The organism is Paenibacillus antarcticus, from assembly GCF_001637225.1.
GTDB classification, from domain to species: Bacteria; Bacillota; Bacilli; order Paenibacillales; family Paenibacillaceae; genus Paenibacillus_AQ; species Paenibacillus_AQ antarcticus.
This window is the reverse complement of record NZ_LVJI01000054.1, coordinates 57672-288357: the sequence shown is the minus strand read 5'-3', so window position 1 is coordinate 288357 and position 230686 is coordinate 57672. Positions and strand designations below refer to the sequence as shown.

At 39.1% G+C, this 230686-nt stretch carries 227 protein-coding genes, 5 pseudogenes and 1 riboswitch (1 of these 233 running past the window's edge); of the genes and pseudogenes, 59 read left to right on the top strand and 173 right to left on the bottom strand.

Annotated features, from left to right (window positions below; translation table 11 throughout):
• The 3 genes from PBAT_RS24210 to PBAT_RS24200 all read right to left on the bottom strand — a co-directional run.
• Positions 1 to 925, bottom strand: the 5' portion of a protein-coding gene (locus PBAT_RS24210) for a ring-cleaving dioxygenase (protein ID WP_068653212.1). The gene continues 17 nt to the left of window position 1, outside the view; 925 of the gene's 942 nt are visible here — the first part of the coding sequence; the start codon lies at positions 923 to 925; its stop codon lies beyond the left edge, outside the window.
• 51 nt (positions 926 to 976) lie between these two features.
• On the bottom strand, positions 977 to 1420 hold the full coding sequence (locus PBAT_RS24205; protein ID WP_068653211.1) for a MarR family winged helix-turn-helix transcriptional regulator: 444 nt from the start codon (positions 1418 to 1420) through the stop codon (positions 977 to 979).
• A gap of 379 nt (positions 1421 to 1799) precedes the next feature.
• Entirely contained in the window at positions 1800 to 2939 is a 1140-nt protein-coding gene (locus tag PBAT_RS24200) for a 5-methyltetrahydropteroyltriglutamate--homocysteine S-methyltransferase (protein ID WP_068653210.1), read from the bottom strand.
• A gap of 299 nt (positions 2940 to 3238) precedes the next feature.
• On the opposite strand from PBAT_RS24200, the gene PBAT_RS24195 reads away from it, so the two are divergent.
• Entirely contained in the window at positions 3239 to 3898 is a 660-nt protein-coding gene (locus PBAT_RS24195) for a transmembrane-type terpene cyclase (RefSeq protein WP_149466339.1), read from the top strand.
• 210 nt (positions 3899 to 4108) lie between these two features.
• Here PBAT_RS24195 and PBAT_RS24190 read toward each other — a convergent pair whose 3' ends face one another.
• Positions 4109 to 8737 carry a fibronectin type III domain-containing protein gene (locus tag PBAT_RS24190; protein ID WP_068653208.1) on the bottom strand — a complete coding sequence of 1543 codons (4629 nt, stop codon included), beginning with the start codon at positions 8735 to 8737 and terminating at the stop codon, positions 4109 to 4111.
• 55 nt (positions 8738 to 8792) lie between these two features.
• Positions 8793 to 9680 (bottom strand): hypothetical protein, encoded by an 888-nt coding sequence (locus tag PBAT_RS24185; protein ID WP_149466338.1) that lies wholly within the window; start codon positions 9678 to 9680, stop codon positions 8793 to 8795.
• 362 nt (positions 9681 to 10042) lie between these two features.
• Here PBAT_RS24185 and PBAT_RS24180 point away from each other — a divergent pair, with 362 nt between their 5' ends.
• Positions 10043 to 10822, top strand: coding sequence for a helix-turn-helix domain-containing protein (locus tag PBAT_RS24180; protein WP_169810178.1), 780 nt, complete (start codon positions 10043 to 10045; stop codon positions 10820 to 10822).
• Between the two features lie 203 nt (positions 10823 to 11025).
• Here PBAT_RS24180 and PBAT_RS24175 read toward each other — a convergent pair whose 3' ends face one another.
• From PBAT_RS24175 to PBAT_RS24135, 9 genes and pseudogenes are all read right to left on the bottom strand, one after another.
• Positions 11026 to 12321, bottom strand: a complete 1296-nt coding sequence (locus tag PBAT_RS24175) for an Nramp family divalent metal transporter (RefSeq protein ID WP_068653205.1) — start codon at positions 12319 to 12321, stop codon at positions 11026 to 11028.
• 342 nt (positions 12322 to 12663) lie between these two features.
• Positions 12664 to 12927, bottom strand: coding sequence for a helix-turn-helix domain-containing protein (locus tag PBAT_RS24170; protein WP_068653204.1), 264 nt, complete (start codon positions 12925 to 12927; stop codon positions 12664 to 12666).
• Positions 12928 to 12942: 15 nt separating this feature from the next.
• Positions 12943 to 13923, bottom strand: a complete 981-nt coding sequence (locus PBAT_RS24165; RefSeq protein WP_068653203.1) for a hypothetical protein — start codon at positions 13921 to 13923, stop codon at positions 12943 to 12945.
• Positions 13924 to 14107: 184 nt separating this feature from the next.
• A pseudogene (locus tag PBAT_RS26475) lies at positions 14108 to 14167 on the bottom strand (hypothetical protein); the annotation flags it as partial.
• Positions 14168 to 14173: 6 nt separating this feature from the next.
• A complete protein-coding gene (locus tag PBAT_RS24160; RefSeq protein WP_068653202.1) occupies positions 14174 to 15055 on the bottom strand; it encodes a GNAT family N-acetyltransferase in 882 nt (293 codons plus the stop codon).
• A 359-nt stretch (positions 15056 to 15414) separates the two neighbouring features.
• Positions 15415 to 15993, bottom strand: coding sequence for a GNAT family N-acetyltransferase (locus tag PBAT_RS24150; RefSeq protein WP_068653200.1), 579 nt, complete (start codon positions 15991 to 15993; stop codon positions 15415 to 15417).
• 34 nt (positions 15994 to 16027) lie between these two features.
• Positions 16028 to 16561 carry a GNAT family N-acetyltransferase gene (locus PBAT_RS24145; RefSeq protein WP_068653199.1) on the bottom strand — a complete coding sequence of 178 codons (534 nt, stop codon included), beginning with the start codon at positions 16559 to 16561 and terminating at the stop codon, positions 16028 to 16030.
• Positions 16562 to 16719: 158 nt separating this feature from the next.
• Positions 16720 to 17271: a GNAT family N-acetyltransferase gene (locus tag PBAT_RS24140; RefSeq protein ID WP_068653198.1), complete on the bottom strand. Its 552-nt coding sequence runs from the start codon at positions 17269 to 17271 to the stop codon at positions 16720 to 16722.
• A gap of 62 nt (positions 17272 to 17333) precedes the next feature.
• Positions 17334 to 18068, bottom strand: coding sequence for a hypothetical protein (locus PBAT_RS24135; RefSeq protein ID WP_068653197.1), 735 nt, complete (start codon positions 18066 to 18068; stop codon positions 17334 to 17336).
• 209 nt (positions 18069 to 18277) lie between these two features.
• Between PBAT_RS24135 and PBAT_RS24130 the strand changes: the two genes are divergently transcribed.
• Both PBAT_RS24130 and PBAT_RS24125 read left to right on the top strand, forming a co-directional pair.
• Positions 18278 to 19111 carry a MerR family transcriptional regulator gene (locus tag PBAT_RS24130; RefSeq protein ID WP_068653196.1) on the top strand — a complete coding sequence of 278 codons (834 nt, stop codon included), beginning with the start codon at positions 18278 to 18280 and terminating at the stop codon, positions 19109 to 19111.
• A gap of 108 nt (positions 19112 to 19219) precedes the next feature.
• A complete protein-coding gene (locus tag PBAT_RS24125; protein WP_420848836.1) occupies positions 19220 to 20182 on the top strand; it encodes a serine hydrolase domain-containing protein in 963 nt (320 codons plus the stop codon).
• A 245-nt stretch (positions 20183 to 20427) separates the two neighbouring features.
• Here the strand turns inward: PBAT_RS24125 and PBAT_RS24120 are convergent, their stop codons facing one another.
• The 14 genes from PBAT_RS24120 to PBAT_RS24060 form a co-directional block, all read right to left on the bottom strand.
• Positions 20428 to 21036, bottom strand: a complete 609-nt coding sequence (locus PBAT_RS24120) for a dienelactone hydrolase family protein (protein ID WP_068653194.1) — start codon at positions 21034 to 21036, stop codon at positions 20428 to 20430.
• A 35-nt stretch (positions 21037 to 21071) separates the two neighbouring features.
• Positions 21072 to 21851, bottom strand: a complete 780-nt coding sequence (locus PBAT_RS24115; RefSeq protein WP_068653193.1) for a Cof-type HAD-IIB family hydrolase — start codon at positions 21849 to 21851, stop codon at positions 21072 to 21074.
• Between the two features lie 51 nt (positions 21852 to 21902).
• Positions 21903 to 22205 (bottom strand): hypothetical protein, encoded by a 303-nt coding sequence (locus PBAT_RS24110; RefSeq protein ID WP_084403344.1) that lies wholly within the window; start codon positions 22203 to 22205, stop codon positions 21903 to 21905.
• A gap of 209 nt (positions 22206 to 22414) precedes the next feature.
• Positions 22415 to 23758, bottom strand: a complete 1344-nt coding sequence (locus PBAT_RS24105) for an aldehyde dehydrogenase (RefSeq protein WP_420848835.1) — start codon at positions 23756 to 23758, stop codon at positions 22415 to 22417.
• The gene (locus PBAT_RS24100) at positions 23745 to 24770 is read right to left on the bottom strand and encodes an NADP-dependent oxidoreductase (RefSeq protein ID WP_068653191.1); all 1026 of its coding nucleotides are present in this window, start codon (positions 24768 to 24770) and stop codon (positions 23745 to 23747) included. Before PBAT_RS24100 ends, PBAT_RS24105 begins: the two co-directional genes overlap by 14 nt.
• A gap of 155 nt (positions 24771 to 24925) precedes the next feature.
• Entirely contained in the window at positions 24926 to 25222 is a 297-nt protein-coding gene (locus PBAT_RS24095) for an ArsR/SmtB family transcription factor (protein WP_068653190.1), read from the bottom strand.
• Between the two features lie 159 nt (positions 25223 to 25381).
• On the bottom strand, positions 25382 to 26167 hold the full coding sequence (locus PBAT_RS24090; RefSeq protein WP_068653189.1) for an SDR family oxidoreductase: 786 nt from the start codon (positions 26165 to 26167) through the stop codon (positions 25382 to 25384).
• A 48-nt stretch (positions 26168 to 26215) separates the two neighbouring features.
• Positions 26216 to 26380: a hypothetical protein gene (locus PBAT_RS25730; protein WP_169810177.1), complete on the bottom strand. Its 165-nt coding sequence runs from the start codon at positions 26378 to 26380 to the stop codon at positions 26216 to 26218.
• 69 nt (positions 26381 to 26449) lie between these two features.
• Positions 26450 to 27271 (bottom strand): CPBP family intramembrane glutamic endopeptidase, encoded by an 822-nt coding sequence (locus PBAT_RS24085; RefSeq protein ID WP_068653188.1) that lies wholly within the window; start codon positions 27269 to 27271, stop codon positions 26450 to 26452.
• 113 nt (positions 27272 to 27384) lie between these two features.
• The gene (locus PBAT_RS24080) at positions 27385 to 27984 is read right to left on the bottom strand and encodes a transglutaminase-like domain-containing protein (RefSeq protein ID WP_068653187.1); all 600 of its coding nucleotides are present in this window, start codon (positions 27982 to 27984) and stop codon (positions 27385 to 27387) included.
• A 602-nt stretch (positions 27985 to 28586) separates the two neighbouring features.
• Positions 28587 to 28757, bottom strand: coding sequence for a hypothetical protein (locus tag PBAT_RS25485; RefSeq protein ID WP_157091351.1), 171 nt, complete (start codon positions 28755 to 28757; stop codon positions 28587 to 28589).
• Between the two features lie 112 nt (positions 28758 to 28869).
• Positions 28870 to 30294 (bottom strand): L-arabinose isomerase, encoded by a 1425-nt coding sequence (gene araA / locus PBAT_RS24070; RefSeq protein WP_068653185.1) that lies wholly within the window; start codon positions 30292 to 30294, stop codon positions 28870 to 28872.
• Positions 30295 to 30329: 35 nt separating this feature from the next.
• Positions 30330 to 31025, bottom strand: coding sequence for an L-ribulose-5-phosphate 4-epimerase (locus PBAT_RS24065; RefSeq protein ID WP_068653184.1), 696 nt, complete (start codon positions 31023 to 31025; stop codon positions 30330 to 30332).
• A gap of 16 nt (positions 31026 to 31041) precedes the next feature.
• Positions 31042 to 32643, bottom strand: coding sequence for a xylulokinase (locus PBAT_RS24060; protein WP_068653183.1), 1602 nt, complete (start codon positions 32641 to 32643; stop codon positions 31042 to 31044).
• Between the two features lie 301 nt (positions 32644 to 32944).
• Between PBAT_RS24060 and PBAT_RS24055 the strand changes: the two genes are divergently transcribed.
• Both PBAT_RS24055 and PBAT_RS24050 read left to right on the top strand, forming a co-directional pair.
• Positions 32945 to 34027, top strand: a complete 1083-nt coding sequence (locus tag PBAT_RS24055) for a GntR family transcriptional regulator (RefSeq protein ID WP_068653182.1) — start codon at positions 32945 to 32947, stop codon at positions 34025 to 34027.
• Positions 34028 to 34646: 619 nt separating this feature from the next.
• Entirely contained in the window at positions 34647 to 36482 is a 1836-nt protein-coding gene (locus PBAT_RS24050; RefSeq protein WP_246168239.1) for a pectate lyase family protein, read from the top strand.
• Between the two features lie 614 nt (positions 36483 to 37096).
• Here PBAT_RS24050 and PBAT_RS24045 read toward each other — a convergent pair.
• From PBAT_RS24045 to PBAT_RS24020, 7 genes are all read right to left on the bottom strand, one after another.
• Positions 37097 to 37654, bottom strand: coding sequence for a GNAT family N-acetyltransferase (locus PBAT_RS24045; RefSeq protein ID WP_068653181.1), 558 nt, complete (start codon positions 37652 to 37654; stop codon positions 37097 to 37099).
• 105 nt (positions 37655 to 37759) lie between these two features.
• Positions 37760 to 37948 (bottom strand): hypothetical protein, encoded by a 189-nt coding sequence (locus PBAT_RS25480; RefSeq protein WP_149466336.1) that lies wholly within the window; start codon positions 37946 to 37948, stop codon positions 37760 to 37762.
• A complete protein-coding gene (locus PBAT_RS24040; RefSeq protein ID WP_068653180.1) occupies positions 37933 to 38727 on the bottom strand; it encodes a GNAT family N-acetyltransferase in 795 nt (264 codons plus the stop codon). Before PBAT_RS24040 ends, PBAT_RS25480 begins: the two co-directional genes overlap by 16 nt.
• A gap of 165 nt (positions 38728 to 38892) precedes the next feature.
• Positions 38893 to 39222, bottom strand: a complete 330-nt coding sequence (locus PBAT_RS24035; protein WP_068653179.1) for a DUF3221 domain-containing protein — start codon at positions 39220 to 39222, stop codon at positions 38893 to 38895.
• Positions 39223 to 39350: 128 nt separating this feature from the next.
• Positions 39351 to 40082, bottom strand: a complete 732-nt coding sequence (locus tag PBAT_RS24030; RefSeq protein ID WP_068653178.1) for a class I SAM-dependent methyltransferase — start codon at positions 40080 to 40082, stop codon at positions 39351 to 39353.
• 117 nt (positions 40083 to 40199) lie between these two features.
• Entirely contained in the window at positions 40200 to 40646 is a 447-nt protein-coding gene (locus PBAT_RS24025; protein WP_068653177.1) for a hypothetical protein, read from the bottom strand.
• Positions 40647 to 40909: 263 nt separating this feature from the next.
• On the bottom strand, positions 40910 to 41566 hold the full coding sequence (locus PBAT_RS24020) for a hypothetical protein (RefSeq protein WP_068653176.1): 657 nt from the start codon (positions 41564 to 41566) through the stop codon (positions 40910 to 40912).
• Between the two features lie 98 nt (positions 41567 to 41664).
• Here PBAT_RS24020 and PBAT_RS25475 point away from each other — a divergent pair, with 98 nt between their 5' ends.
• Positions 41665 to 41811: a hypothetical protein gene (locus tag PBAT_RS25475; protein WP_157091350.1), complete on the top strand. Its 147-nt coding sequence runs from the start codon at positions 41665 to 41667 to the stop codon at positions 41809 to 41811.
• Positions 41812 to 41819: 8 nt separating this feature from the next.
• Here the strand turns inward: PBAT_RS25475 and PBAT_RS24015 are convergent, their stop codons facing one another.
• The 5 genes and pseudogenes from PBAT_RS24015 to PBAT_RS23995 form a co-directional block, all read right to left on the bottom strand.
• Positions 41820 to 42290, bottom strand: coding sequence for a DinB family protein (locus tag PBAT_RS24015; RefSeq protein ID WP_068653175.1), 471 nt, complete (start codon positions 42288 to 42290; stop codon positions 41820 to 41822).
• 99 nt (positions 42291 to 42389) lie between these two features.
• On the bottom strand, positions 42390 to 42827 hold the full coding sequence (locus PBAT_RS24010) for a hypothetical protein (protein WP_068653174.1): 438 nt from the start codon (positions 42825 to 42827) through the stop codon (positions 42390 to 42392).
• 259 nt (positions 42828 to 43086) lie between these two features.
• Positions 43087 to 43599, bottom strand: coding sequence for a hypothetical protein (locus PBAT_RS24005; RefSeq protein ID WP_068653173.1), 513 nt, complete (start codon positions 43597 to 43599; stop codon positions 43087 to 43089).
• A gap of 300 nt (positions 43600 to 43899) precedes the next feature.
• A pseudogene (locus PBAT_RS26470) lies at positions 43900 to 43992 on the bottom strand (DUF4180 domain-containing protein); the annotation flags it as partial.
• Positions 43993 to 44897: 905 nt separating this feature from the next.
• Positions 44898 to 45425 carry a hypothetical protein gene (locus tag PBAT_RS23995; protein WP_068653171.1) on the bottom strand — a complete coding sequence of 176 codons (528 nt, stop codon included), beginning with the start codon at positions 45423 to 45425 and terminating at the stop codon, positions 44898 to 44900.
• Positions 45426 to 45738: 313 nt separating this feature from the next.
• On the opposite strand from PBAT_RS23995, the gene PBAT_RS23990 reads away from it, so the two are divergent.
• Positions 45739 to 46878, top strand: a complete 1140-nt coding sequence (locus tag PBAT_RS23990; protein ID WP_248912458.1) for an FtsW/RodA/SpoVE family cell cycle protein — start codon at positions 45739 to 45741, stop codon at positions 46876 to 46878.
• Here PBAT_RS23990 and PBAT_RS23985 read toward each other — a convergent pair.
• Complete coding sequence (locus PBAT_RS23985) at positions 46854 to 47594, bottom strand: class I SAM-dependent methyltransferase (protein WP_068653170.1); 741 nt, start codon at positions 47592 to 47594, stop codon at positions 46854 to 46856. The two genes, PBAT_RS23990 and PBAT_RS23985, sit on opposite strands and share 25 nt — an antisense overlap.
• Positions 47595 to 47816: 222 nt before the next feature.
• Between PBAT_RS23985 and PBAT_RS23980 the strand changes: the two genes are divergently transcribed.
• Both PBAT_RS23980 and PBAT_RS23975 read left to right on the top strand, forming a co-directional pair.
• Complete coding sequence (locus tag PBAT_RS23980) at positions 47817 to 48245, top strand: MarR family winged helix-turn-helix transcriptional regulator (RefSeq protein WP_149466334.1); 429 nt, start codon at positions 47817 to 47819, stop codon at positions 48243 to 48245.
• Positions 48246 to 48354: 109 nt separating this feature from the next.
• Positions 48355 to 49986 (top strand): MDR family MFS transporter, encoded by a 1632-nt coding sequence (locus tag PBAT_RS23975; RefSeq protein ID WP_068653169.1) that lies wholly within the window; start codon positions 48355 to 48357, stop codon positions 49984 to 49986.
• A gap of 109 nt (positions 49987 to 50095) precedes the next feature.
• Here PBAT_RS23975 and PBAT_RS23970 read toward each other — a convergent pair whose 3' ends face one another.
• Complete coding sequence (locus PBAT_RS23970) at positions 50096 to 50437, bottom strand: DUF1801 domain-containing protein (RefSeq protein WP_068653168.1); 342 nt, start codon at positions 50435 to 50437, stop codon at positions 50096 to 50098.
• Positions 50438 to 50552: 115 nt separating this feature from the next.
• On the bottom strand, positions 50553 to 52220 hold the full coding sequence (locus PBAT_RS23965) for an alpha-keto acid decarboxylase family protein (protein WP_068653287.1): 1668 nt from the start codon (positions 52218 to 52220) through the stop codon (positions 50553 to 50555).
• A gap of 230 nt (positions 52221 to 52450) precedes the next feature.
• On the opposite strand from PBAT_RS23965, the gene PBAT_RS23960 reads away from it, so the two are divergent.
• From PBAT_RS23960 to PBAT_RS23945, 5 genes are read left to right on the top strand one after another with little or no spacing between them, the layout of a single operon-like run.
• Positions 52451 to 54058: a spore germination protein gene (locus PBAT_RS23960; protein WP_084403342.1), complete on the top strand. Its 1608-nt coding sequence runs from the start codon at positions 52451 to 52453 to the stop codon at positions 54056 to 54058.
• A gap of 3 nt (positions 54059 to 54061) precedes the next feature.
• A complete protein-coding gene (locus PBAT_RS26110) occupies positions 54062 to 54409 on the top strand; it encodes a GerAB/ArcD/ProY family transporter (protein WP_246168237.1) in 348 nt (115 codons plus the stop codon).
• The gene (locus tag PBAT_RS23955) at positions 54294 to 55163 is read left to right on the top strand and encodes a GerAB/ArcD/ProY family transporter (protein WP_338045639.1); all 870 of its coding nucleotides are present in this window, start codon (positions 54294 to 54296) and stop codon (positions 55161 to 55163) included. Before PBAT_RS26110 ends, PBAT_RS23955 begins: the two co-directional genes overlap by 116 nt.
• Positions 55153 to 56388: a Ger(x)C family spore germination protein gene (locus tag PBAT_RS23950; protein WP_068653167.1), complete on the top strand. Its 1236-nt coding sequence runs from the start codon at positions 55153 to 55155 to the stop codon at positions 56386 to 56388. The genes PBAT_RS23955 and PBAT_RS23950 overlap by 11 nt, the downstream gene beginning before the upstream one ends.
• 15 nt (positions 56389 to 56403) lie before the next feature.
• Complete coding sequence (locus PBAT_RS23945; RefSeq protein ID WP_068653166.1) at positions 56404 to 56607, top strand: CLC_0170 family protein; 204 nt, start codon at positions 56404 to 56406, stop codon at positions 56605 to 56607.
• Between the two features lie 118 nt (positions 56608 to 56725).
• On the opposite strand, the gene PBAT_RS23940 is transcribed toward PBAT_RS23945, so the two are convergent.
• The 3 genes from PBAT_RS23940 to PBAT_RS23930 all read right to left on the bottom strand — a co-directional run bounded on the left by PBAT_RS23940 (position 56726) and on the right by PBAT_RS23930 (position 58917).
• Complete coding sequence (locus PBAT_RS23940; protein WP_068653165.1) at positions 56726 to 57232, bottom strand: GNAT family N-acetyltransferase; 507 nt, start codon at positions 57230 to 57232, stop codon at positions 56726 to 56728.
• Between the two features lie 38 nt (positions 57233 to 57270).
• A complete protein-coding gene (locus PBAT_RS23935) occupies positions 57271 to 57894 on the bottom strand; it encodes an HAD family hydrolase (RefSeq protein ID WP_068653164.1) in 624 nt (207 codons plus the stop codon).
• A 72-nt stretch (positions 57895 to 57966) separates the two neighbouring features.
• On the bottom strand, positions 57967 to 58917 hold the full coding sequence (locus tag PBAT_RS23930) for a LacI family DNA-binding transcriptional regulator (protein ID WP_068653163.1): 951 nt from the start codon (positions 58915 to 58917) through the stop codon (positions 57967 to 57969).
• Between the two features lie 185 nt (positions 58918 to 59102).
• On the opposite strand from PBAT_RS23930, the gene PBAT_RS23925 reads away from it, so the two are divergent.
• The 4 genes and pseudogenes from PBAT_RS23925 to PBAT_RS23915 all read left to right on the top strand — a co-directional run bounded on the left by PBAT_RS23925 (position 59103) and on the right by PBAT_RS23915 (position 62987).
• On the top strand, positions 59103 to 60740 hold the full coding sequence (locus PBAT_RS23925) for a COG1361 family protein (RefSeq protein ID WP_246168913.1): 1638 nt from the start codon (positions 59103 to 59105) through the stop codon (positions 60738 to 60740).
• Positions 60725 to 60775: pseudogene (locus tag PBAT_RS26465) on the top strand (hypothetical protein); the annotation flags it as partial. The gene PBAT_RS23925 and the pseudogene PBAT_RS26465, both read left to right, overlap by 16 nt.
• A gap of 27 nt (positions 60776 to 60802) precedes the next feature.
• Positions 60803 to 61306, top strand: coding sequence for a DUF11 domain-containing protein (locus PBAT_RS23920; protein WP_068653161.1), 504 nt, complete (start codon positions 60803 to 60805; stop codon positions 61304 to 61306).
• 109 nt (positions 61307 to 61415) lie between these two features.
• Positions 61416 to 62987, top strand: a complete 1572-nt coding sequence (locus PBAT_RS23915) for a DUF11 domain-containing protein (protein ID WP_084403339.1) — start codon at positions 61416 to 61418, stop codon at positions 62985 to 62987.
• Between the two features lie 275 nt (positions 62988 to 63262).
• Here PBAT_RS23915 and PBAT_RS23910 read toward each other — a convergent pair whose 3' ends face one another.
• The 7 genes from PBAT_RS23910 to PBAT_RS23880 form a co-directional block, all read right to left on the bottom strand.
• The gene (locus PBAT_RS23910; protein ID WP_068653159.1) at positions 63263 to 63490 is read right to left on the bottom strand and encodes a DUF896 domain-containing protein; all 228 of its coding nucleotides are present in this window, start codon (positions 63488 to 63490) and stop codon (positions 63263 to 63265) included.
• Between the two features lie 44 nt (positions 63491 to 63534).
• A complete protein-coding gene (locus tag PBAT_RS23905; RefSeq protein ID WP_068653158.1) occupies positions 63535 to 64527 on the bottom strand; it encodes an MsnO8 family LLM class oxidoreductase in 993 nt (330 codons plus the stop codon).
• A gap of 52 nt (positions 64528 to 64579) precedes the next feature.
• Positions 64580 to 65062, bottom strand: coding sequence for an RrF2 family transcriptional regulator (locus PBAT_RS23900; protein ID WP_068653157.1), 483 nt, complete (start codon positions 65060 to 65062; stop codon positions 64580 to 64582).
• A 475-nt stretch (positions 65063 to 65537) separates the two neighbouring features.
• A complete protein-coding gene (locus tag PBAT_RS23895; protein WP_068653156.1) occupies positions 65538 to 66356 on the bottom strand; it encodes an SDR family oxidoreductase in 819 nt (272 codons plus the stop codon).
• A gap of 151 nt (positions 66357 to 66507) precedes the next feature.
• Positions 66508 to 67047, bottom strand: a complete 540-nt coding sequence (locus PBAT_RS23890) for a PadR family transcriptional regulator (RefSeq protein WP_084403338.1) — start codon at positions 67045 to 67047, stop codon at positions 66508 to 66510.
• Between the two features lie 212 nt (positions 67048 to 67259).
• On the bottom strand, positions 67260 to 67457 hold the full coding sequence (locus PBAT_RS23885) for a hypothetical protein (protein ID WP_068653155.1): 198 nt from the start codon (positions 67455 to 67457) through the stop codon (positions 67260 to 67262).
• Between the two features lie 33 nt (positions 67458 to 67490).
• Positions 67491 to 67718 (bottom strand): hypothetical protein, encoded by a 228-nt coding sequence (locus PBAT_RS23880; protein ID WP_068653154.1) that lies wholly within the window; start codon positions 67716 to 67718, stop codon positions 67491 to 67493.
• Positions 67719 to 67843: 125 nt separating this feature from the next.
• On the opposite strand from PBAT_RS23880, the gene PBAT_RS23875 reads away from it, so the two are divergent.
• Positions 67844 to 68587, top strand: a complete 744-nt coding sequence (locus tag PBAT_RS23875; RefSeq protein ID WP_068653153.1) for a YheC/YheD family protein — start codon at positions 67844 to 67846, stop codon at positions 68585 to 68587.
• 17 nt (positions 68588 to 68604) lie between these two features.
• Here the strand turns inward: PBAT_RS23875 and PBAT_RS23870 are convergent, their stop codons facing one another.
• The 4 genes from PBAT_RS23870 to gpmA form a co-directional block, all read right to left on the bottom strand.
• Complete coding sequence (locus PBAT_RS23870; RefSeq protein ID WP_068653152.1) at positions 68605 to 69171, bottom strand: hypothetical protein; 567 nt, start codon at positions 69169 to 69171, stop codon at positions 68605 to 68607.
• 119 nt (positions 69172 to 69290) lie between these two features.
• Positions 69291 to 70316: an NADP-dependent oxidoreductase gene (locus PBAT_RS23865; protein WP_068653151.1), complete on the bottom strand. Its 1026-nt coding sequence runs from the start codon at positions 70314 to 70316 to the stop codon at positions 69291 to 69293.
• A 138-nt stretch (positions 70317 to 70454) separates the two neighbouring features.
• Positions 70455 to 70751 carry an ArsR/SmtB family transcription factor gene (locus PBAT_RS23860; RefSeq protein WP_068653150.1) on the bottom strand — a complete coding sequence of 99 codons (297 nt, stop codon included), beginning with the start codon at positions 70749 to 70751 and terminating at the stop codon, positions 70455 to 70457.
• 82 nt (positions 70752 to 70833) lie between these two features.
• Complete coding sequence (gene gpmA / locus PBAT_RS23855; RefSeq protein ID WP_068653149.1) at positions 70834 to 71523, bottom strand: 2,3-diphosphoglycerate-dependent phosphoglycerate mutase; 690 nt, start codon at positions 71521 to 71523, stop codon at positions 70834 to 70836.
• A gap of 206 nt (positions 71524 to 71729) precedes the next feature.
• Here gpmA and PBAT_RS23850 point away from each other — a divergent pair, with 206 nt between their 5' ends.
• Entirely contained in the window at positions 71730 to 72293 is a 564-nt protein-coding gene (locus tag PBAT_RS23850) for a GNAT family N-acetyltransferase (protein WP_068653148.1), read from the top strand.
• Positions 72294 to 72404: 111 nt separating this feature from the next.
• Here the strand turns inward: PBAT_RS23850 and PBAT_RS23845 are convergent, their stop codons facing one another.
• The 3 genes from PBAT_RS23845 to PBAT_RS23835 form a co-directional block, all read right to left on the bottom strand.
• Positions 72405 to 73805: a protoporphyrinogen oxidase gene (locus tag PBAT_RS23845; protein WP_068653147.1), complete on the bottom strand. Its 1401-nt coding sequence runs from the start codon at positions 73803 to 73805 to the stop codon at positions 72405 to 72407.
• Positions 73806 to 73998: 193 nt separating this feature from the next.
• Positions 73999 to 74361 carry a potassium channel family protein gene (locus PBAT_RS23840; RefSeq protein ID WP_068653146.1) on the bottom strand — a complete coding sequence of 121 codons (363 nt, stop codon included), beginning with the start codon at positions 74359 to 74361 and terminating at the stop codon, positions 73999 to 74001.
• Between the two features lie 143 nt (positions 74362 to 74504).
• On the bottom strand, positions 74505 to 75647 hold the full coding sequence (locus tag PBAT_RS23835) for a serine hydrolase domain-containing protein (RefSeq protein WP_068653145.1): 1143 nt from the start codon (positions 75645 to 75647) through the stop codon (positions 74505 to 74507).
• 221 nt (positions 75648 to 75868) lie between these two features.
• Between PBAT_RS23835 and PBAT_RS23830 the strand changes: the two genes are divergently transcribed.
• Positions 75869 to 76603: a class I SAM-dependent methyltransferase gene (locus PBAT_RS23830; RefSeq protein ID WP_068653144.1), complete on the top strand. Its 735-nt coding sequence runs from the start codon at positions 75869 to 75871 to the stop codon at positions 76601 to 76603.
• A gap of 258 nt (positions 76604 to 76861) precedes the next feature.
• Here PBAT_RS23830 and PBAT_RS23825 read toward each other — a convergent pair whose 3' ends face one another.
• The 10 genes from PBAT_RS23825 to PBAT_RS23785 form a co-directional block, all read right to left on the bottom strand.
• Positions 76862 to 77236 carry a DoxX family protein gene (locus PBAT_RS23825; RefSeq protein WP_068653143.1) on the bottom strand — a complete coding sequence of 125 codons (375 nt, stop codon included), beginning with the start codon at positions 77234 to 77236 and terminating at the stop codon, positions 76862 to 76864.
• Positions 77237 to 77393: 157 nt separating this feature from the next.
• Positions 77394 to 77831 (bottom strand): RrF2 family transcriptional regulator, encoded by a 438-nt coding sequence (locus PBAT_RS23820; RefSeq protein ID WP_068653142.1) that lies wholly within the window; start codon positions 77829 to 77831, stop codon positions 77394 to 77396.
• 182 nt (positions 77832 to 78013) lie between these two features.
• The gene (locus tag PBAT_RS23815) at positions 78014 to 80623 is read right to left on the bottom strand and encodes an FtsX-like permease family protein (protein ID WP_068653141.1); all 2610 of its coding nucleotides are present in this window, start codon (positions 80621 to 80623) and stop codon (positions 78014 to 78016) included.
• A complete protein-coding gene (locus tag PBAT_RS23810) occupies positions 80620 to 81303 on the bottom strand; it encodes an ABC transporter ATP-binding protein (RefSeq protein WP_068653140.1) in 684 nt (227 codons plus the stop codon). The genes PBAT_RS23815 and PBAT_RS23810 overlap by 4 nt, the downstream gene beginning before the upstream one ends.
• Before the next feature lie 72 nt (positions 81304 to 81375).
• A complete protein-coding gene (locus tag PBAT_RS23805; RefSeq protein ID WP_068653139.1) occupies positions 81376 to 82383 on the bottom strand; it encodes a sensor histidine kinase in 1008 nt (335 codons plus the stop codon).
• Between the two features lies 1 nt (position 82384).
• Entirely contained in the window at positions 82385 to 83068 is a 684-nt protein-coding gene (locus PBAT_RS23800) for a response regulator transcription factor (RefSeq protein WP_068653138.1), read from the bottom strand.
• Between the two features lie 169 nt (positions 83069 to 83237).
• On the bottom strand, positions 83238 to 84470 hold the full coding sequence (locus PBAT_RS23795; RefSeq protein ID WP_246168234.1) for a CynX/NimT family MFS transporter: 1233 nt from the start codon (positions 84468 to 84470) through the stop codon (positions 83238 to 83240).
• Complete coding sequence (locus tag PBAT_RS23790; RefSeq protein WP_068653137.1) at positions 84471 to 85157, bottom strand: FadR/GntR family transcriptional regulator; 687 nt, start codon at positions 85155 to 85157, stop codon at positions 84471 to 84473. It abuts the gene before it with no gap.
• Positions 85158 to 85301: 144 nt separating this feature from the next.
• On the bottom strand, positions 85302 to 85505 hold the full coding sequence (locus PBAT_RS25465) for a hypothetical protein (protein ID WP_149466333.1): 204 nt from the start codon (positions 85503 to 85505) through the stop codon (positions 85302 to 85304).
• A gap of 184 nt (positions 85506 to 85689) precedes the next feature.
• On the bottom strand, positions 85690 to 86493 hold the full coding sequence (locus tag PBAT_RS23785; protein WP_169810176.1) for a nucleotidyltransferase domain-containing protein: 804 nt from the start codon (positions 86491 to 86493) through the stop codon (positions 85690 to 85692).
• A 346-nt stretch (positions 86494 to 86839) separates the two neighbouring features.
• Here PBAT_RS23785 and PBAT_RS23780 point away from each other — a divergent pair, with 346 nt between their 5' ends.
• Positions 86840 to 88900, top strand: a complete 2061-nt coding sequence (locus PBAT_RS23780; RefSeq protein WP_169810175.1) for a DUF5693 family protein — start codon at positions 86840 to 86842, stop codon at positions 88898 to 88900.
• Positions 88901 to 89004: 104 nt separating this feature from the next.
• Here the strand turns inward: PBAT_RS23780 and PBAT_RS23775 are convergent, their stop codons facing one another.
• From PBAT_RS23775 to PBAT_RS23740, 8 genes are all read right to left on the bottom strand, one after another.
• Positions 89005 to 90753 carry a glycoside hydrolase family 35 protein gene (locus PBAT_RS23775; RefSeq protein WP_068653134.1) on the bottom strand — a complete coding sequence of 583 codons (1749 nt, stop codon included), beginning with the start codon at positions 90751 to 90753 and terminating at the stop codon, positions 89005 to 89007.
• A gap of 32 nt (positions 90754 to 90785) precedes the next feature.
• Positions 90786 to 92453: a DUF4091 domain-containing protein gene (locus PBAT_RS23770; RefSeq protein ID WP_149466332.1), complete on the bottom strand. Its 1668-nt coding sequence runs from the start codon at positions 92451 to 92453 to the stop codon at positions 90786 to 90788.
• Positions 92454 to 93731, bottom strand: coding sequence for a Gfo/Idh/MocA family protein (locus PBAT_RS23765; protein ID WP_068653133.1), 1278 nt, complete (start codon positions 93729 to 93731; stop codon positions 92454 to 92456).
• 29 nt (positions 93732 to 93760) lie between these two features.
• The gene (locus PBAT_RS23760) at positions 93761 to 94651 is read right to left on the bottom strand and encodes a carbohydrate ABC transporter permease (RefSeq protein WP_068653132.1); all 891 of its coding nucleotides are present in this window, start codon (positions 94649 to 94651) and stop codon (positions 93761 to 93763) included.
• A gap of 17 nt (positions 94652 to 94668) precedes the next feature.
• Positions 94669 to 95559: an ABC transporter permease gene (locus PBAT_RS23755; protein WP_068595064.1), complete on the bottom strand. Its 891-nt coding sequence runs from the start codon at positions 95557 to 95559 to the stop codon at positions 94669 to 94671.
• An 84-nt stretch (positions 95560 to 95643) separates the two neighbouring features.
• On the bottom strand, positions 95644 to 97362 hold the full coding sequence (locus PBAT_RS23750; RefSeq protein ID WP_068653131.1) for an extracellular solute-binding protein: 1719 nt from the start codon (positions 97360 to 97362) through the stop codon (positions 95644 to 95646).
• Positions 97363 to 97490: 128 nt separating this feature from the next.
• Entirely contained in the window at positions 97491 to 98810 is a 1320-nt protein-coding gene (locus PBAT_RS23745) for a response regulator transcription factor (RefSeq protein WP_068653130.1), read from the bottom strand.
• Positions 98811 to 98813: 3 nt separating this feature from the next.
• The gene (locus tag PBAT_RS23740) at positions 98814 to 100565 is read right to left on the bottom strand and encodes a sensor histidine kinase (protein ID WP_068653129.1); all 1752 of its coding nucleotides are present in this window, start codon (positions 100563 to 100565) and stop codon (positions 98814 to 98816) included.
• A gap of 334 nt (positions 100566 to 100899) precedes the next feature.
• Here PBAT_RS23740 and PBAT_RS23735 point away from each other — a divergent pair, with 334 nt between their 5' ends.
• Complete coding sequence (locus PBAT_RS23735; RefSeq protein WP_068653128.1) at positions 100900 to 101250, top strand: hypothetical protein; 351 nt, start codon at positions 100900 to 100902, stop codon at positions 101248 to 101250.
• A 120-nt stretch (positions 101251 to 101370) separates the two neighbouring features.
• Here the strand turns inward: PBAT_RS23735 and PBAT_RS23730 are convergent, their stop codons facing one another.
• The 5 genes and pseudogenes from PBAT_RS23730 to PBAT_RS23715 form a co-directional block, all read right to left on the bottom strand.
• Positions 101371 to 102858, bottom strand: coding sequence for a DHA2 family efflux MFS transporter permease subunit (locus tag PBAT_RS23730; RefSeq protein WP_068653127.1), 1488 nt, complete (start codon positions 102856 to 102858; stop codon positions 101371 to 101373).
• A gap of 73 nt (positions 102859 to 102931) precedes the next feature.
• Positions 102932 to 103351, bottom strand: coding sequence for a MarR family winged helix-turn-helix transcriptional regulator (locus PBAT_RS23725; RefSeq protein ID WP_068653126.1), 420 nt, complete (start codon positions 103349 to 103351; stop codon positions 102932 to 102934).
• A gap of 220 nt (positions 103352 to 103571) precedes the next feature.
• The gene (locus PBAT_RS23720; protein WP_068653125.1) at positions 103572 to 103805 is read right to left on the bottom strand and encodes a DoxX family protein; all 234 of its coding nucleotides are present in this window, start codon (positions 103803 to 103805) and stop codon (positions 103572 to 103574) included.
• Positions 103790 to 103927 (bottom strand): hypothetical protein, encoded by a 138-nt coding sequence (locus PBAT_RS25460; protein WP_157091349.1) that lies wholly within the window; start codon positions 103925 to 103927, stop codon positions 103790 to 103792. Before PBAT_RS25460 ends, PBAT_RS23720 begins: the two co-directional genes overlap by 16 nt.
• 43 nt (positions 103928 to 103970) lie before the next feature.
• Positions 103971 to 105336, bottom strand: a pseudogene (locus tag PBAT_RS23715) (DHA2 family efflux MFS transporter permease subunit).
• A gap of 344 nt (positions 105337 to 105680) precedes the next feature.
• On the opposite strand from PBAT_RS23715, the gene PBAT_RS23710 reads away from it, so the two are divergent.
• The gene (locus PBAT_RS23710; RefSeq protein ID WP_068653124.1) at positions 105681 to 106127 is read left to right on the top strand and encodes a MarR family winged helix-turn-helix transcriptional regulator; all 447 of its coding nucleotides are present in this window, start codon (positions 105681 to 105683) and stop codon (positions 106125 to 106127) included.
• A gap of 54 nt (positions 106128 to 106181) precedes the next feature.
• On the opposite strand, the gene PBAT_RS23705 is transcribed toward PBAT_RS23710, so the two are convergent.
• The 5 genes from PBAT_RS23705 to PBAT_RS23685 all read right to left on the bottom strand — a co-directional run bounded on the left by PBAT_RS23705 (position 106182) and on the right by PBAT_RS23685 (position 109411).
• On the bottom strand, positions 106182 to 106865 hold the full coding sequence (locus tag PBAT_RS23705; RefSeq protein ID WP_068653123.1) for a DNA alkylation repair protein: 684 nt from the start codon (positions 106863 to 106865) through the stop codon (positions 106182 to 106184).
• 84 nt (positions 106866 to 106949) lie between these two features.
• Positions 106950 to 107438 (bottom strand): Cys-tRNA(Pro) deacylase, encoded by a 489-nt coding sequence (gene ybaK / locus PBAT_RS23700; protein WP_068653122.1) that lies wholly within the window; start codon positions 107436 to 107438, stop codon positions 106950 to 106952.
• Positions 107439 to 107466: 28 nt separating this feature from the next.
• Positions 107467 to 108285, bottom strand: coding sequence for an SPL family radical SAM protein (locus tag PBAT_RS23695; RefSeq protein WP_068653121.1), 819 nt, complete (start codon positions 108283 to 108285; stop codon positions 107467 to 107469).
• On the bottom strand, positions 108285 to 108803 hold the full coding sequence (locus PBAT_RS23690) for a methylated-DNA--[protein]-cysteine S-methyltransferase (protein WP_068653120.1): 519 nt from the start codon (positions 108801 to 108803) through the stop codon (positions 108285 to 108287). Before PBAT_RS23690 ends, PBAT_RS23695 begins: the two co-directional genes overlap by 1 nt.
• Complete coding sequence (locus tag PBAT_RS23685; RefSeq protein WP_068653119.1) at positions 108800 to 109411, bottom strand: bifunctional transcriptional activator/DNA repair enzyme AdaA; 612 nt, start codon at positions 109409 to 109411, stop codon at positions 108800 to 108802. Before PBAT_RS23685 ends, PBAT_RS23690 begins: the two co-directional genes overlap by 4 nt.
• A gap of 195 nt (positions 109412 to 109606) precedes the next feature.
• On the opposite strand from PBAT_RS23685, the gene PBAT_RS23680 reads away from it, so the two are divergent.
• From PBAT_RS23680 to PBAT_RS23665, 4 genes are all read left to right on the top strand, one after another.
• Entirely contained in the window at positions 109607 to 110350 is a 744-nt protein-coding gene (locus tag PBAT_RS23680; protein ID WP_068653118.1) for a spermidine synthase, read from the top strand.
• Positions 110347 to 111123 (top strand): helix-turn-helix transcriptional regulator, encoded by a 777-nt coding sequence (locus PBAT_RS23675; RefSeq protein WP_068653117.1) that lies wholly within the window; start codon positions 110347 to 110349, stop codon positions 111121 to 111123. The genes PBAT_RS23680 and PBAT_RS23675 overlap by 4 nt, the downstream gene beginning before the upstream one ends.
• Before the next feature lie 74 nt (positions 111124 to 111197).
• Positions 111198 to 111557, top strand: coding sequence for a VOC family protein (locus PBAT_RS23670; protein ID WP_068653116.1), 360 nt, complete (start codon positions 111198 to 111200; stop codon positions 111555 to 111557).
• Between the two features lie 95 nt (positions 111558 to 111652).
• Positions 111653 to 112012, top strand: a complete 360-nt coding sequence (locus PBAT_RS23665) for a VOC family protein (protein WP_084403334.1) — start codon at positions 111653 to 111655, stop codon at positions 112010 to 112012.
• An 83-nt stretch (positions 112013 to 112095) separates the two neighbouring features.
• On the opposite strand, the gene PBAT_RS23660 is transcribed toward PBAT_RS23665, so the two are convergent.
• Both PBAT_RS23660 and PBAT_RS23655 read right to left on the bottom strand, forming a co-directional pair.
• Positions 112096 to 112644, bottom strand: a complete 549-nt coding sequence (locus tag PBAT_RS23660; protein ID WP_068653115.1) for a superoxide dismutase family protein — start codon at positions 112642 to 112644, stop codon at positions 112096 to 112098.
• Between the two features lie 96 nt (positions 112645 to 112740).
• Positions 112741 to 113271 (bottom strand): DinB family protein, encoded by a 531-nt coding sequence (locus PBAT_RS23655; RefSeq protein WP_068653114.1) that lies wholly within the window; start codon positions 113269 to 113271, stop codon positions 112741 to 112743.
• A gap of 897 nt (positions 113272 to 114168) precedes the next feature.
• Between PBAT_RS23655 and PBAT_RS23650 the strand changes: the two genes are divergently transcribed.
• The 4 genes from PBAT_RS23650 (at position 114169) to PBAT_RS23640 (ending at position 117200) form a co-directional block, all read left to right on the top strand.
• Positions 114169 to 115890, top strand: a complete 1722-nt coding sequence (locus PBAT_RS23650) for a cellulase family glycosylhydrolase (protein WP_068653113.1) — start codon at positions 114169 to 114171, stop codon at positions 115888 to 115890.
• Between the two features lie 107 nt (positions 115891 to 115997).
• On the top strand, positions 115998 to 116165 hold the full coding sequence (locus PBAT_RS25725; RefSeq protein ID WP_169810173.1) for a hypothetical protein: 168 nt from the start codon (positions 115998 to 116000) through the stop codon (positions 116163 to 116165).
• A gap of 261 nt (positions 116166 to 116426) precedes the next feature.
• Positions 116427 to 116738 carry a hypothetical protein gene (locus tag PBAT_RS23645; protein WP_068653112.1) on the top strand — a complete coding sequence of 104 codons (312 nt, stop codon included), beginning with the start codon at positions 116427 to 116429 and terminating at the stop codon, positions 116736 to 116738.
• A gap of 84 nt (positions 116739 to 116822) precedes the next feature.
• Complete coding sequence (locus PBAT_RS23640; protein ID WP_068653111.1) at positions 116823 to 117200, top strand: hypothetical protein; 378 nt, start codon at positions 116823 to 116825, stop codon at positions 117198 to 117200.
• A 153-nt stretch (positions 117201 to 117353) separates the two neighbouring features.
• Here the strand turns inward: PBAT_RS23640 and PBAT_RS23635 are convergent, their stop codons facing one another.
• The 3 genes from PBAT_RS23635 to PBAT_RS23625 all read right to left on the bottom strand — a co-directional run bounded on the left by PBAT_RS23635 (position 117354) and on the right by PBAT_RS23625 (position 120113).
• Complete coding sequence (locus tag PBAT_RS23635; RefSeq protein WP_169810172.1) at positions 117354 to 118259, bottom strand: GNAT family N-acetyltransferase; 906 nt, start codon at positions 118257 to 118259, stop codon at positions 117354 to 117356.
• A gap of 207 nt (positions 118260 to 118466) precedes the next feature.
• The gene (locus tag PBAT_RS23630) at positions 118467 to 119762 is read right to left on the bottom strand and encodes an arsenic transporter (RefSeq protein ID WP_068653110.1); all 1296 of its coding nucleotides are present in this window, start codon (positions 119760 to 119762) and stop codon (positions 118467 to 118469) included.
• Between the two features lie 18 nt (positions 119763 to 119780).
• Positions 119781 to 120113: an ArsR/SmtB family transcription factor gene (locus tag PBAT_RS23625; RefSeq protein WP_420848826.1), complete on the bottom strand. Its 333-nt coding sequence runs from the start codon at positions 120111 to 120113 to the stop codon at positions 119781 to 119783.
• A 130-nt stretch (positions 120114 to 120243) separates the two neighbouring features.
• Between PBAT_RS23625 and PBAT_RS23620 the strand changes: the two genes are divergently transcribed.
• Both PBAT_RS23620 and PBAT_RS23615 read left to right on the top strand, forming a co-directional pair.
• Positions 120244 to 120693 carry a MarR family winged helix-turn-helix transcriptional regulator gene (locus PBAT_RS23620; protein WP_068653108.1) on the top strand — a complete coding sequence of 150 codons (450 nt, stop codon included), beginning with the start codon at positions 120244 to 120246 and terminating at the stop codon, positions 120691 to 120693.
• Between the two features lie 94 nt (positions 120694 to 120787).
• Entirely contained in the window at positions 120788 to 121588 is an 801-nt protein-coding gene (locus PBAT_RS23615; RefSeq protein WP_068653107.1) for an arsenite methyltransferase, read from the top strand.
• Positions 121589 to 121664: 76 nt separating this feature from the next.
• Here PBAT_RS23615 and PBAT_RS23610 read toward each other — a convergent pair whose 3' ends face one another.
• Entirely contained in the window at positions 121665 to 122810 is a 1146-nt protein-coding gene (locus PBAT_RS23610) for a metallophosphoesterase (protein ID WP_068653106.1), read from the bottom strand.
• 182 nt (positions 122811 to 122992) lie between these two features.
• On the opposite strand from PBAT_RS23610, the gene PBAT_RS23605 reads away from it, so the two are divergent.
• Positions 122993 to 123355: a DUF423 domain-containing protein gene (locus tag PBAT_RS23605; protein ID WP_068653105.1), complete on the top strand. Its 363-nt coding sequence runs from the start codon at positions 122993 to 122995 to the stop codon at positions 123353 to 123355.
• Positions 123356 to 123533: 178 nt separating this feature from the next.
• Here the strand turns inward: PBAT_RS23605 and PBAT_RS23600 are convergent, their stop codons facing one another.
• The 13 genes from PBAT_RS23600 to PBAT_RS23550 form a co-directional block, all read right to left on the bottom strand.
• Complete coding sequence (locus tag PBAT_RS23600) at positions 123534 to 124340, bottom strand: phosphotransferase (RefSeq protein ID WP_068653104.1); 807 nt, start codon at positions 124338 to 124340, stop codon at positions 123534 to 123536.
• 146 nt (positions 124341 to 124486) lie between these two features.
• Complete coding sequence (locus PBAT_RS23595) at positions 124487 to 125329, bottom strand: copper amine oxidase N-terminal domain-containing protein (protein WP_068653103.1); 843 nt, start codon at positions 125327 to 125329, stop codon at positions 124487 to 124489.
• A gap of 295 nt (positions 125330 to 125624) precedes the next feature.
• A complete protein-coding gene (locus PBAT_RS23590; RefSeq protein ID WP_068653280.1) occupies positions 125625 to 126749 on the bottom strand; it encodes an NAD(P)/FAD-dependent oxidoreductase in 1125 nt (374 codons plus the stop codon).
• A gap of 379 nt (positions 126750 to 127128) precedes the next feature.
• The gene (locus PBAT_RS23585; RefSeq protein ID WP_149466331.1) at positions 127129 to 127380 is read right to left on the bottom strand and encodes a hypothetical protein; all 252 of its coding nucleotides are present in this window, start codon (positions 127378 to 127380) and stop codon (positions 127129 to 127131) included.
• A 95-nt stretch (positions 127381 to 127475) separates the two neighbouring features.
• Entirely contained in the window at positions 127476 to 128414 is a 939-nt protein-coding gene (locus PBAT_RS23580) for an alpha/beta fold hydrolase (RefSeq protein WP_169810171.1), read from the bottom strand.
• Between the two features lie 43 nt (positions 128415 to 128457).
• Positions 128458 to 128637 (bottom strand): hypothetical protein, encoded by a 180-nt coding sequence (locus tag PBAT_RS25455; RefSeq protein ID WP_149466330.1) that lies wholly within the window; start codon positions 128635 to 128637, stop codon positions 128458 to 128460.
• 125 nt (positions 128638 to 128762) lie between these two features.
• Positions 128763 to 128888: a hypothetical protein gene (locus PBAT_RS26285; RefSeq protein ID WP_276326607.1), complete on the bottom strand. Its 126-nt coding sequence runs from the start codon at positions 128886 to 128888 to the stop codon at positions 128763 to 128765.
• A 49-nt stretch (positions 128889 to 128937) separates the two neighbouring features.
• The gene (locus PBAT_RS23575; RefSeq protein ID WP_068653100.1) at positions 128938 to 129420 is read right to left on the bottom strand and encodes a GNAT family N-acetyltransferase; all 483 of its coding nucleotides are present in this window, start codon (positions 129418 to 129420) and stop codon (positions 128938 to 128940) included.
• 71 nt (positions 129421 to 129491) lie between these two features.
• Positions 129492 to 130070, bottom strand: a complete 579-nt coding sequence (locus tag PBAT_RS23570; RefSeq protein WP_068653099.1) for a DJ-1/PfpI family protein — start codon at positions 130068 to 130070, stop codon at positions 129492 to 129494.
• 59 nt (positions 130071 to 130129) lie between these two features.
• A riboswitch (ZMP/ZTP riboswitch) is annotated at positions 130130 to 130209 on the bottom strand.
• A gap of 48 nt (positions 130210 to 130257) precedes the next feature.
• Positions 130258 to 130923 (bottom strand): HAD family hydrolase, encoded by a 666-nt coding sequence (locus tag PBAT_RS23565; protein WP_068653098.1) that lies wholly within the window; start codon positions 130921 to 130923, stop codon positions 130258 to 130260.
• Between the two features lie 364 nt (positions 130924 to 131287).
• Complete coding sequence (locus tag PBAT_RS23560) at positions 131288 to 131686, bottom strand: GNAT family N-acetyltransferase (RefSeq protein WP_068653097.1); 399 nt, start codon at positions 131684 to 131686, stop codon at positions 131288 to 131290.
• A 197-nt stretch (positions 131687 to 131883) separates the two neighbouring features.
• Positions 131884 to 135081, bottom strand: coding sequence for a bifunctional cytochrome P450/NADPH--P450 reductase (locus tag PBAT_RS23555; RefSeq protein ID WP_246168232.1), 3198 nt, complete (start codon positions 135079 to 135081; stop codon positions 131884 to 131886).
• A gap of 130 nt (positions 135082 to 135211) precedes the next feature.
• Entirely contained in the window at positions 135212 to 135955 is a 744-nt protein-coding gene (locus PBAT_RS23550) for an SDR family NAD(P)-dependent oxidoreductase (protein WP_068653096.1), read from the bottom strand.
• A gap of 171 nt (positions 135956 to 136126) precedes the next feature.
• Here PBAT_RS23550 and PBAT_RS23545 point away from each other — a divergent pair, with 171 nt between their 5' ends.
• Positions 136127 to 137032, top strand: coding sequence for a LysR family transcriptional regulator (locus PBAT_RS23545; RefSeq protein ID WP_068653095.1), 906 nt, complete (start codon positions 136127 to 136129; stop codon positions 137030 to 137032).
• A 71-nt stretch (positions 137033 to 137103) separates the two neighbouring features.
• Here the strand turns inward: PBAT_RS23545 and PBAT_RS23540 are convergent, their stop codons facing one another.
• The 8 genes from PBAT_RS23540 to PBAT_RS23505 form a co-directional block, all read right to left on the bottom strand.
• On the bottom strand, positions 137104 to 137316 hold the full coding sequence (locus PBAT_RS23540) for a hypothetical protein (protein WP_068653094.1): 213 nt from the start codon (positions 137314 to 137316) through the stop codon (positions 137104 to 137106).
• 31 nt (positions 137317 to 137347) lie between these two features.
• Positions 137348 to 137602 (bottom strand): hypothetical protein, encoded by a 255-nt coding sequence (locus PBAT_RS23535; protein ID WP_068653093.1) that lies wholly within the window; start codon positions 137600 to 137602, stop codon positions 137348 to 137350.
• A gap of 139 nt (positions 137603 to 137741) precedes the next feature.
• Positions 137742 to 138722 carry a hypothetical protein gene (locus PBAT_RS23530; protein ID WP_068653092.1) on the bottom strand — a complete coding sequence of 327 codons (981 nt, stop codon included), beginning with the start codon at positions 138720 to 138722 and terminating at the stop codon, positions 137742 to 137744.
• Positions 138712 to 139236: a sigma-70 family RNA polymerase sigma factor gene (locus PBAT_RS23525; protein WP_068653091.1), complete on the bottom strand. Its 525-nt coding sequence runs from the start codon at positions 139234 to 139236 to the stop codon at positions 138712 to 138714. The genes PBAT_RS23530 and PBAT_RS23525 overlap by 11 nt, the downstream gene beginning before the upstream one ends.
• Before the next feature lie 199 nt (positions 139237 to 139435).
• Positions 139436 to 139924: a DUF6843 domain-containing protein gene (locus tag PBAT_RS23520; protein WP_149466329.1), complete on the bottom strand. Its 489-nt coding sequence runs from the start codon at positions 139922 to 139924 to the stop codon at positions 139436 to 139438.
• A 162-nt stretch (positions 139925 to 140086) separates the two neighbouring features.
• Positions 140087 to 140266, bottom strand: coding sequence for a hypothetical protein (locus PBAT_RS23515; RefSeq protein WP_068653089.1), 180 nt, complete (start codon positions 140264 to 140266; stop codon positions 140087 to 140089).
• A gap of 88 nt (positions 140267 to 140354) precedes the next feature.
• On the bottom strand, positions 140355 to 140858 hold the full coding sequence (locus PBAT_RS23510) for a ferritin (protein WP_068653088.1): 504 nt from the start codon (positions 140856 to 140858) through the stop codon (positions 140355 to 140357).
• A gap of 291 nt (positions 140859 to 141149) precedes the next feature.
• Positions 141150 to 142025, bottom strand: a complete 876-nt coding sequence (locus PBAT_RS23505) for a LysR substrate-binding domain-containing protein (protein ID WP_068653087.1) — start codon at positions 142023 to 142025, stop codon at positions 141150 to 141152.
• 138 nt (positions 142026 to 142163) lie between these two features.
• Between PBAT_RS23505 and PBAT_RS23500 the strand changes: the two genes are divergently transcribed.
• Complete coding sequence (locus PBAT_RS23500; protein ID WP_248912457.1) at positions 142164 to 143312, top strand: MFS transporter; 1149 nt, start codon at positions 142164 to 142166, stop codon at positions 143310 to 143312.
• Between the two features lie 161 nt (positions 143313 to 143473).
• Here PBAT_RS23500 and PBAT_RS23495 read toward each other — a convergent pair whose 3' ends face one another.
• The 15 genes from PBAT_RS23495 to PBAT_RS23420 form a co-directional block, all read right to left on the bottom strand.
• A complete protein-coding gene (locus tag PBAT_RS23495; RefSeq protein ID WP_068653085.1) occupies positions 143474 to 144154 on the bottom strand; it encodes an ABC transporter ATP-binding protein in 681 nt (226 codons plus the stop codon).
• Positions 144151 to 145269 (bottom strand): ABC transporter permease, encoded by a 1119-nt coding sequence (locus tag PBAT_RS23490; protein WP_068653084.1) that lies wholly within the window; start codon positions 145267 to 145269, stop codon positions 144151 to 144153. The genes PBAT_RS23495 and PBAT_RS23490 overlap by 4 nt, the downstream gene beginning before the upstream one ends.
• A 157-nt stretch (positions 145270 to 145426) precedes the next feature.
• Entirely contained in the window at positions 145427 to 146809 is a 1383-nt protein-coding gene (locus PBAT_RS23485; RefSeq protein WP_068653083.1) for a sensor histidine kinase, read from the bottom strand.
• The gene (locus PBAT_RS23480) at positions 146806 to 147483 is read right to left on the bottom strand and encodes a response regulator transcription factor (RefSeq protein ID WP_068653082.1); all 678 of its coding nucleotides are present in this window, start codon (positions 147481 to 147483) and stop codon (positions 146806 to 146808) included. The genes PBAT_RS23485 and PBAT_RS23480 overlap by 4 nt, the downstream gene beginning before the upstream one ends.
• A gap of 15 nt (positions 147484 to 147498) precedes the next feature.
• The gene (locus PBAT_RS23475; RefSeq protein ID WP_211267847.1) at positions 147499 to 148245 is read right to left on the bottom strand and encodes a M15 family metallopeptidase; all 747 of its coding nucleotides are present in this window, start codon (positions 148243 to 148245) and stop codon (positions 147499 to 147501) included.
• Entirely contained in the window at positions 148246 to 149817 is a 1572-nt protein-coding gene (locus tag PBAT_RS23470; RefSeq protein ID WP_068653081.1) for an ABC-F family ATP-binding cassette domain-containing protein, read from the bottom strand.
• A 198-nt stretch (positions 149818 to 150015) separates the two neighbouring features.
• A complete protein-coding gene (gene deoB / locus PBAT_RS23465) occupies positions 150016 to 151197 on the bottom strand; it encodes a phosphopentomutase (RefSeq protein ID WP_068653080.1) in 1182 nt (393 codons plus the stop codon).
• Between the two features lie 39 nt (positions 151198 to 151236).
• Complete coding sequence (locus PBAT_RS23460; protein WP_068653079.1) at positions 151237 to 152424, bottom strand: NupC/NupG family nucleoside CNT transporter; 1188 nt, start codon at positions 152422 to 152424, stop codon at positions 151237 to 151239.
• A 115-nt stretch (positions 152425 to 152539) separates the two neighbouring features.
• Complete coding sequence (deoC, locus tag PBAT_RS23455; protein ID WP_068653277.1) at positions 152540 to 153205, bottom strand: deoxyribose-phosphate aldolase; 666 nt, start codon at positions 153203 to 153205, stop codon at positions 152540 to 152542.
• Between the two features lie 244 nt (positions 153206 to 153449).
• The gene (locus PBAT_RS23450; protein ID WP_068653078.1) at positions 153450 to 154385 is read right to left on the bottom strand and encodes a sugar-binding transcriptional regulator; all 936 of its coding nucleotides are present in this window, start codon (positions 154383 to 154385) and stop codon (positions 153450 to 153452) included.
• Positions 154386 to 154502: 117 nt separating this feature from the next.
• Positions 154503 to 154781 carry a hypothetical protein gene (locus PBAT_RS23445; protein WP_068653077.1) on the bottom strand — a complete coding sequence of 93 codons (279 nt, stop codon included), beginning with the start codon at positions 154779 to 154781 and terminating at the stop codon, positions 154503 to 154505.
• 214 nt (positions 154782 to 154995) lie between these two features.
• Positions 154996 to 155364 carry a hypothetical protein gene (locus tag PBAT_RS23440; RefSeq protein ID WP_068653076.1) on the bottom strand — a complete coding sequence of 123 codons (369 nt, stop codon included), beginning with the start codon at positions 155362 to 155364 and terminating at the stop codon, positions 154996 to 154998.
• A 136-nt stretch (positions 155365 to 155500) separates the two neighbouring features.
• On the bottom strand, positions 155501 to 158791 hold the full coding sequence (locus PBAT_RS23435) for an endonuclease (RefSeq protein ID WP_420848825.1): 3291 nt from the start codon (positions 158789 to 158791) through the stop codon (positions 155501 to 155503).
• 564 nt (positions 158792 to 159355) lie between these two features.
• Positions 159356 to 160435, bottom strand: a complete 1080-nt coding sequence (locus PBAT_RS23425) for an LLM class flavin-dependent oxidoreductase (RefSeq protein WP_068653073.1) — start codon at positions 160433 to 160435, stop codon at positions 159356 to 159358.
• Between the two features lie 62 nt (positions 160436 to 160497).
• A complete protein-coding gene (locus tag PBAT_RS23420; protein ID WP_068653072.1) occupies positions 160498 to 161067 on the bottom strand; it encodes a GNAT family N-acetyltransferase in 570 nt (189 codons plus the stop codon).
• A 267-nt stretch (positions 161068 to 161334) separates the two neighbouring features.
• On the opposite strand from PBAT_RS23420, the gene PBAT_RS23415 reads away from it, so the two are divergent.
• Both PBAT_RS23415 and PBAT_RS23410 read left to right on the top strand, forming a co-directional pair.
• On the top strand, positions 161335 to 161781 hold the full coding sequence (locus PBAT_RS23415) for a PNPOx family protein (protein ID WP_068653071.1): 447 nt from the start codon (positions 161335 to 161337) through the stop codon (positions 161779 to 161781).
• A 47-nt stretch (positions 161782 to 161828) separates the two neighbouring features.
• A complete protein-coding gene (locus tag PBAT_RS23410; protein ID WP_068653070.1) occupies positions 161829 to 162044 on the top strand; it encodes a hypothetical protein in 216 nt (71 codons plus the stop codon).
• 65 nt (positions 162045 to 162109) lie between these two features.
• Here the strand turns inward: PBAT_RS23410 and PBAT_RS23405 are convergent, their stop codons facing one another.
• From PBAT_RS23405 to PBAT_RS23390, 4 genes are all read right to left on the bottom strand, one after another.
• Entirely contained in the window at positions 162110 to 163240 is a 1131-nt protein-coding gene (locus tag PBAT_RS23405; RefSeq protein ID WP_068653276.1) for a rhamnogalacturonan acetylesterase, read from the bottom strand.
• Between the two features lie 473 nt (positions 163241 to 163713).
• Positions 163714 to 165156 carry a DHA2 family efflux MFS transporter permease subunit gene (locus PBAT_RS23400; RefSeq protein WP_068653275.1) on the bottom strand — a complete coding sequence of 481 codons (1443 nt, stop codon included), beginning with the start codon at positions 165154 to 165156 and terminating at the stop codon, positions 163714 to 163716.
• A gap of 44 nt (positions 165157 to 165200) precedes the next feature.
• The gene (locus PBAT_RS23395) at positions 165201 to 165770 is read right to left on the bottom strand and encodes a TetR/AcrR family transcriptional regulator (protein ID WP_246168228.1); all 570 of its coding nucleotides are present in this window, start codon (positions 165768 to 165770) and stop codon (positions 165201 to 165203) included.
• A 289-nt stretch (positions 165771 to 166059) separates the two neighbouring features.
• Complete coding sequence (locus tag PBAT_RS23390; RefSeq protein ID WP_068653069.1) at positions 166060 to 168213, bottom strand: alpha-galactosidase; 2154 nt, start codon at positions 168211 to 168213, stop codon at positions 166060 to 166062.
• A 180-nt stretch (positions 168214 to 168393) separates the two neighbouring features.
• Here PBAT_RS23390 and PBAT_RS23385 point away from each other — a divergent pair, with 180 nt between their 5' ends.
• Positions 168394 to 169227: an AraC family transcriptional regulator gene (locus PBAT_RS23385; protein WP_068653068.1), complete on the top strand. Its 834-nt coding sequence runs from the start codon at positions 168394 to 168396 to the stop codon at positions 169225 to 169227.
• Here the strand turns inward: PBAT_RS23385 and PBAT_RS23380 are convergent.
• The 3 genes from PBAT_RS23380 to PBAT_RS23370 all read right to left on the bottom strand — a co-directional run bounded on the left by PBAT_RS23380 (position 169216) and on the right by PBAT_RS23370 (position 171609).
• Positions 169216 to 169689: a DinB family protein gene (locus tag PBAT_RS23380; protein WP_246168226.1), complete on the bottom strand. Its 474-nt coding sequence runs from the start codon at positions 169687 to 169689 to the stop codon at positions 169216 to 169218. The genes PBAT_RS23385 and PBAT_RS23380 overlap by 12 nt on opposite strands.
• A 15-nt stretch (positions 169690 to 169704) precedes the next feature.
• Positions 169705 to 170538 (bottom strand): DUF2785 domain-containing protein, encoded by an 834-nt coding sequence (locus tag PBAT_RS23375; protein ID WP_068653067.1) that lies wholly within the window; start codon positions 170536 to 170538, stop codon positions 169705 to 169707.
• Between the two features lie 228 nt (positions 170539 to 170766).
• The gene (locus PBAT_RS23370; protein ID WP_068653066.1) at positions 170767 to 171609 is read right to left on the bottom strand and encodes an aldo/keto reductase; all 843 of its coding nucleotides are present in this window, start codon (positions 171607 to 171609) and stop codon (positions 170767 to 170769) included.
• Positions 171610 to 171782: 173 nt separating this feature from the next.
• Between PBAT_RS23370 and PBAT_RS23365 the strand changes: the two genes are divergently transcribed.
• The gene (locus PBAT_RS23365) at positions 171783 to 172640 is read left to right on the top strand and encodes a sulfurtransferase (RefSeq protein ID WP_068653065.1); all 858 of its coding nucleotides are present in this window, start codon (positions 171783 to 171785) and stop codon (positions 172638 to 172640) included.
• Between the two features lie 272 nt (positions 172641 to 172912).
• Here the strand turns inward: PBAT_RS23365 and PBAT_RS23360 are convergent, their stop codons facing one another.
• The 4 genes from PBAT_RS23360 to PBAT_RS23345 all read right to left on the bottom strand — a co-directional run bounded on the left by PBAT_RS23360 (position 172913) and on the right by PBAT_RS23345 (position 177763).
• Positions 172913 to 175189 (bottom strand): preprotein translocase subunit SecA, encoded by a 2277-nt coding sequence (locus PBAT_RS23360; RefSeq protein ID WP_068653064.1) that lies wholly within the window; start codon positions 175187 to 175189, stop codon positions 172913 to 172915.
• A 266-nt stretch (positions 175190 to 175455) separates the two neighbouring features.
• Positions 175456 to 175896, bottom strand: coding sequence for a hypothetical protein (locus PBAT_RS23355; protein ID WP_068653063.1), 441 nt, complete (start codon positions 175894 to 175896; stop codon positions 175456 to 175458).
• Between the two features lie 9 nt (positions 175897 to 175905).
• On the bottom strand, positions 175906 to 177063 hold the full coding sequence (locus PBAT_RS23350) for a hypothetical protein (RefSeq protein ID WP_068653062.1): 1158 nt from the start codon (positions 177061 to 177063) through the stop codon (positions 175906 to 175908).
• A complete protein-coding gene (locus PBAT_RS23345) occupies positions 177047 to 177763 on the bottom strand; it encodes an ABC transporter ATP-binding protein (protein WP_068653061.1) in 717 nt (238 codons plus the stop codon). Before PBAT_RS23345 ends, PBAT_RS23350 begins: the two co-directional genes overlap by 17 nt.
• Before the next feature lie 631 nt (positions 177764 to 178394).
• On the opposite strand from PBAT_RS23345, the gene PBAT_RS23340 reads away from it, so the two are divergent.
• Positions 178395 to 181517, top strand: coding sequence for an S-layer homology domain-containing protein (locus tag PBAT_RS23340; protein WP_068653060.1), 3123 nt, complete (start codon positions 178395 to 178397; stop codon positions 181515 to 181517).
• A 327-nt stretch (positions 181518 to 181844) separates the two neighbouring features.
• On the opposite strand, the gene PBAT_RS23335 is transcribed toward PBAT_RS23340, so the two are convergent.
• The 4 genes from PBAT_RS23335 to PBAT_RS23315 form a co-directional block, all read right to left on the bottom strand.
• On the bottom strand, positions 181845 to 182312 hold the full coding sequence (locus PBAT_RS23335; protein ID WP_068653059.1) for an alpha/beta hydrolase: 468 nt from the start codon (positions 182310 to 182312) through the stop codon (positions 181845 to 181847).
• A 36-nt stretch (positions 182313 to 182348) separates the two neighbouring features.
• Complete coding sequence (locus PBAT_RS23330) at positions 182349 to 182534, bottom strand: hypothetical protein (RefSeq protein ID WP_068653058.1); 186 nt, start codon at positions 182532 to 182534, stop codon at positions 182349 to 182351.
• 625 nt (positions 182535 to 183159) lie between these two features.
• On the bottom strand, positions 183160 to 185883 hold the full coding sequence (locus tag PBAT_RS23320) for a YDG domain-containing protein (protein ID WP_068653056.1): 2724 nt from the start codon (positions 185881 to 185883) through the stop codon (positions 183160 to 183162).
• Between the two features lie 436 nt (positions 185884 to 186319).
• Positions 186320 to 187234, bottom strand: a complete 915-nt coding sequence (locus tag PBAT_RS23315) for a class I SAM-dependent methyltransferase (protein ID WP_068653055.1) — start codon at positions 187232 to 187234, stop codon at positions 186320 to 186322.
• A gap of 273 nt (positions 187235 to 187507) precedes the next feature.
• Between PBAT_RS23315 and PBAT_RS25010 the strand changes: the two genes are divergently transcribed.
• Both PBAT_RS25010 and PBAT_RS23310 read left to right on the top strand, forming a co-directional pair.
• Complete coding sequence (locus PBAT_RS25010; protein WP_084403329.1) at positions 187508 to 187789, top strand: ArsR/SmtB family transcription factor; 282 nt, start codon at positions 187508 to 187510, stop codon at positions 187787 to 187789.
• A gap of 81 nt (positions 187790 to 187870) precedes the next feature.
• Entirely contained in the window at positions 187871 to 188404 is a 534-nt protein-coding gene (locus PBAT_RS23310) for an SRPBCC domain-containing protein (RefSeq protein ID WP_068653054.1), read from the top strand.
• 236 nt (positions 188405 to 188640) lie between these two features.
• Here the strand turns inward: PBAT_RS23310 and PBAT_RS23305 are convergent, their stop codons facing one another.
• On the bottom strand, positions 188641 to 190194 hold the full coding sequence (locus PBAT_RS23305) for an acetamidase/formamidase family protein (protein ID WP_068653053.1): 1554 nt from the start codon (positions 190192 to 190194) through the stop codon (positions 188641 to 188643).
• 389 nt (positions 190195 to 190583) lie between these two features.
• Here PBAT_RS23305 and PBAT_RS23300 point away from each other — a divergent pair, with 389 nt between their 5' ends.
• The 3 genes from PBAT_RS23300 to PBAT_RS23290 all read left to right on the top strand — a co-directional run bounded on the left by PBAT_RS23300 (position 190584) and on the right by PBAT_RS23290 (position 193134).
• Positions 190584 to 191390, top strand: a complete 807-nt coding sequence (locus tag PBAT_RS23300; protein ID WP_338045674.1) for a (S)-benzoin forming benzil reductase — start codon at positions 190584 to 190586, stop codon at positions 191388 to 191390.
• A gap of 231 nt (positions 191391 to 191621) precedes the next feature.
• On the top strand, positions 191622 to 192464 hold the full coding sequence (locus tag PBAT_RS23295; protein WP_068653052.1) for an ROK family protein: 843 nt from the start codon (positions 191622 to 191624) through the stop codon (positions 192462 to 192464).
• 307 nt (positions 192465 to 192771) lie between these two features.
• The gene (locus tag PBAT_RS23290) at positions 192772 to 193134 is read left to right on the top strand and encodes a hypothetical protein (RefSeq protein WP_068653051.1); all 363 of its coding nucleotides are present in this window, start codon (positions 192772 to 192774) and stop codon (positions 193132 to 193134) included.
• Positions 193135 to 193257: 123 nt separating this feature from the next.
• Here PBAT_RS23290 and PBAT_RS23285 read toward each other — a convergent pair whose 3' ends face one another.
• Positions 193258 to 193851, bottom strand: coding sequence for a hypothetical protein (locus PBAT_RS23285; protein ID WP_149466327.1), 594 nt, complete (start codon positions 193849 to 193851; stop codon positions 193258 to 193260).
• A 115-nt stretch (positions 193852 to 193966) separates the two neighbouring features.
• Entirely contained in the window at positions 193967 to 194320 is a 354-nt protein-coding gene (locus tag PBAT_RS23280; protein WP_068653271.1) for a winged helix-turn-helix transcriptional regulator, read from the bottom strand.
• Positions 194321 to 194519: 199 nt separating this feature from the next.
• On the opposite strand from PBAT_RS23280, the gene PBAT_RS23275 reads away from it, so the two are divergent.
• On the top strand, positions 194520 to 195248 hold the full coding sequence (locus tag PBAT_RS23275) for an SDR family oxidoreductase (RefSeq protein ID WP_068653049.1): 729 nt from the start codon (positions 194520 to 194522) through the stop codon (positions 195246 to 195248).
• Positions 195249 to 195391: 143 nt separating this feature from the next.
• Positions 195392 to 197020 carry a glycoside hydrolase family 5 protein gene (locus tag PBAT_RS23270; RefSeq protein ID WP_068653048.1) on the top strand — a complete coding sequence of 543 codons (1629 nt, stop codon included), beginning with the start codon at positions 195392 to 195394 and terminating at the stop codon, positions 197018 to 197020.
• Positions 197021 to 197089: 69 nt separating this feature from the next.
• Here the strand turns inward: PBAT_RS23270 and PBAT_RS25005 are convergent, their stop codons facing one another.
• The gene (locus PBAT_RS25005) at positions 197090 to 197284 is read right to left on the bottom strand and encodes a hypothetical protein (RefSeq protein WP_084403328.1); all 195 of its coding nucleotides are present in this window, start codon (positions 197282 to 197284) and stop codon (positions 197090 to 197092) included.
• A 206-nt stretch (positions 197285 to 197490) separates the two neighbouring features.
• Between PBAT_RS25005 and PBAT_RS23265 the strand changes: the two genes are divergently transcribed.
• Complete coding sequence (locus PBAT_RS23265) at positions 197491 to 197880, top strand: VOC family protein (protein WP_068653047.1); 390 nt, start codon at positions 197491 to 197493, stop codon at positions 197878 to 197880.
• Between the two features lie 212 nt (positions 197881 to 198092).
• On the opposite strand, the gene PBAT_RS23260 is transcribed toward PBAT_RS23265, so the two are convergent.
• The 4 genes from PBAT_RS23260 to PBAT_RS23245 all read right to left on the bottom strand — a co-directional run bounded on the left by PBAT_RS23260 (position 198093) and on the right by PBAT_RS23245 (position 202197).
• A complete protein-coding gene (locus PBAT_RS23260) occupies positions 198093 to 198710 on the bottom strand; it encodes a carbohydrate-binding family 9-like protein (RefSeq protein WP_068653046.1) in 618 nt (205 codons plus the stop codon).
• A 419-nt stretch (positions 198711 to 199129) separates the two neighbouring features.
• Positions 199130 to 200209, bottom strand: coding sequence for an AI-2E family transporter (locus PBAT_RS23255; protein WP_068653045.1), 1080 nt, complete (start codon positions 200207 to 200209; stop codon positions 199130 to 199132).
• A 152-nt stretch (positions 200210 to 200361) separates the two neighbouring features.
• Positions 200362 to 201549 carry an MFS transporter gene (locus PBAT_RS23250; RefSeq protein ID WP_068653044.1) on the bottom strand — a complete coding sequence of 396 codons (1188 nt, stop codon included), beginning with the start codon at positions 201547 to 201549 and terminating at the stop codon, positions 200362 to 200364.
• A 120-nt stretch (positions 201550 to 201669) separates the two neighbouring features.
• Complete coding sequence (locus PBAT_RS23245) at positions 201670 to 202197, bottom strand: TetR/AcrR family transcriptional regulator (RefSeq protein ID WP_068653043.1); 528 nt, start codon at positions 202195 to 202197, stop codon at positions 201670 to 201672.
• Positions 202198 to 203042: 845 nt separating this feature from the next.
• On the opposite strand from PBAT_RS23245, the gene PBAT_RS23235 reads away from it, so the two are divergent.
• The 4 genes from PBAT_RS23235 (at position 203043) to PBAT_RS23225 (ending at position 206789) form a co-directional block, all read left to right on the top strand.
• Positions 203043 to 203489, top strand: coding sequence for an OsmC family protein (locus PBAT_RS23235; protein ID WP_068653041.1), 447 nt, complete (start codon positions 203043 to 203045; stop codon positions 203487 to 203489).
• 334 nt (positions 203490 to 203823) lie between these two features.
• Positions 203824 to 205224, top strand: a complete 1401-nt coding sequence (locus PBAT_RS23230; RefSeq protein ID WP_068653040.1) for a phytase — start codon at positions 203824 to 203826, stop codon at positions 205222 to 205224.
• A gap of 199 nt (positions 205225 to 205423) precedes the next feature.
• Positions 205424 to 205966, top strand: coding sequence for a deoxyribodipyrimidine photo-lyase (locus tag PBAT_RS25000; protein ID WP_084403327.1), 543 nt, complete (start codon positions 205424 to 205426; stop codon positions 205964 to 205966).
• On the top strand, positions 205944 to 206789 hold the full coding sequence (locus PBAT_RS23225) for an FAD-binding domain-containing protein (protein WP_246168222.1): 846 nt from the start codon (positions 205944 to 205946) through the stop codon (positions 206787 to 206789). The genes PBAT_RS25000 and PBAT_RS23225 overlap by 23 nt, the downstream gene beginning before the upstream one ends.
• Positions 206790 to 206921: 132 nt before the next feature.
• Here PBAT_RS23225 and PBAT_RS23220 read toward each other — a convergent pair whose 3' ends face one another.
• The 4 genes from PBAT_RS23220 to PBAT_RS23205 form a co-directional block, all read right to left on the bottom strand.
• On the bottom strand, positions 206922 to 207683 hold the full coding sequence (locus tag PBAT_RS23220; protein WP_068653039.1) for an amino acid ABC transporter ATP-binding protein: 762 nt from the start codon (positions 207681 to 207683) through the stop codon (positions 206922 to 206924).
• A 14-nt stretch (positions 207684 to 207697) separates the two neighbouring features.
• Positions 207698 to 208366: an amino acid ABC transporter permease gene (locus PBAT_RS23215; protein ID WP_068653038.1), complete on the bottom strand. Its 669-nt coding sequence runs from the start codon at positions 208364 to 208366 to the stop codon at positions 207698 to 207700.
• A gap of 44 nt (positions 208367 to 208410) precedes the next feature.
• Entirely contained in the window at positions 208411 to 209229 is an 819-nt protein-coding gene (locus tag PBAT_RS23210; protein ID WP_068653037.1) for an amino acid ABC transporter substrate-binding protein, read from the bottom strand.
• A gap of 291 nt (positions 209230 to 209520) precedes the next feature.
• Positions 209521 to 210471: a helix-turn-helix transcriptional regulator gene (locus tag PBAT_RS23205; RefSeq protein WP_068653036.1), complete on the bottom strand. Its 951-nt coding sequence runs from the start codon at positions 210469 to 210471 to the stop codon at positions 209521 to 209523.
• Positions 210472 to 210550: 79 nt separating this feature from the next.
• On the opposite strand from PBAT_RS23205, the gene PBAT_RS23200 reads away from it, so the two are divergent.
• Positions 210551 to 211087 carry a dihydrofolate reductase family protein gene (locus tag PBAT_RS23200; RefSeq protein ID WP_169810170.1) on the top strand — a complete coding sequence of 179 codons (537 nt, stop codon included), beginning with the start codon at positions 210551 to 210553 and terminating at the stop codon, positions 211085 to 211087.
• Between the two features lie 75 nt (positions 211088 to 211162).
• Here the strand turns inward: PBAT_RS23200 and PBAT_RS23195 are convergent, their stop codons facing one another.
• Complete coding sequence (locus PBAT_RS23195; protein ID WP_068653034.1) at positions 211163 to 211507, bottom strand: winged helix-turn-helix transcriptional regulator; 345 nt, start codon at positions 211505 to 211507, stop codon at positions 211163 to 211165.
• Positions 211508 to 211658: 151 nt separating this feature from the next.
• On the opposite strand from PBAT_RS23195, the gene PBAT_RS23190 reads away from it, so the two are divergent.
• Positions 211659 to 212768, top strand: coding sequence for a Gfo/Idh/MocA family protein (locus PBAT_RS23190; protein ID WP_068653033.1), 1110 nt, complete (start codon positions 211659 to 211661; stop codon positions 212766 to 212768).
• A 177-nt stretch (positions 212769 to 212945) separates the two neighbouring features.
• On the opposite strand, the gene PBAT_RS25720 is transcribed toward PBAT_RS23190, so the two are convergent.
• The 5 genes from PBAT_RS25720 to PBAT_RS23170 all read right to left on the bottom strand — a co-directional run bounded on the left by PBAT_RS25720 (position 212946) and on the right by PBAT_RS23170 (position 217539).
• On the bottom strand, positions 212946 to 213116 hold the full coding sequence (locus PBAT_RS25720) for a hypothetical protein (RefSeq protein ID WP_169810169.1): 171 nt from the start codon (positions 213114 to 213116) through the stop codon (positions 212946 to 212948).
• A gap of 243 nt (positions 213117 to 213359) precedes the next feature.
• Positions 213360 to 213911 (bottom strand): GNAT family N-acetyltransferase, encoded by a 552-nt coding sequence (locus tag PBAT_RS23185; RefSeq protein WP_420848824.1) that lies wholly within the window; start codon positions 213909 to 213911, stop codon positions 213360 to 213362.
• 79 nt (positions 213912 to 213990) lie between these two features.
• A complete protein-coding gene (locus tag PBAT_RS23180; RefSeq protein ID WP_068653031.1) occupies positions 213991 to 215745 on the bottom strand; it encodes a multicopper oxidase family protein in 1755 nt (584 codons plus the stop codon).
• Between the two features lie 143 nt (positions 215746 to 215888).
• The gene (locus PBAT_RS23175; RefSeq protein WP_068653030.1) at positions 215889 to 216713 is read right to left on the bottom strand and encodes a Cof-type HAD-IIB family hydrolase; all 825 of its coding nucleotides are present in this window, start codon (positions 216711 to 216713) and stop codon (positions 215889 to 215891) included.
• A gap of 148 nt (positions 216714 to 216861) precedes the next feature.
• On the bottom strand, positions 216862 to 217539 hold the full coding sequence (locus PBAT_RS23170) for a class I SAM-dependent methyltransferase (protein ID WP_068653029.1): 678 nt from the start codon (positions 217537 to 217539) through the stop codon (positions 216862 to 216864).
• 215 nt (positions 217540 to 217754) lie between these two features.
• Between PBAT_RS23170 and PBAT_RS23165 the strand changes: the two genes are divergently transcribed.
• On the top strand, positions 217755 to 218684 hold the full coding sequence (locus tag PBAT_RS23165) for a LacI family DNA-binding transcriptional regulator (RefSeq protein WP_169810168.1): 930 nt from the start codon (positions 217755 to 217757) through the stop codon (positions 218682 to 218684).
• 65 nt (positions 218685 to 218749) lie between these two features.
• The gene (locus PBAT_RS23160; protein WP_084403325.1) at positions 218750 to 220024 is read left to right on the top strand and encodes an MFS transporter; all 1275 of its coding nucleotides are present in this window, start codon (positions 218750 to 218752) and stop codon (positions 220022 to 220024) included.
• Here PBAT_RS23160 and PBAT_RS26460 read toward each other — a convergent pair.
• The 10 genes and pseudogenes from PBAT_RS26460 to PBAT_RS23115 form a co-directional block, all read right to left on the bottom strand.
• Positions 220025 to 220165, bottom strand: a pseudogene (locus PBAT_RS26460) (oxalate decarboxylase); the annotation flags it as partial.
• Positions 220152 to 220808 carry an HD domain-containing protein gene (locus PBAT_RS23155; protein WP_068653027.1) on the bottom strand — a complete coding sequence of 219 codons (657 nt, stop codon included), beginning with the start codon at positions 220806 to 220808 and terminating at the stop codon, positions 220152 to 220154. The gene PBAT_RS23155 and the pseudogene PBAT_RS26460, both read right to left, overlap by 14 nt.
• Positions 220809 to 220874: 66 nt before the next feature.
• Positions 220875 to 221738 (bottom strand): oligopeptide ABC transporter permease, encoded by an 864-nt coding sequence (opp4C, locus tag PBAT_RS23150; protein ID WP_246168902.1) that lies wholly within the window; start codon positions 221736 to 221738, stop codon positions 220875 to 220877.
• A gap of 71 nt (positions 221739 to 221809) precedes the next feature.
• Positions 221810 to 222763, bottom strand: coding sequence for an ABC transporter permease (locus tag PBAT_RS23145; RefSeq protein ID WP_068653025.1), 954 nt, complete (start codon positions 222761 to 222763; stop codon positions 221810 to 221812).
• Positions 222764 to 222787: 24 nt separating this feature from the next.
• Positions 222788 to 223777 carry an ABC transporter ATP-binding protein gene (locus PBAT_RS23140; RefSeq protein ID WP_068653024.1) on the bottom strand — a complete coding sequence of 330 codons (990 nt, stop codon included), beginning with the start codon at positions 223775 to 223777 and terminating at the stop codon, positions 222788 to 222790.
• Entirely contained in the window at positions 223770 to 224771 is a 1002-nt protein-coding gene (locus tag PBAT_RS23135) for an ABC transporter ATP-binding protein (RefSeq protein WP_068653023.1), read from the bottom strand. The genes PBAT_RS23140 and PBAT_RS23135 overlap by 8 nt, the downstream gene beginning before the upstream one ends.
• Before the next feature lie 45 nt (positions 224772 to 224816).
• The gene (locus PBAT_RS23130) at positions 224817 to 226412 is read right to left on the bottom strand and encodes an ABC transporter substrate-binding protein (RefSeq protein WP_149466326.1); all 1596 of its coding nucleotides are present in this window, start codon (positions 226410 to 226412) and stop codon (positions 224817 to 224819) included.
• Positions 226413 to 226465: 53 nt separating this feature from the next.
• Positions 226466 to 227242 (bottom strand): DUF1684 domain-containing protein, encoded by a 777-nt coding sequence (locus tag PBAT_RS23125; RefSeq protein WP_169810167.1) that lies wholly within the window; start codon positions 227240 to 227242, stop codon positions 226466 to 226468.
• 37 nt (positions 227243 to 227279) lie between these two features.
• Complete coding sequence (locus PBAT_RS23120) at positions 227280 to 228143, bottom strand: alpha/beta fold hydrolase (RefSeq protein ID WP_068653020.1); 864 nt, start codon at positions 228141 to 228143, stop codon at positions 227280 to 227282.
• A gap of 414 nt (positions 228144 to 228557) precedes the next feature.
• Positions 228558 to 230681: a serine hydrolase domain-containing protein gene (locus PBAT_RS23115; protein WP_068653019.1), complete on the bottom strand. Its 2124-nt coding sequence runs from the start codon at positions 230679 to 230681 to the stop codon at positions 228558 to 228560.
• Positions 230682 to 230686 lie beyond the last annotated feature (5 nt).

Below are 230686 nucleotides of genomic sequence, written 5' to 3'. Positions count from 1 at the left end.
ATGTTGCTTCTATTTCTGCTCGACGTTCTTCTAAGAATGGTGGTAAATCTAATCCCATTCCAAGGGCTTCGATTGTTGAATCGGCGGTGAAACCTGGACCATCTGTAGCAATTTCAAATAAAATACCGTTTGATTCGCGGAAATATAAGCTTTGGAAGTAATAACGATCCACAATTCCAGAAGTGTGGAAGCCACGTTCTTTAACGACTCCATCCCAATAGCGCAACTCTTCTTCGTTCTGAACACGAATAGCTAAATGATGAATACTTCCTTTACCCGGTTTCTCACTTGGTCCTTCTTGCTGTTTAATGACAATCTCACCAAATGATTTCCCTTCAATGGATTGATAGATGGCTTCATCATCAGAACGGGATACTTCTATATAACCGAACATGTCTGTTAATGTCTTCCCTAAGCGATCTAAGTGCTTTACAGTAATTTCAACTGTGCCCATACCCATAATACGATGTTGTTGCTCTACAATAGACTCTTCCCATGCTGACCATTGTTCTGGGACCTCTTCACCGTTATTATTTATCAAGATCATTCTCAAACCTTCTGTATCTTCAAAATGCAACGCATCTCGACCAGCATACCTTGTAATTTCACCATGATTTACATCCAGTTGTTCAAAACGTTGTTTCCAAAATACTAGACTTTCAAATGACGGAACAAGTAAGCCGATTTGCGTAATTGCATTCGTACCACGAACGGTACTTCCTACATTGGGTATTTCAAAGAATGATAGTTCCGTACCCGCACTACCCGTCAAATCTCCGTAGAATAGGTGATACATGGTAGGAGCGTCTTGATTGACCGTTTTTTTGACTCTGCGTAGTCCGAGTATATTTCGATAAAATTGATTGTTAATTTGAGCGTTTTTTGTGATCATCGAAATATGGTGATGTCCTGGAATGGTATACATTGTAATTCCTCCTTTTATAACTTGACTAATCAAATGATTGTGTAAAAAAAATTACTCAGGTGGTAATTCTTTCTTTTGGCTATGTTTATGAACACGTGTCATCAATGTGTATAGCGTTGTTTGTTCTTCATGGTTTAATACATCATCAAAGAATGATGTTTGAAATGCTAACTGTTCTGGCATTGCTTGTTCTAAAATAGCTTCCGCTTTCGCTGTGAGTCTAATCGTTTTTGTCTTCCAATCTTGCTTACGAACGATATACCCTTCGTTCTCTAGACGTACGAGCATACGCGAAATACCTCCTTGCGTAACGGTCACCTTCTCAGCCAATTCCATTTGCGTAAGCGGCTGGTAAACGCTTATTTGCATAAGTACATCAAATTGAGCAGTCGTTAAATCAAATCGTTTCAGAAAATCATTCGACATCTGGTTACTCTGGTTCGTAAAACGCATTAAACGCAACCAGATTAACGAGCCTATCGTATTATTACGCATGTCGTTTTCCCTCCCCATCGCTAACCTCAATATCACTTTACTACGCAATTGAAGAAAAAGCAAGTGGAATAAGATTATGAAGAGATAGATCTATGGCAACTAATTCAGACCGAACTCAACGATAATCAAGCCTATAATTCCAAATAATTTCCAATGGTTCCGATTTAAATAAATTTCTGTATTAATGAAAAAGTATTTTCACTATTCAGATTGCCCTCTTGCTAGATTCAACAAGCAACTCATTTGTCCGGCCAGTCACTAGGAAAACATCCTCTTCTTTTAATAATTGGGTGTAATTGCTTTATATTAGAAAAGTCCTTTAGCCGTACGGATGATCATCCATACGGCTAAAGGACTTTCTTCTACTTTGGACTTTTAATTAATTCCAAATCTCGTCAGCAATTTCTTTAATATACGCAATCTTACGCCATTGCTGCTCCTCTGTCAGGTGATTGCCTTCTTCCGTGGAAGCGAATCCGCATTGCGGGCTCAGGCAAATCCGGTTTATATCGACGTACTGCTTCGCTTCCTCGATACGCTTCAGAATATCTTCCTTGCTTTCAAGCTCACCAAATTTGGAAGAAAACAGGCCAAGCACGACCAACTGATTATCTTTCAGGAAGCGCAGTGGCTTGAAATCTCCTGCTCGTTCGGTATCAAACTCCAGATAGTAGCCAGAGTAGTTATTGATGCTCAAAAGTGTTTGCACAATAGGCTCATAACCTCCACCTACTCCAGCGTAAGTCGAAACATAATTACCTCGGCATACGTGCGTCGTCACAACGAGATCGTCCGGCAGACCTGATACAACTTCCTCGTTCAATTTCGCAAATTCGTTGGCATATTCGTCTACATTTACGCCGACTTGCTTCATAATTGCTATAAACTGTTCGTCGCAAAGTGCGCCCCACGTACAATCGTCAATTTGGATGCTGCGGCAGCCCGCTGCATAGAACGCAAGAATCGATGCTTTGTACGCTTTGGCAATATCCGAAACAAGCTCTTCTCGATTCGGGTAAATTAGCTTCGTGCTTTCCTTATTTTCTGCCCGGTCCAGCTCGAACAGGAATTGCGCTGCCGCAGGTATCGATTGACGTGCAACGACGTCCTCACCTGCAACTTCTTTTAAGAATGAATAATCTGAAACAAAAGGGTGGCTATTGTAACTTATTTTTGCGGTCAATTGGGCTGTTTCGGGTCTGGATGACGCTCCGGTAAATTGGTAGCCTTGATCAATAATTGTCCGTTCTACTCCGTCAAATCCCCAGAAGAAATCCAGATGCCACCAGGAGCGGCGGAATTCGCCGTCGGTTACAGCTTGAAGACCAACCTCCTTTTGTTTCTGAACGAGTGTAACGATTTCGTCATTCTCTACTTCCTTCAGCTGCTCTGCGGTAATTTCGCCGCTCTTGAATTTTAATCTAGCATCTTTCAACGCGCTAGGGCGCAGGAAGCTACCAACGATATCATATCTAAATGGAGTAACAGTTCGCTTTTTAGGTTCGGTTTGAGTGCTCATAGATTAGATTAGTCTCCTCGTAAATAGTTATAAAATCAATATAACATATCCGATTGACTATACCGATCTACCAATAAGCTATGACTGGTTATAGTTACTAGCTATAGCTAGGTTTTTGAATAATGAAACAAATAACCCACTATTTCACAAGAATTTTTATGATATGTATTTTTCATCCAGCGCCCGTTGTGCGGAAAGGGTCTATTAAGATTGCTTGTTTCATATACATAGACAGGCTATTTTAAATACGCTTATCAGCCCATTACTATTGAAAAGGATGTGATTTCCACTTTATGATTATGGAGCACCTTTTACCGCAAAAATTAGAATTTCTTTTGATGTTTGGGATTTCTCTATTCTGGACTATTGCCTATGTACTCATTATTTATAAAGGGTTTAAAAATCAAACTTACGGAGTACCCCTTGCCGCTATATGTTTAAATATTTCATGGGAATTTCTATTGACTTTCATTTTGCCGTTTCATCCACTACAGCAAATTGTAACATTAGTATGGTTTCTATTAGACTGTATCATCTTGCTCCAATTTCTCTATTATTCCACGAAAACATTACCCAAACGGACACTTTATCTTGCTGTCTTATCCTTAATTGTCATAGGTTTTCTAGTGCAATATGGCATGGCAATCGAATTCAATGATACGATGTCTCTCTATTCTGCCTTTGGAATTAATCTAGTCATGTCTATCTTTTTCATAAAAATGATACTTACCAAAGATCTACAAGGTCAATCTCTATCCATCGCTTTGTTCAAAATGATAGGAACCCTATGCGCTTCCATTCTCAGCTATTCATTCTTCCCGCAATCCTTGTTATTAACGATATTGTATATTCTCATATTAATAGTAGACGTAGTGTATATTCTAATGATCCTTAACAAATCAATTACAACCGTTCATAGGTCGCCTATCTATAGGAGTATCAAAAAGGTTGATCTATAAGAAATATCAGATCAACCTTTGTTGTAATTCCAACCCATTCTACGAATGATCAGTTAATTAATAGATACTCTTTAATCCCTTCTACAAAGGATGTGGCGACGCGATCTTGAAAATCGCCCGTCCACATCCTTTGCTCTTCCCCTGGATTTGTTAAATAACCTACCTCCAATAACGCCGTTGCATCAAGGTATCTTTTACAACGAACAAGGCTTAATTACCCAGTATCTTGGATGCCACAAATGCCAAGTCTACAATATTGATCTCATTATCATTGTTTACATCGAGATTGCGATATTTATCCCAATCAGCATCTGTAGATTTCTTACCATATCCAACAGCCATAAGTGCCAAGTCGCCAATAGAATATTTACCATCTTGGTTGATATCCCCTGGATTTGTAACAGGAAGATCCGTAATGATGATATTCAATACTCCATCCAAAACTGTCGTTTCCTTCCCTAGCTCATTCGCAATAGTTCCATTTACTGCTTGAACAGCAGTACCAGGTGTACCAATAATAGATTTAGCCCTAAAGGTTAGTGTGACGGTATCATCATTAGTAATACCACTTCCTAACCCTGCAGAGAGAACACGAAGCTGTCCTGTTGTGTCATCGTTGCTATTTACTATTTTAAAGTTCTCATTCGTAGCAGTAACGGATGTCAGTTCTAGCTTACTTGGGTCATACGTAAACGTAACATCTTGCCCAAATATAACTTCAGTTACATTCTTTAATCCAAATACTACGCTAAATTCTTCGTCCAATTGAACTGCTTGTTTGCCTGAAAGTACGCCCGCTGTTTCTCCAGACGCTACAGTGGTTGTTACCACAATACTACTAAAGCTTGATTTGATGCCATTTGCATTGATAGCTCTGACTTTAACACTATTGTTGGCATTAGCAGTCAAGCCCGTGAGGTTAAGACTCGTCGCCGTCAGTGCACTAAACAGAACATCGTTTATATACACTTCATATCCTGTTACACCCACATTATCTGTGGAAGCTTCCCACGAAATAGTCGCCGTTGTCTCTCCTACATTGGAAACCGCTAGATTCAATGGAGCGGTCGGGGTGGTTATATCCGGGATAGTAATGCTTGCTGGGCTGCTCTTCGCGGACTCATTCCTCGCCTTGTCAATGGCAGTGACCTTAAACGTATACAGGATACCTGAGTTGAGTCCTTGAACCGTCGTGAACGTAACATCGGAGTTACCAACATCGATGACTACATCGGTCTTTCCATCGTTAACGTATACTTTATAGCCAATTACGTCATCATCAACTGGAGGCGTCCAACGTACGATTACCGAATTCTGCGTGACACTATCTTCATCAACTATAACACCCGAAGGTGCTGCAGGAGGCGTGATGTCCGCGCTTGACTTTTCATAACCAGTAAGGCGAATCTCCGCAGCAGTGGCGAATAATTTCCCATTTTCTTGGCTTATCGAATCAACCGCATACAATCGTATTGCTTTCGCGGCTACTGGAGTGAATTGAACGCTCTGCCACCCCGTAATGCTCCAATCTCCAGTACCACCAGGTATATCGATAAAATCCGTACCATTGTTACTGTACTGAAGCTTATATTTTTTGATAATACCATTGGTTCCACCACCCGTACGCGGCTGATATCGCAAGCCATCCACCATATAAGTCTCGTCAGAAAGCGCAAGAGTTATATAAAGATTTTCACGAGAATCGCTGGCCCATTTAGAATGCCAGATCGTATTCGATCTGTTATCCAGCACTAAATTTGCAGGACCTTCGGACGCTCCCCCATTGGCTTCCCAACTACCTGCAGTAGCGCTTAGCTTATCAATAGGAATATCCTTGGTATCAGAAGATGCGTCACGAACGATCGAGATGGTATAGACCAATTCTTCGATACCCTTTATGACTTTCAAAGTATCGTTTGTATTAAACACATCGCTTCCAATTAACTCAGCAGTCCCACGGTACACTTTCACATCAATACCATCATCATGTACGAGGTTGGACAGGAGTGCTGCCACCGTAAGCGTTTCGGTGTCGGCTATGGTAATCGTTTGTAGTAATTGATTTACATTGTAGACAGTAGAGCCGACATTCAAAGAGATTGTGCCAGAATCATATGCGCCGATGTCAGGAATACCTGTGATCGGATTGTTGAAATAGTCTCTGCCACCATTGTTTGCAATTGGTATTCCAGCATTCATGGCCGGAGAGCCGGGTTTAAGCTTGTAACCGACCAAACTTGTTGCAGCAATCGGCTGACCGACACCAGTACCACCTTTACCAGGATCAACGAACATAGGGTCTACAGTTAACACGCTGCTATCATTAGAAGGTGTTTTGACAAAATTATAAAACAAATTGTTTTGCCAATCGATATTATTCTCACTGAAATTATTCACTTCAAATGGTGTATCCCCTGGATAGTAAAAAATATTGTTATAGAACTTAGCGTCGGAATTACCGCCACTGCCGTACATAAATAACTTACGACCATCCTCTTTCATATAGATCGTGTTATTGTAAGCCTGAGCGCCAAAAGATCCATCACGCCAGTCGATCACACCGTGTTCAGTATTGTCATTCTGGCTGATATTGTACCGGAAAACTCCGTTGAATCCGTATAGACCGGACGTATTACACCACATAAAAGTGCCGCCTGCGTTATCATGTAGATAATTATACTGCACATACGTCGTGTCGTTGAGTGCGTCGATCTCAATGCCTTGCGCATCTCCGCCCGGTAGGATGTCGTATACCTCGTTGAATTGGAATATGGTATTATCGGAATTCCAGTTAAACAATCCCACCGCATAAGGTGCAGCTTTGGTGGTACGGTATACCAAGTTGTTCTCAACCACAGCGTTCTTGTTGTTATCCACAATCGCTCCATCGCCATCAATGTCATAAATCAGATTGTTAGCTAGGTAAAAGTCTTCATACGGTTTAAAAGCGTAGCCCGCTCTAACTGGGGCATGGTTGCTTGGATAAGGACCCCACTTTGTATCGGTAGTCTCTGCTCTTCTTGCCCACACCGACACAAAATTTATGCCCGAGCGGCCAAGGTCGTAAAGTTCGCTGTTGGTGATGCGTATGTCGTTAATAGAGGTTGGAATGTGTGTTGAAGCTGGTGTATTCGGCTTGGCTAGCACCTCCATCAGAATTCCTCCAGATGATTTGCCTGCGTTACTGTTAGGTCCGTGGAAGCCGTGAATAATCAGATTGTCGAAGTAGAAATGATTCAAGTTGCCCGCGTCTTCACCAGTGATGTTGATCCCTCTACGGTAAACACTCTGGTCAGGCACATGATTAGGACCGGAAAGCTCTAGGTCTCTTACTTCCCAATAGGCTTGGTTGTAGAATGAGATTCCGTTATTTACGGTTGCGGTTGTATTAAATTCTGCGCTCATTAGCGGAGCCAACCAATTCGTATCGCTAGGCTTGAGTACCGGTCTAAGCCCTCCTTCTGAACCGTAGCTAGCAACTACGATCGGATATCCTTCTGTACCAGAACCAATAGGCTTCAAAGCACCCTTAAATTCATCGCCCTTTTTAAATAAAATATGGTCACCTGGTTTAAATGTAATGGTGTTCAACTTCTCAATCGTTTGGATCGCAGTCTCAGGAGTTAGTCCATTGTTGCTGTCGGAGCCAGTGTTCGCCACATAATAGGTCACACCGTCCTCAACACCGATTATAAAACTGCTTGTCGTTTCTTTCCCCTGATAGATGACTTTTACTATAACAGTCTGATCGGTAGGAGCCGACGGCAATTGATTAAAGTTAAAGGTTGATTTAAACGAATTTTTAGCGTACACAAAGTCTCTGGTAATCAGATTCTGGTATACACCTCCGTTAATATTGTAAGTAATAGCGAAGTCAGACGCTACAGGAGCAACGGTAGGCGCCTGATTCAACGTAGCTGTGATCGTGCCATTTGTGGAGTCAAGTGTTTGTACCTTAGCCGTGATCACTTCCCCTCCCGAAGCTTCGATAGGGAAATCAAGTGTCACAGTCTGATTTGTATTATCCTTCTTATACGTCACATACATCGTTATAGTTTGTGCTTGGGGCTGTGCCACAAACGAGGCAAAGTTCATGGTAAAGATTTTGTTATTAGCGTTAAAACTAGAATTGGTAATAGTAACTGGTAAGATCGTATTGGGATCCAGAGAAGAAGAATAAGTGACCTCGAAGACATTCTGATCGGGAGTACCGGTAAAGCTATCCTTAAACTGCGCTGTAGCCATCCCGTTCACAACATCTACCTGTTTAAGGTCGCTCTTGAGTGTCAATGTTGCATCGTCAAAATAAAAGTTGTTGCCTGCTGTGTTTGATTCAAGCCATGCATAAGTACGAACACGACCAGTGCTGGAAGTGAACTCCAGTGAATACCTCTTCCAATCATTGCTAGTCGCTGTAACTCTAGCTTCACTGCTGCCATGGTTTTTAACACCTAACCGCAAAGCACCTTTGGTTGCATCATTGGCTTTAACCCACACAGCGTACTCATAGGTCAAGCCTGGCTGTAGGTTTTTCACATCCTGCTCAAGAGACTGACCAGCGGTGGACATCATCACCGACCAATTCCCTTCATGAGCATTGCCTTCAACCTTTGCAGGACCCTGGTAAGTATACCAGTTGCCGAATTTATCGGCCGGTAGGCCTGTCGATAGATTCACATCCGTTTCCTCAAAGGTAGAGTGCTTGAGAAGATTTTCTTCTACTATTACAGAAGACGCAGCCATCGAAAAGTTTAGCGGAACCATAGATAGTATCAGCGAACTCACAATAGCAATTACCAAAGTTCTCTTGAAAATTCCGTATTTCTTTTTAGTTACCATTAGCTGACCACCTCTCTTATCTTATCTTTACTTAATACATGTAGTAAGCGTATTTTCATTTCTCAGCGAACACTATTGGGTTGTTCATTTCCACCTCCTTCAGCAATTCTTTATAGTATCCACTTCTCAGGAAATCGCTTACAATAAGGTTTTTTTGATGCTCAAAATCTGTTTTCATGTACGTTACTGAATGAATTTTCACGTTCCTTTTTATGCTGCCGAAATTATAAGAAAATTGCTGGTATTCACCACCCTCTCTCAGAAATTGCGCAAGTTCCGAGTCTGCTTTCTCCAGAGAACTCAATTGTCTCCAGTCAATGGTATGCTCCTCTTCTTCTCCGTTTTCTGTTATTAAATAAACAATCTGCTCTGGATGATCGTATTTATCTTTATTTTCTTCAAAATATAATCTAGCTTTTTTGTCCATCGATTCATCAGCATGTCTGGCTATATAGTCAATGATATCAACCTCTAGGTTACTGAAAACATATTGATAATACCTGTAGATATCAAACGATTCCGGTCCATAAATGGCCTGACCTTTTTCCTGACTTATCTTTCTCCGAGCGTTTTCAAGTTTCATTTGCACTTGCATATTTTCAAAAGAGTAGGGTTCGTGTAACCCCAATTTGTTACCTAAATAAAACTGAGCGTTGGCTGTTTGGGCCAATTCTTTCGTATTTTGAGCTAGCAATTTGCTGTCACTAATGTCATCCATTTCCCTCTGCGCCAGATACTCATAAAAATCGTATTCCTGCTTTTCTATAACACGGGTATATCCGGAGTAGGAAAAGATTTCATCTGTTATACTAGGTTGTGCTTCTTCATCAGGGATAATTAAAAAACCACCCAGTACAATCACTACCGCCAAAGAAAGCACGATTCCCACTCCTGCTACAAGTGGGTATTTACGTTTTGAAGGAGAACGTTTTTTTTGCTTCAAGGATACCATTCCATTCTTATATTGGTTTAGTGAATTGTAAAAACTTTTATCTTTTACTCCTAAAATGTTAATTGCACTTCAATATAATGTAAATCTATAAATAGGCAATAATCATAAAAAAGCGCAATACGCCGAACGAACTCATAGTTATATATTATTTCATTAGTTCGTTTTCAAAATTATCGATGTCATCGACACAAACTAGCACTTTTTGCATCAAAGGATATATATACTAGTACCAATAAGGTAGTAACTTTACAAATCTATAATAATGCAACTCACAATTAGGCATTCACTTCGCTATAGTGAAATAAAAAATGTACTAGAGGCGGTAAAGCATTATGTATTTCGACTTTTATTCAGTGAATGATTGGATCAGTACCTACCCTACGAGTGTTAAAACGGTCTATAAACTATACACGACGCGGGATTATGACATCAATCATCGCATCATAGAGAGTAATAAATATATATTACTCTATACTTTCGACGGAGACGGGCTGGTCCAAGTAGATGGTCAAGTATTTCAGTCAAAATCGAATACTCTTATATTTGCGAACGCTTCCAAATCTCTTGCCTACAAATGTGCAAGCGACACGTGGAACTTCTGGCTGTTTGAGTTTAAAACAGAGCCGTTTTTATTAAAAACTAATTATTTATACAATATCCCCTTTACAATGGAGTTCTCTAATCTGTGCGATCATACCCTTCTTAGCTTAAAGGAAGGCCAGCAGCAACTTGCTTCCGCCTATTTCCACCTGTTCTACAGCATTCTTGCCCACAAGTTGGATAACAACATGAAATCTTATGATTTAACGGTAATCGATAAAAGTCTTGAATATATGAAAGATAATATAAAAGATTTCTCCGTACAGTCTCTTTCGAATTTTTTGAATATCCCGACGCGAACACTCATCTATATTTTCAATAGGGAAATGGGAACTTCCCCCCTTCGCTATTTTCAGGGAGTGCGTATGGAGTTAGGAAAGGAATATTTAGAAAGTACTACCATGAATATTTCGGAAATTTCCCAGGAACTTGGCTATTACAATTCCGGTCACTTTTCTGCTACGTTTAAACAATACACTAGTGTCAACCCGGTGCAGTACCGAAGGGAATTCAACCTCAGGAATATGGGTTAGCCCTACCTAATTCTTGTATAGCTTCAATAAACTCTGTACATCCTTGTTCATCTTTGTATCTCATTTAAGATCCTCAGAAGTATCGTTATTATTACATTGTTATCTGTCATGTGACCCTGGATTTATATCGAAAATCCCTCACCTCTTTTGAATAAAAGGTAAGGGATTTTTGTTGTGCGATCTATTTGTAGTGCATCTATAAGTTAAATAAACATCTCAACGATAAGGAATAAGTTCAATGATACAACAATAGCTGCAATGATCCAGGCCAATACTTTAGTGAGAGAATGATTAACCAAATCACCCATTAAGTTTTTATTATTTGTAAATATAATGAGTGGAATCAAGGCAAAGGCGATACCAAATGATAGTACAACTTGGCTCATGATTAGGGCTTTCGTAGCGTCGATACCACTCCATATGATGACAAGAGGAGGTATCGTCGTAATCGCTCTGCGTAGATATAAATTAATACGTTTGTTGATGAAACCCTGCATAACTACATCTCCTGCCATCGTTCCTACAGAAGCACTAGCCAGACCCGCAATAAGTAGGCTAAGTCCAAACAGGATGGCAGCAGAAGGTCCGATTAATTGTCCGAACTGGTTAAAGGCTACCTCTAGATCATCTACATTCAGACCATTTTTGAAAAATAATGCGGCAGCGATAACAACCATAGCCAGATTAACAGCTCCAGCTATTGCCATAGCAATGACGATGTCGAACAGTTCCATTTTATAAATACGTTTCTTCTCACGCGGATTTCGTCCAACAATTCTATGTTGTGTGAGTGATGAATGAAGGTAAATAGCATGCGGCATGACTGTCGCTCCTAGTATTCCTGCTGCAAGTAAAATACTATCTACCCCTTGAAACTTTGGTGTCACCATGCCTAAAGCAACAGCACCGATATCAGGCTTAGCAAGGATGACTTGAAAGGCAAACGCTAATGCAACAATGAGGATCATGACACTAATGCCTGCTTCAAATGTACGGACACCTCGACGTTGTAACTCCAGAATAGCAAACGAGCCTGCGGCTGTAATAAATGCTGCTAGTAGCATAGGAATGTCAAACAACAAGTAAAGGCCTAATGCAGCTCCTATAAATTCTGCTAAGTCGGTTGCAATGATAACTATTTCACTCTGAATCCATAAAAATAAGGACACTTTCTTCGGGAAACGTTCACGTGCAACTTCGGGAAGGTTCTTTCCAGTGGCAATTCCAAGTTTGGCTGATAAAGATTGAATTAATACCGCCATTAAATTGGAAAAGACGATGACCCATAATAAAAGATAGCCATATCGCGAACCCGCTGTAATATTGGTGGCAAAGTTACCTGGATCTAGATAGGCAACAGAAGCTATAAAAGCCGGGCCCAAGAATGGAAGGAGTCTTGATATACCTTTCCCCTTCATTATAGTCTCTGTATTCAGTCTATCTCTTTGCTTTTGAATTATGGTTTGATTTTCTCTTTGAGTGTCTATTTGTTCAGTCATAGTTGCTCCTCCGAAATTAGTTTGTCTTCATACAATTATGTTTACCCAAGGCAACTTTTTAATAATTATATTCCTATTCATATAAATTGTAAATACCTAATACTTGATAATCACTTCGACTCTAAACTAAACATTATGTAATTAAAGAGTGAATTTCTTCGAATCACCTTGTCCAGATACTTTAGGTGACATGACTAGATTTCATTGGTATCCACCTTCGGGTTCTGGTAGTGCTGTATACTCTTCCACTATGTTCCTCACTTCTACCAGAAATGAAAAGGCTTAGAAGACAAAAAACACCGGAAACACCCGATGTTTTGCTTCAATACATTCTTATAATGATCATTCATCCTTATCCAGAGCTTCTTTAATTTGTGGAATCGTTAATCCGTTTGATTTCAGTTCTTTAATTAAATGAATGCGTGCGACGGTTGCCAGTCTTATATACTTTCGTGTCAGATTCTCTTCCGCCTGTTCAAAAGGTAGCATACCTTCTTCTGTGTAAAATTTCAGTGTACTATAGCGAGATTCCGTTAGCCGTACTAATTCTCCTATAGACACGAACTCCGAGGCTAATATAGTCTCCATGGTACGTTGTCTAGACATAATTCCACGACTCCTTTAACTTGGATGTATTGGGAGAAGACGTACACCATGAATGGGTACTCTACCGTAAGTGGCATGTGGAATCGCTTCATATATAATATTATCTATTTTAATAGTTGGAATCGTTCCATCTCCTAAGACCTTAACCGCATGACCCTTGGACTCTAAGCGCATCCTCACATCGTGTAATCTTGTTCTTGAATTTGAAAACATCGCCTCCGTATCAATGAAAACAGATTGCGAACGTTCAAGGATTGGAAATAGAAAATTCAAACCGCTACCCACAGGTGTCTTGACAGCTACTTTTTTCATACGGAGGAATTGTTTTATTGCTAACTCAATTCCGCGATGGATTCGAATTCTATACAATGCCTTCGCAAGTGGATTAGCTTGATATAACTGATACATTCTTGTACTCAACTGTTCTAACTCATTCCTCGAAAAAAAATCATGCATACAACCGCTTTCACGAAGAAGCCAAAGCATACAAATTGTCTCATCTGTAACCGTGCCATCTTCCAGAATCTCTGCTCGAATATGCTCTGTTATTGTTGTATATTCCTGAATGTGGCTACGGTATCCTTTGATCTCAACTCCAGAAGAATGAAAGTACAGGTCACACCCTAGAATATGGGGGATTTCCTCAAGTAAACTCATTTCTTTTAGGGATTCGGATATAACGTGTTCAAACTTTATTAGTTTTCTTTTGGACAACAAGGAAGCTTGTTTCAGCCATCCACTCAGATCACCGATTGTGTGATTTAAAGGTTGTATAATCGTTTCCCGGTAGCGTATTGTATGAGATTGATTAAGTACATCTTTTTTTAAAACTAATTTATTATTGTCTTGTGCAAAACCGCTGTCTAAATATACCTCTAAAATAACCGCTGCTGCCATGCAACGAAGAGACACTTTCTTTGCGTTTGTCATTTCAAGACTTCTCTGTGCATTTAGCGCTATCAATGTGAATTTTTGCGTTAATGTTAGCTCTGTCATAGAAAATCCTCCCCTATTCAACATTCTTGAAGCGTACTTATGTTTACTTTGTATGAGGAATAATTTTGTAATTACTTACTACTTACTACTTATCACTTACTATGAATCGTCTGTTAATTTTTGTCAAACGTTTGTTTATCCGTTTATAATTATTTCCATAACAAAAAGGACAACGACATCTTTGTCATTGTCCTCCTTTGCTATGCTTTGAGCTATTTCCAGAGAAACGTATATCGCTGCGGTTGGAATATCAGATGTTATACCAATAGAAAGTATAATGTGAATGCTGATGGAATCCTAAAGATTTATAGAAAGAATTATCAGAAATAACGTAAGCTTTCTTAGCACCTAAGGAGTAGCTTCTCTTTAAACCTTCTAAAACCACCGCATGACCAAGTCCCTTACCCCGATACGCTGGAATTGTACATACAGGTTCAATATAAGCATAATCAGTGTTCTGACTATACCAAACACCGCAATATGCAACATACTCCCCCTCATCATTTTCTGCCGCAATATGTAGGGAGGAATTCAAATTCGTTGCTGACAACATTTCCTTTTGCTTATTAAGCGTAGTTTCATCATCAGGCACCTGTCCTTCGTTCTCAAAACCCTTCCATAGTACATTATGATGCCTATCTAAGTCCTTTTCTATATCAATATTGTGTACTGTTATACCTTCAGGAGTTATATAATCAAGACTCACATTCTCGAGTGTAAGTTCGAGTATATTTTCACTCTGATCATTCTTCACGAATCCCCTACTTTGTAATAGGTCTAACGTGTAAGTATCCGTATCCTTCACCGCAATCCCAAGGCCATTTTCATTAGTGAAAGTAGCAATGGCATATTCTAATATATCTTTATCTAATTCTTCAAAACCTGGTTTTGTTGCAATAAATGCTTCACCGAAATAATGGTCATAGGTTGCTATACCTACTACATCGTCATTCCAATACCATAAACCAATGGAATCCATTAAATCACGATTAAATTCAGGGTGGAAAAACATCCACTCCCACCTAGCCCAATTCCAATGTATATGTTGTTGGTCATCTTGTGATAATGTGATCAGAAAATTACACACTACATCATAACAAGAAATATCGAAATTCCTAAAATCAATTTTCATTTGGATCCCCCATCAATAATAACTATTATTTAAATTTAATGAAATATGGCGAAATTGCTAATAACATAACTACCCAAGCAGCAAACCATAATAAGGCTACAGCAAATAACGGAGGGTCTGGGAAAATATATTGAATCATGACTATAGGAAAGGCTATTATCGAAGTAGATATTAAGAATTTAGAGAATAAGGTAATCTTATGATTTCTTCCACAGTAATTACAGGAGACATTTTGCCATTTAAACTGACCTACAATGGAGTATAATACTTGTGTGTATTTAAACTCTTTCCTACAATTCAAACATTTTTGCATGTTTGTCTCCTTTGTCCTACAAAAATACTTTAATACCATTCTTACACTAAATAAATGACTTTATCATCAATAGCCGCTTATATTCATCTGCTGAAATTGAATATAATAGCTCACCATTGCACTCGCTGAAATCTTCTTGTAAATCCTCTAACACATACTCGAACCTCAGTCCCAATTTCTCTATAATTCTTTTTGAAGCGCCATTCCCAGGATGAACTTTCGCGACAATACTTTCTAACTTCATGTCATTGAAACAGTAATGTATTAACTGCTCTATAGCTTCAGATGCATAACCCTTCCCCCAATAATCTCTTCCTATTAAATAGTAAATCTCTTTGTCTTGTCTTTGAAAATCTAAACATCCAACACCTATCCAACCAATAAATGTATTAGTATCTTTTAAAAACACTCCAAAAGAGTATTTGAAATCTTCTTCTAATCCCTTATTATAGCTTTGGATCAACCACTCGAATACTCCACTATACTCATCTAAGGACATTACATCCATATGCATATATTGAAGTACTTCCTCATTATGCATCAGTTCGAAAGACTCCTGTAAATCCTTTGCTTGATAAGGTCTTATCATTAATCGCATTGTTTCGAGTTTCATTGAATGTATCATTGCTACCTCCTAAATAAATTGATTTAGGTTTTAACTATACCGAAAACTCTAATTGAAAATCCCTTGGGTCATTCTCGTATAATTTCTTATTTATTTCTACAGCCTCTTTACAACCAATCGCATAATAAAAAGCAATGGTCTCCTCAGCTGAACCTGCACAAATATATATTTTATCCGCTTTCCACTCTTGTGCTATTTCTACTATTTTCAAAAATAACGTTCTACCTATTCCTTTATTTCTATGTTCTAATGTAATAAATAATTGGTCCAATAATACGTAATGATGCATGTCACCAAAGAACTCTCGATTAATCGTTACGAAAGCTATTAATTTGTTATCGTTATCAAAAGCACCAATTGCATGGCCGCGACTTATTATTGTTTCTTTCAAACCATTGAAATGGTGCTCGTAACCATTAGCCCAATCGGAATCTAGATAATCAATCTTCACCAACTGACGCTTTCCATTGACTTCTCTCCACGCATTTTTTATGTATTGTGATGGATTGATATCATTTATTCGTTCACAATCTTCTATTGCCAATTGCCTATACACCACATTTAACATTACTTACCTCCGACTACTCATTGTATAAGAGAACTACCTAAGTTTAACATCGTTGGTAATTAATTATCAGGGAAAATATACCTTTATTTATTCTATCTCTCAATGTAAAAAGCTCCCCTCCATGCAACAGGTAATAGCATTTGCTGGGCTAGACCCAGCTATCTGTTAATCCCATTCTCATATTCCTCTCTCAATATACTCATTTGAATGACATCCCAATACTTCCCTTGTCTAAATAATCCCTGTCGTGATCTACCCTCTTCTATGAATCCGCATTTCAAATAGCATTTATATGCTCTTACATTATATTCATAGACTTCCAGTTCTAATCGATTGAGATTCAACGTATTAAATACAAATTCCTTTAATAATTCAATAGCATCTTTACCATAACCCTTTCCTAAATAATCAGCTTTACCAATCACTATTCCTAGACCCGCAGATCTATTCTTCCAATCTATTTTGTGTAAATCAATTTGTCCGATATATTCAAGTTCATCAGGAGTAGCGATAATAAAACCCTTAACACTTAAATTTCCCTCAATCATATCTTTCAAGAAGGATTCAGTATCATGTGTAGTTTGAGGATATATGAAAAGATCATGTAGATTATTGGTTATTTCAAAGTTATTAACCCATTCACGCATGTGAGGTAAATCTTCCATTCGATATTCTCTAAGTACAATTCGATCCGATTTAAGATATGGCATATTCATTCTCCTTTTCACATTCCAATTGTATAAATCGTTCTAACCTGATCATGATCTACTATTTATAATCCATCACTGAAATGATATGCACCATTTGATATATACTCAAACGAAGTGTTACCATCAAAAAATCTCGATTTCAGCGTTTCATCTGTGGAAGGATCTTTACCATTCCTACATATCGCAATTCCACTAATTGATTGAAATACAGCACCAAAACTAAAATAGATGACATCTTTATCTGCAAGAATATATGTATACACGCCAGCGGAACGGTTTACTTTTTTCATTTTATTTAATATTTTATCTGAAAAAAGAGTGCTTAGTCGATCTAAATCATAGGTCGCATAAGGTGGTGAAGCAAATTCTTCCCCAATGGATACTCTACCCTCATCGTAAGCTTTAAATATCGCATCTGAAACAGCCATAAATTCGTCTTGATATATTTTGAATTTATCTTCTTGTCGTAACGAAGGAATATAAATAATAACAGTCGTCATTGCTATGCAAAGTAGAATTGCAATTATCTTTTTCTTGCTATCTTTTCTTACGAAACTCTTTACTAAAATAACAAGCAACCATATTAAGGAAATCACAAACAGAATCATTGCGGGTAGGTAAATAATTAATGTTAATATGTCGTCACCCACGACTAATTTTGCATACAAAAGCAAAAAATCTGCTATCAACACAATAAATAAAGGAGCAATAATTCTCTTAATATAATATTTCCCATATATTAACACCACAATGGATCCAATTAAAAAAGTTACTAGAATTGTAAATCCTAAAGCCATATCCTTCCCCCCTTACTTGATTGTCTGACTTCACTCTATAATTATACACCTAACAACCTAGTACCGAATGCCATAGCGTAAATTTGTGGATGTAATTTTCTTTGCTATTGACTTTGCCCTTAGGGTAAGGTGGATACTGTAAATGTACAAAGTTACGTTGTTTAAAGCATTTAGTCCCTATAATAATACGAAGGAATGGAGGTCACCTCTTGCTATCGATTGGAGAATTCTCAAAAATATGTGGAGTATCTACAAAAACGCTTCGATACTATGATGAAATTGGATTACTTAATCCTGATGAGATTATTCCAGAGAACGGTTATAGGTATTATTCCATCAGTCAACTCAAAAAGATGCTCTTTATCAACCGTTTGAAATCTTATCATTTCACTCTGGAAGAAATCAAAGCCATTCTAGCATTGGAAGAGGATCAATTAGAAGAGAAGCTTTGTTCTGTCCTTCATCGCAAGATAAGGGACATACAGGAAAAGTTAAATGCTTTTGAATATACTCAACAACAAATGAGTAATGATATTTCCAATTTAGTAAAAGGAATACCAATCATGTCATACCTTGACCATATAGAAGTTCAACTTGTTGAGACCAAGCCAATGAATATCCTATATATGCGTCAGATGATAAGTGGTGATGACTATGCTTTAGGATATGGAAAGTATTTTAGCAGGCTATATGAAAGGATTGCTACTGAACAACTCACCCTACTTGGTACGCCAATGACTATTTATCACAGCCCTGAATACAATCCCACCGGCAATGATATTGAGTTTGCCATCAATATAGAGGAAATTGTAAAGGAAACGAGAGTTTTGCCTGGAGGCCTGTGTGCAAAGTCAGTTGTACATGGTTCATATTCAGATTTGACATCGGTATATGCGAAGCTGAGGGAATGGGTAGAAAATGAAGGTTATACATTAGTGAACTCACCTTATGAAGTATATGTAACCGACCCCAATCAAGCAATCATTCCTGAGGATATTGTTACCGAGGTGTATTTTCCTGTAAAAAAAAGATGTAAGACCTGATATCCCCTAACGCACGCTAAACAATACATCTAATAGGAGGTATTTATATTGTTAAGAAGCAACTGCCCAACTACGGAATGGCAAGCCTTAGAACCAGCAAAATTGAGAATGGACTCTGATAAACTTTCAGAGCTTAAACCTGTGATAACATCAGAGTATAGCAATATCAATAGTATTATTGTTGTGAGAAATGGATCTATTGCTTATGAAAGATATTACAATGGCTACGGCCCTGATACTACTCATCATGTGGCTTCTGTAACAAAAAGTATCATATCTGCCCTCATTGGTATTGCCATAGATGCAAAATATATAAAAAATATAGAACAGAAGGTACTGGACTTCTTTCCCGAATATGTTCTCGATGCAGCTGATAGACAGAAACAAGAAATCACCATTCGCCACCTACTCACGATGACAGCTCCCTATCCATTTGAGGACTGGGAAGAACCGCTGGACAAGATGTGTAAAGAACCTGACTGGATAAAGTATACATTGGCTATGCTTGGTCAGTCTGGGAGTATTGGAACTTTCAAGTATTCTACTGCCGGGGCACATCTACTTTCATCCATCCTCACACGTAGCACAGGAAAAAGTGCCCGTGAGTTTGCGAACGAACACTTATTTAAACCCATCGGAATGAAAGAAATCCCAGATTATGAAATGACATCATTTGGTTTTGATGATTTATTCGGGAGCAATGTGAAAGGATGGGTTTACGACCCACACGGTATCTCTACAGGAGGATGGGGACTAACGTTGAGTCCACGTGATATGGCGCGTTTTGGTTTGCTTTATCTAAACCGTGGTATTTGGAATAATAATCAGATTATTTCCAAGTCATGGATTGACGAATCAACAGCGATGAACCCCAATAATTACGGTTATCTATGGTGGCTACGGGAAGAGGCGGACGTATTCGCATACTTAGCACTAGGCGATGGTGGTAATGTCATTTGTTGCATCCCAGAATTAGACTTAGTCGTAGCCATTACGTCAGAATTCATCTTGAATCCTCGTGATCGATGGACACTGATTAAAGAACATATCCTCCCAACTGTCATAGACTAAACTTATTAGCACTAAGTAAATACGCTGTTAACTGTTTATACTCTTTAAGTCTATGTGAAAACGATAGATATCTGCGTTACGAACCTGCCTTAGATAGCTATTAACTAAGGTAGGTTCTTGTGCTGGCTGAGCCTACCTTCATAAATAAATACCTATCAAATGTTTCTAAATATGATGCACTACATTAATTGCATCAATTCTAGCAAAAGATTCCCGGTTCTTAATCAATTCCCCTTCATAGTGGTTTATCGGGTGGCTGCTTCTTCTTCAATTTGCTCAAGAAAATTCAAACTACTCTCTATACAATTCTTATATTCTTTGATGTTATGAGTTAGGTAGAATGGATTCATGTAACCATGCTCAGCCTCAATAATCTTTATTAAAGTATTCTTCTTCAGCTTCAGTTCCTGCTCTAAATCCAATACATTAAATGATCTCTCATTGTTTGCAAAAAATAACAAGACCGGACATTTAGGCTCTATATCTTTATAATTTCTAATTCTTGACCCGTAATATCCAATAATTCCTTCAACCTCGTATTCGCTACACATCCAAGCTATTGTTGCACCAACACTAAATCCAATGATAAATATCTGATCATACTTCTCTTTATTTACTTCCACTACTTCTTTAACTTCTCTTAATGAGCTTTCAAATCCAATTTCATTCATGAAATATTCATATGCGGTTTCCTCTTGATCATAAGAAAATGAATCCCTATGTATTAAATCAGGAACAAGCACATCAAATCCTTGATTCATTATCATTTCACTAAATAATTGAATATGATTATTAACTCCATAAATCTCATGAAGAATAATCACTAATGATCTTCTTAATGGTTCTTTGCTCATTCATTTTCACGTCTTTCTTATGATCTCTCTCTGCATTACCTACACAATCTTTCTAAGATTATTGCTACCCCATCTTGATCATTACTTTCTGTTATTTCATCAGCAATTTCCTTCAATTCAATTATCGAATTTCCCATAGCAATTGAATATACAGGGGTCTCGAACAGCCCTAAATCGTTATGATCATCTCCAAATATTATCACTGAATCCAGCCCTACACCGTAAATATTGCATAATCTAGTTATTGCTCGCTCTTTCGATGCATTCAATGGCATAATTTGAATAAGTTGATTATTGTCCGTAACCACAATGTTTACTTGCTGACCAAACTTCCAGGTAAGAGCTTGAATCTGATTACATCCTGAGAGTAATATCTTTGTAGCATCATGTTGTTTCAACTCTTCAAGTGATTTAACGATAGGATTAGCCTTTACATTCATTCTCGTAGAATAGTCGAGTTCCCTTAAGCTAAACCATTCATCCCTAACTTCCATTGTCAGTTCAACTTCTGGATCATGATTCAAGCAATAATCTAGAATTTCAGAAGTGATAGAAGAAGGAATTGATTCATTAAATTCTGTATTCGATTTTCTGCAGATTACTTGTGCTCCGTTATAGTACACAAATGATCCTATATCCAACAACTGTTCTGGAAGAAACCACCTAACAGCTCTTGGTGGACGAGCCGTTGCAAAGATAATTCTCATTCCCTTGTTATAACAGTTAAGAATAGCTACCAAATTCCTTTCAGAGACTTGCTTCATAGAATTTAAAAGCGTGCCATCCAGATCTAGGACAATCGTCGAAAACTTCATTGATATCACCTCCTTATAAAGATCTTCGTAATTCCATCCTTGGAAGACTTTTTACTGAATGCTACTCTTCTCTCTCCCTCCGGAATATTCACCCCCATACGTTGCTTTAACATAAAATCCGTCCTTTTTCACAGCAATCGCTTCTTCAGGTGCAATTCCCTGTATAGTGAAGTACAAAGTACCTACAGGCAATTCATTTGAAAAATTGCCACTATACGATCCTTCGATATCAGAGTAGTAGGTTACTTCTCCAATTTCATAACCAAGAAAGGATTCCTCAACAACTTCATCAGTTAATCCAAATATCTTCCCATCATTAACGACAAATCCGTATGTCCAACTTACATGGATCAAATTCCCAAATCTGATTGTTCTAGCTAATTTTAATGACTACTATGTGAATTGAGTATGTCTGTTTAATCAAGTTCCTATTTGGAATTGTATCCCATTTAATTGAGGTTTGCATTACCTTTATTACTAGAAGCTTTAACACAATAAAAAGCCCCATCATTCGCCGATGGGGCTTTTTCTCGTTCTTTATGGAGACATGCTTATGGCAAATATTATTCCGCTTTACGTTTCAAGACACTTTTGCGATGGGAGAATGTATCAAAACTAACCTGACCGTGGTAAGAACCCATACCACTCTCACCTACACCACCAAAGGGTAGGTAGGGAGAAGTCAGATGCGCAAGCGTTTCATTTATGCAGCCACCACCAAATGAAACACTGCTCAGAATCTGATCCTGCACTGCTTCACTTTCAGAGAAAATATACAGCGCTAAAGGTTTCGGGCGCTTCGTAATTTCTTCAATAATCTCTGACAACTCGTCGTACACAATCACGGGAAGAATGGGTCCGAATATTTCATCCTTCATTACAGGATCGGTCCATGCAATCTGATCTAACACCGTTGGCTCAATGAAGTTCCGAGATGAATCCGTTCTGCCGCCAAAATATAACGTACCATCCTTTAAGAAGGTACTCAGGCGCTTGAACTGTTTCTCATTGACCACTTTGGGGAAATCCGGATTTCGAGAAATATCTTCACCATATAAATCCTGAATAGCATCTTTTAATTCATCTAGGAATTGCTCTTTCACCTGACGTTGAACCAGAATATAATCTGGGGCTACACAGGTTTGTCCCGCATTCAGGAACTTTCCTCTTGCAATCCGCTTAGCAGCAGTTGTAATCTGCGCATCGCTGTGTACGATGCAGGGACTTTTTCCGCCAAGCTCTAGTGTAACGGGCGTTAGATGTTTAGCTGCGGCTTCCATGACCACCTTCCCAACAGGAGTACTACCTGTAAAGAAGATGTAGTCGAACTGCTCCTTAAGCAGCGCCGTACTCGTCTCCACTTCGCCTTCAACTACCGCAATATAATCATCAGGGAAATTTTCTCTAACGAGTGTAGCAAGCACTTTGGATGTACTTGGCGTGAACTCGGATGGCTTCAATACCGCACAGTTGCCTGCTGCCATGGCTCCAATCAAAGGTGCAATCGCTAGTTGGAACGGATAGTTCCATGGTGCAATAATGAGTGCCACCCCATATGGCTCAGGATAGATGACACTAGAAGCACCCGTAAGGAAGCTAGGTGTGTCTACTTTCTTAGGCTGCATCCATCCTTTTAAATTTTCGAGTGAGAATTTAATTTCTTCAAGTACGATTTTAATTTCAGTGGCGTACCCTTCTACTTCGGATTTGTTCAAATCCTTTCTTAATGCAGCAAGGATCTCCTTCTCGTGTTTGTTAATCGCATTCTGCAATGTATTCAGCGAGTTTATACGAAAATCTATTGGCTTTGTTTGACCGGTAAGGAAGAATGCGCGCTGTTGTTTAGCTAGATTCTCGTAATTTTCCATGCGTATTCTCCTCTTTGTGGTTATATTATTTCTCTGAATCGCTCACTTTGACCAGCATTTTACCTAGGTTCGCACCTTGGAACAATTGTAGGAATGCTTCAATCACGTTATCGAAACCATCCACAACCGTTTCTTCATACTTTAATTTACCCTCTGTCAGCCATTTCCCTAGCTCCTGAAGTCCTTCTGACTGTCGAGATGCATAATCACTGAGAACGAATCCTTTAATAAGGGAACGGGTCTTAATCAATCTAGTCTGAATACGTGGACCCATGTCCCCGTCAGTACTATTGTATGAAGAAATTGCTCCACATAGTGGAATACGTGCATGATCATTTAGTAAATTCATCACTGCATCAGAGATAGAACCACCTACATTGTCAAAATAGACATCGACACCATTCGGACATGCTTCTTCCAAAGCCTGACCTAGATTCTTCGTTGTTTTATAATTAATAACCGCATCAAAGCCAAGTTCATTTTTCAAATAGTCGCATTTATCATCAGTGCCTGCAATACCAACGACACGCGCCCCTTTGATTTTGGCGATCTGTCCAACAAACATACCCACAGAACCCGCAGCACCAGATACAACGACTGTCTCTCCTTCTTTCGGCTGACCGATATCAAGTAACCCGAAATAAGCTGTAAGGCCTGTCAATCCAAGAACACTTAAGTATGCCGACACAGGAGCAATCGACTCATCGATTTTGGTTACCGTCTTAGCATCCACTGTATTGTATAACTGCCAACCCAACATACCGATAATTTTGTCTCCAGCTTTGTAGAGATCCGATTTAGATTCTACAATTTCTCCCACACTCCCACCGGCAATCACTTCATTAATCTGAAATGGAGGAATATAGGATTTAGCATCACTCATTCTTCCACGCATGTAAGGATCTACCGACAAGTACAAAGTACGTACAACAACCTGGCCCTCTTGTGCATTTGCAACAGGAATTTCTTTGAACTCAAAATTCCCTTGTGTTGGCATGCCTACAGGACGTGAAGTTAACAGGATTTGTTTATTTTTAAATTGCTGATTCATATGATCACTACTCCATAATTTTATATTTTTGATACTATGTTTAACTATTACCCATTAATTGAGCAAGCCGTACGATCATGACTATCGCAACTCCATTATCAGACAGTTCTAAAACTTTCAAATTATAATCAAAAAATAATGGGCTTCCGGACATATTATAACCTGTCCAAGAAACCCGGTAACAACTCGGCAAACGTATCTTCTCGAAGCTGACTGTTCTTATTCTGACCTATTCGTGTAACACTTACTAAATCAGCTTCATATAGAATCTTGAGATGGTACGACACATTGGATTTATCCATCGCCATGGATTCACCGATGGACCCACATGTGTTGTTATCCCGATGGTGATGAAGATAACGAATCATTTCAATTCGTTTCAATTCTGCTAATGCCTTGAAAATCTTAACCCGTTTTTCATCATCTTTTAAAGAATATTGTTCGATAGTCATAAAACTATTGTATTACTTCAATTTCGTGAAGTCAAATTGTCTTGTAAATTGAAAATAAAATACAAAGCCAAAATGTTAAACAATATAATGTGATAACTACTACGAATTTATAAGAAGTATTATTGATCAGTATTGATCAGTATTGATCCGAACTATATACTAACCTCTCTGAAATCCACCTTCTGAATGGATGATCTGTCCGGTTACCCAATCAGCTTCGTCACTTGCAAGAAAAGCAATTAATCTTGCTGCATCGTGAGGCATTCCAATTCTACCCATTGGAGATTTAGTCAAAATATAATCCTTAAGTCCATCATCCATCCATCCTGTATCGGTTGGTCCTGGATTCACCGCATTGACTGTAATTCCTTTCCCAGCTAATTCAGCCGACAAGGTTAACGTGAAAGCATCAACAGCTCCTTTAGTAGTAGCATACGCTATATTTCCAGCCATCGGTCCTAACGATTGTCCAGAAGTTAAATTAATAATTCTCCCACCTCTTGCACGGCTAAACCGACTAGCAAACTCCGCACTTAATAACATTGTTCCACGAATATTTACTTGGTAATGTTTATCAAGTACTTCAGCAGTTAATGTATCGTATCCTACATCAACGGAATAGGTAGCATTGTTGATTAAGACGGATGCCTTCCCCAATTCTTCTTCCACTGTATCTAATAATTTAGCAGGTGCCAATGTATCAGTAAGATCTAATTCCAATTTGTTACACCGTACACCGTATTCTATAATGTTTGCTTGTAACAATTGTGGTTCATTGGGACTGATTCCCCAAGACATCTCACTATCATAGGGAGTCCAATATGTAAAATATATATCAAACCCTTTACTCGCCAACGCTTTACACACTGCTGCTCCAATGCCGTTAAGACGAGAAGCACCAGTTACTATGACTATTTTTCTATCTAAAGATAAATCTTTCTGCATATGATTGTTTCTCCTTTCTATGGTTCCGAGTAATCTCTGTTATTTCTATTACTTTCTATCCCAGACTACTATAAATAATGTAGCAATTGGACCTACTAATAACGATATTAAAAACCAGTTTAATCCACTTCTATTCTTACCTTGAGCTAAACCTGCATTAATAAGAGCTAACGTCCCCCATCCAACTACAAAACCACCATCTTGATTAGACATCACATCACCAACTATTCGTTTAATATTTGAATTTCATTTTCGTTGTTTGTTAATACTTGATAGCTGTGTTTATTTGTTGTCTCTATACGCTCTTATTCCAAACCCAATGGCTAGATATAAAATTGAAGTAATGATACCGCTGATCGGGGAAATGAAAATTTCTTTACCTGATGCTATACTGATATAACCTGATAAAACTAAGGGATTAATCAGTGAATCTTCTACCGTATGTAATATAACACACGGCCAAATTGATTTGGTTACCCTATAAAGCTCAATATACATAACAGACCAGCATGTCATTGTTATAATAGCTACAACGATAAATATAGCTCGGCTGACAGGTAAGACCATATGCAAATCCGCCTCTTGCAGAAAGACCAAGTAATATGGAATATGCCATATCCCCCAAACGAATCCTACGATGAGATAAATTTTCCAATCCTTTAGATTTAATTTAACAAGTTGTGAAGTAAGAAAGCCTCGCCAAACCGTCTCTTCAAATATATTTTTAATAAAACCAATTAACAATGTACTGCTAAATGCCCAAATAAAAGCTTTGAGATTAAATCCGGACAAGTCAATCCATTGGGTAGTAGATCCGATTATCACAACGATGCCTGTTACAACAGGATAAATCCAGATAGAAGTTAAGTACCATTTTGAATTTCCTTTGAAATTCGGCTTGAAGCCAATATCTGTCCAACCAAATTTTGAAATTAGTATTAATGTAATTGCAGTTAACATAGGTAATACCAGCCATATCCCCATACCGAGAGTATCACCTTTAGGTTGCTCTGGAAGTACTGAGTCCACAAGAACGCCTATCCACCCACTGAAACCAACAACCATAACGAATACAACCATATTACGAATCATTGTTTTATTCATAGAAACCTCCCATCCTTCTTAGAACTTACTATGAAATCACATTGTCCTCTTGCTGATTCTAGTCGATCAGAAGCATGAATTTTATGTTAACTGAAGTTGTTTCCGTCATAGAATCACTCACTCAGTTCTACAGGTAATCCTTTTTGAACCATCTCTAAGCAATTAGAATTGTCCTCCAATGTTGTGATTATGTCTGGATGGGGTTCATAGTAGTTAACTAGATAGTCTTTTTCTCCGTATTCTTCCCTTACCGAAAATGCTAGTTGCTCTTTATTAATAGAAAATTGAGCATTAATCCCTTCCTTATTACCTCTTGCATCCAATCTAATCCATTTCCCTAAACCTTTGAGGTAGACGGTATTTAATGCAAGTACGCAATATCCATCTTTTGGTTTGTCATATAGTGTTAGGCGTTGGTAACAAATACCTGCAGGGATATCCATTCCTCTTAATAAAGCTGCTAATAAGTGAGACTTGGCATAACAAATACCATGCTTTTTATCTAGGACTTCAGAGGCTCTTCTAGTAATTTCATGGGCTCTAATATCATATGAATGTTTGATCTCATCACGAACATATTCAAATGCTGCCCTTATTCGCTCAATCTCAGTATCTAGATTAAATAACATTATTAGTTCTTGTATGTGCGAATTAGAATAATCAATATATTCTGATTTCTGAAGATAAGTATCTAAAGATTTCTCATGCTTCATCTGTTATACCCTCATTTCATTATTTACAGGTTTCGGACTTTGATTAGTTATTTTTGTTATCAGATTCACTTTCAACTTCCCTATGATAGCTATAACATACTCACCGTTTCCAAATAAATCTTCTACTAAATGTTTGTATCCTTCTTTTACTATTATTTTTTTTGATTCTTCGCTCGAACCCCCAATTTTCACTCCGTATATAGAATATACCGAGTTAGAGAATTCAATATGACTCACTCGACCGTAAAAGTCATTGTCTGAATCTCCAGAAATCACCTCATAGAGAATTTCCGATAACGTTCTACTTATTCAAGAAATGACCCAGCCTTAGATAGCTCTTATCTTAGGTAGGGTCATTTCTTGTCTCAGTATCTTCCACAATTATACATCTGAATAGCAAAGGGCGGTACCTACATTTCATTATTATATAAGATTAATTTCTTATCCCCCACAATCCTTGTTAAGGATGTCATCAAGCTGACCTGTTGTCATTATAATTCATGACCATTTCCACAGAGAGATACGCTAGAAGCTACCTTGAATTCCGAGCACGAAAAAAGCCCTTGATCTCAAGGGCTTAACATCCTATCAACAACCTATGGCTAATACAACCGTTCCTCGCCGGTGATCGGATTTTTGAATGCCGATTTGATATCGCCTCTGGTTAATTCCTCGGCAAACTCCGAATCATTTTTTTCAGTGCGAATCGTACTGTTCAATTTCTTATTCGTTCTAGCTTCACTGTCGGTTGTTTTTTTTGGCTGTGTATCCATAGGTAAACGCATCTCCCTTACGGTATATATTTCTCTATAGGATGCGATCTTTTAATCATTTTTATGCGAATGACATTATGGAAATGGAATAAAGCGAAAACCTTTATGGTCATTACTTAATAACTACATATTCCAAGCCAACAAGTTTTGCATAGGTTACAATTTGGTCTGTTGTTAAAGCTAATGAAACAACTGTATGGTGACCCCCACCATTCTCGATCCAAGCTTTAACCCCATCTTGGAAGTTAGGTTTAACATTCCAAAGTACACGAGCTACTGGAAGGTTCGGAGCTGGTACAGTCGGCTCAAATGCAGTAACTTCGTTGATCAAAAGTTTGTAATGAGTTCCAAAGTCAGCCATGGATACAACGACACCGTCTCCTGCTTTGCCATCAAATACTAGACGGGCTGGATCGTCTTTACCACCAATACCTAGTGGAGAAACGATAAGTTTAGGTTTGGTACTTGCCAAAGTTGGATCTACTTCAAGCATATGTGACTGAAGTATGGATTCTTGACCAACAGTTAATTCATAAGTGTAATCTTCCATAAAGCCAGTAGATTGGTTATGGCTCATCACTTTGAGTAGACGGTCGAGAGCTGCAGTCTTCCAATCACCTTCTCCAGCAAAGCCATATCCTTGTGCCATCAGGCGTTGAACAGCAAGTCCAGGGAGTTGTTTCATGCCATGTAAATCTTCGAAATTCGTTGTAAAGGCATTGTAACCACCTTGATCAAGGAAAAGTTTAATAGCGATTTCATAGCTTGCTTGTACTCTTACGCTAGCTTCCCAAGCTTCCTTACTGTTAGTACCGTATTCGAATTCATACAGCTCTGCATATTCAGCGAGCAAAGCATCGATTTCTTCCTCCTTAACTTCATTAATGACTTGAACAAGGTCACCAATACCAAAGTAGTCCACAGTCCATCCAAATTGAATTTGGGCTTCAACTTTATCTCCTTCGGTTACTCCAACATTACGCATGTTGTCACCAAAGCGAGCGACTTTGATATTGAAACTTTCATTATATGCAACCGCTACGTCCATCCATTCAGCAATTTGCTTTTGTACTTCAGCGCGTTCCCAGTAGCCTACTACAACTTTGTTTTGTTTCTTCAAACGTGCATTAATGAAACCATATTCACGGTCACCGTGAGCTGCTTGGTTTAAATTCATGAAGTCCATATCGATCGTTGCCCAAGGAATACTTTCATTAAATTGCGTTGCTAAATGAAGCAAAGGCTTTTGCAGCATTTTTGTACCGCGGATCCACATTTTTGCAGGTGAGAACGTATGCATCCAAGTGATGACACCGGCAACCTCGTCACGGTAGTTGACTTCTTTCATGATGTTCGTGATTTTATCTGCACTAACAGCTAAATCTTGTAATACCAATGGGTAAGGCAAAACTCCACTTTTATTCAAAGCATCCGTCATTATTTGTGCGTGGGCTTTAACTTCAGATAATGCCTCTTCCCCATAAAGTTGTTGTGAACCTACGACAAACCAAAATTCTTTTTCTACGATTGTTGACATATATATCCTCTTTTCTATTATCTATATTGTTTTGATTACTTTTGACCGTAGTAAGCGTCTTTTCCATGTTTGCGTAAGTAATGTTTATCTAGAATACGTTGTGGCAATTCCTCCGCAAAGCGATTTAACTCTCTAGCATATAAATTCATTTTCGATACTTCATCTAACACAACACTATTCATTACCGCTGACTTGGCATCTTTTCCCCAAGTAAATGGTCCATGACCCTTAAGTAGAACGCCGGGAACCGCCATAATATCTATCCCTCGCTGCTGAAAAGTTTCGATGATTACATGGCCCGTTTCTGCCTCGTAACCACGATCTATTTCCTCTTGTGTCAAGAATCGCGCACAGGGTATCGAGCCATAGAATGTATCGGCATGCGTCGTACCCATTACTGGAACATCCAGTCCTGCTTGAGCCCAGATGGTCGCCCAAGTGGAATGCGTGTGTACGATGCCTCCGATTTCGGAGTAATGCTTATAAAGTACTGCGTGAGTTGGTGTATCGGATGAAGGTCTCATATCTCCCTCAACCACATGTCCATATAGATCAACAACGACCATATCGTTTGCTTTCATCTTTTCATAGCTTACACCGCTCGGTTTGATTACGAATAAACCACTCTCACGATCAATAGCGCTTACATTTCCCCATGTGTATTTAATAAGTCCTTGTTTCGGCAAATCAAGATTGGCCTGAAACACTTCTTCTTTAAGTTGTTCTAACATCTTGCTCCCTCCTTTTTCACACTAAATTGTCTACAGCGGACTGCTCTATCACAAGGCCTTTTTTGTATCGTTCAATAAAGGTTTCGAATCCTTTAACGTCTACCTCATCCGGTTGTATCTCTTGCCCTTCAACATTTTTGAACACTTTTTGGTCGAGGAAGTCTTCTAAGCTTTCTTCCTGATCTTTGTTTATCATGTAAGAGGCAAGAATAGCCATTCCCCATGCGCCACCTTCTCCAGCTGTCGACATGACAGATACAGGAACATTCAATGAGGCTGCCATCATTTTTTGGCCGACTACCGGAGTCTTAAATATGCCGCCGTGACCTAAGATGCTATCAATGGCAACATTCTCTTCCTTCGTCAAAATATCCATTCCGATTTTTAAAGCTCCAAATGCAGTAAACAAATGAATCCGCATAAAATTAGCTAGATTAAATTTACTCTCAGGCGAGCGTACGAATAGCGGACGTCCTTGTTCTAATCCGGTAATATTCTCTCCTGAGAAATAACCGTAACTGAGCAATCCACCCCCATCTGGGTCAGCTTCCAAAGCTTTACTCAATAGCACGCTATACAATTTATCGGAATCTACCTTTTGCCCCATAGCTTCATAGAATTCGCGGAATAATCCGAGCCAGGCATTGATGTCACTTGAACAGTTATTCGCATGAACCATCCCAACTGGACTTCCGTTCGGGGTAGTGACCATATCGATTTCTGGATATAACTTTGAAAGTTCTTTCTCAAGTACAATCATGGCAAAAACAGATGTTCCTACGGAAACATTCCCAGTGCGTTTTCTCACGCTATTCGTAGCAACCATACCGGTTCCGGCATCTCCTTCTGGAGGACTAAGCGGAATACCTGGTTGTAAATGATGTGTTGGATCCAGAATTTCGGCTCCCTCTTTGGTTAATACACCTGCTTGCTCACCTGCAACATAGACCTTAGGTAGAAGATCATTGGTCTTCCACGGATAACCTTTACCTGCAATAAGTTCATCAAACTGATTGATCATGGATTCATTATAATTTCGAGTGGTTTCATCAATCGGGAACATGCCTGAAGCATCCCCGACACCAAGTGCTTTGTTTCCGGTCAATAACCACTGAATATATCCTGCTAAAGTCGTAACAAATCGTATCTGTGGCACATGTTGTTCTTCGTCTATAATCGCTTGATAAAGATGAGCAATACTCCATCGCTCAGGGATATTGAATTGAAATTTATTAGTTAGTTCTTTGGCTGCAGCACCGGTCGTTGCATTACGCCAAGTCCGAAAAGGAACCAGCAACTGATTCGTGTTGTCAAAAGCCATATACCCGTGCATCATTGCAGAAAAACCAATTGAACCAATGGTTTGGAGGGTGATTCCATAATTTTGTTCAACTTCTTGCTTCATTGCACGATAAGCCTCTTGGAGACCTGAGATAATATCCTCTAAGTTGTACGTCCAATATCCATCTTCCAACTGGTTCTCCCACTCATAACTTCCAGATGCGATGGTTTCGAAGGTATTATCAATCAGTACTGCTTTGATACGTGTCGATCCGAACTCGATACCTAGTGAAGTTTCGCCCATAGAAATCGCTTTTTTAATGATTAATCGATTCATTATCACGTTAATCCCCTCTCAGATAGCAGTTTTAATATCTATAACTAAAAGAAGGCGCTTTCTTTTATTGACAGCCTTAGTATATTTTTTTGTACGTACATCTGTCAATAGTTTTTGTTATTTATACTTACAAATATAGCAAATACAATTCTTCTATTCTTTAAAGACATCATATTTTGTGCTTTCTACGTGAATAAGGTAAAATATTTTCATTTAAACATAAGCATGCTAAAATATGTACATACAAATATACTTCGTAAATAAATTTATTAGTCCAACACATATGGAAGAAGTGATTTAATTGAAACCCAAATATCAGGTCATCATTGATGATTTAAAAAGTAATATTCTTTCAGGAGGTTATAGTGTAGGAGAACAAATCCCTACAGAATCAGCTTTGGAAGATATGTACCAAGTTAGTCGACAGACGGTTCGAAAGGCCATTTTAGCCCTATCGAATGAGGGGCTTTTAAGAAGTGAAAAGGGATCTGGCACTTATGTGAGTAACCACTATCGATCAAAATCTAGTGGGAATTCGAATAATAAAACAATTGGTGTAATTACAACCTACATTTCTGATTACATATTCCCCTCAATTATCCGTGGCATCGAAGGCAGATTGAACGAGGATAATTATTCATTACTGTTAGCTAGTACAAATAATGATGTGGCACAAGAAAAAAAGGCTTTGGAAATGATGTTATCATATGGTGTGGATGGTTTAATTATTGAGCCTACGAAAAGTAATCTTTACAATCCCAATATCGCTTACTACCTATCGTTCAAGGAACAGGATGTTCCATTCATTATGATTAATGCTTATTATGAGGAAATTGATGTGCCCTTCCTTTGCCTAGATGACGTACAATCTAGCTATCTTGCAACTAAAGAATTGATTTCTAAAGGGCACAAGAAAATTGGAATTATTTCAAAAATGGATGATTTACAAGGAAAGTACCGTATGAAGGGGTATATAAAAGCTCTCGAAGAAGCAAAATTACGATTTCTCCCAGAGCAAGTGCTTTCATTCGACACAGAATCGAAACTAGGCCTATCCACAAACCTGAAGAAGTACTTAATTGAAAATAGAGAGATGTTGAGTGCTATTGTTTGCTACAACGACGAGGTAGGGTTGGAGGTAATGAATGTATGCAGACAACTTAATATTTCTGTTCCTGAAGAATTATCAATTATAGGCCAGGACAATTCCTATATTGCTAACAATGCCAATATCAAACTTACCACATTGACACACCCACAAGAACAAATGGGGCGTGATGCAGCTGACTGGGTCATTAAGAAGTTACATGGGAAGAAAGACCTACCAAACAACACTTATTATCAACCCGTATTAATTGAAGGTGAGACTGTAATACAGAGATAATAGAATTATATTTCATAATCAAATGTACCCTTATTGTCATTTGATTATGAAATATTCAACAACTAATCTGCTCATCGTATTTTGAGATCAACCAGTTCTTTTGGGTTGATCCTTTTTACATTTGCATAGAGGTTTAGGATAGCCTGGTCCAACATACCTTCCCGTGGTAAATGATCGCCTATCCCTACTTGTCATGACTATGATCGTGGCTGATTAAGACGTAAGTTCCCGTATAACAATATGTATGGAGAAACAATAAGAAAGCCATGATGCTGACGCTCATCACTTAAATTCGCTTAGAAAATAAGGAGCAATGTGAGTCTATCGTCAGATGCTCCTTTTTTTCGGGCTTAATTACCTATGTTAATTAATTTCACATCTACCGATATAATAAAAGTTGTTACATTTCATAACATGGATAGGTGGAATATTAATGTATTGGCAAAAGTTTATAAAGACACATGTAAGTTTAACGTTATGTATCACCTTCATGCTCTCGTTCTTAATTGTTTATCCGACGAGTGCCGCATCGTTAATGTAAGACAGCTTTGATGACGGAGCTAGGAATTGGATTCCGAGTAGTGGTAGTTGGTCTGTTGTCGATGATAATGGCAATAATGTGTATTACCAATCTTCGACAACGGAAGGTCGTACGTCTTCATGTGATATGTCATGGCCCGATTATGCGGTTGAAGCCGATGTGAACATTGTTGACTTTAAGGGGTCGACAAGAACGTATGTTACAGGTAGATACCTAAACGGAAACAATTTCTATGCTGCTTCATTATACAACAGCAATGAAGGTACCTTGGAAATCAGAAAGAAAGTGGCCGGCTCTACAACAACCTTAGCTAGTAAATCATTTCCCTTGAATACGGGAACTTGGTATAAAGTGAAACTAGAAATGAGCGAAAACACCATCAACATGTATGTAAATGGTACGTTAGAACTCTCGGCTTCCGATTCTAGTTTGACTGCTGGTGCAGCAGGTCTGCTAACCTTTAAATCCATAGCTATGTTCGACAATGTGAAAGTTTTAGATACCAACGGCGATAGTACCATTCCGCCAGTATTAGAACCAGATCCTGAACCTGAACCTGAGCCAACCCCAGAACAGGATAGCGAATACAATCTCGCTGGTTTCTCTGAAGGAAATACAGGAGGAGGATCGATCTCAGAGACGGATTCCCAATATATTAAAGTATATGACGCAGAAGATCTAGCCAAAGCACTCAAAAAAGGCTCAAAATATAAGGTTATAGAAATTATGAATGATCTGGATCTAGGGTGGAACGAGATCCCTGTAGCTGCGAGAACATCACCTTTCAGCTCTCACAACAGTGCCTTAACACATCCCGTATTGATCAAGACAGGAATTAGTAAAGTTACAATAGATAGCTTCGATGGTCTAACGATCTTCTCGAACAATGGCGCTACAATCAAACATGCTGCTTTTACATTCAAGAAAAGTTCTAATGTCATCGTACGTAATCTTGAATTTGATGAATTGTGGGAGTGGGATGAATCCACAAAAGGAAATTACGATAAAAATGACTGGGACTATATCACCATAGAAAACAGTAAAAAGGTGTGGATTGATCACTGCACATTCCATAAATCCTACGATGGACTTGTCGATGTGAAAAAAGGAAGTAGTGGCGTTACCATTTCATGGTCTTCCTTTTTAGGCGATGACAGAAGTTCAAATAGTTGGGTTACACAACAAATCAACGCTATGGAAGCCAACAAATCTTCATTTCCGATGTACGAATATTTAAGAAGTAGTTCTGTTGGATTGAGCAAAGATGATATTATCGCAATTGCTTCTAGCCAAAAGAAAGGTCATCTGATAGGAGCAACGGAATTCGCGGTGGATAATGCTGCACTTGAAGTGACGCTACATCACAACTACTATCAAGATATTCAGGATCGTATGCCTCGCCTTCGTGGCGGTAAGGCCCACGCCTATAACATTGTGATGGACAATGAAGGTGCACGAAATGCGAAAAAACGTCTTACTTCTACTATGGATAAAGCTATCTCTCGTAAGGGCTATCATTTCGGAGTTACGAGTAACGGAGCGATTTCTACTGAAGGAGGTTCCGTGTTGCTAGAGAATTCCGTCATCATTGATGTACTTAATCCACTTCGTAACAATCAAGCGGATGCGAATAACAAACAGTATACGGGGAAAATTGCAGCGATTGACACCATTTATTCGCTAGATGGAACAACATTCAGAGGGAATAGCGATTCTGCTAACAGTCCTCTCTCTCCTATTCCAGCATCCATTCAATCCTTTGCCTGGAACGGATTCACTTCGTTACCATACAGCTATACTGCTGATGATCCTACAAATTTAAAAGCTAGACTAACAGCATCTAATGGTGCAGGTTCAGGATCACTCTTCTGGTCAAAGGAAAACTGGCTAGGTACGAGCTACACAGGCTATTAAACTGGAAACAATCGTGCAATTTTGAATGAGCTATTTATAAAAGTTAAAGAAANNTTTTTTCTTTAACTTTTATAGGGTATATTTGTATACTTTTCATTGGGTGATCTTTATAAAACTCAGCCTCAAGGTTATTAAATGTAAAATATATTGATAATAAACATATAGTGTAAAAACTACAATAATTCCTGAGAGAGAAGCAAACAAGAGCATTTTCGGGAATAAGTAAGAATAAACAGAAAGAAAGTGTGGAACCACACTCTCATCTCAGAAATTTATTATTTTTATCAGCAAACATTACCACAAGCAGTATCACCTTAACTTGGTAACGTTACTGAAAATAATGAAGATACACATCTTACAAATTAGGTTTAACCTCTCTAATCTCCAAGTCTAACAGAGGCTTATCGTGAACAACCTAGTTGACTAGCTTCTAGGTTACTGAATAATCAATTGATTATACTGTCAGAATTTATGGGGCTCGCTGATTGAATGTGTCGCTTGAATAAGATTTTTCGATATCGACTTAGCAACTAAGATATGTAAGTGATGAAGAAGAATTGAAATGTGTTCCTTTTTCGACCAATTGAGTTGCTAGTACCATAGAAATAAATAAGTTAATACTCACTTTTCAACTTAGAGTAGATTGCAAGATCAACATATTTCCCTTTTTCGAACTCATGTTGCCTTAATACACCTTCTTTTTGGAAACCAAGCCTATACATCAATCGGATCGACGCCTCATTTTCCGGTTCCACTTTCGCCTCAATTTTATTTACCTTCATGGTCAAAAAACCAAAATCCATGATACATTTCACTACCTCTGTCATGATACCGTTACCCCAAAAATTAGGGGATAAGTCATAACCGATTTCTATACGATTGTGTATCTTTTCGTAATTCAAAAATCCGCATGTTCCAATCACTTTATTGGACTCATTATCTTCAATCATCCACCGTAGTCCAGATTGTTCCTTGAAAATTCTCTGATACCAATTCATTTCATTTATCGCATCCTCAATAGAAGTAAATGGTGTGAATGGCATATATTTAACAACATCTTCGTTTGAATAAAGCTCATAAATATCATAGCGATCGCGCTCTTCTTCTTTCCTTAATGTAAATCGTTCTGTCTTAAGCTGAGGGAAATCAATAAAAGTATTCTCTGAATTCATGCTAATCCTCCTTTTTCATTGTAAATCCACAACGCCATTAACTATTAAAATACCAAATATAGAGACATATAACACTACAGGTTCTTACCCACCCAATATTCAATTTTATTTATAGTGTATCTTTAACGTTTCGCATTCCTTACTTTCAATCGGTTTAAGTGACCAAAGCGGACGATAGTAAGATCCTACTTCTCGCAAAATCCCTCTCAGTGACCAAGGAGCGTTAGCGACGATGTAGAAATGTGTTGTTAGGCGATACCAGACTGTATTCGCACTCACTAAGCTCTTATCCATGTTGATCTCGTGTAACCAATCTTCATACCAACTCGTTCCATATTTCGATGACTTGTCGAACAATATGAAGTCTGACTCACAACTAATTTACATCCATTCTTATAAGCATCATTAATACGCCTCTGAAGTAAATGTGTTTGAAAACCTTTATTTCTGTAATCTGGTAGAGTCGTTGCAAATGTAAGAGAAGCAACATTATCCTCCATATACATTACTGCAACAGCAGCAGGAACATCATTATAAAATCCTATATAATACTTCCAACCATGTCGAGCGAAAAGTACTTTATTATTTGCAGCTACGTAGGATTTGCCTTCTAATGAGAGTCCTGTACCCAAACAATGGATTTCGGCATATATATCAAACTCATCTTCTTGTAATTCTCGAATATGTATTTCTTCTTTTTCGATACTATTTATTTCTATAGACTCAGAATATAGTGTTGTGTGAAATCCTGATTGATAAAAACCTTTTTGAAATAACAATTTTAAGACATCTTGATTAACCTTACTGGGAATGATTTGGATTTCAAAATTTCTTTCCCGTTCCTCATAAAACCTAAGTACATCTTCTATTACCTCTCCGTCCATTAACCCCTTCACATTATTGAATAATCCCCACGGCATTGTTCTACTATAGAACGCAGTACATAGTCCAAATTCATTTATCTCAATACCTTCTGGATTACCTTCTCGTTCTTGTATCGCAATCATTCGATCTATCATATAATTGATTTCAGATTTTTCTAAGATTTCAGCTAAATCATAATTCATTATCATCTTCTTCTCCTCCTTCCCCTTCCCCTGACTTGCTTCTATTGGTGTCAAATATCGTTCGCATATTCCTTATGTTTAAGCGGTTTAAGTGACCAAAGACAACGGATCCTTATACTTAACCGGTTAAATTTGCGCTTGATTCCTCTTCTTCGAAATCCCTCCAAATGTTTATTCCTTTACTATCTTTATCTTATGGGCTTCTGCTTGTGAGGGGTATGATTCGTCGATTCCACCCTTAATTTTATAATGTATTTTCTGACCAGATTTTAAATTTCTTGTATTGGTTCTTAACCATATTGCTTCTCCGACATACTCATCCATAATATCTTTCCAAGTCATGTTCATATATTTCTTCTCAACCACTAAAATACGATTTTCTGTTACTTCTAAAATAAATCCTTCACCTTCAGATGGAGATCGGTTTATTGCAGACCCTTCCTTGGAACTGCAACCAGCAATTAAAATTACCATCATAGCTAATAATATAATTCTCTTCATTGGGTCACTCCTTTGAGAATCAACTTGCATCTAGCGACGATCGATCTAGTAATGTTCTGTCATGCGATGCTATGGACTTCTTAAGAAACGCTGTGTAAACGTTGTTAGATGATTCTACATTAATTTACTTACATCATTCTTTTTGCCTTAATTAATATAAAAGATGGTCTCTTTCTTTCATTTATTAATTTGGGCATCTTCTCAATACCCTCAGGAATTGATTCAGGCTCAACAATTTCTTGAACAACTAGCCCATTTTGTATTAATACATTAAGTAAAGTTGAGAGTTTTCTGTGGTATTTTATTACTCCATCAATTCCCCAGAACTGAGTTCTGAGACCTTCTTCTCCATAATTATCAATAGGCCAATGCAATATATTGTTATTGGTATCTTTAATCCATCCTTCATTACTCTTATTTGACAATACCATTGGATGCTCTGTAGAAAACACCAAGTAACCATTTAGTTTAATCCATTGTACAATCCTACTAATTAATAAATTATAGTCCTCAATATAGTGAAAGGCTAAAGAACTGACAACCAAATCAAACTCATTATTATTGAAATCAATCTCTTCTATGGAACTATGGAGATAATGAATTTGAGTACGTTTTCTTGCCATATCTAACATCTTCTCTGAAATATCTACACCTGTAACATGAGTTGCTCCGTTATCGATAATGTAATTTGCTTGTTCACCAAAGCCGCATCCCAAATCTAGTACTTGTAAATCCTTAAGGATTGGAAATAATTTTCTTATTGCAGGTTGTTCAATAAAGTCATTGTATGTGATCCTAGTTTCTCTTAAGTTCTTATACATCTTAAAGAACTCTGGGTTGTCATAAAGATTCTGTTTCATGTTCTACCTCCACAATTATCTTCTAAATTTCACTTAACATTGCGCATTCCCGATGTCATTAACAAAGGGTCGTGCGACTTATCCACTTGGTGACAGCCTGAGGTACTTTCATGATATCTATATCCATCTATATATTTTCCCACTAGTTACTTTTATCCTGTTAATGCTTGCCCACTGTTTTAATTCTTCTATGTTAGCATCTTCATTATTGTTGAATCTAAAATGTAAATCCATTGAAATCAATTTTCTTCCATATAGCTTGATACCGACACTCTGTATAAAATAGCCTTGTATTATAATCTTCTCAATTTTTTCAATTGGTACTTCAATATGATTTATCTTAATTGTATTTTCTGTGATTTCGAACTCATTACTTTTTCTTAAGCTCTTCTTTAATAGCAATACTACTTGTAATAGGGTACATGAAATTAAGATAATGGCAAAAAAAACGGATAAAAAATCATCTTTTCGAAGTACAAATAATAGTAAAAAAGTAATTAAAATAGAACTGATCACTTGGATATACCTTGATTTAGGTAATTTGATTTCATATTTCTTGTTCATGTTCTGGTTAACTCCCTTTCTCACTGGTTTCAGATAACGTTTCCGCATCTGCGATGCGACCCAACCATAGGCTGGGTCGTGGTTGTCAGAATATTCTTCTGTGCTTTACTACCTGACAACCAAGGGGCTAATGCCACGTAGCGGACTTATCCACTTGTATGTGTCGCCTGAATTAACTTCTACGAAATCCATCATGCGACCAAGGAGGTCAGAGATGATACAGCAATGTAATGTTATAAGATGTCCCCCGCCTCTTCGATAATCTATACAAGAGTTCTTTCAATAAATTCATATTCCTTTGTTTTCAGGTTAATTATCCTTGTTCTTAAATCGTTCTTAGAAATGAAAACTGACTCTCCCACTCTATCAATACAATAAGCTATTGGTATTGAAATACCACAGTTTCTAAATGAGCCATCTGCATGACTTGTACCCAGTATCATCGTATTATATTTAACTGCGATTCTCTTCGCCTCAGAAATCCACTCATCAAATTGTTCTTCACTGAACATTCCTACACCTATCGGATGTGCAATATAAGTCAGACTTGTATCATATTCTTCTAATCCAAGTAATCCTTGCAATAATTCTACACATAACAAATAGCCGATCTTAGAACCATTAACCTCAACCGCAGAAGGAGTATATAAACGAACATTCATTGGTGACTTTGCACGTTCTAATATGATCTCGCCATATTGATTAATTATTAATGCTCTATCTTTGTTGTTATCTCTATATCCTGTAATTATCATTTTCTTATATTTATTTGCTAACGCACATGCTCTAACTACATTATCTTTATCTGTGATGTAACCCTCAGGAAATAACACTGCATCAAAATCATAATCCAAAGCTAGTTCAGTTTGGAGTTGTTCAAGATTTTTTTCATGGATTGGCTGAGAGATTAGTATCTTCATAGATTGTTCCCTCTCTTCAATAGTTTTGCGGGGATTTCTTATAACGTTTCTGTATTCATGACGTTCATTCCCCTTAGATAGCTCTTATCTTAGGGGGAATGATGTGTCTAGTTGAATCTGCTTCCTTGCTACTGATGAAAATACTCCAATCGAATCCACTTCTACTGCTTCGCCAGACCAAGGGCGGATGCCGCAGCGTGAACACATTGTTATATGATGGATCGGCCTTCTCTGAGTTACAATAAATTATTCTTCAACTTCTTTCCATTAACTTCTTCCCTATAAAACTTGTTGAAATAACTGGAATTCCTATTTCCTTAGACCATATCGAAAGTTGTCCTATATGATGAATTTCATGCACAATAATATGTCTTAGTATCTCACCTTTAAAATAGATATCATCATCCCACCCTGGAGTTACCATTTCATATTCCATATCCGTTGACCAATTAGTCAATAATTCTTTAATTTCTATTCTAAGTTTATCTGATAATATTCTCATTGATTTAATGTCTTTATATTCCTCAAAATCAAAAGTAACATCAGGTTCATTCTTAATAGCTCTAATCCAGCTATATTCAACATCTATAATATGAAATAACGTCTTCATGATTGAACCAATTCCTGCATTCCGTTCTCTTAATAATTCAATTTCAGAAATTGGTTCAAGAATTTTTAACCATTCATCTCTTATCTGCCAATTATATTGAAATAAAGATTCCATTGAAAATACCCCCAATCATTAATTTACCGATCTTCCATAAAATGTTGCGTATTTCTGATGTTAATCAGCTACCACTATCAACTTCTCACTTAATTTTATCTACCAAAATTTCAATATATTATACTGTTCTGATTCCACCTCGAATTCAATCTTTGCTTCCTGTATGATTTCTTCATCAGTGGAGCCACTAACATTAATTTCGAATTTCCCTTTAATTGTTATTGTCTCATCGGGTTTTAGCTTTTTATTAATTTTCACTACAATATCTCCTGATTCGACTCTAGATAATACTGAATTTGAAAAATTCGCTTTTAAGTTCTTTACCATCGTACTTCTTTTGTTGGTATTTGTTATATTTACTTCGTAAGTGAGAGAATGTAAAATATTTGCATCTACTTCTAATTGTTCTAAGGAAGCTACCGAACTGGATACATATACTGCCGATCCATGATAGTTGATGTTCAAGTTAAAAAAAGATAAAGTCATTATTACTATAACAATTAAGATGCTAATAGTTAATAGTTTTGTCTTCTTCATCTTGGTCCCCCCTCTTAACGGTACTCTTCAGTAGTTTCATCTAACCTTTGGCATTCCTGACGCTCAAGTAGCTTGAGTGACCAAAGGGAATGGGTCGTCAGACTTAGTTGGTTGAATGTATCGTCTGAATATCCTTCTTGGCGATCAAGGGAAAATGCCCGATGTAGGTATGCAGAGTTATGAGATGTCCCCCGCCTTCTGAGCATTACTAAAGTTTTATTCCTAATGAAGGTATGCGCCCATCAGGCTGTTCACTGGTTCAATACGGTTTTCTGTATGACCACAAAAGGTCCTGCTTCTTTTCCTCAAACAAGGCATTGATTTCATTAAACCATTTCGTCCTGCTTCCTCTGAAAACCATAGTATTTGAGTCTTTATTAACAAACCCCTTATTTATTTCAACTTGCCCTAAAGAATTAATTCTGTACTCTAAGGTTAAATTAGTACTTGAAATTAACTCAATTACTAATTCAAACCTGTCAATCCCATTAGTTTTTACATTCCCAATGTCAGGAAATAATTTAATGACTGTCCTGTCATTTAAGAGACTAATCACTTCAGCTATTTCATGTTCATCCGTTGTAGTAATTGATTGCATAGTTGATTCTTGGCCAGGTTTATAATGAATAAGTACAATATCAACTCCAGTAATATGTTCATGTTTATAATAAGATTTTACTGAGTCATACCCAATGTATAGGACATAACCTAATCCAATAATTAGAACAGTAAGCATTATTATAATGTTTTTTTTCATGTTAGATTGAATCAAAGCTTATCCCTCCATATGAGAAATCAGGTATGGTTTTCATCATATCTATCATTAATATAATCCAAGAAACTAATTGCATGTTAATCTCCTGTCATTATAGTTTTACGGGGATTTCTTATAACGTTTTGGTATCTACGTACCCTCACTGGATTAAGGCGCATTAGCGCCGGTCCAATGGACTTAGCCAGTGCAGGGCTGTCTGCCTGATTCTGCTTCTTTGTGAAATGCCTCGGGCAGACCAAGGGGCTTCAGCTCCACTACGTAGATACGTGCCAATTATTGCAACCCTCGTCTGATAATTTATAAACTTTGTAGAACTCCTCCTGCAAGTCCGTTACTTAAATCAAAAAACTCTTCACATATTGTTGACTTGTCTAACATAATTCGATTACAACCTTCTTGATATCAAATGGTGGCCATAAGATTAAGGGATGATTGAATATCTTTTATCAGTATTTCATCGAAATCAATTCGAGAAATTTCTATATTATTCTCTAAAATTTTACGAACGTTCATATATATCCTCCCGCAATATTAAAATTATTAAAAAATGCATGGTGACTACTTCGAATGAATCATTGATCTATTATGTTTTTCACTTTATTTTGGTTTTCGGGCATGTCATTTAACGTATGCGCATCTGCGACGTGACCCGGCCTTAGATAGCTCTTATCTTAGGCTGGGTCATGTGTTGTCTGAGATTACTTCCATGATTACTCGCCTGACAACCAAGGGGCGAATGCCCCGAAGCACAGATGCCTTGTTATAAGATGTCCCCGACTTCGAAGGTATTACTAGACTGCTTTTCTGATCTGATCCTTGTCTCATTTCATGTACAATACATTAAGTTCTTCCATTGATCACTTCACTAAGATATTGATCTTAGTCTATATTTATCAAAGATTCTTTTATCATAAAATATTGTGTATTCGTTATTTTCTTTAACTAATTTTGTAATATCAATTGAAATTCTTATAGTTCTTACTCGATTACTTTGATTAATTATTGTCATTTCATTTTCACTAACCTTCTGAACGGTAACTACTTCATAAGTTGAAGATCGAAAAGAATTCCAAAACATAAATAAAACCACAATGATTAATAAAAAAATGATAATTCTCTTGTTTTCTTTAATCATTAGATCTCCTTTCAGTGGTTCTGAACTTATCGCTTTTTGTCCACTTTTCGGATTTCTTATAACGTAAAATCTGTATACGCTCCATCTCTTCTATACTCAATTGAATTCACAGTTTCTTAGCCGACTCTTAATTCCCCATTATCTAACGTCTATCCCGTCTCTAATCGCTTACCAGTACATCAGAAATCTTCCCGTCATATCCCATCATATATAAGTGAACTTTATGATCTTTAGGATTTAAGTAAGATATTGAATACATATATAACTTATTCTTTTTCCATTCAATGTATAGGAAAGCTCCAAGCTTTCTCTCCATCAGACCTTCTACATCAATCCTCGTATCGCTTTCACCTTGATAATCTGTAGCTTTGAAATATTCATATTTCCAGTATGAGTCACTACCATTTTCTGAATCGCTATTGTGTGTTATCTCAAACTTTTCATTAAATAATGCTTGTACCTCTTCCTTGGTTAATCCCAATTTCAATTTCTTTTTGATTTCATTCATTTTTTCAATTATTTTTTGATCTCTTTCCTTAACTTCTCCATTGGTAGGAATGGCTTCCTTAGTTTGAGTGGCAGATATTATTGCGATGGTTTTTGTATCCTCATTCCACTGAACTTGTCCACCAGTAGCCCCAAATACCAAACTACATGCAGTGATTACTGCAAACGCTTTCCACTTCATCTTTTTTCACCTACCACTTATATATTTTCCTATCATTTTTCCTTAGAAGGTATAATGGTATACAACTAAGTTTACCACATAATCCCAAACTGGATTCTAACTAACGAACCTTCATCATGTACGACAAATAGACTCTCTTAGGTATATTAAAAAAGTTAATATAAAACTTTTATACTTAATTTAACGTTATACAACTAGCCATTGGAAATATAACTAGCAAAGCGGGGATGGTAGTTGGGTACATGTCTCATTATATTAGTACAATTAATTATGCTCACAAGCAATTTTGGAGGAGATTAATATATTATTTCGTATGAGAAATATGGATTGGTTCATTGTAGTCATATTATTATTATTTATGGGAATTAGTATAACGCTCATTCATAGTGGTGTAGCTGCTTGGCCGGAGTTTATAGGTTATGATAAGCGCATGTTCTTTTATTATATTTTAGGGTTTATTTGTTTTTTTGGAGTATCCTTTTTCAATTATCGATTCATTCTAAAATACCATTGGTGGTTGCTTGCTGGGGGGATATTTCTCCTATTCATTACATCTTTTATTGGAGATGAAGTGAACGGATCACAAGGTTGGATCAAAGTTCCTGGGGTTGGTCTTAATCTGCAGCCAGCGGAACTATTTAAGCTCGTTCTTATCATTTCCCTTTCTGCCATAGTCGCTCAGAATAATAACGAAGAACTCTCCTTTTCAAGGAAAGTTCTGCCTCTATTCGTATTAACTTGCGTACCTTTTGCGATCGTTATTGGTCAGAATGATATGGGGAACGCGCTTTGTTATTTTGTTATATTACTAGGTGTCCTGTGGACAGGAAATCTAAAATACTCCCATACCATCATGTTATTACTTGTGATATCCGTCTTTATCTATATCGGCATTAAATCATATATTTCATTTCACGATCAGATTTCATCGTATTTAGTAAGTATAAATAAAGAACACTATTTGAATCGATTAGATCCATGGCTTATACCTGATCAAGCTAGTAGAGATGCATCGTACCATACTAAAAATGCCTTGATTGCAATCGGTTCAGGAGGATTGTTCGGAGAAGGATATATGAACGGTTCTTCCGTTCAATTTAACTTAGTACCTTACACATATTCAGATTCTATCATTGTTGTTATAGCGGAGGAATTCGGTTTTATCGGTGTAGCAGTACTTCTACTACTCTACTTTTTCCTTATTTATCGATTGATTCTTATCGCATTAGAGTGCAAATTGCGGGAAGGTTCCATCATTATCATTGGAATCATCTCTATGTTTCTATATCAGATTTTTGAGAATATCGGAATGTTTCTAGGTTTAATGCCCTTAACAGGAATTACGCTACCTTTTATTAGTTTCGGTGGAAGCTCTCTATTGATTAATATGGCTAGTCTAGGTTTGGTCATCAGTATCCAAATGGATCATTACGAAGAGCATTCAATAACATAAGAAACAGTCCCTTCTCCATACCCATCCTTCAAGCTATGAATAACAATATTATGCAATCCGTTAGATTTAAGCGTATTCTCAAATTCCTGCATATCGTAGAGACGAATAGGGAAATCCATGATTTCTGTTTTTTCGATATGCCCATTTTTTACCGATTCATATTTCAACTGAGTAGTAAGCATGCACTCTTCCTCGTCATAATGAACTTTTTTGTATGAAACAATCCTTTCATCCTCCAACTGTATTTGGTCCAATTCCATCCATTCAGGAATCTCTTCTATGCCATCGTATTTCAACATGATCGTTAGCAATATTTTACCATCCCTTGTAAGTGCAGATTTCAAATTATTGAGACTCTTGTTAACCAATGAATCCGGTAATAATGAGAATGAGCCAAAAGGGATGATGATTAAGTCATAGAAATTGTCCCCTTGAAATTCTTCTATCTTTTCATAATAAACATTGGGTTTAAGATTCAGTCTCTCTCCCTTCTCTTTACATACTTTAAGCATCTCTTCTGAGATATCAAACCCTTCAATATGAATTCCTTTTTGCATAAGTGGGATAAGCATTCTACCGTTTCCACACATAGGTTCCAACACTTTCATATTCTTGTCTTGAACAAAAGATAGATAGAAATCAAGCTCTTTGCCTTCAGCATAGGCTTTATCGATTTCATATATTCTGGTGCAAAGTTCCCCATAGTAAGTATTCATATCATACCCCTCACATTCTCAATAGTAGATTTGTTACCTTGTATTTGTTCAGTATAGATTAATTTCTAATACTCGACTGATCCAAAATTGCTAAGTTTATTATTCTTGACGGATTTATAAATAAGTGATATATTACCTCTCAGCCAATTAGTTAAGTACTTAATTATTTAGTATTTAACTATATTTTTAAGTATTATACTGATTTATTTAGGGGGTAGAATTTTGTCTAATAATGAAGAATTTTATGAAATATCCTCCATGTTCAAAACTTTTTTAAAAGGAATCAATCAGGACTGGAACAAACAAGGACACGAACTAAGTATGACGCAATGTAAAACGCTCTATTCGTTGTCTAGAAATGGTCCGCAAAAGGTATCACAACTAGCTAGTTCTCTAAACTTTACTGCAGCAGCAATTACAGGCATAACAGATCATTTATTCGCTGAAGGTTACGTGAATAAGGAGCGCGCAGAATCTGACAGGAGAGTTGTAAATATTACACTAACGAAGAAAGGAGAAGACATGATCGCGGGACTGATGGAAAATCAACGAGAACTTATGGGGAATTACTTCAAAATATTACCTGATGAGGATATCGTCCATTTGAGAAGGATCTTTGCTGTATTAATTTCAAAAATAGATAATGTATAGATTGATATAACGCGCTCACGAGTTTCTTCCTTTCTAAAGAGACTCCTGAATTTGGGGAAGTTCAATCTAAATAGCTAAAAAATTTAAAAAAGTGGTGAATAAACAACATATGGAACATTTATCAGATAAAAGAAAACTTAGTATTATGATTGCAATCATGGCCGCGATGTTGTTCGCAGCAATTAATCAGACAATTACAAGCACGGCTATGCCACGTATCATTGCCATTCTAGATGGTATGGATTATTATACGTGGACCATCAATATTTACTTATTAACATCAACAATTGCTACGGTTCTTGTCGGCAAACTGTCCGATATGTTCGGCCGTAAGCCTTTTCTATTAGCAGGTATTCTACTATTTATGGTAGGGGCTTTCCTTACGGGTACATCGACAGACGTTTATCAATTTATTATTTATCGCGGTATTCAAGGGATTGGCGCTGGTATTATCCAGTCCACTGCATTTACGGCAGTAGGGGACTTATTCCCTCCACGTGAACGGGGCAAATGGATGGGTATCATGATGGCCGTATTCGGTTTTTCTAGTGTACTTGGACCCACGCTTGGTGGGTATCTGATTGACCATCTAGATTGGCACTGGCTGTTCTGGATCTTCCTACCACTCGGTATCGTAGCATTCGTAATGATTCTTGCCTTGTTCCCTAAAGTCCAACGCGGGAAGTCAACCAGTATTGATTACTTAGGTTCCCTATTTATGACAACGACTATTGTTCCGTTGCTTCTTGCTTTCACTTGGGCAGGTACGACATATCCATGGGGATCTTGGCAAATTCTTAGTCTCTTGGCTGGGACAGTCGTTTCGGCTCTTATCTTCATATTCATAGAGTCTCAAGTGGAAAACCCGATTTTGCCACTGTATTTATTTAAGAATAACATCGTTACGATATCGAATATCATTGGATTTATCATGAATTTCGGCATGATGGGGGCTATGATCTATCTATCCTTCTTCGTACAAGGTGTATTGGGTATCTCTGCAACATATGCTGGATATGTAACGATGCCTATGTCCATCGTTATGGTTGTTGCGAGTGCTGTTACAGGACAAAGAATGGCTAAAAAAGGAAAGTATAAACGTTATGCCCTAATTGGAATTCCGATTATGATCGCAGGTATGTTGATTATGGTATTCATGAATAATGTACCTATGGCAGTACTTAGTATGGCTGTATTTGGTCTTGGGCTTGGATTAGGTATGCCTGTATTCTCATTGGCTACACAAAATGCCGTTTCTCACAAAGACTTAGGGGTTGCAACAGCCTCTTCTCAATTATTCCGTAATTTAGGTGGTACGATCGGAATAGCAGTAATGGGTACGGTTATGGCGAATAATCTATCCAAGAACTTGAAAGATGCTTTGCAATCACCTTCAGCACCCGATTTCAGTACGATGGATCCGAAATTAAGTGAGCAAATGCTCGCCTTCGCAAATCCACAAGCATTGATGAATAAGCCGTTACTTGAAAAAACACAAGCGAGTCTTCCTACTGATGCTCAGCCTGTATTCGTACAAATGGTTGACAGTATCCGTGATGCATTGGGACAATCACTATCATCTGTATTCTTAACAGGAATGATCGTGCTGTGTATTGCCTTTGTGCTAGTCTTCTTCCTGAAGGAGATTCCACTTAGAACTTCCAACGAAATGCCATCTCCGGAAGAAGCTCCACAAGATAATAAAGATAACGGTTCAGAACTTGCTTTGGATAAAGCTTAATAAAAAGTTGTTGATCCCAGATCTTTAAGGCAATTGTTATCAACTACACACAAAACAGCAAAAAAACTGCAACCTGCCAATCTATTAATTGGTCAAGTTGCAGTTTTTTTCATAACGTTGATGCTGCCTTACTTAACAGTTCCGACAGGTGATCAGTATCAACTGATTGGCCTTGTCTTAGCTTGAGTGTCTTTCTTTCAGGAGGACCTTCGAACATTCCTTCCGGAAGTACAAGTTCACTTGCGTTAAAGATAATAAAACTTACCGTGTCTTTGGATACTGAAATGGCAGCAGCATATTTTCCATTTTTCAAGAAATGGGGTTTCTTGTACTGAATGCGCTCCCGAACTTCAGGGACCGCCTGATGAACGATCTCGCGAAGTTGTGCACACAGAACCCCCTGCCAAGGTTCTGTTAACGCTTCAGTAAAATCCGTTACATCTTGATTCATTTGCACCCTCCTATTTAACTGCAACTCAATTTTCTCCATATAGAAAATATATCCAGTCCATTTATTCATTTGTCATCATATATAAAATCCCTGTTTCTTCGTTACCCAAATCCTATTAGCTGCGTTCTTTCTCTTGTTGCTCCATATATTTACGCATGTTATGCATATATTCTGGTGCATCCATGGGATCGCTGACAATCATTTCAATAATGCATAACCTGTTATTGCATTCAGCTTCGGCTCGGATGATTGCTTGATCAAGCTCCCTATTACTTCGAACGCTCAGTGTAAAAGCATCTCCTCCAAAAGCCTCTGCTAGCTTGGTATAGGACCAGTTCGGCACTTGATTGTACGTCTGTCTCTCGGTTTGAACATTCAAATACTTCTCAATCGTATACCCATAGTTGTTTAACACAAAAATGATCGGTTTGCATCCATAATGTAGCATGGAACTAATCTCCTGAGCCGTAAGTTGTAATGAGCCATCACCCGTAAAGAGTAATACCCGACGCGTAGGAGTCGCTATACATGCGCCGAAGGCCGATGGGGTTGCATAACCAATGGATTGCCATCCACCTTGAGCGATAAAGATTACGTCCGTTGGAAGTCTGACCTGACTCATTCCATAATAAAATGTGCCCGTCTCTGCGATCACAATATCGCCTTCTTTGAGCATGTCTTGAAAGCGTGGATAATAGGCTGCTGCTGAGATCAAGTCGTCAGGCTTATCCTGTAATTTATCATAAGGAAATGTTCCTTTCGTGACCGGACTTTGCTGCTTGTATCCTATGCTCTGCATAGCAAGGAGCATATCTTCTGCTAACACATTTGGATACTCCGCTCCGCCTACTTTTACCATATTCGGTTGAATCTCGACCATTTGTAGTGGATTTATCTTTGCTGTAAAATTGGCCGTATTAGTATCTGCCCACACCAATCCTACCGCAATGACACAGTCTGCGCTCTCTACTGAACTCCGTACTACTTGGCAACCAAATAAGCCTCCGTACATTCCGATAAATAAAGGATGACTTTCATCAAAAGCACCCTTTCCATACATCGTGCATGCAACCGGAATGTTAATAGACTCAGCTAAGTTTCGTACAGATTCTTGTAAACCGAAACGTATGGTTTTGACATCTGCTAGAAGAACCGTATTCTGAGATCCATTCAGCAGCATACGGACGTGGTCAACTGCTACCTGTAAGGTCTTTTGATTCGATTTAGGTTGTTGTGGAACAACTTCATTGTGAACTAAGATCGGTTTCAAGACCAGATCATCAGCCACTACAACGTAGACGGGTTTTCTCTTCTGTAATGCTATACGAATGGCATTTGGAATCTCAATCTCAGCATTTTCGGGGGTAAGAACTACAGTGTAAGCTGTGATAGGCTCATATACTTTTCGAAATATATCGAAATTTCCATCCATCAATGTATGATGCATTAGCTTATGTTCTTTCTGATCCATGTCGTGAGGTGCACCCACGATATGAATGATGGGTACATTTTCACTATTTGCCCCAGCAATAGCATTACATGCACTCAATTCCCCCACCCCAAACGTCGTAATGAGCGCCGATATTCCCTTAATTCTGGCATAGGCATCTGCTGCATAACCTGAATTCAGTTCGTTTCGACCATTGATAAAATGAATGCCTTCATATCTCTCAAGACTATCTAGTATATTGAAATTATAATCACCCGGCACACCAAAAATTTCGGTTATTCCCTCTTGTTTCAGGCAATCAAAAAGGTAGACTCCCAATGACTTCTGTATCATTTCTCCCTTGTGATCAGGGTTTTCTTTAATATTGTTATTTTTCAAAATAAAGCTCACTCCTTATCCATTCTGTGGATTATGTTCTGTATAACATTACCCCTTTTCGGGAATGTTATTCGATTAGCAGATATATTGGAGCAAGTAATAATCCGAATTTTTGAGATAAATGAATAATTTACCTTTCCAAATGAGAGAATATATTTATTCTAATGTTTGGAGGGTTCAGCCCTATGCTAAAGAGAATTCGCAAATCCTTCAATCCCCCAAAAGAAGTACCTACTACGGTTCCATGCACGGAAAACAAGCCCCAATCGGGACAAATGAGTCCTTTGCTAGATCATAATCTGCAACGCATTGAAACGATTGTTGGTGAAAACTCTGATTTGGTCATTCGAAGATTTCTCATATTTGGGGAATATCATGGTGCAATCGTTTATTTCTCATCCATGGTCGACGAACACTCTATTTTCACTGATATCCTCAAACCACTAATGTCACCTCCTCTCCATTTGATAGGTAGAACAATCCCAGATCAAGAGTTGTTAGATATCATTTGGAATGAAGTCTTGCATTTAAGTAAGAGCAAAAGGATTTCTTGTATAGACGAAATGCTTGATACAGGTATTCAAGGAAGCACGTTACTTATGCTTGACGGTTTTGCCGAATCCATTGTTTTGGATACCCGGCAAGTTCAAATGAGAGGGATAGAACAACCGCAAACCGAACAAACGATCCGCGGTGCGCGGGAAGGTTTCATTGAAGTATTAGAATCGAATATATCTCTTCTCCGTTCACGATTACAGACAACGGATCTAAGAATAACGGTCAATCCTATTGGTCAAAAAACAAAGTCCAAAGTGGCTGTTTGTTATCTCGAGAGTGTTGCGAATCCAGAGTTGATTAAAGAAGCAAATAGAAGACTCTCAAAGATTGATACCGATGGAATATTGGATGCAGGGTATATCGAACAATTTATAGAAGACCATCCCTACTCCCCATTCCCACAGGTTCAAAATACGGAACGTCCAGATAAAGCAGCAGCCTCTCTTCTAGAAGGCCGCGTGATCCTACTGACAGATGGGTCCCCATTTGCATTGATCGTTCCAGCTGTATTTAACCAGTTCTATCAGACTCTGGACGACTATACAGAACGCTTTATAATAGGCAGTCTGATTCGTTTTATTAGGGTAATAGCTTTGCTATTTTCATTATTCTTCCCAGCCCTTTACGTCTCCATCATTTCCTTTAACCCTGAATTAATTCCTACTGATTTTGCCGTGGCTGTTGCAGGGGGACGAGCGGGTGTTCCTTACCCTTCTGTTATTGAGGTGTTAATCATGGAAGTATCCATGGAGGTATTACGAGAAGCTACACTAAGGATGCCCCAAATCATTGGGGGTGCCCTTTCAATTGTTGGAGTCCTTGTTATAGGTTCGGCCGCTGTATCTGCTGGTTTTGTAAGTCCAATCACAGTAGTAGTTGTCGCTTTAACTACAATCGGGTCATTTGCAACTCCTGCCTATAACGCAGCGATAGCCTTACGAATGCTTCGATTTCCATTAATCATTATGTCGGGCATATTTGGCCTTTACGGTGTCATGATTGGGATCATATTTATTATCAATCACTTATTATTTATGGATTCCTTTGGTGTTCCTTATCTCTCACCCGTTGTCCCTATTAATAAACAAGGGCTAAAGGATACATTAATTAGAGCTCCGCTTTGGTGGATGTGGAAACGTCCAAGCCATCTACATACAGTTGATAATACTCGTCTCGCTGATAACGATAAACTAAACACTGAACCTGTACTAAATCCAACACAAGAAGAGAGATAGTATATGAACAAATCAAGAACAATCTCGTTAATTCAAGCATCAGCGATACTCATCAGCTCTATGATAGGTGTAGGTGTGCTGGATGTGCCACGTATGGCAGCTACCACAGCTGATTCAGGGGCACCCTTGATCACATTGATCGGTATTGCAGTTGCCTTCCTTGCTCTCTGGTTCACAACCATCCTAGGAATGCGTTTTCCTCGGGAAACAATTTTTCAATATAGCCGACATATCATTGGAAGACCGCTCGCATTTTTTTTTCAACTTATGTATCTGTTTGTCTTTTGCCATCCTGACTGCTTTAACCGCTCGGGAATTTGGAGAAGTAATAATTACCACGGTATTGCGTGATACACCTATAGAAGTTACTATCATCGTCTTGCTCGTGTTGACCGCATTATCTACTCGAAGAAACATCGTCAAATTTTCCTATATCCACTTGTTTTATTTACCCTTTTTACTCGGACCTGCCTTAGGAATTATACTGACTTCTTTACAAAATGCTGATGTCCTTAATTTAGAGCCTGTGATTGGTAACCACCATACAAATATTATGGGAGGTTTATTGGATATAGCCGCTTTGTTTCAGAGCTCATTTATTATCACGTTAATAATTCCTTTTATGATGAAACCTGAAAAGGCAATGAAAGCAAGTATATGGGCAATGATTATTGCTGGAATGCTATATTTGCTCATAGTCATTTCAACCATTGCCACTTTCGGTCCACAAGAAACGATACGTCTCATTTGGCCAACTCTAGAAAATGCAAGAACAGCTTCGATTCCCGGGGGATTCTTAGAACGTCTAGACGTCATATTTCTAATCGTATGGCTTATTTCTGTATTCACGACCATGTTCACCACATACTATTTGACATGTTATACAACCCAAGAACTCTTCCATTTCAAAGATCATGGATTGTTTTCTACCTTTCTCCTCCCCTTTGTGTTTGTATTCGCGATTTGCCCTCACGATATATTTCAGTTCTTTCAAATTGCACAATGGACAGGTAGAATAGGATTTTTCCTGACGCTCTGCTACCCTATTTTATTGTGGGTAATCGCAGTAATTCGAAAAAAGAGGGAGCGTACCTGTGAAGAATAGACGCATCATTGTAGTATTACTGCAACTCACTGTCTTCTCCTTACTATTAACCGGATGTTGGGATAGCCTCGAAATTGACAATCGTTCTCTTATTCTGGGGATAGCGATTGACGAAGCTGGACCCGATGCAGCAAAAGAGGAAGATCTTACGAATCACAAGAAATTAGACTCCCCAGATTTAAATGCTAATATGATTCGATTGACAGCTCAAATAGCTGTAGCTGGTCGAATTCCACTAGGTCCTGGTAGCGGGGGCGATTCAGAAAATAGTGCAAAAGGAAAAAACAGCCCTGTTTGGGTTGTTGAGGTCCTGGGACACACTATCGATGATGCCATGAATAATTTGCAACAAGAAATAGCAGATCCACGCTTTTTAATTCATCTCCGAGTCATTGTAGTAAGTAAAAAAATTGCTGAAAAAGGATTAGTTAATTTAAATGATTACCTCCGTAGGAATCCTGAGGTACGTCGTTCAACATGGCTTCTCGTTGCTGATAAACAAGCTGCTGATTTCATGAACGTAGCTCCCCCTTTAGAGCGCGTACCAACCTTATATTTACTTTCTATGATAGAGAAATCTATAGCGATGGGTAAATTCCCTCAGGCCTTTCTCTCAACCTTCTGGAGCAATGATTCAAAGCTTGGGCAGAGTGCCTATTTACCATATGTTTCGATACGACAAGGACAGAATGTCCTTATTAAAGGACTCGCTTATTTCAAGGATAACAAATTGGCCGGTACAACTACATATCCCATGGAGATTGGCGTATTTATGGCAGCTAAAGGAATTAATCCAGGTGGATTTACGACGTTGTTCCCAGTAAAAGATATAGGGTATGTCATGGTAAGAACAACGAATCGTAAAAGCCACATCTCCATTCAAATAAAGAATGGCAAACCACACGCTAATGTGTATGTTCGCCTTCAGTCTGAACTTGGTGAGAAGTATGATGAACAATCAAAGATTGATAGCGAGAAAAGTTTAAAAACTATTGAACTAGAACAAGAACGATGGATTGCCAATGTGATCCATGACCTTATTAAGAAAACGCAGAAGGATAAATCGGATATTTTTGGTTTCGGTGAATATGTGAGAGCACATGAACGCTCATTCTGGAATAAATCAATTCAAGAAAAAAGAGACTGGGAAAACATGTATGCTGACATGTCAGTGACCATCAAGGTGAAAGTGAACATTCGTAGAGTTGGAATGAAGATATATTAAGGAGGGTCGCTGGATATGAATTCAATACTTAGCTCCGCATCGTATATTGTGGCTCTGTTCGTTCTCTCTGGTGTTTTTTTATTAGCCATTGATTGTAGGATATACCGGATGAAAGATATGCAAAAGGAACAACATGCTGCTCGCAATCTAGGATACACTCAATTGTGCCTTTCAGTCATTCTATCTTCTATAGCAATTACGTATTATTACATGCAATAACATTAATATTGAGAAGGATGACTAAATAATTCAATAATCTTACAATATGCAGATAACAAATAAGCAATCGAACAGCTTTCACCGTTCGATTGCTTATCTTTTTATAACCTATTTAGATTCATCTTTCTATCTTATAATATACAAATGTTGCATGTAAGACTCTATCGATTGACATTATATAGTTAGGAATCCGTCCAACTTGAATATAACCAAGTGAAGTATACAGTTGATTTGTTGGGTCTCCTGCTCTTGTATTAAGGAATAATAAAGACTTAGCATCTTGCTTGGCTCTCAACGCTGCCTTTTGCATAAGCAAACGACCGAACCCTTTTTGTCTATAATTAGGGTGTATCATTAATTTGGCAATTTCAACTTGATCCCTGTTCTGCTTTTGATTTATATACAACTGCACGCTACCTATGATTGATTCATTTATTGTCGCAACCAATAGAATCACTTCAGGTCCAAGTATATTCATCCAATAGTGCCTAGCATCCGATAAGCCTAGTGATGGTAAGAAACCTATCGAAGACCCAACCTCTTCTACTTCTATTAGAAGGGCTGCAAGCTCGTCAACATATTCTTCGATGAATGTGATTTCCTCAACGGTTACATCTTCGGCCATACCATTCCCTCCCTATTAATTTGATGCAAAAGGATTGGTTAGCTGGTGAGTATCCGGATCATATCATTCGGTTGTTCAAACTTATATTTAGCCGGTATAATATCATGGTTTTTACAGCCCCATAGTGCGAGACCGAAGTCTACCCCGGCATCTCTTGCACATTCATAGTCATACACTGTATCTCCAATATATATAGAAGATTTAGGATTAGCACCAGAAATCTCTAAATACTTTAACAGTGGCTCCGGATTAGGCTTATGCTTCAACGTATCATCTGCGCAGACGACATGTGTTAAATAGTCCATCAGGCCAAATGGGGCGAAATCATCTTGTACTTCCTGCGATGTCTTTGAAGTGACGATACCTTGCTTGATATCCCTTTGTTTCAGAGTAACTAACAAATTTGTAATCCCAACGAATACCTCGATTGTATGATAGAAATCCTTCATAAAGTGCTCCCAACGCGCATGAGACTTAGGAATATCTTGAACTCCTAATTGTTTTAATGAGTATACGCCTGGAATTCCTAGTACAAAATATAGTTCATGTGCTTCATATTTAATGCCGTGATCTATCTCTAACATTTTTTGAAGTGAGCCTATAACCGCATTTTCTGTATCTATTAACGTGCCATCCACATCAAAAATAATCGTATTGTACATTCCAATTCATCCTCCCTAAGTATCTATCTCTTGAGAACATGGTAAAGTATGAAATGGATTTCATGTCAACACTTAAATTGACGAGCGATGGATTATTCGATAGGGAATCTCAATTTTATGTTGCAATTTATTAATGATAAGTTCAAATGCTTGTTCACCAACTTTAATTAATTGATGATCGACAGAGGATAGTCCTAATCCCACACCAATGGGTTGATTCTCCTGGCCCATGATCGCTAAATCTTGTGGTACTTTTATATTCATTGATTGTGCATACAGATAAATGCCACCGGCAACCTCATCCCCATTAGCATAAATAGCGGTCGGTCTCGAAGCCAGACTCAACAGCTGCTGTCCAGCATGATATCCATCCTCTACACAATAACAATCAGATATGTGAAGTTCTGTTGGAAGTTCTCCAAATGTATTATTGTAGGCATCGAGCGTCTGTCGGGTGCTAATGCTCTCCATGCCTCTACCTCTAGTAATTGCTACTCTTGTATGTCCTTTAACTTTAAGATACTGAAATACTTCAAGATACGAAGCATATCTGTCAATATAGGAACAGCCTATCTCAGGATGATCCGTGTATTCACAACAAACGACAGGCCCATAATTGGTATAGGGTATGATTGACTCCCAGTCATTTGAACGCGAAGTAATGATGATACCGTCTAGTACTTTATTTTTGAGCATAGCCAGATAAGTTAACTCTTTAGCTTTGTTATATTTAGTAGGAAGTACAATGACAGAATAATCCCTTTCTATAGATGCATTAAGCACGCCGTGTAACATTTGATCAAATGCTTGATTGTTGTTATAAGGGATGATTATACCAATCATTCTTGTTTCCCTGCGTATTAAATCGACAGCGCTTTTGTTGGGGGTATAATCCATTTGGTCGATCACTTTCTGTACGGCAGATCGTTTTTCTTCAGAGACGTATTTATGATTGTTTAGCACCCTGGATACGGTTGCTACGGACACACCAGCCATCTTAGCTATTTCATTAATATTAGCCATACAAACCTCCCACCGACCTATCAAGGTTCATAATATAAGGTTACTACACTTCTTCTTTTATACAACTTCCGATTCTATTAGGCATCAGTCGGATGCACGAGACGAGGGTATTAATACAATAAAGATGAACCTATTTACCTCACAAAGAGAGTGGTCATCTCGTTGTACCTGTATACCAACCTAATATTTCCGTTGCTAAGAGTGCAAGTACATCCAATGCAACCGTTGGCGATACAGTAAATTATACGCTCACAGTCCATAATACGGGCAACTATCCAGCAAATATAATCCTTTCAGATAACATTCCATCGGGCACTACATTCCTACCTAACAGTGTGCTTGTTAATGGCTTGCCTCTTCCTCAAGCAGATCCTGCTACAGGTATTCCTGTTGGAACCATTAATCCGAGCTCTACGACGACGGTATTATTCTCAGTTGAAATCACAACGTTACCTAATCCGCAACAATTGGTAAATCAGGGTAGCGCAGCCTATAGCTTCACATTACCTGACGGTCGCACACTGAGCGGTTCTGCCCTTTCGAATTCTGTCACTATTCCGGTCTCATCTCCGAATGTCGCTGTAATCAAATCAACGACTACGACAGCAACTACTGTTGGAGACACCATTGTATATTCTATGAGCATTACAAATAACGGCATAGCCACTGTAAATAATGTCATATTCACGGATGCACTTCCTGCAGGTACAAACTTTATAGCAGGCAGTGTAACTATAGATGGCGTTACGCGTCCAGGCGTTTCGCCATCTACGGGAGTAACTATCAGTAGCTTACCTCCAGGAGGATCGACTACAATAACGTTTAGTGTTACAGTAACTTCACTCCCTCCTTCAGGGGTACTTAACAATCAGTCATCCGTTGTATATACTTCCGGCGCATTATCCAATGTTGCGTTCTCTAATATTGTATCAACGCCTGTGTATAAGCCCATTATAAGCGCATTAAAGAGTTCAAATATCGTCAACGCCACTGTTGGCGATACGATTACTTACACCGTTGTTGTCAACAATACAGGCAACTACGCTGCTACGGCAACGTTAAGTGACACGATTCCCACTGGCACAACCTTTGTAGCTAACAGTGTCATTGTGCAAGGTTCTCTTGCCCCTGGCGCAGATCCAGCCTTGGGAATTCCTCTTGGGGTGATCGCTTCAGGTTCAAGTCTATCTGTCATATTCTCGGTCGTTATCACTACGCTCCCTCCAAGCCAACAGTTGCAGAACTATGCATCCATATCCTCCACTTATATACTACCTGATGGACGTACGTTTAATGGTACAATATCCTCCAATACGAATCAGATTTCTGTGTCGTCTCCTAATGTCTTAGTAACCAAATCTTCAATCGCTACAGACGCTGTGGTAGGGGATACCATTACTTATCAAGTGTCAATTACAAATAGTGGAATCGCTAATATTAGCAATGTAGTACTTAGTGATCCTATACCTGCCGGCTCATCCTTTGTTTCCGGTAGCGTAATCGTTGATGGCACTACGTATCCAGCAGCCAACCCAGCATCTGGAATCTCACTGGGTACTCTGGCCCCAGGTGCGTCTTTCCTTGTCACATTCAATATTATTGTGAATGTATTACCAAATCCAGCTAGTCTTAGTAATCAAGCTTCCGTTAGCTTTACATCTGGTGTATTCTCTGGAACCTCGAACTCCAATACATTGGTTATTCCAGTGTATCAACCTATCGTTGTTATTCTCAAAAGTGCTAATACGAGCAACGCAACCGTTGGGGATACCATTACTTATTCATTAAACGTTACAAATACCGGCAACTGCCTGCGGTCGTAACTATCTCCGATACCGTACCTGCTGGTGCTATATTCGTTCCAAACAGTGTTCTCGTAAATGGTGTGCCACAACCTGGGGTTGATCCAGCTGGCGGGCTAAACATCGGCACGATTGCTCCGGGAGCTACAGTTACAGTAACGCTCACATTCCAAGTTACCGTAGCGACATTGCCTAATCCACAGCAACTTGTGAATCAAGCAACCGGAACATTTACGTTCACTCCACCGGACGGTCGTCTTCTCTCTGGTACTTCCCTTTCTAATGTTCTCGTCATCCCAGTATCATCACCTAACGTTACCGTAGTTAAAAGCACACCTGCTACGGACGCAATTGTGGGAGATATCATCACTTACACGATTGTTGCTACGAATAACGGCATAGAGACTGTTAACAACGTCATCCTTATTGACCCTATTCCTGCAGGAAGTCAGTTTGTTACCGGCAGTGTAATCGTAGATGGAATAGCCCGCCCTTCTGGAAATCCTGCATCTGGAATCAGCATCGGCAGCATTGCAGCCGGAGCTTCGACGACTGTGGTATTCCAGGTTCAGGTAATCGCTATATGACCAGTGGCTCACGTCCTTATCCTGTCGTTTCCAATCAGTCAATGGTTCACTTCAGTTCGGCAGCGGTGTTGACAGTATTGCGTATTCGAATATCGTCGATACCCCGGTCGTGGGCCCAGTCCTTGCAGTGATCAAAAGCGCGGATAAAGTCCGCGCTTCCTTGGGTGAGACGATTGTGTATACCATCATTGCCGAGAACACGGGCAATACGGCTGCTGAGTTGACTATTTATGATACATTACCCCAAGGGGTATCATTTATACTGAACAGCGTTCTTAGAAACGGCATTCTATTGCCAGGTGCGGATCCAGTATCAGGCATTCCTGCCGGGACACTAATACCGGAGAGTAGGGTCATCATATCTTTTCAAGTTATCGTTGTTTCATTACCTCCAAGCCTTATTTTACTCAATAAGGCACTATGTAAATATTCCTTTGTAACATCAGAAGGTCGATTAAACATAAATGAACTATACTCTAATACGGTAACCATCTCGTTAAATGCATTTCAGATCTGCACTTTATTATCTGCGAACACTTCGACAACTTTTGTCGGGGATGTTGTAACATATACGTTACGGATTATAAATGAAGGAATTCAGTCTTTACAGGATGTCATAGCAGTAATACCTGTTCCAGAAGGAGCTGTCTTCATTGTCGGAAGCGTCATCGTGGCGGGCGTGTATTATCCTGAATCAGACCCAAATCAAGGGATATACTTAGGTAACTTGGGTTCCGGAGTATCCGTTGAAATAACTTTCCGTGTCAGTATTGTAGAGGTTCCTCCAACCTCAACGTTGATTAACACTGCTACGGTCTCCTATGTAGTTGATGGAAACCAGTTCAACACTGAGAGCAACACTGTTGTAGTAGCCGTTGTCTCTCCTGATGTTACCATTAGTAAAAGAGTAGATCTTTCCCGCGCAGCTCCCGGAGATCCACTATGTTATGAACTTTTAGTAAGGAACAATGGGAATATAGCGGTGGATGCGATATTAATTGATATCATCCCATCAGGTACTCTATTCGTATGGGATAGTGTATTGGTAAATGGAGTCGTTATGAAAGGTGTTATACCAGATTCAGGAATTTCATTATCCACGTTAAGCCCGGGATCCGTAACCGTAGTGAAATTCAAAGTTACGATAGCTACAACTATAAACATTCAAGAAATATCAGAAATCCAGAATCAAGGGTCGTTACAGTATACTTTTCAATTGCCTGATGGTCGTTCTGTAAGTCAAATTGCCCGCTCCAACGTAGTCTCTACGTATATATTTACACCGATCATTTCTCTAGAAATTTGTGTCGAACCTACCTGCGTAGAAATAGGTGGATGTGTGAAATTTAAATTATTACTAAGCAATACAGGGAATTGGCCTGCAGATGTTTCACTCATCCAGTTGAATCCTGAAGGATCCACACTGGATTCGAGTACAATCACGATCGACGGTATCTCTTCTCCCCAATATCCATTTAATGGGACGATCCCATTGGGTACAGTAAAAGCTGGCACTACAGTATGCATCACCTATATTATTACGATTAACGAGTATCTACTTCGACATTTTCTTAAAGGCAACTCATCAGCGATTTACCAGTTCATGTTAGATGAACGCACATATGTAGGCAAAGTTCACTCGAATAGTTATACGATCACTGTGGAAGAGTTCAATGAATAGAGCAGATAAACCTATTTATCAGAATACAATAAAGTTATCAGCTCAATGTTTAAGAAGAATCTTATGAAATCTTGAACATATCGTATCAACAAAAATAGAGGGGCTACTCCCCCTCTATTTTTGTGTTGCTCGGATGATTTCAGTTCCAACAGAAATGAACATAATTCATTATGTAAAGTTTATTTATGTAGTGTTACTTCCACATTAAATACGAAGAGGCAGCCCAGAACATGAGAATAATGTTTTAGGCTACCTCTGTATTTAATTAATGAAACTTATTTATCGGATAACTTTTCTTTCACTTCACGTACTTTATCAGGAGTTACATCATTACCAAGTGGATCAACTACTGTTAATCCTGTAATCGTGTTGAGGACTTGACCGCGAATTTCACGTAAGTAGTCTTCACGTAATGCTTGTTGCTCCACCTTTTCAGCATTGGTTAGGCCTTCTCCACGCTGTTTTCTTGCTAATTCATTAATACGATCTATACTTTTTATCATCTGTTTTTCCCATCCTTTTATATATATTAATTCTTTATCTTATTCTAAATTAGTTCCCGTGCCAATAAGCGATATACTTCCAAACGTTTCTCTTGTGAATGTGGAATGCTGCAAATCATCGCTTCATCGAATCCATATTTCGCTTGTTCTTCTTGTAACAGCGTTGCTATGTCTTTAGCTGAACCCACGAGATGAAGTTTGCGACTCTCTTTCAATTGCATGCGATCAATTTCGCTCAACGAATAATTCTGAGCTTCTTCTGGTGATAACAATTGTGTAATCTTGCCCTTCATCATACTTAAACGGAAAATATCTTGCGGTAGCGCTTCGTACTCGGCTTCTTCTGTCGTCTCCGCCGTTGTCACCATGTACGTCGCATTAATTTCAGGTTTCTCCATAAATACTGAGGGTTGAAAGTTATTCTTATAGGTATCTAGAATCTCTTTGGACATTGCACCATTGAAGAATTGTGCGAATGAATACCCAACACCCATCTCTGCCGCCTTCAGTGCACTACTTCCGCTCGAACCTAACATCCATGCTTCTGGCAAAACAATGTAGGACGGTGTTGCTATCGTTTTGTTGTTCAAGTCATCTAGAGGAATTTCATCGTTGATCAACTTCAGTGAAGTATCAAATTTGGTATACATGTTATTCAACATGAGTTGACGTCCCTCAGATAAAGCGTACATGGCATTGGTATCTCCACCCGGAGCTCGACCCACTCCGAAATCAATCCGACCAGGGGAGAAAGCACTAAGTGTTTTAAACACTTCAGCAAGTTTGAGGGGGGAATAATGCATCATCATAACGCCACCCGTACCGATACGAATATTCTTGGTTTTGGCAGCTAAGTGAGCGGCTGTCACTTCAGGAGCTGAGCTAGCAAATGAATTTGCACCATGATGCTCTGCCATCCACATTCGAGCGTATCCTAATTCATCAGCCAATATAGCAAGTTCTTCCGCCTTTTTCAAAGCATCCTGTGCCGTATTTCCCTTTGTAACTGGTGCTTGATCCAATACACTTAATCTCATCTGTTTAACTTCCCTTCTCTGTCTAATCCAATAGTTACTTCACTTATTCCATTTACAAGACCATTTTCTCATTAACCCATAACTGTAAAGACTCTACTTTTGTTTTAAAACGATCTTTATGAATGTCATCGAACATCGATGCAACAGTCTCTCTTTTCAAAACAGATTTCCAAGAAGATTCAGCTTCTTTCATTAACTCCGTTAACAAACAACATTGATCTTCAGCTTGTAACTCAAGCATATCGTTAAAAATACCACTTGAAGAATAAAGCGTCTGTTGTCCTTCAATTGCAATATATATATCGTATATTCGAATCTCTTCAGGTCTCTTCTTTAATTTAAACCCGCCTTTAACCCCTGGAACAGAAGTAATCAAGTCCGCACTAACTAATTTTCTTAACAGTTTCTGAAAATAGGTTACGGATGCACCTAATTGTTGACTGATCGCTTCGCCAGGTAATACAGCTTTGTCTGGTAGCATATTAAGTAGCAGAATGGCATATGCGGATTGTTCTACACCGGTTTTCATATGCATTAGAAATCACCTCGATTAGCATTTGCACGATTTGGTCATATCAATTCATATTCTAGAAATCATCTTCAATCAATATGGATAATGATTATCTACGTTATTCTATAGTATCGTATTTAATTATGAAAGTAAACACAAAGAACCCTCGAAGTCATGCCGAACCTCCAGATCCAATAGAACCCGATGTGTAATGCGAATTATTATACACGACTTGTCCACTTTCATTATATACAATAACACCATAAGGATAATGACCAGAAGGTCCAGCGTATTGACCAATAATAACGAGTCCCCTTGGCCTTGAATTTGTTGACTGATAGGAATTCCAAAATCTGTTAGAGGAAGCATAGTAAACACTAGGATGAAAATCAATTGAAATAGAGTGAAAAATAGAACCAACCCGGAGGGCTGATTCTATTTTTTGTGTTCTAACTTAGACAATGATGACTTATGTAATGATGACTGTAACTTTTTTTGCTTAAGCAAAATGCTGATATATATTACTTAAATACTCTTCCTCATCCGTATTTTCCTTCATATTGATAAGCATCTTTGCATCTTCTCCAACAACATATCGGAATTGGCTTGTACCATCTGTGGCGGCTTGATATATGGTTTCCGCAACAAATTCAGGTGGGGAAGCATATGCTGGATCTTTTTCCATTTCACCCAATTTGCCCAGAAATGCTGTAGTAAACGGCTTATAATCTGTTAAGGCATCATTAAAAAAGAACTCCATTGATCTTCCGCCAAAATCCGTGTTAATCGCACCAGGTTCAATCAATTTTACTTTGATGTTTTGTGAAGCTAATTCATAAGATACAGATTCAGAGAATCCTTCTACGGCGAATTTAGTTGAATGATACAGTGACATCGTAGGAAAGGTGACTTTACCTCCCATAGAAGAAATATTGATTAGCATGCCTTCTTGATTAGATCTGAAATGGGGTAACATAGCTTTCGTCATGCTGATCAAACCAAACACATTCACTTCAAATTGTCTTCTAATCTGCTCATCTGTTGCAACTTCAATGAGGCCCATTGTTCCATATCCGGCATTATTGAGGAGAACATCAATGGTTTCGAATCGTTGTATCGCTTCCTCTAACGCAGTTTGAATCGTATCACTGTTCTCAACATCTAGTCTTAATACTAGAACATTGCTTAGCATATTGAGTTCAGTTTCTTGTTCAGGTGTACGCATCGTGGCTACTACGTTCCATCCTCTCTCAGCAAAGTGTTTAACTGTAGCTCTACCAATACCTGATGACGCACCCGTGATAAATATCGTTTTCATAATAATTCCTCCTAAAAGTTTTATGAGCTTTACTACGTGGTTAGGGTTCGAATAAAACTCACTTCGAAAGCATTCGCTAAAAGTTTTGTTTGTGTTACTTCTATGATTAAACTTCATACAAAACTTACTTCGAAAGCTTGTGTTTTAAGCTTTATGAGCGCTCCTCTTGTTCTAACTTCTCCATACTTACCAATCCCTCGGCAATGGTCTCAAGTTTTGCTTTATATTCTTCTATCCCAATTTGGATGCATATGATCTGTGCTGGATGCATTTCATCTTTATAAAGCGAATACTGCTCACATAATTGAATTAACTTCTGTTGTGAATCCTTCTGTACTTGCTTCAACCAGATTATGATCTTGTCATAGCCAACGAATTCACCAAAGTAAAGTCGCATCATAAAATCCGATTTTTTTATACTGTCTCCCTCTAGTGGTCCTTGCAAATACGCGTTAAAACACGCTCGTCCTTTATCCGTTATGTTTAATACATTTTTGTTAGGCTTCCCGTCCTGTAGCACCATTTCCTTAGTTATCAATTCCTCTTTCTCCATTCGGGTAAGCGTGGGATAAATCGTTCCATAACTTGAACTAAAGAAATTTGAGAATACATTCTCCAATAACTGTTTTATTTCATATCCAGTTAACGATTCTTTCATGAGCATGCCTAATATTACATCCTGACTGTTCACACTGGGACCTCCTTGTCATTTAGATATATTTGTAAATCATTTCATCATCAATATATCAGTTCAATATATATCTTGTCAACATATTATCTAAGATCAAATATTAATTTGTTTCTCATATTATTAGCAAAAAAAAAGATAGATCCATCAGAATATATCTGATTCTCTATCCATTGTTCTTATTAAATTTGCTCAATCCATAGACGACCTTGTAATCACTCGTTTATTTGAATACCAAAGTAGTAACTAGCCTCATTCTTCACTTCCCAAACAGCAGACAGACAGTAATTATAATACCCCGGCTTCTTTGGAAGGTTATAGTTATATTCATTTGGTTTATTTGTCGATTCCACAACGCCATAGGAATTGATAATGGTTAATGTGAACGAGTCAGGTTCAATCGGAAATTTCACACTAATAACTCCCCCAAGATCTGCAACAACAGCTTATTCTTTAATACTTTTGTAGAAGATATCTGGGTGTAGAGGATCTCCGCAGATCCCATCTTTTTTAGTACCAAACCAACAATATGGACCCAACCTATATTCAATACGCTGTTGATCCAATATAATTATCGGTCTCACCGGTTCATCTGATAACTTCTTATTCGAACACCCAACGAACAACAAATAAATCATTGCCGTACACATGAACAAGAATTGTCTCTTCTTCATTCATGCAACCTCCTTATTCGTTCACCCGAAACCTTAAAAACCGTAATTTGAAATTTTAATCAAATAGGGTATTAGCCCTCATCCAGATAAGTGATCCCGAATAATGTAGAAATGGAGGTGAGTTAATGAAACATAAATACATCAGTAGTAAAATGAAAAAAGGGAAGCCCATAATAAATGATCGTTTCCTATCCCGTCACGTTCCAGAAACACGATGGTATCATGCTAGTACACTGAATATGATGCTCAGGAATTTCCCTGTATTATATATCAAGCCCGATAATGGCTCCGCAGGAACAGGGATTATCCGTGTCAAGAGGCTTAATCGTTCACAAAGCTTGATTTCATATAAAACCACGTCAAAAGTGTGCTCCAACAGAAACATCGTATTCGAAGTAGTAAAGAGAATGCGCCGTGGTAAAAAATATATTATCCAACAAGGAATTTCTCTGGCAACTTATCGAAATAAACCTTTTGATCTGCGGATTGTTCTCCAGAAACCTTCCAACCGATGGTCACTTACATGGATGAGCGCCAAGGTGGCGCCAAGGTCCAATTCCATCGTCACCAATGTAGCAAAAGGAGCTCGGGATGCGAGAATTAAGGAAATCCTTCGAGGAGCCGATCAACCGCTGCACGTATCCAGGGTTCTTTGGACGTTAAGTGACGTATCCTACAAAATAGCACGTAAATTAGGCTCTCGCTTCTCTTTTCGAATCCTTGGATTGGATATGGGCATAGATAAGAGAGGTAAAGTATGGTTTATTGAAGCAAATACCAAACCTAACTTTCACGGATTGAAGAAGCTAGATCCCATCCAATATCGAAGATATCTTCAAGCGAAAAGGAGAATAGAAGCAAGCCGCTGAAACTGAATAATTCTATATTACTTCCCCTTCAACCATTCCTTGTATTCTTCTAAATTGTATTCGTCAGTTCTTACGACCATCCAATGATTATCCTTCTGTTCTAAGAAGATCTTTATTAAATATTCCCCACCAGACTCATCGAAGTCAGTTCTCAAATAACTAATAGTTCCATGAATAAGAAGTACCACTTCATTAGCGTTTATTTTTTTCACTTTCATTCGTTCATAACTTTCAATATTATAATTGGCATCTAACAATTTAAAATTATGATTTAATGATTTGAGCTCATCTTTCTCAACATTAACTCCTTGTTTAGGATCTATATTATCTTTTAGATCTGGGTACTTATCCCACAGGATATTTATATCCTTATTAATGACTGCTTGTGTTCTATAATACATGTACTCTCTTGCAGGCTTTGTATATTCCACCCAATTAGATGATTCAGGCTCTACAAATCCTTCCATATCTGCTTCGGTATCTACTTTTGTAATCTGATTTTCTGTTAGCGCTTCACTTTGCTGACAACCTACTAAAGCTGCTAAAACAATAAGTAATATACTTTTCATAAGAAAAATTTTCATATTCTACCCCCTCTAATATAGGACGGTCTAAATTCCCATAAGTTGCAAAAAGAATGAGCAACACGAAGTGTGGTTAGCACTTTGCGTTGCTCATTCGATAATGAAATAATCATATTATATTATTCTTTCGAATCACTTACCTTAACGAGCATTTTTCCTAGATTAGTACCTTGGAACAATTGGAGAAATGCATCAATCGCGTTGTCGAAACCTTCCACAATCGTCTCTTCATACTTTAATTTACCTTCTGATAGCCATTGTCCAAGCTCCTGAAGTCCTTCTGGTTGTCTAGCTGCATAATCGCTAAGTACAAATCCTTTCATAAGGGAGCGAGTCTTGATCATCTTGGTCAGAATACGTGGGCCTATGTCCCCATCTGTACTGTTGTATGAAGAGATGGCTCCACATAATGGAATCCTTGCATAATCATTCAGTACATTCATCACAGCATCAGAGATAGTTCCACCTACATTGTCAAAATACACATCCACTCCGTTAGGACATGCTTCTTTCAGTGCCTGATCGAGGTTTGTAGTTGTCTTATAGTTAATAACTTCATCAAACCCAAGTTCATTCTTCAAATAGGTACATTTCTCATCGGATCCTGCGATTCCTACGACACGTGTTCCTTTGATTTTGGCAATCTGTCCAACAAGCATACCCACTGCACCCGCAGCACCAGATACAACAACCGTCTCACCCTCTTTTGGCTGACCAATATCTAGTAAACCGAAATATGCAGTAAGACCTGTCAAACCTAGAACACTTAAGTATGCTGATACTGGTGCCATAGAATCATCAATTTTACGAATAGTCTTAGCATCCACTGTATTGTATAATTGCCATCCCAACATCCCAAGAATTTTGTCTCCGGCCTTGAACAAATCAGACTTGGATTCTACAACCTCTCCTACAATTCCACCTGTAATGACTTCATTAAGTTTATAAGCTGGGATATAGGATTTAGCATCGTTCATTCTTCCCCGCATATAGGGATCCACGGACAAGTACAAGGTACGAACAACAACCTGTCCATCTTGTGCTTCACTAACCGGAATCTCTTTGAATTCGAAGTTTTGATCGATTGGCATGCCTACTGGACGTGATGCCAAAAGGATTTGTTTGTTAGTATATTGTTGGTTCATATAATCACTACTCCATTTAACTTTATTTTAGTTTCTGCATAACTGATTAACTTGTTTACGATGACTATCAAGCCTATATAATATGATAGTTTTAAAACTATCAAATTAATGTTCAAAAATTACGGGCCTCTAGACATACTATAAACTGTCCAAGAAACCCGGTAAAAATTCAGAGAACGTATCTTCTCTTAGCTGCCCCTTCTTATTCTGCCCATTTCGGATGACAGAAACAAGATCAGCTTCATATAAAATCTTGAGATGATATGACACATTGGATTTATCCATTCCCATCGACTCACCGATGGATCCACATGTGTTGTTCTCCCGATGGATATGAAGATATCGAATCATTTCAATTCGTTTCACTTCTGCTAATGCTTTGAAAATCTTTGCCCGCTTCTCATCATCTTTTAAAGAATATTGTTCAATAGTCATAGGACTATTGTATTCATGAAATATGCTAAAGTCAACTTATCTAAGAAAGACACTCTTCTTGTCCTATCCTAGATCGATTCGATTACACTCCTAAATAGTAATGTCTTATCGGTTGGCATACGTCGTCCAATTCATACACCAGGGGTATGCCGGTTGGTATATTCAAATCTGCTATGCCATCTGAGGGGATGTTGTCCAGATATTGAACAAGTCCTCGAATGGTATTGCCATGTGCAGATATGATGATTTTTTGATTAGAGAGTAGCGAAGACTTAATGACTTCTTGCCAGTAATGCAGTACTCTTCGCTCTGTATCTTCCAAATTTTCAGTTAATGGAACCTGGTCGGAAATATCTTTGTACCTCGGGTCAAAACCATCATATCTTGTATCACTTCGTTCAAGTGCAGGTGGCCTTACATCGACAGATCTTCTCCAGAGGTGGACTTGTTCTTCTCCATATTTGGTCGCAGTCTCCGCTTTATTCAGTCCTTGAAGTGCGCCATAGTGCCGTTCGTTCAACATCCATGATTTATGTACAGGAATCCACATAAAATTCATCTGATCTAGTATGATCCATAAGGTTCTTATCGCTCGTTTGAGTACAGAAGTGTAAGCTACGTCGAATGTATAGCCACTATCTCTCAAGATTTCTCCTGCTTTTCTTGCTTCAAGTAGACCATTTGATGATAGATCAACATCGGTCCAACCCGTAAATCTATTTTCCAAATTCCACTCACTTTGACCATGACGAACGAGCACGATTTTTTGCATCTTAACACTCCTTTTTTTTTGATAATATATTGTATTAAATTTTAATTATCCCCCCCCTGTTTCGATCCTTATTATATAGCAATGTAAGATACAATCGGATGAATATCCTCGATATACATAAGAGTCCATGTTGCGATCAGCAGATCGTTATGAGTCTCAGCCCATAAAGCGTATAATGAATACATCCTATGGAAAAGAGGCACACCATGATTCGTCCAGCACACATCAGAGACATGAATGAAATATGCGAATTGATTTATTATATTATGAAGGATAAACATTCCTATTTCACCGAGAATTTCCCTAAAGATACAGTCATGTCATTCATTAAACATTTGTATGTTCAGGATATGAGCTATTTCAGTTATAAATTTATTATTGTTCAAGAAATAGCTGCTAACATAGCTGGTATTGCTTTAGGTTATGATGGGAGACTAAACACAGAATTCCAGAAACAATGGGATCCTTCCGTCGAAGATTATTTTGGTAAAGATGAGGATGAATTTGAGAGTAGTGAAGCGCAACATGACGAATTCCACCTCGATACGTTGGCCGTGGTCGAAACCTACCGTGGACAAGGCATAGGGTCGAGTTTGTTGACTGCAGTTGAGCAAATCGCACGTCTTCAAGGGCATCATAAGTTCTCGCTTAATGTATCCGTCGATAATCCAAACGCACAGAAATTATATGAGAAACATGGTTTCATAATGGATTCTTCTTTCCATATTTCAGAACACTTATATTACCACATGATTAAGCCACTTATGTAAGAATTTGAATGCATCATTGTGGGCATGATATATCTTACAGTACTCCTTCCCAGTACAAAACAAGAGCCGGCTCTTGTTTTGTACCTTCATTATCATTCCCTGTAATACATTCTACATAGAATTCGAGCTTATTTGCTCCATAATAATATCTGCGGTTCTCTCACCATTTGCTATACAATCGGGAATACCTACACCATAATAAGAACATCCGGCTAGGATGACATTTGGATAGTGACTCGCCATCTTCCTCTCAAGAGATTCTACGATCTGATGATGGCGAATATGGTAATTAGGCATTGTATTGTGCCATTTCGTTACATCACAACTTATCGGCTGTGCGTTAATACCAAGACTAATCTGTATATCTTGCAGTGCTACCTGCTGAAGTTCCTCCTCCGAGAGCTTAATCAGCGCTTCATAATGAGGTCCTGAACTCTTATAAAAGAGTCTAACGAGCAATCGTTGATGTTCAGACGTATGCTCCCATTTACGACTAGTCCAAGTGCAAGCATGACACTTCACATCATCACTATTAGCTGTGATGAATCCTGTTCCATCCGCAGGCAATTGACTATCAGGAATATCGAACCCAAGATATACACTGATTAGAGAACTATTAATTAACTGATTGAAATCCTCATTCAAGCTCTCGTCTTGGAGCAATGCTTGTGCTGTATTATGCATTGTCCCTAATACAACCATATCTGCATCTAAAGTACGGCCATTCACAAGTGTAACTCGGTATTGAGCTCCTAGTTTTTCAACCCGTTCAGCATGAACACCTTTGATAATCTCGGCATCAGACAAATGCTCTTCCATCGCATCAATTATCGCAGAAACACCGCCCTTGAAAGACATGAACTTCTTATCGCCATTCCCTTGAAATTTGCTCTTATTAGCCGATAATCCTTTAATAATACTGCCATATTCGTTCTTGTAATCAATTAAATAAGGTAGCGTTGAAGCAATCGTAAGATCATCCAGATTTCCTGAATAAACACCGGAGAGAACCGGTGAAATTTGCTTATTCACGAGTTCTTTTCCAAAGAAAGCTTCTAAGAAATCACCTACAGAATCATCCTTCGTAAACTTATCATTTGGGGTGTACAAATCTTTCAGCGCTTCTACTTTCCCTTCGGCAGAGATCAGTTCCGTTTTAGCAAGTGACTCAATACTTAACGGTATTCCAAAGACAGCGTCCTTCGGAATTTGCTTGAGTTTACCTTCCGTATAGATAAAGGATGTCCCCGTTGCGTTATATACTACCTCATCCTGAAGGCCCAACTCTTCAATAAGGGGAGCGACATTGGTCTTACGCGTTACAATAGAATCCGCACCAGACTCCATCGTGAATTCTCCCTCATGAAGTGTTCGGAGCTTTCCACCTAATCTATCATTAGCTTCAACCAGTACGATATTAACGTCCAAGTTGTTACTATGTATGTTTTTGTGTAAATAGTAAGCGGTGGACAATCCCGTTATTCCCCCGCCGATTACGACGACTGTTCTCAAATGTAAGACACCTACTTCCTTCATTAATGGCTGTTTCAATACAATTAAGTACATTATAACATAGGGAATTAAATGAAAATGTATACAGGACGTGACGTTAATCTATATAGATTCACACAAGTTCAATCTATTTAACAATACAAAAAAACCACGAAAATTCGCGGTCGTCTTAGTCCAAGGAATATAACACGTATTATTTCTTTTTCTTCTGAATAAGAACTTGTTCTTCTTCTTTCTGGCTACTTTTAATGATAGCGTAAGCAATATGTCCCATCATTCCTAAGAACAAACCTGTACCGACGATAATATAAATCATGGTAAACACTTTACCAAGAGATGTCTGCGGTTCAAAGCTCGGATGCCCAACTGTACTAAGGGTAACTACGCAAAAGTACAATGCGTCCATGATAGAGAGTCCTTCTTCTTTACTGTAGAAGAGTGTTCCAGAAATAAGCATCAGGACAATCAAAAAGAATAACACTTGGAAATTTTTAAGCTTAAATGCATGAAATATGCCGCTCAAAAGACGTTTCGCTGTAAGTAAAAAAGAAATCATAGATGTCACCTCTCTCAAACGAATCAACTCTGCACACAATATGAAAATACAATGAAATCACGGATTCTCGTACACTCAGAGGTACATATTATATCATTAAATATGAATAACAGGCTACCCTTAGGTAGCCTGTTATTCATCTCTTACAGCAAGCTAGACCAGATGATTTGTTTCGTGCCTAGCACTGACTCAGGTACCCATGAAGAAGTCGATGGTACGAAGAATACGACAATCAAGTTCTCAACCGGATCAACGAAGAATCCCGATCTGCCTGCTCCTTCCAGTTGGTAAGTCCCAACTGACTCATAGGCAAGATGATTAATTGCAAGGTCAAACCCTAAAGCATGACCTTTATCTTTGATTTGGCCACCCCAATGATAAGCAGGAATGTTGAACAAATGACGTCGAGTCAACAGATCCACCGATTTCCTTCCCAAGATGCGCTCCCCTTCAAAACTTCCTCCGTTCAGCAGCATTTGTCCGAAACGCCACATATCGTAAAGGGTAGAATAAAGACCCCCGTCCGAACGTGGAGGGTTAAGTGAATTATCGTCTTGTACGCTTAATCTCTCGATATCCGATGCTTCTACCGAACATACCTCCGAACGCAAATGCTCAGGCACATCAAAGAATGTTCGCGTCATCCCAAGTGGATGAATAATATTCGCTAACACATAATCTTCATACTTAATACCTGATACGCGTGAAACGATCTCACCGAGTAATGCGAACCCTGCTGATGAGTAATTATAAGCATCCCCTGGCTGACAAATAAGTGGTCCTTGCAGTACTTTACGAATCCAATTCTCCATACCATTTACGCCCCACCACTCTCGCGGATAGGGTTCATTATAATACCCTGTCACTGGCAGAATACCGGAAGTATGCGTCAATAAATGAAACAAGGTAATATCTTTATGTACAGGTGTGTTGAACTCTTCCAATATAGTAGATACAGGTTGATCAATGTAGAGCTGACCATCTTCAATCAATTTCATGATGCTTACACTTGTGAACGCTTTCGTGATTGAAGAAATCTTTCGTATGGAGTCGGGTTGCAAGTCCCCCTTGTCTATCGTTCCATGAAGTCTACCCATCGATTTCCATGCTGCGATCTTCCCATGTCGTGCAACAAGATAACTCGCTGCTTGAATTTTGTCTAGCTTAATTAGATAGTGAAAGTGACTAACCAATTTATTCAATTGTCCGGCGTTCATCTCTACCGCCTCAGGCTCTACATCCAATTCTCCTTCAGTTATTCTCAGGTTGATCAATAAGTTACTCATTCTCTTCGCTCACTCCCTTGAAATTCTAACAATGGATATATTCTACATTAGTCATTCTTCTTGCGTCCATATAGGTCTTATCAATTCGTTTCTAATTGTAAGATTTCATTGATTTGTATCATAACTCACACCTTATTAAATGGATTCACAAGCTTCCAATGAGTATAATGACATAAGAAATATATAGAAATCGACTTATGAATTTAGGAGATGAATACCAGATGAAACAAAACAAATATGATGATTCAAATTTCTTTTCCGCTTATAAGCAAATGGCTCGTTCAATCAAAGGCCTTGAAGGAGCAGGAGAATGGCATGTATTAAAAGCGTTAATGCCAGACTTGCAGAATAAAAGTGTGCTAGATCTTGGGTGTGGTTTTGGGTGGCATTGTCTATACGCTCGGGAACAACAGGCAAGTTCAGTTATAGGTGTAGATATATCTGAAAATATGCTTCAAAAGGCTCGTGAACAAACGAATGATCCTGCCATTTCTTATGTGCAATTGCCGATTGAAGATATCGAATTCTCAAATTCACAATTTGATGTAGTGATTAGTTCATTGGCTTTCCACTATATCGAATCATTCGCAGACATTAGCAAAAAAGTGTATGCATTTCTGAAACCAGGCGGTACTTTCTTGTTTTCCGTTGAACATCCTATTTTCACTTCTCGCGATGAACAAGATTGGCACTATGATGGTCAAGGAAATCCTCAACATTGGCCAGTAGATCAATATCAATCAGAAGGTGTACGTACAACATCATTCTTAGCACCCGATGTTATTAAATATCATCGCACAATCTCTACCTATATGAATGACATCATTGAGGCTGGATTTGTAATAAAAGCAGTTAAAGAACCTATGCCATCCGATGAAATGCTGAAGAGTGATCCACTGATGCAACATGAGAATCGTAGGCCTATGTTCTTGATTATTTCTGCAGTAAAAGCATGAGCTTCGAACGAGTAGATTGCAATGAAATGCAATGATTAGTAATTGATCTTACAAATAGAAATAACCGTGAAAAACTAAACATGATATTACTTAGTCTCTTTTTCACGGTTATTTAACGTTGTTTCGCACTTTTACCAAATGACCCACATTCTATTATTTAATAAATACAATTGGCATTTGACCAACATATGAATTTTCTCATGCGACATGATACATAAAACGCATTTTCAATGGCCTGTTCAATCATGTATTGTTAAGTTAGTTAAATCCAGGAAAATTAGAAAGATCGGATAAGCGGATCAAGAATACAGCAATAGATATTATGGCTAGAAATATGATTGTAAACGTTTGTTTCAACGAATCCTTAGCACGAACATGAGTCAATATCCCTCCAATAGAGGTAACACCAAGCACCAATGCCCCTGCAGCTGTCCAGCTTGGATCCCAGTAACCAACAATTAGTGCAGCAGCACCGACGAGTTCAACGAATCCCGTTACAACACGGAACCATTGCGGTAACCTCCAATGTTTAAAATTTTCAACATGCATCTTTGACCCTGTTATCTTTCCGAATCCAGCCATCAAGAACATAAGCCCAAGTATTCCTTGTAATATAAATGTTACAATATCCAATTTGATTCCCCCTTTTTTAATGCAACCTGTACAGGCACATTAAGGTGTAAAATAAAAGTGCAGTCGTAACTGCAACTCGTATAAGCACATTATAATCAGTTTCTAGTCGTTTGACTAGTACCTAAATAGTATGAATTAATTATGAACATCCATAAACTTAAATCGCGAAAAATTCAACTCGGTTCATAACATCCGCAATGGTATATTTCCCTAAATACTCAATGGTTTGTTGTTCAGCTTCATAGAGAATCCGTTCTAATTCCACGTCTAGTTGTTCCGCCGCTGCTCCACAGTCTACATCAACCTCTGGCTCTGCTGACCCTGTACTTACTGCTAAGTATATGTCGCCTAGCGTAATCTGGTCTGCAGGTCTTCGTAGAGTATATCCACCCTCACGTCCTCCCTTGGACTCCACGATATCTGCCGTCGCTAATGCTTGCATCACTCTGCGCATAAAGGTTGCATGCGAATCGACTTGGTCTGCAATCATGGCGCTCGATAGTATACTGCCGCTTTTAGCTAACCAGACAATCGAATGAACGGCTATTTTAAAACGAGGAGGTCCAATGTTTACTCCACGATTTGCTGTACTCATGAATATCACTCCTATAGGTTTCGTTGTAATAATTCTAGCTTAACAAGTCTTAATTATTTATTGCAATTTCAATAAGCACATTATAGGACATTATCTATTCGTGTTCAAGGAAGCATAATAAAGAACCTGGCAAAATTCAACTACCAGGTTTTCATATTAACTACTATCTACTAAATAAAGGCTTAAATATTCTCCTGTTTTAACGCATCAATTATGTTTTCTTTCTTCACTTTGGAGCTGGCATATAACATGGCTGAAATAACAATGATAAATACAGCAACGATGACATACCCAATACTTAGCCAAGGAAGGGAGAATTCATAGGTAAAACTGTTCCCCAATCCCTTGTGGATCAAATACATAACGACTACACTAATCGGAAGCCCGTAGAGTAATGACTTCATGCCGTAAAATATACTTTCATAATTAATCATTTTATTAAAGCCCTTTGGTGTCATACCCACAGATTTCAACATCGCAAACTCTCGTTTTCGAAGTGAGATACTCGTCGATATGGTATTGAAAATATTAGCAATTGAGATTAACGTAATTAATGCGATGAACCCATACGTGAATACCGACATTAACATGATCATCTGTTCTTCCTTTTGTCTCTGTTGATACTTATTAACTACATATATATTATTCTCTTTCAACTCTTCAATTTCTTGTTGTGTGGCCATAGGATCGGAACTATTTAAATAAAGATACGTCTGTATTGTATTCGTCTTATGATCCCTTGTTAATTGATCCATGACTTGTTCAGAAACAATGATATTTAATCCACCTAAACCTAACGTACGAATTCCCATAGGGTATTGATCCGTTAATGCGGCGATTTCTATTTTGCCCAAATGGGTCTCTTCTTCTGTTTCCCAATCCTTATTCATTAGATCAATGCTCTGACCCGTGTTCATATGAATAGCCTTCGTTTCAACATATCTCTTCTCTATTTCTGTTTCATAGGTAATCGTATCAATCACAATCGCAGAACCAAGGTTCGGGTCCGTTAGTTGTTTATAATCTGCACCAATCGCTTGTGCATAGGACTTTAAATCTTGTTCATCTAATGAATTCACAATAATATAGTAGGGATATTTCCCATCCTTAAGAATACTGTTATCGTTCTTCAAATCCTCTTGCAGTTTATCAGCAATGGATGCTTCATCAAGCCATGTGTTAACATTTAGTTCCTTTACCCGGGTATAGTCCGTTACATCCGGCAGAGTTGAAATCGTTTGTATTAATTGATCATTCTTTTCAGCATTATTATTACCCATATAGACTTGAATATCGTAATTCACACCAGCCTGTGAGAGGTCAAGCGACTTCTTCATATTGGATGTGAAAGAAGATACCGTTAAAAACAGCACAATACTAATAGTTAGGGAGAATACCGTTGCTTGATATCTTCGTTTATTCCTCTTTAAGTTCTTCAGCCCTATTTCAGCTTCTATTCCAAATAACATACGAACGAACTTAGATGTTTTAACTGATTTACCTGTCAGCTTAACATCTGTTGTTTGTCGAATTGCATCAATAGCAGAGATCTTAGCTGCTCTTATAGCAGGTATATAAGTTGAAATAAAAATCGTTAGGATTGAAATAGCGCATGCAACTAATATGGACAATGGGGTAACGGATACGGTTAATGTTCCTGTTAGTCCTAGAGCACCTTGGATGATCGAGTTAATGAACCAAAAAGTTATTCCTATACCCGTAAGACCGCAAATGATCCCAATGGGGATACTGATTAAACCGATCATTGCTCCCTCGAAAAACACTGAATTTTTCTTCTGTCTATTCGTCGCTCCAACACTCGATAACATACCTAAGTGACGATAACGTTCTGAGACGGAAATAGCGAACGCATTATATATTAATGATACCGAACCAACAATAATGACTCCCATAATAATCACGGACATCGAGAGAATGGTACTACGTAAGTTATCATTATTCGTCACACCGTAAAACCGCAATAATTCATTATTAAATTCAATGGATTTGGAGTCTATGTTATTTGTCTTTGCTAAATCCTTGGCATGCGTAAACAGAGAGCTCTTCACCTTGTCTAATAGAACCGTAGCATTTACGATATCATCCGAGCCCAATATACTTTCGTTTACATAACTAAGAATCGTATACCCAGGTGCCCATGTTGGTTCCCATGTTGGACGTTTTATGAAGCCCACAATCGTGTAACTTTCCTTTGTTGTATCAATTAATTGTTCCACAATTGCATCTTGCTGGAATTGTAATGAATCTGTTTGAGTTAGTGTTCGGACATTACCCTCTTCATCCTCAAGTAGCCGTGTTCCAACATCTAGGTTCAATGTATCCCCCAGTTTGTAAGATACTTTAGCCTTCGTAGCAATTTCCTCCGAGAGCACAACTTCATTAGCCGCTTGCGGAAGTCGTCCTGAACTTAGCTCAATCGGGAATTTTTTGAAACCTTGATCATTATACGCCTTGATATATAAATAAGGTTTATTCGCATTCTCCGTGCCTGCTAATCGTGCGTACCCAAGATCTTTCGAAACGACTAGTGTCTTTGTTTCTTCATCCGCATCAATCGCTTTAAGTTGAGACTTGTTCACATCCTTGTAAAGGACATGCCACTCCCCATTACTTGCAATGGTTTCTTTTTGCATTAAAGCCATGAAAGATACACCAAGGGTTGATACAGCCGTCACCATTGCTACGGAAATAATGACTCCAATGATGGTCACAAGCGTACGTCTTTTATTCTGCTTCAAATGTCTTATGGTTAATTTATTGACAATATTCACGGACGAATCACCTCGTCCTTAGCAATCCTTCCATCTTCTATGGTGATGATTCGGTCAGCTTGTAGCGCAATCCGTTCATCATGAGTAATGACAATAAGCGTCTGCTTATAGGTTTTATTAAACATTTTTAATAACTCAATGATTTCATTTCCATTCTTACTATCTAAATTACCGGTTGGCTCGTCTGCTAACATGATGGCTGGCTTACTGATTAGCGCTCTTCCTATCGAGACACGTTGTTGTTGTCCACCCGAAAGTTGATTCGGTAGATGGTTTAAGCGATTTTCTAGATTTAAAGTCTTCACGATCTCATCGAATTGCTTCTTATCCACCTTATGTCCATCGAGCAACAAGGGTAGCGTAATATTCTCTTCCACCGTTAGGACGGGTATTAAGTTATAGAATTGATAAATTAAGCCGATTTGTCTACGTCTGAAGATTGCTAGCTCTGTTTCATTAAGGTTATAAATGTCTGTGTTATCTACAAATACCTTTCCACTGGTCGGTGTATCTACACCACCAAGCATGTGCAGAATGGTTGATTTCCCCGAACCTGATGGACCGATAATCGCGACAAATTCCCCTTTTTTTATCGAAAAAGAAACATCATAAAGTGCCTTGACTGCCGTTTCTCCTTTACCATACGTTTTAGACAAATTCTCAATTGTTAAAATATCCATTGTAAGACCTCCATATATGCTTATGAGATCATTATATCTGCCTAAGATGACTATCAAGTGACTGTAATATGACTATATAGTCACTTGTTTGTAGAACTTAATATGAAACTGAGTACCTTTTCCTACCTCACTCGATACATGAATATCGCCATTTTGACTTGTAATAATACTGTGAGCCAGGGCAAGCCCAATTCCAATACTATCTTCACTTGCATTCTTTCCTTTATAAAATCGTTTGAAAACATAAGGTAACTCTTCCTTAGGTATTCCTTTACCGTTATCATCAATAATGATCTCCGTAAACAAGGTGTTTTCTGTAAAAGAAATAGATATTTCGCCCCCTTCAGGCGTGTGCTCCACACCATTTTTCAGAATATTGATGATGGCTTCGGTTGTCCAATTAAGGTCGCCAATAAATGTGACGCTATCTTTGCCCTGTATCGAGAGTGTTTGTTCCTTTATGTCCATAGGAATCAGTACCGGCTCTAATGATTTGCGAAGAAGCTTGTCTACCGATATGTAATCTTTCTTAAAATGTACCGTTCCTGCGTCGAGCTTCGAGAACTTTAATAACGAAGATACAAGCCAACCGATCCGTTCGAGTTGAATACTTATATTACGTGTGAATTCAGTTCTTTTCTCCGGAGGAAGTTCGGGTTCACTTAACAAATCTGCCATCACAGTCATGGAAGTTAGTGGCGTTTTGAGTTGGTGGGATATATCAGAGATAGCATTGGTAAGCTGGACTTTCTCATCTTGCAAAAGTGAACTTTGTTCAGATAACATTAACGTTACTTTATAAATATCGTTCTTCAGGATACTAAGCTCACCTTCTTGATTATCACGAACATCAAGAGCATAATCGCCAGCACTAATTCGACGCAAACCACCCGATAACTTCTCAATCTCGTTATATCTCCATCTCGTAAACATGATGCAACATCCAATAAGTAAAGATGTAGTGATAGCAATGAGTAATGCAGCATTAAATGAAATCATTACGTACCCTGCAACGACTGCCACTAGACTGATCGAGCACATGGTTAGAAGGAACAATCGAATCTCTATATTGCGTAACATGCTAATCACCCACCTTATAACCTAAGCCACGCACTGTTTTGATAATCGTCGGATCTTGAGCGTTATCTTCTAACTTTTCCCGTAGCCTCTTGATGTAAACCGTTAATGTATTATCATTCACGAAGTCGCCTGCCACATCCCAGATTCTCTCCAATAGCTGATTCCTTGAAAGAACTTGTCCAAGATGATTAGCAAAGATAAGTAATAGCCTGTACTCTAAAGCAGTAAGTGAAATCTCATCGCCGTTCTTATACACCTTGCCTTCAAGTGTGTTAATTCGAACATGTTCTATTTCAATGATTGATTTGGTCTGCGCCTGTTTATGATATCGCCGCAAGACTGACTTGATCCGTGAGAGAAGTTCACGAATACGAAAAGGTTTAGTTATATAATCATCTGCTCCCATATCTAACCCCATCACGACATTCACCTCATCATCGATCGCCGTTAAAAAGATGACAGGTATATCACTGCGTTCCTTCACAATCTTGCACAATTCATAACCAGTACCGTCAGGCAAGGAAATATCAAATATACATAATGTGAATTGATCTAATTGTTCGTTTAATACCCGTTGGGCCGATCCAACATCATAACAAAGAACCGTCGTGAATTGATCTTGTTGCAGCGAATATTCAAGGCCTGATGCAATCGTTCTATCGTCTTCCACCAATAAAATTTTCATTATAAAAACCACCTAACTTAAATATCTATCTCGTATTCTTTCCCCAATCATGGCCTACCTATCGTCGATGAGGCAATATTAGTTATCGAATCATTGAAATCTTACCTTAATATCAAAAAAGCAGCAAATTCCACTCTGGAATCTGCTGCCTCTTTAATAGAATCTATTATTATGTGCTCTCTTTAGCTGTAGATTGTCCGATCAATCGATTTCGTCCAGAAGCTACGCCAAATATCAACAGTAACACCGCGGTCACGAACATAACAATCAGTGGAATCTTCCATCCGTTCGTTGCGTCATGCAGAAATCCAAATAACGTAGGTCCAATGGCTGCCAACAGATAACCCATGGATTGTGCCATACCAGAAAGTTCAGCCGCGTCATGAGCATTTGAAGTACGAAGTCCGAATAACATCATGGCTAGACTGAATGCACAACCTGATCCAATGCCTATTAATATTGCCCACACTAGAGTGAACGTATCATTACCAGAGAGAAGCCCCCCAATTCCAATGAAGTAGAACACTGCTGCTAGGACTACAAGAATATTCTGATTCTTCATTCGTCCTGCCAATATGGGTACGATAAAGGTTACTGGAAGTAACGCCATTTGCATGATAGACACCGTCCAGCCAGCTGTATCTGAACTCATCCCCTGGCTTTTCAGGATATCTGGAAGCCATGAAATGACCACATAAAAGAGCATAGATTGCAGTCCCATAAAGATTGAAATATACCAAGCGAGAGGTGACTTCCATAAATTAGTGCGATTCTGGTTGGTTGCTGATGTGCTTGTTTGTTCCTGCTGCTTACGTCTTATTTGTGGAATCCACACGATAAGAGTCACCAATGCTAATACGATCCATATTCCCATTGCGCCTTTCCATCCCAAACCAACTTGGTTTGCCATCGGCTCGCTGATTCCAGATGCAATTGCACCACTGAAATTCATTGAAACGGAATATATACCAATCATTACACCAATTTTCAAAGGATAATTAGCTTTGATAAGACTTGGCATGAGTACATTACAGATTGCGATTCCAAGACCTAGAATAACCGTTCCAATCAGTAATGTTACAATACCTGCAGAAGAACGTACTGCCATCCCTACAATAAGAAGAAATAATGAGCCAAAAAGAACCATTGGTGTACCAAACCGCCGAGCCATTCTAGGGACAAGAGGTGAAAGAAGCGCAAAAGCTAGCAAAGGTAACGTCGTAATCAAACCGGCTAACGTATTCGATATCCCTAAATCATCTCGAATAGTTCCAATCAGTGGACCCACTGAAGTTAAAGGGGCACGCATATTGGTCGCTATTAATATAATTCCTAAGACAAGTAGCCATCCTTTAGATGGCGATTTCATTGGTGTGTCAGATCTAAGTTGTGATGATTTCACTTACATGTACTCCCTTTCGATATCTCGTTTTAATTGTTCAAAGAACTGCTGCACAATGGCAGCTGCTGCTATTGTATCTTGTGATGCAATAGCCTCTACCAGTTGTGAATGCTCATTGTGTGGTAGTTCATCAGAGAATCTATTACTCAATAAAATGGTGATAGATTCGTGAATGGATTCGGTAATATGTTCATACAGGTCAATGAGCATAAGATTTCCCGTCGATTCTACAATAGTCTGATGTAATTTCAAATCAGCAGTTACATACTTCTCCATATCACGACTTGCCGTATACGAGCTACATTCCCGCTCATAATACCGGATTTTCTCTAAATCCTCTTGGCTGCGCCGTTCAGCAGATAACCTTGCTGCCTCTTGCTCAAGTGCATTCCTAACTTCCAACGTCTCCATCAAGCTGGATTGTTTCGTTCGTCGTTGAATTGCTAAACCAAGAGTACTGCCAGAAGAAACATAGGTACCATCCCCTTGTCTTGTCATTAATACACCCGTATGACAAAGCGCCCTTATCCCTTCACGCAACGTATTGCGGCTTACGTTAAGTTCAACAACTAGGATCGGTTCAGCAGGTATCTTCTTGCCTACCTCCCATTCACCCGATTCAATTAAAGATTCTATCTGTAAAATGACTTGCTCGACTAGATTAAGACGCGTAGTCTTCGTAAGCATGCATCAAACCTCCAAACATAGGATGATTGGATCTATTAAGGTAAAGTACCATATAATCATACTTTTGTATATCTGATAGTTATGGGAATGCGAAAGGGCCCTTGTTATTCAAGGGCTCTTCGTGATTCATATTCTAGAATATCCTTATGGAACGTTTACAACGAAAGGCTCTACTATTTGATCCTTAAGTTCTCCGCCTTCTTCCATATAAGAGACTGTTTGCCGTGCTACTTCATTGTCTTTGGTCGTACCCATCTCCGTTGATATCGGAATATTGAGGATTTGCATTGTACCTCTCTTCACAACAACACCGTGAACAACCACTTCTGCAAGATCAGCAAGGGCCACGATTTCAAATTGTGGGTAAGAAGATGTGTTATGAACCTATGGCTTCCTTGTTTCAATAGTAGAATCCATGAATGGATTGTATACTGCAATGATTATGCACGCTACCAGTAGAATAACTGTTATCATGATTTTCTTAACCATATATACCCTCTGTAAGGGCCAACTTTGTACGACCTATTTCGAATTAGTAATCAACCGATTCATCAAACACACGATTAGCTTCTTGGTGTATGTAATGAAGTAATGCCACGAGATCAGTCAATCGCTGTTCATTTGAATAATAATAACGATCAGGAAGAAGCCGCTTTATATTTATTGCTTCGTAGATTAATCCATGCCACTGTTGCGGCATAATTGTAATTCCATAATAGCCAGCCTCAACTTTACTCTTTATATTATGCTCTTTTATTGTGTATAGTTGCCGTAACATGCCCAGTGTACACCATTCAACTGCTTGATCAAGCTGCTTACCTATACTCTCTTGGTCTTCTAAGTGGATTGATGTCAATTGCTTCTCTAATCGATCTATCATGCTAACCCAGTAGGTATTTAAGTTCTCAATGACATATCCGACCAAAGGTTTAATTTCTACTACATAATTTAAGGATTGTTCCGATCCATATATCTTAAACCCATGATTTTTTAAAATCCACCACGTAATTGGGTTTATATCTGCACCATATCCATTGGTATGCACTTGTTTATTGTAATAGGTTACTAAAGAACTAATTTCGCTTTCTGGTTTCCCCAAATCATTAACGAGTAAGTAAGCTCCCATAATATCAGCCTGTGGAAATTCATTCTCCACATCTTTGTGAGCTTCGGAGATCATTTGGATATCGGACCTATTAGGTGGATCTCGAAGAATTGCAATAAAATCGATATCGCTAGAACCTTCAATATAGTCTCCTAATGCAATCGAACCATATATGTAAACTGATACAATATTCAAATTGTTCATTCCTAAAGAATTACATAACTTATTCATAGTTCGTTCAACGATTTGAGGTAACATACTAACTCCCTTCAGATTCCAATTCTGCGCTCATGTTAATTCCACATCTATGCCTACTGTCTACATTTTGTTCCCCTCTCTATATTTCGCTAAAAATATCCTCGTTATCGCTAAGTAACAATCATCGTTTTATATCACATAATTCGTAATTATGCTATACTCTTTTCACTTAAGTGAGATTTAAGTTTCATAGAGTTAACTTCGCGTGTAATTCTGATAACAATGTCAAATCAAGCTTATCCTTGTCTACCATGCACCACAATATACTCAATTGGAGATGAATCAAATGCTTAATGGATATCGCCAAATCAATCGAAAGATGTTGCGATGGTTATGGTGTCTAGTTATTTTAGGAATAATTGCCTCTATTCCAGTGGTATACCATCGTATGAATACAGAGAGTACATCTAACAATGTCGAATTTGTGTTTAATTACAAGAACCTCCTGCAAATTTCGGATTACAAACCCAATCCGAGACAGTTCGTCGAAGAACAACTAACATTAATGCAACAAGCAGGAATCACATCTATGGCTGTCAATGAAAGTACACTCAACACGTTGAAGCTAAGTCGAAGAATTGAGTTATTCTCATCCCACGAGGCCACCGCTTTAACACAGACACAGATATCACCTGATCAGAACTTTACTTACATATTATTTGCTGAGAAAGATTCAGAGCTTGAAATGAAGACCATGATCGAACAGAACTTCACACGATTAAACATAAAATTCCATCCATGGACCTATAAGCAACAAAACGGTCTCATTATCGAAATGCCTCTAGCAGACGCTTCACTTGTTCCTATGGATCCTGATCCAGTAACGATGACCTTGTTGAAGGATAAGGGGTTCCATATCGTCGCTATGTTATCTAATCATCGCCAACCTTTTTCATTGGATTATATGGAAGATGTATTGAAGGAATTAGATCAATTTGATATACAATCCGTAATTATTGATGGAGCCACCGTACCTGGGTATTCGAACGATGGAGAACCGAATGACATTAACTCAATGGCAGGTCTCTTTAATAAGCATAACGTAGCCGTCGCTTTCATAGAGATGCAAAAGGCTGACCCACTGGGATTTGACACCCTAGCGAATCAACTACATTATAATATATTCCGATTGCATAAATTCTCAGAGAAAGATGCTAGCAAACTTCTGGAGAATGTTACGCTTGAAGAACTAGATCAACAAATTCAACGCTACGCTGACCGATTTGTGTTGGCTGTCAAGGATCGTAACATACGGATGATTCTCTTAAATAGTATTCCTGCTCAAAGTGAAGAATCAGGTATGTACTCAGACCCGCTTAAACATATCTATTCTATTCTTGATGGTACCGATGGGGCTGTTACACGAATCCAAGATGCAGGGTTCACAATCGGCTCAGCACATTCCTTTTCACTTACCGATATAAATATGAATACGATGCTTACCATACTTATCGTTCTAGGCAGTGTATCTTTAATCACGATCATGATGTCAGCCTTTGTTCCCTCTCACGCATTATCTATCTTGATACTGGGGTTGCTAGGCACAGGTGGGATTGGCATTCTTTCTTCTAATCTATTGTACAAAATGTTAGCTCTCGGTGTAGCAATCTCAGCACCAAGTATAGCCTTATTCATAACTATGACTTGGTTACGTAATAAACAGATCACCAAGACATCGACAACACCTTGGTTTGCATTCATCCTCTTTTTGTATACATCACTTATATCACTAATCGGTGGCATTTATATTGTTTCCCTGCTAGATAATGTCACATATTTACTATATATTGATCAGTTTATAGGTGTACGAATGGCCAGTCTGGTCCCCATTGTTCTAGTTGGCCTTTACCTCCTCTTCTTCAACGAAGGACTGACCTTCGAAGGGAAGATTGCAAAGGCCAAACGTCTTCTGTTAACTCACATCAGCGTCCTCTGGGTGATTGGTGCGGGCTTCACCCTTGTTGTCATGCTTTATTATATATCCAGAACAGGAAATGGCGGATCCGCAACTTCTATAGAATTATTCTTCCGGTCATTACTTGAGAATACAATCGGCATACGCCCTAGAAACAAAGAATTCTTGTTCTCTCATCCCTTGTTTATATTAGGTGCATACCTTGCGTTGAGACGTAGACCAGGCGCTTTATATATATTAGCACTAGGGATTATCGGTCAGACTTCTCTCGTAGATACATTTGCACATCTGCATACACCATTTCATATTTCATTGATCCGTGCCACATATGGTGTCATATTTGGCGCCGTCGTAAGCCTGCTATATTTAGGGGTATGGAACGTTCTAGAAATCATATGGAATAAGTTCGTTACTTCATCTGGAAGAAAACCTAGCATCAAAGTGAAGGATAACATCACGATGTAATCAACAACAAGCACACAACCAAGAAAGGCCAACTACCCCAATGTAGTTGGCCTTTCTTACTGATTAAATTGAAATATAACATTAAAACAGGCTAGATTCCCAATTTATATTTTAGCTTGAGCGAAGAAAGTTACTGTACTATTCGTCTCTCCATGCAATTCAAATATCACAATCTCATTATCTCCATGCTTCAATAATGGACCTGGCACATACAACGTCTTCTGAGGTCCAACATTCCAATAGCGTCCTAGATTAAATCCGTTAATGAAAACAACACCTTTGGACCAACCTTCCAGACTAAGGAACGTGTCTCCAATTTGATCAACCATCCAGTTCCCACGGAAAAAGCTCGGTTGTGTATGCTGAGATAACGATTCAAAGGCAAGACCAGATAAATCAGTTAATGGAAGTGTATATGTCGTCCAATTCGACAAGAACTGTCGTCCATAACGCACACCTTCGGTAATCCCTTTGTTGTCTTTTAGATAGGGACCATAATTGACACGACCTAAATTCTCCACCAATATGCTAACCTGCACCCCATCCGCTGGGACATCGAACGCTAACTGTGCAGCACTCGAATCACTACGATCAAGAACCCCAGCCAGTTGTCCATCAAGATACACAAGTGCGCGATCATGCAAGTCCTGAATGTAGAACTCTTCTTTCGGGCGAGGACCAGAAATGAATGTACTATAGTGGATGAACCCGTAATCCTGCCCCAATTTCTCCATCGTTTCTGGATACGCTGAATGTATTGGTGTTGAAATACGATCCAGATTCGCAATTAATGGCGCCTGCTCGGTCATAACGACTCGTCCATAAGCTTTCTTCGGAATAGGTGCTGGTAGTTCACAAGCTTCGAGTTCTACATATTTCGAAATCACTTCACGTACGGCATAATATTTCTCCGTTGGATCACCGGATTCATTCAAGAGCGCATCATAGTCATAACTCGTAACCGTAGGTTCATAACTATCCTCTGTATGACCGTTCGCCCCATTGTAGAAGCCAAAATTCGTTCCGCCATGGAACATATAGAAATTCACGGATGCATTCAGACGAAGCATCTCATCTAGTACATTAACGACAGTTGTAGTAGGTTGCGTATGATGTTCCTCCATCCAATGGTCAAACCAACCGTTCCAGAATTCCATACACATGATAGGTGCATCTGGTTGATATTCTCTTAGCTTATCGAATGCTTGCTTTGCCCCGGAACCGAAGTTAACGGTCGCCAGAACACCATCGATCATGCCACCTTGCAGCATTGAATCTTCAGGACCATCAGAAGTGAACAAGAGCACATCCATCCCACGGCTTATCATGGCCTCTTTCAAATAATTCAAGTACTCTTTATCGTTGCCATAGCTACCATACTCATTCTCAATCTGTAGTCCAATAATCGGCCCACCATTCGTACGTAACAATGGCTTTAATAGAGGTAGCAACTTATCATAATAATCATCAACGTGATCCAAGAACGGCTTATGGTAGCACCTTAGTCGCATATCTGAGTCAGCCAGAAGCCAGGACGGTAATCCGCCGAATTCCCATTCCGCACAAATATAAGGGGACGGCCGAACAAAGACTTTCAATTCAAGTTCTCCGGCTAACTCAATGAACCGAACAAGATTCGCCATGCCATCAAAATTAAATTCCCCTTTCTTCGGCTCGTGAAGATTCCAAGGGACATAGGTTTCAATCGTATTTAATCCACAAGCCTTTAATTTCAACAGTCTATCTTGCCAATACTCCGGTACAATTCGAAAATAATGGATCGCTCCTGAAAGAATCTGAATAGGTTGATCCTTGTCATAAAAAGATGATCCTGAATAATGAAATGTAGACATGCTTCCCCTCCTACCATCAATGATTTACATGTTTAAGCATAGTGACGGATTATTGCTTGATTGATCCGATCTCTTGTCGCTAACAACCAATCCCCGCCGCCCCGCGGATATTCCGTGAACGTTAATGGCTCTGCTAGACTCTCTTCCAAGATCACTAGCGTCTGCTCTTTACCAATTTTCTGTTCAAGTAGCTGCAGTGCACGCATGTCTTGCAACCCTTCATACAGCACTTCCAGTCGGATTGACTCAATCGGACCTTCCTTGCCTGGATAGACCAAGTAAGCATCCCCTGAAGGAAATGCATGCATCGCATCCGTCGTCCGATATGGATCTAACTGCTGATGAACCGAATTTTGTGAATACCAGAAGTTATAGCCCCAATGTAGAAATCCTTGTAACCCGAACTTATACAGTTGAAATCCAATAACCCGGTTTCTGGCTGAAGGCATATTGAAGAAGCGGTTCGATACTTGCTCACCCTGAGCGCAGCAATAATACGTCCATAGATCTGGCACTTGATGTTCAAGGAACGGTTCAATATGGTTATTCCCTGGAATCGGCCTCTTTACTAGTCCTTCCTTATACAAGCCCAGATCTGACAACGCATCCATTATCGGATAATCGGATAAATGTTTATGAATCATATAACTCGCAGCGCGGTATGATTCCATATGCTCACGATCGGGCTCATCCGAAATATGGAACCAGCTTTGCTGATCTAGTCCATGGTCATTTAAATATTGTTTAAGTCGTGGCAGAAATTGATCCAAGAAACTTATATAGTCTTCTGAGGATGCGTCAGTCTCCCATCCGAACAGTTGCTGCTCCTTACCCTGTTTGAGTCCCATGACCTTCGGTGCATGTTTCGCTCCCCATTGGGTAAATAAGTGAGAGAATTCAAAGTATTTAAAGCCAACCTTTCTCCCCATTTCCACCCAACGTGTAAGACGAACAAATCCAAATGTATACGTACCATCAGCCTCCACTGCCACATCAACGAGTTGAACCGTAGGCCGTTCCCCTCCAATGGCTGTATCTAGCGGTGGTGTAAATAATGGCGTAAGTAACATGTTCATACCATGCTTTACCATGGAATCTGCATACCGCTCTAGAAGTCCCCAGTGAGCTTCACTAAATATTTCAACGCCATACTGTGTCGCAATACAATCCACATGGAACCATTCCGTATGAATGAGCTGTTGAGGAGGTAGTAAGACAGGGATGACGTTAAGTTCGAACGCATCCGTTAATGCTAATACATTCCCTTCATCAGATCGAAATGTGATTTGAAAAAGATGAGTTCCTGCAGGAACCGACGAGTCCAATTCAATGCTTACCCAGATCGAACGCCATTGGTCAGGGATAGAAGAAATGGCTTGTTGATCAAGGTCATATAATGGATCTGGATATAGTCCCGGTGCGGTACGTAATACGTCATCATCATGGATATGGAAACAAGGCATTTCTGAAGGAACCAATCCAACAGATCTTATAAGTACCCTATCTGCAAGAGAAGAGTTAACATCGATGCTTATATTTTTCAAAAGTGAGTCGGACGTGTAAGCAACCTGAAATGAATAGGTTTCTCCCCACAGAGCGCATGCACTACTAAAGGGCGCATCTATCGGTCTCTCATCGGCAAATACCTTGGTTAGCGAGCTTAGTAACATGGTTTGCAACTGTGCTTGATTATTTATCATTTAGAGCACTTCCTCGATAGCGCATACATATTGCGCAAAATCTTTCAGTCGAACACTGTTACCATCCATTCTTGACTGCTCGGAGGCAAACGCCATGAGGTGACTTTGAATCGATTGTTCCGCGGAAGTAATCCCATGACTTTTACCATCCTCCCGAACAAGCCTTAGGAAATCCTTCATTAACCCCATATCACCACCGCCATGTCCGACATGGCCTCCCTTATCCTCAAAGGATATTCGCTCAACCTTACCGCTCCCGAAATGAAGAATCTCAATTTCATTCTTCTCCATTGCGCCACGGATTTCACCTTTTGTTCCCATAAGTTTCATCGTCCTGCTAACATCTCTAGTAAATGCACTCATCGTAAACGCTGCGGTGACAGAATTTGCAAATTCTAAATTCACAACTTGATGATCCACAACGTCGTTATCACAATGATAGACGCATCTACCGTAAGGTCCTTCCTTCAATGCCTGATAACGGGCACGATAACTCATATCATCACTAATGGCCGACGTAGGCCAATTCGTATCTTCGGTTAAATATAGATTAGGCGCATAATATAGGCATTCATCAGCGACAGGGCAACCATCTAGACAGCGTAGAGGTGCTCCTTCAGGTGCTTGATCGGCAGTGAAATGAGCGAGAGATCCAAAGGAAGATACTTGAACGCATTCAGAATCTGCCAACCACAGGAGAATATCGAGATCATGACCTGACTTCGCCAAAATCATCGGACTAGAATCTTCTTTTCTGCTCCAATTACCTCTAACGAAACTATGTGCTTGATGCCAGTAACCCACATTCTCATTGTGCTGGATCGACATCAATTGACCAATGGCACCCTGATTAAGTAATTCTTTAATAGTAGAAAAGAATTGGGTGTAACGTAACACATGACAAATGGAGAATACGCGATTGACCTGGGAAGCCATTTCGCCCATCAAGATACATTCTTTAGGATCAGGGGACATCGGCTTTTCGAGCAGCACATGATAGCCTGCCTGAAGCGCTTTCATCGTTGGTTCGAAATGCTGTTTATCTTGAGTACATATAAGTACCGCATCAGCGAGTTTTGGAAGCATGAAGAATTCATCCCAACTCTCAAAACACATGTCATCTGCAATGTCATGCCTTGCTTTCAAATTCTCTCTTCGTTCCTTTATCGGTTCAGCTACAGCTATGACCTCAAGTTCATGAGGATGCTGAAGAGCATATTCTAAATAATTGATTCCTCGTAGCCCCGCACCGATTAACGCCACTGTAATTTTCTTCATAAATTCTCATTCTCTCCTCTGCTTAGCATCTACTCTTTAACACTTCCGACTATGATTCCTTTAACAAAATATTTCTGTAAGAATGGATAGACGATCATAATGGGCAAAGCGCCCATGAAAATTTGAGCTGTCTTGAGTGTCTTCTCGCTCAGGTTCTCCATCGCTTTAATCTGCTCTATCGAAATAGATGACATCTGAGCATTCATAGACATTATTAATGTTGATAGATACGTCTGCAGTGGGTACTTATCCGGTGAATTCAAGTAAAGAATTCCGTCAAACCAAGCGTTCCAATGCCCCACAATCGTGAATAAGCCAATGGTAGCAATCGAGGGTAACGATACTGGTAAGTAAATTTTCCATAGTATTGTCCAATGGCCCGCTCCGTCAATCGTAGCTGCCTCATCCAATTCTTTGGGAATGGATCTGAAAAAGTTCAACAGTAAGACCATATTCCATACATTTAATGCGCCTGGCAAGATCAACGACAAAATGGAATCTATCAACCCTGTATTTTTCACTACGATATAGGTAGGAATTAATCCACCACCGAAAAACATGGTGATTGCAAAGAACCATACATATAGCGTTCTAAATTTAAACCGATCATTCGTTTTGGATAATGGGTATGCTGTAATGAAAACAAGGAATAAATTCACAATTGTACCCAGAACCACTCGCTTTACTGAAACCCATAAGGATCGAAAGAACTCTACCTTTTCTCCTAAATACACATAGGCATCGAAGGTGAATCCAACGGGCCAGAGTCTTACTTCTCCAGCACTCGCTGCTGTATTCGAGCTAAGTGATATGGAGAGTAAATGAATGAACGGAATGATACTGAGTATAGTGATACCCGCTAACAACAATGTATTGAATACGATAAATAACTTTCTGCTGATTGATTGTTTATGTCTCATTGCACTACCTCCAACCCCTAGAATATTCGATAGCCATTGTATTTGTAAGCAGCATAGTAGGTCGACGATACCAAGACTAATGAGATCACTGATTTAAAGAGACCGACAGCTGCAGCAGGTCCGAACTGTTGGCTAAACATACCTAATCGATACACGAACGTATCAATCACATCTGCCCCTTCATACACTGTTGGGTTATACATGATCAAGATTTGCTCAAAGCCTGCGTTGAGAATGCTACCTAAGCTCAATACAGCGAGTAAAATCAAGATCGGGGCCATACTTGGAAGCGTAATGTGAACCATTTGCTTCCACCTTCCAGCTCCATCTATCTCTGCCGCCTCATAGAGCGTGGAATTAATACCAATGATGACCGCAAGCATGACGATCATATTGTAGCCCATCCCTTTCCAGACATCTGATCCAATAATAATTCCCCTGAACCATTGATTATCCAACATAAACATAATGGGTTTGAATCCAATATTCGTTAACAAACCATTCACAGCACCATTCAACGAGAACAACTCAATGATGATACCTCCAAGAACAGTCCATGATAGAAAGAATGGTAAGAAAACAGCGGATTGAATAATACGTGAGAACCATTGCTTAGTTACCTCATTTAGCAATAGAGCAAGAACAAGAGGGACGATCAGAAATAACACCATTTTGATGACTGAGATGATAACTGTATTCCAGAGGACTTGACCGAAATCCGGTAATTGAAATACGTAACGAAAGTTATCCAACCCTACAAATTTCGATTTAAAAAATCCAGATAACGGCTCGAATTGTTGAAAAGCCATCACAAGACCTGCCATAGGGCCATATGCATAAATCAATGTAACGATAACACCAGGTATTAACATCAGATGTAGCAGATACTCTTTTTTCAGCGTTCTCATAGAGACCCACCCTTCCTACTCATTTAAAACGGGAGGTGATACCGACTTCTCGACTCATCTCTCCCGCTTTGTAAGCTTATGTTGTTATTTCGCTTCCTTCGTATACCATTCATTTACCTCTTGCGTAATTTGATCTCCACCTAACGATTTCCAACTTGCAACGAACTTATCGAATTCATCTAGAGGAGCACCCATGATGATTTTGGTGAATGATTCTTGCATTAATTTATCAAGTTGAGTACCCTTGTCTACTTGGGATGCCGTAGGTATACCATAGAATTCATTGTTCACAAATGCTTTGTTCTCTTTAAGCTGCCGCGTCATTCCCCAACCACCATCTTTGGCAGCACGACTAAAGTACTGCCCCCAATTGACACCTTTGCTTGCATTAGACGTATCACCTGCAAGGTAATCAGTTGTTGCTTTGAAAACATCTGCTGTATCCTTGTAATTTCCATCATCTAATGTAATTTCTTGTTGCTTCGCTTCAAGAGCCTTGTTCACTTCTGTATAGATGGTATCAATCTGAGCAGGATCGGTGATCCGCGGATTAAACCAGTTATATACATAACCGTTTGCAGACTGATTCTTATCTCTATATTGTTTTTTGCCCATTTCGATGTAGAAGTTGATCAATTTAATAGCTGCCTCTGGATTCTTAGACTTCTTGTTTACCGCGAACAGCTTACCGATGCGGATCTTAGAAACAAGCGTCTTTCCGGGTCCTTCCATTCCTGGAATCTGAACTGCGATCCAATTCGCCTTCGGATCTTTATCCATATTTAAGTTAAGTGGCCAGTTCGGATACCACCATTCTCCGTAAGATATACCCACTTTACCTGCCGTGATATCTTCTACTGACTTATTCTCATCCTTGAGAGCGAACTCTTTATCAAGGATTCCATTCTGATACCAAGATTGCAGCTTACCTAGAGCATTCTTCACTTCAGGTTGAATAAGACCCGGTATTAACTTCCCTTCGGTATCTTTAATCCAAGCGGATTGAGCATCACCCATGGAAGGGTAGGCACCAAATCCATTAAAGAATCCTCTCAGATCAAATCCCCAGAAAAACAAGCTCTTTTGCGCGGCGATTCCATAGGTGTCATCCTTACCATTCTGGTCTGGGTCGTTTTTAACAAATGCTTCTGCAACTTTTTCTAGTTCATCCATGGTCTTCGGGGCTTGTAAATTTAGGTTATCAAGCCAATCTTTCCGAATCCAGAGTAATTGTGCGGATAAGAAAGGATCCTCGAAAGAAGGAATAGCTAATTGCTTGCCTTCAGATTCAAATGTTTTCATGGCGAATCCATCGTCAGACTCCATATATTCTTTCAAAACAGGTGATCCGTATTGCTTATAGGCATCCGTCAAATCAGCAAGCATATCTTGACTTTTAAGTTTCTCGAAATTCTTCGGATCAAGCTCAAGAATATCCGGTAGATCTCCAGATGCCATAGCAAGTGCAAATTTTTGATCATATTGACTAGACGGTACCGTCCACTTATATTTCACTTCGATGTTCATCATTTCTTTCAAATCTTTGAAGTAAGCATTCTCTTCTGGTTTAATGCCTTTGGGAGTTCGCGAATCTTCTGGCGCATTATAGCCGAGTACTTCGGTTACTGTTACGAGTTTAGGATATTTCCCTAGTGGGTCTGGCGGTGCGAGATTATCCGTCGCTTCCCCATTGGTCGAGGATGTTGCATTAGATGCGTCATCACCTTGATTCGAACATGCTGTAAATACTGAAAGTACCATCGTGACAAGTAATATCATTTTCCATGGTTTGATCCTTTTCATGTTGAATACGCTCCCCTTTGTTATCTGTAATCGTATGAACTTATCTGCTTATTTCCATCTTAAGATAATAAGAAAGCGCTATCAATTTAGAAGTTTTTACATCACTTGCAATTTGTTTACCTATTCAACTATTTAGAGTTTCGATATTCCTGCGGAGATATTCCCATCTTTTTTTTGAAGAAGGTCGTAAAATAGGAATGCGAATCAAACCCAACCCGAATGGCGATTTCATTCAACTTCAAGGTTGTATTCTCCATCAAGTGAAGTGCTCCATCTAGCTTCTTTGTTTGAATATATTCTAATAAATTATGGCCTGTTGTCTGTTTATAATAGCGTGACAAGTACGAAGGATTGAAATGCACTTCCTCCGCAATGGCAGTAAGGGATACATCGCCTGATATGTTCTTGTCTATGAAACGTTGAATTTGATCGATGACTAATGCCTTCATATCATCCTGCTGTGCCCGTCCACCTTCGTAAAAAGCTTCTTCATCCTTGTTTGTCTTATCGATATCTACAATAATCATATTCTGACCTAATGAAACTCTATTTTCGACCAATGCATGTAGCGATTTGTACTGATGTCTAATGGTGTCCCAATGATTCATTAGGTTTCTTGAAATGCCAAAAGACACAGAAACCCTTAGAAGCTCTTCGCATTCATTCTGTACAAGTTCCAAGATCCCCCTCATATAGACGACTATGCCACGGCCTTCTGGAAACCGACTCCTCAATTCCTCACCCGGTTGAAGTAGCCACACAAGCACATCATCAGGATAGATTACTTTTTCACATACGATTGAGGGAGGTAAGTAATTGTCAAATATCCGTTGAACGGTCTGAAGATTAATCTTAGAGTTATGTCCCTCTAGCCTGTCCACTTGTCCAATAAGAAAGAATGCAGGTTGATCGATGGATATCCTAATATCCACTTTCTCATAGCGGGGTTCACACCTTAAGGAGATCATAGATTCCCCGTTAAACACTTTTTCTAACATTTCATTTTTAAGGAAGGGTTCAGCAATCTGGAACTGCATTTGTACCCTTTCCTGTTGTCTTCTAAGGTTATTCTCCTCTTCTAGTTTACTAATCGCTACTTTTACCGCTTGAAAAATAGGTTCTATACCTTCGGTCTTGAGGATGTAATTATCCACTTTTTTACGTAACGCTTCATATACGTATTCAAATTCACTATAGCCTGTTAGAAATATAATTCGGCATAAAGGCCAATAGTAGGCAATTTCATCTACAAGTTGAAGACCATTCTTCTGCGGCATGCGAATATCACAGACTAAGATGTCCAGCTTTGTTGTCATGGCTATAGCAAGCGCTTCTTTCGATGAATATGCTTTACATATATCCAGTTCAAATTCCGTATTTTCTTGAAAAAGCTGAACTAAGCCGTTTACAATGACAGGTTCATCATCTACAATCATCAGTCTATACATGTGTTATGCCTCCTCATTCTCATTCATAATCACAAGCTCAACCCTTAACCCGCCATATTGGCTACGGGACACAAATATGCCACTTCCGGATCTATACTTTAATTTCAATCTATTATTAACGTTTATCAAACCTGTCTTCTCCATTTGTTTTGAATCCATTGCAAGTTTCTCTTGTAAAATTTCTATGTCTTTATCTGCAACAAGATTGCCGTTATCCTCCACTGTAATCCGTACCGCCTCTGGTTGATAATGCGTGCTGCTGATATACACTACGCCATCCATAGAATCATCTTCAAAGGCATGCTCAAACACATTTTCAACAATCGGTTGGATGATAAGACGCGGCACGGAGATGGTATTCGATACATCCGTAATTTCATCGTATTCAAATCGAATGCGATTCGAGAAACGAATACACTGAATCTCGCAATAATCTAGGGCATGGCGATACTCTTTATACAGAGGCACCTCATCCGATCCACTCCTCGTTATGTACTGGTAGTAACTCCCTAGCTTCTGTGAAAGCTCAGCAGCACTCTCTGAATCCCCAACTTTACACATCATATAAATATTAAAGAAGCTATTATAGAGGAAATGGGGGTTGATTTGTGACTGTAATTGCTTCAATTGGGAGTGCTGTAAAGCAATTTCCTGCTCGTAATTCACCTCGATGGATCGCTTCAATTTGGAAGCCATCCGGTTAAAACTATGGAATAAATAGTGAAACTCATCCTTGGTCTTAGACTCTATCACGATATTGAGGTTATTGGTTTCTATCATACGAAATGCCTTTACTAACTTGGATAGAGGTCTATGAATCATGAGACTGAGCGAAAACGAATAGAGTACCATAACTACAATGGCTATGCCAAATAAAGTGTAAAACCACGTTATGAACTGACTTAACGGACGTGTAATTTCACGCTGATTCACATACATAATGAGCGATAAATCCAAGGAACCAACATCATTCTCCATGATAAAATAACTTGTTCCTTTTACTTTTTTACTGACCGGACTGATCGAATCACGAACACTCTGACTCTGATCGTCAATAAGGTGTAAAATTGCTGCAGATTCTTGATTATCCATTGTTGTAGACATTATAGAACCCAAGTCTCTATTTCCGAGCAATACTTCCGATTCCTGATATAACGTAGAGATTTGGTTTAGAGCTTCTAATAACTTTGATTTAGATATTTCTATATATGAGATTGTTCCACCGTTATTCTCAGTCTCTATGAAGAAAATTCGATCTCCCTCCCTGTAGAATGAAGGTTTCGGCATTGTTCTCATCATGGAAGAAATAATCCTGAATTCCTCATTGGGCGTATTAGTGACTCCCTTCATACTGGAGATTGTTTTCCCTACAGCGCTTACATATACTCCAGCATTGATTACATACTCGCTAGAGATCAGAAGCGTAGTCAATCGATCTCTGACTTGATCAATTAAGGCCACTTTTTCATAATTCTCTAACATACTGCCTCTAAAGCTAAGTTTCTGTAAATCCTTATCACTTAGAAATTGCAATTGAAGATTACGGATGAAATACATTTCTTTATCTAGCTGCTTGGAATAAAAGGAGGCTCCTGCTAGAGATGAATCCAAAATCGCATTTTTAGTCAATGACATGCCCTTGTAATTCACCCAAATGTTCATCGAAATGAGCGGAATAAGAAATGCTATAAATACGATCACTATTTTTTTGTACACGAACCCTTTGGACGTTTTTCTCGCAGTAAATAGTTTCATGCTTCCCTCCATGTTGGTTTCAAGGTCTCCGATATTTCTTCAAGTATAGTTAGTAACAAAAAAAAGAACCACCCTTTTTGGTAGATTCCTTTGTAGATTTAGCGTACTCGCTCAATAAGAATAGGTACACTCATTGAGCCGAAGACAATATCACTAAGTTAAATATACTCTCCGCTCAAGAATCCCTATAAATATATTTTTATTAAATATATTGCAATAATAGTAATAAATGGTATATTTGTTTTAGGGAAATCTTGCACTTAACAGTTGCTGGCCAGCATTGATGTGCACATACTAAATTCCCATACTATTGAATACGAGAGGATGTATTAAATTGAAAAAAAGAGCGTTATCTCTTCTGGTTATGATCTTACTTGTATTCACTGTCGTTCCTTTAGCTTCTGCTGCTTCAACTTCTGATGTATCTATTCAAATTACTGGGCAAGGAACTTTATCCTTCTCAGGTAACTTAACTGGTGGAAATCCTGGTGTCTACGGACCCGAAGGAACATTCAAAGTTACAAATTCGAGTGGACAAGTTGTTTTCACTGAGTATCGTGCTAGCAGTATCTCTCCTGGTTATTTTTCATTCAAAGTATCTAATTTGCCTTATGATACTTATACCGTTAATGGGAAAGCTGCTACGCCTAATACCCAAATTAACTTCTATCAACCTTCATTTTAATCCTTTGATAGGATCTAATACAGGGATATGAAATAAATAGGCATCTTACGCGCATATTATTGCGCATAAGATGCCTATTTATTGTTGTTATACATTGATACCTGAGTGATCAAGTTCGTATTAGATAGATTTAACTGTCTCCACTGCTTGTATTCTCTTCTTTTTCTTATCAATCGCAACTGCCAATACGATCATACTGATAAGCCCAATAATAGCAAATATAGTAGCCGTTACGAATGACATATTAATACCATGCACCAATCCGTTCCCAGAAATTTCTCTAAATTGCTCAGATGCTGGATCTACTGGTCCAGCTTTCGCCACTTCTGTTGTTATAAACAGCTTAGTTTGTGTTGCCATAATCGTTGTCATAACAGCTGTTCCTATCGCACCGGAAATGGATTGAAGCGTATTCTGCATAGCTGTACCGTGACCTTGCAACACAGGACGTAAAGAATTTAATCCCGCAGTCATGAGTGGCATTGTTAAGAACGTAACACCAAACGAACGTACCATATAAATAACAATCATCAATACCACTCCGGTGGTGTAGGAAAGATTCGTGTACATTGCCGTTGTGATAACGAGAATTGTTACACCAGTAATCCCAATCCATTTCATACCGTGCTTATCAAAAAGTCTACCCGCAATCGGTGACATGATGGCCATGACAATACTACCCGGCAAGAGGAATAATCCTGATTCTAGCGCTGACATTCCCCGACTACTTTGTAAATACGTAGGTAATAGAATCATAGCTGAGTATATGACACCATTCACGAAGAAACTAATAACAATCGATAATGTGTATTCTAATGATTTGAAAATCCTTAAATCAATCAATGGTTCTTCTATCTTGAGTTGTCGTATAACGAAAAGTACGAGTGAAATCAACCCTACTACGATAGAACCCAATACAGGAATACTTCCCCACCCTAGTTTCCCTGCTACGCCAAACCCATATAGTATTCCACCAAAACCAATTGTGGAAGTAATCACACTCAGAATATCAAGCTTCGCTTGTATCGGTTCAGAAACATTTTTCAGTATAAAGAAAGAAACGATAAGTGCCACTAGCGAAAATGGTAACACTGCAAAAAATACATACCGCCACGATAATTGTGTGATTAGTAATCCTGATAACGTTGGACCCACTGCTGGTGCAAACATGATTGCTACACCGACAATCCCCATGGCAGCTCCGCGCTTCTCAATTGGAAAGAGGCGAAACACGACGTTAATTAATAAAGGCATTACAATACCTGCTCCAATGGCTTGCACGACTCGACCTAATAATAGCATCGTAAAGTTGGGTGTAGCCCCGCAGATAATTGTACCGATTGAGAACGTAATCATAGATGTAAAGAATAGCTGACGTGTCGTAAACCGTGCCATTAGAAATGCTGTTACTGGGATGAACACACCGCTTACGAGCATATATAGTGTAATTAGCCATTGTGATGTTGATGTCTCTACACCGAACTCCTTCGATAATGTAGGTAATGCAACATTAAGTACCGTTTGATTTAGAATTGCGGCAATCGCACCTATTAAAAGTACGGTTAAGATGGGCCCTGTTCTAGGCGTGCCCGATTTTTGATCCGACATATTTCTTTCCTCACCTCTCTTTTGGTATGTAATATAAATTAATTATTAGCATGCTAACTATTATATTAAAAAATCAAACGTTCAAATTATCAATCATTTGATTTAGAAGTCGTCTTAGTAAGAGTAGTTCCTCTGGGTATATGCCATGTAGTAGCTTCTCTTGATGTTTACGCCATATCTCCTGTAGAGGTTGTTCAAGTGCCCGGCCTGCTTCCGTTAGATAGACCCGACTTATACGAGCGTCATTAACATCCTGCAATCGAGTCACTAGACCATACTCTACTAATTTCTTTAACATATTACTTAATGTAGGTGGTTCACAGCCCATTCTCTCGCTTAACTGTGACTGAGCAAGCCCATCTTCCATCCATAAATGATATAGCGCATGCTCTTGTCCGACGTGGATATGAAGATCCAAGAGTGCATCCGAATAATTTTTTCTCGACTTCGCGCTTAACTTACCTAATAAAAGGCGAATATCCTCTTCGATCATCTACAGTACCCCTTCTTTAAACACTTAGTGTGCTAATGATATCTCAAATTTTAAGTATATGTCAACTTTTTCACAAAGTGTTCATCAAGAAAGCGCGTACATGATCTGTTAATACTTCCACAAGTAGAAATAGAATCTCAAATGAACTTTTAGTTTCAAATATATTAAAAACCCACTAATTTTCTACGTGTAGTAGAAAATTAGTGGGTTAGTTGTCATTTTACAATACTTGTAGAATCCATTCTAATGTTAATGATATCGCCCGCAAGGCAATAATTAATGGTGGTAACACTTTTTTGAATGCATCCTTAATCATCAAGTGAACTCCGGTAGCCCCAAGCATTGTCGATCCTATAATCAGCCCTCCTATCGCCACAAACGTATCATCAAAGAATCCGATAACTAGAGCAATAGCCCCAAGAATTTCAACCAAACCTGTCACAATCCGTAGCATTGAGGTAAATTAATTTCTTTAAAAATCTCCACTTGCTGTTTGCCACCAAGTAACTTAGACGTACCTGCTGCTAGAAACATTACAATAAAAAGACACTGTATGACAATCAATACGAGATTCAATTTAAATTTCTCCTTTTGATGACTAATAAACAAACATGTTCTTTTATTTTCTTTTCCCTATCAAGAAAAATGTTGTTATAAACACGATAACAGCCAATATAGAAGTCACTAGAAATGCATCTTGCATTCCCATTATACTTGCTAATTTCATACCCTCTGATTCTGAGAATGAACTTGATAATTCAGGTAAATAGTTCTTTGTTTGTGTAGACATAATGGTAGTTAATAACGCAGTACCAATTGAACCAGAAACCATCCGTGCGGTATTGGCTGCAGCTGCACCATGTCTGCTCAGCGAATGTGGCAGTTGATTTAATCCATGTGTCATGACGGTCATCATTATAAATGAGATACCCAACATAAATGAAGAGTACAACACAGAAATATACAGTAAGCTAGAATCTAAACTTAATGAAGTATATAACCAAGATGCTACAACAAGAATGGACATTCCTGTAAAAGCTAATGGACGTATGCCATAACGATCTAAAATGATACCAGTAACAGGTGACATGATTCCCATTAGGATTGCACCAGGTAATAGCATTAAGCCTGTTTGAAATGAAGACTGACCTAATATGTTCTGAATATAGACAGGCGTTAAGAGTTCCACACTATACATAGCAAGTGCGACAAAAGCGCCAATGGCTATCGTGATAGAGAACTGCTTATTCTTAAAGACAGATAAGTTAACCATCGGTTGTTCAGCGACTAACTCTCGCCATATAAATAAGCTGATAAACACTACACCAATAATGATCGTAGTGATTACTTGTGTAGCACCCCACCCTAAACTTCCAGCTGTCGAGAATCCATATAGTAATGATCCTAATCCGATCGTCGATGTTATAACACCTAACGTATCAAATTTAGGATTACTTCTCTCAGTCACATTGCGCAAGAAGAAATAAGCTAAAATGATGTTTGAAAGCCCAATTGGAATGACAATATAAAATAACACTCTCCAAGAGTAGTTCTGTATGACCCATCCGGATAATGTAGGGCCAATCGCTGGAGCACATGTCATGGCAATTCCAACCATACCCATAGCCTTCCCTCTCTTCTCAGCAGGAAACAAACTGAAAATAACGGTTTGTACAAGTGGCAGCAGCTGCTTGAAGTAATCGACCTATTAACAGAAAGGAAAAACTTGGTGCAGTCGCACATACGATCGTACCGATTGTAAATAGTCCAATGGCACTTATAAATAATTGCCTTGTAGAGAATTTCCCTATGAGATATGCCGTAATCGGAATCACAATACCATTCACCATGATAAATCCTGTACTTAACCACTGGACAGTGCTCACATCTAAATTAAATACCTTACTTAATTCAGGGATAGCAACATTCAATAGCGTTTGATTCAACAACGCTGAGAAAGAGCCAAGAATTAATATGGCTAACATTAAAAATTTTGCCTTACTATTCATATGAAGTGGATTTGCTTTACTAATAACTGCTTCTATGATCATCATCTCTCTGTCCTATTAATTTGGAATGAATATGATTTGACTTGTTAGAGATTGTGTCCGGACATCCCCTAAATCAAATATCATTGCAAAACAACTAATATAATAGCTTTTTATTAGCTAATATCAATATTTATATTACACTTAGTTGCGTAAGCAACTAATAATACAATATAATCCCTTATGTATCAAGCCCATCATTTCATTTGTTTAAATGCAGAACTATCGTTTACAATGAGAATAGAAGAATTAAGAGTGTAACCTCTGAAAGGGGAATACAAATGGACAACACAAAACAACATTCCGTCGGTCGTTGGATTTCATTACTCCATCGATACGGAAATGTTTATATGAATGAACAATTGAAAGCATACAATCTAGGTGCTGGTCAATATCAATTCCTTGCCGTGTTATATGATAATGAAGGTTTATCTCAAGATGAATTAGCGCATACGTTAAAAATGGACAAGGGTACCGCTGCTAGAGCGATTGCAAAGTTAGAGAAAGAAGGATATGTAGAAAGGAAAACATTTAGTGTAGATAAACGAATAAAGAAGTTGTATCTGACGGATAAAGCACATGCCTTCAAATCAACACTAACGTCAATTTTGTCCGGATGGTCCAGTATTACAACGAAAAATTTATCTGAAGACGAACATGTATTTGCCATGAAATTGCTAAATAAAATGTCATTAAATGCTGAGACATATTTAGATGAGATGAAATAGGATTCGAGATAGCAAAGAAAAAAACCGATTTCTACTGAATATAGAAGATCGGTTTTATTTTCGTTTCATACTACGAATGATCTGTTTATTATCCTGATCCACTCGGAATGACTCTGTAATCTTTTGTAGAGCTTTATTGTAAGTGAAATCGTCGAGTGAATTGCTAGTTAAGTAGATCATTGTAGGTTCCGGTAACTTAATATAACAATTAGATATTGCCCAAGCGACAGCCATTTTCACATAATACCCCTCGTGTTCGATGTTATCTAATTGTTCTATAACCCGATCTATGTATTCTTCCTCGATATAGAAATTCAGCAACATCACGACACCAAATCTTATCTCATATTCTTTATCAGAGGATAAATAAGACTGTAAGAACGCCCATACTTGCTTCATGTTCGATTTAGTGAATTTTAACCCTACACAGAAGCTATCACATACAGACCAATTATCTATCTTCGGTACAAATGAATCAATATATGTCAAAATGTCTTCGATATCTGTTTTGATATAACCAATGACCATACCTTGTAACATGATTTCCTCGAAGTACTCACATTCAGGATGTTCTAGATAGGAACGCCAATCACCCTTAGCAATACTTTTGGCCAACTTCCGAAGCTCCGGAAGACGTACACCTAATATACTATTGATATTTGGAATAAGAGCAGAACTGAATTTTTGATAATCCTTGTCTACTAGCTCCAATAATTGTTCTCTGATCGTTATCTCCACTTGATATACTCCTTATCATTACTATATTTCATAACCATCTGTTTGCACATTGCCTTCTTCATAGTCATTCCACATGCCTGAATATCATCCTTGCCTAACCTTGTCATCGCTTATCAGATCAATAAATGCTGCAGATACGATGTCCTTCATATGCTGAGGATTCAATTCCATTTGTAATCCTACTTTACCAGCACTCACTAACATCTTATCTAAATGCGCTGCACTCTGATCAATAAACGTCGGGAATAACTTCTTCATACCTACAGGAGAACACCCGCCGCGGATATATCCTGTCCACTTTTGCAATTCCTTCATTGGTAACATTTCTATTTTCTTCTCCCCAGCTGCCTTTGCTGCCTTCTTCAAATCCAATTCTTCAGCTACCGGTATAACAAATACAAACAAATTCTGTTTACTATGTGTTACTAGCGTTTTGAATACAATTTCTGCTGGTTTATTGATTTTGTCTGCCACTGCCACACCATGAATTTGTCCATCTTCGTTGTCATACTCGTAGATTCCATACGTTATTTTATTCTTATCAAGAATTCTCATTGCATTTGTCTTACTCATATATACAAACCTTCATTTCTAATTGGGATTAAGGTTCAAACCCTTGTTGACTAATATATATCTGTTCTTCCGGGAAAACCTTTATTAATCGATTATATAACATCTTATACGCTGAAGGATGGTACCATTCTTCCAAACCTAGTTCCTTATACATCGCATCTATCTTTAAATTACGTGTCCGTTTGCCCCCGCTACCATCTCCCATGAAATAATCATCGATGCAAATACGATCGACGAGAGGTCTTAGCAATTCTGCAAACCCTTCGCTACTTGGTAACATTGGAGCTATCGTTGCTTGTGTTGGGACATTTGCCTCTTTTAACAATCGAAGAGTCTCTAACCTAGCTTGGATTGGAGGTGCATAGGGTGAGAAATATTTGCGAATATCCTCACGGTCTGTTTCAATGGTCATACTTACTCGAACTCGATCTTGAAGAAGCAATAATAAATCTATGTCTCTTCTTATAAGTGGACTCCGTGTCTGAACAAATAGAAATGTTGGTGGGTCTTCAACCATGACCTCTAGCAGTGAACGAGTCACCATTTCGTTATGTTCAATAGGCTGATAAGGATCTGTACTCGATGACATGAAGATGGATACGTCACCCTTAGTCTTAGCTCTCTTGAGCTCTTTACGGAATATTTCCGCTGCACCTTGTTTGATATCTACCCATGTCCCCCATTCCCCTTCACGAAACGTAGATACTGGCATTTGACGCACATAGCAGTATGAGCAACCAAACGTACAACCTGTGTATGGGTTCAAAGAATGACTATACCCCGAAAGAAAGCCTGTACCTTTATTTAGAAGGGTCTTGGGGGTCTTATAGAGATACTCTGTTTTCATCATTGACTCCGTTCTAGTCGTAACAGCCTGGTTTTCATATCTAACCCACCTCGATAACCTGTGAGTGATCCATTCTTTCCAATGACCCTATGACAAGGTACCGTTACTAAGACGGGATTGGCGCCAATAGCAGTACCGACCGCACGGACGGCAGCAGGCTTTAGGATCACATTTGCAATATCTGAATAAGACTTCGTCTGTCCATAGGGTATTTCGCAGAGTGCATTCCATACGGCCAGTTGAAACGGCGTACCCTGGAAATCAAAAGGCACAGTAAAACGTTGACGATTGCCTTCAAAATATTCGATGAGTTCTGTCACATAAGATTGCAGATTCACATCATCCTGAATCAATTCACTTGCTGGGAACTTTCGTCTCACCCAATCTTCCAGTTCTTCAAATGGTTTATCTTGCGAACCTACATAACATAAACCCGCATTTGTTGCAGCAACATATATATTCCAATCACCATGCGACAGTTGCGACCAATAAATAGTTTGCTTAGATTTCTGTATCACTCTGCTGCATCTCCTCTTTGTTTTCGTTTGATATTTAATTGACGATATTGTAGTGGCGTGAAGCCAATCATTTTTTTGAAAAGTGTTATGAAATAAGGACTATTATGCATACCGACACTAATCCCAACATCCACGATACCTAGGTCTGTCTGAGTTAATAGCTCCCTAGCCTTATTCATCCTAATGATCTGTATATATTCTACCGGTGTGATCTCTTTAATCCGTTTGAATGTTCGATGTAAATGGTACGGACTTCCGTGAGAAATCTCTGCGAGAATCTCAAGTGTTACAGGTTTCATGTAATTTCTATCAATATAATCTGTTACGGTAGCTATCCATTCAATATCGGGTAAACGTTGACCGGTGGGTTTACATCGTTTACACGGACGAAAATTTTCAGTTAAAGCTTGGTCCGCAGTTTGAAAAGTTCGGATATTTCCTCTTCTTGGAGGTCTAGATCTACAAGATGGTCGGCAAAATATTCCTGTCGTCTTCACAGCATAAAAAAACTGACTATCGTAGGACTTATCATTCATGATAATAGCTAGCCATTGTTGCTCCGATAACGAATCTATCTGAGAATTGACCTGATCCACTTGTGCCACCATTGATCTCACCTCCGCTTCATAATTATAACCATATTAAAGTCGGTAAGTACGCATTTGGGAACATAAGAGCAAGATAACGAAATTTATATTTAATCTTCTCCTGACTTGCATCAGAACGCCACTTGATCTATCGTTGACTTTATCCAATACCGTTCCGGAATCTATATAGCACTCTATCTTAAAGGAGTCGATGACTTGCAGTTATTATTTAAAGAAATAAGCGATAATCATGAAATTACTGTATATGATACTAACGAGTTGTATGGTGAGAAAGGTAATTTTCGAGTGCTTCAATTCTTAAATGAGGCCATACAAGGTGCTATGGATTTAGATCATCCAGAGCGCGTCATGTTTGAATATCCGAGAGCCATCATCCATCTTATGGACTTTAATGATTCCTCATTTAAAGACGTATTTCTCATTGGTCACGGAATTGGTACTATTGCGAGCTATTTCTCTGATAAACGATTTAAGGTAGCTGAGCTTGATAAGAAAGTTGTAGAGTTAAGTAAGCAATACTTTGGCTACAGCAAGGATAATGTGCTTATTGGGGATGGACGACATATCATGGAAAATGAAGAACCCGATACCTATGATTTCATTATATTAGATGCCTTCACCGAGAAGGGGACTCCCTCGCAGCTAATATCTAAGGAGTTTTTCCAATTAACATCAGACAAGCTTCATTCATACGGCTCTGTCATAATGAATTTGATTGGAAGATCGGATAATGACAATCTCATTAATGCAATCCATTCAACGCTACAAGAAAGCTATAACTATACCAAGACGTTCAGTCTGCCCGTAGAAGGAGTCCATGACATCCAAAATGTTATTATCATAGGCAGTCATCAACCTATTCATTATGAAGCACGTTATATGGCAGGTTTCAATGAGATCAACCTCAATGAGGGACATATTATTTGGGATAAAATATGAAAGAAGATCATATTTCAGCTACAGTACAAGCCATTGATTATATGAAGTGTCATCTTGATGAAGACATTACGTCTGAACAGTTGGCTATCCACGTTAATTATAGCCCTTTTCATTTCACTAGAATATTTAAGAGCGTGACGGGTATATCCCCCAGACGTTATCTATCTGCCTTACGTATGGAATCCGGGAAGAAGGAGTTACTCAAATCCCCTTCACTACTTGTTAAGGTGTTATTAGCTATTGGATTTCGAAGCGTTGGAACCTTTAACACTAAGTTTAAGGAAAATGTAGGTGTGACCCCAAAGAAATTTCGAAATCTTTCTGAAGCATTATCTGCTTATATGAGTCAGTATGAGAATCAAGAATTATTGCTGAGTGCAACTAACCTGAACTCTACGATTCAGAAGATTTGCTGTCATGTCGAGGCACCGGATTCTTTTAGTGGAATGATATTCGTAGGTCTATTTCCACGCCCTATTCCTGATCAAAGACCGATCGCTGGCACTGCACTTAATCGAAAGAATCGAACGTGTACCTTTACGAATGTTCCTGAAGGAACGTATTACGCACTAATCGCTGGAATTCCGTGGAGTCTCAATCCCAAAGATTACTTCTTACTTGAACATTGCTTACGAGGTATGTTCCCTTCCGCCATTCATGTGATGGACACAACAAATCTGGATATGACGATCCAATTAAGGGGCCCTCTACCTTTTGACCCACCCATTGTTGTGAACTTACCGCTTCTTTTGTTCGAACAGAAGAAAAATTAGCAATCTAGAAGAATTTCCCACCTATTACCTCCTATATAATACAAATTATTAACAATACATAGGAGGATAATGATATGCCTAAAATATGTGTCATCTCGATTTATGTGTCTAATATGGAACTCGCCAAACAATTTTATTGCGGAAAATTAGGATTTGAAGTATCACAGGAGTACGATGAGACTTTAGTAGAATTGGAACATGAAGGCATTCCAGTTATTCTACAACAAGTTGAACAATCTGCTCAAACAGACTATCCAAATCATTCACAAGTAGTTCTAGGTCTACAGACAGATAATCTGGTACATTCCATTGCTGAAATGACATCCAAAGGAATTGAAGTCATTTATGACACGCCTCAACCATGTCCACCTGGATACTACAGCGCTATTAAAGATCCTTTTGACAATGTCATTGAAATATTAGAGTTCAGTTAGAAACCAGAAGAAACAGCAATCTAGAAGAACTTCTCACCATTTTCCCCCTATATAATAAAAAAAGCTATATATAAGGCTATTTGGGGGATTAAGAAGTGCAAAGAATATGTCTCATTCCGATTTTCGTCTCAAATATGGAGCTGGCAATACAGTTTTATTGTGAGAAATTAGGATTGGAAGTATCAAGAGAGTACGAAGAATCAATTGTCAAATTGAAGCATGAAGATATCCCTATTGTTCTGTATGAGGTGGGTAAATTAAATCAAGTGAACTATCCAAAGCATTCCCAAACCGTTCTGGGTATTCAAACAGATAATCTGGTGGACGCGATTGCTGAATTGTCCGCCCAAGGAATAGAAATGATTTATGATACGCCTCAACCATGCTTTCCGGGATACTATAGTGCTTTTAAAGATCCTTTTGGTAATGTCATTGAAATATTAGAGTTCAGCTAGAAAAGAAATGATAATATGTAAATTTTAATTGAACCTAAAGAAGAAGACTAAGAACCCTATCGGGATCTTAGTCTTCTTGTCAATTATTCTTGGATGACACCACAGGCTATGCGATCCCCAGAATTACCTGATGGATCCGTTACATAATCGTCCGCTTTCTCATGGATTACAAGTGCTGATCCGCCGGGCTTCAGCAAAGAATTAGCTTCACCTTTTCTAAGTGTCACTGTTTGGCTCTCCAAATCAGCAATTACTGTTCCGTCAGCTTTCACTTCGATATTAAGAAGATCTCCTGCATGGAACCCTTTTGGATTATTAAATCCATGTTGCTTGAGATCAGGGTTCAAATGCGCACCAGCCGTTTTAAAGTCAGGTGGCTCACATTTCCCCATTTCATGAAAATGGATACCATGTGTCCCTGGTGTAAGACCCTTTGCTTCAATATGTAGCTGAACACGATCAGCTTTTTGAGTTATTTCAGCAGTCCCTATCTCTGACCCTTTGGTGTCAATGATTGAGGTCTTCACCTGTATCTCTTTAGAATTAGCAAATGCTTCTGGGATCACGAAAGCAACCACTAATAATAATATACTAAGCAATCCTAGACTAATAAACACAGCATTTTTCTTCATTACTTTATTCGTCCTCCTTTATCTGGTTGGGGTTTCCATTATTATGGTTACCTTATTCCAGCAAAAGAAAACGTGCATCACACATAATTATTAAAGTTAGACATTCGCTTCCCTAATTCTCTTGATCTGATTGACATGAGTCAATTCATGAATAGCAATGAAATGAGCCCACTGCGTTGCGTTCATCTCAAATCCGAAAGGATGTGGAAAGAGCAGATCGTTCGTATTTCGTTCGGCAAGCTTCACTATAAGTTCTTTCGTTACAGAACGGACCTCATCAAGTTTATTTATTGCTTCATCATAAGATATTGATCCGCTAGGTTTTGTAGGTACCGGTGCATCAATCTTCTGACCGATAATTCCACTACTCTTAAGAATCGCCATTACATCCGTGATCTTCTCATCCAAAGGTTCAGATGGCAATTCAGGTTCTGTCTGTAGAATCCTTTTCAATTGATACTGTATCATACCTTCTAATTTACCGAGATGTTCAACAACCTCAATAACATTCCATCCCTCAGGCTTCTCACGAAGTTCCCTTTCATTTGAACCAAATGAATCTAGTACCACCATCAATTGTTGTCGTACGTTATCCATATAAGGTACAATATCCTGAAATTTCACCATGACCATTCCTCCAATTTCATACGCTGTCTACATTAGTACACTACTATATCACTTATTGAACCATATATTAAAAATACAGAACTCTTCACTTCACAATAGAGGCTTCGATTTGCGAATTAATGCTTTTAAGTATAATCTCGTATTGAGGTGAATCCATACCCAGAATGCAGTTAAAGGTTCCTTTCTCCTTTTTATGATTATCGTAATTTGGTTTGGCAGTTGAAATGATTCAATTTGATTCACATTGAATTCAACCCCACACAAAAAACCTAGTCTTATTATGATCGATTCACCTCTCACGATGTGCGGCTCGTAAAGACAGGACTTATAAAAGGCTATGATTTGAAATAACATGTATACTCGTAATCGAAATCAGCCAAGCCAATGTTTTACTGAACAGCCCTATTAGGAAATGAAAAAGTGTAACGTCTAATAGTAGCATTATACTAGCAAACCAGACCAACACTTTAATGATGGAATCTCTGTGGTATGTATATGAAATTTCTTCATTTATTTCAGGAGCCTTAAACCAAACATACAAACTGTAGTACCATAATCTGATTTCAGAATTAGCTATTTTCCTATAAGGCAGGATAAGGACGTGGAATAATCATAGAGGCTATTAAGAACGAGACTCCTGTCATGATGTAAAAGAATAGAAAAGGCGCTGACGTTAATAGAGAAATAGTTAAGCTTAGAATAATAATATTTATTGAAATAATAGGCTATTAAATTAACACTAAGATTCTCCGTATGTATAAGATCACTAATTCACATATGATTTCCTTACCAATTAGCATGGTATTTCCTGAAAATATTCTATGTTAATCTTAAAAAGACAGCGCTTACATTATAGGCATCTAATTAGTACAAATTTATCTATCAAAGGAGAATTCAATGACTATGAACATGCGTAAATCTTTCCTTTCACTCGCAATTGTCACAGCCCTTCTACTCTCGGTATTCTCGTCGTTTGCTACTGCTGCTCCAAGTGATGAGCATCAAGTTAAGACAGCACCCAAGAAAAAGATCCAATCCTACGTAAACGACATGCAACCTGGATGGAACTTAGGGAATACACTTGACGCAACAGGTGATGATGAAACTTCCTGGGGCAACCCACGTGTAACCAAAGCGCTGATTAAGCAAATTGCATCTCAAGGCTACAAAAGTATTCGGATTCCGATCACTTGGGATAAACACATTGGTGAAGCACCCAACTATACCATTGACAAAGCCTACCTCGATCGTGTCGAAGAAGTCGTTGGCTGGGCTTTGGATGCAAAGCTTTATGTGATGATCAACCTCCATCATGACTCTTGGTTATGGGTAAGTAACATGGAAAAGCAGCATGATGATGTTGTGCAACGTTATAATGCAGTCTGGACCCAAATTGCTGAGCGCTTCAAGGATAAATCAGATAAGTTGATGTTCGAGAGTATTAATGAACCTCGCTTCACTGATGGAGGAAGCACGGATGAGACAAAGATGGAAGAAATGCTGCTAGAACTTAATACCTCCTTCCATACCATTGTCCGAAAATCTGGCGGGAATAATGCAGTTCGACCACTGGTCCTACCTTCATTAGAAACAACACCTTCCGAACCTAGAATGAATGCACTATACCAGACCATTTCAAAGCTCAATGATCCCAATTTAATCGCAACGGTCCATTACTATGGGTTCTGGCCATTTAGCGTGAACATTGCTGGTTACACAACGTTTGAAAAAGATACAAAGAATGATATTACGCAAACTTTCGACAATGTATACAATACATTTGTTGCAAAGGGTATTCCCGTCATCATTGGGGAGTTCGGCCTTCTCGGCTTCGATAAAGATACAGGCGTTATTGAGCAGGGCGAGAAGCTGAAGTTCTTCGAGTACCTAACCTATTATGCAAAAGAGAAAAAACTAACTACCATGCTGTGGGATAATGGCCAGCATTTAAATCGCACAACTCTTAAGTGGTCCGATTCCGAACTCTATAACTTCTTGATGTCAGGTTTAAAAGAACGATCTTCTACGCTTGAAAGAGACCTGATCTTTCTTAAACAAGGTTCTTTAATCAAAGATACGAAAGTGAATCTTAATTTAAACGGTAATAAACTAACTAGCATTAGTGCAAACGGTAAGTCTTTGTCCAAAGGAACAGATTACACCCTACAGGGCGAAGAGCTAACCCTTAAAGCCAACAAACTCACCAATCTTATGACTTCAAAAAAATTAGGGGAATCTGTCGTATTTACTGTCAAATTCAACAAAGGCGTTACGTGGAAGCTCAATGTCATCATGTCCGACACAGTTGAATTTAGCAACGCTAATGGTACAACCGAGTCCTTTACCATTCCAACGGCATTTAACGGTAATCAGCTTGCCACCATGGAAGCCGTATATCCGGATGGCAGCAATGCAGGTCCGCAAGACTGGACTTCATTCAAAGAATTTGGACACACATTCAGTCCTTCTTATGTCACTAAAGAAATCAAGCTACTTCCGAACTTCTTTAAAGATGTAAAAGACAGTAAAGTAACGTTGAAATTCCATTTCTGGAATGGAGATGTGATTTCGTATCAGATTACAAAGAATGGCACGAGTGTTGTTGGTGAAGCTTTGTAAGAGCGAATGATGTGATCAATAAAAGGCGTTCATATGAGATCCTTGTATAATTCCTCCCCCTATTTGGAAAACTACACCTTGTTGTCCAAACTAAAGGAGGTGTCTATATGAGCAACTCTAGAAGTAATCAACCTTCTAAAGCAGAAGTACAAACAACGAAATTAAACAAATTGCCTCTCCCAGGTAAATTTGACACGGAGTTCTCTGCAGAAGAAGCAGCCGAGGTGTTTGAAGAACATCCAAAGGCTGAGAATCGTGCACACAATCAAGAATAACGAATGCTCAACCTACGATGACCACCCCATGATCATTTAAAGCTGAGGCCCATTTTGTACTTGTTACATTGAACAATAATAGACCTTCTGAGAAATCAGAAGGTCTATTATTTATTTCAATCCCTTTCAATATTACCTCGTATACAAAGATAGTTAAAACACCTCAGTAATATTGTCCAAGATATTCATACATTTATTCATAGAATAAGATTGAGTTAGAAAAGTTACTTACAATCTATTTATATAGGGAGGCTCATCAATATGTTTTTAATTACACCGATGACTGAAGAAGGCATACGACCCCATGTGGGTAAAAGAGTCTGTGCTATGTTATGTGATGGATCTTATTATCATGGAACAATCACAGATATTAGAGATGGTCATTTAATCTTAAATGGTCAATCCAATCCAAAAGCAGCTATATGTAGTAGCAAAAAAATGAAATCCAACCTCAAAAAAGCAGCTCAATCTGCATCTATTTCCGCGTATTATCCTGGTTATAGATATGGATTTGGGGCTGGTGCAGGGCTAGCACTATCATTAGGTTTACTTGCACTGCTATTTCTAATCTAGGCAAAATCTAGTAATACAGTATCAAATCATACGCATTGTACCCTCCTACTCTTCTTTTCATCATGTACGCTCTAGTATAACGAGGTGATTAATATTACTCATAGCCCAAAATTTTCTGAGGGTGATATTCGAAAGTGGATCGGATACCCAGTATGTGCTGTTTTAAAGGATGGTAGTTATATTGTTGGTAAAGTCATTGACGTCAAAGATAATCATTTGATTATTGCAGGACTCGAAGGAGAAGGTAAACTTTCAAATCACCCTAATCAAAGAGATAAGGCAAAAGTATCTGGCATTCTAGACATGTTGTTCGGAGGTAAACCTCAAAGTCCTCAGCCGGCTGGTGGTACTGATACGTCAAGCCCAACAAGTAACGGTATTGGCAAAATCATACCTGGTATACGTGTAGGAATGAATGTTTTACAGTATATCTGGCCATTAATGGGTAAATTTTTTGTGTGACAGTCGATCATTATACACGTAGAAACCATACAGCTAGTATAAAAAGGGAGCTGTTATCAGGTTTTTTTCTGATTGCCTCTCCCTTTTCCACTTAATTTACAATAACATGATGATTGAATCATTAGATCGAAATAATCGAAAAAAATGATAACACTAAGCATGTGCTAAGACGGGTACACAGAATTTTAAGTTTTTATCCAAGACAAAGTTAGCCTTAATATAAAGCATATCTTCATTATCGTCCATCGGCTCATACTGTGCTTTCTCAGTGAATTGATCTGGTGTGAAATGAAAGCGAACACTCTCTGTTTGCTCAGTGGCAATACGATTAAGTAAATGATTTATATTAACATCGCCTTGACTAACTACATCATACAGATGAAGCGTATGACCTTCTTGTTGATAGACGATAATAGCCTCGTCCTCTTGCGAGTAATATAGTGATTCGGGAAATACTTTTATTGCATGAAACATAAATATTCCTTGGTTATTGCTAACACCAAATTGTTCTGAAACAGGTCTGCGGGACATCACCATTTGTTTGATAAATTCCAAGTCTTCATCATTCGAGCAATTCAGCTTCTGTACGGTGGAGTTCTCTATTCGAATGGGATTAAATTTAAGTCTGAATTGCGATTCACCAAAGGACTCAAAACCAAATTTCGGATAAAAATCAAGCGCAGTGCTATTAGCGAATAAGAAGAAGATATCACATTCTTGCTCATATATATCAAGAACATGCTTCATCAACGCTCTAGAAAGCCCTTTCCCCCTGAAATCAGAGTGAGTGATAACCGTTCCGATTTGAATCGCTTTCTTGTTCAACCCATTAATCACTACGTCCATTTTGCTGACTGAAACATTAGCAATGACTTCATGATCTCTAAGAAATGAATAGCAGAGATAACGATCATCCCAGAAACCCTTCTGGTACCAATCTTCAAAATTAATATCATATACTAATGTCGTTAGTTGATTAAAACGATCTCTGTAAGCATTATTATCTTTATAATCGTAAATCAGGTCTATTTCAACTTCTAAATTATCATTTTGAAACACGACTATTCCCCCTAATGTCTTTACATACAACTCCTAGTTTACCATTTGAAGTTGTCATACTTAAGGTAAATAACAGGTATAACTGAACTATAACAACCTACCTGCTTTTTGTTTTTTTGTAAAAAAAGAACTTGATCCTAAGATCAAGTTCTTTGTCAGGTATGCTCCTGCATGATATTCGATGTTTATTCTAAAAATCAAGACGAATTAAATAATAATCAACCATAAATATAACCCCAACAATGTGATAAACAATGTTGGAATGGTCAATATAATCCCTGTCTTAAAGTACACTCCCCATGGGATCTTTATCCCTTTGGTTGATAGAACATGGAGCCACAATAACGTGGCTAGCGAACCTATTGGAGTAATCTTCGGACCTAGATCAGATCCGATGACGTTAGCGTAGATCAAAGCTTCCCGAATAACTCCTGTTGTATTCGTAGCATCTATTGCCAGCGCATCGATCAATACCGTAGGTAAATTGTTCATCATTGATGAAATGATTGCAGCAATAAAACCCATCGACATTGTAGCTACGAATAGTCCTTGATCGGCTACCGCTTGAATCACATTGGCCAACAGATCAGTCAATCCAGCATTTCGTAGTCCATATACTACGACATACATTCCGATGGAGAAGAACACAATCGCCCATGGAGCCCCTTTAATCACCTCATTCGTAGGTACAGAGGGGCTTCTTCTCGCCATCAACATGAATAGGATTGCAATAATTCCAACAACAACGGATACAGGAATATGCAATAAACCACTTGCGAAATATCCAACGAATAGTAAGCCCAGAACGACCCATGATAGCTTGAACATTTTCTTATCTTTGATAGCATCAGCTGGATTTCTCAGCTGCGTAACATCGAACTTTCTCGGAATGCTTTTTCGGAAGAAGAAATAGAGCACCAAGATGCTAGCTACCAATGAAAAGAGTGTCGGTACGATCATGCGACCTGCGTATTCCATAAATGTGATACCAAAGAAATCTGCTGAAACAATATTAACTAAATTACTGACCACGAGTGGTAATGAGGTTGTATCAGCGATAAACCCACTTGCTATGATAAAAGGGAATACTTTTTTCTCATCAAAATTCAGTGCTCTAACCATCGCGAGTACAATCGGAGTCAATATTAATGCCGCTCCATCATTCGCGAAGAATGCAGCAACGATCGCTCCAAGTATGGTGACATACACAAACATCCGAATACCATTCCCCTGAGCAGCACGTGCCATATGTAATGCCGCCCATTCGAACAAACCAATTTTGTCCAAAATCAAAGAAATTAGAATAATTGCGACAAAAGCTAACGTAGCATTCCATACGATTAAGGTTACATCTAGAACATCGCTGAAACTTACAACCCCAACGAGTAATGCCAATACAGCCCCTCCGCATGCGGACCATCCAATAGATAAATTCCTAGGTTGCCAGATGACAAATACTAATGTTATTACAAATATGATGATTGCTAATATAACTGAAACCACTGTTTAAACCCCCATTATTTACTCACATACGATGTTAGTCTGTGTTTTGTTCAATTGAGATAATATTGTTTTTGAATCAGGCATTTGATCAAGAACAGCTTGGATGTATGACTTGTCTTCAATATGAAGTGAGTAATAAACCCATTGTCCTCGTTTATTCTCTTTCACAATACCTTGTGCTTTCAACTTTCTTAGATGCTGGCTAATTGCAGGTTGTGACATATCAAAGATTTCAACGAACTCACATACACACCATTCACGTTCTTTCAGGAGAGTTAGAATAGCCAGACGTGTTTTATCACCTAGAAGCTTCAAGTTATCAGCAATATTAGATAGTTCCTCCACAACCATTCCTCCTTCAACTTCAATTATATAAGTATATGCTTATATGATATCCCCTCAACTGTATTTATTCAAGAATTATATTATTACTTGCAAAGTGCAAATATACATTATAAACTAAGTGCTGAGGTGATACTAAATGGAAAATACACGAGCGTTGTTTCAAATCATGACCCGCCGTTTCGGGTTACTTAATAAAAATTGTTGTAGTGTCGGTGGTTGTGATATTTCACTTACCCAGAGTCACTTATTATATGAAATTGATGTTCAGCACAACCCTTCCATGCAACAGATTGCTGAAACACTAGGAACAGATATTACAACCTTTAGTCGGCAAGTACAGTCCCTTATTAAGATGAATTTGGTTCGAAAAATGCCAGATCCCACAGACCGAAGAATCTTTACTCTTTCCCTAACAGCCGAAGGAAAGATGATTGCTACTACAATTGATCAACAAATGAATGATTATCTAGAAGAAGTCTTTTCCTATATGACAGAATTTGAGAAGGAATCCGTACTTCGGTCAGTTGCAATATTGAATGAAGCTATGGGAAAATCAAGTCGGTGTTGCGCACCCGTTAAAGGATGACCTTCTTATTATATACTTGCATCTTACAACTACTATATTTCATCATCAATAGAACTCGGTATATAGAACATACCAATACTAGGAGTGTGTATCCATGAGTAAACCAACGAATGATCAAATCCGCCAGAATGTAAGAAGCCGATATCAACAAATCGCTGTCAATGAAGTAGCTGTGCATTCTTCAAGCGAATCAACCGGAAGTTGCTGCGAGACACCCACAGATTTCAAAGCTATTTCATCACAATTAGGATATTCCAATGATGAATTGTCCGCTGTTCCTGAAGGTGCAAATATGGGCTTGGGTTGTGGTAATCCGCAGGCTATTGCCGAGTTAATTGAGGGTGAAATTGTTCTAGACCTTGGGAGCGGCGGAGGGTTTGATTGCTTCCTAGCTTCTCACCAAGTTGGGGAACCTGGTCGCGTGATCGGTGTAGATATGACACCTGAAATGATTAGTAAAGCCCGGACTAATGCCATTAAAGGTAAATTCCATAATACAGAATTTCGTCTTGGAGAGATTGAGCATCTTCCTGTCGCAGATAACACGGTTAACGTCATTATTTCGAACTGCGTCATTAACCTCTCCCCAGATAAACAACAAGTATTTAATGAAGCCTACCGCGTACTTCAGCAAGGTGGTCGTCTTGCCATATCCGACATTGTCATGACTACGGAATTTCCACCAGATATTAAAAATGATATACATGATTTGTACTCTGGATGTATCTCCGGTGCTTCATCCATTGTTGATCTTACAGCGATGCTTAAACAAAGTGGATTTTCTAATATTTCAATCGAGCCTAAAGATGAGTCCAAATCATTTATAAAAAACTGGGTTACCGGAGTAAATATCGATAATTACATTACCTCTGCTGTAATTAAGGCTCTTAAATAATCATTCTCAATAAAAAGAAGTGTCCCAGCCATTTCAACAATGACATTTGGGACACTCTTTTTTTTCGAAAAATGTACTATCCTTCTAATTCCACATCTAACCTAATGATTTCAGATCGACTAGCAAGTCGAATCGGTGGTCCCCATGTGCCGAACCCTGATGATACGACGACATGCATACGTTGTTTAAGCATATAACCCCAGTCTAATTCAAATAATCTACGAGTAATCCAGTGATTAGGTGCAAATTGTCCACGATGTGTATGTCCACATAATAGAATATCCGCTCCCGCTTCAGCTGCTTGTTGAAAACCATAAGGCTGATGGTCCATCACAACGATTGGCCTCGATTGATCCAAGTGCTCAAGAAGCTTATTCATGCTTACACGCCCTTCTGGATCCATGCTTTCTGCCGACTTGTCTTTGCGTCCTGCAACAATAATATCAACATTTGCTAGAGTAACTGATTCGTCACGTAGTACTCGGATACCAATTAGACTCATCTCTTGAATGTATTGTTCAATGTTTCCACCATAATACTCATGATTACCTAATACAGCATATACGCCATGAGTTGCATGAAGCTGTTTCAGGCTATTCGCCATCGAATTCCGCATAAATGGCTCAATCGAGTCATCGATAATATCTCCTGGTAAAAGAATAAGGTCTGGTTCCATTTGATTAATCCCTTTGATGAGACGCTTTAGATGGCGATTCCCTACAATATTACCTAAGTGGATATCTGATGCGACGGCGATGGTTAGCTTCCGGTTACCACTAGCCTTTTTAGCGATCGGTACATGATAGGTTCGAAGGATCGGACTCCAAGCATTATACGATCCCCAAATAAAGAGAATAACTAACAATATTATCGTCGTCCAACCGACAACAGGAATATAATAGCCTTCTGTGTAACCTACTCTTTTTAAAATCCACGCTGAGATATCTGCGAACGGCAATAGAATAATCATAAATTCCATTAGGGCCAGATAATATGAACCTATTACTTTGAGTAGTCGACCTACGGGATTATGTTTACCCCATCGACCTATCAGATAAGAGAAGACTAGAATGGTGAATACGATAGTGAACCATATCGGTGACATTGATTCAGTATAATGTGCCTTGAACACGTAGATATTCCAGCCAATATAAGCATTTAAACCTAAGAAGATGATTACTATCATTACAACACTTAGAACCATTCGTAATACTCGTTTCATATCTGTTTATAGTCTCCTTTTAAGCTAATCTTAACTCTTATCTCCCAAGGTAAATAATATAGATTAATGCTAGTCTATTCAACTCTATCCAGTACACATTCGATTAATAGGCAAATTGCCAGACATTACATGGCGTGATATGCTAGCTACTTACATAACTAATTGTAATAGGAGGTATATCATTGAATACATTATTACTACTCGGAAGTATATTGATGTTTCTTGCTGTGGCCCTAGGAGCTTTTGGAGCACATGCATTAAAGAAGAAAATATCCGCCGATATGATGAAGGTCTATGAAACGGGTATACAATATCACATCGCTCACGCTCTTGGACTATTGATACTCGGTCTGCTAGCAGAGAGTTCATCCAACGCATCACTTATCGTGATGGCAGGATGGTTCCTATTCGCAGGGATAATATTGTTCTCAGGCAGCTTGTATGCTCTAAGTCTAAGTGGCATTCGTAAATTAGGTGCTATTACGCCACTTGGTGGTGTAGCATTCTTGATTGGTTGGGCGATGGTCTTCATAAGTTTAATCTAACAATAAGAAGAAATTAAAAAGGGATAAGGTCATCAGATGTATTCTGGTGACCTTATCCCTTTTTTATTTCAGTAACACATCTGGTCATTAATCATCATGTATAAATCTTTTTGTTATTTCGCCATATTTTATATATTCTGTTCTAACATGGTTTAAATAGCAATAAGTTCACTGTATATTAATCTAGAGATATAGCCCAATCGTCGAAATGCAACGTCAAAAACTTAATTTCCTGCTCATAATGCGATAAATGACCCTCATCAACCATTTTTGCAAAAGCTTCCTCCCCATTAGCTTTGCCTTGCGAAAGGGTTGCACATAAAGCTTGAAGTCGCTCAATAACCCACTGCTTTAGGTTATCCGGGACTTCCATAGCATAATTTTCGAAAAACAGAGCAATCCGACGACGCCGATTTCCAGCATGTAGATCGGGAATATAAGGCACCGTTGCCACATCGGATACATCTGGTTCGAAACTGGCAAGCGGAACGGTTGTGTACAGTGTATACGCGATATCCCAAATACGAGGGCCTGGACTTGCCATGTCAAAATCGATGAGCGCCTTTGGCTGCTGATCTCTAAAGACGATATTATACGGCGCCGCGTCGTTATGACAAACAACTTCATTTATTGCTGAATCTGGATAAGCGTTTTTTGGCATTGCTTCGGAAGAAAATCCTCGTGTTGCATCGTGAAATTGCCTCTGTAATTTCGCTATTTCTATAAGCGAAGCATCCGACCACATGTAAGGTGCTATATCCGGATAGTCATTTCCAGGAACCTCACCTGGGATATAAGTAAACACTTCACGCCCCTGTTCATCCATGCCGAGAAAACGTGGGGCATTGTAGAACCCGCTTTTTTCCAAATGAATCAAAAGATCATTTACATACGGATTGTTGTTAGCGCTTCGTCGTATGGTATCGCCTAATCGTACCACCTTGTTGACATTCCCACCAGGAAGCACTTCTTCTATTTCACTCATAATACATCGCTCCATGTATAAAGGTATTTTTCACAATCAATCGCCAGGATTATCTACTCCCCTTTAAATAGCGTCCGTTCGAGTAAACAAAAGATACCGGTTAGAAATAAAGTGTACATTTGATTAATATTTCTCCTTTTTCAACACTATACAATCGTATTACTGATAACTTTGAAGAAACCATTACCAAGTAACTTATGAATGGATTCTCTTGCTGTTTCGCTAAATAAATACCATTGGTTTTCAGTAGCATCATAAATTAAAACTTCTGGGTATCCCACTAAGGATTCCTCTGAGAAAGCTTTAACTAAAGAATACATATCAAAACGCTTTAGGCTATTACCTTTCTGGTCCAAGAAATCATATTGAGCATCTTTATAATAAGTTCCAGGAGTATCCATGAAATACATCCACGAATAGTTTGCAGGAGCTTCAACTTTACTGCCTAAGTTATCAACAAAAGTATTATAAAATGTTTCATTATACGCGTTGCTGTTACTTTGCTGTACTACGCCGCCCATCGTCATATGGTATTCTTGTTGTAATGATTTCACTTTCACACCATTTATGACTACCGCTTCACAATCAACAGTAACTGTGGAACTTCTATAATTGACCTTACAGCCAAATGTTTCTGAAAGAAAGCGAAGCGGAACCATAATGCGGTTATTATTTATATATGGTTTTACGTCAAGCAGAGACGTTTCACCGTTTTTCGTGATGGTGTTGCTACGTAGGTTTAATATTACTTTCATGTTTTTTTTGATTAGGGTAACTTCAGAATTCGACCAATTGACATTGGCACCTAAATTTTGACTGATAACACGCAAAGGCACCATTGTACGTGTGTTCCTAATTTCGGGTGCCACCTCGGATGGAATTACAACACCGTCAACCTTGATTTGAATGTTAGTCGCAGCTGCATGAGTAGGTAAAGAAGTAATTACTAGTAGAAAAATAAGAAAAATCCCTGAAAATATTCGTTTCATTTTAAATAACTCCTTTTTCTCGTATTTGTTGATTTTATCCATATTTAGAATAACATAGTTGTGATTATCCTGCCCGCTACTTTAAACCAAAACATACGTTTTTTCCTTTCTATGCAGATTGAAATCGATAAACTTTGTATGAATATGGGTGCTATTACTTCAGCAACTGTTGTCAGTGCAATCGCCACTCCCCCTTAGGGATTAAAGGGTTACAATAAAAAAATCCGCTTAACATAAGCAGATTAATGTAGGTATATTTTTGTCGCCTTGCAGCTTGATCAAGATACATGATAGGTCAACTAATCGCTTTTCCAATATCATAATCGGTTAAATCGATATCTAATTCCATTCCTAGTGCTAACTTAGCTAGCTGTAATCCGATATAAGGGCCCATCGTTAATCCAGAAGCCCCGAGTCCATTTCCCGCAAGAAGTCCTTCCCAATCTGGGATGGCACCTATGACTGGAAGAAAATCGGCGGTAAAAGGGCGAAAGCCCACCCTAACTTCCTGGAATGTGCTCTCTGCCAGATCAGGGGCGAATGTAAGACATTTGCTCAAAATCTCGTGCATTCCGCCAGGTGTGATCCTCGTATCGTACTCTTTAATATCATTTTCATGGGTCGCCCCTATCACGATTTTCTGCTGATCAAAAGCGAGCAGATATTGATCGGAAGGCGGCATAACGACCGGCCAGTTACCAGTATTTTGATTGGTGTCTGGAACTTGTAAGTGCATGATTTGCGCTTTCTGATAACTCACCTTAAAATCAATGCCTAAAGGTTGTAGCAACGTTCGCGCCCAAGCTCCTGCACAAACGATAACTTTGTCAGCCGAATAGCGATTTGCCCCAACCATCACGCCAGTTACATGGTTGGATTGAAATTCAAGCTTGGCATCCCCATATATAAGCTCAGCCCCGTTCCTCTGTGCAGATCGAAGTAAAGCATCACGCAGTGCCCGGCCATCGACACGGGCGGCTCCACTAATATGAATGGAAGCATATCCTTCCTCGAGCAGTGGGAAAAGCTCACGGGTCTTATGTTCATCAAGCCGGGTAATCTCACCGATTTCAGGTGCGTCTACTACACGCTTGTAGGCTCGCTCTTCCATTTTATCGATCTTCTCCGGATCCGTATGTATGCTGAGGGCACCGACCCTGGCATAACCGGTATCGGTCTCTCCTTCACTTTCAAGCTCTTCAATTAGCTCAGGGTAATACCGCGCTCCGGATTTCGCAAGCTGATACCAAGCCTTATTGCGCCGCTGCGACAGCCACGGACAAATAATGCCAGCTGCTGCATCCGTAGCCTGTCCTTCATCTTTCCGATCGATGATGAGTATATCTACTCCCTGCTTAGCTAATTGGTATGCAGTTGAAGCTCCAGCAATTCCCGCTCCAATGACAATTACCTTCATGATGATTTCACTCCTATCTGTAGTTGCTCTTCTCATTATAACGAGATCCCTATCAAATAGACAAAACCGCATTTGTTTCTAATGCTCTCTAAAAAACAACTTTTACACAAAAAATGGAAATTAGTTAAATGTATAGAGGGAATAAATGTTAAACTGAAAGTTGGGAGGGGTTATATATGTTTAAATCAATTCTAAGTGTTGGAATTCATTTCCTAGCAATGTTACTTATTGGTTACTATTTTATAGGGGGCAATTTAATAAAGGCTGTACAGTTTGCATCGTTTATGACAATTCTGCATGTTGTAATGCATTTAATCGATAGAATCTACAAGAGACGGACTAATAAGTTATGAGTGCTTAAAACATATTCTTAGTCTTCATATCATTCACCTATGTGAATAAATCGTTGGACTACTAAAGATTCTAATACGGCATCCTTTATATTTATCGCCTGAATCGATGATGTAATATCAAGAAGCTCACTTTTCTTCTTATTTTCAAAACAAACGCTAATATGATGTATGACTTGCTCATAATCATCCTGCATTTGAGGATTTAATACTTCCTTGCTTCCATCACTATAATAAATCACAAATTCTTCTCTTGGGTTCACGCCATATTCAGCATCAAACATGATTGACCCTTGTTCACAAATAATCTCAAAACCTATATAAAATGGAGAACCCTTAGGCAAATTTGTGTAACTCTAAAGCACAGATGTGTAATATATCATTTATCATCATATTTACTTATAAATATCTTTGCTACTTCACCTACTGTAATCGGAAGTTGCATCCAGACATAAGCATGAACGGCGTTTTCAACACGCTCAATTTCATATGTATTTAATAGACTAGCGAATGTATCTATACTTCTTCTAATTTTCTCATTCTCCCACTCTTCTTTGCTAGGAAGAAATAAAATAGGACATTGAACCTTCTTGTAATATTGCTCAAACTTCACATCCCAATATTTTTGAATGTAATCTGTTCTAACACGGTTTAAATAGCAATAAGTAAAGCTACCAGTGGTCATCTGTTGTAAATTGTTGTCAAAGAAGGCTGCGAAATATTCATTCCATATTCCTTGTTGTGCTAATTTAGCCCGTTCTTCCTCTATGTACTCTTCTTTAGTATTAAATACACGTTCATTTCTTTCAGTTAATTGAACCTTCAGAACTTCTTTTCTATGTACAATCTCTTCCTCTGTACCGTTAAACAACCCGTATTCTCCAAACTCATTATATAAAGCCCCTTCACATATAAGGGATCGAACGAGTGATGGATGTGTCGCAGCTATACTAAGACCAACTTCAGCCCCCATTGAACTACCTATGATATGACAGTACTCTATGTTTAAGTGCTGCAACAGTAATATAATATCATTCGCCATATCATCAATGTGATATCCTGTTAAGGGCTTGTCTGATTTGCCATGTCCTCGAAAGTCAGGAGCAATAATACTGTATTCCTTTTCAAACTGCGGTATGATGCCTTCCCACATGTTCAAATTACCGCCACTAAAGTGAAGCAATACAACAACTGGATTATCATCTAATGAATGCCTTACATTAATCCCTACATCTCCTAGATTGATCATTTCCTCTACCATTTCTTTGCCTCCAATGTAATTGGTACTTTCTCTATTCTTGTAAGTGATCGCCTGCACCTAGGTTGCCATACGTTCCCTATAATCTTCACCTCCGCTTCAACTAGTCTTCAAATTGCAAGGTAAAGATGATCGCCCATTCAAGCCTGCTTAACGACTCCTGCGATAAATCCGCAGTCTGAATTTGATTGGTGCTCGTTGCTTGCATTCCCCATACGTAAACAGATTTTTCAGCGATAAATGTACGCGGCTCATGATTATAGATCAAACTCCATGCGGTCAACTTTTTATCCCATGGATTGGTAAAGGCAACAAGGCTAGAACCAGAGTCATTTATTGTAGCGACTTTAATCTTGTTGACATTGTCCTGACCCTCAATAGATTATGTATCCATTGATATAATAACTTCTACTTCGTTATTTTCCCGATCATCCGAACTAAAGAACAAGTCAAAGATAGAGCCAGATGAAGATACTTTCTTGCCATTGTTCCATATATCTCTAATAATATTACAATGCAGACTATTAATCTCATATCAGTCCTCCTTTTAGAATATTCAACCTTAGTACAACTTCCCGTTAGCTTAATAGGCCAATCTTTTTGTAAATGTAACTCTGTGGTAATCTTTCTGAAAGAAATCATTTTCATAGTTAATCAAGTTGAAGCCTATATTACGATAAAAAGTTAGGGTATCTTCATTCCCCACATGACCTAATGTATATAGAATAATCTTCTTCTCGTTAAGCTTTTTTACTTCGTTACAAATCATGTTGATTAAAGCCTTACCAATACCTTGTCGTTGACAGTTGATTTTCACTGCTACACCCACTATCTCATAAAGGTTTTCTTCGCTATTGAAGATATATCCAGCATGACCTACAATAGTATCACTCTCGTTATAGGCTACATAAAACCGACTTTTGTTGTTTTCAACTGAGGACCTAAGCAAGCTACTCCATCGTATTGGATATTGTTTAATAATGAAGTTCGGAAATTGGAGTGGATGTTCCTTCATTATATCTACAACTTCCTTTTGGTCATGGCGTTCAATTAAACGGATATTCACACTTTTAAACCACCTTAGCAAGTTACCATATTTTACTCCAATTAGTTCTTTTATGCTTGATCCCTAGATAATCAGCTTAACTTTCCCGTCTGATAGTAAGGGTAATCCATTTTTATTTGGATTTTTTGTACGACTTCGATATTAGTTAAGTATTCAATTATAAATAGACCCAGATCAATGGAGGAAGAGACACCCCCACCAGTAAATATAGTTCCATCCTTTACGATTCTAGTATTAACTACTTCAGAGCAGTAGGGTTCTAACAATTCATACGCCGATGGATTTGTTGTAGCTCTTTTACCAATCAAAAATCCAGATGCCCCTAACAGTAGGGCTCCTGTGCATACGGAAACTTTATATTTAACATCCTTAGCCGTCTGTAACCATAACAAAAAATCCTCATCATATCGTAATTGTCTTGTAGTCAACCCACCTGGGACAAATATCAAATCATATTGGGACAGATCCACGCAAACCTTTTTTATTTTAATTGTCATCCCACGATCATCGTTAATCTCCTCTTTTATGCCACAAAAATCCCATGATACATTCTCTACAGCATTTAAAATTCCAAGCCAAGTTATAGCTTCAGTAAAGCCTGTTAAGTCAAGTGTTGTCATTCCATCAAATAATATAAAAGCCATCTTCATAACCTGAACACCTGCTTTCTGTATTTAATAAAACAAAAAAGCACTTGATCATAGATCAAATACTTTGCCCAGGCGAACGGCTTTTAATCTGTGTGCTCCCTCATGGGTTTCCATGTTTACGCCAGTTACACACAGTATTGCGTTACATATAATCATACATAAAAATTCCAATATTTTCAATATATGTTCAATAAGCTATTTTTATTTCAGGTAATATTGTTCTCAGTTCAATGAAGTCATCTATGACCCAATCAGCCTTATCGAGTTCATCTTCTTGTGCAAAATCAAAATTACAACCAATTGCAATTAAACCATTATCTTTAGCTGCATTTATATCAGATAGACGGTCTCCTACTACTGCTGCATTCGTAATACCATATTTTTTTATAATACTCTGAACTAAGTCTGATTTATTCAGTGATTCAATCTGTTGAATACTAAATGTTTCAATAATCCAATGATCCAAGTTATAATAACTCACAATTGCATTTAAATATTCTGTCAAACCATTACTTGCTATGTAAATCGAACAATTATTCTCTATTAAATAACTGAAAACTTCCATTACATTAGGATATAAAGCACCTTTCCCAGTTCGTATGTTTGCAACTAATCTCTCTAGAAAATAAGCATCCGTTTGTTCCCTCACTTCGATGGAATGATTAGGTAACAAAGCCTCCCATACTTTTGGTAGAGGTACACCCATAATTTCACGGTATTTATCAATAGGCGTTACTGTATCCCATTTATTTAGTGATCGTAAATGGTTAAACGTATCATCAAGTGATAATTCTAATATTTTATCCGTTTGAAATAGCGTTCCATCCATATCAAATATCAGTGATTGTAACATTGCTTTCTCTCCCTTTTGAGCATTGCTGAATAACCTATTCAACTAAACTTACTATAACATTTCTTATGAGTTCATTATAGAACCGATACCATCCATGTAATCCAATAAGCAGCTGGCACCAGTAATACCTGTGCAAACAATCGAACACCACATTATTTCGACTGTATTTTAACGATACTTTTCATCCCTTATATTAATATGTTAAAGCTAAATAACCTTTTGATATAGAGAAATTATTCTGTTATTATTTCCTGTTTTCGATCCTCATTGCGAAGTAATGACCTTTAGTTGAAAAAAAGGACTGCCGATGATGTTGGCAGCCTGTTCTCATAGCTCTATAGTTCTCCGTTCACTTTGCGGTTCATTACTTAACTCTCGGTATCAAAAATGCTTTATCTGTTTTCTCAAAACCAATACGTGGGTAATAATCCATTGCAGTTGGTGCGGAAAGTAATAATAAGGAGACCTCATCTCCTAAGTGTTCCCGTAACCGTTCCACAAGATCTGTTCCAATACCCATCTTCTGATATTCCTTACATACTGCTAGATCTGATAAATAACAACAATATGAGAAATCAGTAATACCTCTCGCAATGCCTATCAATCTTTCCCAATCCCAAGCAGAAATGTTAACATCGGCGTTATCAATCATTCTTTGAATACGATCAAGGTCATCAGCAGGACGTTTAATTCCAGAACTTTTAAATACGTCAGATACGTCTGCCGAACGAAGCGGACGATTAACTTTGTAATCAATTGCCATATGTACACCTCTTATTCGACTTCGTTTATACAATAATATACATAAATCAGGACGAACAAAAGGGCCAATAATGGATATTTTTATCAGTCCATCTATGAATCGAAATACGAATGTATATGAAGTGGAATTAAAAAAAGATGAGTAACACAGCGCGTAGTAAATATGCTGTATTACTCATCTAATCTATCTAATCTGCATCATACACGCGACCATACATCTTTACCGTAACGACCTTCTTTTTGAAGTTGATTCAACCACTCTTTGGCGTCTTCTTCACTTGTTCCTTGATCTTGCTGATACGCTTCTACTAATGTTTGCTCTACATCTGGAGCCATTTTACTACCGTCCCCGCATACGTACAACATGCCTCCACCTTTCAACAAACTTATCATTTCAGTTGAATCCTGCTTCAGTAAGTGTTGCACATAGGTCTTGGATGTTCCTTCCTTGCGTGAGAAGGCAGTATGAAGTGTGACCACACCTTCTTTTTCAAATTGTTCAAGTTCTTCGCGGTAGATGAAGTCGGTATCATTCCTACAGCCGAAATAGAGATGTGCCTCGCCTATTGTTTGTCCTTCATCCTTCAAAGACTTACGAGTCTGAAGGAAACCGCGGAATGGAGCTACACCTGTTCCCGGACCTACCATTATGATCGGTGTTTGCGGATCTTCAGGAAGTTCAAATCCAGAATCAGGTGTACGTACGAACATAATAATGTCATCCCCAGGCGTACGTGCAGCTAAGTAATTAGATGCAACTCCACGGTATTCACCTAGACCACTCCAAGCGGGCCCCGTTACGACACCTACAGTAACTGAAGCAAGTTCAGGGTTAACTTGTGGAGAGCTAGATATCGAATAATATCTAGGTTTAAGTGGTGGCAACAGCTCTAGGAATCGCTCAAATGGCATTTCACATGCTTCATATTTCTCAAGGAGATCAATCATGGTGATACGTTTCATTAATACTTCTTCCTTATAAGTTCCTTCTTCTAACAAAGCTTCCAATTCACGTTTATGTGGTGGACAACTGGTGTATGAAGCAAGTTCTCGTAATTGCGCTCTAGACGCTGGTTCCTGTACCTCAACACTGTGACTCAATAGCTCATATAGACTAACTGGACGATCAAGCGGAAGATGTGCAGCGCTACGTCCGCTTGCTGATAAGATCACTTGATCACTGCGACTCAATCCGAATCGTTGCAAGATTCGATTAACATTTACAGTACCATTACTAGGTAACACGCCAAGATGATCCCCTTCTTGATACGTAACCCCTTCTGGTAATGTTATTTCGATATGTCGTGTATGTCGGTCGCTGTCTGTTGATTGAAGCTCACGATTCTCTATAACAGTAGCGTGAACAGCATCGTAGGTTTGGGCTAGCGGAGCACCTGCAATTCCACTTACGAACTGAACATTAAGCGAATTGCGTTCCGTCTCAACTTTGTGGTCGAATTTCAAATCAAATGCTTTCATCAGATCAGTCCACATGCGTCCTCGCCATTCTTCAATATTTAATTCGAAGTCACCACTAGCATCACCTTCACCCCGTTCAGAGAACCTTGTGGCCCCTTTGAGAGAAAGTTGTTCATCAATATATCTTGGCACATCCTGATACGTACTAGCCCAAGTGCGATCTCCACACCCAAATACGGCATAATTCACACCTTGAAAAGTACCTTCTTCTACCTCCTTTAACCATTGGACGAATTCTCGCGCATTGCTTGCAGGTTTACCATTATAAGAAGCGGCGATGATTAATACCGCACCTTCTGTTGGTAATTTACCTATTCGAGAGTTAAGGGAAGCAACCTCACATCTCACACCGTACAGTCTCACAATATCTGCTAATTCGCGTGCAATGCTTTCGGCTGTACCTAGATTTGATCCATACAGCACTAATAGCGGTTGATCATTAACCCCTATAATCGAGGCAGTTTGTCCTTGATCCTTTTTCACATCAGCTGTAGAGACATCTGACTTGGATGTATTGTTTAAAGTAGTCTCAGCCTTAACCTGCTCACGAGGGCGAACCTGAATTTCAAAATGATCAGGTTTCAGCGTCAATGTTTCCTTCACTTTGAGATTATAGTTCGAGTAATCTATGAATTCAAAATGCTTCAGAAGCATGCCTAGTACTAATATCGCTTCATGTAACGCGAACTGTTGGCCAATACATGCCCGTTGACCGTTACCGAACGGTTTATAAGCATTAATCGGTACCTTACTTTGATCTTCAAATCGCTCTGGACGGAACTCTTCCACGTCTTCCCCCCAGGCAGTTGTATCACGATGGAGCTTAGGGATAAGTACATTAACACTATCCCCTTTCTTCAAAGGATATTTACCTCCCAGGAGCGTGTCCTCCTTCGCATAGAGAGAAAATGCTGGAGCTGTTGGCCATAAGCGTAATGATTCACTCAGAATCATACGAATGTACTTCAGATCAAGTACCTGTTTATACGTAGGCGTTGAATCTGTTAGAACGCTGTCTACTTCTGCATAAGCTTTTTTCAACTTGTCTGGATTCTTCAAAAGATAGTATATAGCAAAAGAAAGTAACCCACTTGTCGTCTCATGACCGGCAATTAAGAACGTGATCATTTGGTAACGAATATTCTCGTCATCTAATCCTTCACCCGTCTCGGGATCTTTACTCGTTAACATACGAGATAGGAGATCTTCTGTTTCTTCATCACCACTAGATTTACGTTCAGCAATAATCTTGTCTACTAAGGAGAATAATGTATCTTTATCCTTTTTGAACTGGCGTTTCGTCATGATCATCAATTTATCTTGAATCTCAAAACGTGTAAGTTGTGCCATCGCTTCATCCAGAGCTCGGACCATACTCACAATAAATGGATGAGGCTCATCACGATAGAAGCTATTAAATCGATAATTGAATCCGCATAAACCAATGGTATCTAGCGTAAGACGGGTCATATCTTCAGGAACATTAACATGCTCATCTGGATTAAGACGCATCCATTTCTGAACAAGTTGTACGGCTATATCTACCATCATACCGTGGTAACCTTGCATCGCTCTCTGACTGAAGCTCGGTATCAGAATATTATGTGCCTTGTGCCAATTGGGTTCATTTGTCTCACTCGTGAATAATCCATCACCAGTGAAAGCTTGAACTTTCTGCAATGGAGCCCATACGCGTTTATCAAATCTAGATTCATCGCATACCTCAGCCACTAATTCCTCACTTGAAATATAGACATTACTATTCCCACCAGGTAATACGTTCCTAAAAATAGGACCAAGTTCATATGAAAGCTTCGTTAGTGATTGAATGGGCTCATCTATATTAATTAAGGGGAGATTACCTAGTGGACCGTATGTTTTCGGTTGGGGTATTTCGTATTCCTTGTTATTATCCAAATCGTTGTCCTCCCATTCTTTATATCATTGATATCTTAGGATTAGCCTATGAGAATAAGACTATGCACAATTACTAACGTACACAGCGTTCAATTATGAATAGCATTTTATAGAAACAACGCAATTTAACTCAGACTGCCGTATAACCGCCATCCACAAGTAAACTTGTCCCCGTAATGAAAGATGCATCGTCGCTAGCAAGGAACAACACCGCTTTGGCAACCTCTTCTGGTTGACCCAGACGCCCCATTGGATGGAGTCCAACAAGATGCTCCGTAACGGCTTCAGTTCTACCTTTAATCAGCGGAGTATCAATGTATCCAGGACACACCGCATTAACACGAATTCCTTGAGAAGCGTAGTCGGCACTCAGAGACTGTGTCAATAACTTAACGCCACCTTTAGCAGAAGCATAGGCCGTAACTCCCGCTTTACCTACATGACTATGAATAGAACCACAGTTCACAATAGCTCCTCCGGTACCTTGAGCAATCATTTGTGTAATGGCATATTTACAGCTTAGGAATACGCCGGTCAAGTTAATATCAATCGTTCTTTTCCAATTCTCAAATAGCAACTGATCCGCAGGTCCATCTTGGGCAATACCTGCATTTGCATATAATATATCTAATTTCCCAAACTTCTGTACTGTTTGATCAACCATTCGGATGATCTCTTGCTCATTCGTTACGTCTGTCTTGATAAATAGCGTATCAAACCCTTGACTATTCAGCTCATCCGACACGGTTTGTCCGCGATCTGAGAAGTCAGCTATGACCACTTTAGCACCTTCTGCTGCAAATAAACGCACTGTAGCTTCACCAATACCACTTGCTCCACCTGTTACAATGGCTACTTTGGATTCGAATTTCATGATATAACGCTCCTTTGGTATCTATAATATTATTTTCTATAGCATGCTCTATTTAATTAACCATTACTTTATCGTTCCTTATTTCTATGGTATCATCGTGGTTGATTAATAAAAATTTAAACATTCTTAACTTTACTTAATAAATATTAAAACAAAGGATTGATCTTGTTCATGCATATCGAGAAGCTTGAGTATTTGGTGGAAGTCGCTAAGACTGGTTCTATTACGCAAGCTGCACACAATTTAAATGTGACCATATCAGCGCTAAGCCAATCCATTACTAGTCTTGAAAAGGAATGGGGCGTACATATACTCAAACGTTCCAGGAGTGGCGCAATCCCAACTGCCGAGGGTAAAGTAATTATTAAGAAAGCGTACGAACTGCTAGACAAGTACGAGGAATTAAAAGAAGTTGCGATGGGTTACTCTAATACGATTAAAGGTCAATTACGGTTAGCTACGATTCCCGGTCCTATGTTTTTTTTAGAAAAAGTCGTCATGGATTTCAAGCATCAATACCCGGATGTGAAGTTGGAGATTGTAGAGCAAGGATCCCAAGATATTATCAACGATATACTAAATGACAAAAGTGACTTAGGATTTATCATTTTATTTAGGGATCGCCTGATCGAACATACAGGGCTCTCCTTCGAACGACTACTTAAGGTGAAGATGGTTGCAGCAACCAGTATGAATTCTTCATTAGCATTTAACAAATCCATTACACCAGAAGAATTAAGACAACAAACCGTGGTCTTATACAATGACGATTATGTTAAATGGTTCATGGATGATTTTCAAAAGAAACATGGTTCTGTCGATGTGATCTATACAACAAATAACCGTGAGTTGATTAGTAGAGCATGTATTCATTATTCTGCCGTAACCGTCGGCCTAAATTACTCCTTTATGACAGAGCCATTATTCGGTTCCACAGAATCGGTTATTCTTGATTTCGATATGCCTGAACCAAGCCCTGTATATCTAGGCATCATTCAGCGAAAAGATACACACCCTCATAATATCTCTAAGCATTTTCTTGAACGGTTAAAGCATGATATATCTAAAATTAAATAAATAAAAAAATGGAGTGTACGTTGAATACAACGCATCACTCCATTTTTTCCAGTGTTAACATATGCTATTTATTACTTGTTATCATCTTTTTGAACTACGCGTACTGGACGAACTACCGCATTATCACGTTTCATCGGTTTTACACTATTAATCGGATTATCAAAGTCTATTTTTTCAGGTGTAACATCTTCTACAGATTTCTGATTCTTATCCGTAGCATATCTTTTAACACGATCAGCTCCACCATTATGTTTCCCTTTGTTCCATACCGTACCTTTACTCATCTTAACACTCCATTTCTAGACTTCTAATTAATTATACTAGTTCATTCCACCAAGGAATCATTTCATACACACATAATCCATCGTACTCTCCGACTATGTTCATATCTTTCATTTCTTCAGCCGTATAGCCGTTTACCTTCAGAGCTAATTCAACATGGTAAATTTTCTTTGATAAGTTAGATACAAATACAAAACAGTCTTCGTAGCTTTGAGCATCCACTACGAGTAAGTTAGCTGGGATCCCAGTGAGTACAACAACTGCATTTAGGGCCAGTTCTTCTGTCAAGATGATATTCCCCTTTTATGCCTATTTATATTTAACTACCTCAATTAATATCTACAGACGCACTATCAGAATTCTATACGAATATTGCATTTCAAACAAGGTTTTTATCTAGTTCTTCACAATTTCATTTGTTTAAGCATTATTTAGATATGTTATGTGTATTTAATGCATCCCAGATTTTCTTAAAAATTCCGCTATCTATTGTAAAATACACATCTGCACTTCCATAACGAATGTACCCATCTTTCAGAAGCACCATACTTACCTTAGAACCATCATTCAATTGAATAATCATTTGTCTGTAATTCTCATCATTTCTGAAATCACCAAGCTTCTCTTCAACACTTTCGCGTGAATACGGGATGGCATGATTCAGTGCTTCAGCAAAGTCCTTTAACAAATCCATATCTTCGATAGGGAAAAATCGTTCAACACTATAGTCCCAATCACTATGAATTCTGTATTTAGCATTGTGAATATTTCCATTTATATTTAATTTACCGAACATATCTTCACCAGAAGCAATAGTTATTCCATTGAGGCATTCATAGTATTCTGAAAATACTTCACCACCAATTTCCGTGTACGACATGATTCGAAAATCCTTATCATAACCTTTCACAGCATACACATCAGTTTCTCCAATATTTGAAGTGAACTCCGTAGCATATTTATCTTGCTTGCTCCACTCGTCAATACCACCTTTTGTGGTTCCGAGCTTCACACCCAACATATTTCTAGCCATTGTAGGATCCATTTCTGTCGCTGTTTGCGTGTAAATTTTACCGTTGTATACAATAAGACCAACCATATCGACTTTTATATTCCCAGAAACCTCTGGTAGTACGAATGCTGGTATTGTGATTCCTTCATCCTTAACTACAATGGAAGTATTACCGTTTGAAGATGTTGGAATCTGTTCCTTTTGTAAGTAATCCTTATACACACCATAGCCACCAAACACTATAATTATGCTCGCTACAAGCATGAGGGCTTTTGACCAATTACGTGTCTTGTGCGGCATTTCTAATTTGGCTTTCTGAACCCCCATCTTACTTCTTTCATGAAGTTCATTTGGAATTTCGATCTTATCCATTTCCTGCTTTATATTATTGCTCATAAAAGGTATCTCCTTTCCATTCTTTTCTGAGTTTTTTCAAAGCTCGATATAATACCGTTTTTGCAGTTCCCAATGGAATATCTAGCGTCTCTGCAACCTCTTTAATGGTAACGTCATGATAAAACCTTAAGATCACAACACTTTTTTCATCTTCATCTAACATTTCAATCAGCTCTTGAACCGTCACTTCCAAATCAATGTCTTCATTAGTATCTTCCGAAATCAGCTCCATCAAGACGGGTTTCATTTGAACAACATTCTTTCGTTTTCGGAGCAAATCGATTGAACAGCTTATCGCAATCCTCAATAACCATGTCTTAAAGTACTTTATTTCTTTTAAATTTTTGACTGATTTGAATGACCGGTAGGCTGTTTCTTGAACCACGTCGAGCGCATCATTTTGATTTTTGACATACATAAATGCCGTTCTATAAATATCACTTTCATATTCCTGAAATAATGCTAAGAATGCCTTATCATCGCCTTTTCTAGCCTTCTCAATTAATCGTATGATGTTACCCGCCTCCTTTAGTTGTTCACTGTATATCTATTAGACGTTCAAGATTATGTATTTGGCTTTACTTATTAATTATTGGCTTATATTAAATCTGAATATTGATTGTAGATGGAAAGAAAACCGCCTTCTAGAGAAGGCGGTAAATTGCAATACTGTATCCGTTAAACCGCAACTGAACATCATAGTCGATAATCAATCATCTTCTCGATCCATTACTCCTAAAGTTCTCACCACATACCGAACGTGTAACTTCTATTTTTGTGTAGTGTGTCTCTTCTCCTTGTTCATTCTGATATCCTCCTGTTCCCATAACGTTTACACATAATGAATCAATCTTCGTTCGATCGCCTTTGTGGTTCACATAATAATATTGGTCAATAACCGAGCCATAGTCATACATGGAAGTAGATGTGCGATACATACCACTCTTGTCCACGGGAATCACGTCATATTTCCCTTCTCTTTGAAGCTGTGGAGAATTCTTTACGTTGTAAATAACCTGGATTACTCCCTCATAATCGTCAGGTATCAAATAGAGATCATATGTGCCTCTATTGTATTCTGATGAACAGCCAACCACGACGATCATTATGATCAGCAGAAACATTTGTTTCATCGTTGACACTTCTTTCTTAATTTGGTTGTAATAAACGAGAAATTCGGATGCTTTATTAACATTTTTCATACTTTTATATAACGGAATAAGGTCAATGAATGTTGCAAATACCTACGCCACGTAATATCGCATCCCCGTTCATGGTTTTGGCATTTCAGCATATCCAATATACAAACAAATGAGTAAGACAAAGTGCCTTACCTCTTTGTCTTACTCATTTGTTTACTAGCTTTAGACTGAAGAATTGCTCATGAACTGAACGACTCCAATTACCACTAAAAAGACTACAAAAACAATTATAAAGCCTATTACAAACCTTAAACCACTAGAAAATTTCGACTTTTGTTGGAGCTGACCCTCAACTTTTGCCAAGCGCTCCTTTAGTTCTTGTAATTCTTTATCGCTATTCATTGAATCACCTCCTGAATATTAAAAAAGATGAGAATAACAAAGAGCTAATAGCCTTTTGTCATTCTCATCCTCGTACTCATCTGATATATTATTCTGCTGGCGGTGTGAATGAACGAGAAGCGAATTCTGCATCTAACATGTAGAATGCGTTACTGTCTTTTTCAATACGTTTCAGCTTCTGAATGATGTTATCGAATAGAGATTCTTCTTCAACCTGTTCATCAATGAACCATTTCAAGAAGTATATTGTTGCATGTTCACGTTCGTCCGTTGCTAAGTCAGCAAGCGCATAGAATTTCTTAGTGTTCTGCTGCTCATGTGCATAACCATGTTCGAATACATCCAACATAGAAGCATACTCATTCTTAGGTTCTGGTAAAGCTTCTAGCGTCGCACGTTGTCGACGGTCGTTAAGGAACTTGTATATTTTCATTGCATGAAACCGTTCTTCTTCAGCTTGAACCGTGAAGAAATTTGCAAATCCATCAAGACTTTCACCCGAGCAATATGCAGCCATAGCTAAGTAGACATGAGCAGAATAAAATTCAAAATTCATCTGTGTATTTAGAGCTTTCGCTAATCCATCATTCATTGAACAAGTCACCTCAGCTTCTTATAATTTGTGATCATGGGAAAAAGTAATATCATCATGCCTTTGCATCAGTACCATCTATACTGAAGGAAAAGATCACCATGTCCTATCCATCGTAACATGGTATCTATTTCATCGGCAAGTATTCATTCATGGCCAATCTGAGTCCCCTTTATTATAAACCGCTCTTTATAAATAAATTCTATTTCAGCTGATGTCTCAGACCTTTCTTAGACCAACATCATTCCTAAATAAGAACCTTGATCCATGATAGACCTCTACCTCCGTCATTTACTTGCTAAAAAAGGTTTCCATCCTTTGTAGAAATGCTTTCGCTGCTTGGCTTAAATATTTATCATTACGATAAAACATTTCTAACTTTCTTGTAGGAGATTGACGGATCGGGATTGCGCGAATTCCGAGTGATTGGAAACTTTCAATCAATTGGCTGGGTTGAATCGTAGCTCCAATGCCTTCTTTTACAAGTTGAAACAGTGACGCAACGGATCCTGTCTCCATACGTGTATCGATAGAAATGCCTTGATTAGTACACCAAATATCAATCAAATCACGTCCATAGAATCCTTTAGGATACATCACTAATGGCAGATGTGCTAAATCCTCCGATATAACAATATCTTTGCCTGCCAAATCATGTTCTTCATTTACATAAAGACTATACGACTCTGTATAAAAAGGTATCCGATCTAATCGATGATCTGGTTGAATCTCTAACCCAACACCAATATCAACTTCATTATCTATCACATTATTTACAATATCCATGGATGGTATGACTTGAACTTTCGTATGTGGAAATTCCTTGTGGAAGTCTATTAGTAATGAGGTTAATCGATAATCAAGGTCAGATGGAAGCACCGCAACACGTAAATGACCCGTATTTAGATTCGTTAGATCAGCAATGGCATTCTTCGCGTTGTCTAATTGTTGAATAACTTGTATAGCGTGATGCTCCAGTAGCTTACCCGCTTCAGTCTGGAACGTCTTTTTACCAATCCGATCGAACAGAGGAACACCTAACTCATCTTCTAATACTCGAATCTGTTGACTTAGGGTAGGCTGTGAAATGCCCAATTTGAATGCTGCTTCTGAAAAATGTAGTTCACTACATAATACGAGAAAATATTGCAATTGCCTGATTTCCATACGACACCCTCCCTCAACTATAGTCTTAGACTATGGTTAACATAGAAATAGTAGAATTGATCTATCATAAGTGTAAGTTTACAATGAATGCTATGATAAAGAAAGAAGGTGCTTCATTTGCGATTTGTTTACCTCATGATGATTATATGTTTAGTGTCGTTGAATTTAAGGCCATCCATTACTTCTGTGGGTCCCTTGCTCGATATCATCCAGACCAGTCTAGGAATGAGCGGATTGACAGCTAGCCTAATAACGACGCTACCGGTGTTATGTATGGGTCTATTCGCCATTGCATCCATCACATTAAACAACCGTTTAGGAATCGAGAAATCTTTACTTCTAGCCATGTCGTTCATATTTACGGCCACCTTACTCCGTATGGTTGTCCAAGATAGTATTGTTTTGCTTATTACAGCTTTGATATCAGGAATAGGTATAGGAATAGCCGGACCCTTAATTTCAGGATTTATTAAAAAATACTTCCCTGAAAAACCTGGTCTAACAGGTATCTATTCCGTATCTATGGTAATTGGTGCAGCAATAGCATCTAGTTTTTCAATTCCCTTATTCCATAGGATGAATGATTCTTGGCAACAATCACTCAGTTTCTGGAGCGTATTAGCTATTCCTGCTGCATTATTCCTACTCCCACTTCTTAAAAAAAGTGGACCTAATCCAAATCCCATAGCTATTTCATCATTATTTATTAAAAATAAACGTGTCAATCTTTTCATGTTGTTTTTCGCATGCATGGCTGCCATCTTTTATTCTATAACCGCTTGGTTGGCGCCCATTGTACAATCAACAGGCTTAAGCCATGCTCAATCTGGTAATATTCTCACCTTATTTACAGTAATTCAAATTCCTATAAGTTTATCTATTCCTATGATTGTAGGTAGAACAGGAAATCGAAAACTGTGGTTAATATTATGTAGTCTATCTGAAATCATAGGCATTCTCTTGTTATTATTTCACTTCTCCCCATGGCTAGCTACGATATTCCTGGGTATTGGGGCTGGCGGACTTTTCCCATTAGCAATACTCATGCCCATCCAAGAAGCTAGAAGTACAACAGAAGCAATATCATGGTCTGCAATCGTGCAATTCGGAGGATATTTGCTCGCATCCCTTGGTCCTGCATTCATCGGGCTAACGGTAGATCTATTCGATAATTTCATCCCTGCGTTGATCGTACTCGTGGTTATTATATGTATTATGACGATCACTATCTTAAAAATAGGAAACAAAGCAGAACAAATTGAACAAATTTCTAAAGAGAACAGCTAAAAAATAACCCGAACCTTAGCTTCGACTTGTTGAATATGGTGTGCATCATGATGTGTAAAAAGGTTGATCCTAAGACATTTTGAAATTATTACAATAAAAAATAGATAAGCCCATATCGATGGGCTTATCTATTATAATCAAGTTCAATTTACCAAGATGTCTTATCTCTCTAGAAGAATACCATCCTGTAAATAAAGTACGCGATCACACCATTCCAACATGCGTTCGTCATGCGTAACCATGACAGCTGCTTTTCCTTCTCGCTTCACTTCGTCAGCTAACATTTGCACAACTTCTTTACCCCGTTTGAAATCAAGACTAGCTGTTGGTTCATCTGCGAATAGAATCGCCGGATTGTTCATCCATGCTCTCGCAATGGCAACACGTTGCTTCTCTCCACCCGATAACTTCTCAGGATAATGATTCCGACGTTCCCATATGCCTAGTCGTTTCAATAAATAAGCTGAGCGTTTCTTAGATTCACTGGAACTCAGTTTCGCAATTTTGGCTACAAATAGCAGCTGTTCTTCCACCTTTAAATATGGAAGCAATTGCGCATTTTGAAACATAAACCCTATTTTATGCAAACGGAATTCTGTAAGCTCTGCCTTATTCTTATCGGCAATCGATTCACCATCGATAAGAATTTCACCGTTAGTTGGACTCAAGAGCGCTCCAGCCGTTGACAGAAATGTGCTTTTACCCGATCCCGATGGTCCTAGCACAGCAACAAATTCCCCTTCATTAACTTGGAAATCTAATTTATTTAATACAGACAGTGTTGAATCACCGTCTCCGTAGGTTTTGGTCACTTGTTTCATTACTAATTTAGCTGTTGTCATGCTCCAACCCTCCCAATCGCTTCTAACGCATCAACTTTGGCTACCTTTAATACTGAGATAAGGGAACCAATCAAAGACATACCTACAAATAATGAACTCGTTAGTATAAGCGTAGGTGTGTTCAATTGGAATGGCATAGACTCTGGAAGAATCATTTTCATTCCCCCGATCATCAATAGACTTACTACAAGACTTGAGACGGATAGTAGTAATACCTGTCCAAGAACACTCCATGCTAAGTAAGAAGTCTTCGTGCCCATTGCTTTTAAGATACCGAACTGACTTGTTTTCTGAATCGTAATAACGTAGAAGAAGACAGCTAGAACAACCGCAGAAATAACAAATAAGAAAGCAATCATCATCAGAAGCGAACCCTGTTCCTCGGAGTAACCTGGGATACTTGCAATGGCTTCTTTTTGTGTAATAACATCTACGCCTTTAAGTCCTTCTTGTAAGCTTGTCGCTTGGTCAGAAGTCGCATGAACCGCAATGAGATTAAAAGAAGCAGGATGATCAGTAGCACCCTTCTGGCTTACACCCGTCGTCAATTCCTGCCAGTCATGAGCATTTATATATACCACAGGTGTGTGACTATAGGAGTTATCCTCTACAAAGCCAGCAACTTTCAAAGTCATTCCTGTCTGCTGATCGCTAATAACACTTCCAATCTTGATGCCCGACTCTTCCAACTTTCGATCGACAATGACACTGCCTACCGTATCATTTGAAATTTCAGCACCTTGTACAACCTTAGGTGCTATTGGACCTGCCATATCAACTGCAAAGAAAGTTACATCGGCCTTCACATCAAGATCAGTTGCCGTAATTGTACTCATTTGCATACTCAGAGGCGTAGCATTTTCATTGCCTACAATCGCACGAACATCTTTCAGATTCGAATCATTAAGCTGTGAACGTCTGAACTTATGTTCCGCATCCCCCTGAACAACGTAATAATTCGTAGGCATATTTTCAATTGCTGATATGTTGGCATAAGCTAAACCCTTAGCTAAACCTGTTACGAATAAAACAAGAAACGAAACCAACAACATAATGACCATTATAAGCGCGTATCTAGCTTTCGAATGGCGTAGCTCTCTCATTGCTAAAAACATGTAATCACTCCTTCTAAACTCTATAGGTTCAGTTTAGTCGGCGAAAATGAACGGAGTATGAATAACAAATTACAAAAAAATAAGCCTTATTCATTTAGAAGTATCCCTCACGCATGTTCCTGCATGTCCATGAGGGATAAGTCTAATCGAAAAAAGCTTAATGTTTAGATAATGGGAGTGCAACTGTAAATGTCGTTCCTTCTCCAATTGTACTTGAGACTGCAATGCTACCTTTATGGGAATGAATAATCTTCTGCGCAATCGCAAGTCCCAGACCCGTACTATGCGTTTCTTTTGTCCTCGCTCGATCTACTTTATAGAATCGATCAAATATCATAGGGAGTTCTTCCACATGAATTCCTTCACCCGTATCGGATACGGTGATTACACATTGATCCAATTCAATATTCGCAGAAATAGCAACTGTGCCACCTTCAGGCGTATATTTGATCGCATTGGATATGAGATTCATCCACACTTGATATAACATATCTGCATCTCCTTTGATGCTAATATCAGGTAAGCTTAATCGGAGAGCCAATTGTTTCTCTGTCAATCTCCACTCCATAATTTGAACCACTTGTCTTATTTGAGCGCGTAAATTGAACGATTTCACTTGTAGTGCATTCTCGTCATAATCTAGAGAAGACAAGGTAAGTAATTGTTTACTAAGTAAAGATAGACGGCGACACTCTTCTTCAATAATAGAAAGATAATGATTCTGCTGATCTTCAGGTAACGTAGTATCCTTAAGTGTATTCGCAAATCCCTGTATAGAGGTTAGAGGAGATTCGATTTCATGCGATACGTTAGCGACAAATTCCTGCCTCGCGCGGTTCGTCCGTTCAAGTTCCTGACTCATCGTCATGAAATGGGAAGCCAATTGCCCAATTTCATCACGCCTTGATGTATTCAACTCAATATCATATCTCCCCTTAACAATCCTCTTGGTAGCCGTTGTTAGTCGGGAAATGGGTCTCACAATATGGAGAGCGGAGATCACAACGAAACCTAGACAGAATAATAACGTGAATCCAATCAACATGGCAATGAAAATCCGTAGCTCGCCAAATTGTACTTCTACATCAGGACGAATGAACAAGGCATACCGCTCCCCATTCATTTCAAGGGGCACACCTATACTATTTCGTAACTGATTATCAAAGAAGCCTGTAATAAATGCTTCGTTCGGAAAATCACCAACACCATGGTATATCTGTCCATCTATTACTTTTTGAAATATGCCCTCTTTTAAATTCAGTTTACTAAAAGGTCTTCCGAAGAATCGTTCATCACCTTGATCATTACTCAAGTAAATTTTGTATCCCACAACAGCTATGCTTTGTAAATAGTCATCAATTGATTCAGGGTGAGATTCGCTAAATTGTTTCAGTTGAAGAGCCATTTGTGTTAATTTCGCATCATTTAAAGGCTTAAGCTTCGTATGATAATGCACATTAGACACTAGAAATCCTAGCACACTGCTTACAAGTATCACTGAACAAAAGATGAGGCACATTCTTACATACAATGACTTCATGAGGTGATGACCTCCACCTTGTATCCAATTCCTCGTACCGTTCGAATGATAAAATCATCCTGGTATTCTAGAAATCGTTCACGTAATCGTTTGATATGTACATCTACTGTTCGTTCGTCTCCTTCATAGTCCGTTCCCCATACCAATTCAATTAATTCACTCCGAGAGAATAGTCTGCCCGGGTATTGCGCTAACTGTGACAATAACTCAAATTCCTTCACCGGCAACAGTAACATTTGTTGACCATCCGTAATCTCGTAATTCTTTCGATCGATTATTAGACGATTCAAGCGAATCTTATCATCAGAGGCTACGGAATATCGCCGAAATAACGCTGTAATTCGGAACAATAATTCCTCTGGCTCGAATGGTTTTGTGACATAATCATCCGTACCTCGCAGATAACCTTGTTCCTTGTCACTTAACTGCTGACGTGCCGTCAGTAATATAATTGGAATGTCATAGGACTCACGAATATATTGGCATAGTTCCAGACCATCCATATGTGGCATCATCACATCCACAATAGCCAAATCAACGGTTGTTTCCTTTAGCTTATGGATTGCATCTTCTCCGTCTGTTGCCTCAATTACGCCATACCCTTGTCTTGTCAGAACATGTTTCAATAACGTACGAATATTCGGGTCATCGTCTGCTACTAATAACTTTCTCATGATTCACTCTCCTAGTCACTCCACATCAAAATTGAAATACTGCTTCGGAAAAGGCTCATTTATTAATGTATAATGCCACCATTCCTTGCTATATGGTTTGAAGCCATACTTCACCATAGCGTTCTTCAGTACATTTCGGTTACCGGTCTGTTGTTTGTTAATAAGCTTCGTACCGTGATTCGAAATATCTCCAAAGAAGTCAAAAGGACTTCCCATATCGACGACCTTACCCGTTGATTTGTGCACAAGAGATAGGTCAATCGTGCTGCCTCTTGTATGGCCTGATTTACTAGAGATGAACCCAAGTTTGAACAAGTTACGCTTATCCAGTAACGGATAGAATTCAATCTTCATCTTGGTATCCTTAGCATCCTTTGACCATCTAACGAAATCATTGACTCCTTTTTGCGGACGGTAAGCATCATATATGAGTAGCAGATACCCTTTCTTCTCCAACTCATCACTAACCTTCTTCAATGCAGTAACCCCCTTTAGCGACATAATCGCTAAAGGGGCCTTATAACCATCAATGTGTTGTCCTACAAAATTATATTCTCCATAATACCTTATATCCAAGTGTACCGAAGGAATCATATCATCTATATAGACGAATCCCTTGGGTAAGTTATTTTTCTTCACAATCATGTCCTGTGTTACATTAAGTGACTCGGCACTTACAGGTTGTCCAAAGGTTGAAGTTATAATCATACTCACGAACAAGGCACTTAACGTTATTACCATTCCCCGTCTAGAGGGTTTCATCTATACATTCTCCTCACTTATTCCTAAGATAGGATCGAAGGTGAGCATCTTAGTCGCTATTTTATCAATAAAGAATCGATCATGGCTTACAGTAATTACAGCGCCAGGGAAATGAATAAGTGCCTGCTCCATCACTTGTATACTTGTCAGATCAAGGTGATTGGTCGGTTCATCTAAAATGATTACTGTAGCTCCTGAGAGTAAACATTTGGCTAGTGCTACTCGGGCCTGCTGCCCACCCGATAACGAACCAATCACTTTACTAAGATCATTCTCCGAGAACTGAAGCATAGAAAGGAATTTATTCACTTTTTTTCGAGTAGCATTTAAACCAAGCCCTGAAATATTTACAGCATGGCTAACGGTATCCTTCCGATCAAGCTCGTCCCACATGCGGTTGAAATACGCATAGCTAACACCCTTCTCCCAAATCACTTCACCAGATTCCGGTTGTTCTTGTCCCGTAATGACCTTAATCAGGGTAGATTTCCCACTGCCATTAGGACCTACAATTGCCAATCGATCTTCCTTCTGAATGTCGAAGCTGATGTTCTGGAATATCGAACGTCCGTCATACGTCTGACCGATGCCTTTTACTTCGCATAACTTGTCTGGGCATCGTAAATTCTCATAAATATCAGTGATGAGCACATTCACCGGATGAGGATCAACCCGCTTCTTCATATCAGCAAGCTTTCGTGAGAGCCGATCTTTAGACGTTTTTTTCTGCGAGCGGGTATCGATGGATTCAGACTCCATGATGAGAAGTTCTTCCTCCCATTCGAACTGTCGATCCAGTACTTTCTTACGCATCTTCTTCTTCCGTATGTAATCCGTATAATTACCTTCGTATTCCTGAAAATGATAATTCTCAATTTCTATCGTCCGCGTAACTACGCGATCGATAAATTGACGATCATGGGACACCAAGATCATCGCGCCATTGAAGCGGTGTAACCACTGCTCAAGCCATACAATACCTTCGATATCCAAAAAGTTAGTTGGTTCATCGAGTAATACGACATCCGGCATTTCAATGAGCATTTTGGCTAGAGCCGCTCGGTTTCTCCATCCACCAGATAATTCATCAACGGGCTGATGGCGCGATCTATCATTGAACCCTAACTTCGTTAGCACGGTATCAATTTCGACAGATACATTCCAACCGTCTAAATGCTCCATTTGTTCAAAAAGCTCAGCTTGGCGTTCTAATAATCGATCCATCTGGGTATCATCCGTCACAACACCTAGATTTTCACCTATCTCAGATAGTTCCTTTTCAATAAGAGCCACCTGTTCGAAGCATAATTCTAACTCCTGCTGAACAGATAGGCCTCCACTCAATTCAGAGAATTGTGAGAAATAACTGATCTTTACTTGAGGGTCTACTTCCACCTTGCCAGCAGTAGGATCTTCTTTACCCATAATCAATTTAAATACCGTTGATTTACCAGCACCATTTCGTCCGATAAGACCGATACGTTCCCCTTTGCTTACTCGAAAATATATATCTCTAAAAATCAACGTATCTTCATATTTCTTCGTAACATTCTCTAAGCGAATAACACTCATGTCTAATTACCTCTCTAGTCTTTTATATATTAAGAATAATGTTGTTAGCTACTACTCATGCGTGATTATAACACTATATCGCTTTAGCTTACATACTACGCTGATAATAGTCTTACAATATGAATAAGACCAAGTGAAGATTATCACTTGGTCTTAGGAAGGGCTAGTTAGTCATTATTTATTGTCTATTCTCAACCCTTATTTCAAATCAGTTAGAAAACTCTTGCCATGTTCTGGCATCGTAACTTTGAAATTCTCAGCAATGGTTGCGCCAATGTCTGCAAAAGTCTCTCGTATAGGGAGTGCTTGACCGTCTTCTTTAAATCTTGGTGAATACATTAATAACGGCACATATTCACGAGTATGATCCGTTCCACGATACGTCGGATCATTCCCATGATCTGCCGTGATGATTAGAAGATCATCTTCTGTCATCTTGGCGAATACCTCTGGTAAGCGGGTATCATAATCCTCTAACGCTTGTCCATACCCCTGCGGATCACGACGATGCCCATATAACGCATCAAAGTCGACTAGGTTTAAGAAGCTGAATCCATGGAAAGATTCATCGAATGTCGCAATGAATTTATCCATGCCGTCCGAATTAGACACCGTACGAACGACTTGGGTTACGCCTTCCCCATCAAATATATCTGAAATCTTCCCAATCGCAATGACATCATGTCCTGCATCCTTCAATGCATTCATGACGGTGGGACTAAATGGTTTCAGCGCATAGTCATGACGATTGGAAGTTCGTGTGAACGCCCCTATCTCACCTGTAAAGGGTCTCGCAATAATTCTGCCTAACATATAAGGATCATCTAATGTGATCTTTCTGCAAAATTCACAAATTTCATATAATTCCTTCAACGGCACAATGTCCTCATGTGCAGCGATTTGAAGCACGGAATCCGCAGAAGTATACACGATCAGAGCACCTGTCTTCACATGTTCTTCTCCAAGTTCTTCAATAATTTCCGTTCCGCTCGCTGGCTTATTTCCAATCACTTTACGACCTGTTTTCTCTTCAATTCGAGAAATCAGTTCATCAGGGAAACCATGCTCAAAGACGCGGAATGGCGTATCAATACGTAGTCCCATCATCTCCCAATGTCCAGTCATCGTATCTTTACCACTAGATGCTTCTTGCATCTTTGTGTAATAAGCGAGTGGGTGATCAGCAATCGTTATGCCCTTGATCTCCTCAATATTAGACAACCCAAGCTTTGCCATGTTCGGCATGTCCAGACCGTCACATTCACGGGCAATATGTCCTAAAGTATTAACATCAAAATCACCAAATTGAGCTGCATCAGGTGCTTCTCCAATTCCGACCGAGTCCATTACAATTAGGTGAATTCGTTTAAAGGCATTCATTATAAATCCCTTCCTTTCGTAGGAGAGTCTTTTTTAAATCTATTTGATAAAAATTCCTGCTATGGTTGCAGAAAGCATACTAACTAAGGTTGCCCCATACAGTAATTTCAGACCAAACCTAGCGACAACGTTCCCTTGCTTCTCATGCAAACCTTTTACTGCACCGGAGATAATACCGATGGACGAGAAATTCGCAAACGAAACAAGAAATACAGATATAATCCCAACTGTGCGTGATGATAGATCCGAGTACTTACCAAGCTCTAACATAGCAACGAACTCATTGGAGACCATCTTGGTAGCCATAATACTTCCTGCATCCACAGCTTCTTTCCATGGAATACCCATCATAAAAGCGAACGGTGCAAACACATAACCAAGTATTTGTTGAAATGATACTCCAAATATACCATCAAAGATCCCGTTAATCATGGCAATGATCGCTACGAAACCAATTAACATCGCCGCCACCACGATGGCAACTTTAAATCCATCCATGATATATTCCCCAAGCATCTCGAAAAATGATTGTTTCTCTTCTTCATCAACTTGTACTTCTAGAATATCTTCCTCTTTATCGACAACGTAAGGATTTATAACTGAAGTAATTATAAATCCACCGAACAAGTTAAGAACAAGTGCAGTTACGACATATCTAGGTTGTAGTACCTGCATATAGGATCCTACAATAGACATGGATACGGTAGACATGGCGGAGGCACATAAGGTGTAGAGCCGGTGTTTCGGTAACAAATTAATTTGCTTTTTAACAGATATAAACACTTCAGATTGTCCTAGAACAGCTGAAGCAACTGCATTATACGATTCCAATTTACCCATACCATTAACCTTACTTAGTACAAGACCAATATACCTTATAACGAATGGTAAGACTTTGATATACTGCAATATACCAATGAGCGCCGAGATAAATACAATTGGCAATAACACTGATAAGAAGAATGTGAATTGTCCTTCGTTAAGAATGCCACCGAATACAAAGTTAACGCCTTCCATCGCATACATCATTAATTTTTCAAATACGCCTGAAATAGCTTCAATAACAATAGATCCTACAACCGTGTTTAATAACACAGCAGCTAATATAACCTGTAAAATAACCATGACGATCAACGGTCGATAGCGGATCTTTCTTTTATCATTGCTTGCGAGGTAAGTGAGCCCAAAAACAATTAGTATACCTAGTATAGTAATTAAATATCTCATGTTGTTCTCCTAATAGTCGATTGGACTCAGATTCATCGAGTTAGTCCTTTAATCTATGTTATTCCCTTTATAACGCTTCGCTATGATGGAGTAGCGCTAATTCATCTTAATATCATTAATACGAAGAAGTGGATTGCTTACCTTCCATGATTGTAACGCCTGAACTAGCACCGATTCTTGATGCCCCTGCCGCAATCAATTTTTCCATATCTTCAAGCTTACGAACGCCCCCAGAAGCTTTAACTCCGATATGTTCACCTACCGTTTGCCGCATAAGAGCTACATCTTCAGCAGTTGCACCTCCGGTTGAGAACCCAGTGGATGTTTTAACAAAGTCAGTACCTGCCTTAACCGCAAGCTGACAAGCAACTATCTTTTCTTCGTCTGTTAAGATACAAGTTTCAATAATAACTTTCACAAGAGCTTTCCCAGCAGCTGCATCAACAACGGCTTTGATATCTTGCTCCACTATGTCATGATTCCCATCTTTCAAAGCGCCAATGTTAATGACCATATCAACCTCAGTTGCACCATTTTCAATAGCATTTCTAGCTTCAAAAGCTTTCGTTGCGCTTGTACTCGCCCCAAGAGGGAATCCAATGACCGTACATACTTTCACGTTCGTATTCGCTAGCTGTTCAGCTGCATAAGCTACCCATGTTGGATTCACACAAACGGATGCAAATTCGTATTGTTTCGCTTCCTCAGTTAATTTTGTAATTTCATTCTTTGTTGCGTCTGCACGTAAAAGCGTGTGATCGATCAATCTTGCTAAGTTAATCATTTGACATCACCTTTCTCTTATAAGAATCCTTAATTATCTGTTTACAATACCACCAATATGAACATGTGTAAACGCTAACTAGAAATTATGTTCAAGTATATTGTTGTTCTTGGTTTCTTGGACATTTCTTGGACATATAGGGATATATATAACTTACCCAGAACATATAAAAAGCCTTCGAAACCAATATCAAATTGGCATAAAAGGCTAAGCCTATGTTATTCATACTTTTCTTGGATATTTACTGTAACAACGCTTGTGCTGTAAATTGATCTGTAATTAATATATTCGCATATTTTCCAGCAAGCGCAGCTTGAATCGCTTCAATTTTACGCTGTCCTCCGGCAATAAGAATTGATTTTTCCTTTGATCTAAGTTCGGTCAGATCGATTCCTACTGTGCGATTATTGATGTCTTCACTACAAAGGACACCCTGCGCATCGAAGAACCGAGAACAAATATCTCCTGCACCAGTAAGTTTAAGTAATTGCTGCTCATCTTTATTAAAGTAACCTAATCTGAAGAGCAACGCATCATCCTTTACTGTCCCAACCGTAAAGGCAGCAATATTCGCTTGTTTACCCAATTCAATGATACGCCCTATATGTCGATCTGCCTCTACCATTTTCTTCACTTCGATACTATCGAAAATAACAGGTAACGGTAAATAGCGTGCAATGGTCTGGAATGCCTCTGCGAATAAATTTACGATTTCAGCAGCGTAAGTATTGACTTGAGAATGACTTACACCACCTTTTAGCTGAACCACTTCTACCCCTCTCAGTGGTTTCGATTGTAATTGACGAGCGACTGCATGCATGGTTGTTCCCCATGTAACACCAATAATGTCTCCATCTTGTACGACTTCATGAATAAATTCAGCCGCTTTTTTAGTGATATGTTTCTTGATTTCTTCATAATCATTGCGTGGTGAATAACATAATTGAACTGTATCTAATTGGTATTGCTTCTTCAGTTCAATCGCAAGTATATTCAAGTCTTCTCTGGGGTCAATAATATCAATTCTTACATATCCTTTTTCTTTCGCATGCTGAAGTAATCTGGATACCGTTGGTCGGGATAAACCCAATTCATCAGCAATCTGTTGTTGACTGTAATCAGATTGATAATATAACCTTGCAGCTTCAATACTCAAACGCTGTTTCTCACTGTCCATTGTTATCCAACTCACTTATTTTATTTGTCCCTCTATGTATCCTTTAATTATACATATCTAATAAGGTTATATATACAGGATACAAGCATGGTTGGAAGAACTGAACGTTATTACGGCTTATTTCAGCTCTTTAAAGGTATCGATAAATGAACTCGGATCTTCTCTAACCGTGTAAGGGTATACGCCTTGTTTCGTGTGTAGATATAGAAATCCACCCTCGTCTCCCATTTGTCGATAAGACATATCAAATACGTCCTCTATCGCAAACTCTCGATATTTAGTCCGTACTTTATGTTCATATAAATACATGGAACGATCATTCACGACCGTTGTTTGTTCTGTGCTGGAGACTTGTCTATGAATTTTGTAATATGATTGTGTGGCGATCCAATTCATAAATGGCTCCCTTCATGATGTCCGTTATTAATTCTGTCCCTATTATACCTAGAATAGGGTATAAAGTTAAATCATCCAAAGGTCGGATGGTGAGTTATTCGCTAAGCGAACTACTAATATCATCTGTTAGATACAAAAAAGAGAGAGTCCATTTGGACTCTCTTTCCGATAATATCAGGATACAAGCAAGAATGAATACTGACTTGCTATATAATCAGTTCTGATAGATCTTCTTTACTTGGTTGGAGTATACTCCATTCTTGTACGCTTGAAAGATATACCAATATTCCTTATTAGAACTCATAGAAGAATGATCGGCAAAGACAGTGGATCCTTTAGTCAATGTTTTTTTGTAGACTTCTACTAAATCGGTTCTGTTTAATTTAATAACCTGAATGTAATCATAATCAGTCGTGGGATTTGTCCACGCCAAAGTCACAGGGTAAGTACTTGTAATTTGAAGGTTGGTGATTGGGTCCGGCGTAGCCGCCGAGGCGATCGGAATAATCGAAAACATCAGAAGGAGGCATACAACCAGGATACGGAAAACCGAATGTTTCGACCTATTTTTCAATAACAACATCTTCATTCCTCCTTGGATGGTTAACACTATAATTTCGAGTGCTCCTCCTTTCCATAATGTTGTCAGTATCGAATTGTATATCTATTACTATATTAACATATTTTTCTATTTTTTGATTAAATTTTTTTCCATTTACTTATTTCACAACATTTACTGTAATGGTGTCACTTGATGTTACTCCAGCAGCATTAATTAGCTCGCTGCGATATTCATATTTACCTAGTGTTCTGCCTGACAATTCTGTCATAGCACTCTGAGCACTAGATGCTGTCTCCAGAAGATTCTTCGAATCGATTAATACGCCATTCTCGTATAGTCGATATTGCGAACCATTCGTTCCCCACCACATATTCATCGTTACTTTATAATTTCCGTCCCCATCCCAATTATCGTGAGATAATACAGATTTAGCTGGTGTAGCTGCGGATATCGTAACAATCAGTTCACTACTCGTGGTCGTTCCGTAAGCATTTGTTAATTCAGCAATATATTTATAAGTTCCATTCGCTCTACCTTTTATTTCAGTCTTTACACTCTGAGCGGCGGGAGAAGCATCTGTTAAGTTCTGAGAGTTAATGAGAACCCCATTCTCATATAACTTGAACTCATTTCCGTTATTTCCCCACCATAGATTCATGGTTACCGTGTAACTACCATCCTTTAATCCATTGATATTTCCACTCGTATCCGATAATACTGGCTTACCTGGAATACTCGTTGCTAGTGGATTGCTAACTTTAAATGGAATACTTTTCTCAGATGAGTTGCCGGCTAGGTCAAACACATGATATTGAATGGTATGAACACCTACTCCAAGGTCAGCAGCTTTCACTACATCCCCATTATTAATTTCCTTACCATCTAACAATAACTTTTGTGTTGATACACCAGATAACGAATCCGTTGTCGCAAGTTCATATTTCAGAATATCCTCAAGTTTCACATCGGTTACCTCTTTACCATTTTGAGTGAGCCTAGCAGAAGGTGCTGTCTTGTCCAATTTCACCTGCAAAGACTGCACTTCTTCACTTAGACCTTTATCTGTGGAGGAGTAATACTTGAACGTATATTCTCCATCGGTTTGAATAGGCACTGGTCCTGTATAAAGAACCTCTGCACCACCATTTAAGGTATATTTCGTCGAGATGATATCCGTGCTACTCCCTGTTGCTACCAATGAAAGTGTTACTTCGTTGTTGTACCAACCATTTAGATTAGATACCGAGGAGATTGAAGCCGTTGTAACGGGTACGATCTGTGCAACAGAACCAGTGAAGTCGCTGCTACCTCTAGGTTTTAATTGATATACACCTTTGAAGATAGCGGATATCCCTGCCACATCAACAACTTGTCCTTCTTTATACGAGAAGTCAGTTAAATTCAAGCCAGTCCGTACGTCCACTCTTACATGAATGCTAATAGATCCATTTACCGCATCGAACTCAAAAGAACCCGTAGGCGTTGCAGCGATGACATTGCGAATCGTAACATCACGAAGTTGTACGAGTTGTCCTTGGTTCGCATCACTCGCAGTTGCTACTTGCGGAACTGGAAGCGCCGTGGTTCCAGTCTTTACAATAGCAATCGGATCAGTCAGTTCAATTTCTGTGTTATACAGAGCAAGAGGCGCAGTTATCTTTACAACATCTCCTTGATGAAATCCACTTAACGTTTGAAACACATAGATACCGGCTGTGTCATCCTGAAGATAAAATGTCTGACCACCAAAGATACCTGGATCCGTAGTCACAACACCTTCAATCGTAACCGTTGTTCCCTGTGCTTTATTACGAGCTTCCGCTATCGTAATTTTATTAGGAATCGGATTACCCTCAGCAGGTATCTCTTCTGCAGAAACGTTGGCTACCTGGACCACATTGGTGATGAGATTGTTACCATTTTGTCTCAATCTGAGATTCGCCGCACCCAAGGTACCCGGCTTAACTCTTACGTTTAGGTCTTTATAAGCACGCCCATTACCATTTGAGGTTAGGCTGTATGTGGAACTATAACCGAAAGCGGATGGCCATATACCATCATCATTTTGAATCTTAGCAATCTGTGTCCCACCACTCGTTAGATAAATCCCCGTACTAAATCCAGATACCGTTGAATTGGCTGGAAGGTTATCTACAACTACCCGTATTTTGAAATCTTGGGCATTTGGAAGTTGAGCCTGATGAACAAAGCTGTATGTCAGAGCAGCACTAGCTGTTGAACTTCCATAGGATCCAGGTTTAAACGTCGAACTATCCCACCATTTATATCCAGCAGCAGGTGCTGACCATGGTTCTGATTGAGGTTCTGTTGAAGTCTCTGGTGCTTCAATAGGTAGCAACGCAGTCGTCTGATCCAATTGTAAATTACTTACCTGATTCAGATTCGTATAACTCTCTTTCTTGGATAACCAGTTAACCATGTTAACCAATAAGACGCCATCATTTTGCTCTTTAAATCCATCATAAGTTGTTTTCTTCGTGCCTGTTTCTTCACGGAGGTATTTAGGCGTTGCATCCTCAACAGGTGAAGAATCACCAATGAATGCAGCTTTTCCAGCACCTACTTTAGATACTGCCACATAAGGTCCTTCAGCAATTCCGCCACCATTATATACTCCTTGATCTACAGCATTTGGCCAAGCTGCGTTTGTAGTTGGGAGAAATACAATCCCTTTTGCCTTGGTAGGGTCCATAATCGCAAGTGTTGAGCCAGCGTGCATAGCAACGGTAGATACACCTGCTGTAATACCAAATGATTGGTCAGGTGCAACGATATTATTCGCTGTGATATCACCTAATGCATTATAGCGGAACCGAACACCGAACTTCGATCCAAGCCAATCTGAACTTACAACACCCTGCATAGCAGCGGAATTTCGCTCATCTACACTCATCCCTTTGGCCGGATCTGCCCAAGCCCCACGACGATAACCATTCATCGCCTCTGATCCGTCCCAACGGTTCTTGTTACGATCTGCATTATAGTGATCTCCTATGAAGAAGATACTGTTACCCGCTTGTACATATTGTTCCATAGCTACTTGTTCACTTTGTTTAAACGGAATATTGGCTTCTGCAATGACGAATACATCATAGTCTTTTAAGTCATTGTAGGTAATTGGCGTAGTTTTACGGAGTTCTTTCACATCATAACCATTATTAGCTAGTGCATTTCCGAAATCTGAAAAAGCACCATCAATAACCCAATCGGCCGCACCTGCGGTCTGTCCGTGTGTGTTATCAAAGAGAACCTTTTTTCCTGCATTTTCATTAACGACTTTCGCTTGGATGTAAGGTGCCGTGTCTGTTGGTCCCTCTGCGAACACAGATGAGGAACCATTATTGAATCCCACTTGAAGTGATAACGCCAAAGACATTGCAATTGCTGACTTCACAAATCGAGCTTGGAATCTAGTAAACTTTCTCATCATATTCCTCCCATGAATAAAGACTAGTAATTCTAATTCAACTTCAGTCTATCATGCGATTATTTACAAAAGTATGTTTATTTGTAAAATAAATGGTAAATATATTAAATTAAAAACTCAGTATTTTTACAATTTAGACTCAAGGAACAAACAAATTTATATGATTTTAATGAAATTATCATAATGTATTAACAAAATTAATATATTCTATTAATAACGCATCCAATCATTAGAGGAGGAACAAATGATGATTAATGATAACAATAGGTGTTTGTGGATGACCCAATTTCTTAGTAGCCCAGATCAAGATAAACAAAAAAGTATTGCTGACGTTATACAATGTAATGATATTAAAATAATGGATAGCATTCGTTTTCACCTAGGTATGAGGAATCAACTCCATTTACTTAGGAGTGGAACCAGCTGAATACTATCCTTACTAATCCAACTGCTAACCACATATTTACTCCATCGCACAATTACAAATAGACACATACCAGAAGATCTGGTATGTGTCTATTTATGTGCGTCTATTTTTTAGCAAAGGTAATCATACTACAAATATTAGACTCCCCTGCTTAATAAATTAACATGGAGGATCTTCGGCTTACTTTCCCATAATGAACTTGGAATTTCCTTGCGCAACACCGGCATAACATCATTGACGAATCGATGTAACTGTTCATGTTGCTCAGCTTCGTTCAATCCATCTACACTAATACAAAGAACTTGATTACCATATGCTCTGTGATAATTCAGAATTTTCTCAATGACTTGCTCCGCATTACCTACTAATATGGGTCCATTCTCAATATTGTCCTCTAGATCTTTAAAGGGAGATTGATTATGCTGTGCTGCATCTGTTGCATGAAACGCATTATAATAGGGGCGGAAACGCTTTATAGCCTCTTCTGGTGTGTTCGCAAGATATAGACTACTTGCACCTGAGCCAACAATCGCATTCTTGGGATCGTGACCGTAATAAGATAAGCGTTCCCGATAATGATCAATCAATGCTTTATATTTCGCTTGTGGATGAAAGGAATTAGAAGAAAATATCGGCTCGCCGTATTTCGCAGCTAATTCCGTGGAAAGTGTACTTGATGCGCTACCATGCCAGATCGGGATTGGTTGTTGAAACGGTCTCGGTTGTGTCGTAACATTATCAAGTGGTGTACGATATTTCCCCTTCCAGGTCACATTCTCCTCATTCCATAACCGTTTGAGCAATGCATATCGCTCAGCTAGAGAATCCCATTGCTCATCCTCTGAAATACCGAATAGAGGATAGTGCCGTGGATCATTTCCTTTGCCAATGATCATCTCTAGACGTCCCTCGCTGAGATGATCCAGTGTAGCATAATCTTCAGCTACGCGTACTGGATCAAGAACGCTAAGTACTGTGACCGTTGTTAACAATCGAATTCGTGAGGTTCGAGCAGCAATTGCGCTTAAGATAACCGGCGGAGAAGATGAAAGAAATGGCGTTCCATGTCGCTCACCTACACCATAAGCTTCAAACCCAAGCTCTTCAGCAAGAACAGCTTGTGCAATGATATTCTGGAATTTCTGCTGAGTCGTTAATGTCTCCCCAGTAATGGCATTGGGAACATTCATCAATAAGCTGAACAACACGAATTTCATCAGATAAAACCCCTTTTCTCTAATTACGCGAAAAGCACAAGGTTACGCTATGAATGCCTGGTTCATTGACTTACGGTATGGTTATCTCTTTCTTCATTATCTATTTGTTGTTCATGCTCTTGAAGATAAATTTCAAAAGCAGCAGGATTAACTACTTTTCTTAGAAGATGCATAACTCCATCCCCTTTTTCCGAATCGAAAGCTTTAATACGTGCATAGCCTTTTCGTTCATACATAGGAAGAAGCCACGGATGTTTCTCTGCAGTAGCAAGCGTTAATGCTGGTGCTCCTAACTTATCTCGGATAATAGTTTCCTCAACCCAAGTAAGTAGTTTTCCTCCAATACCTGTACCTTGGCATGCCGGGTCTACCGCAAACCACATAACGAATGGCAAATCAGTAATGAACTTAATCTCATTACCCTTGTTTAGAGTAACTGTAGCTTTAATTTCTCCATCCACCTCAAGGACATAACACTCATTCTTAATAATATTGTTCTCGATCAATGCATAGTCTGCATGTGCAGCTGGCCATTTAAGATCTAATTCACGAATGGTAACGTATGCCTCATACGTAACATAAACAAGTCTTTCAACATCCTCAATCGTTGCTAGTCTATATACTTCACTCATATATTTCAACTCATTTCATTAAGATATGTTAATAATATACAATTCGCATCGAATTAATGTGAATTGAACTGTATTTACTTTAACATCTTCTGTTACAACAAGCTAATTGATTATATCTATCCCTCTATACATATATCAAATATGAAATTATGTTCTACGACACATTTAGTGGAATTAATTCCTTTATTATAGTAGATAAACAACACCCTTTCAGGTTATGATTATGCTTTAAGATGATGAACTAACATGACTAAAAGGGTGAACCTAATGTTGAATCAACTCTCCTTACCATTATTCGAGTTCTTTAATGGGAAAAATGTATCAGACAAACAGCATGAAGCATTGTTTCTACTATCGGTAGACGAAGAGCAATGGCCGCATGTAGCTATGATCAGTGTTGGTGAAATTGTAGCGATGAATGAAGCCGAACTTAGACTCAGCTTATGGAGAAATAGCGTAACCACAACGAATATCATAAGGACGGGTCAAGCCACAATCGTTGTAATTCTAGGAGGTATAGCTTATTACATCAAGCTCTCCGTACAAGAACAGTCTATCTTAGATGAAAGACAAAGATTTGTCGCTACAATAGCTTCTATTCGCGAAGATGTGGCGAAGTATGCGGATATTATTTCTGGTGTACGTATACAACTCAAAGAACCTCAACCCGTAATACAGCACTGGAAAGAAACGATAGAAGATATGCTTAAGTAATACAAAGACAAGCGCCGTAAGGTAGATTAAATCGAGGTGGTGAAGAAATGCCTTATTCTATTTTATACATAATCATTATTAGTATTGCGTTAATTGGTGGGATTGGTACATTTATGATCGGATATTCAAAAGAAAACAGAAAGAAAAATCCTGAATATGACCGAAGAATAAAACGTAATTTGGGTAAACTCTCTTTATTTTATATCGTCGCGTTGGTGGTTGGAGTTGGAGGTTTAGCAATATATCTTTCTGGTAGAATATAGGTTTTACATAAAAAAGGGAGTGCCCCAACGACCATTGAAATAATGGCTTGGGGTACTCCTTTTGATTAAAAACCATCTAACCCTTGATTTCTCAAATCCTCGATTAGTATTCTAGCCAGTTCCTTTGCACCTTCACGTGTAGGATGTAATCCATCAGCTAGAAAAAGAGTCCGTGTTGCTTCAGGTCCTATGGAGGTGTAATATGCAGAACTTAGAACATTTAAGTCAACGAGAAGGGTATCTTCCTCTTGTGCCAAATCTAAGATAGTTCCTCGATAGAACTTATTTTCTGCCGAATGAATTTCATATTCATTAAAATCTGTTGCTAACCCTTGCGGCGTAGATAGAATAACCGTCGCACCCGTGGCCTTCACTTTTTGAATCATATCACGCATATTGAATTTGAATTCTTCTTCAGTAATTGTGCTCTTAGGATGGGTATCATTAATACCTAATTGTAGTATGAAGTAATCCCCAGGTTTAATATATTTCACTATAGCTTCTAGCTGTCCATCATTACGGAAACCTCTTGACGCTTGACCACCTGTAGCCATGTTTCTAATCTGAAATGTATCTTTTTTAATGTATCGGAACATCATTTGTCCCCATCCACCACGCGTACTAGTCATTAATGGGTAATAGTTACTCACTGTTGAATCTCCGCCGATATAGATAGTTCTATTCGTAACTGGATTATCTGACAATTGTTTAATCTCTAAAGAGCTTAATGTGAAGACGCTTCCAACCTCACCTGCTGTGACTAGGATATTTAATTGACCATCCGTAATTGGGATTTGAAATTTATCTGTTGAGTTATTCCCCGTCATCGTCATGATTTGATAAACCTCTTCCGCAGCTACACTTGCTTTTACAGTATCTCCTAAAGTAACAGTAACTTCATATAATCCATTTGGAAGATCCATGTTAAAAGTATTTGTACTCTTCGTACCTGAAGTAAGAAATTGGACCGCATCACTGTTAACACCTTTACCTGACGATTTCACATTCTTTATCTTACTTGGTGTATTAAACCCATAGCCTTTTTTCTTCGTGTACCCTTCTGCTGCGCTAACTCCAATGTAACCCGGCGCAACACTGCCGTTCCCGAAATCGAATTTATATGAACTTGCTGTTGCAGCTACCGACCCGTTTATAACTGATCCGAATAATGACGTTGTCAATACTATCGCACTCATGAGTGTGATTAACTTCCCTTTTTTCACTAATAGTCCCCCTTTTGAATGACGACTTTTGTCGTATATACCTTGGTTGATGTCGTTATATAGTAAATATTTCATATGCCATAAGCGTATCATACTATATCATATTTTAAAAATATTTATGACATACGTAGGTCAATCGCGATGAATCCATCCTTATGTAATGTTGCCTTTTCTTTCAGAATCCGTTAGGGTTTATCCTTTTTCTAAATAGATACATGAAGAAGATTGCATTAAGAAATGTAACTAGAAACGTATTTTTATATTACTGTTATGAATTTTTCATATGATGAAATTTTATTATCATGCTTTGTTTAGCCTCAAACTATCCGTTGTTCCTTATAGTGTAAGAAAGAAGATGTGCTCCAATATTTTTGACTAATTCTATCGGAACGAACACAAAAAGACCCGCGCAAGTTACACGCGAGCCTTCTGAATTAATCAAATACTTATTTCTGGTGTTGAACAATCACTCGTTTGATAAAGAAAGAAATAATAAGTCCAACAATACCAATCGTCATTGCGAAGAGGAATGCCCCTTGTACACCTTGCGTAAATGCTGGAAGCATATGAGATGGATCCTCAGGATTCATGATACCACTCATATAACTCTTCTGCCCTGCTGCCATAATACTAACAGCAAGAGCTGTACCGATGGCACCTGCTACCTGTTGTAATGTATTCATGATCGCCGTACCATCTGGGTAGAGTTCACGAGGAAGTTGGTTAATCCCGTTCGTCTGTGCTGGCATGAACACCATAGACACCCCAATCATCAATGTGCTGTGTAGCACGATAATGAATGCAATCGTAGAAGTTGCTGAAATACTTGAAAAGAACCATAGTGTAACACTAATAATGGCAAGACCCGGAATCACAAGCCACTTCGGTCCATATTTATCGAATAAACGGCCCATAATAGGCGACATAATACCATTGATAATACCACCAGGAAGAAGAATTAGACCGGCTTTGAATGCCGTATAACCTTGACCTTGTATCAAATACATCGGAAGGATCAACATGGAAGATAAGATGACCATCATACATAGGAATACCATAAGTACACCCATAGAGAACATTGGGAATCTAAATGCACGAAGGTTAATCATCGGTTGCTTCATATACATTTGTCGAACTCCAAATAGCGCAAGAGACACGACACCAATAATGATGGCAATTATAACTTTAGGGCTACTCCATCCTTCAGCTTCACCCGCACTACTAAAACCAAATACAATTCCACCAAACCCGGCTGATGACAGAAGAATTGATAATGCATCAATTCTGGGCTTCGTAATCTTCGTAACATTCTGCATAAATAGAATTCCAACCACCAAAGAGATAATTAGGAATGGCAACGCCAACCAGAATATCCAATGCCAGCTTAAATTTTCAATAAGAAGTCCTGCAATTGTTGGTCCAATGGCTGGTGCAACCATAATCACTAGACCAATCATCCCCATTGCAGCACCACGTTTCTCTGCAGGGAAAATAATCAATATCGTATTAAACATAAGTGGAAGTAATAATCCCGTACCTACCGCTTGAACAACTCTAGCCGTAAGTAACATTTCAAAAGATGGAGCTAATGCTGCTATTATTGTACCCAAAATGGAAAAGAAGAGTGATGTAACAAATAGTTGTCTTGTTGTAAACCACTGAAGTAACACACCTGATACTGGAACAAGTATTCCTAGTGTGAGTAGATATCCTGTCGTTAACCATTGTGCTGTTGCTGGTGTAATACTGAGAATTTGCATTAAGTCACTAAGCGCTACATTTAAGGCTGTTTCACTGAACATCCCAATAAAACCACTTAACAATAATGCAATAAGTATTGGTAGTGCCTTAATTTTCTTTGTGTCTATTTGTGTTGTTTCTTGTTGCATGGTTGCTTCCAAACAGTCCATCCTCCTATAATATCTATCTCTATTTAGTTCATTATTTTTGATACGTACTTCGATGCGCTCATGAGTGGTTGCTCATTTCGATTGGTAAGGGTAAGGATAAGTGCTCCTTCAAGAAGGGATAATACCATGGAAGCCACCTCGACGGACTTAGCTTCTCCCATTCCCTCCTTCTGAAGATTTAAGGCTATAAGATCCTGCCAGTCTTTAAATAAAGCTTGTGAATCTGTTCTCAGTTTCATGCTTATACATGATGTTTCTACAGCTGCCCAAAAGCTAAACGGCATAAATCCTTCGAACTGTGACTCTACAGCCTCTTCACCCACACTCTGAATGAAGGCCTGTATCGCTTCGATTGCATTACTGGCATTTGCAAAGCACTGATTCAACTTTTCTAATACCACAACTCGCGTATGCTCAATACATTCCGAAGCAAGCTCCTCTTTCCCTTCAGGGAAATAGTAATATAGTGATCCTTTGGGACAATCGCTTTCCTTGATAATCTGATTCAATCCCGTAGCGTGATAACCTTGTGTGAAAAAAAGCCTTGAAGCAGTGTCCACAATCATATCACGTGAATTCGACTTCTTGGTCACGGTTCTTCTCCTTTCTTTATAACGATTGGTCTATATAATATAATCATAGATTATTTACTAGAGTCAATCGTTTTTTATTTAAAATTCAAGATTTCGAACATGTAATAATTACCTACACTAGAGTCATTACATTAGAAATAAGAATCGCATGACAATAAAAATGACTTGTAAGAAGATCACTTTGTTTCAAAGTGGCCAACTTACAAGTCCGAAATCACAGCACTGATGAGTTCTTATTACGCACGGTTAAGTGGATACACAGAATGGGTTGGGTTGATTAACCTGTTTATCAAACTTTAGCTTTCAAGTGAAAACATTTGCTCACGAAATCCCCATGTAAAGGTGGGATATGCAACCCGCTATGCATCAATCGATCTCCCCCATAAATTATGTCTTCCTCATCGATTGTGTAATCAAGCTCAGGATCAAGTCCTTTTAATTTCAATTTCTTCAATGGAGCATTCGGCTCAGCCAATACTTGGAAATAGTATACCAATGCTTGCGCTTTGTCCTCCGACACGAACATCCATGCGGTCTCATTCCCTTCAAACGGACTTCTCAAGCGGTATAAATCGCCTTGTTGTACGAGTGAACGAATTTCCTTATAATGTGCAACTTGTTGCTTAGCGATCACTTTCTCATCATCCGAGAACGTGGTTAGATCCATTTCGTATCCGAAGTTACCAGACATGGCTACATCCCCACGTGTAACCAGAGATGTAGTTCGCCCCATCTGATGATTAGGTACAGCCGATACATGTGCACCTATCGTACTTACGGGATAGACCATGCTTGTTCCGAATTGGATTTTCAATCGCTCAATGGCATCTGTATTATCACTCGTCCACGTCTGAGGCATGTAATACAGCATACCAGGGTCGAAGCGTCCCCCACCACTCGCACAACTTTCAAATAAAATATGGGGAAATTGATGCGTCAATTTCTCAAGTAAGTCATACAAACCCAACATATAACGATGAGCTGTTTCCTTTTGTCTCACAGCAGATCTAGTAGCCGACCCAATCTCCGTCATGTTACGATTCATATCCCATTTCACATAGGAGATCGGTACGCTTGTAAATATCTTGCTTAGAGATTCTAATAAGTAATCGCATACCTCTTGTCTAGATAAATCTAAAATTAACTGTGTTCGTCCTTCTGTACGTCGTCTTCCTTCTACATGAATACACCAGTCTGGGTGTTGACGATAAAGATCACTGTCTGGAGATACCATCTCTGGTTCGAACCAGAGCCCGAACAACAGACCTAATGAGTTCACTCTTTCTGCCAAATTCGTAAGTCCTTCTGGTAGTTTAGTGCGGTCTACAATCCAATCTCCAAGGGAAGTGGTGTCATCGTTTCTTTTGCCAAACCAACCATCATCTAGTACAAATAACTCTATACCTAGCTCTGCCCCCGATTTCGCAATCGATTCAATCTTCTCAGCGTTGAAATCGAAATAGGTCGCTTCCCAATTGTTCACTAGAATTGGTCTTTCCTGATCTCTATGAATCCCTCGACAAAGACGTGTCCGATATAGCCGATGATACGTTCTCGACATACCTCCTAATCCTTCAGTAGAGTAGACCATAATCGCCTCTGGCGTCTGAAAGGATTCACCCGGTTCAAGTAACCACCCGAAATCAAATGGGTTAATCCCGATAGACACTCGAGTAGAATGTAAATAATCAACTTCTGTTTCGGCTACAAAGCTGCCACTGTAAACCAAGCTGAAACCAAACACTTCTCCCTGATCTTCATCCGTATTTGGACGGGCTAATGCCATAAATGGATTGAACTGAGCGCTACTTGCACCTCTACGACTTTCGATCGTGGTTAGTCCCGCTTCAAGGACTCTTCTCTTCACTTGCGCCTCTCTCGCCCAACCACCTGCCAAATAGATCATTTCGTAATCACTATCGATAAAATCAACACTTGCGCTTAAGGCTCTTTCTAGCGAAACGGATTGGCTCCCACAATTCAGGAATTGTACCGATCGACTTATGGCATTATGATCTTCAAATACAGTGTAACTCAAAGTAACACTAAGCCCTGAGTAATGATCCACTAGCTTAATTTCCAGTGTCTGCGATTCTCTTTCCGACTCAACATAAACAGCAGGCAGTCCTGGCAATTTAGGTTTCCCCTCTGTAATCTTGTGTGATTCATACACCAGTTCCGTAATCCGACTACCATCTTCAAGTCTTACTTGATAGGCTGGATTTCTGAAATCTCCTGTTCCATATTGCGGATATTCTTGCGGATAACGATCTATAGATGCGTTGTCTGGATAGTGTAGTAGACGTGTGATATTAGAAACAGATCGAAGTTTCTTTCCCCAGTACACATGAAGTGGATAACCATTGTTTAGTTGAATAATGTAACTCATATCTTTCGATTGGAGGTGGAATAACTGCTCTTGTTCTAAATATGTAATAGTCATTTAAGTACTCCCTTTTCTCTTAGTCATGTAAGCGTTGAAATAGAACCAACAATGGCTATATCATACCTCTACGTAGCAACTTCAGTAAATGGAATTAGACTATAACAATATGGCATTATGCTAGATTTTTATGTTATTATTTGAATGTCATTTGAATTGAAATAAGGGAGCATTTATATCATGATAGAATACCTTTCTAGAAACCTACATCATACCGATTTACATTTAAATCAATATGGCATGGAACAATGTTTAACCGAGCATCATCATGGACCTGCTGTAAGAGATCATTATTTAATTCATTATATTCTAGAGGGATCAGGTAGATTTGTCGTAGGCAATCAGACATATCATCTTCGTAAAGGGGAGGGATTTCTAATATGTCCTGGCGTTGTTACCTATTATGAGGCGGATAAGAATGATCCTTGGGCATACGGTTGGGTTGGATTTCATGGTCTTCAAGCAGAATTCTATTTAACTCAAGCAGGACTTGATGCGGAACACCCAACATTTAGGTATGATCGAGATGATGAATTAGCTAATTACTTAACCATGATGACTAATACAACATCATTAAATACCGCTCGAGATATGCAATTAACGGGGTTATTATACTTAATCCTCTCTCTTCTAGTTGATAACACACAAAATGAAACACAAATAGATAACAAAGAGAACCGCAAAGAAGTCTATATTCGAAAAGTAATCGATTTCATCGAGATGAACTACTCTAGTAAATTCACCATTGCGCAGATCGCCCATTTCGTTGGACTTGATCGAAGTTATCTTTGTTCTATTTTTAAAGAATACATACACATAAGTATCCAGGAGTATCTCATTCATTATCGCATGAACAAAGCGTGTGAACTCATGCGTAATAGACAATTATCCATTGGAGATATATCGCGTTCCGTCGGATATGATGATCCATTGTTATTCTCCAAAATGTTCAAAAAAATAAAAGGATCTTCTCCGAAATCTTATCGAAATTTGATAGGAACACTATTCGAATAACGGCACCTTGGGATCTCTTACATTCTGCGTTAACATGCTATGTAATTGGCCTCGATGATGATACACATGTGCTACAATCTCCAATAACCATTCATACCTACTATAAGATACTCCCCAATAAGATGTCTTGATCTCATGTAACTCTTCATGTGTATATTCAGCGTACACTTCTTTTAAATACTGAAAATTCTCACCTAGGTGTCTGCAGATGTCGGGTAATATGATAGGTTCATTATGCTTGTAAAATTCACTCATCTCATCCATCGTAGCTTCACAAGATATCAAATAGTCTGCTCTACATATGACTGCAATATGACTAAACACTTCTAATACAGATCTTTTATTCATAATCGGGGTTATCGATAATTCTTCTTCCGTAAATTGTTCACTCATGTGAATGAGAGACTGAATTGCGATGTTAAGTTGATTAAATATAGGCGTTAAAATCATCTCTTCATACATCGTTGGCATTCCCCTTTATTTCTTATCTAGCTTCTGTAGCGTCTCCACAACGGTATCACTGAACCTAGCTAATTGAGGTTGATCTAATATTCTGAAGTACAAACTTCGTAACAAACACTTCATATTCATATACTGAATATCATCTTCCGGATGATTTCCGACCTTCTTCTTTTCACCAAAGCTTTGAATCCAACTATGAATTTCATGATCTGTAAGTAACTCTCGGTTAAAAACACTTATGATCGCACTAACGTTTCGTTCATCTTCTTTATTAATATATACATAGTTATTCACAAGAAACTTCGGTTGAATGGCATTTAATATATCAATCAAGTCTTCTCTTTCTAGAAAAGGAGATTGCGCAATGGCTTCCAATCCATCGGATACATGAGCTATGGCATGTGCCCAACCCTTTTCTTCCACATATCCTCTGTAGTCTTGCTCAAGATTCATATACGCTATTAGTTTCTTCTTAATCAATATCACTTCTTCTTTGCTTAAAAAGCGTTGATCTCTGTCTTTCCCCATAACCAGCGGAACGATAAGTACGGAGAACGTACGGGTGAATACGGAGTCAGTCTCATTCTCGCCGATCCCATAGAATAGATGTTGTTCATCTAAACAAATATGTAATAGTTCTCTTACTTGTTCTTCTGTAAATTCACCACGATCAATCCACTCCGCAAATGTTGAATAGATGAGATTATCTCGCAATTCCGGATCAATATCACCGATATACATCATCATTTCTAAACCTATTTCGAATGCATTCATGGTGGCTGGTACTTTATATTCATCTTTCTCGATTTGAGTCAATTTTTCTTTTAATTGGGTGTTGCTACTAGTCATCGTTATCCCCCTGCACATCATATTATATGTTGCTATATCTAATTTTCCAATCATCTGTCCCCTCTAAAAGAATACTATATACAGGGTTATCTTAACAGTTAAAATACGAGAAAAATAGAAAGATCGTCCTCATTAGAGAACGACCTTTCTTATCTTCGATATGATTCATAACGTACATTTACAAATCGTGTAGCCAGTCCGTATGAGTTAGATTGTTAATGTGAGCGTTTAGAAGTTGAAATTATCCGGATCAGAACCCACCCGAAGATTCTCATTAAGCCCATTAATCTTCTCCATATCATCAGAAGATAGTTCAAAATTGAACACATCTGCATTCTCGATAATCCGGTGTTCCGTAGTAGATTTAGGAATTGTTACAAATCCATTCTGTAGATCCCAACGCAATATCACTTGAGCAACCGATTTACCATGGTTATCAGCGATCTCTTGTAATGTGGCGTTGTCCAATAGTTTACCTTGCATCAGTGGAGACCACGCTTCTAATTGTATTTCCTGTCCCTTACAAAAATCACGTAATTCGAGCTGCGCTAGTCGAGGATGGTATTCCACTTGATTGACCATCGGCTTGATCTGCGCATCTTGCAACAAATCTTGTAGATGATGCACTTGGAAGTTACTCACGCCAATGGCACGTACACGTCCATCCTTATAGAGTTTCTCTAGTGCTCTCCAAGTGTCTTTATATTTTTCTTTCACTGGCCAATGCACTAGATAAAGATCTAATTGCTCTAACCCTAATTTAGTCATCGTACTTTCAAAAGCTGCTAATGTGGATTCATAGCCTTGATCGGAATTCCATACCTTAGAGGTAATAAATAGATCATCGCGTGATAGTCCCGATTCTTCCAACGCTTCACGTACCGCTTGGCCTACTCCTTCTTCATTGTTGTATGCAGCCGCTGTATCAATACTACGATAGCCATGTTTAATCGCTGTCTTCACAGCCTGAATAACTTCATTACCGTCTTGTGCTTTGTATACTCCTAATCCAAACCATGGCATCTTCACACCGTTGTGAAGTGTCGTTGTAGCTTGTAAGTTATTTAACATATGAGTAAACCTCCTAAAAGTTTAGTAGCCTTACTAAAACTAATGCTTCGTCAAAACGACTACGAAAGCGTTAACTAGTATTTGTAGTCCTCTTTGTATTACACTTAATACAATAATTAGACCCAATGTTTACTAGTATTAATCATAATAACGTTAAAAGGCGGTGTCAAATCATGACCTCTATCATTTCCAAACAATGGTTACTTGCTAGGATGTATGAAACAGATCTCGTCATTGTCGATTGCCGATTTGTGATGGGACAACCCGAAGCTGGACGTATTGCATATGAGGAAGAGCATATTCCTGGCGCGATATATTTCGATCTAGAGAAAGATCTTTCAAATCGAGTAACTGAACATGGGGGTAGACATCCCCTTCCCGATATGGAGAATTTCAGAAGAACGCTTGAACGCGTAGGGATTAACAATGATATAAGGGTTATCGCCTACGATGATCAAGGTGGTGCTATGGCATCTCGCCTCTGGTGGCTCCTACAGTATATAGGCCACTCTACTACATATGTAATGAATGAAGGATTTACGAATTGGAAACAAGCAGGATATCCTTTGACGGATAAACAACCTATTCGAATTCCTCAGTCCTTCACGCCACACATTCAACATGACATGGTGGTGTCTATGGAAGAAGTAAGAACGTCTTCTATCGAGCATACCTCACTACTGATTGATTCCAGAGAACCTAACCGATATTTAGGTCTTGAAGAACCTATTGATCCTGTTGCAGGCCATATTCCAAGTGCTATTAATAGATTCTGGAAAGATCTTAAGCTTGATAATGGTTCTTGGAAGTCAACTATAGAACTACAGGATCATTTCAAGGATATTCCGAAAGAACAAGAAATCATCGTCTATTGCGGCTCTGGTGTCACTGCCTGCCCTAACATTCTCGGACTCGTCAAGTCTGGGTATACCCGTGTGAAGTTGTATGCGGGAAGTTGGAGTGACTGGATTAGTTACTCTGGCAATCCCACCGCCATGGGTGACGAAGAGGATAGGGAAGAAGCTTACTAGTACTTAAACTTTGAATACATCGCCATGCGTTTTATATACTCAGGCGATGTATTTTTTATGCTCTAAAATCAACACGGAGTCAACAAACGATCATAAAAAGTACTTACAGAGCGGGTCAAACCAAATGTTTGCTCATATCCTTAGTAATTGCCCTGTACAGACAGAGAGAGAGCCGGGATGCCCCACCATAACAGTGTTTCATACCAGGCCTTATGGCTCTTAACAACGTAAATCGGCGGCAACGCGATTATCCTGGAACAAGCTACGCTGCATCAAAATTTTGACAGCTTAAATATCGGCCTCGAAATCGTGCGAAACCAATAAGCAAATACGGTCGTTCCGGTCCATGAGCTGCGCTTATTCTGGATGTATTGATCATTAATAATATAAGTCCGAGTGGAAGCAGGACTCTTCAGACCGAACTTTTCCCACTTCGCCGGATCATTCGAACCTCCGAGCCTTACAAGCATATTCGCTGACTCACTATTGATTTTAGCCGGAATTTGCTCGTAGGCATGGATGATTTGCGCATGAAATTCGTCGATTGGATTGCGGCTGGCAAGGCTCTCCAAGTGGATGCTTTCACGAAGGTAAGAAACGTATGCCAGATGGTCAGCCCAGAACTCGTCGATATAAAAAAGCCGTACCCGCTGCTCCGCAGGGCTCATCGACTTCTCGTTTTTCAAAATTCCGAGCCGCTCCTCGTACAGAATTCGCCTCTGATCCTCCACCATATCCGAATAACAGTTCAGTTCCTGGTGGATATCGAAGTTTTGGCCCATAATAACGCGCTGAATATGCGAGATTTTGCTGCGGAGCACCGGCTCTTCGAGAGCCTCGCCCTGCCTAGGAGCACGAATCGTTTTATTGATGCCGAACCGAAGCATCAACTCGTCCTCCAAGCTTACGAAAAACAAGGAATCTCCTGGGTCGCCTTGGCGGCCAGAACGCCCGCGCAGTTGGTCGTCGATCCGCATGCTTTCGTTCACATGTGTACCAATCACGTACAACCCGCCCAGCTTGGCGACAACTTCTGCTTGCATGGGGTTGCCTCCGCCGAGCCGAATGTCGACGCCGCGTCCCGCCATATTCGTAGACACCGTCACGGCGCCAATTTCTCCCGCTTTGGCGATGATCTCGGCTTCTTTTACGTCGTTCTTAGCATTCAGAACATGGCAAGGTACGTCGGCAACTGCTAGCGCCTCCGCCAGCATGTCAGACTCCTCGACGCTTGACGTACCAATGAGAATTGGACGTCCCGCCCTATGGACGGACGAGATTTCTTGTACAAGCGCCTTAAGTTTGGCTTCTTTATGGGTATAAATCCGGTGTGGATGGTCGATCCGTATGTTTGGCCGGTTCGGTGGGATTTGCACGACCTGCAGCACATAAATATCTTCGAATTCCATTGCGGAAGCGTACGCAGTGGCCGTCATTCCGCAAATCCTCGGATACAGGCTAATAAAGTGTTGAAGGGTGATCGTCCCGAGAATTTTCCCGCCGGCTTTCCACTGCAGTCCTTCTTTGGCCGCAAGCGCGGCTTGCAGCCCGTCCGGTAAATACCTGTTCTCGGCCACGCGGCCGGTATATTCTTCGATCAGCTCTATTTTACCGTCACGGACGATGTAATCGATGTCTTTTTTTAATATCGATTCCACATGCAGCGCGCAATTCAATGACGTCAACAAATGACTATTATGGCTATCGTACAAATTACCGCATCCCAGCAGCGACTCCGCTTTCACAGCGCCTGCTTCATTCAAGTAAACATTCCGCTGGAACTCGTCGAAGTCGTAATGCTCTACTTGCTGTAGCTGCCGAGCCACTTCTGCAAAAAGAATGCCGTCGCTCTTGGATCCGCCCGACTCGCCGCTGATGACTAGCGGCACCCGAGCTTCGTCGAGAAGCAGTGAATCCGCTTCGTCGACGATAACGTAGTGAAAAGGACGATGTACGGTATCGGCTTCGTTTAGTGCGATTGTGTCACGCAAATAATCGAATCCCGCTTCTTTGGCCGTAACATAGGTTATATTCGCGGCGTACGCTTCCCGTTTCTCGGACAAGCTCATTCCCGCTTGAACCGAGTTTACCGTTAACCCGAGGAAACGATAGATCGGGCCCATCCACTCCGCATCTCGATTTGCCAAATAATCGTTAAAAGTCAGCACATGAACGCCTTCGCCGGTCAGCGCATTTAGATAAGCAGGCATAACAGCAGAGAGCGTTTTTCCTTCACCGGTATGCTGCTCGATCAAAAATCTCTCGTGCAAAGCGATAGCAGCCATGATCTGGACATCGTAAGGCTCTAATCCGAGCTTTCTCTTCGCTGCCTCGTAGACTAACGCATAAGCATCGACAAGCAGCTCATCCAAAGGCGTACCCGATTTTGCTTCTTTTTGCAGGCGGAGAGATTCCCCTTGAAGCTGTTGATCGTCCCATGCTTCCAAATTCCGTTTCCTGATGAGCTCCGCTTTGTCCTGATAGACTTTCAGCTTATTCTGGTTATCGCGGTCTTTGAATTTTTGCATCAACTTGACGGCTATATTCATATATTTGATCTCCCCTCGGTAGAAATACGCTTAGTTTTGAACAACATTTGCGCTGATCTGTCACCCATCAGGTTCAAGTCCACTTCATATATGCAGAATCTTATACCGTACCTTCCGCCATCACCGTGCTCCAATACGCAAGGCTGACCGCCATCCAGCCGAGGACGCGTTTCGGCAAAAAACCGAGAACAAGCGCTATTGCAGCAGCTATGTCAGTGCCACAGCGACGGGGGTAAGAAGAGCAAGTTCTTTAGTCAACAATCGATTTATTTCACTCGGAATGTGCGGCTTCCGTATTTACGAACGAGAATAAGAGAAATGAGTAAGTACACAATCGTAAGAGTAACCACAATGGCAGTAAAAATATCTGCTGGAACTCGTACGATAATGCTAATACCGCTTGCGAACGATACTAACATGTTTATAACATAATACAGCGGATTCTTCACATTCAATTCGGTAGCATAAGGCTGAAAGATATAATACATAAATAGATGATGAATGGAAAAAAATACGGACAACAAGAGTATGCACACCCACATCATGAGTAGCTCTCTACTTAACCATTCTCCACTCGCTGCTAACACAATAGCTGTTAATGCCGTAGCTAGAGTTGTTGCAATCTTTAGATTGAGGACCGTTATTTTAATTAGTCGAATCCGAAAATGCTCGAAAGATGCAGCTCGATAGAAGCTATAACGCAACAAACTCAGATCTCAGTTATAGAACATAGCTCTGCACATCTTTTCTCCCACGGACAAGAAATACATAGCCATAACTAGGAAGGGAAAAATAACTCCCAGATTTAGCACTAAAAATTCGTCTCTCTGTGATAGCATCATCACGACTGCCACTACCACCGTACCAAATGCGCCTATAATGGCCATCCTCTTGTACACTGGATCATTAATAAGACTGCGATGCCTGGAGAAGAATAACATGTTCAGATAGCCGTAGCCTTCCTTTGTTTCGATATTTTCCTGATGCTTTCCATTCAAGGTATAGTCGCTTTCTTTCGATTTCACACTCGTTTTTTGCGCCTCCGACATCATACGCCCAAGATCCAACAGGGGATCGTCTCTTTTGGTTGCGGCATCGACAGCACCACTATAATTGGAATAACGGGCAAGTCGAACAGTTGCGAAGATTCCTCCAACCACGATGACGAGACAGATTGGTAGGCTCAACAGAATCGACGAGGTTACCGGTACCCAGTCGAACAGTAATGGCAGATAAGCAGCTGCATAGCCAAGCCCGATGACGATCCAGACAATCACGTTATTTTTTATCAGGACCATGCCCGTTTTGTCAAATAGCTTAAGATGCATATACTCCGTCAGAATCCTCCACAAGGTAACAGACGTCACCAACAAGATAGTCTCTATGATGGAGGCTCCCAGCTGTGAGGTAAATAACAGCATCGAGGGCATTAGATACGCCATGAACGTCACATAACGGTAACCAAGAGAAGCCTTCATATATCTTGTAGGAGACTGCCTCATCAGCTTCACAGCTACGTACTTCTCCCGTTTCGGCTCCAATATGGTGGCGTTACTAACACCTGCAACCACAAAGCTGAGTATGAAATAAATATGTACAAAATGCTGAAGCTGAACTTCCGCAGAGAGGTCACGACCTAAGCCGACTACTGGCAAGTAGATAAGCAAACCTACATAAGCTAGCCTAATTACAAATCCCCATAGTAGGCTTATAAGAAATACGATAATGGAAACAGCCCTTTTCAAGTTTACATTGGCGTAGATAGTGTCCGTTACATGCTTGCCAATCACCGGTAGCTTCTGGATGTAATAAATGAATAGGTTCGCTGCAGTGGATGTCCGAATGGCAACAAGCGTATTAAGTGTTCTCAGCATAGCTCTCGTCCTTCAGCAGACTAATAATGTTTTGCTCAAATTCCGCACTGTGCAACAACTCTGTGGGTACGGTAGACAACAGCCCATTGTTCAACACGACCAACTCATCACATAGATCCGATGCCAACTGCAGAATGTGCGTGGAGAAGACAAGAATATGGTCCTGTTTCATCTCTCTCAACATCTCCTTCATCTCCAGTGCCACGATGATGTCAAAAGAGGTAAGCGGCTCATCGAGCAAAATCACGGGCGGTTTTGTTATGAGGAACAGCAGCATTTGTAGCTTGTTCTTCATCCCATGGGAGTAACCCTTAATGAGCCGGTGCCTATCCTCCTCTGACATACTCATCATGTCAAAATAATCGTCGATGCTTTGATCCATTCGCAGCTTATCACGATTAATATCCATAAAGAACTTTACGAATTCATAGCCAGTCAGGAACTCAGGCAGAATCGGTAGTGAATAGACATAACCAATATCCTGCTCGCTCAACTCCCGAACATGTCCATTCTCCTCCAATAGCACTTTCCCTCCATCCATAGCCATCTCTCCGCTCAAGCAGTTGAACAACGTTGTTTTGCCTGCGCCATTTCGGCCCAGCAGACCGTAAATCTTTCCTTTCTCAAAGGTATATCCAGCTCCCTTGAGTACCTTTTTTTGGTCAAATTCTTTTACAATATCTTCTATGATCAGACGCAATTACAAATCCCCCATTCGAATAAAAATGTCATTTGAATTTATTTCTATACGTAATAGGCGACAGTATAGTTTCACTAACACATAGACTGAAAATGATGCCTCTAGGCGGTCAACTTGGTGAGGTGCTATGGTCAGACCTCTGCTTCGGGGAGCTTTGTGGTTGTAGTAGCTGATCAATGGTGCTCGTTATTTCGTGTCTCCCCCACCCATTCTACGAGATTTATTTTAATTCAATTTATTTTTAGCTTTAAATATACTTTTCTCTCTTTTTGTCTAAGTTTGTCATTCTGCCGTCATTGGGGTTCTATATACTATTTTTTAATAGAATATAAACTGTATTCCAAGGAGGAGATAGTATTCGCGTCAGATTTGAAAAGGGGATTTCCGTTATCTTATTACGACAGCGGGAGCCAATATTAATGGGCAGCACGGAACAAGTGCGCAGAATTTCACTAGCACGGTTATAGCGAACAGTATTATTGAAAGTAATGCGCAACATAATAGTTAGTTCTTTACGCAGTCATTCACCCTACATATCCCCCTTTAAGGGGATATGTATTTTATTGGAAATACTATACAGTTAAGTGTAGTGTCTAAAAAAAGGAAATCATGGGACAGAGGAGAAATGAAAATGCGAAAATTAGGAAGAAAAGTATCGATTGTATTGTTGGCGATGATAATGTTGGTTAGTACTTCGCAGCAATTTAGTATATTGGGAGAGCATAAAGCATCGGCTAATCCAATAGACGACTTTGCTGGAGGGTCAGGAACTTCGCAATCTGATCCATATCAAATTGAAACTGCTGATCAATTGGATGCCGTTCGCAAATATTTAGGTAAAGATATTTACTTCGAATTGACTGAAGATATTAACTTAAGTAACTATGCAAGTAATGATGACGGGGAAGGTTGGACTCCGATCGGAAGCTCGGATGATAACAGCTTTAAGGGAACCTTTAATGGGAATGGAAAGACAATTAGTAACTTGTATATTAATAGACCTACTGTAGATATTCAGGCATTATTTGGATATACAGCGAGCGCATCATCGATAAGTGACGTAAATCTTATTGTTGAAGAGGTTACCGGAAAGGATTATTCAGCTAGTCTAATCGGTCAGAATAATGGTACTGTGAACGAAGTTTCTGTTTCTGGTGTAGTGTATGGTAATTCAAACACCGGAGGCTTGGTTGGTGTAAACTATGGAAAGATTACAAATAGTAACGCTCATGTCAGAGTAAGCGGCACTGGAGATTCTATAGGCGGTCTGATTGGGAATACTTCTAATGGAACAGTTGATAATAACTACGCTGTCGGTATTGTAACTGGAAAAAGGTATGTAGGTGGTCTGATCGGAGCAGGTACTGCTAATACTTCAATAAATCATAACTACGCTATCGGGGATGTGTTCGGGGAAATATATATAGGCGGTCTAATCGGTAACTCTGTGAATAATATTTTATTAGATAAAAACTATGCTACCGGCAACGTGAATGGGAGTATAGATAATGTAGGTGGATTAATTGGATATAGTAATAATGGAGTTGTTACAAACAGTTTCGCACTAGGAAATGTTACTGGTGCCAACATAGTAGGTGGTTTGACCGGAAATAATCAAAGCACAATGTTTAATAATAATTATGCAACAGGCAAAGTAACTGGAAGCCCTCATACAGGTGGGTTGATTGGTTATAGTTCTAATTTAAGCAGTGGTTTCTACAATAAAGAGACAACAGGTAAATCTGATACTGGTAAAGGCAATCCAGTATCGACAGCAGAAATGCAACAAGTAGGAACCTATACAAACTGGACCTTCGATGCTAGTACTTGGACGATAAATCCAGCACATAATAATGGCTTTCCTTACTTGAGCGAACTGCCTAGTCCTGAGTATGTGGTCTATTCAGCAAATGGTGATACGGGCGGTGCAGTTCCAATATCTAAACTTCTTAGGAAAGGTCAAGGAATAACTGTAGACGGGAATAGTGGAAACTTAACTAAATCAGGCTACACTTTCGTTGGCTGGAATACAGCAACAGACGGTAATGGAGATGATTATCTACCAGGAGAATTGTATAATATCAATATTGGAACTGACATAACCCTCTATGCGCTGTGGTTACAGTTACTGAGCTCGCCTGTCCTAACAGCAGATACGACGGATAACGATATTATAAGTAATATAGAAATTACATTCGATGATGATTCAACATGGAGAGATGAGATTACAGCAATTGTTGCTAATGGAGCCCCATTGAGTGAAGATAATTACTCGATAGAAGCAGGTAAGATTACATTATTTGCGAACAACTTAGCTGCTGCTACCTATACGATCTCAGTAGTTGCGGACGGATATGCAGATGCAACGGTGCAACAGATCGTTCATCCCAATCTTAATCTAAGTAACTTAGCATTAAGTAGTGGTGCAATGAATGAGACGTTTACTAGTGCAAAGACGAGTTATACGCAAAATGTAGTGTATGGAATATCTAGTCTAACGGTGTCACCAACTGTAGTAGAACCAACAGCAATTGTGAAAGTAGCTGTGAATGACGAAGCTAGTAAGATCGTTACAAGTGGTGCTGCAAGTGCTACTCTTCCACTTAAAGTGGGAGCAAATACGATTACAGTAACGGTAATGGTTGGGAATGGGCCAGCTAAGGTGTATACGGTTGTCGTGACGCGTAAGGCAGCATCTACGAACAGTGGTGGTTCAACACCGATCATTGATACGAATGTAACATCCTCCAATGGTTCAACACCGATCATTGGTACGAATGTAACATCCTCCAATGGTAAGATAACGATTCCTACAGGTAGTACAGGAAAGGTTACGCTTAACAACGAAGTAACGGTTGAAATTCCAGTGAATGCTACGAACAAAGATATAACAATTACGATAGAAAAATTGCTTAAAATAAACAACCTTCTAGCTAATGGTGAAATACTAGCTAGTGATGTATTCGAGATACTGAAAAACTTCCCGGGTAATTTCAGTAAACCAGTCACACTGACATTCGTGTTTGATCCTACTAAAGTTGATAATAACCAAAGACCAGCCGTATTCTATTATGATGAAGTGAAGAAGGTATGGGTGGGAGTCACGGGTGGTAAGATCAATGGAAATCGGATTAAAGTAGAGGTCGATCACTTCACGAAGTATGCGGTATTCGTAGTAGATTCAGCCACGAGCAAACCCTATCCCGATACAGAACTTAAATTCAGCGATATCGATGGACATTGGTCGCAGGCAAATATTGAGAAAGCCGTAAACAGCGGCATCATCAATGGATATACCAATGGTACATTTAAGCCAAACAATACGGTGACTCGCGCTGAATTCGCTGTTATGCTGATGAACGTGTTGAATCCGCAAGGTAATGGCGCGGAGCTGACTTTCACAGATACCGCAGAGATTGGAACATGGGCGAAGAAAGCGACTGCTCTGGCGGTACAATCTGGTATTATTAAGGGCTATGGGGACGGGACTTTCAATCCGGGTGCAGGGATTAACCGTTCAGAGATGGCAATGATGATCGCGAACGCTCTGGGTCAGCCTATCGATGAGGTTACCGTAACGGGCTTCGTGGACGATAAGGCCATTCCGAAGTGGGCGAAAAATGCAGTGGCAGCAATGAAGAAGCTTGGCATTATTACGGGTAAAGGCCTAAATAAATTTGCACCTGATGATCATTCAACAAGAGCAGAGGCTGTAACGGTTTTGCTGAAAATGATGGAACAGAAGATCAAGTAAATTAACCACTTATCCCCCAAATGGGGGATTTTTTATTTTTTAACAATATACCAAAGTGATTCCTTCTCTACTATTCTCACACAAGTAATAAAGACCCCTACGGAGGTCTTTAAATACAACGTACTATTTCACTTCATTCGTAGCATCAACTTTAGCTTACGGTGCCCCATCGCAGCGCGCTCGTCCTATTCTTCTGATCTTATACCTCACTTGGAAATAAGAAACGGATGCTATTCGGAAAATATTGAAGAAAAAAAGAGTCATTATGTGAGCCTAGCGGATCTGTCTCGAACTTTACACGATGGACCGCTCCATTAATTTCCTCGTTCAATAGATCAAAGGCACGTTTGCTACTTGGCACCATTCACTTCTGTACATTAGTCTTGTTACACCTTCCTGTTCACCTACATACATATAGACATTGAACCCTCTATCAAGCCTTGTAGTCTCCATGTAACTTATAAAATCTTTAAACCACACAGAAGCAGATATTAATATAAAATTATCAAATATATGCTCAGACTTATACATTGCGTACAGACTTATTAATCCGCCTAGTGAAACACCGCCCAAAGCTAATTTTTGGGGTTCGCGGGAGATTCGAAATGAACTTTTCATGTGTGGAACAAGATCCTGATAGACATAATCCAAATAGTCATCGCCCTTACCCCCAAATGACCAATCCTTAAAGAGCGCGGGCATCTGCCAAGGCGTATATTCATCATTACGAAGCCGAGAATCAATTCCGACAAAAATAAATGATAAAGTACAATCCCGCTTAGAAACGCCTAACACCCTTAGTTCACAGATTCGTGTGCGGACTCGTTTCCCCTAATCCTCAAGCTCATCCAGCTTCGCTTCCAGTTCAACCAGCTTGCGATTCGCTTGATCCAATATTTCTTGAAGCTCTGCGGCTTCCGCTCGTTTAATTTCTTTTTTGACGGCCTGAATTTGCTGTTCCAGATAGAGAATGTCGGCGTCATTTCCTGAGTTGTTCCAGATCTGTGAATAAGTCATAACCAGCCTCCTATCTAATTAAGAAAAGCCTTCTAAGAATTTCAATTGAACTTCAAGAGAGCTTCATTTTCTATACATGGGTTTCAAATCCATGATTCAAGCAAAATTCGGTATCCACATATTCCATTCAAGAATAGGCATTGGCCAAGCGCCACAGCCCTTCGTGAGAATCTTCCTTTTCTGTCGTGGGACGAACGGACTCTTTTTATATTTGTAGATAATACCACAGCCAACAGGGTGCAAACAATAGCATTGCAATTTCCGTCCAATATGGGCAAGGCTTTGCTAAATGCGCAACAAGCTAGTAAATCAGCAGTTAGTAACTGTCCTAAGAAATCTCAACGATCACAAACCAAGGATGAAAATAAAAACACAGCCCAATTCCTGTAGCGATGCCAACACCTCCTTAACCTTCTTATTCTCTATAACACTCGAACGCAGTAAAATGTGCCATGTTCACAACTTTTTATTATAGATGCAGTGACATCTATACCCTATCTTCTATTTCATACAATATACTCAACAAAACGCCTTCACAGTTATAGTTAACTGTGGAGGCGTTTTGTTTTCTTACACTTCTTCTTGACATCTCACATATTAAGAAATGGATCTTCGGTTATTACTTTTAGCGTGCTGAAATTACTCCGGTACTAATTGTGTAATTCACTGGTGCAATATAATTTCCCGCATCAGCCCCTGTGAGAGTATATACAATTGTTATTACTTTATTGGTTCCTACAGCTGAGTCCTTGTATGTGGCTACTGCTTGTACTTGTACGTCATCTCCACTAATAACGTTAGTTAATGCTCCTGGTGTTACGACTGCCGTTGTACTACCATCATACACTTTGGAAAGTGTTAACGTGGGTGCCGCAATCGTTAATTGTTTTGCTGTTATTATACCGGTATTCACTGTAATACTCGCTGGTGGATAATAATTCCCTGAATCATCCCCTGATAGAGTGTACGACACGGTTATCGACTTGTTTGTTCCTACACTTTTATCATTATAAGTTCCTGAAGCATTTACTGTTGCATCATCTCCAGGACAAATTCCAATCTCTACACAAGATCCAGTTCTAGAGCCTGCTGATACAACTGCTAGTATGGTTCCATCATACACTTTGGAATTGGTTATAAGGTCTAACATAATACCCGTATCTACACTGGATTGTACGTAGACATTGTAGTTAGTATTGGATGCAGGGGCAATATAGTTGCTACTATCATCTCCAGCTATTATATATATTACATTTAAGGGTCTCGCTTTATCTAGAGATTCACTGTAAGTTGCTTCTGCACTCACGGTCACAGCTTCGCCCTCAACAACCCCGACTAATGTACCCACATTTACAATGATTGATGAATCTCCAACTGGTGTCTCTACAAGTGTCAATACTGGATCTCCGATCGTTAACTGTGCGGCTGTAATGACTCCTGTATTTACATTGTAACTTACAGGTGCAATATAGTTGGCTGCATTTACTCCACTCAACGTATATACGATCGTGATTGTTTTGTTTGTTCCTATAACTGAATTATCGTAAGTAGCTATTGCATTTAAGGTCACATCATCCCCACTAACCACTCCGATCAAGGGACTTGCTGTTACAGCTGCTGATGCCGTTCCATCATACATTTTCACTGCTGTGAGCGATGCTGATGGATCTGCAATTGATAATTGTTTCCTATTCATTACTATTTCTGCTGAAGGTGTAGATATATTATTTGCACCGTCAACTGCATAAACGACATAAGTACCTAATGCTAAACCTGCTGTACTAATCGTTGATTCTACATTTGCGGTTACCGATAGCTTATTGCCTAACGAGTCCGTGACAGATTGATTTAAGTCTGCTAATGTTTTGGTTGTTGTTGAAGGGACTAGATACAAATATCCACTTTCATTACTTGTACCATGCACATCATCTCCAAGTGAGATTTGACCAATCGTCACATTCGATAACATTGGAGCAGTTATATCAGGCCCACCGGTCGAAGGTGCTGTATTACTACCACCAGTCGAAGTTGCAGTCGGAGTAGATGTATTATTCACTCTATCCAACATTCTAATGGTGATTTCAATAGTCGTACCGTTTTTAGCAACGGAGCTTAACGTCACTTTTTCAATAGTGCCTGTACCTAGGATCTTAGCTACCGCATCTAAAACAAGGCTAATAATCTTTGCGTCTTTACCTAACGTAAGCGTCATACCCGTTGCTGATGATGATGCAGTAACCTCTTTAACGCTGCCTTCAGGAATATTAACCTGAATTTGTCTTCCTTTAATATTTAAGGAATCAAATACCCCTATTAATGTTACTTTCGAACCTGCGGGTAATAATTCTGATAAAGTAACCTTGCTGAATCCAGATCCCGATGTATCCTTTTCTTGCATTGTTGTTGGGGATTTAATTGTAGCATCTCCCACGATTGTTGATCCTTCCACTACAATACGGACGTCGCCTTTTTTCTTATCTACTATAAGGGTTGGAATATCTGAATTTTTTAAATAGATGGAATTCACTCCACCACCTTCTACCCTAGTTACACCCTTAATCGATACATTCTTAAGAAATGCATCTCCTTCTTCTATTCCTGCATCAAATAATATATTCCCGGTAATAATTATGTTCTGTAAGGTAACTCCACTCACAGTAATAATTACATCTCCATTTATTGTTTCTATTCCTGTCGTAGGACCATATGTCCCTGCTGTACTGTATTTTGTTGCATTTGCTATTATCGCACGGTCTAGTGTGACAACTGCTTCTGCACGAGTAATGAACTTATTAGGTTTGAAGCTATTGTCATCTGCATAGCCCTTAAGAATATCCTTAGCTACAGCAGCTTGAACTGAGGCTTTAGCCCATGATGCGATCAAGCTTGAATCGGTAAACGTTGTTGCAGCACTTTGTGTATTCGTAAGACCTAGAAGGCGATCTACGATAACCGCAACTTCTTGTCTACTGATTGCATTAAGAACACCGATTGTCCCATCTGCATATCCTGTTATGTATCCTGCTTTCACAGCTTTAGAGACCTCTGAACTTGCCCAGTTAGATGAAGTAAGATCACTAAATGAAACATTGGCTGTTTCAATAAATCCAAAAGAACGGTTAATCATTGCAAAGAATTCGGCTCTTGTTACGGTGTTATTCGGTTGAAAGCTGCCATCTTGATAACCTTTAATAAATCCTTTATCCATCCAATTAGAAATTTGGGTTTCTGCCCACGTTCCTTTGATATCAGATTTCGATGATTCTGTGGCACCAAAAGCAACATTAAACGATGAAAACAACATAACTATAATCAATAACGTGGATAAAAAATTTCTAGTATAGCGCATTGATATTATTCCTCCTATTTAGATGTTCTTAAAAGTTCCGTACAAAGCTATTTACTCGTTACTCTTTTAGACTCCTTCCTTAAATCAAATATATATTCATCCACAAACCAGCTAGTTTTTAGAACCTATGACATTAATCATATTACCACAAATATCCACTAATTATATATTAAATTGCAGAATAATGTCGAATAAAAGCATATATTATTCTTGTTACACGAAATTAAGTTAATCAAAATTTGTAGCATGGGTTTTATACCACTCTGAATATGTAATTGAATGAAAATGAACACTTTAAAGAAATAAAAAAAAGAGAATAAATAAAGGCGAATTCTCATTTTAATTTGAATGGAAATTCGCCTTTATCCTTTTAGCTTCATATTAGAGACTTATAAACATACTTATACATCAATACCAGAACTAAGTTTCAGTGAGCCTATCGTTTAACCGCCAAGCAATAGTTCACATTATCGAATGCCGTTATTTTGTGCTCTGGCGTATTTTCATTGTAGGTTTTATACAGTTGTCTTGTAATTTCTGAAGGAGTCAAATGCTGCTGGATATCGAAGTTAACCTCTTCCAATATCTCCTCTAACTCTAAATAAGAATAACTTGCCTGCATTGGCTCCCCCGCTCTCGCGGCCATCATCACCTGCCTCTGCGCCCTTTCGCCTGCCTGTGAAGTGAACGTATGCTCATCAGGATAATCAAAGACTATGCTACTCCCGCTTGGGAGCAATGAAGCAATGACAGACAAGAGATTCTTAAACACATCCTTGGGCAAATAATAGCTGATACCCAGCAAGCTACTAAAGCTGATTACGCTAGGGTCAAAAGCTGGACAGGCAAGAACGCTGCTCAGCCAATTTGGTTCCGTCAAATCTGCTGTAATGCAGTGCAGATTTGCGGGAACCCCCAAATGAAGAGCTGATACACGTCTGCGCTTATCGACTGCTGTAGCCGGATGATCAATTTCAAAGATTTGCAAGTCTGTTGCCCAATTCGATTGCCGATAAGCGAAAGTATCGTAACCTGCAGCAAAAATGAGATATTGTCTGGCGCTCAGCGTCACGGCAACCTCAAGTGCCTGTTCGGCAAATGCAGCCCTCCCAAGTGGAGATGGAGATAGTTGATGATCAACAACTGTACGCAGCCCTTGCTCCGGCGAACCAACAAATTCTGGCTGAAAGAATGCAATCGCCTGTGACATATTACTGGAAATACCCTCGTATTCCTCATCAGTTAATAGTTGTCTAGCAAGTGAATCATCAAAAATTTTGATCTGATTATGTTCTGCGTGATACGCTCTTGAGAACGCACTGACGAGCGCTGTTAAACTCTTATTTTCCATTATCCATCACCTCATATCTGTTGTAACACGGTGACAGTGAACGTAACAATACTTGATTTTATTGTTATTTTATGGTATAATAATAGCAATAATTATATAAATTTCACATTTCCGCCACATTTAGTGGCGGTTTTTTCATGTCTTCTATGTGCAAGCAAAAAGGTAGTACCTGTTATAGTAGAAATTTAACATCCAAAAAAACATAATGAAATCATCAATAGCTCTCCCCTCTTTACAACCTCTCACTAGACAGTAATCAACTCATGATTTCAAGTGATTTATTTTGGAAATGAGCAGATTGTTGAACTATTGCACGAGAGTCCCCTAACCGTTGGGGAGATCGCCGAAAGGCTCGGGCTACGTCAACCTCAAGCGTCTAAGCATTTGCGCGTCCTTAATCAGTCCGGTATTGTTGAGGTGCAGGCGGTTGCTAACCGTCGCATTTACAAGTTGCGTCCCGAACCATTTAAGGAATTGGATGCTTGGCCGGAATCGTACCGGCGTATGTGGGAAGATCGCTATGATCGACTGGATGATTATTTACTTAGGCTGTAAAGTAAAGAAACACGAAAACAAGAGTAGCACCAGCCCGTGAACGGTTTCATAATACTAACAAATATGAGGAGGTTGTATATCATGATTAACCCTAATCTAGTTAACCAAATGGTATCAAAAGTGGACGGCAACACGCTTATATTGGAGCGTGTATTCCAAGCACCACGCGAGCTTGTATTCAAAGCTTTTTCGGATGCGGAGCATCTCAAACACTGGTGGGGGCCAAAAGGCTGGACCATTCCCGTATGCAACATGGATTTCCGTCCAGGTGGTACATGGCATTATTGCATGAAGTGCGAAGATAAGACCCAGGGCGATTTCTACGGTATGGAGTCGTGGGGTAAAGCGCATTATCGAGAAATTTCAGCACCGTCTCAAATTATATTCACGGATTGCTTCTCGGATGCAGAAGGCAACGTTATGGACAATATGCCAGAAACACTTGTCACACTTGATTTCATCGAGAAAGATGGTAAGACGAAGCTAGTTAACACCGCAATATACACGTCGCCAGAAGCGTTGCAAACAGTCCTAGATATGGGGATGATTCAAGGTATGTCTGAAACCTTGGATAACCTAGTTGTTCATCTAGAGAAAATACAGAAGAGCAGCTAAAGAAGTGCCCAAACTTAAGGCATCGTTTTCTGAATAGTGTCAGGGATAAATAGGACAATTAGGGCACATCCACTACTTCGCCCTATTTTTCTATCTGTAAAAATTGAATTACCTCCTTCGCATTCACCTCATTGATAAATGCTGCAGGAATGTTTGCTACTGTCTAAACAGTTGAATCCATGAACATGAATAACCGTGGTGAACTTTCGTCCACCACGGTTGAATGATAATATCAATTATTGCTGTTTACTTAATGATACGTTTGCTGTTAATGTTTTGTCGATAGTCGTCCAATTCACATAAGCACCTAATATTTTATTAATGACAGAAACTGGAACCAAAGTTTGACCATCTATAAGCTTCGGCAAGTCATTATTGTACACCAGCTTGCCGTCAATCGTATAAATATCAGAGCCAATTTGAGCATTTATCGTTTTCGCCCCTAATTCAACTTTCATGTTACGTGCCTTTTCATCCCACTTTACCGTTCCACCTAACAACTCCGAAACCATTCGAATCGATACATAGAACTCATCGTTATGAACAACCGGCTTGATTCTCTTTCCTCCTATGTTTATTACAACGTCAACGTCTTCAAGGAAATCAATCTTTCTAATCAATCCATGAACACCTTTGGTACGATCTACGACCTGAGATACTTCATAATCCGTTGCGGCTGACAGATATGCGTAAGCTATTGCTCTATCCATATCCAGCTTATCGGATAAGAATTGGATAGATTCACGTACTGATTCTTTCATTGCTTCATCCAAATCGGGATCCAATCCAATTGGAATCCAGAAATCCTCTGTTTCTGCAAATGGTTGTTTGAATTCTCCACTATGCGGAAGGGAGGGATCACCTTTCTTCAAAACCGTTAACCGAAGAGTCCCCCTAAGTGAAGCTTCCAATGCCGTTAAGGCAACCTCACCATCTCCTTGTGCGAAGTGGGGATCTCCTGTATAGAATAACCCACCCTTAACTTGAACTGGATAATAAATCGTCGCTCCGACACCAAGCTCATTAATATCCATATTCCCTCCAGTTTCAATAGGGGGAATAGAGCTGACAAGTTCACTAGTATTGGGTGCGACCCCCATAACCCCTAGGAAAGGATTAATAGGAAAGCGTACTTTCTTCCCTGTTTCCGTCGGTAGTGTACCATACCAATTACCGTTGATTTCTTCAATAGGTGTAAATACGGACACATTATTATATAATTCCGGTTTGGTAGCGCTGGCTCCCTCTTGTGCTCCTTGATTTTCCGGGAACTCTTTCGGAAGTGCACCCTTGCCATGTCTGTTAGAAATGACACCGTATGGAACTCGAGTCTGCAACGATAGCACTTCTACTTTAAGAACATCGCCCGGCTCTGCACCCTCTATCGCTACCGGGCCCGTGATGATATGAGGTCCGTCTTTCACAAAATCATGTTTGATGGAAGAAGCTGTAATGGCCTTTGCATCGTCCAATACGTTCTCGGGTGAGATTCCGAATTGTTCGAAATATTTCACTGGATTTCTCCCTTGATCTTCTACCAGTCCCTCATGTGATACCGTATCAAATGTTACAGCACTTCCGGATGGCACAGTGAGAATCGGAGAGCTATCTCGATTAGGGAGTGACCCCCAGCGAATGTTCTCGACCGCGGAGGTTACATAATAATCACCTTCTACTTTATCGATGGTTGTCGGTTGTAAAGGCATACTAAATGCTTGAGAAGGTACTACTAGCATCCCAATAATCCCTACTGCAACTCCACACTTCCTAATAGATCGATTTCTAAGCATTTTGATTACCCCCCATGTTCATATGTGTTATGTATCCTTACATAATTAACACATTAACACAGGAATTATTTTCTTTCAAGCATTTGTTGTTAGAATACATCACATAATTACTTATTGAAATCATAAACACACCGATACTCAATCTAAAAATTAGAATAATTCTACTAATAACCTCCTCTCCGCTTTGCCTTGGCTTACTCCGTGTAAGGAAATCTCCCTTATCCTTTAGTCATTGAGTTATATACTCTCGTCAAATTTGATCGATCTAGCCAGCAGCCGTAACAATAAGCTAAGATTAGTGAAAATGTGGTAATATACTATTTATCCTTCACTACTCCGTCATAGGCTACATGAACTAATCATTGCGTCCTATTCATCGCAACAAGAGTATAAAGAAGAGACCAAAGCAGAGTTCCATAAATGATATATTAGGAGGAAAACATCCAATTAAATATTTTATAATTACGGGTACTTCCAGAGGTATTGGAGAAGCGTTGGCCAATCAATTACTATCTGAGCATCATCATATATTTTGCATATCTAGGGCTGTCAATGAACTTCTGATTGAACGCGCTAGAGAAATGAATGTCAAATTGAGTTACTGCCCTTTTGATCTTAATCATGTAGGTGAAATTGATAGGCTATTCGACGAGATATTCAGTGTAATCACTCGTGAAACAGATATTTCAGGTATTTATTTAATAAACAATGCAGGAATGTTAACTCCCGTTGCACCAATTGAACAATGTTCATCTGCAAGTATTGCAGAAAATATAAATGTAAATTTAATTGCTCCGATGATCATAACCTCGAATTTCATCAAACATTCTCAGGCTTTAACCATAGATAAGCGGATTATGAATATATCATCAGCTTCTGCTCGCTATCTTCTGCCTTTTCAAAGTTGTTACAGCACTTCGAAAGCCGGTTTGGATTCATTCTCGAAGAGTGTAAGCTTAGAGCAAGCGAATCAGTTGTATCCTGCAAAAGTGGTTTCCGTATATCCGGGAATGATAGACACACAATTGCAAACTGAGATTCGTTCTATAAAGAAAGAATTATTCGCTTACGTAGATCAGTTTAAACAGATAGCACAAGAAGGAAAATTGCAAACAGCTGATTTTACTGCAGCAAAACTAATCGACATCCTATTTGGTAATGATTTTGGTAATCCAGTTGTTGTTGAGAATTTATGAATATAATGGACTACTTTGCTATACAAGAATAACATTTGTTCTCTCTCCTCTGATTTAGTCTATTGAAAGAGGAAATCTATTAATCCATTGGACGTTTCAACATTATTACCGTTGAAGTTTTTTACATAATATATATAATATGGGTATGTGACTAGAATGGCAGAATGGTAACTCTATCATTTGCAGTTAAGCAGCTATTCACAATGACGAACATTGGGAGAGATATACACTATGAATTCATTTGTCGGCATTGAAATAGATGGTGGGAAAATGTATATGATGGCGGAAACAGTAGACGGGTATCAGGAATATACGGCATCTACTGGGACAGATTGTACAGTAGTTCAACTTCAACAGGAGATCGAGGCTTTTGTAGCCAAATTGCCTTATAAGCCAAGCGGGATCGGGATGGGAATGCCAGGGCTAGTCGTCGGCACAGATAAAGTAGAGCTCAGCCATGTCATTCCTGCGTTGACAGGCGTTACAGCGGATATGTTCGCAACAAAAGCACAGATTCCCGTAGCATTTATCAATGATGTGAAGGCTGCAACAATGGCTGAAGCTGTTCATTTGACAGATAAAGAAACGGCCATTGTTATTATGTCTGACGCCTTTATCGCGGCAGGTGTTGTCGTCTCAGGTGAATTACAACTTGGCGCGAAAGGTTGGAATGGTGAGTTGGGTTATATGATCCTTATTGTGGATGGAGAACCGGTAATGCTTGACAATCTTTCGAGCGGTTACGTGATTATGAAACAGACAGGCATGGATGATGCTACGCTTCGCGAGCGTCTCGAAGCAGGCGATGAGCATGTCAAGGATCTTGTACACCAGGCAGGACGGAACTTTGGATACGCACTAACGAATTTGATACACCTGTATAACCCAGATACAATCGTTGTTGGCGGTAGCACCCCGACCTATAAGGGTTATATGGAAGCTGCACTAGCTAGCTTACAAGAGTATGCATTGCCTGAGTTGCTTAAGTGCTGTACGATAACGACACCACATATTCAGAATCAGGTGATTGCTTTCGGTGCTCGGGAGTGGATTCGTAAAATTACGAATCTTTAATATGAGATTACAATGACCTTAGTATCCGAATTCCTGTAACTATTATCCTACTATCGTTTTCCTTCCACTGCTTCCACCCTGACATAATCGGATAATAATCTAATTCACTTCACCAAGTGACTAATTTATAATATTCGCGTAGCGAACACAAACAACCGACAGTTCATGCTATCGGTTGTTTGTGTGCCCATTTTAATATGCATAAATTTCCATCATTTACTTTTATATGAATATTATCTATAATCTATTATACAAAGACTTCCTGTCACAAGTTCCTAATCTTCTTCGTAAGAAAGGAGGTGTACGGATGAAAAAAACTGTTTCTTCTCTTTGTATCATGCTTGCTATTGTTCTAAGTTTTACAACTACCGCGTTTGCTGCGTTCAGCTATTCTAGCCCAAGTTTTACGCTCTCAAGCGGCACAATCAAGTTCGGTTCAGGCGTTATTGTCAACACAGGTAAGTATCGCGATGATTTAACGATTAAACTGTATCAAGGAAATACCCAGATCAGCACGAAAACTATAACATTGAATCCTCAAGAATGGATCTACCCAGGCACAGGATCAACACCAGAGATTATACTAGCAACTGGCCAACCAGCTGGTGTCTACACATATGTTCTATCAGGCTCTGGAAGTTGGCATGTCATGGCGAGCGTAACAAATTAATGCTGCTAATGACACAACTTTTCAGAACAAATAAATCAGCCCCTTGCGATTGCACGGGGCTGATTTATGTTTAATAAATTCTTCTCATCCATAGCAAAGATCTGCGACCCTGTCATTTACAAACTAATCTTTCAATAGTGCCTCGGGTAGTTCGCGCTCGTAGTTCTTATATACGATATACCTTTGCAATCCACTGACCTTTTGCAAGGCTAGCCTTGCTAGATCAATCGCTTCTTGACGGTTCCCAGTTCGTAATTCAATTTCAGAGAGTAGAGCACTTTTCATATACGTCTTTGACAGTTTAGCCGCAGTATCCCGAGCAAGTTCAAGGTTACCTTCCTCAATATGTACATATGCTTCATAATATATACGAAATTGGATCGATTGAATAAGTGAAACATCGTTCTTAACTGCGGTCATATTTTTTAAATATGCACCGTAAATTGCCTTGTACAACGCTTGTTTATTTGGGTCCTTATATTTAGCTAGTAAACGGTTGATTTGAGATTCCACCACTTCATCCTGTTTATTTGCGATGGCATAAAATAGATATAGGGATGGATTATTCCGCTGTCTAATTAAAAACTTCTCCAGTCGTACCATATTAGTCTCTTTAAATAACATATACAAATACGGAAGCATCATACATACGATTGCAATGAATATAGCGATACTAACAATATACACGGTAGGCATTTCTCGTACTGATAAGATCATGCTTACGATAAAAATGAATACGTAGACAATGACATTACGGACAAACGAATTAATAATGTTTCACTCCTATTTGGTGTTGCTACTTGCACACCCATTGATTTTAACCAGTAAATTTTCAAACTTTGCGATTACTAATTTGCTCGATCCCCATATAATCCAGATGATGTCTACCCCAACCACACATACTGTCCAACACAGAAGTTAACGTTCTTCCGTGGTCTGAAATACTGTATTCCACCCTAAGCGGTAACTCTTGAAAGACTACCCGTTCAATAAGTTCATCCGTCTCAAGTTCTCGCAATTGCTTAGTCAGTGTACCTTGTGACACATCTGGGATAAGGCGTCTTAGTTCTCCAAACCGCTGAGTCCCATTTATTAATAAAATAAACAAAATGAGTGGTTTCCACTTCCCGCCAATTATTTGAAGCGTCGTAAGGACCCCTTTCAATCTTGGCTCCTTCAAATACATATTCATCATATCACCCTCTCATATTAATCATACCTATCACTCTTTCCTTTTGCACGTTAGTTCAACAATACCTAATTATATTAGATTAGTACGAAAATTCGTACCTAGTACGAAGAATGTGCGTACTAGGCAGGCATATGTTTCTGATTAATAATATATTGAATACTAACAACTTCTCAACCAAAGGAGCATATGAATAATGTCTAATATTTCAATAAAGAACCAACGAATCGTAATTATTGGCGGAAGTTCTGGAATAGGCTTGGCTACAGCTAAACAGGCTATTGAACAAGGAGCAAATGTCATTATAGCAGGTCGCTCACAAGATAAATTGAATGCAGCCCGCCTTTCTATCGGATCGGACTCTGTAGAAACCTATTCTTTGAACAATCAGAGCGAAGAACAATTAAAGACCTTTTTCGAGGCTGTCGGTAAGTTTGACCATTTATTTACGCCAGGCGCTTCTTATGTCAGAGGTGCAATTACGTCAAGCTCAGTGATCGCTCATAGTTGCTTCAATGCTAAATTCTGGCCACAATACAACGCTGTGAAATATGCATCCCCATTTATTAACCCTAATGGTTCGATTGTGCTAATGTCCGGTGCCTTTAGTCAACGGCCACTTGCAGATGGTGCATCATACGCTGCTTGCAATGGTGCGATTGAAAGCCTAGGTAAAGCCTTAGCCGTAGAACTAGCTCCTATTCGAGTAAATGTCATTTCGCCTGGCACTATACATACCTCATTTAATTGGGAAGGTGCTGACCAGGAGACGAGAGATAAAGCTTACGAAGGATATACCAAATTAAATATACTTGGCAGAGTAGGTCATTCAGACGAAGCTGCACATACGACGATTTATTTGATGACCAATGGTTACACAACAGGAAGTACACTTTACCCGGATGGTGGCTATATTTTGCGGTAAATGAACTCTTATACCTACCCTCCATATTTCGGATAAGGACTCTGAATTTCGGGTTGTCCACCTCTCTCTTATGTCTTGTGCTATATTGTGTGAGCATGATAACAACAGTAGCCAATACTAACTGAATAGGAGGCAAACCGATTATGAGCGCACATACCAACAATCATGATGTAAGCGGATTTATTAGAGCTGAAGGAAAAAAGGTCATCAATGGAGATGGCAAAGAAATTATCCTGAGAGGTGTAGGCTTCGGAAGTTGGTTGCTCCCTGAAGGATATATGTGGAAGTTCCCTGAAGGCGGAGATCGCCCGCGAAAGATCGAAGCGATGGTGAAAGAATTAATCGGTGAAGAAAAATCAACCCAATTCTGGGATACGTATGTGGAGCGTTATGTGGATGAGATCGATGTTCGCGAAGTTGCCCGACAAGGATTTAATTCAGTACGACTTCCTATCAATGCTCGTGACATCCTCTTAGCAGGAGACGAAGTGACCTTTAATGAGAAGCGCCTTTCTCGCATTCACCAAGTCATCGACTGGTGCAGACAATACAAATTATATGTCATATTGGATCTGCATGGTGCACCTGGTGGCCAGACTGGGGCTAACATCGATGATTCCGAGAATGACTTTCCCGAGTTATTCACAGACCGAAAGAATCAAGAATTGACGATCGCAATCTGGCGAATGTTTGCCGAACACTATAAAGACGATTGGATCATCGCAGGATACGACCTTTTGAATGAGCCACTTCCAGATTGGTTCAACATGTACTATGATCAGGTACTTCCGCTGTATAAAGAAATTACTGCAGCTATTCGTGAGATAGATAAAAAGCATATGATTATTCTTGAAGGGGTTCATTGGTCGACAGACTGGTCTATATTCACGGATCCATTTGATGATAATCTGATGCTTCAATTCCATAAATATTGGAACAACCCTGATACGGAGAGCATTCAGAAATATATAGATAAGGGCAATGAGTGGAATGTGCCTATCTTTATGGGTGAAGGAGGAGAAAATAACGCCCAGTGGTACAGCGGTGCATTCCAAATGTTCGAAGACCACCAGATCTCCTGGAATTTCTGGACTTGGAAGAAGATGAATACATCAAATTCCCCCTACTCTATTCGTATGCCAGAAGGTTGGAATTTACTGACTGATTATTTGGAAGGTGGTCTGAAACCGGATGCAGCAACATCGGAAGCCATATTAAATCAATATCTCGATCATATTAGACTAGAGCGATGTGATGCTTACCCTGGAATATCCCGTTCGCTATTGCGGCACCTCCCGCTCCAGATTCCTGCTGAATTTTATAGACAAGGAGACGGTGTAGGCTTCGGTATTATGAAGAAAGAAGAGAATCAGATTGGTTTACGATCGAGTGACTATGTCCCTATGAGAATGATAGCAAGCGAGAATGATAAGCCAAGCTACCACTCAGAGGGCGGCAAGTTGTGGGATGAGAATAATACGGTTTGTGTAAAATTACATTCTGGTGATTGGCTCGTATACGATGCCTTATGTGTTGAAACCAACCGCTTCGATCTCCGTGTACGGTTAAATATGGCTAACCGAAAGGATGCTGTACTATCCATCGAATTGGAAGGAAATCAACCTGTGACTTGTATAGTAAGTGATGAAGGCTGGAATGAGATCTTGTTAATGGGGAACATCACCGTGGTGGGTGGACCGGTTCAAGTAACCTTTCGTGTTCTTTCAGGTCAAGTCGATGTGGATTGGCTTGAATTCTCCATTGTTGAATAATTAGAAACAAGGGTGCCAGTTGTTCCTGAATGCTTGTGCATTAGGACAACTGGCACCCTTAAATACGATTCAACTCACTACTATTGATGCATCTACTTTTTCTTGTGACACCTTGTCGCAGCGCTTACACACCTTAATATTCGTACCATCCGTTGCTCTTCTCGGATAGAGCAGCTTAATTCGCGTGCTCTGGCAGATCGGACAGGTGCCACGGCCACGTGACGGTAAGCTCCAGAGTGCATGTCCTCTTTTGGATTTCGCCATGATTATGTTCCTCATTTCAACTATATTGAATAACCTTCAAAGTTAAGTTATGCTCTGTTTCTCCAGAAAATGCGTAAAATTGTTCAATCACTTCTAATCACCTTTCGATTTGTTTACAACTTATTCTTCCATGATAAATTTGCGTGTTACCTTTCTACAATTATGATATGTTTATGGTTTATACTAAAAAATAAGGAGTTATGTAAATGAGAGCCCACATTACCGTCATAACGATTTTATCAAATGATGTTACTCGATTAACGAAGTTTTATCGTGATACACTTGGATTTAAGACCATCGTAGATACGGAAGGATATGTTGAATTCGATAGTAGCGGCGTTCGTTTTTCCATTTGCTCCAGAGCATTAATGTCGGTTAATACAAATGGTCACCCTTCCTTTAAAGAAGAGTTTCGCGGACAAGCTTTTGAGCTTTCTTTCCCCTGTGATTCCCATCAAGATGTCATAAATACATATAACGATATCATTACCAAAGGAGCTACACCGATTAAAGAACCTACAATTATGCCTTGGGGACACACAACGGCATTCTTTGCTGATCCTGAAGGCAATATCCATTCCATTTTTGCGGAATAACTAATCCCCCCTATAACGCATAACAATTTATGGTGAAATACCCTTGATTCATATCCATTCGAAAAGACCATGGGGGGTTAATGGCGCAAACACACATGTGATTACCTGCTGTTTCACAACGGTAAACAAGCATACTCAGTTGTTTTTTTAGTAAAAAAAGACACCAGCAGCCCAACTATCAAGGGCTTTGCTGGTGTCACTTCATTTCTTTTTCATACAAATACCATGGTTCCGAATCTCGAAGGGATATGAAAATTGATCTTCTCTGTAGGTCGCCACGCTTGAAATTCTCGCTTTCCATCCAAGCCTTCATCAATCCGATAGAAATTAACCTTCCATCGTAATCCTTGATGAAGTGAATGAATGAAATTTGATGATGGAATCGTAATGAAGGTGGTTAAATATCCTTCTTCAGTGGATTCCACAGATGTTTGAAGATCCTTGAAACACCAAGTTTGATCTATCTTAACAACTGTGTCGTTGCCATCATTCTCAATAACAGCGTCAAACACGATATTCCTTGGACTGACTTCCAATTCTAAGTAACCGGTACCCTTGTCTTCCTCATCGATAAAGATTTCAACGACATCCTGCTCATACAGCGGATCATCTCTGTGTTCGAAATCGGATACGATGTTAGACTCCTTACACAAAAATCGTAAATACAAATACTCTTTGCTCCAACAAGCTCTCACCTCGGTTGCCTCTTTAGGCGAAAGACCTGTTACCGTATCACTTAATTGGAGCACATCACACCTATTCCAATCTATCGTTGATTGTACTTGTTTACACTGATACACGTAATCTCCATCGACAATATTAGATTGCACCTTTTCACCCCAAATCTATATAATTCTTACCTATTTTTCATCCCCACAACAAGGAACTCTACGATTGGTTATCCCTCAAATTTCCTTATATTCATTGATTCTATCACATATGAATATCCATCAGAAGTTATATTTCTTCCTAATATCTTCATTATTGAGCTTTCCAACATTGGTTCGATACATACGAGCAATATCAGGTAGTATCTTTAAAAGTAGCATACCGTTCACTCTTCCATAATAATAATTACTCTGTGTATTTACAACGTATCATGATAAATATACACTAGCAAATCGCTTTATCTTATCGTTCAGGACTGAATATATTATATTTGAAATTCTAAACACAAAGAGGCCGCTACTTACGCGACCTCTCCTATTTGTTATTCAAATACCTCTGTCTACAATTCTTCTTGCTATTCTTATGCATCTTCCCATTTCTGTTTAAAGAACAGCTGGTACACTTTAACCACAACGATTTTGACAATCATATATACAGGGATAATTACAATTACACCTATGATTCCAAATGCATCGCTACCTACCAAGACCAATATAATTGTGGTAAGTGGGTGGATATCTAGCTGTTTGCCAAAAATATAAGGCGAAATAATATTATCTTGAATTTGTTGTGACACTAGAATCACCACTAAGGACCAAATAGCAACAGAAGGTGATTCAATCAATCCAATTATTACAATCGGGATAGCAGACAGAATTGCGCCAATGAAAGGGATAAAGTTCATAATAACAGCGATCACAGTCAGTAATAGCGTATAAGGAAGCCCTATTATAAGGAATCCAATATACATAAGGACACCAAGAGCAAGATTCACTACCACTCTACCCACGATGAATCCACTAAGAGCACTATCAATATCATGCACGACCTTAGTAGCTTCTTCACGGAAACGCTTAGGCATGAAGCTAACAATTTTCTGACCGAACTTATCTCCCTCTTTCAACATGTAGAACAGTAGGATCGGGAATGTCAGCAGAATAACCGCAAAATTCGAGAAGAAAGAAAACATACCCGCTACGTAATTGGACAATAATGAGAATCCCTTATTCAAATATTCGGTCAATTGAGTTAAAGGACTTACATCTTCTGGAAGTATTTTCGACAGAAACCCTGTCTGTTCTAGGTCTTGTAACTGCTTGCCTAACGCATTCAACAGATTCGGTGCATTATTCACTAAATTGAAAAATTGAGTCCGTAAGGATGGAAATACGACAATAATAAATAAGGAAAATAGGATAGCAATAACTAAATAAATGATTAAAATGACCAACGACCTGTTTAATTTAGGGCGCTCCATCCAGTTCACAAGCGGGCGCAATAGGTAGTAGAAAAAAGAAGCTAGCATTAATGGCACCATAATGATACTTAGCAACGACAGGATTGGCTTAAATACAAAATCAACAAGCGACCCCAAATAAATAATTATGAATACTAATATTACAGCACTACAAATCTTGATAAATCGGTTCAATGAGGTCAATATTCTTCCTCCAAGTTGTGTCAATTATTGTTCTACAAAAAGGTATCTAGAGCCTTCTTCACCTTAAAGATTGTAACCAGAAAGACACTCGTCCAAACAAAGACCGAGCGTCTATCGAAATAAGTCATCTTATATCTACGTGAATTTCGAATTTAGGTTTCAGAAATCTGCTTACTTTTTGCTTTCATGGATAATACAAAACATAACATAAGTACAATAGCAGCTGAAAGATAGGGATAGTTAATATCTATATCGAATAAAAAGCCTGCTACGATAGGTCCAATGATATTCCCAAGACTTGTATAAGCAGAGTTCAAGCCTGCTACGAATCCTTGCTGTTCTGGTGCCACCTTTGACATCTGAGTACTAATTGCCGGACGTAATACGTCCATAGCTAAGAACACAATAAATGTAACCACAACAATCAACCAATATTTGTGTACAAAAAGAGTTAAAAATACGAATATACTTGATATAACCAAACTATAAGAAATGACCTTTTTGTCTCCAAATTTATTCAATATCCATCCAAATGCTGTAGCTTGCACAACAGCACCAGCTATGGACCCAAACGTAATAATGTAGGCAATATCTTTCGCGGTGAACCCAAATTTATGATCGACGAATAGTCCAAATACCGTCTCGTAATTTGCCAATCCGAAAGAAGCAACAAACACGATGATCAGACTTAAAAAGTAAGGTTCGCGATAGGATCGTATTAGCTGTGCAGGTAAGCTCTGTTTGACAACATTCTTAGAGGCGCTACGTCTCTCAGCTGTTAATGACTCGGGTAGAATTAATGCGGTAATAATCGCCGCTAACCCCCCAGCTATTGCTGCAGCGTAGAATGGCACACGAATACCATACTCTGCTAGGATACCTCCGATCCCTGGACCGATAATGAATCCAGTTGTGATCGCTGCAGTAATGAACCCCATACCTTTTGCACGCTCTTCATCCGATGTTACATCCGCTGCATAAGCCATAACTGCTGGGAAAATGAAGGCTGCTCCAACGCCACCAAGAAATCTCCCTGCAAACAGCAAGTAAGTTGAACTTGCAGAACCAAATAGCCATTCTGAGAGTGCAAATATAATCATGCCTACAACAATAATCTTTTTGCGTCCCAAAGAATCGGACATCCTACCAGCTAAGGGTGAGAATATAAGTTGTGTTAATGAAAATGCCGCTACTAGCATACCAACTGTACTTCCACTAATATGAAGTTCCCTCATGTAAGTAGGCATGATAGGTACTACAAGTCCTATACCTGTAAAGACTAGAAAAATGTTAAACATCAGGAGTAATAGTGCGCCCCTATTTCTTAATAATAATGTCATTGAAATAATCCCCCGAATTTTGCAATCTCTATGCTGAAATTTTGTGTGAACAACTATACTGAACGTTCATTTTGTAATATGACATGTATTCTCTACTCTACAATCTTCATACTATTAGAATCAGTTGGGCTCTTTGGCGATCCCATGCAGGAATACTGTGATGGCTAAATGATATAATGCGAGTGCATCCTTCTTATTTAATTTACGAGACATTTGACTGAGCCCCATCGTTAAACTTTCAAAAACTACGGAAAGACCCTCCACATTGTTTTGCTTGAATTCTCCGTTATCTATACCTTGTTGTATCAATTTTTGATAGAAATCAAGGTGTCCCTTAATCATTTCGGTTATTCGTTCTTCAAGAACCATTTGCTCTGCAACCCCGTACAGCTTTTCTGTCGTTGTTGTGTAAAGTGACTCTTTCTCTTGCCACTGTTGCTCCCATTCCTGATCCCACTCATCAATAAGATACAGAAACAAACCCTCTTTACTTTTAAAATGGTAATAGATATTCCCTTTACTACTCCCGGTAATTCCCACAATGTCCTCAATGGAAGTTGCTTTGTACCCCTTTTGAGCAAATAGACCTCTTGCAGCGTCCGCAACTCTTTTTTTGGTATCCTCGCTTTGCAACTGCTTTTTATTCACATACTTCCACTCCGATTCAACAATGTAATCTCCAAATTGTTTTTTTGATTAATACTGAACGTTCATTCAGTATATTAACACGAGTCTGTTCATCATTCAATAGTTCACATAAAATAAATTTCAACAAAAGAAAACCGGAATCTACCGTCCCCCTTTTAGATATGATTTACATTGTTGAACCTGATGGTTTTGAAGCCCAGTAATCTGCAACATTCTCTGGCATCGCTTCGTTATTAAGACAACAAGAAATACATGAATCGGAAGGAGAAGTCGCTATCTATTACAAACAATCCATTTTGTTATTTGTTGTACTAATCGCAATATTGAGTGGTTGTCAAAGTCAAACAAAACCAGAAGTTGTTCAAATATCAGAAGAACAAGCCAGATCCATTGTACATCGATATCAGGAGAAAAATAGCAATAATCACAAAACGACTATCATTTCAATAGAACACATAAACAATGAGTACGAAATAAACTGGGATAGGAAAAGTAATTGCGAAAACGGTACAGATGATGTGAATGACAAAGATGGGACCATTTCTAGAAGTAGTGTTACAATCTGCTGAGCTCATTTAATTTAGCTATTGTAATAAGAGAACGATCCCTGCATTTTCTACAACACTTCTACATTAATCAAAAGATATACCGCCTCGAAAGCGGTTTTTTGTTGTTTTCTAAATATGTCCGATTTGGACTTGGAACAAGTAAATGAAATCCCCTTCCTAATTCGAAATCAATTGACAGTAAATCATTACCATTGATATAATACAAATAATTCCTAGTAGTTTAGTGTGCATTATGATTTTCAATTATTTCATAACATTATTAAGGGAGCGTGTACAATGGCTGCAAATCAAACTTTCAAAGCTACTGCGCATTTACAAGATGGCGTTAAAGTGAAAACGACTGCCAGAAATTTCGAGCTGATCATAGATGAACCGGAAAGTTTGGGCGGAACAGATACCGGAATGAATCCTGTCGAAGTTCTACTAGCCTCTCTGGGTGCATGTCAGTCGATCGTCGCGAGAGTCTATGCTCCTAAGTTCGGAGTGAAACTTGATGATTTCCGTGTAGACGTTGAAGGAGATCTTGATCTCGATGGATTCTTTAACAAGTCCGATGTTCGTCCAGGTTATTCTGATATCCGTTATACTTTCACTATCAAAACTACTTCTCCTAAGGAGAAGGTTGAGGAATTTGTACGATACTTGGAGAGTAAATGTCCGGTTGGAGATACCATTGCCAATCCCGTTAACGTCAAGTTAGATCGGATCATAATAGAAAATTAATACCTGACTTGATGCATCAATGCAATGTTAACATTAGTGTTAGCAATGTTGTCTAGAATAATTTTAAGATGGTACTTATATTCATATGGTAGCCGTCTAATGTAAAAAAGAATCGCCTGTAACCCGATTCTTTTTACATTAGACGGCTATTTCTAATCTCTATAAATTCACTATATTGATGTTAATTGAACACAAACCTTGATTATTCCATCAATTTTCAAACTGATACAATTAGAATTTACAATCTATTCACAATTAGAATATACTGCCAAAATAAATCGTCGTTATAGTTAGCTTTTGCAAACATACAACAACAGAGAGGTTGGATTATTTAATGAACACAAAGAACACGGCACTAACTTTACTATTATCAGTAGGTATTCTACTTCCGACAAGTACAACTTTAGCATCAGGTACAATGACATCGGGGTACGAGCCTTTAAGATCACAAATGGACAAGATCAATGCGTCAATCACTTGGGATAGTGATGATCAGTCGGCGTTAATCAAATTGCAGAATGGTCTTTCGGCTACCCTCACTGTAGGTGAGAAGTCTTATCGACTTGCTGGAAAAAGTGGTGAATTATCCAACGCAGTGAAATTGGTAGATGGTAAAATGCAGATTCCTTCGAACTTACTTCAGAACATTCTTGATGAGAACACTAAATTTCTTGATCCAAACAATATCGTACCTACCTTCGCTGTAACAGCTCAGGTTGAGACTGATGCTGTAGAAGATGGTGAAGATGCTGCTGATGACCCTGCAATCTGGGTTGACCCCGTAAATGCAGCCAATTCCAAACTTATTGCTACGAATAAAGGTGGCGGCATGTTGGTCTACGACCTGAAGGGGAAAGAACTTCAAAATCATAAAATTGGTAAGATGAATAATGTTGATATTCGTTATAATTTCCCACTTGGTAATAAGAAAGTTGATATCGTAGCAGCGACGAATCGTTCTACAAATACGATTGATGTACTCGTAATAAATGGTTCAACAGGCGAATTAAAAGATGTGGTTGCTAAGCCGATTAAAGCGAAGATGGAAGAAGTATATGGATTTAGCCTCTATCATAGCTTGAAAACAAATAAATTTTACGCAATGGTCCTTGGCAAAGAAGGCGAATTCGAGCAATATGAAATTTATGATAATGGTAAAGGGGAAATCGAGGGTAAGCTAGTTCGTGAGTTCAAATTACCTACTCAATCAGAAGGATTAGTAACAGACGATGAATATGGCGTGATGTATATCGCTGAAGAAGATTATGCTATTTATAAATTCAGTGCAGAAGCAGATGGTGGTATGAAAGCTCTATCGACTGTAGATATTGCGGATGGTCGAAGACTTCAAGATGATATTGAAGGACTTACTTTGTATTATGCAAATGACGGACATGGCTATTTAATCGCTTCTAGCCAGGGTAACGATAGTTACGCAATTTATGATCGCGAAGGTGACAATAACTACATCACCAACTTCACGATCGCTGATGGGATACATACAGATGGTACGTCAGTTACTGATGGTATTGATGTTCTAAGTTTTGGCTTAGGCGAACAATTCCCTTACGGTATCTTTGTAGCTCAAGATGATTCGAATATGAAAGGTGATAAAGAGCTCAACCAGAATTTCAAAATCGTATCATGGGAGTTAATAGCTAAAGGTGCTCAAACACCGCTATACATGGACAATAATGTGAATCCTCGCAACCTTGTTTTACGAAGTACCAAGTAATATTCAGATCAACCTACAAACCATAAGCTGATATCGGTATTTAACCGGTATCGGTTTTTTAGTTCATATTCATATCCTCAGTTGTATTCAAACATATTTTCGTAAAATTACTATGTTATACTGAGTCGATATCTAAACGTGGACATCATATATATGACGAAATACCTACTTCATCTCTGAAAGGATATGATATCACTCCATGATACTATTTATCCATCGCAAGGATCTGCGCATCAACGACATGCCCGCTCTGGATGCAATCCGTTACGCCCAGCGTCCCAGTTTACATGTTCTGATTCTCGATTCATTTTTGCTACGCAATCAACGGGGCTCTGAACATAGTGGTGCTAATTTCCTACATCACGTCAAAATCTTACAACAGCAGTATGCTCATCTATCCAAACGCCTACATGTCCTTTACGGAGAGCCATCGACTGTTGTCCGTCAGTTGCTGCAGAGTCATCCAATTGAAGAAATTGTAGTCCATGCAGACCACACGCCCTATGCAGTGAAACGTGACGAGTCGCTACAACAGACTGCCGATTCGATGGGCATTACATTTACTTCCTATGACGAAGGAACGCTTGCTGATCTGCTAGAATTCACACAATGGAGTGGACGCTCCGAGCCATATAAAGTATACACGCCCTTCTATCGTCGCTGGCGTACATTTATGACTGAACGATCGAGACCACCCTTTTCCGCAACTCAAAAAGGATTTGGAGACGGTAGAAATAGCTGATGGAATTCTTAGTGCTTTTCCTTTGCCTGAAGAGCTTAACAGATTGCTTCAAGATGGTAGTCATCCTAATTCAACAACTCAACATGAGATTCCTATTCATTCCCTTGAACAATTCCTTAATGAGCGATTGCATCGTTATTCATTTAACCGCGACCAATATGCACAGGAAGGTACGAGTCGAATAAGTCGTCATCTGAATGTCGGGGCGCTATCCGTTCGGGAGGTTTACTATAAGCTACTGAACGCGGAAGATGATGCCGAATCTTGGCTACGACAACTTGCCTGGCGGGACTTTTATATATATCAGGCCCGTTGGAATCCTGACTACTTTAGATATGAGAAGCTCTTCGATCTTTCCGAGCTGAGTACGGAACATTTCCAATCATGGTCAGAAGGCAGTACAGGAATTCCGATCATTGATGCCGCCATGAGACAACTAAACGAAACCGGTTGGATGCCCAACCGGCTGCGAATGATTACAGCTATGTTTTTAACGAAAAACTTAGGCTGTCCCTTTATTTACGGAGAACATTATTTCCGTATGAAACTTAGTGATTACGATAACGTGTTGAACCGCGGGGGTTGGCTCTGGAGTTCATCGCTTGGATTTGATGCATCTCCATACTTTCGAGTCATGAATCCAGTGACCCAATCCCAGACTCATGATCCAGATGGTACCTATATTCGAAGATGGTTACCTGAGCTTAAACATCTGTCCAACAAGGATATCCATCTTCCGCAACCTTGGGCTATTGTCGATCTTAAGAGTTCGCGTGCCCTTGCTATCGAAATTTACAAGCGAATTCTGAATTCCAAAAAGTAAAGAGAATGAATCTATACATCAGATGATTCATTCCCTTGAACAGATCCGAAGTCTACTGCTCTATTCCACAATAGCCTCAAATGATTTGCTGAGCGCACCATCCAATCCTTTTTGTTATCAGAATCAGATTTGTCATGGGATTAATACATCTTCACCGCTCAAGCGATTAAGAAATTGTCGTGCACGTGTACTTTTCGGATGTTTAAGTACTTCCTCCGGCGTGCCTTCTTCTAGAATTAGGCCATCTTCCATTAAGATAATTTTATCCGCTACATCAGCCGCAAACGCCATTTCATGCGTGACTATAACCATAGTCATCCCTTCAGCAGCCAACTGTTTCATGACCTTCAATACTTCCCCTACTAATTCGGGATCAAGTGCCGATGTTGGCTCATCGAATAGAAGCACCTCAGGTTCAACAGCCATTGCTCTAGCAATGGCTACTCGTTGCTGTTGTCCCCCTGATAATTGATGAGGATAGGAATCCGACTTATCAGCGAGACCTACTTTTTCTAGCAATTCCATAGCACGTTTGCGCGCATCTTCTTTCGATCGCTTTTGTACCGTGATCTGACCTTCCATCACGTTACCTAACGTCGTCATATGTGGAAATAAATTGTACGACTGAAAGACCATGCCTGTTTTTTTACGCAACGCCACAACGTTGTGTTGTGAGATTTCCTTTGCGTCTGTAAAACTTAATTTCATTCCACCCAGCTCAATGGTCCCCCGATCAGGGACTTCAAGCAGATTGAAGCAACGCAACAACGTTGTTTTACCCGAACCTGATGGCCCAATAATAACAAGAACTTTACCATGTTCTAACTTCACATTAATCCCTTTTAATACGGTATGTTGGCCAAAAGACTTATGTAAATCAAGTATTTCAATCACTCATATCTCCTCCTTTAACTCGCAGAGTATCTAGCAAGCCTTCTCTCTAGGTAGTTTTGCAAAGAAGACAGAATCGAACAGAATAGTAGATAAATCACGCCAACTTCGCAGTAAAGTAGAAGTGGTTCGTAAGTAGTGGCTACAATCTGTTGTGACGTTCGGAACATCTCCATATACGTAATGCTTGCTGCAAGTGACGTATCTTTAACCAATCCGATGAAGGTATTCGCTAAGGGAGGAATCGACACCCGAGTCGCTTGAGGTAAAATGATTCGACGAAGTGCCTGACTACGAGTCATACCAATAGATGATGCGGCTTCCCACTGCCCTTTCGGTATGGATACAATAGCTGCACGTACGATTTCTGAGGAATAGGCTCCGACACTAAGCGAGAAGCCGATAATGGCTGCTGTTAAAGGTTCTAATGTAATACCCATGGCAGGTAATCCATAAAAAATGATAAATAACTGCACTAATAAAGGTGTCCCTCTTATGACCCATACATAGAAACGGAAGATTAACTTTAAGACCCTCCATGAAGAGATGCGGACAAGTGCTGTCAGTACAGCTAATATTAAACCTATTGCAAATGAGATCAGCGTTAGTGGGATGGTAAAAGCCACCCCAGCTTTAAGCAGGGGTAGCAATGAATCAATTACTATCTGTATTTTACGTTCATCCATTAATCAGACATCCTTTTTGGACTTTTTATTATCATTCAGATATATTACTTAGAAACGTCTGCTCCAAAATATTTCTTAGAAATTTTTAGATACGTTCCGTCATTCTTCATTTCGGTTAGCGCTTCATTGACTGCTTTGACCAGTTCATCATTTCCTTTCAGGAATAACGCAGCACTTTGAGATCCTTCGGCTATTTCATCTACCTGTTTGACCTTCACATCAGGTTTCTTTTTCTTCAAGTCTAGAAAAGACAAGCTGTCATTAATAGTTGCATCAATACGTCCAGAACTCAACAGGTCAATGGCCTGATTAAATCCATCCACAGCTACGATCTCAGCACCATTCTCACGGGCAATTGCGGCGAGGTTACTTGTCAAGGATTGCCCCGACTTTTTCCCTTTCAAATCAGCAAAGGTCTTAATTTCATTGTTGTCTGAGCTTACAACCAGTGCAGCCTTTGAGACAATATAAGGATCGGAGAAGTCATATTTAGCTTTACGATCATCTCTAATGGACACCTCATTAAAAATAACATCAAATCGTTTCGCATCCATGCCAGCAACGAGCCCATCCCATTGCGTCTCAGTGAATTCAGGCTCAACGCCTAGACGCTTCGTGATTTCTTCTGCGATTTCAACATCGAACCCCGTAAGCTTCCCATTCGCATCATGATATGTGAATGGCGCATATGTACCTTCTGTACCTATCCGAAGCTTCCCGGTTGCTTTGACTACATCTAAGCTACTTTTCTTAACAGATTCCTCTGTTCCCGCTTCACCTTTATTGTTATTGGCATTGTTTCCGCAAGCTGCTACAAGTACCATACTCAGAGCTAGCAGAATCATTAAACTTAATTTTTTCATATCTATTTCGCCCTCACCTTTCTCCACCTAAACTCAAGCTTAAAGCTAGTAAATTGAATAGTACACCTTCATAATCATGCTGGTCAACAAATTAATCCGATAATATCGATATGAATTGAACAAATTGTAAGTATTAACCTTAATTTCTGATTAATCCGCATTTAAGAATATAATTTATGTTTTATTAAAAATCAGCTATACAAAGCTAATTTCTTCTTTGAAATTGAGCGTAAAAAGTTGAATTCGGAGCTGAATTGTCAGGAAAATAATACCGGACGCTTAATTTCACAATTATTCAATGTATTTATCTACAATTCCTTTTGCCATAGCACATATTCTGGTAATCGCTTCTAGTGGCGTTATGATAGTTGCATCCTGATGAAGCGTGAAGAAATATTCTGTCATATGATTTAACTCCGATTCAGGGACATCTATTTCTACGAAGCCAGTTCCATCTTCATTGTGACGAATATACTTGTCTAAGAATTCATTATCTCGGCATTTCATTACCCCTTGTGAAGTCAATTCAACATGAAATTTGATCGTCGACCCCAACGATTCATTTCCTATATTGCTTAACCAATTCTGTAATGTCGGCAGATTTAACTTGTCCGAGTTCGAATGATGAAATTCCAAGTCCTTGATTCGATCTACCCGTAAAGTAACGATTTTATCTTTAGACACATCAGATGCTACGACATACCATAAACCTTTCGATGTATACAAACCTATGGGAATGACCTTTTTCACTGAATGTTGATTAATCGATTGATAACTTATGATTATAGTGTCCTTATTTCGTGAATGTATAAATATTTCTTTTAAAAAAGGATTGTCGTAATCTCTATTGGGTGACAGAAATAAGATGTATTCTTTCAGATCATCGATTTCGCTTCGGAACTTCTCCTCAGTCTGATTGAGCAATTTATTCAAGACAGTATGGTAATCAGCGTGGAACGGTAATCCTTTAACATTCTCAATAGATTGATATGCAAAAAAGATACTAAAAACTTCATCATGCGTAAAGGATATCGGAGGCAATAATTTATTAGGCATAACTCTGTAGCCACCACCCCTTCCTGCTTCTGAAGTAATGGGAAGCCCCAGTTCAGATAACTCCGCAATATATCTTTGAACAGTTCTTTCCGAAATGTTAAATTGCGCAGCAATATCCTTTGCATTAAATACTTTTGCTTGATTGATATATAGCCACACCGCGTTTAGTTGCTGAAATTTATTCATTGACCCTCCGTTTAGACGTCATATTTTGTCGTGTTTATATATTAGTATGATCTTACTACATTAACAAGGAGTGGTTATGATGGATCAAGAACAACAACAAATGAGTGTTTATCTCGCGGTAAGCTTAGATGGTTATATTGCAACAACAGAGGGAAATGTCGATTGGTTACATCACATTAATGGGGAGGGAGATAATGGTTACGAACACTACTATTGCGGCATCGATGCGGTCATTATGGGTAGGAATACTTATGAGACAATTCTTACTCTTGATTTCCCTTTTCCCTACAGTGGAAAAGACTGTTATGTATATACCAATTCACGTTATGGTGCAGATGAGCATGTAACCTTCATTAATGGAACGATCGATAATTTGATGTCTTCCCTTTCAACTCGATCTTATACGAAATGTTGGATTTGCGGAGGAGGTCTACTGATTTCTGAGCTCATCAATAACAAATACATTACAGAGTTTATTGTAACTATTGCACCCGTTATATTAGGAAGTGGTATCCCATTATTGACTGGAATTAAGGATTTCCAATCTTTAAATCTAGTCAAGACAACCCGATATGGACAGTTCGTCGAACTACATTATGATTTCACAACCGAATAATTCATTAAAAAAAAACCAGTTATAACATGGAACAATCATGTTTGACTGGTTTTCTTCTATTACTACGTTAGTTCACTATACTGTCCTTTTACTAGAGCGTTCTTGTATATAATTCTCTCCCCAATCGCACATCAAGTTTAGTATCGGTTTAAGAGACAAACCCAACTCACTCAGTTCATATACCACCTTCGGAGGTACTTGATTATACACTGTTCTAATGACAATCTCGTCCTCTTCTAATTCTCTAAGCTGTTGAGTTAACATTTTTTGAGAAATAGCGGGCATATTCTTGCTCAGCTCATTCGTTCTCTTAGGTCCATAAGTCAGGTGACACACAATCAGCGTTTTCCACTTCCCTCCGATAACATCGAGAGTAGCTTCGACAGGAATGTTATATGTCCGATTTGCAATATTCTTCATAGCATTTTTCCTCCCCTGATCAATATCCGTCTTAAGGTATAGGTACCTTTTGGTGCCAATATAACAAAAAAGTGCGTACTTCTATATTTTTATTTCAGCATTCATAATAACAGTATTATACTTTATCAGTAAATAATGGAGGGTATTTTATTTGAAGTCAGCTAAAATAGGAGTCGGTATCATCGGGGCAAGTGGTTGGGGAAAGGTTGCTCATATTCCTGCTCTCCAAGCATTATCAGAATATGAAATTATCGCTGTATGCACCACACAACAACAAAGTGCTGAAGAAATCGCACAACATTTTAGAATAAATCACTTTTATACAGATCCGTATGAATTGGTTGCAAACCCTGATGTAGAACTGGTAGTCATTACCGTGAAAGTACCGGAACATTATGAATTAATACAAATAGCAATAAATACCGGTAAACATATATACTGCGAATGGCCACTGGCTCTGAATCAAGCGGAAGCAACCGATATTCTGCAATTGGCAACGACAAAGAGAATTCGCCATGTCTCAGGATTACAAGCTCGTGCTAACCCGGCTATTAATTATGTAAAGGACCTTCTTAAAGAGGATTATCTAGGGGAGGTTGTATCCGTAAATGTAAGCTACTCCATGCCTTCATTTCCAACTACAGGAGATACCATTGATCAAGCCCATGCTTATCTTCTGGATATAAAAAATGGTGCCAATCAATTGACCATTACTGCAGGTCATTTATTAGACGGTATCACTTACATGATGGGGCCTTTTGCTAAGGTATCAGCCACTTTAGAAACACAACATAAAGAAGTAAGCATTATAGAGACTGGTGAAGTAATTCAAGCAAATGCACCTGATTACGTCGCTCTTCATGGCAAGTTAACAAGTGGTGCCCTCCTGTCAGGACAGTTTCGAAATTCAATAATAGCAGGATTAACCATAGATATTATTGGTACCAAAGGTGAGATTTCTATGAAATCAAACGATAGACTCATGTTCCAATGGGATTCATTTATATTACAAGCTGCTATAGGTGCCAATAAGGATTATCACACTTTAATTGTCCCCTCACATTATTATCATCTTGATCCACAGAGCGTCAGTATGATTGCTTATAATATCGCTCAACTTTATATCCAATTCGCTAACGACCTACACAACGATACTTACACTACACCAGATTTCCAAACGGGTTATGAGACCCATTATCTATTGGATCATATAATCAAATCTGCCGAAACAGGTACGGTTCAGTATCTTACCGCGAAATGACGTGATATGAAGGTGCTGTAATTGTGTACTTTAACCAACAAAAGAAAACCACCTATTCGTCTGGAATTGTGAGTATCAAATACTCACCCATAGACTGAATATAGTGGTTCTTTGTTTCGGCGTAGCCTTTTAGACTATTTCAATATGACCCTAATTCTTACGCTCTGTATCTATATTTCATGGCTTAGCATTCATTTTAAGATATGCAAAGATAGAGATCCAAAGAATACACCCAAGTAAGATCTGAACTCCGCTCTCTTGTATGTGTATTCCATTACCGCTTAGCCATATTCCTGTAAAGAAACCCAACACAAGAGATAACATCACTTCAAGCAATTTACCTATCATAAGGATCAATCACCTCTAATATTTGATTTCGAATTTGCTTAACTAGCCCACAATCCCCAATCATTTCATTCGTTTACTTTAGCCAAACTCCCCATAGCCCAAATCCATCGGTTGCTGATCAGAAAAAATGGCATGAAGAGAAGCAAAATCTTTACTTCGTACTGTCTCAAATATAATCTCTCCGTTTCAATAATTACAATGAACATCACCACCTATCCTGTGTTTGAATCACTCATGAGTGAACTATATCAATCTTCCTTCCCTGTCATCAGCCGTAATCGCAAATAGAATGTGGTCTTCCCACTTACCATTAATTTTCAAATAGGTTTGCGCTAGACCTTCTCGTCTAAATCCAGCCTTTTCTAATACATGGATAGATGGTAAGTTACGTGGCATAACCCCAGCTTCAACACGATGTAATCCGATCTCGTCAAAAGCATTACTTAAACACAGTGAGACTGCCTCAGTTGCATAACCTTTACCATTATGTTGTTGATCGATGTAATAACCCATAAATGCATTCTGAAAAGGACCACGAGCAATACCCGTTAATGCTATTCTCCCAATAATCTCATCGGTATCTTTCAGAAAGATTCCGAAAATATAAGATTGGTCCTTAAGCACCCCTTGCAACCCATTCGCAATCTCTTGTTCTTGTCCTTCAAGCGTATAGTGTGATTCATCCCTGATCGGTTCAAATGGTACAAAAAATTCGCGATTTCTTCGCTTCAAGGCAAGAAGATCGCTTGCATCCATCATCTCAAGATGTCTAAGATATATGTCATTACTACTCAATGATATCAGTCCCTTCTATAATAATAGAAAGAAAATATTAACAGTAAAATTACTAGCAGTCAATATGTTTAAGCTTCCATCAAGGTACTACCTTAAACGGTCTAATCATCTCATTACTCGCATGTTCAAGCATATGGCAATGCCATACATATCCTGGACCCCGGCTTGGGTTAAATGGATATGGACTACCATTCTGAGATGCGAATCGAATTCGTATGATCGTTACTTCTTCAGGATTCATCCGTATGGTGTCTTTCCAGCCTTGTTCATTAGGCGGTGGCCCCATTATTGAACCTACCAAATAAGGCTCTAATGGCAGTACCTTGGGCTTAACAAAATAAGGCGGAGTTCCAGGAGCTGTCGTTAAATTTAGCTTCTTCCAGTCTCTTAAATAATCGTCAGAACGAAATTTCGGGCGGCTAACAAGCAGATACTGTACAAGATGAAGATGAATAGGATGTACATCATTGGTAAGATTAGCAACTCGCCAATCTTCTGTCGCTCCTGCTCGTGGTAGTTCAGTGATAGGACTTCGCAACAATTGCCCATTCAGTGTCACTTTCAAAGGACCATTAGGACCTTCCAGTTCAAATAAAGTAAATGTTCTCGTTCTTGTTGGAATGAGTTGTGGAATATTGTTTAGTACCGAAGGCAACTTCTTTGGTGGTTGGACAGTTTCATTCATAACTGTAAACTGCATGATTTGACCGACTGTATATGGGTCTGCTGGCGTTCCACCAGGGATGTTTTTTAATATAATGGTCGTCCCAGGCGCTAGTATAGAGAAATCAATAAGAATATCTGCTCTTTCCGCTGGTGCAAGCATCAGTGAACTCAGTTCTACAGGGTGAGGTAAATACCCTCCATCACTACCAATCTGAATAAAGGGCTGTTCATTTGAAAGCTGGAAATGATAACTTCGAGAGTTGGATGCATTTAATATACGGAACCGATATTGTTGAGGTTTGACATTAAGGTTCGGCCACACCTTGCCATTTACCATTACTGTATTCCCAAAAAACGTTGGTACCCAGTAAGGATGAATACTTGGATTATCCCCCACCTGTTCATAGTAAAGAGATCCATCCGTATGAAAAGACCTATCTTGAATGATCAATGGAATTTCATTCTCACAACCTGGAAGAAACGGCGCAACGGGGTCATTCCATTCACGGAGTAAATAGAACCCTGCAAGACCTGCATATACGCTCAAACGATTTAATCCAATGGTATGGTCATGATACCAGAGGGTTGTCGGTTCTTGTACGTTCAGATAAGTATAGTTATTTGTTGAGAATGCTGGGCCAGTTCTTCGATCTGCAGTAAACCAAGCATCTGGATGTCCGTCGAAATAAGAGGGTGTCTCCCCGCCGTGTAAATGAGTGACCATGGGTGCGGTTTTCTGCGCCAGAGGAAATCCCGGTGGAAATGAAGGGAATGGCGGGCCAGGAATAGCCATTGTATTGGGATTAGCCCATACGAGTGTTGGATCAACGGGTAGAAAAAAAGGCCTGTTAAGATTATTTATCCATTGAACATGGATAGGAATTCCTCGAATGGCTTCAAACGTAGGTCCTGGTGTGCTTCTAAAGTAGCTATCTCTTCCTATTTTCGGATTCTTTATCATACCACCATAACCAATTACTTTTGTTGCACCGAATCCCGGAGGTAGTATTTGCTGTTGGAACTCACTCACATTGATTTTGTATGCATGCCCAATTACATGCCCCGTCTCAGGTTGCTGTATACAAGTTGGCATAAATACGGGTGGGGGGACGAGTTGATTTATGTATTTAGGAATAACATTAGGATCTAAAGGTTGTACCAAGTCCATCCGCTCCTCTCCATACTACTAAGGTATATGAAGAAAAGGAGTTATACTTGCCCCTAATACTGAAACAATGCTAAATATTAGTAACTCATTATTCAATTTAATAAACAAAAGAGGAGCTGCCCTTAAGCAATCTCCTCTTTTGTTTATTTCGTGTGTACTATTTTGTTAAGAATAAACGCTTCAACAACCTTCGCCACGCCATCTTCCATATTCGTATCCGTTACATAGTTGGCGATTTCTTTAATATCATCCGGCGCATTCCCCATAGCCACACCAAGTCCGGCAAATTTAATCATCGCAAGATCGTTATAACTATCTCCGATAGCAATAACCTCATCTTGCTGAATGTCTAGTTTCTTAATCAGATGATGTAAACTTGTTCCTTTGTCTACACCCGCTTCTGTGAACTCTAAGAAAAATGGCTTTGAACGTACAACGTTCAATTTACCCTCGAGTTGTTGTTGCATTTTCTTTTCCAGGATGACTAACCTTTCTGGTGAATCTACCATCAATACCTTAACAACAGGTTCTTGAATCGCATTTATGAAATCTACTTCTTCTACAATTGGCATTCCTGTAATTTGAGCTTCAATATCAGTATATTCGTTATTCGCAGGGGTTACGATATCATCCCCAACATAGGTGTGAATCCCTACTTCTTCTTTTTTACTAATATGATATAGCTCATGCGCGGTTTCAGGTGTCAAAGTGCTACTGAATAGGAGCTCATTGGTTGTACAGTTTCTGATTTGTGCCCCGTTAAAAGATAGAATAAAACTTCCGTATTTCTCAAGCTCCAATTCCTTTGCAATATGTGTCATAGCAAAAGTCGGACGACCTGAAGCGAGAACTACTTTAACTCCTGCCTCTTGTGCATCCATCAATGCTTTCTTCGTGCGTGGTGATATTGTATGATCATCGCATAGTAACGTATCATCCAAATCAAGTACGATCATTCTATAGTTCATTATTCTTTCGTCCCTTCCTAAACCTCTAGTATGAGTGCGAATAGCTAAATATAAAGACACCCTCTGCGGATGTCCATTCATATCAATCTTATTTCCTTCATGATATCATGAATCGGCTTTGAAAGTCTCATTCAAGTTGCGTATTATACTATTTCTGTGCAAAAAACACACCGAATTCATTATATTTATAAATGCATTCTGCTTCAGCAAATCCAGCGTCGGATAGCCACTTTAGCTGATCCTCAAAGGTAGCGTTACGATCTAACTTTCTTCGTTCAATCGCGGAAGCAATAACTTCATTTGGTAGTCCACTCTGATTAATCGTATGCTCCCATTGTTCTTTATATAGATTATCGAAATAAGCAGATGTACCAGCAATCTGATCCGCATTAACGAAGATACCACCCTCGGTTAAGCGTGTGTATATCTTATGAAATAGTCTGCTTTTATCTTCATGAGCTAAATGATGTATCGCTAAGGATGAAATAACAATGTCATACTGCTGTCCATCGAAGGCATACGTCGCGAAATCTCCTGAAATATACTGAACGTTAGGATCTTCTCCGAACCTCATGCGTGCCCCCTTTAACATCTCTTCACTGATATCAATCAAAGTCAATTGTGCTTCTGGATACTTCTGTTGAACATAAGCAGCGAACAGTCCTGTTCCAGTACCTATATCCAATATACGTGGCGATTTCTTATCTATATTAACCCAATCTCTAGCTGTGCTGTAGAAATCATCGAAACAAGGAATAAGTTGGCGACGTTGAAGATCATAGCTCTGTGCTACAGCATCAAACTGTTCTTTTATTAAATCACTCATCTTACATGCCACCTTCCTTTTCAAATAAAATATACACTTCGTATTTTCATATCATATTACAATTGATAATGATTAATTGGAAATATATAGATACTATTTTCTTAATAGGCTACACCTATAATAATTCGATAAATTTTATAGCTTCTTTCTATTGACTCTCACTCTACCGAAATGCTAACTTGAAGATATTAACTATGACTAGGGTGATTCTACTATTGAAAAAGACTACGATGAAAGATATTGCTACTAAAGCCAACGTTTCGATTGCGACTGTTAGTTATGTTCTGAACAACGTCGATAATCAGACTATTCCTGAAACAACACGTTCACACATTTTACGTTTAGCAGAAGAGCTACATTACATTCCCAACCTTACAGCTCGCTCACTCGTTAGAAAGAAAACCGGGCTGATTGGGATTCTTATAAATAAGTCTCCTAATATGCCATATTGGAAGCGTCATAATTATTCCTCATTTATTGGGAATTTAGAACAGTTATTAACTTCAGCAGGGTACCACACGCTTCTATTTACTTTAGATGCAGCCAATCCTTCACTTGATATCATAGTAGAAAGAAAGCTAGAAGCCGTATTCCTAGTGGATGTTCGAGATGATGTTTTCTACTCGATTTCTTCGCATTTTGTTGAAGGCATTCCCTTAATATTGATGGATAGCATAATAGAGGACAAATTATTCAAACAAATCATCTTTGATTATCATACCGCTTTACAATTAGCCTCCCCCCATGATCCATCCCAAGTTTGCTTAATCATGGAGAATTATAATAATGCTTCATTGGTAAGATACATTCTTGAAGCCGTCGGATTATCAGAAGATGCCATTTACATTATTAATGATATTTCAGAACTGGAGGCAATATCAACAAACATCCGCTTCACAAAGGCGATTGTCATTAATGAATTCATTGGGAATTATCTCGAGAGACTGAATATATTTAGCAGTATTACGGTTATCTGCACATGTCATTGTCCAGAAATATTAACAAGTGCAAACACGCGAACTATCACCTTTAAAGAAGATAAATCTGATACTGCTTTCCGAGTAATGGAATATTTATTGCAAAAAGTTGACTATTCTACACAGAATCTTAATAGACATTATATAAAAGTGAACTCAGAAAATTAATTTTTTTTGAATATCACTTAAACGTTTAAGTCTTTGTATGAAAAAATAAATGAGGAGGATCATTTATGGACAATTCACACATTTCAACTCCAACAGGTCAAAGCGAAGCCGCAATACAAACATTTCCTACCGTATGGAGAAACAAGCAATTCCTTATGTTACTTATTTCTTATTCGATTTCTTTGTTTGGTAATACGTTTCATAGCATAGCGTTAAATTTGTGGGTCCTCATGATGACGGGCAGCGCTAAAATGATGGCCATGATTGTTGTAACCAATCTCCTACTAAGTTCATTATTAGGATCTATAGCAGGTACGTATGCTGACAGAGTAAATCGCAGGACAATCATGCTCATTACCGACATCATTAGTTTTGGACTCGTAATTACCATTGCAATCTTCATTTCCGTACCCAACACACCTTTTTTCTTAATTGTGATATTAACTGGACTTGTGACCGCTTCGGCATTATTCCAATCTCCTGCATATCAAGCCTCACTCATGAACGTTGTTGGTAAAGAACACATTCAGAAAGCCGTTGGTTTAATAACGTTATCAGAAAATATTTGTAGAACAGTAGGCTTTTCAGCCGGGGGGATTTTCGTTGCCGCCTTTGGCGTATCACAAGCCATTATCTTTGACGGAATAACTTTTCTAGTGTCATTTATGCTAGTACTTTTAGCGGGTTCTTTTCCATCCTCTTCTAGAAACAACGCGTTACATAAAGTGAAGAAGAAATTTATCGACGATTTAATTACGGGTCTTCATTACATTTGGAAAGACCCTTTTGCTAAAGCTGTAATTATTATGTCACCCACGCTCACCCTTTTCTTTATGCCTTCTTTAATGCTAACTCAAGTCATGGCCGTTACCGTATGGAGATCAACGCCATTTCAGTTCGGACTCATGGAAGCCTGTATTCCACTTGGTTATATGATAGGTTCAGGATTAATTCTGTTATTAGGCAGCAGAATTAAGCAACGAGGTAGACTCATCATGGTCAATTTACTTTTGATTGGACCTATGTATATCCTTTTGTCATTCACTACAACGCCCACTGCAGCTATTCCCATCATCCTCATCATTGGATTCATGTTCTCATTTTGTACATTGTTAATTAACATCATCCTTAGGCTAGAAGTCTCCGAAGAACTCCAAGGAAGGGTATTTGGCCTATTAGGTTCCATTATGAGTATCGCACCCTCCTTAGGCCTTGCTATAGCCTCTTATTATGCTGATGTTTTCAGTTCAAATGTTGTCATGTTCTTGATAGGTGGTTTGCTTTTTTTATTCGGAATATATGCAATTGCAAGATTAACAGCGATCAGGAAATATAACTAGAGGAGGCACTAACATATTAGGGTTCTCTAAGTCTCGTAAGATATCCCGAGGTGCAGGTTCTGTCGCACCTGCACCATTGATCCTTAAGGGTTCTGGTATCTTGTCATAATTCACCTTCCTATGCGGCTTATTTCTTTCCATCCCATTCCGCATAGAACCGATCTAAATAATCCAGCATGAATTGATGACGCCCCAAAGCAAGCTTCCTACCATAGTTCGTATTCATTAAATCTTTGAGCTTCAGCAGTTTCTCGTAGAAATGATTAATAGCGGTATCTTCACCATTGCGATATTCTTCTTCAGACATATTCATACGAGGATCAACGGAAGGATCATGGAACTTCCGTCCCTTCGAACCGGAGAATGCAAAGACTCTCGCTATCCCCATCGCCCCGATTGCATCCAGACGATCGGCGTCTTGGACAACCATCCCTTCAAGTGTAGCCATCGGAGGTTTGCCACCACCCTTATAAGACATCGTGGAAATAATCTGCATGATATGATGGCTAGCTTCTGTAGGAACCTCGTGTTGATCCAACCAAGCATTCACTCTCGTTAGACCCACTTCTTCACTAACGTTTAACTTAGCATCGGCAATATCATGAAGTAGTGCAGCAAGTTCACACACAAATAAATCTGCTCCTTCTTCGATTGCAATCGTCTTGGCTGATTGCGTCACTCGATATATATGATACCAGTCATGTCCACTGCTCTCGTTCTCTAATTCACATCGTACAAATTCCGTTGCTTGTTGTATAATTCTTGCTTGAGATATTTCATTCATGTCAATCACGCTCCCTTAATGTAGACAAATAACCGGCAACCCTCTTACGAGGATTACCGATTTTAACTATTTTGTATTCTTCGGATCGAGTGCATCACGTAGGGCATCACCCACAAAGTTAATGGACAATACGCTCAGTATAATCATAACACCTGGTGGAATCCACAGCCACGGTTGCGATGTAAGTACAGTCAGCGATTGAGCACTAGCAAGCATGTTCCCCCAGCTTGGCGTGGGCGGTTGAACACCAAGACCTAGAAAACTCAACGCTGCTTCATCGAGAATAGCTCCTGCAATTCCTGAAGTAGCATAGATCAATATAGGAGCCACGGTATTCGGAAGAATATGATGAAATAATATCCTTGGCGTTGAATAACCAAGTACAACACTTGCCTTAACATACTCAGCCTCTTTGAGGGTTAGCACATTCCCTCTTACAAGACGTGCGATACCTGGCCAACCCAGAACCCCCAGAATAATAATCATATTCATAAGTCCTGGCCCTACGATGCTTGCAACAACAAGAATAAGCATGATATAGGGAAATGCCATGAACATATCCGTAATTCTCATAATAAGGCTATCAATCCATCCCCCGAAATACCCGGAAATAAGCCCAAGAATTGTCCCAATAGCTACTGCTATGAGGATAGAACCAACCCCAACGGACAAAGATACCCGCGCAGAATAGATAAGGCGGCTCAGTTGATCGCGTCCGACTTGATCCGTACCCATAAGATGATCCATAGAGGGTGCTGCACCGAAGCTCTCTGTAACTGTCGTTGGATCATAAGGCGCGATTAAAGGTGCGAATATCGCACATAAGGTTAGAATGATGATCACACCAAGGCCAGCAACGGCAAGTTTATGCTTCTTAAACCTTCGTGTGAATAACTTTATCGAGCTTTCATCACCCTCAGGCCAGATCATATCCGTGTCCAATTGCGGCTCTTTACGCCCTGTAAAGTATCTTTCAAATAAATTCATTAAACCGCCGCTTTCTATTTACTGTATTTGATTCTCGGATCAACCAGGGCATACGTGATATCTGTCAACAAATTAGCCACTATGACAATGACGGCAGCCGTTAAGTTAAGCCCCATAATTGTAGAGTAATCACGACTCATAATGGAAGACATCGTCAGTTGGCCAATGCCTGGCCATGAGAATATCTGTTCAATAACAACGGCTCCACCAAATAATATGGGAATTTCCATTCCAAGCACCGTGATGATTGGAATCAAGGCATTTCTCACAGCATGTCTATTGATGACTAATGTTTCTTTCAGCCCTTTAGCCCGTGCTGTTCGCAAATAATCTTGTTCTAGAATTTCTAACATGCTAGATCGAACATACCTAATATTTCGTCCTGCAACATTCGCCGTCAGTACAATGACAGGCATAATTAAATGTAACAATATGTCGCCAAATCCACCTTCACTCCCGAGCGTTGTCATTCCACTGGAAGGAAGAATCTTTAACCATATTGAAAAGACGTAGATAAGACCAAGACCAAGAAAGAAGTTAGGCACGGAAATACCAAGGAAAGAACCCGTCACCGCAGCATAATCTAATTTAGAATATTGTTTCCTAGCACTTAAGATGCCAAGAGGTACGGCGATGGCTACACCAATAATGAGAGAAACGCCCATGAGGAGTAGTGTAGGTCCCATACGTGATAGAATCATGTTCAAGACAGGCTCATAGGTGATCATAGAATAACCCAAATCACCTTGAAGCAAATGTTTGAACCAACTTAAATATTGCACATAGGCTGGAGCATCAAGCCCTAGTTCTATTCTCTTTGCCGCTAGTGCTTCCGCTGGTATCTGCGGGCTTATAAGCATATCTACAGGACTTCCTGGTGCCATACTCATAATAATGAAATTAATAATGGTCACGCCAATCAGGACTGGAATGGCAATAAATATTCGTCGTATAACGTAATTAAACAATACTTACAACACCTCGGATCTTCATCAGTGAGAGAAAAAGCAGGCAGATGAGTGCAGGCTGTCTCCTGTCAACTCAGGTTCCTGTACACGGCATACCGCTTCTGCCATAGGACAACGTGTGTGAAAACGACATCCCTTGGGTGGATTAACAGGACTCGGAACGTCGCCTTGTAACACAACCTTTTTCCTATTCCTTAAGTGAGGATTCGGAATAGGCGATGCATCCATCAAAGCTCGGGTATAGGGATGTTTAGGATTTTGGAAAATCTCTTTTGTAGGCCCGATCTCTACTATTTTACCAAGATACATAACTGCGATCCTATCACTTATATATTTCACAGCACCAAGACCATGAGCAATAAAGAGATAGGTAAGATTCAATTCCTTCTGTAAGTCCTTGAACAAATTCAATACTTGTGCCTGAATGGACACATCTAATGCAGATACAGGTTCATCACAAACAATCAACTTCGGTCTTAAAGATAGGGCTCTCGCAATCCCAATTCGCTGCCGCTGACCACCAGAGAATTCATGCGGATAACGATTCTTGCTGTTCTTAGGAAGACCCACAAGGTCCAACAACCTATCCACTTCTTTAGAGACATCTCCATTAGATACGATACGATGAACCCTAAGAGGCTCACTCAATAGATCAATAACACGTTTACGTGGATTCAAAGATGAATAAGGATCTTGAAATACAATTTGTAGCTCTGATCTAAGATTGATCATTTCATCAGAAGAATATCCAGCGATGTCATCTCCATCAAACAGAATACGTCCCTTAGTAGGTTTCTCAAGTCCTACAATAGCCTTACCAATCGTAGACTTTCCGCACCCTGATTCACCAACTAATCCAAGCGTCTCCCCTGAATATATACTTAAATCTACGCCATCCACAGCTTTCACGTTATCAACCGTACGCTTGATAATTCCTTTACGAATGGGATAATACACTTTCAACTGTTCCAAAGACAGAAGTGGTGAGGGTTGCTTGTTATTCTGACTATTCATAGGCTTCCTCCCACACCCCTTCCTTGATGTTTCCGACTTCCCAGCAGCGTGTGTAATGACCTTCATTCGTTATTGCTAATGGAGGTAGAACGCTCTTACAAGTCTCCGTCGCAATAGGACACCGATTGTAGAATCGGCATCCAGCAATGTTCTGGTATCTCACTGGCACGACACCCGGTATAGACTCTAATGATTCATGTTCATCTGCATCAATACGAGGAATAGACTTTAGTAGTCCCTTCGTGTATGGATGCTCCGGATGATCAAAAAGTGTATATACATCCGTTTCTTCAACAACCTGACCTGCATACATGACAAGTACACGATCTGCCATTTCAGCAACTACTCCCAAATCATGCGTAATCAATAAAATAGCTGTACCTGATTCTTCACACAGTTCTTTCATCAATTGCATGATCTGTGCTTGGACTGTCACATCAAGTGCTGTTGTAGGTTCATCAGCAATCAACACTTTAGGTTTGCAAGAAAGGGCCATAGCGATCATAACCCGCTGTCTCATCCCGCCGGATAAAGCCAAAGGATATTCATCCATGATTTGTTCTACCCTTGGCAATCCCACTTTTCTTAACATTGCGATAGCGGCCTCTCGGGCCTCTTTCTTGCTCTGCTTCAAATGAAGCATGATCGATTCACACATTTGATATCCGATGGTAAGAACTGGATTAAGAGATGTCATAGGTTCTTGAAAGATCATAGAGATCTTATTCCCACGAATTTCTCTCATCAACTTATCATCCAATTCTAAGACATTTGTACCTTCAAACCATACTTTTCCGCCAACGATGCGACTCCCTTTTCCAAGAAGTTGCATAACGGACAATGCTGTAACGCTCTTTCCAGAGCCCGATTCACCTACGAGCGCCAGGGTTTCCCCTGGCTTCAGGCGAAAACTCACATCATCTACACTTACGACCAATCCTTGATCTGTGTCAAAAGCCGTTTGCAGATGATTGACCGCAAGCAAATCATCCATCTCTGTCATCACCTTTATGCTCTGATTAACGTAAGGGCTCAATGTTTATTTTACATCCCACTCATTAACATTGATAAACATTCCGAAGTCCTTAGGTTTAGCGACTGTAACTCTATTATTTATAGCACCCAAAGCTTTTGTAGAATAAATAGAAGGCATAGGAACATCTTGTGCAACAATCTTTTGCAGCTCACTATAATAACCTTTGATCTTCGCTTCATCTGTTTCAGATTTCAACAAAGTAATCAATTTATCTATTTCAACATTATGATATCCATTCGGGTTACCCTCTTGTAAGAAGTAGGCTACATCTGGTAATGGATTGATTGGTGTTAAGGAAACGGTTAGGATTCCCAAATCGTATTCCATCTTCACTAGCTTATCTATCAGTGTTGCTAGATCAGCCATTTGAATTTTCACATTGATTCCAACACTCTTTAGATTCTCAGCCATAATATTAGCCGCGTTCTCTAGCGTACTATCGCCAGACAAAACGGACAGATTCAGTGTTTTTCCAGTGTCCCAACCAGACTCTTGCAACAAACTCTTAGCCTTTTCTGGGTCAAAAGCAACTGGCTTAACATTTGTATCTACATATGGGCTATAACTTGTGAAGAATCCATCTACAACTTCCCCATTACCCTTAAGTAGTTTATTCACAATCAGTTCACGGTTTAATGCATAAGAAATAGCTTGTCTTTGTTTAGCATCTGGAACCGATTTCTCATTGATATACATGAACTGACTTGCAATAGCAGGTCCGTCTACTGTCGAGATTCCTTCCATTCCCTTAACCTTTTCATAATCTTCAATTGGAATGACACCGACAGAAGGAATATTCATGTCAATTTCTCCGCTTTGTAACTGTGTGGAGATCGCAGTACCTTGTAGTACCTTGAAATTCAACTGCTCAAGCTTAGGTGCACCTTTGAAATAATCCTTATTGGCATCCATCTGAACAAAATGATCCCGGTTGTACTCTACAAGTTTGAAAGGACCGTTGGTTACGGTAGGCTTTTGCATGAACTCACTCTTATTGATGTTCTCTGGAGCAATATCCTTTAAAGCCGCCTGTGGTACAGTCAGAAGATATCTTCCGATCGTATCTTTAAAAATATTCAGCGTAGTTGGCGCTTTCGTCTTCAACTCTAATGTATGTTCGTCCACTTTCTTAACACCAGAGATATCAGTCTTGCCTTCTTGTAAATATCCTGAATCGTCAAGTCCTTCCAATATACCGAATGTATAAGCATAGACAGATGCAACCTTAGGGTTAGCCATCAACTTCAGTGTAAAAATCACATCATCAGAAGTCACTGGCGTGCCATCTGTCCATTTTGCTTTTTCATTTAATTTGATTGTAAAGGTTGTATTGTCTGTTGTTTCTATAGAATCTGCCAACATAGGCTTGTAGGTCAAATCTTCATCGATATCGACAAGTGGTAGAAACATTAAGCCCGTTACGTAAGAAGATGCTAGACCCACCGGTGACAATGGATTCAATGTACTAGGTGAGAATGTAATTCCAATATTAACGGCTTTTTTTGAACTTGCACTTGGTTGACTCGCCGTATTCGTATTACCGCAAGCGGGTAAAATGAATAATGCTGCAACAAGCAATGTGGTTATCGATTTTTTCATAGAAAAATTAAATTTCAATTTATTCACTCCCAGAAGTTATTATATATACTCTATTACGAACGAAAGATGACTTGCATCTCCCCTGCAGTCACCTCGAAAGGTAAACGATGATGTGCAGGTGGGAGTGGGCAGTTGAAATGATAAGAAAATGCGCATGGTGGTAGGAATGACTTATTGAAATCCAACGTTACAAGACCGTTATCTTCAGGTTCAACGAGCAACATCCGTCCCATTCCGTAAGATTCCTTACCATTCGTTACATCGCCAAATACGATAATAAGCACATTACCCGAAGTAAACGGTGTCAATCGATAGGACACACCCTCTTTAATAAAGGTGATATCTCCAGGAGATTGATGATGCCTCACATTCCCATCACTATCGGAATTGTGAGTAAAGGCCATCGTACGATGATTATCGTCCTTGATGAATTCCGCTTGAATAACCCATTCACTATCAAATGGAAAATAAGAAATTCCTTCGTACGTGTTCATGGCAACTGCATTCGTATCATATACCGCTAATAAATGATTCGAACCCGGTTGCGCAGTTGCAACAGCCGTTAACGTTTCTGAGAATCGAACGATAGAGTAGTCGATGTCTAATGTAACTATGCCATCAACTACTTGTCCATCCACTGTGATCTGCTCTGATGCTGCAGCACGTAATGTTAAACCTGATCCGTTTTCCATATTTGGGGCCCACCACCCTGGAATCCCTTCAATTTGCATGGGATCTGCAATCGTATGTAGCCCGATTAAAGCGAGGTCACCTTGGGTTTGGGCAACCGATTGTTGGCGATCTGTTCGCCAATCCTCTATAGATGTCATGCGCATAACCTCTTTTTTTACTTTTATCGTCTCACGCTTACTTATCGTCTTGTCGAATGAAGTTAGATACTAATGCAATAAACGCATGATGTTCTTCAATGAACGGCATATGTCCACTGTGCTCAAATAACATGAGTGTAGAATTCGGTATCAGGCTATGCATCTCTTCAGCTTGAGACACGGGTGTGATCCAATCATATCTTGCTCCGATAATTAACGTCTGTACTGGTAACGTGGTTAATTTCGGACGAACATCATATAAAGGCAATAAGTTCTTGAATGTATAATTTGCAACCTCAAGTGATCCAATCGGACGATTACCTGTCTCTCTCATAACATCTTCGTCTAGTACATGGAAGTAAAGATCGTAACAAACTTCCCACCACCGTATCGCATGGGCTTCATCTTCAATACGTCCTTCGAACATTTCAGGAATAACTTTCAACTGTTCAGCCGTAGCATGGTTAGAAGCATATTCAAGCGCATCCGCGTAGAAATTCCAACTTGGTGCTGTACATACTAGTAGAAGTTTCTCTAGTGATTCAGGATATCTCGTAGCATACACTTGTGCCACCATTCCTCCGAATGAATGTCCAAGTACTGATATCTGTCCAAGTCCTAGATATTGACGAAGTGCTTCTATATCATCCGCAAGTTGATCAAGTGTACACGTAGTCAGATCTACCCTGTCTGATTGTCCATTGGAACGTTGATCCAAATATACGATTTGCATATGTTCTGCTAATGGCGTTAACCATGGTTTGAAGTCAGAGTGATCACTTCCAGGTCCTCCATGAACTGCAAAAAGAACTGGTTTCTTCTCCATTTTCTCACCATTAGGTACATATCCTGAGCCTTCTATATCGAAATAAATCCGTGTGCCGTTCAAAGATGCAAACATAATTCACTCAACTTCCTCTCTATGTTGTGTTACAAATCTACTAGATAAATGAATCCCCATAATTCCTACCAATCTCATATGATTAATTAAATAATAATTATATTAACCTTGTCAATGTAAGGATTATCATAATAAGGTAGTAAATGAAAAATCAAAGACCTAGTTCGATACCATTTTATTACAATATTGAAGTTTGGTAACTTAAACGCAATGAATCACGAAATTTAAAATCTGCAAAGAACCTTTAATATATCATGAAAACAGTTACAATAACAGCCCTCAGCGCTTATGTAGTAAGCAATGTAGGGCATTTTTCTAATATACGTTTTGTTGGCCATGGACCGCACACAAAAAAGTGCTGTCCCATAAAGTCAGTAATGACCTTACGAGACAGCCTCTTAGATAAGTCCGTTTTTACTTTTTCAATGAAACAGCGAACTTGGAGCCAACTTCACCTGCAAACACGACTCTACCGTTCTCCGGTAATACGACCTGATTATTACCGCTGACTACGGTGTGATTAATACAAATACCCGTCTGGTCATATACGGCAAAGGCTCCATTTGCAGGCATCTTCACTGTCATAACTTTTCCTTTCGCAGTAGCTGGTACCGAAAACCATTTGGCATAACCGTCTGCTTGAATCGTTGTTACAGATTGTTTACCCGAATAGATTGGTTTCACAAGTTCCTCACTGGCGTATACATAACCTAAAGCTGTAAGATACTCTACACCGTTCTTTTTAGAGAAATGAATATCCATCGTATCACGTCCGGCAGTACCAGGAATCTGCAATAGATTGGCTGCTTCGTTTGCTCCAATAATCTTATTATTGGACATATACCCTGGATTCTCTTTATTCATATGAATAGGCAGGATCGATGAAGCATTGAGATAGACCATTGATGTGTATTTCTCATTCACTAGGTAATATTTTTTACCATCGCGCTTTTTCCATGAGGCGTTAATCTCCTTGGATAATTCATTGGCTTTAAGCTTCTCCGCATTATATTCTGAGAAAGCCAGCTGTCCGAGTCCTGGAATGGATATATAAGATCGAGACCACAGGTAGGTATCCCCATTTTTCTTCACCACGAATTTCAACTTTTCTGTACCATCGTCGTTAACAAAAGTACCATCTGCTGTATATGTGTATTCTTGAGCCGGATTACTCGGAGCTGTAAGTGCGGATACAGTCATTTGTCCAGCCTTATTTATTTTGATCTTCATAACCGAATTATTGCCGCCATATATACCTGCATACTTGGATATTCCTTTAGGCATATCTGCCTTCACAGGTACGCCAAATGATTTTTCCGACTTCCGTTCTGTAATCATGTCCTTTTCCTCAAGTGCGCTGAGTAATAATTCATTCGCAATGAAATGATTGGTTAAGCTTGACCCGCCTGAAGAGATAACGGCTGCAGCCATATTGTATTCCGGAAGTACCACTAATGAAGACTGATAAGATAACGTATCTCCTCCTTTCATAACTGCCTTAATGCCGTATTCGTTGAATGGGAACAAGTTCACACTATCCCACCCTAACCCGTAAGACATAAGCGTATCGCTTTCCTCTGGCCACATGCCTCTTTTATACTCTTCTTGCGCCATGGCTTCTACAGACTTACTGGAAAGAATGCCATTGACCTCTCCCGTGAAGATTCTTGAAAATTTGACCAGATCTTCAGCGGTGGAATAAAGACCTCCAGTAGCGATGATATTATAATTCTCTTGTGGAAGCTGCCCCTCATAAAAAGGGGAATAAATTCCCGCCATTTCTGCCGGATCAACCACATCCTGGGGGGTTTTGGTATGTTTCATATCCAAAGGCTCCGTAAAATATTTGTGTATAAATGAAGTAAAACCAATGCCGCTAACTCTTTCGACCAGAATCTCAGCTAACGTAAAGCCATCGTTGCTGTAGACTGAGTATGCGCCGGGATCTGCCTTCAGGTTTTGATTCGCCAATTGCTCCAAAAACGTATCATGTGAATACGTGTCATTATCTCCGTACAATGTGGCATTGCTGGTTGAGGTGCCCAGAAGACCGGAGGAATGATTCAGCAACATACGGGGTGTAATCTGTTTGTATCGGTTATCTTTCATTTTAAAGTCAGGGATATAGTTCACAACAGGCACATCCAAATCGATCTTGCCTTCGTCAACCAGCTTCATTACAGCGGCTGTAAGCATCATTTTACTGGTTGAACCAATGCCATAGATCGTGTTCGAAGTAAGAGGTACCTTGTCGTTTATATCGTTTTTGCCCGTTTGACCGGACACCACAATCTCTCCACCATCGATGAGTGCATATTGCAGACTCGTCGTACCGTACGTCTCAGTCAGTAATTTGGCTTTTTCGATCACGGTTTTCTTCGTTGTCTCATACGTAAGGTTGCTGTTGTTATTCATGGCAGCCGGTGCGGCCATTGCAGATAGTGGGGCTAACATGGTTAACACTAGAGTTAAAGCTGCAATTGAAGTTCGTTTTTTGACTGTTCTCTTGACCACGTTCATTTTCTCTTGTTGTATCATTTGCA

Bases quoted from the DNA above. Each gene is read 5' to 3' on its own strand.
- PBAT_RS24085 (WP_068653188.1), bottom strand. From the start codon at position 27,271: ATGAATAAAACAATGATTCGTAATATGGTTGTATTCGTTATGGTTGTT.
- PBAT_RS23140 (WP_068653024.1), bottom strand. From the start codon at position 223,777: ATGAATAGTCAGAATAACAAGCAACCCTCACCACTTCTGTCTTTGGAA.
- PBAT_RS23645 (WP_068653112.1), top strand. From the start codon at position 116,427: ATGTTTTTAATTACACCGATGACTGAAGAAGGCATACGACCCCATGTG.
- PBAT_RS23270 (WP_068653048.1), top strand. From the start codon at position 195,392: ATGAGCGCACATACCAACAATCATGATGTAAGCGGATTTATTAGAGCT.
- PBAT_RS23390 (WP_068653069.1), bottom strand. From the start codon at position 168,213: ATGACTATTACATATTTAGAACAAGAGCAGTTATTCCACCTCCAATCG.
- PBAT_RS23765 (WP_068653133.1), bottom strand. From the start codon at position 93,731: ATGAAGAAAATTACAGTGGCGTTAATCGGTGCGGGGCTACGAGGAATC.
- PBAT_RS23740 (WP_068653129.1), bottom strand. From the start codon at position 100,565: ATGAAACTATTTACTGCGAGAAAAACGTCCAAAGGGTTCGTGTACAAA.
- PBAT_RS23210 (WP_068653037.1), bottom strand. From the start codon at position 209,229: ATGAAAAAATTAAGTTTAATGATTCTGCTAGCTCTGAGTATGGTACTT.
- PBAT_RS23750 (WP_068653131.1), bottom strand. From the start codon at position 97,362: ATGAAAAGGATCAAACCATGGAAAATGATATTACTTGTCACGATGGTA.
- PBAT_RS23560 (WP_068653097.1), bottom strand. From the start codon at position 131,686: ATGGCAATTGATTACAAAGTTAATCGTCCGCTTCGTTCGGCAGACGTA.
- PBAT_RS24100 (WP_068653191.1), bottom strand. From the start codon at position 24,770: ATGAATCAGCAATTTAAAAATAAACAAATCCTGTTAACTTCACGTCCT.
- PBAT_RS23615 (WP_068653107.1), top strand. From the start codon at position 120,788: ATGAGTAAACCAACGAATGATCAAATCCGCCAGAATGTAAGAAGCCGA.
- PBAT_RS23365 (WP_068653065.1), top strand. From the start codon at position 171,783: ATGACCTCTATCATTTCCAAACAATGGTTACTTGCTAGGATGTATGAA.
- PBAT_RS23285 (WP_149466327.1), bottom strand. From the start codon at position 193,851: ATGATCTTATCAGTACGAGAAATGCCTACCGTGTATATTGTTAGTATC.
- PBAT_RS24205 (WP_068653211.1), bottom strand. From the start codon at position 1,420: ATGCGTAATAATACGATAGGCTCGTTAATCTGGTTGCGTTTAATGCGT.
- araA (WP_068653185.1), bottom strand. From the start codon at position 30,294: ATGTCAACAATCGTAGAAAAAGAATTTTGGTTTGTCGTAGGTTCACAA.
- PBAT_RS23480 (WP_068653082.1), bottom strand. From the start codon at position 147,483: ATGAGAAAGTTATTAGTAGCAGACGATGACCCGAATATTCGTACGTTA.
- PBAT_RS25485 (WP_157091351.1), bottom strand. From the start codon at position 28,757: ATGGATACACAGCCAAAAAAAACAACCGACAGTGAAGCTAGAACGAAT.
- PBAT_RS23510 (WP_068653088.1), bottom strand. From the start codon at position 140,858: ATGAATGATGGATTAGCGAAAGCTCTAAATACACAGATGAATTTTGAA.
- PBAT_RS23115 (WP_068653019.1), bottom strand. From the start codon at position 230,681: ATGATACAACAAGAGAAAATGAACGTGGTCAAGAGAACAGTCAAAAAA.
- PBAT_RS24200 (WP_068653210.1), bottom strand. From the start codon at position 2,939: ATGAGCACTCAAACCGAACCTAAAAAGCGAACTGTTACTCCATTTAGA.
- PBAT_RS23550 (WP_068653096.1), bottom strand. From the start codon at position 135,955: ATGAAATTCGAATCCAAAGTAGCCATTGTAACAGGTGGAGCAAGTGGT.
- PBAT_RS23595 (WP_068653103.1), bottom strand. From the start codon at position 125,329: ATGAAACGAATATTTTCAGGGATTTTTCTTATTTTTCTACTAGTAATT.
- PBAT_RS24080 (WP_068653187.1), bottom strand. From the start codon at position 27,984: ATGAAGCATGAGAAATCTTTAGATACTTATCTTCAGAAATCAGAATAT.
- PBAT_RS23800 (WP_068653138.1), bottom strand. From the start codon at position 83,068: ATGAAAATTTTATTGGTGGAAGACGATAGAACGATTGCATCAGGCCTT.
- PBAT_RS23530 (WP_068653092.1), bottom strand. From the start codon at position 138,722: ATGAGCAATAATATAAAGCAGGAAATGGATAAGATCGAAATTCCAAAT.
- PBAT_RS23745 (WP_068653130.1), bottom strand. From the start codon at position 98,810: ATGTATAGACTGATGATTGTAGATGATGAACCTGTCATTGTAAACGGC.
- PBAT_RS24190 (WP_068653208.1), bottom strand. From the start codon at position 8,737: ATGGTAACTAAAAAGAAATACGGAATTTTCAAGAGAACTTTGGTAATT.
- PBAT_RS23860 (WP_068653150.1), bottom strand. From the start codon at position 70,751: ATGACTATTGAACAATATTCTTTAAAAGATGATGAGAAGCGGGCAAAG.
- PBAT_RS23970 (WP_068653168.1), bottom strand. From the start codon at position 50,437: ATGAATCAAGATGTAACGGATTTTACTGAAGCGTTAACAGAACCTTGG.
- PBAT_RS23205 (WP_068653036.1), bottom strand. From the start codon at position 210,471: ATGAATAAATTTCAGCAACTAAACGCGGTGTGGCTATATATCAATCAA.
- PBAT_RS23470 (WP_068653081.1), bottom strand. From the start codon at position 149,817: ATGAGTGTTATTCGCTTAGAGAATGTTACGAAGAAATATGAAGATACG.
- PBAT_RS23820 (WP_068653142.1), bottom strand. From the start codon at position 77,831: ATGAGTACAGCAAATCGTGGAGTAAACATTGGACCTCCTCGTTTTAAA.
- PBAT_RS24030 (WP_068653178.1), bottom strand. From the start codon at position 40,082: ATGAAACAGAATCTTTATGACAACCCAGAGTTCTTTAAGATGTATAAG.
- PBAT_RS23760 (WP_068653132.1), bottom strand. From the start codon at position 94,651: ATGAGACATAAACAATCAATCAGCAGAAAGTTATTTATCGTATTCAAT.
- PBAT_RS23995 (WP_068653171.1), bottom strand. From the start codon at position 45,425: ATGAAGTGGAAAGCGTTTGCAGTAATCACTGCATGTAGTTTGGTATTT.
- PBAT_RS23505 (WP_068653087.1), bottom strand. From the start codon at position 142,025: ATGGAAATCAGGCAATTGCAATATTTTCTCGTATTATGTAGTGAACTA.
- PBAT_RS24010 (WP_068653174.1), bottom strand. From the start codon at position 42,827: ATGAAGAAGACAAAACTATTAACTATTAGCATCTTAATTGTTATAGTA.
- PBAT_RS23570 (WP_068653099.1), bottom strand. From the start codon at position 130,070: ATGAAGATGGCTTTTATATTATTTGATGGAATGACAACACTTGACTTA.
- PBAT_RS23840 (WP_068653146.1), bottom strand. From the start codon at position 74,361: ATGATTTCTTTTTTACTTACAGCGAAACGTCTTTTGAGCGGCATATTT.
- PBAT_RS23790 (WP_068653137.1), bottom strand. From the start codon at position 85,157: ATGCTTACGAAGACTACGCGTCTTAATCTAGTCGAGCAAGTCATTTTA.
- PBAT_RS24125 (WP_420848836.1), top strand. From the start codon at position 19,220: ATGGACTCTGATAAACTTTCAGAGCTTAAACCTGTGATAACATCAGAG.
- PBAT_RS23495 (WP_068653085.1), bottom strand. From the start codon at position 144,154: ATGACAACAGCTAAATTAGTAATGAAACAAGTGACCAAAACCTACGGA.
- PBAT_RS25720 (WP_169810169.1), bottom strand. From the start codon at position 213,116: ATGATAGGTAAATTGCTTGAAGTGATGTTATCTCTTGTGTTGGGTTTC.
- PBAT_RS24020 (WP_068653176.1), bottom strand. From the start codon at position 41,566: ATGAAGATACTAATCTCTCAGCCAATCCATGAAAAAAATCTTGAACAA.
- PBAT_RS26110 (WP_246168237.1), top strand. From the start codon at position 54,062: ATGAACAAATCAAGAACAATCTCGTTAATTCAAGCATCAGCGATACTC.
- PBAT_RS23895 (WP_068653156.1), bottom strand. From the start codon at position 66,356: ATGAAAACGATATTTATCACGGGTGCGTCATCAGGTATTGGTAGAGCT.
- PBAT_RS24115 (WP_068653193.1), bottom strand. From the start codon at position 21,851: ATGAAGTTTTCGACGATTGTCCTAGATCTGGATGGCACGCTTTTAAAT.
- PBAT_RS23415 (WP_068653071.1), top strand. From the start codon at position 161,335: ATGTTGAATCAACTCTCCTTACCATTATTCGAGTTCTTTAATGGGAAA.
- PBAT_RS23900 (WP_068653157.1), bottom strand. From the start codon at position 65,062: ATGCATATGAAAACCGGTGTAGAACAATCCGCATATGCCATTCTGCTA.
- PBAT_RS23295 (WP_068653052.1), top strand. From the start codon at position 191,622: ATGAATTCATTTGTCGGCATTGAAATAGATGGTGGGAAAATGTATATG.
- PBAT_RS23875 (WP_068653153.1), top strand. From the start codon at position 67,844: ATGAAACATAAATACATCAGTAGTAAAATGAAAAAAGGGAAGCCCATA.
- PBAT_RS23265 (WP_068653047.1), top strand. From the start codon at position 197,491: ATGAGAGCCCACATTACCGTCATAACGATTTTATCAAATGATGTTACT.
- PBAT_RS23880 (WP_068653154.1), bottom strand. From the start codon at position 67,718: ATGAAGAAGAGACAATTCTTGTTCATGTGTACGGCAATGATTTATTTG.
- PBAT_RS23500 (WP_248912457.1), top strand. From the start codon at position 142,164: ATGATTATATGTTTAGTGTCGTTGAATTTAAGGCCATCCATTACTTCT.
- deoB (WP_068653080.1), bottom strand. From the start codon at position 151,197: ATGAATGCCTTTAAACGAATTCACCTAATTGTAATGGACTCGGTCGGA.
- PBAT_RS24015 (WP_068653175.1), bottom strand. From the start codon at position 42,290: ATGGAATCTTTATTTCAATATAATTGGCAGATAAGAGATGAATGGTTA.
- PBAT_RS23120 (WP_068653020.1), bottom strand. From the start codon at position 228,143: ATGTTTGCATCTTTGAACGGCACACGGATTTATTTCGATATAGAAGGC.
- PBAT_RS24060 (WP_068653183.1), bottom strand. From the start codon at position 32,643: ATGAATCGATTAATCATTAAAAAAGCGATTTCTATGGGCGAAACTTCA.
- PBAT_RS24095 (WP_068653190.1), bottom strand. From the start codon at position 25,222: ATGACTATCGAACAATATTCTTTAAAAGATGATGAAAAACGGGTTAAG.
- PBAT_RS24175 (WP_068653205.1), bottom strand. From the start codon at position 12,321: ATGACTGAACAAATAGACACTCAAAGAGAAAATCAAACCATAATTCAA.
- PBAT_RS23945 (WP_068653166.1), top strand. From the start codon at position 56,404: ATGAATTCAATACTTAGCTCCGCATCGTATATTGTGGCTCTGTTCGTT.
- PBAT_RS24160 (WP_068653202.1), bottom strand. From the start codon at position 15,055: ATGAAAATTGATTTTAGGAATTTCGATATTTCTTGTTATGATGTAGTG.
- PBAT_RS26285 (WP_276326607.1), bottom strand. From the start codon at position 128,888: ATGAGATTAATAGTCTGCATTGTAATATTATTAGAGATATATGGAACA.
- PBAT_RS23460 (WP_068653079.1), bottom strand. From the start codon at position 152,424: ATGAGATATTTAATTACTATACTAGGTATACTAATTGTTTTTGGGCTC.
- PBAT_RS23725 (WP_068653126.1), bottom strand. From the start codon at position 103,351: ATGATCGAAGAGGATATTCGCCTTTTATTAGGTAAGTTAAGCGCGAAG.
- PBAT_RS23610 (WP_068653106.1), bottom strand. From the start codon at position 122,810: ATGAAACGAGTATTACGAATGGTTCTAAGTGTTGTAATGATAGTAATC.
- PBAT_RS23310 (WP_068653054.1), top strand. From the start codon at position 187,871: ATGATTAACCCTAATCTAGTTAACCAAATGGTATCAAAAGTGGACGGC.
- PBAT_RS23695 (WP_068653121.1), bottom strand. From the start codon at position 108,285: ATGAAAACAGAGTATCTCTATAAGACCCCCAAGACCCTTCTAAATAAA.
- PBAT_RS23420 (WP_068653072.1), bottom strand. From the start codon at position 161,067: ATGAGTGAAGTATATAGACTAGCAACGATTGAGGATGTTGAAAGACTT.
- PBAT_RS23425 (WP_068653073.1), bottom strand. From the start codon at position 160,435: ATGAAATTCGTGTTGTTCAGCTTATTGATGAATGTTCCCAATGCCATT.
- PBAT_RS23405 (WP_068653276.1), bottom strand. From the start codon at position 163,240: ATGAGTGCGATAGTATTGACAACGTCATTATTCGGATCAGTTATAAAC.
- PBAT_RS24170 (WP_068653204.1), bottom strand. From the start codon at position 12,927: ATGTCTAGACAACGTACCATGGAGACTATATTAGCCTCGGAGTTCGTG.
- PBAT_RS23730 (WP_068653127.1), bottom strand. From the start codon at position 102,858: ATGTCGGATCAAAAATCGGGCACGCCTAGAACAGGGCCCATCTTAACC.
- PBAT_RS23540 (WP_068653094.1), bottom strand. From the start codon at position 137,316: ATGAGTAAAGGTACGGTATGGAACAAAGGGAAACATAATGGTGGAGCT.
- PBAT_RS23410 (WP_068653070.1), top strand. From the start codon at position 161,829: ATGCCTTATTCTATTTTATACATAATCATTATTAGTATTGCGTTAATT.
- PBAT_RS23905 (WP_068653158.1), bottom strand. From the start codon at position 64,527: ATGAGATTAAGTGTATTGGATCAAGCACCAGTTACAAAGGGAAATACG.
- PBAT_RS24145 (WP_068653199.1), bottom strand. From the start codon at position 16,561: ATGTTAAATGTGGTGTATAGGCAATTGGCAATAGAAGATTGTGAACGA.
- PBAT_RS23660 (WP_068653115.1), bottom strand. From the start codon at position 112,644: ATGAAGAAAAATGCTGTGTTTATTAGTCTAGGATTGCTTAGTATATTA.
- PBAT_RS23380 (WP_246168226.1), bottom strand. From the start codon at position 169,689: ATGTATGAAGAGATGATTTTAACGCCTATATTTAATCAACTTAACATC.
- PBAT_RS23780 (WP_169810175.1), top strand. From the start codon at position 86,840: ATGTTGCGATGGTTATGGTGTCTAGTTATTTTAGGAATAATTGCCTCT.
- PBAT_RS23170 (WP_068653029.1), bottom strand. From the start codon at position 217,539: ATGAGTGATTTAATAAAAGAACAGTTTGATGCTGTAGCACAGAGCTAT.
- PBAT_RS23670 (WP_068653116.1), top strand. From the start codon at position 111,198: ATGCCTAAAATATGTGTCATCTCGATTTATGTGTCTAATATGGAACTC.
- PBAT_RS23250 (WP_068653044.1), bottom strand. From the start codon at position 201,549: ATGACATTATTATTAAGAAATAGGGGCGCACTATTACTCCTGATGTTT.
- PBAT_RS23360 (WP_068653064.1), bottom strand. From the start codon at position 175,189: ATGAATATAGCCGTCAAGTTGATGCAAAAATTCAAAGACCGCGATAAC.
- PBAT_RS23585 (WP_149466331.1), bottom strand. From the start codon at position 127,380: ATGTTTGATGCTGAATATGGCGTGAACCCAAGAGAAGAATTTGTGATT.
- PBAT_RS23290 (WP_068653051.1), top strand. From the start codon at position 192,772: ATGAAAAAAACTGTTTCTTCTCTTTGTATCATGCTTGCTATTGTTCTA.
- PBAT_RS23775 (WP_068653134.1), bottom strand. From the start codon at position 90,753: ATGTCTACATTTCATTATTCAGGATCATCTTTTTATGACAAGGATCAA.
- gpmA (WP_068653149.1), bottom strand. From the start codon at position 71,523: ATGCAAAAAATCGTGCTCGTTCGTCATGGTCAAAGTGAGTGGAATTTG.
- PBAT_RS23175 (WP_068653030.1), bottom strand. From the start codon at position 216,713: ATGAACTATAGAATGATCGTACTTGATTTGGATGATACGTTACTATGC.
- PBAT_RS23155 (WP_068653027.1), bottom strand. From the start codon at position 220,808: ATGAATGAAATATCTCAAGCAAGAATTATACAACAAGCAACGGAATTT.
- PBAT_RS23385 (WP_068653068.1), top strand. From the start codon at position 168,394: ATGATAGAATACCTTTCTAGAAACCTACATCATACCGATTTACATTTA.
- PBAT_RS23400 (WP_068653275.1), bottom strand. From the start codon at position 165,156: ATGCAACAAGAAACAACACAAATAGACACAAAGAAAATTAAGGCACTA.
- PBAT_RS25725 (WP_169810173.1), top strand. From the start codon at position 115,998: ATGAGCAACTCTAGAAGTAATCAACCTTCTAAAGCAGAAGTACAAACA.
- PBAT_RS23930 (WP_068653163.1), bottom strand. From the start codon at position 58,917: ATGGCTAATATTAATGAAATAGCTAAGATGGCTGGTGTGTCCGTAGCA.
- PBAT_RS23320 (WP_068653056.1), bottom strand. From the start codon at position 185,883: ATGCGCTATACTAGAAATTTTTTATCCACGTTATTGATTATAGTTATG.
- PBAT_RS24090 (WP_068653189.1), bottom strand. From the start codon at position 26,167: ATGCAGAAAGATTTATCTTTAGATAGAAAAATAGTCATAGTAACTGGT.
- PBAT_RS23130 (WP_149466326.1), bottom strand. From the start codon at position 226,412: ATGAAAAAATCGATAACCACATTGCTTGTTGCAGCATTATTCATTTTA.
- PBAT_RS23475 (WP_211267847.1), bottom strand. From the start codon at position 148,245: ATGAAACCCTCTAGACGGGGAATGGTAATAACGTTAAGTGCCTTGTTC.
- PBAT_RS23435 (WP_420848825.1), bottom strand. From the start codon at position 158,791: ATGAGAAAGTTTACTAGATTCCAAGCTCGATTTGTGAAGTCAGCAATT.
- PBAT_RS23830 (WP_068653144.1), top strand. From the start codon at position 75,869: ATGAAACAAAACAAATATGATGATTCAAATTTCTTTTCCGCTTATAAG.
- PBAT_RS23230 (WP_068653040.1), top strand. From the start codon at position 203,824: ATGAACACAAAGAACACGGCACTAACTTTACTATTATCAGTAGGTATT.
- PBAT_RS25480 (WP_149466336.1), bottom strand. From the start codon at position 37,948: ATGGATAAGAGCTTAGTGAGTGCGAATACAGTCTGGTATCGCCTAACA.
- PBAT_RS23685 (WP_068653119.1), bottom strand. From the start codon at position 109,411: ATGGTGGCACAAGTGGATCAGGTCAATTCTCAGATAGATTCGTTATCG.
- PBAT_RS23375 (WP_068653067.1), bottom strand. From the start codon at position 170,538: ATGACTAGTAGCAACACCCAATTAAAAGAAAAATTGACTCAAATCGAG.
- PBAT_RS23330 (WP_068653058.1), bottom strand. From the start codon at position 182,534: ATGACTTATTCACAGATCTGGAACAACTCAGGAAATGACGCCGACATT.
- PBAT_RS23305 (WP_068653053.1), bottom strand. From the start codon at position 190,194: ATGCTTAGAAATCGATCTATTAGGAAGTGTGGAGTTGCAGTAGGGATT.
- PBAT_RS23235 (WP_068653041.1), top strand. From the start codon at position 203,043: ATGGCTGCAAATCAAACTTTCAAAGCTACTGCGCATTTACAAGATGGC.
- PBAT_RS24025 (WP_068653177.1), bottom strand. From the start codon at position 40,646: ATGAACAAGAAATATGAAATCAAATTACCTAAATCAAGGTATATCCAA.
- PBAT_RS23835 (WP_068653145.1), bottom strand. From the start codon at position 75,647: ATGAGTAACTTATTGATCAACCTGAGAATAACTGAAGGAGAATTGGAT.
- PBAT_RS23160 (WP_084403325.1), top strand. From the start codon at position 218,750: ATGGACAATTCACACATTTCAACTCCAACAGGTCAAAGCGAAGCCGCA.
- PBAT_RS23340 (WP_068653060.1), top strand. From the start codon at position 178,395: ATGCGAAAATTAGGAAGAAAAGTATCGATTGTATTGTTGGCGATGATA.
- PBAT_RS23990 (WP_248912458.1), top strand. From the start codon at position 45,739: ATGAGAAATATGGATTGGTTCATTGTAGTCATATTATTATTATTTATG.
- PBAT_RS23710 (WP_068653124.1), top strand. From the start codon at position 105,681: ATGGACAACACAAAACAACATTCCGTCGGTCGTTGGATTTCATTACTC.
- PBAT_RS23650 (WP_068653113.1), top strand. From the start codon at position 114,169: ATGACTATGAACATGCGTAAATCTTTCCTTTCACTCGCAATTGTCACA.
- PBAT_RS24035 (WP_068653179.1), bottom strand. From the start codon at position 39,222: ATGAAGAGAATTATATTATTAGCTATGATGGTAATTTTAATTGCTGGT.
- PBAT_RS25475 (WP_157091350.1), top strand. From the start codon at position 41,665: ATGATGTGTCTAGTTGAATCTGCTTCCTTGCTACTGATGAAAATACTC.
- PBAT_RS23785 (WP_169810176.1), bottom strand. From the start codon at position 86,493: ATGAATAAGTTATGTAATTCTTTAGGAATGAACAATTTGAATATTGTA.
- PBAT_RS24195 (WP_149466339.1), top strand. From the start codon at position 3,239: ATGGAGCACCTTTTACCGCAAAAATTAGAATTTCTTTTGATGTTTGGG.
- PBAT_RS23655 (WP_068653114.1), bottom strand. From the start codon at position 113,271: ATGGTGAAATTTCAGGATATTGTACCTTATATGGATAACGTACGACAA.
- PBAT_RS23870 (WP_068653152.1), bottom strand. From the start codon at position 69,171: ATGAAAATTTTTCTTATGAAAAGTATATTACTTATTGTTTTAGCAGCT.
- PBAT_RS23445 (WP_068653077.1), bottom strand. From the start codon at position 154,781: ATGAATTGGATCGCCACACAATCATATTACAAAATTCATAGACAAGTC.
- PBAT_RS23350 (WP_068653062.1), bottom strand. From the start codon at position 177,063: ATGCTGAGAACACTTAATACGCTTGTTGCCATTCGGACATCCACTGCA.
- PBAT_RS23125 (WP_169810167.1), bottom strand. From the start codon at position 227,242: ATGACATCTATAGAGGATTGGCGAACAGATCGCCAACAATCGGTTGCC.
- PBAT_RS23960 (WP_084403342.1), top strand. From the start codon at position 52,451: ATGCTAAAGAGAATTCGCAAATCCTTCAATCCCCCAAAAGAAGTACCT.
- PBAT_RS24040 (WP_068653180.1), bottom strand. From the start codon at position 38,727: ATGATAATGAATTATGATTTAGCTGAAATCTTAGAAAAATCTGAAATC.
- PBAT_RS23850 (WP_068653148.1), top strand. From the start codon at position 71,730: ATGATTCGTCCAGCACACATCAGAGACATGAATGAAATATGCGAATTG.
- PBAT_RS23485 (WP_068653083.1), bottom strand. From the start codon at position 146,809: ATGAAGTCATTGTATGTAAGAATGTGCCTCATCTTTTGTTCAGTGATA.
- PBAT_RS24065 (WP_068653184.1), bottom strand. From the start codon at position 31,025: ATGTTAGAACAACTTAAAGAAGAAGTGTTTCAGGCCAATCTTGATTTG.
- PBAT_RS23910 (WP_068653159.1), bottom strand. From the start codon at position 63,490: ATGATAAAAAGTATAGATCGTATTAATGAATTAGCAAGAAAACAGCGT.
- PBAT_RS23810 (WP_068653140.1), bottom strand. From the start codon at position 81,303: ATGGATATTTTAACAATTGAGAATTTGTCTAAAACGTATGGTAAAGGA.
- PBAT_RS23985 (WP_068653170.1), bottom strand. From the start codon at position 47,594: ATGAATACTTACTATGGGGAACTTTGCACCAGAATATATGAAATCGAT.
- PBAT_RS24120 (WP_068653194.1), bottom strand. From the start codon at position 21,036: ATGAGCAAAGAACCATTAAGAAGATCATTAGTGATTATTCTTCATGAG.
- ybaK (WP_068653122.1), bottom strand. From the start codon at position 107,438: ATGAGTAAGACAAATGCAATGAGAATTCTTGATAAGAATAAAATAACG.
- PBAT_RS25730 (WP_169810177.1), bottom strand. From the start codon at position 26,380: ATGTCTAATCAAGATGGTGGTTTTGTAGTTGGATGGGGGACGTTAGCT.
- PBAT_RS23275 (WP_068653049.1), top strand. From the start codon at position 194,520: ATGTCTAATATTTCAATAAAGAACCAACGAATCGTAATTATTGGCGGA.
- opp4C (WP_246168902.1), bottom strand. From the start codon at position 221,738: ATGATCTGGCCTGAGGGTGATGAAAGCTCGATAAAGTTATTCACACGA.
- PBAT_RS24150 (WP_068653200.1), bottom strand. From the start codon at position 15,993: ATGATACATTCAATGAAACTCGAAACAATGCGATTAATGATAAGACCT.
- PBAT_RS23200 (WP_169810170.1), top strand. From the start codon at position 210,551: ATGGATCAAGAACAACAACAAATGAGTGTTTATCTCGCGGTAAGCTTA.
- PBAT_RS23625 (WP_420848826.1), bottom strand. From the start codon at position 120,113: ATGGTTGTGGAGGAACTATCTAATATTGCTGATAACTTGAAGCTTCTA.
- PBAT_RS23940 (WP_068653165.1), bottom strand. From the start codon at position 57,232: ATGGCCGAAGATGTAACCGTTGAGGAAATCACATTCATCGAAGAATAT.
- PBAT_RS23370 (WP_068653066.1), bottom strand. From the start codon at position 171,609: ATGTTAAATAACTTACAAGCTACAACGACACTTCACAACGGTGTGAAG.
- PBAT_RS23675 (WP_068653117.1), top strand. From the start codon at position 110,347: ATGAAAGAAGATCATATTTCAGCTACAGTACAAGCCATTGATTATATG.
- PBAT_RS23315 (WP_068653055.1), bottom strand. From the start codon at position 187,234: ATGGAAAATAAGAGTTTAACAGCGCTCGTCAGTGCGTTCTCAAGAGCG.
- PBAT_RS25000 (WP_084403327.1), top strand. From the start codon at position 205,424: ATGATACTATTTATCCATCGCAAGGATCTGCGCATCAACGACATGCCC.
- PBAT_RS23805 (WP_068653139.1), bottom strand. From the start codon at position 82,383: ATGTTACGCAATATAGAGATTCGATTGTTCCTTCTAACCATGTGCTCG.
- PBAT_RS23490 (WP_068653084.1), bottom strand. From the start codon at position 145,269: ATGTTTTTAGCAATGAGAGAGCTACGCCATTCGAAAGCTAGATACGCG.
- PBAT_RS24045 (WP_068653181.1), bottom strand. From the start codon at position 37,654: ATGAATTCAGAGAATACTTTTATTGATTTCCCTCAGCTTAAGACAGAA.
- PBAT_RS23180 (WP_068653031.1), bottom strand. From the start codon at position 215,745: ATGGACTTGGTACAACCTTTAGATCCTAATGTTATTCCTAAATACATA.
- PBAT_RS23720 (WP_068653125.1), bottom strand. From the start codon at position 103,805: ATGCTACGGATTGTGACAGGTTTGGTTGAAATTCTTGGGGCTATTGCT.
- PBAT_RS25005 (WP_084403328.1), bottom strand. From the start codon at position 197,284: ATGGCGAAATCCAAAAGAGGACATGCACTCTGGAGCTTACCGTCACGT.
- PBAT_RS23865 (WP_068653151.1), bottom strand. From the start codon at position 70,316: ATGAACCAACAATATACTAACAAACAAATCCTTTTGGCATCACGTCCA.
- PBAT_RS23565 (WP_068653098.1), bottom strand. From the start codon at position 130,923: ATGTTACAATCACTGATATTTGATATGGATGGAACGCTATTTCAAACG.
- PBAT_RS23620 (WP_068653108.1), top strand. From the start codon at position 120,244: ATGGAAAATACACGAGCGTTGTTTCAAATCATGACCCGCCGTTTCGGG.
- PBAT_RS23545 (WP_068653095.1), top strand. From the start codon at position 136,127: ATGCATATCGAGAAGCTTGAGTATTTGGTGGAAGTCGCTAAGACTGGT.
- PBAT_RS23450 (WP_068653078.1), bottom strand. From the start codon at position 154,385: ATGGACAGTGAGAAACAGCGTTTGAGTATTGAAGCTGCAAGGTTATAT.
- PBAT_RS23755 (WP_068595064.1), bottom strand. From the start codon at position 95,559: ATGAGAACGCTGAAAAAAGAGTATCTGCTACATCTGATGTTAATACCT.
- PBAT_RS24140 (WP_068653198.1), bottom strand. From the start codon at position 17,271: ATGCCATATCTTAAATCGGATCGAATTGTACTTAGAGAATATCGAATG.
- PBAT_RS23975 (WP_068653169.1), top strand. From the start codon at position 48,355: ATGGAACATTTATCAGATAAAAGAAAACTTAGTATTATGATTGCAATC.
- PBAT_RS23600 (WP_068653104.1), bottom strand. From the start codon at position 124,340: ATGAGTGAAATAGAAGAAGTGCTTCCTGGTGGGAATGTCAACAAGGTG.
- PBAT_RS23135 (WP_068653023.1), bottom strand. From the start codon at position 224,771: ATGGATGATTTGCTTGCGGTCAATCATCTGCAAACGGCTTTTGACACA.
- PBAT_RS23520 (WP_149466329.1), bottom strand. From the start codon at position 139,924: ATGAAAAATGTTAATAAAGCATCCGAATTTCTCGTTTATTACAACCAA.
- PBAT_RS24135 (WP_068653197.1), bottom strand. From the start codon at position 18,068: ATGGCTTTAGGATTTACAATTCTAGTAACTTTTTTAATTGGATCCATT.
- PBAT_RS23280 (WP_068653271.1), bottom strand. From the start codon at position 194,320: ATGTATTTGAAGGAGCCAAGATTGAAAGGGGTCCTTACGACGCTTCAA.
- PBAT_RS23440 (WP_068653076.1), bottom strand. From the start codon at position 155,364: ATGTTGTTATTGAAAAATAGGTCGAAACATTCGGTTTTCCGTATCCTG.
- PBAT_RS23770 (WP_149466332.1), bottom strand. From the start codon at position 92,453: ATGATAAATAATCAAGCACAGTTGCAAACCATGTTACTAAGCTCGCTA.
- PBAT_RS23935 (WP_068653164.1), bottom strand. From the start codon at position 57,894: ATGTACAATACGATTATTTTTGATGTGGATGGCACGTTAATAGATACA.
- PBAT_RS23215 (WP_068653038.1), bottom strand. From the start codon at position 208,366: ATGGATGAACGTAAAATACAGATAGTAATTGATTCATTGCTACCCCTG.
- PBAT_RS23965 (WP_068653287.1), bottom strand. From the start codon at position 52,220: ATGATACAGAAGTCATTGGGAGTCTACCTTTTTGATTGCCTGAAACAA.
- PBAT_RS23195 (WP_068653034.1), bottom strand. From the start codon at position 211,507: ATGAAGAATATTGCAAATCGGACATATAACATTCCTGTCGAAGCTACT.
- PBAT_RS24165 (WP_068653203.1), bottom strand. From the start codon at position 13,923: ATGACAGAGCTAACATTAACGCAAAAATTCACATTGATAGCGCTAAAT.
- PBAT_RS23515 (WP_068653089.1), bottom strand. From the start codon at position 140,266: ATGAATAGCGATAAAGAATTACAAGAACTAAAGGAGCGCTTGGCAAAA.